Annotated in this window: 174 protein-coding genes, 2 rRNA genes and 11 pseudogenes (2 of these 187 cut by a window edge); 85 read left to right on the forward strand and 102 right to left on the reverse strand. The window is 68.2% G+C overall.

From position 1 onward, the window contains the following. The 3 genes from ISN38_RS08495 to ISN38_RS08505 form a co-directional block, all read right to left on the reverse strand. Nucleotides 1-2,767 carry the 5' portion of an efflux RND transporter permease subunit gene (locus tag ISN38_RS08495; protein ID WP_058358725.1) on the reverse strand. It extends 359 nt beyond the left edge of the window, so only the first 2,767 of its 3,126 coding nucleotides appear in the window; the start codon lies at nucleotides 2,765-2,767; the stop codon falls past the left edge of the window. Nucleotides 2,768-2,776: 9 nt separating this feature from the next. Next, nucleotides 2,777-3,961 (reverse strand): efflux RND transporter periplasmic adaptor subunit, encoded by a 1,185-nt coding sequence (locus ISN38_RS08500; protein WP_277820284.1) that lies wholly within the window; start codon nucleotides 3,959-3,961, stop codon nucleotides 2,777-2,779. 387 nt (nucleotides 3,962-4,348) lie between these two features. Next, nucleotides 4,349-5,206 carry a PA4780 family RIO1-like protein kinase gene (locus tag ISN38_RS08505; RefSeq protein ID WP_003473102.1) on the reverse strand — a complete coding sequence of 286 codons (858 nt, stop codon included), beginning with the start codon at nucleotides 5,204-5,206 and terminating at the stop codon, nucleotides 4,349-4,351. Between the two features lie 54 nt (nucleotides 5,207-5,260). Here ISN38_RS08505 and ISN38_RS08510 point away from each other — a divergent pair, with 54 nt between their 5' ends. From ISN38_RS08510 to ISN38_RS20930, 3 genes and pseudogenes are all read left to right on the forward strand, one after another. Further along, a complete protein-coding gene (locus ISN38_RS08510) occupies nucleotides 5,261-5,470 on the forward strand; it encodes a hypothetical protein (protein ID WP_003480463.1) in 210 nt (69 codons plus the stop codon). 302 nt (nucleotides 5,471-5,772) lie between these two features. After that, nucleotides 5,773-6,324 carry a gamma carbonic anhydrase family protein gene (locus ISN38_RS08515; protein WP_003473108.1) on the forward strand — a complete coding sequence of 184 codons (552 nt, stop codon included), beginning with the start codon at nucleotides 5,773-5,775 and terminating at the stop codon, nucleotides 6,322-6,324. A gap of 196 nt (nucleotides 6,325-6,520) precedes the next feature. After that, nucleotides 6,521-6,598, forward strand: a pseudogene (locus tag ISN38_RS20930) (hypothetical protein); the annotation flags it as partial. A 35-nt stretch (nucleotides 6,599-6,633) separates the two neighbouring features. Here the strand turns inward: ISN38_RS20930 and ISN38_RS08525 are convergent. After that, nucleotides 6,634-7,941, reverse strand: coding sequence for an MFS transporter (locus tag ISN38_RS08525; RefSeq protein WP_038240267.1), 1,308 nt, complete (start codon nucleotides 7,939-7,941; stop codon nucleotides 6,634-6,636). A gap of 260 nt (nucleotides 7,942-8,201) precedes the next feature. Between ISN38_RS08525 and ISN38_RS08530 the strand changes: the two are divergent. The 8 genes and pseudogenes from ISN38_RS08530 to ISN38_RS08565 form a co-directional block, all read left to right on the forward strand. Next, nucleotides 8,202-8,532: pseudogene (locus ISN38_RS08530) on the forward strand (gamma carbonic anhydrase family protein); the annotation flags it as partial. Then, a pseudogene (locus tag ISN38_RS08535) lies at nucleotides 8,472-9,370 on the forward strand (DUF2167 domain-containing protein). The pseudogenes ISN38_RS08530 and ISN38_RS08535, both read left to right, overlap by 61 nt. 217 nt (nucleotides 9,371-9,587) lie before the next feature. Next, the gene (locus tag ISN38_RS08540) at nucleotides 9,588-10,274 is read left to right on the forward strand and encodes an RDD family protein (RefSeq protein ID WP_003473117.1); all 687 of its coding nucleotides are present in this window, start codon (nucleotides 9,588-9,590) and stop codon (nucleotides 10,272-10,274) included. Continuing rightward, a complete protein-coding gene (locus ISN38_RS08545; protein WP_003473119.1) occupies nucleotides 10,271-11,296 on the forward strand; it encodes a stage II sporulation protein M in 1,026 nt (341 codons plus the stop codon). The genes ISN38_RS08540 and ISN38_RS08545 overlap by 4 nt, the downstream gene beginning before the upstream one ends. Next, nucleotides 11,286-12,962: a DUF4129 domain-containing protein gene (locus tag ISN38_RS08550; protein WP_206712165.1), complete on the forward strand. Its 1,677-nt coding sequence runs from the start codon at nucleotides 11,286-11,288 to the stop codon at nucleotides 12,960-12,962. Before ISN38_RS08545 ends, ISN38_RS08550 begins: the two co-directional genes overlap by 11 nt. Further along, nucleotides 12,959-14,146, forward strand: a complete 1,188-nt coding sequence (locus ISN38_RS08555) for a DUF4350 domain-containing protein (protein WP_206712166.1) — start codon at nucleotides 12,959-12,961, stop codon at nucleotides 14,144-14,146. Before ISN38_RS08550 ends, ISN38_RS08555 begins: the two co-directional genes overlap by 4 nt. Continuing rightward, nucleotides 14,143-15,135 carry an AAA family ATPase gene (locus ISN38_RS08560; RefSeq protein WP_206712167.1) on the forward strand — a complete coding sequence of 331 codons (993 nt, stop codon included), beginning with the start codon at nucleotides 14,143-14,145 and terminating at the stop codon, nucleotides 15,133-15,135. The genes ISN38_RS08555 and ISN38_RS08560 overlap by 4 nt, the downstream gene beginning before the upstream one ends. 163 nt (nucleotides 15,136-15,298) lie before the next feature. Next, on the forward strand, nucleotides 15,299-16,597 hold the full coding sequence (locus tag ISN38_RS08565) for a DUF58 domain-containing protein (protein WP_003469436.1): 1,299 nt from the start codon (nucleotides 15,299-15,301) through the stop codon (nucleotides 16,595-16,597). 102 nt (nucleotides 16,598-16,699) lie between these two features. Here ISN38_RS08565 and ISN38_RS08570 read toward each other — a convergent pair whose 3' ends face one another. Then, a complete protein-coding gene (locus tag ISN38_RS08570) occupies nucleotides 16,700-17,881 on the reverse strand; it encodes a glutathionylspermidine synthase family protein (protein WP_108084563.1) in 1,182 nt (393 codons plus the stop codon). Nucleotides 17,882-17,921: 40 nt separating this feature from the next. Next, nucleotides 17,922-18,464: a DUF1190 domain-containing protein gene (locus tag ISN38_RS08575; protein WP_003469440.1), complete on the reverse strand. Its 543-nt coding sequence runs from the start codon at nucleotides 18,462-18,464 to the stop codon at nucleotides 17,922-17,924. A gap of 285 nt (nucleotides 18,465-18,749) precedes the next feature. Here ISN38_RS08575 and ilvD point away from each other — a divergent pair, with 285 nt between their 5' ends. After that, nucleotides 18,750-20,588, forward strand: coding sequence for a dihydroxy-acid dehydratase (ilvD, locus tag ISN38_RS08580; RefSeq protein WP_003469442.1), 1,839 nt, complete (start codon nucleotides 18,750-18,752; stop codon nucleotides 20,586-20,588). A 147-nt stretch (nucleotides 20,589-20,735) separates the two neighbouring features. On the opposite strand, the pseudogene ISN38_RS08585 reads toward ilvD, so the two are convergent. After that, nucleotides 20,736-21,750, reverse strand: a pseudogene (locus ISN38_RS08585) (integron integrase). A 178-nt stretch (nucleotides 21,751-21,928) separates the two neighbouring features. Here ISN38_RS08585 and ISN38_RS08590 point away from each other — a divergent pair. The 3 genes from ISN38_RS08590 (at nucleotide 21,929) to ISN38_RS08600 (ending at nucleotide 23,497) form a co-directional block, all read left to right on the forward strand. Beyond that, nucleotides 21,929-22,624, forward strand: a complete 696-nt coding sequence (locus ISN38_RS08590) for a hypothetical protein (RefSeq protein WP_149569721.1) — start codon at nucleotides 21,929-21,931, stop codon at nucleotides 22,622-22,624. Between the two features lie 69 nt (nucleotides 22,625-22,693). Beyond that, entirely contained in the window at nucleotides 22,694-23,071 is a 378-nt protein-coding gene (locus ISN38_RS08595; RefSeq protein ID WP_206712168.1) for an SHOCT domain-containing protein, read from the forward strand. A gap of 81 nt (nucleotides 23,072-23,152) precedes the next feature. After that, nucleotides 23,153-23,497 (forward strand): hypothetical protein, encoded by a 345-nt coding sequence (locus ISN38_RS08600; RefSeq protein ID WP_149569720.1) that lies wholly within the window; start codon nucleotides 23,153-23,155, stop codon nucleotides 23,495-23,497. 120 nt (nucleotides 23,498-23,617) lie between these two features. Here ISN38_RS08600 and ISN38_RS08605 read toward each other — a convergent pair whose 3' ends face one another. Next, nucleotides 23,618-23,839 carry a SymE family type I addiction module toxin gene (locus ISN38_RS08605; protein ID WP_003471083.1) on the reverse strand — a complete coding sequence of 74 codons (222 nt, stop codon included), beginning with the start codon at nucleotides 23,837-23,839 and terminating at the stop codon, nucleotides 23,618-23,620. A gap of 582 nt (nucleotides 23,840-24,421) precedes the next feature. Between ISN38_RS08605 and ISN38_RS08610 the strand changes: the two genes are divergently transcribed. The 5 genes and pseudogenes from ISN38_RS08610 (at nucleotide 24,422) to ISN38_RS08625 (ending at nucleotide 28,792) form a co-directional block, all read left to right on the forward strand. Beyond that, nucleotides 24,422-25,642, forward strand: a complete 1,221-nt coding sequence (locus ISN38_RS08610; RefSeq protein ID WP_003471085.1) for a PQQ-dependent sugar dehydrogenase — start codon at nucleotides 24,422-24,424, stop codon at nucleotides 25,640-25,642. A gap of 57 nt (nucleotides 25,643-25,699) precedes the next feature. Next, nucleotides 25,700-25,931 (forward strand): annotated as a pseudogene (locus ISN38_RS20820) (dihydroxy-acid dehydratase); the annotation flags it as partial. Nucleotides 25,932-26,227: 296 nt separating this feature from the next. Continuing rightward, a complete protein-coding gene (locus tag ISN38_RS08615) occupies nucleotides 26,228-26,449 on the forward strand; it encodes a hypothetical protein (RefSeq protein ID WP_003471087.1) in 222 nt (73 codons plus the stop codon). Nucleotides 26,450-27,272: 823 nt separating this feature from the next. Further along, nucleotides 27,273-28,265 (forward strand): AI-2E family transporter, encoded by a 993-nt coding sequence (locus tag ISN38_RS08620; protein WP_003471090.1) that lies wholly within the window; start codon nucleotides 27,273-27,275, stop codon nucleotides 28,263-28,265. Nucleotides 28,266-28,429: 164 nt separating this feature from the next. Next, the gene (locus tag ISN38_RS08625) at nucleotides 28,430-28,792 is read left to right on the forward strand and encodes a hypothetical protein (RefSeq protein ID WP_053008568.1); all 363 of its coding nucleotides are present in this window, start codon (nucleotides 28,430-28,432) and stop codon (nucleotides 28,790-28,792) included. Between the two features lie 109 nt (nucleotides 28,793-28,901). Here ISN38_RS08625 and ISN38_RS20580 read toward each other — a convergent pair whose 3' ends face one another. After that, on the reverse strand, nucleotides 28,902-29,024 hold the full coding sequence (locus ISN38_RS20580) for a hypothetical protein (protein WP_256046135.1): 123 nt from the start codon (nucleotides 29,022-29,024) through the stop codon (nucleotides 28,902-28,904). Nucleotides 29,025-29,759: 735 nt separating this feature from the next. Here ISN38_RS20580 and ISN38_RS08630 point away from each other — a divergent pair. The 8 genes and pseudogenes from ISN38_RS08630 (at nucleotide 29,760) to ISN38_RS08665 (ending at nucleotide 36,167) form a co-directional block, all read left to right on the forward strand. Next, nucleotides 29,760-30,639 (forward strand): annotated as a pseudogene (locus ISN38_RS08630) (TauD/TfdA family dioxygenase). Further along, nucleotides 30,632-31,675 carry a sulfotransferase gene (locus tag ISN38_RS08635; RefSeq protein WP_206712169.1) on the forward strand — a complete coding sequence of 348 codons (1,044 nt, stop codon included), beginning with the start codon at nucleotides 30,632-30,634 and terminating at the stop codon, nucleotides 31,673-31,675. The pseudogene ISN38_RS08630 and the gene ISN38_RS08635 overlap by 8 nt, the downstream one beginning before the upstream one ends. A gap of 31 nt (nucleotides 31,676-31,706) precedes the next feature. Beyond that, nucleotides 31,707-32,915: an aminotransferase family protein gene (locus ISN38_RS08640; protein WP_206709679.1), complete on the forward strand. Its 1,209-nt coding sequence runs from the start codon at nucleotides 31,707-31,709 to the stop codon at nucleotides 32,913-32,915. Between the two features lie 26 nt (nucleotides 32,916-32,941). Further along, nucleotides 32,942-33,601 (forward strand): 2OG-Fe(II) oxygenase, encoded by a 660-nt coding sequence (locus ISN38_RS08645; RefSeq protein WP_003471099.1) that lies wholly within the window; start codon nucleotides 32,942-32,944, stop codon nucleotides 33,599-33,601. 7 nt (nucleotides 33,602-33,608) lie between these two features. Further along, complete coding sequence (locus ISN38_RS08650; RefSeq protein WP_058360302.1) at nucleotides 33,609-34,178, forward strand: AAA family ATPase; 570 nt, start codon at nucleotides 33,609-33,611, stop codon at nucleotides 34,176-34,178. A gap of 93 nt (nucleotides 34,179-34,271) precedes the next feature. Beyond that, a pseudogene (locus ISN38_RS08655) lies at nucleotides 34,272-34,748 on the forward strand (AI-2E family transporter); the annotation flags it as partial. A gap of 388 nt (nucleotides 34,749-35,136) precedes the next feature. After that, nucleotides 35,137-35,424 carry a YcxB family protein gene (locus tag ISN38_RS20260; RefSeq protein WP_237654376.1) on the forward strand — a complete coding sequence of 96 codons (288 nt, stop codon included), beginning with the start codon at nucleotides 35,137-35,139 and terminating at the stop codon, nucleotides 35,422-35,424. Between the two features lie 275 nt (nucleotides 35,425-35,699). Next, a complete protein-coding gene (locus tag ISN38_RS08665; protein ID WP_003471103.1) occupies nucleotides 35,700-36,167 on the forward strand; it encodes a metallophosphoesterase family protein in 468 nt (155 codons plus the stop codon). Between the two features lie 36 nt (nucleotides 36,168-36,203). On the opposite strand, the gene ISN38_RS08670 is transcribed toward ISN38_RS08665, so the two are convergent. Further along, the gene (locus tag ISN38_RS08670; protein ID WP_038239055.1) at nucleotides 36,204-36,557 is read right to left on the reverse strand and encodes a TfoX/Sxy family protein; all 354 of its coding nucleotides are present in this window, start codon (nucleotides 36,555-36,557) and stop codon (nucleotides 36,204-36,206) included. A gap of 275 nt (nucleotides 36,558-36,832) precedes the next feature. Between ISN38_RS08670 and ISN38_RS08675 the strand changes: the two genes are divergently transcribed. Further along, on the forward strand, nucleotides 36,833-38,929 hold the full coding sequence (locus ISN38_RS08675) for a S9 family peptidase (RefSeq protein WP_206712170.1): 2,097 nt from the start codon (nucleotides 36,833-36,835) through the stop codon (nucleotides 38,927-38,929). 122 nt (nucleotides 38,930-39,051) lie between these two features. Here ISN38_RS08675 and ISN38_RS08680 read toward each other — a convergent pair whose 3' ends face one another. From ISN38_RS08680 to katB, 3 genes are all read right to left on the reverse strand, one after another. After that, entirely contained in the window at nucleotides 39,052-40,632 is a 1,581-nt protein-coding gene (locus ISN38_RS08680) for an SDR family NAD(P)-dependent oxidoreductase (RefSeq protein WP_058358717.1), read from the reverse strand. A gap of 245 nt (nucleotides 40,633-40,877) precedes the next feature. Then, nucleotides 40,878-41,423 carry an ankyrin repeat domain-containing protein gene (locus tag ISN38_RS08685; protein WP_003471110.1) on the reverse strand — a complete coding sequence of 182 codons (546 nt, stop codon included), beginning with the start codon at nucleotides 41,421-41,423 and terminating at the stop codon, nucleotides 40,878-40,880. A gap of 68 nt (nucleotides 41,424-41,491) precedes the next feature. Beyond that, entirely contained in the window at nucleotides 41,492-43,015 is a 1,524-nt protein-coding gene (katB, locus tag ISN38_RS08690) for a catalase (RefSeq protein WP_206712171.1), read from the reverse strand. Nucleotides 43,016-43,263: 248 nt separating this feature from the next. Here katB and ISN38_RS08695 point away from each other — a divergent pair, with 248 nt between their 5' ends. After that, nucleotides 43,264-43,920, forward strand: a complete 657-nt coding sequence (locus ISN38_RS08695; protein ID WP_108084550.1) for a hypothetical protein — start codon at nucleotides 43,264-43,266, stop codon at nucleotides 43,918-43,920. A 24-nt stretch (nucleotides 43,921-43,944) separates the two neighbouring features. Continuing rightward, entirely contained in the window at nucleotides 43,945-44,205 is a 261-nt protein-coding gene (locus tag ISN38_RS08700; protein WP_058360289.1) for a hypothetical protein, read from the forward strand. 22 nt (nucleotides 44,206-44,227) lie between these two features. Here ISN38_RS08700 and dinG read toward each other — a convergent pair whose 3' ends face one another. The 3 genes from dinG to aroE all read right to left on the reverse strand — a co-directional run bounded on the left by dinG (nucleotide 44,228) and on the right by aroE (nucleotide 47,657). Beyond that, nucleotides 44,228-46,327: an ATP-dependent DNA helicase DinG gene (gene dinG / locus ISN38_RS08705; protein ID WP_003471116.1), complete on the reverse strand. Its 2,100-nt coding sequence runs from the start codon at nucleotides 46,325-46,327 to the stop codon at nucleotides 44,228-44,230. A gap of 107 nt (nucleotides 46,328-46,434) precedes the next feature. Further along, a complete protein-coding gene (locus ISN38_RS08710) occupies nucleotides 46,435-46,761 on the reverse strand; it encodes a hypothetical protein (RefSeq protein ID WP_003471117.1) in 327 nt (108 codons plus the stop codon). 47 nt (nucleotides 46,762-46,808) lie between these two features. Beyond that, nucleotides 46,809-47,657, reverse strand: coding sequence for a shikimate dehydrogenase (gene aroE, locus ISN38_RS08715; RefSeq protein ID WP_058363432.1), 849 nt, complete (start codon nucleotides 47,655-47,657; stop codon nucleotides 46,809-46,811). 52 nt (nucleotides 47,658-47,709) lie between these two features. Between aroE and ISN38_RS08720 the strand changes: the two genes are divergently transcribed. After that, complete coding sequence (locus tag ISN38_RS08720; RefSeq protein WP_003471122.1) at nucleotides 47,710-48,609, forward strand: TolB family protein; 900 nt, start codon at nucleotides 47,710-47,712, stop codon at nucleotides 48,607-48,609. Nucleotides 48,610-48,862: 253 nt separating this feature from the next. Here ISN38_RS08720 and ISN38_RS08725 read toward each other — a convergent pair whose 3' ends face one another. Continuing rightward, nucleotides 48,863-51,370, reverse strand: coding sequence for a PepSY domain-containing protein (locus tag ISN38_RS08725; protein ID WP_047324432.1), 2,508 nt, complete (start codon nucleotides 51,368-51,370; stop codon nucleotides 48,863-48,865). Nucleotides 51,371-51,565: 195 nt separating this feature from the next. On the opposite strand from ISN38_RS08725, the gene ISN38_RS08730 reads away from it, so the two are divergent. Next, on the forward strand, nucleotides 51,566-52,318 hold the full coding sequence (locus ISN38_RS08730; protein ID WP_206712172.1) for a DNA/RNA non-specific endonuclease: 753 nt from the start codon (nucleotides 51,566-51,568) through the stop codon (nucleotides 52,316-52,318). Nucleotides 52,319-52,428: 110 nt separating this feature from the next. Here the strand turns inward: ISN38_RS08730 and ISN38_RS08735 are convergent, their stop codons facing one another. Continuing rightward, on the reverse strand, nucleotides 52,429-53,316 hold the full coding sequence (locus tag ISN38_RS08735; protein WP_003471128.1) for a LysR family transcriptional regulator: 888 nt from the start codon (nucleotides 53,314-53,316) through the stop codon (nucleotides 52,429-52,431). Between the two features lie 93 nt (nucleotides 53,317-53,409). Here ISN38_RS08735 and ISN38_RS08740 point away from each other — a divergent pair, with 93 nt between their 5' ends. Continuing rightward, the gene (locus ISN38_RS08740) at nucleotides 53,410-54,408 is read left to right on the forward strand and encodes an NAD-dependent epimerase/dehydratase family protein (protein ID WP_047324431.1); all 999 of its coding nucleotides are present in this window, start codon (nucleotides 53,410-53,412) and stop codon (nucleotides 54,406-54,408) included. Between the two features lie 269 nt (nucleotides 54,409-54,677). On the opposite strand, the gene hemB is transcribed toward ISN38_RS08740, so the two are convergent. Together hemB and ISN38_RS08750 are read right to left on the reverse strand one after the other, a co-directional pair. Further along, a complete protein-coding gene (gene hemB, locus ISN38_RS08745; protein ID WP_003471132.1) occupies nucleotides 54,678-55,670 on the reverse strand; it encodes a porphobilinogen synthase in 993 nt (330 codons plus the stop codon). 205 nt (nucleotides 55,671-55,875) lie between these two features. Continuing rightward, nucleotides 55,876-56,124: a hypothetical protein gene (locus ISN38_RS08750; RefSeq protein WP_003471133.1), complete on the reverse strand. Its 249-nt coding sequence runs from the start codon at nucleotides 56,122-56,124 to the stop codon at nucleotides 55,876-55,878. Nucleotides 56,125-56,302: 178 nt separating this feature from the next. On the opposite strand from ISN38_RS08750, the gene ISN38_RS08755 reads away from it, so the two are divergent. Continuing rightward, a complete protein-coding gene (locus ISN38_RS08755; protein WP_003471135.1) occupies nucleotides 56,303-56,776 on the forward strand; it encodes a hypothetical protein in 474 nt (157 codons plus the stop codon). A 673-nt stretch (nucleotides 56,777-57,449) separates the two neighbouring features. Here ISN38_RS08755 and ISN38_RS08760 read toward each other — a convergent pair. The 6 genes from ISN38_RS08760 to ISN38_RS08785 form a co-directional block, all read right to left on the reverse strand. Further along, nucleotides 57,450-58,255 (reverse strand): IS5 family transposase gene (locus ISN38_RS08760; protein WP_206712204.1). Its coding sequence is split into 2 segments (ribosomal slippage): nucleotides 57,450-57,925 and nucleotides 57,925-58,255, totalling 807 coding nucleotides; the frame shifts between segments, so codons are not numbered across the junction. A gap of 120 nt (nucleotides 58,256-58,375) precedes the next feature. Beyond that, nucleotides 58,376-60,181, reverse strand: a complete 1,806-nt coding sequence (locus tag ISN38_RS08765) for a DUF885 domain-containing protein (protein WP_058364299.1) — start codon at nucleotides 60,179-60,181, stop codon at nucleotides 58,376-58,378. Further along, on the reverse strand, nucleotides 60,178-60,405 hold the full coding sequence (locus tag ISN38_RS08770; protein ID WP_038239589.1) for a hypothetical protein: 228 nt from the start codon (nucleotides 60,403-60,405) through the stop codon (nucleotides 60,178-60,180). Before ISN38_RS08770 ends, ISN38_RS08765 begins: the two co-directional genes overlap by 4 nt. A 97-nt stretch (nucleotides 60,406-60,502) precedes the next feature. Beyond that, complete coding sequence (locus ISN38_RS08775) at nucleotides 60,503-61,099, reverse strand: cytochrome c oxidase assembly factor 1 family protein (protein ID WP_038239592.1); 597 nt, start codon at nucleotides 61,097-61,099, stop codon at nucleotides 60,503-60,505. A 39-nt stretch (nucleotides 61,100-61,138) separates the two neighbouring features. After that, nucleotides 61,139-63,358 (reverse strand): S9 family peptidase, encoded by a 2,220-nt coding sequence (locus tag ISN38_RS08780; protein WP_038239595.1) that lies wholly within the window; start codon nucleotides 63,356-63,358, stop codon nucleotides 61,139-61,141. A 77-nt stretch (nucleotides 63,359-63,435) separates the two neighbouring features. Next, nucleotides 63,436-64,125, reverse strand: coding sequence for a glutathione binding-like protein (locus ISN38_RS08785; RefSeq protein WP_003472301.1), 690 nt, complete (start codon nucleotides 64,123-64,125; stop codon nucleotides 63,436-63,438). A 110-nt stretch (nucleotides 64,126-64,235) separates the two neighbouring features. On the opposite strand from ISN38_RS08785, the gene ISN38_RS08790 reads away from it, so the two are divergent. Next, nucleotides 64,236-64,844, forward strand: a complete 609-nt coding sequence (locus ISN38_RS08790) for a TIGR00645 family protein (protein ID WP_003472302.1) — start codon at nucleotides 64,236-64,238, stop codon at nucleotides 64,842-64,844. Between the two features lie 181 nt (nucleotides 64,845-65,025). After that, the gene (locus ISN38_RS08795) at nucleotides 65,026-66,024 is read left to right on the forward strand and encodes an energy transducer TonB (protein ID WP_053114122.1); all 999 of its coding nucleotides are present in this window, start codon (nucleotides 65,026-65,028) and stop codon (nucleotides 66,022-66,024) included. Between the two features lie 160 nt (nucleotides 66,025-66,184). On the opposite strand, the gene ISN38_RS08800 is transcribed toward ISN38_RS08795, so the two are convergent. The 6 genes from ISN38_RS08800 to ISN38_RS08825 form a co-directional block, all read right to left on the reverse strand. After that, nucleotides 66,185-67,366, reverse strand: a complete 1,182-nt coding sequence (locus tag ISN38_RS08800; RefSeq protein ID WP_003472305.1) for an ABC transporter permease — start codon at nucleotides 67,364-67,366, stop codon at nucleotides 66,185-66,187. Next, entirely contained in the window at nucleotides 67,363-68,109 is a 747-nt protein-coding gene (locus tag ISN38_RS08805; RefSeq protein ID WP_009594488.1) for an ABC transporter ATP-binding protein, read from the reverse strand. Before ISN38_RS08805 ends, ISN38_RS08800 begins: the two co-directional genes overlap by 4 nt. 31 nt (nucleotides 68,110-68,140) lie before the next feature. Beyond that, nucleotides 68,141-69,658, reverse strand: coding sequence for an alpha/beta fold hydrolase (locus ISN38_RS08810; protein WP_038239598.1), 1,518 nt, complete (start codon nucleotides 69,656-69,658; stop codon nucleotides 68,141-68,143). 82 nt (nucleotides 69,659-69,740) lie between these two features. After that, nucleotides 69,741-69,941 (reverse strand): helix-turn-helix transcriptional regulator, encoded by a 201-nt coding sequence (locus tag ISN38_RS08815; RefSeq protein WP_003472309.1) that lies wholly within the window; start codon nucleotides 69,939-69,941, stop codon nucleotides 69,741-69,743. Then, complete coding sequence (locus ISN38_RS08820; RefSeq protein WP_003472311.1) at nucleotides 69,938-70,519, reverse strand: hypothetical protein; 582 nt, start codon at nucleotides 70,517-70,519, stop codon at nucleotides 69,938-69,940. The genes ISN38_RS08815 and ISN38_RS08820 overlap by 4 nt, the downstream gene beginning before the upstream one ends. A gap of 278 nt (nucleotides 70,520-70,797) precedes the next feature. Then, a complete protein-coding gene (locus tag ISN38_RS08825; protein ID WP_009594336.1) occupies nucleotides 70,798-71,508 on the reverse strand; it encodes an FAD-binding oxidoreductase in 711 nt (236 codons plus the stop codon). Between the two features lie 137 nt (nucleotides 71,509-71,645). Between ISN38_RS08825 and ISN38_RS08830 the strand changes: the two genes are divergently transcribed. The 4 genes and pseudogenes from ISN38_RS08830 (at nucleotide 71,646) to ISN38_RS08845 (ending at nucleotide 75,531) form a co-directional block, all read left to right on the forward strand. Further along, entirely contained in the window at nucleotides 71,646-72,650 is a 1,005-nt protein-coding gene (locus ISN38_RS08830) for an ABC transporter ATP-binding protein (RefSeq protein ID WP_087960531.1), read from the forward strand. Between the two features lie 21 nt (nucleotides 72,651-72,671). Beyond that, nucleotides 72,672-73,487, forward strand: a complete 816-nt coding sequence (locus tag ISN38_RS08835) for an ABC transporter permease (RefSeq protein ID WP_003472317.1) — start codon at nucleotides 72,672-72,674, stop codon at nucleotides 73,485-73,487. A gap of 156 nt (nucleotides 73,488-73,643) precedes the next feature. Further along, nucleotides 73,644-74,588, forward strand: a complete 945-nt coding sequence (panE, locus tag ISN38_RS08840) for a 2-dehydropantoate 2-reductase (protein ID WP_058358582.1) — start codon at nucleotides 73,644-73,646, stop codon at nucleotides 74,586-74,588. 430 nt (nucleotides 74,589-75,018) lie between these two features. Further along, nucleotides 75,019-75,531: pseudogene (locus ISN38_RS08845) on the forward strand (hypothetical protein). A gap of 214 nt (nucleotides 75,532-75,745) precedes the next feature. On the opposite strand, the gene ISN38_RS08850 reads toward ISN38_RS08845, so the two are convergent. Then, the gene (locus ISN38_RS08850) at nucleotides 75,746-76,543 is read right to left on the reverse strand and encodes a TatD family hydrolase (protein WP_003472322.1); all 798 of its coding nucleotides are present in this window, start codon (nucleotides 76,541-76,543) and stop codon (nucleotides 75,746-75,748) included. Nucleotides 76,544-76,653: 110 nt separating this feature from the next. Here ISN38_RS08850 and hrpB point away from each other — a divergent pair, with 110 nt between their 5' ends. Together hrpB and ISN38_RS08865 are read left to right on the forward strand one after the other, a co-directional pair. Further along, nucleotides 76,654-79,269 (forward strand): ATP-dependent helicase HrpB, encoded by a 2,616-nt coding sequence (hrpB, locus tag ISN38_RS08860; protein WP_233243547.1) that lies wholly within the window; start codon nucleotides 76,654-76,656, stop codon nucleotides 79,267-79,269. Nucleotides 79,270-79,383: 114 nt separating this feature from the next. Next, nucleotides 79,384-79,785, forward strand: a complete 402-nt coding sequence (locus ISN38_RS08865; RefSeq protein WP_058362129.1) for a hypothetical protein — start codon at nucleotides 79,384-79,386, stop codon at nucleotides 79,783-79,785. Nucleotides 79,786-80,225: 440 nt separating this feature from the next. On the opposite strand, the gene ISN38_RS08870 is transcribed toward ISN38_RS08865, so the two are convergent. Beyond that, nucleotides 80,226-80,762, reverse strand: coding sequence for a pseudouridine synthase (locus tag ISN38_RS08870; protein WP_003480263.1), 537 nt, complete (start codon nucleotides 80,760-80,762; stop codon nucleotides 80,226-80,228). Between the two features lie 114 nt (nucleotides 80,763-80,876). After that, nucleotides 80,877-81,734, reverse strand: coding sequence for a class I SAM-dependent methyltransferase (locus ISN38_RS08875; RefSeq protein ID WP_058358572.1), 858 nt, complete (start codon nucleotides 81,732-81,734; stop codon nucleotides 80,877-80,879). Between the two features lie 176 nt (nucleotides 81,735-81,910). Here ISN38_RS08875 and ISN38_RS08880 point away from each other — a divergent pair, with 176 nt between their 5' ends. Both ISN38_RS08880 and ISN38_RS08885 read left to right on the forward strand, forming a co-directional pair. Beyond that, nucleotides 81,911-82,870, forward strand: coding sequence for an aldo/keto reductase (locus ISN38_RS08880; protein WP_058358571.1), 960 nt, complete (start codon nucleotides 81,911-81,913; stop codon nucleotides 82,868-82,870). Next, the gene (locus ISN38_RS08885; protein WP_003480258.1) at nucleotides 82,867-83,901 is read left to right on the forward strand and encodes an NADP-dependent oxidoreductase; all 1,035 of its coding nucleotides are present in this window, start codon (nucleotides 82,867-82,869) and stop codon (nucleotides 83,899-83,901) included. Before ISN38_RS08880 ends, ISN38_RS08885 begins: the two co-directional genes overlap by 4 nt. 86 nt (nucleotides 83,902-83,987) lie before the next feature. Here the strand turns inward: ISN38_RS08885 and pcaD are convergent, their stop codons facing one another. Further along, nucleotides 83,988-84,767 (reverse strand): 3-oxoadipate enol-lactonase, encoded by a 780-nt coding sequence (pcaD, locus tag ISN38_RS08890; RefSeq protein ID WP_108084539.1) that lies wholly within the window; start codon nucleotides 84,765-84,767, stop codon nucleotides 83,988-83,990. A 141-nt stretch (nucleotides 84,768-84,908) separates the two neighbouring features. Further along, nucleotides 84,909-85,397 carry a nuclear transport factor 2 family protein gene (locus ISN38_RS08895; RefSeq protein ID WP_004425955.1) on the reverse strand — a complete coding sequence of 163 codons (489 nt, stop codon included), beginning with the start codon at nucleotides 85,395-85,397 and terminating at the stop codon, nucleotides 84,909-84,911. Nucleotides 85,398-85,613: 216 nt separating this feature from the next. Here ISN38_RS08895 and ISN38_RS08900 point away from each other — a divergent pair, with 216 nt between their 5' ends. Together ISN38_RS08900 and ISN38_RS08905 are read left to right on the forward strand one after the other, a co-directional pair. Further along, on the forward strand, nucleotides 85,614-86,051 hold the full coding sequence (locus ISN38_RS08900; RefSeq protein WP_139115896.1) for a hypothetical protein: 438 nt from the start codon (nucleotides 85,614-85,616) through the stop codon (nucleotides 86,049-86,051). A 35-nt stretch (nucleotides 86,052-86,086) separates the two neighbouring features. After that, on the forward strand, nucleotides 86,087-86,404 hold the full coding sequence (locus tag ISN38_RS08905; protein WP_108084538.1) for a hypothetical protein: 318 nt from the start codon (nucleotides 86,087-86,089) through the stop codon (nucleotides 86,402-86,404). A gap of 97 nt (nucleotides 86,405-86,501) precedes the next feature. On the opposite strand, the gene ISN38_RS08910 is transcribed toward ISN38_RS08905, so the two are convergent. The 3 genes from ISN38_RS08910 to ISN38_RS08920 form a co-directional block, all read right to left on the reverse strand. Then, a complete protein-coding gene (locus ISN38_RS08910) occupies nucleotides 86,502-87,389 on the reverse strand; it encodes an alpha/beta hydrolase family protein (protein WP_108084537.1) in 888 nt (295 codons plus the stop codon). Nucleotides 87,390-87,391: 2 nt separating this feature from the next. Then, a complete protein-coding gene (locus tag ISN38_RS08915; protein ID WP_004425950.1) occupies nucleotides 87,392-88,483 on the reverse strand; it encodes a DUF3182 family protein in 1,092 nt (363 codons plus the stop codon). 435 nt (nucleotides 88,484-88,918) lie between these two features. After that, the gene (locus ISN38_RS08920) at nucleotides 88,919-89,338 is read right to left on the reverse strand and encodes a hypothetical protein (protein WP_004425946.1); all 420 of its coding nucleotides are present in this window, start codon (nucleotides 89,336-89,338) and stop codon (nucleotides 88,919-88,921) included. Between the two features lie 433 nt (nucleotides 89,339-89,771). Between ISN38_RS08920 and ISN38_RS08925 the strand changes: the two genes are divergently transcribed. The 3 genes from ISN38_RS08925 (at nucleotide 89,772) to ISN38_RS08935 (ending at nucleotide 93,033) form a co-directional block, all read left to right on the forward strand. After that, nucleotides 89,772-91,394: a SulP family inorganic anion transporter gene (locus ISN38_RS08925; RefSeq protein ID WP_047324419.1), complete on the forward strand. Its 1,623-nt coding sequence runs from the start codon at nucleotides 89,772-89,774 to the stop codon at nucleotides 91,392-91,394. Nucleotides 91,395-91,613: 219 nt separating this feature from the next. Beyond that, complete coding sequence (locus ISN38_RS08930; protein WP_004425942.1) at nucleotides 91,614-92,120, forward strand: cupin domain-containing protein; 507 nt, start codon at nucleotides 91,614-91,616, stop codon at nucleotides 92,118-92,120. 97 nt (nucleotides 92,121-92,217) lie between these two features. Further along, nucleotides 92,218-93,033: a DUF2884 family protein gene (locus ISN38_RS08935; RefSeq protein WP_206712173.1), complete on the forward strand. Its 816-nt coding sequence runs from the start codon at nucleotides 92,218-92,220 to the stop codon at nucleotides 93,031-93,033. Nucleotides 93,034-93,147: 114 nt separating this feature from the next. Here the strand turns inward: ISN38_RS08935 and ISN38_RS08940 are convergent, their stop codons facing one another. After that, entirely contained in the window at nucleotides 93,148-94,335 is a 1,188-nt protein-coding gene (locus ISN38_RS08940) for a putative peptide maturation dehydrogenase (protein ID WP_039006352.1), read from the reverse strand. Between the two features lie 105 nt (nucleotides 94,336-94,440). Here ISN38_RS08940 and ISN38_RS08945 point away from each other — a divergent pair, with 105 nt between their 5' ends. After that, nucleotides 94,441-94,782 (forward strand): NHLP-related RiPP peptide, encoded by a 342-nt coding sequence (locus ISN38_RS08945; RefSeq protein ID WP_004425939.1) that lies wholly within the window; start codon nucleotides 94,441-94,443, stop codon nucleotides 94,780-94,782. Here ISN38_RS08945 and ISN38_RS08950 read toward each other — a convergent pair. The 4 genes from ISN38_RS08950 to aceB all read right to left on the reverse strand — a co-directional run bounded on the left by ISN38_RS08950 (nucleotide 94,725) and on the right by aceB (nucleotide 101,790). After that, on the reverse strand, nucleotides 94,725-97,361 hold the full coding sequence (locus ISN38_RS08950) for a putative peptide modification system cyclase (protein WP_058362126.1): 2,637 nt from the start codon (nucleotides 97,359-97,361) through the stop codon (nucleotides 94,725-94,727). The genes ISN38_RS08945 and ISN38_RS08950 overlap by 58 nt on opposite strands. 22 nt (nucleotides 97,362-97,383) lie before the next feature. Further along, nucleotides 97,384-98,430, reverse strand: a complete 1,047-nt coding sequence (locus tag ISN38_RS08955) for a GGDEF domain-containing protein (protein WP_058358567.1) — start codon at nucleotides 98,428-98,430, stop codon at nucleotides 97,384-97,386. Nucleotides 98,431-98,710: 280 nt separating this feature from the next. Then, nucleotides 98,711-100,006 (reverse strand): isocitrate lyase, encoded by a 1,296-nt coding sequence (gene aceA / locus ISN38_RS08960; RefSeq protein WP_047324416.1) that lies wholly within the window; start codon nucleotides 100,004-100,006, stop codon nucleotides 98,711-98,713. Nucleotides 100,007-100,149: 143 nt separating this feature from the next. Beyond that, complete coding sequence (aceB, locus tag ISN38_RS08965) at nucleotides 100,150-101,790, reverse strand: malate synthase A (protein WP_004425930.1); 1,641 nt, start codon at nucleotides 101,788-101,790, stop codon at nucleotides 100,150-100,152. A 108-nt stretch (nucleotides 101,791-101,898) separates the two neighbouring features. Here aceB and ISN38_RS08970 point away from each other — a divergent pair, with 108 nt between their 5' ends. The 4 genes and pseudogenes from ISN38_RS08970 to ISN38_RS08985 all read left to right on the forward strand — a co-directional run bounded on the left by ISN38_RS08970 (nucleotide 101,899) and on the right by ISN38_RS08985 (nucleotide 106,650). Continuing rightward, complete coding sequence (locus ISN38_RS08970) at nucleotides 101,899-102,867, forward strand: LysR family transcriptional regulator (RefSeq protein ID WP_004425928.1); 969 nt, start codon at nucleotides 101,899-101,901, stop codon at nucleotides 102,865-102,867. A gap of 407 nt (nucleotides 102,868-103,274) precedes the next feature. Continuing rightward, a complete protein-coding gene (gene xopN, locus ISN38_RS08975) occupies nucleotides 103,275-105,395 on the forward strand; it encodes a type III secretion system effector XopN (RefSeq protein WP_230938574.1) in 2,121 nt (706 codons plus the stop codon). A 47-nt stretch (nucleotides 105,396-105,442) separates the two neighbouring features. Continuing rightward, nucleotides 105,443-106,229 (forward strand): annotated as a pseudogene (locus tag ISN38_RS08980) (DUF6597 domain-containing transcriptional factor). Between the two features lie 70 nt (nucleotides 106,230-106,299). Then, a complete protein-coding gene (locus tag ISN38_RS08985; RefSeq protein ID WP_004425921.1) occupies nucleotides 106,300-106,650 on the forward strand; it encodes a VOC family protein in 351 nt (116 codons plus the stop codon). A 433-nt stretch (nucleotides 106,651-107,083) separates the two neighbouring features. Here ISN38_RS08985 and dcp read toward each other — a convergent pair whose 3' ends face one another. From dcp to arfB, 3 genes are all read right to left on the reverse strand, one after another. Then, nucleotides 107,084-109,237, reverse strand: coding sequence for a peptidyl-dipeptidase Dcp (gene dcp, locus ISN38_RS08990; RefSeq protein WP_058358564.1), 2,154 nt, complete (start codon nucleotides 109,235-109,237; stop codon nucleotides 107,084-107,086). A gap of 204 nt (nucleotides 109,238-109,441) precedes the next feature. Further along, nucleotides 109,442-109,996: a lysophospholipid acyltransferase family protein gene (locus ISN38_RS08995; protein ID WP_004425917.1), complete on the reverse strand. Its 555-nt coding sequence runs from the start codon at nucleotides 109,994-109,996 to the stop codon at nucleotides 109,442-109,444. Between the two features lie 51 nt (nucleotides 109,997-110,047). Next, complete coding sequence (gene arfB / locus ISN38_RS09000; RefSeq protein ID WP_004425916.1) at nucleotides 110,048-110,479, reverse strand: alternative ribosome rescue aminoacyl-tRNA hydrolase ArfB; 432 nt, start codon at nucleotides 110,477-110,479, stop codon at nucleotides 110,048-110,050. Nucleotides 110,480-110,668: 189 nt separating this feature from the next. Between arfB and ISN38_RS09005 the strand changes: the two genes are divergently transcribed. Then, the gene (locus tag ISN38_RS09005; RefSeq protein WP_004425915.1) at nucleotides 110,669-111,211 is read left to right on the forward strand and encodes a DUF2059 domain-containing protein; all 543 of its coding nucleotides are present in this window, start codon (nucleotides 110,669-110,671) and stop codon (nucleotides 111,209-111,211) included. A gap of 251 nt (nucleotides 111,212-111,462) precedes the next feature. Here ISN38_RS09005 and ISN38_RS09010 read toward each other — a convergent pair whose 3' ends face one another. Further along, nucleotides 111,463-112,287, reverse strand: coding sequence for a pseudouridine synthase (locus ISN38_RS09010; RefSeq protein ID WP_206712174.1), 825 nt, complete (start codon nucleotides 112,285-112,287; stop codon nucleotides 111,463-111,465). Between the two features lie 67 nt (nucleotides 112,288-112,354). Here ISN38_RS09010 and ISN38_RS09015 point away from each other — a divergent pair, with 67 nt between their 5' ends. Further along, nucleotides 112,355-112,816, forward strand: a complete 462-nt coding sequence (locus ISN38_RS09015) for a thioredoxin family protein (RefSeq protein WP_003480214.1) — start codon at nucleotides 112,355-112,357, stop codon at nucleotides 112,814-112,816. 66 nt (nucleotides 112,817-112,882) lie between these two features. On the opposite strand, the gene ubiB is transcribed toward ISN38_RS09015, so the two are convergent. Together ubiB and ISN38_RS09025 are read right to left on the reverse strand one after the other, a co-directional pair. Further along, a complete protein-coding gene (ubiB, locus tag ISN38_RS09020) occupies nucleotides 112,883-114,541 on the reverse strand; it encodes a ubiquinone biosynthesis regulatory protein kinase UbiB (RefSeq protein WP_003480212.1) in 1,659 nt (552 codons plus the stop codon). Beyond that, entirely contained in the window at nucleotides 114,538-115,179 is a 642-nt protein-coding gene (locus ISN38_RS09025; RefSeq protein WP_003468172.1) for a ubiquinone biosynthesis accessory factor UbiJ, read from the reverse strand. Before ISN38_RS09025 ends, ubiB begins: the two co-directional genes overlap by 4 nt. A 120-nt stretch (nucleotides 115,180-115,299) precedes the next feature. Between ISN38_RS09025 and ddlA the strand changes: the two genes are divergently transcribed. After that, on the forward strand, nucleotides 115,300-116,415 hold the full coding sequence (ddlA, locus tag ISN38_RS09030) for a D-alanine--D-alanine ligase (RefSeq protein WP_003468169.1): 1,116 nt from the start codon (nucleotides 115,300-115,302) through the stop codon (nucleotides 116,413-116,415). 115 nt (nucleotides 116,416-116,530) lie between these two features. Here the strand turns inward: ddlA and ISN38_RS09035 are convergent, their stop codons facing one another. Beyond that, nucleotides 116,531-116,689 (reverse strand): DUF1328 domain-containing protein, encoded by a 159-nt coding sequence (locus ISN38_RS09035; protein WP_003468167.1) that lies wholly within the window; start codon nucleotides 116,687-116,689, stop codon nucleotides 116,531-116,533. Nucleotides 116,690-116,751: 62 nt separating this feature from the next. After that, nucleotides 116,752-117,762, reverse strand: a complete 1,011-nt coding sequence (oleD, locus tag ISN38_RS09040; protein WP_003468120.1) for a 2-alkyl-3-oxoalkanoate reductase — start codon at nucleotides 117,760-117,762, stop codon at nucleotides 116,752-116,754. 202 nt (nucleotides 117,763-117,964) lie between these two features. Between oleD and ISN38_RS09045 the strand changes: the two genes are divergently transcribed. Then, nucleotides 117,965-119,092 carry a serine hydrolase domain-containing protein gene (locus ISN38_RS09045; RefSeq protein ID WP_003480206.1) on the forward strand — a complete coding sequence of 376 codons (1,128 nt, stop codon included), beginning with the start codon at nucleotides 117,965-117,967 and terminating at the stop codon, nucleotides 119,090-119,092. Here the strand turns inward: ISN38_RS09045 and ISN38_RS09050 are convergent. Both ISN38_RS09050 and oleC read right to left on the reverse strand, forming a co-directional pair. After that, nucleotides 119,076-120,656, reverse strand: coding sequence for a winged helix-turn-helix transcriptional regulator (locus ISN38_RS09050; protein ID WP_206712175.1), 1,581 nt, complete (start codon nucleotides 120,654-120,656; stop codon nucleotides 119,076-119,078). The two genes, ISN38_RS09045 and ISN38_RS09050, sit on opposite strands and share 17 nt — an antisense overlap. 10 nt (nucleotides 120,657-120,666) lie before the next feature. Then, nucleotides 120,667-122,313: an olefin beta-lactone synthetase gene (gene oleC / locus ISN38_RS09055; protein ID WP_003468117.1), complete on the reverse strand. Its 1,647-nt coding sequence runs from the start codon at nucleotides 122,311-122,313 to the stop codon at nucleotides 120,667-120,669. Between the two features lie 211 nt (nucleotides 122,314-122,524). Between oleC and ISN38_RS09060 the strand changes: the two genes are divergently transcribed. Then, a complete protein-coding gene (locus ISN38_RS09060; protein WP_003468115.1) occupies nucleotides 122,525-122,899 on the forward strand; it encodes a YkgJ family cysteine cluster protein in 375 nt (124 codons plus the stop codon). A gap of 68 nt (nucleotides 122,900-122,967) precedes the next feature. On the opposite strand, the gene ISN38_RS09065 is transcribed toward ISN38_RS09060, so the two are convergent. The 6 genes from ISN38_RS09065 to ISN38_RS09090 form a co-directional block, all read right to left on the reverse strand. Next, complete coding sequence (locus ISN38_RS09065) at nucleotides 122,968-123,441, reverse strand: hypothetical protein (RefSeq protein WP_003468114.1); 474 nt, start codon at nucleotides 123,439-123,441, stop codon at nucleotides 122,968-122,970. Between the two features lie 259 nt (nucleotides 123,442-123,700). Beyond that, nucleotides 123,701-124,606: an alpha/beta fold hydrolase gene (locus tag ISN38_RS09070; protein ID WP_047324412.1), complete on the reverse strand. Its 906-nt coding sequence runs from the start codon at nucleotides 124,604-124,606 to the stop codon at nucleotides 123,701-123,703. Between the two features lie 102 nt (nucleotides 124,607-124,708). After that, on the reverse strand, nucleotides 124,709-125,881 hold the full coding sequence (locus tag ISN38_RS09075; RefSeq protein WP_170873945.1) for a Fic family protein: 1,173 nt from the start codon (nucleotides 125,879-125,881) through the stop codon (nucleotides 124,709-124,711). 135 nt (nucleotides 125,882-126,016) lie between these two features. After that, nucleotides 126,017-127,033 carry a 3-oxoacyl-ACP synthase III gene (locus tag ISN38_RS09080; RefSeq protein WP_003468109.1) on the reverse strand — a complete coding sequence of 339 codons (1,017 nt, stop codon included), beginning with the start codon at nucleotides 127,031-127,033 and terminating at the stop codon, nucleotides 126,017-126,019. Nucleotides 127,034-127,135: 102 nt separating this feature from the next. After that, complete coding sequence (locus ISN38_RS09085; protein WP_003468108.1) at nucleotides 127,136-127,453, reverse strand: DUF4156 domain-containing protein; 318 nt, start codon at nucleotides 127,451-127,453, stop codon at nucleotides 127,136-127,138. Between the two features lie 206 nt (nucleotides 127,454-127,659). Next, a complete protein-coding gene (locus ISN38_RS09090; protein ID WP_058361447.1) occupies nucleotides 127,660-130,536 on the reverse strand; it encodes a M16 family metallopeptidase in 2,877 nt (958 codons plus the stop codon). 414 nt (nucleotides 130,537-130,950) lie between these two features. Here ISN38_RS09090 and ISN38_RS09095 point away from each other — a divergent pair, with 414 nt between their 5' ends. The 3 genes from ISN38_RS09095 (at nucleotide 130,951) to ISN38_RS09105 (ending at nucleotide 132,719) form a co-directional block, all read left to right on the forward strand. Next, nucleotides 130,951-131,265, forward strand: coding sequence for a hypothetical protein (locus ISN38_RS09095; RefSeq protein ID WP_003468106.1), 315 nt, complete (start codon nucleotides 130,951-130,953; stop codon nucleotides 131,263-131,265). A gap of 51 nt (nucleotides 131,266-131,316) precedes the next feature. Further along, a complete protein-coding gene (locus ISN38_RS09100; protein ID WP_003468105.1) occupies nucleotides 131,317-131,796 on the forward strand; it encodes a tRNA (cytidine(34)-2'-O)-methyltransferase in 480 nt (159 codons plus the stop codon). 350 nt (nucleotides 131,797-132,146) lie between these two features. Beyond that, entirely contained in the window at nucleotides 132,147-132,719 is a 573-nt protein-coding gene (locus ISN38_RS09105) for an OmpO family porin (RefSeq protein ID WP_003468104.1), read from the forward strand. A 169-nt stretch (nucleotides 132,720-132,888) separates the two neighbouring features. Here ISN38_RS09105 and ISN38_RS09110 read toward each other — a convergent pair whose 3' ends face one another. The 5 genes from ISN38_RS09110 to ISN38_RS09130 all read right to left on the reverse strand — a co-directional run bounded on the left by ISN38_RS09110 (nucleotide 132,889) and on the right by ISN38_RS09130 (nucleotide 135,955). Then, nucleotides 132,889-133,914, reverse strand: a complete 1,026-nt coding sequence (locus ISN38_RS09110; RefSeq protein ID WP_060748689.1) for an NAD(P)H-dependent glycerol-3-phosphate dehydrogenase — start codon at nucleotides 133,912-133,914, stop codon at nucleotides 132,889-132,891. A gap of 18 nt (nucleotides 133,915-133,932) precedes the next feature. After that, nucleotides 133,933-134,451, reverse strand: coding sequence for a protein-export chaperone SecB (gene secB / locus ISN38_RS09115; RefSeq protein ID WP_003468101.1), 519 nt, complete (start codon nucleotides 134,449-134,451; stop codon nucleotides 133,933-133,935). Between the two features lie 88 nt (nucleotides 134,452-134,539). Beyond that, complete coding sequence (locus tag ISN38_RS09120; RefSeq protein ID WP_003468099.1) at nucleotides 134,540-134,974, reverse strand: rhodanese-like domain-containing protein; 435 nt, start codon at nucleotides 134,972-134,974, stop codon at nucleotides 134,540-134,542. A gap of 53 nt (nucleotides 134,975-135,027) precedes the next feature. Further along, on the reverse strand, nucleotides 135,028-135,447 hold the full coding sequence (locus ISN38_RS09125; RefSeq protein ID WP_003468096.1) for a hypothetical protein: 420 nt from the start codon (nucleotides 135,445-135,447) through the stop codon (nucleotides 135,028-135,030). Nucleotides 135,448-135,484: 37 nt separating this feature from the next. After that, entirely contained in the window at nucleotides 135,485-135,955 is a 471-nt protein-coding gene (locus ISN38_RS09130) for a YiiD C-terminal domain-containing protein (protein ID WP_003468094.1), read from the reverse strand. Between the two features lie 42 nt (nucleotides 135,956-135,997). Between ISN38_RS09130 and ISN38_RS09135 the strand changes: the two genes are divergently transcribed. The 3 genes from ISN38_RS09135 (at nucleotide 135,998) to ISN38_RS09145 (ending at nucleotide 139,136) form a co-directional block, all read left to right on the forward strand. Beyond that, a complete protein-coding gene (locus tag ISN38_RS09135) occupies nucleotides 135,998-136,771 on the forward strand; it encodes a uroporphyrinogen-III synthase (RefSeq protein ID WP_149507711.1) in 774 nt (257 codons plus the stop codon). Between the two features lie 119 nt (nucleotides 136,772-136,890). Then, complete coding sequence (locus ISN38_RS09140; RefSeq protein WP_003470532.1) at nucleotides 136,891-137,868, forward strand: uroporphyrinogen-III C-methyltransferase; 978 nt, start codon at nucleotides 136,891-136,893, stop codon at nucleotides 137,866-137,868. Further along, the gene (locus tag ISN38_RS09145; protein ID WP_003470531.1) at nucleotides 137,865-139,136 is read left to right on the forward strand and encodes a heme biosynthesis HemY N-terminal domain-containing protein; all 1,272 of its coding nucleotides are present in this window, start codon (nucleotides 137,865-137,867) and stop codon (nucleotides 139,134-139,136) included. Before ISN38_RS09140 ends, ISN38_RS09145 begins: the two co-directional genes overlap by 4 nt. A 115-nt stretch (nucleotides 139,137-139,251) precedes the next feature. Here the strand turns inward: ISN38_RS09145 and ISN38_RS20265 are convergent, their stop codons facing one another. Then, entirely contained in the window at nucleotides 139,252-139,587 is a 336-nt protein-coding gene (locus ISN38_RS20265) for a hypothetical protein (protein ID WP_230939648.1), read from the reverse strand. Nucleotides 139,588-140,052: 465 nt separating this feature from the next. Beyond that, nucleotides 140,053-141,333, reverse strand: coding sequence for an acetyl-CoA C-acetyltransferase (locus ISN38_RS09155; protein ID WP_038238703.1), 1,281 nt, complete (start codon nucleotides 141,331-141,333; stop codon nucleotides 140,053-140,055). Between the two features lie 103 nt (nucleotides 141,334-141,436). Here ISN38_RS09155 and ISN38_RS09160 point away from each other — a divergent pair, with 103 nt between their 5' ends. Further along, nucleotides 141,437-142,324: a hypothetical protein gene (locus tag ISN38_RS09160; protein WP_038238701.1), complete on the forward strand. Its 888-nt coding sequence runs from the start codon at nucleotides 141,437-141,439 to the stop codon at nucleotides 142,322-142,324. Between the two features lie 443 nt (nucleotides 142,325-142,767). On the opposite strand, the gene ISN38_RS09165 is transcribed toward ISN38_RS09160, so the two are convergent. The 7 genes from ISN38_RS09165 to glnA all read right to left on the reverse strand — a co-directional run bounded on the left by ISN38_RS09165 (nucleotide 142,768) and on the right by glnA (nucleotide 150,646). Continuing rightward, the gene (locus ISN38_RS09165) at nucleotides 142,768-143,430 is read right to left on the reverse strand and encodes a superoxide dismutase family protein (protein ID WP_003470527.1); all 663 of its coding nucleotides are present in this window, start codon (nucleotides 143,428-143,430) and stop codon (nucleotides 142,768-142,770) included. A gap of 69 nt (nucleotides 143,431-143,499) precedes the next feature. Then, nucleotides 143,500-144,081 carry a superoxide dismutase family protein gene (locus tag ISN38_RS09170; protein ID WP_038238706.1) on the reverse strand — a complete coding sequence of 194 codons (582 nt, stop codon included), beginning with the start codon at nucleotides 144,079-144,081 and terminating at the stop codon, nucleotides 143,500-143,502. 217 nt (nucleotides 144,082-144,298) lie between these two features. Continuing rightward, nucleotides 144,299-145,723: a nitrogen regulation protein NR(I) gene (ntrC, locus tag ISN38_RS09175; protein ID WP_003470525.1), complete on the reverse strand. Its 1,425-nt coding sequence runs from the start codon at nucleotides 145,721-145,723 to the stop codon at nucleotides 144,299-144,301. Between the two features lie 10 nt (nucleotides 145,724-145,733). Continuing rightward, nucleotides 145,734-146,771 (reverse strand): two-component system sensor histidine kinase NtrB, encoded by a 1,038-nt coding sequence (locus ISN38_RS09180; RefSeq protein ID WP_425509978.1) that lies wholly within the window; start codon nucleotides 146,769-146,771, stop codon nucleotides 145,734-145,736. A 340-nt stretch (nucleotides 146,772-147,111) separates the two neighbouring features. Next, nucleotides 147,112-148,548 carry an ammonium transporter gene (gene amt, locus ISN38_RS09185; protein ID WP_038238698.1) on the reverse strand — a complete coding sequence of 479 codons (1,437 nt, stop codon included), beginning with the start codon at nucleotides 148,546-148,548 and terminating at the stop codon, nucleotides 147,112-147,114. Nucleotides 148,549-148,567: 19 nt separating this feature from the next. After that, the gene (locus tag ISN38_RS09190; protein WP_003470522.1) at nucleotides 148,568-148,906 is read right to left on the reverse strand and encodes a P-II family nitrogen regulator; all 339 of its coding nucleotides are present in this window, start codon (nucleotides 148,904-148,906) and stop codon (nucleotides 148,568-148,570) included. 330 nt (nucleotides 148,907-149,236) lie between these two features. Further along, complete coding sequence (gene glnA / locus ISN38_RS09195) at nucleotides 149,237-150,646, reverse strand: type I glutamate--ammonia ligase (protein ID WP_003470521.1); 1,410 nt, start codon at nucleotides 150,644-150,646, stop codon at nucleotides 149,237-149,239. Between the two features lie 224 nt (nucleotides 150,647-150,870). Between glnA and ISN38_RS09200 the strand changes: the two genes are divergently transcribed. Continuing rightward, nucleotides 150,871-151,662, forward strand: coding sequence for an undecaprenyl-diphosphate phosphatase (locus ISN38_RS09200; protein ID WP_047324406.1), 792 nt, complete (start codon nucleotides 150,871-150,873; stop codon nucleotides 151,660-151,662). Between the two features lie 162 nt (nucleotides 151,663-151,824). Here the strand turns inward: ISN38_RS09200 and ISN38_RS09205 are convergent, their stop codons facing one another. Continuing rightward, nucleotides 151,825-152,436, reverse strand: a complete 612-nt coding sequence (locus ISN38_RS09205) for a YbhB/YbcL family Raf kinase inhibitor-like protein (protein WP_003470519.1) — start codon at nucleotides 152,434-152,436, stop codon at nucleotides 151,825-151,827. Nucleotides 152,437-152,457: 21 nt separating this feature from the next. Continuing rightward, nucleotides 152,458-154,530, reverse strand: a complete 2,073-nt coding sequence (locus ISN38_RS09210; protein WP_108084533.1) for a tetratricopeptide repeat protein — start codon at nucleotides 154,528-154,530, stop codon at nucleotides 152,458-152,460. A gap of 836 nt (nucleotides 154,531-155,366) precedes the next feature. Between ISN38_RS09210 and ISN38_RS09215 the strand changes: the two genes are divergently transcribed. Beyond that, nucleotides 155,367-156,347 carry a type III secretion protein gene (locus ISN38_RS09215; RefSeq protein ID WP_206712177.1) on the forward strand — a complete coding sequence of 327 codons (981 nt, stop codon included), beginning with the start codon at nucleotides 155,367-155,369 and terminating at the stop codon, nucleotides 156,345-156,347. 166 nt (nucleotides 156,348-156,513) lie between these two features. Here the strand turns inward: ISN38_RS09215 and ISN38_RS09220 are convergent, their stop codons facing one another. The 9 genes from ISN38_RS09220 to ISN38_RS09260 all read right to left on the reverse strand — a co-directional run bounded on the left by ISN38_RS09220 (nucleotide 156,514) and on the right by ISN38_RS09260 (nucleotide 165,085). After that, nucleotides 156,514-157,503: a YheT family hydrolase gene (locus tag ISN38_RS09220; RefSeq protein WP_038234258.1), complete on the reverse strand. Its 990-nt coding sequence runs from the start codon at nucleotides 157,501-157,503 to the stop codon at nucleotides 156,514-156,516. Between the two features lie 71 nt (nucleotides 157,504-157,574). Further along, nucleotides 157,575-158,369 (reverse strand): lysophospholipid acyltransferase family protein, encoded by a 795-nt coding sequence (locus ISN38_RS09225; RefSeq protein ID WP_003469090.1) that lies wholly within the window; start codon nucleotides 158,367-158,369, stop codon nucleotides 157,575-157,577. Nucleotides 158,370-158,445: 76 nt separating this feature from the next. Further along, nucleotides 158,446-158,865 carry a hotdog fold thioesterase gene (locus tag ISN38_RS09230; protein ID WP_003469092.1) on the reverse strand — a complete coding sequence of 140 codons (420 nt, stop codon included), beginning with the start codon at nucleotides 158,863-158,865 and terminating at the stop codon, nucleotides 158,446-158,448. Between the two features lie 256 nt (nucleotides 158,866-159,121). Further along, complete coding sequence (locus ISN38_RS09235; protein WP_047324404.1) at nucleotides 159,122-161,125, reverse strand: phospholipase D family protein; 2,004 nt, start codon at nucleotides 161,123-161,125, stop codon at nucleotides 159,122-159,124. Then, the gene (locus ISN38_RS09240) at nucleotides 161,122-161,670 is read right to left on the reverse strand and encodes a YceI family protein (RefSeq protein ID WP_229017753.1); all 549 of its coding nucleotides are present in this window, start codon (nucleotides 161,668-161,670) and stop codon (nucleotides 161,122-161,124) included. The genes ISN38_RS09235 and ISN38_RS09240 overlap by 4 nt, the downstream gene beginning before the upstream one ends. Before the next feature lie 56 nt (nucleotides 161,671-161,726). After that, a complete protein-coding gene (locus tag ISN38_RS09245; RefSeq protein ID WP_038234246.1) occupies nucleotides 161,727-162,203 on the reverse strand; it encodes a SixA phosphatase family protein in 477 nt (158 codons plus the stop codon). Between the two features lie 14 nt (nucleotides 162,204-162,217). Then, a complete protein-coding gene (locus tag ISN38_RS09250) occupies nucleotides 162,218-162,850 on the reverse strand; it encodes a ParA family protein (protein WP_003472836.1) in 633 nt (210 codons plus the stop codon). Between the two features lie 319 nt (nucleotides 162,851-163,169). Next, nucleotides 163,170-164,084 (reverse strand): AEC family transporter, encoded by a 915-nt coding sequence (locus ISN38_RS09255; protein WP_206712178.1) that lies wholly within the window; start codon nucleotides 164,082-164,084, stop codon nucleotides 163,170-163,172. 392 nt (nucleotides 164,085-164,476) lie between these two features. After that, entirely contained in the window at nucleotides 164,477-165,085 is a 609-nt protein-coding gene (locus tag ISN38_RS09260; RefSeq protein ID WP_206712205.1) for a tetratricopeptide repeat protein, read from the reverse strand. Between the two features lie 189 nt (nucleotides 165,086-165,274). On the opposite strand from ISN38_RS09260, the gene ISN38_RS09265 reads away from it, so the two are divergent. Continuing rightward, nucleotides 165,275-168,982 carry an indolepyruvate ferredoxin oxidoreductase family protein gene (locus ISN38_RS09265; protein ID WP_206712179.1) on the forward strand — a complete coding sequence of 1,236 codons (3,708 nt, stop codon included), beginning with the start codon at nucleotides 165,275-165,277 and terminating at the stop codon, nucleotides 168,980-168,982. A gap of 367 nt (nucleotides 168,983-169,349) precedes the next feature. Here the strand turns inward: ISN38_RS09265 and ISN38_RS09270 are convergent, their stop codons facing one another. From ISN38_RS09270 to ISN38_RS09285, 4 genes and pseudogenes are all read right to left on the reverse strand, one after another. After that, nucleotides 169,350-170,138, reverse strand: a complete 789-nt coding sequence (locus ISN38_RS09270; RefSeq protein ID WP_004426664.1) for a hypothetical protein — start codon at nucleotides 170,136-170,138, stop codon at nucleotides 169,350-169,352. 175 nt (nucleotides 170,139-170,313) lie between these two features. After that, complete coding sequence (locus ISN38_RS09275; protein WP_206712180.1) at nucleotides 170,314-170,916, reverse strand: DUF938 domain-containing protein; 603 nt, start codon at nucleotides 170,914-170,916, stop codon at nucleotides 170,314-170,316. Between the two features lie 46 nt (nucleotides 170,917-170,962). Then, nucleotides 170,963-171,841, reverse strand: a complete 879-nt coding sequence (locus tag ISN38_RS09280; RefSeq protein ID WP_038240184.1) for an NYN domain-containing protein — start codon at nucleotides 171,839-171,841, stop codon at nucleotides 170,963-170,965. A 294-nt stretch (nucleotides 171,842-172,135) separates the two neighbouring features. Continuing rightward, nucleotides 172,136-172,355 (reverse strand): annotated as a pseudogene (locus ISN38_RS09285) (EcsC family protein); the annotation flags it as partial. Nucleotides 172,356-172,590: 235 nt separating this feature from the next. On the opposite strand from ISN38_RS09285, the gene ISN38_RS09290 reads away from it, so the two are divergent. Then, entirely contained in the window at nucleotides 172,591-173,592 is a 1,002-nt protein-coding gene (locus ISN38_RS09290; protein WP_047324402.1) for a hypothetical protein, read from the forward strand. Between the two features lie 452 nt (nucleotides 173,593-174,044). On the opposite strand, the gene ISN38_RS09295 is transcribed toward ISN38_RS09290, so the two are convergent. Together ISN38_RS09295 and ISN38_RS09300 are read right to left on the reverse strand one after the other, a co-directional pair. After that, nucleotides 174,045-174,860 carry an EcsC family protein gene (locus ISN38_RS09295; protein WP_171815551.1) on the reverse strand — a complete coding sequence of 272 codons (816 nt, stop codon included), beginning with the start codon at nucleotides 174,858-174,860 and terminating at the stop codon, nucleotides 174,045-174,047. Between the two features lie 113 nt (nucleotides 174,861-174,973). Next, complete coding sequence (locus ISN38_RS09300; protein ID WP_206712181.1) at nucleotides 174,974-176,383, reverse strand: MFS transporter; 1,410 nt, start codon at nucleotides 176,381-176,383, stop codon at nucleotides 174,974-174,976. A 368-nt stretch (nucleotides 176,384-176,751) separates the two neighbouring features. Here ISN38_RS09300 and ISN38_RS09305 point away from each other — a divergent pair, with 368 nt between their 5' ends. The 3 genes from ISN38_RS09305 (at nucleotide 176,752) to ISN38_RS09315 (ending at nucleotide 178,269) form a co-directional block, all read left to right on the forward strand. Then, nucleotides 176,752-177,234 (forward strand): hypothetical protein, encoded by a 483-nt coding sequence (locus ISN38_RS09305; protein WP_206712182.1) that lies wholly within the window; start codon nucleotides 176,752-176,754, stop codon nucleotides 177,232-177,234. Then, on the forward strand, nucleotides 177,174-177,395 hold the full coding sequence (locus ISN38_RS09310) for a lysozyme inhibitor LprI family protein (RefSeq protein ID WP_003472986.1): 222 nt from the start codon (nucleotides 177,174-177,176) through the stop codon (nucleotides 177,393-177,395). The genes ISN38_RS09305 and ISN38_RS09310 overlap by 61 nt, the downstream gene beginning before the upstream one ends. A gap of 454 nt (nucleotides 177,396-177,849) precedes the next feature. After that, the gene (locus ISN38_RS09315) at nucleotides 177,850-178,269 is read left to right on the forward strand and encodes a BA14K family protein (protein ID WP_206712183.1); all 420 of its coding nucleotides are present in this window, start codon (nucleotides 177,850-177,852) and stop codon (nucleotides 178,267-178,269) included. Between the two features lie 182 nt (nucleotides 178,270-178,451). On the opposite strand, the gene ISN38_RS09320 is transcribed toward ISN38_RS09315, so the two are convergent. From ISN38_RS09320 to ISN38_RS09330, 3 genes and pseudogenes are all read right to left on the reverse strand, one after another. Beyond that, the gene (locus tag ISN38_RS09320; protein WP_003472984.1) at nucleotides 178,452-178,922 is read right to left on the reverse strand and encodes a hypothetical protein; all 471 of its coding nucleotides are present in this window, start codon (nucleotides 178,920-178,922) and stop codon (nucleotides 178,452-178,454) included. An 88-nt stretch (nucleotides 178,923-179,010) separates the two neighbouring features. After that, nucleotides 179,011-179,673: a PAQR family membrane homeostasis protein TrhA gene (gene trhA / locus ISN38_RS09325; protein WP_003472983.1), complete on the reverse strand. Its 663-nt coding sequence runs from the start codon at nucleotides 179,671-179,673 to the stop codon at nucleotides 179,011-179,013. 221 nt (nucleotides 179,674-179,894) lie between these two features. Continuing rightward, nucleotides 179,895-180,116 (reverse strand): annotated as a pseudogene (locus tag ISN38_RS09330) (HigA family addiction module antitoxin); the annotation flags it as partial. 180 nt (nucleotides 180,117-180,296) lie between these two features. On the opposite strand from ISN38_RS09330, the gene ISN38_RS09335 reads away from it, so the two are divergent. Both ISN38_RS09335 and ISN38_RS09340 read left to right on the forward strand, forming a co-directional pair. Then, a complete protein-coding gene (locus tag ISN38_RS09335; protein WP_058358554.1) occupies nucleotides 180,297-182,795 on the forward strand; it encodes a DEAD/DEAH box helicase in 2,499 nt (832 codons plus the stop codon). A 341-nt stretch (nucleotides 182,796-183,136) separates the two neighbouring features. Next, complete coding sequence (locus tag ISN38_RS09340) at nucleotides 183,137-184,252, forward strand: ribonuclease H-like domain-containing protein (protein WP_311536687.1); 1,116 nt, start codon at nucleotides 183,137-183,139, stop codon at nucleotides 184,250-184,252. Nucleotides 184,253-184,389: 137 nt separating this feature from the next. On the opposite strand, the gene ISN38_RS09345 is transcribed toward ISN38_RS09340, so the two are convergent. The 4 genes from ISN38_RS09345 to avrBs2 (ISN38_RS09360) form a co-directional block, all read right to left on the reverse strand. Beyond that, complete coding sequence (locus ISN38_RS09345) at nucleotides 184,390-186,216, reverse strand: M56 family metallopeptidase (RefSeq protein ID WP_047324395.1); 1,827 nt, start codon at nucleotides 186,214-186,216, stop codon at nucleotides 184,390-184,392. Nucleotides 186,217-186,219: 3 nt separating this feature from the next. Further along, complete coding sequence (locus ISN38_RS09350) at nucleotides 186,220-186,606, reverse strand: BlaI/MecI/CopY family transcriptional regulator (protein ID WP_003469385.1); 387 nt, start codon at nucleotides 186,604-186,606, stop codon at nucleotides 186,220-186,222. A 332-nt stretch (nucleotides 186,607-186,938) separates the two neighbouring features. Further along, nucleotides 186,939-189,140 (reverse strand): type III secretion system effector avirulence protein AvrBs2, encoded by a 2,202-nt coding sequence (gene avrBs2 / locus ISN38_RS09355; RefSeq protein WP_058361345.1) that lies wholly within the window; start codon nucleotides 189,138-189,140, stop codon nucleotides 186,939-186,941. Nucleotides 189,141-189,366: 226 nt separating this feature from the next. Further along, entirely contained in the window at nucleotides 189,367-191,526 is a 2,160-nt protein-coding gene (gene avrBs2, locus ISN38_RS09360) for a type III secretion system effector avirulence protein AvrBs2 (protein ID WP_038238085.1), read from the reverse strand. 154 nt (nucleotides 191,527-191,680) lie between these two features. Between avrBs2 (ISN38_RS09360) and ISN38_RS09365 the strand changes: the two genes are divergently transcribed. Continuing rightward, nucleotides 191,681-192,037, forward strand: coding sequence for a hypothetical protein (locus ISN38_RS09365; RefSeq protein ID WP_003469381.1), 357 nt, complete (start codon nucleotides 191,681-191,683; stop codon nucleotides 192,035-192,037). Nucleotides 192,038-192,133: 96 nt separating this feature from the next. On the opposite strand, the gene ISN38_RS09370 is transcribed toward ISN38_RS09365, so the two are convergent. Beyond that, complete coding sequence (locus ISN38_RS09370; protein ID WP_003469378.1) at nucleotides 192,134-193,342, reverse strand: DNA topoisomerase IB; 1,209 nt, start codon at nucleotides 193,340-193,342, stop codon at nucleotides 192,134-192,136. A 151-nt stretch (nucleotides 193,343-193,493) separates the two neighbouring features. Between ISN38_RS09370 and ISN38_RS09375 the strand changes: the two genes are divergently transcribed. From ISN38_RS09375 to ISN38_RS09410, 8 genes are all read left to right on the forward strand, one after another. Continuing rightward, nucleotides 193,494-193,889 (forward strand): I78 family peptidase inhibitor, encoded by a 396-nt coding sequence (locus ISN38_RS09375; protein ID WP_003469375.1) that lies wholly within the window; start codon nucleotides 193,494-193,496, stop codon nucleotides 193,887-193,889. 205 nt (nucleotides 193,890-194,094) lie between these two features. Then, nucleotides 194,095-198,552, forward strand: a complete 4,458-nt coding sequence (gltB, locus tag ISN38_RS09380; RefSeq protein ID WP_003469373.1) for a glutamate synthase large subunit — start codon at nucleotides 194,095-194,097, stop codon at nucleotides 198,550-198,552. Nucleotides 198,553-198,679: 127 nt separating this feature from the next. Next, nucleotides 198,680-200,170 (forward strand): FAD-dependent oxidoreductase, encoded by a 1,491-nt coding sequence (locus ISN38_RS09385; RefSeq protein WP_003469370.1) that lies wholly within the window; start codon nucleotides 198,680-198,682, stop codon nucleotides 200,168-200,170. Between the two features lie 749 nt (nucleotides 200,171-200,919). Next, nucleotides 200,920-201,978, forward strand: a complete 1,059-nt coding sequence (locus ISN38_RS09390) for a glycoside hydrolase family 5 protein (protein ID WP_038238082.1) — start codon at nucleotides 200,920-200,922, stop codon at nucleotides 201,976-201,978. A 295-nt stretch (nucleotides 201,979-202,273) separates the two neighbouring features. Next, on the forward strand, nucleotides 202,274-203,317 hold the full coding sequence (locus ISN38_RS09395) for a glycoside hydrolase family 5 protein (protein ID WP_047324392.1): 1,044 nt from the start codon (nucleotides 202,274-202,276) through the stop codon (nucleotides 203,315-203,317). 203 nt (nucleotides 203,318-203,520) lie between these two features. Continuing rightward, nucleotides 203,521-204,576, forward strand: coding sequence for a glycoside hydrolase family 5 protein (locus ISN38_RS09400; protein ID WP_003469361.1), 1,056 nt, complete (start codon nucleotides 203,521-203,523; stop codon nucleotides 204,574-204,576). 137 nt (nucleotides 204,577-204,713) lie between these two features. Further along, nucleotides 204,714-205,592 carry a methylglyoxal synthase gene (locus ISN38_RS09405; protein ID WP_003469360.1) on the forward strand — a complete coding sequence of 293 codons (879 nt, stop codon included), beginning with the start codon at nucleotides 204,714-204,716 and terminating at the stop codon, nucleotides 205,590-205,592. Nucleotides 205,593-205,855: 263 nt separating this feature from the next. Further along, nucleotides 205,856-207,214, forward strand: coding sequence for a substrate-binding domain-containing protein (locus ISN38_RS09410; RefSeq protein ID WP_003469358.1), 1,359 nt, complete (start codon nucleotides 205,856-205,858; stop codon nucleotides 207,212-207,214). 507 nt (nucleotides 207,215-207,721) lie between these two features. Here the strand turns inward: ISN38_RS09410 and rrf are convergent. Beyond that, nucleotides 207,722-207,836: ribosomal RNA gene (gene rrf, locus ISN38_RS09415) — 5S ribosomal RNA — on the reverse strand. A gap of 170 nt (nucleotides 207,837-208,006) precedes the next feature. Beyond that, a 23S ribosomal RNA gene (locus ISN38_RS09420) occupies nucleotides 208,007-210,079 on the reverse strand (it continues 806 nt past the right edge of the window).

The raw sequence follows: 210,079 nt of genomic DNA on the forward strand, positions 1-210,079 counted from the left end.
CGTCGTTCTGCAGGCCGCGCACGGTCATCAGCAGCGCCGCGCCGAACACGCCCACCGGCACCGCCAGCATCACCGCGAACGGGATCGTCCAGCTTTCGTACAGCGCCACCAGGCACAGGAACACGAACAGCAGCGAGATCGCGTACAGCGCCGGCGCCTGGTTGGCCGACAGCTTCTCCTGGTAAGCCATGTCCGACCAGGCATAGCCGAAACCGTGCGGCAGCTGCTTGCTCAGTGCGGCCATCGCGTCCATCGCCGCGCCGGAGCTGACGCCGGCCACCGCCTGGCCGGTGAGCTCCATCGCCGACACCCCGTTGTAGCGCTCCAGCGCGGCCGGCGCGCTGGTCCAGTGCGAGGTGGTGAAGGCGGACATCGGCACCATGTCGCCGCTGGCGTTGCGCACCGTCCAGCGCTGCAGATCCTGCGGCGCCATGCGCGCCTCGGCGTCGCCCTGCACGAACACCTTCTTGATGCGGCCCTTGTAGATGAAGTTGTTGACGAAGTCGCCGCCGAGCGCGCTGTTGAGCGTGGCGTTGATGTCGCCCGGGTCCACGCCCTGCGCCTGCGCCTTGTCGTCGTCGATCTTGACCGCATAGACCGGCGCGTCCTCCAGGCTGGCGTAGCGCACGTCGCGCAGCTTGGGATCGCGCCCGGCCAGGCGCAGCAGCTTGTCGCGCGCGTTCACCAGGGCGGCGTGGCCGGCGCCTTCGTAATCCATCAGTTCGAAGGTGAAACCGGAGGCGTCGCCGAGGCCGCTGATGGCCGGCGGCGAGGTCACGAACAGCTCCGCGTCGGGCACGTCGGCCAGGGCCTGGTTGAGATGCGCGGCGATGCTGTCGGCGTCGTCCTCGCGGTCGTCCCAGTCCTTGAGGCGGACGAAGGCCATGCCGACGTTCTGGCCGGCGCCGGTCACGCTGAAGCCGGCCGAGGACAGCACCGAGCGCACGCCCGGCTCGTGCAGCGCGGCCTTGGTCAGGCGGTCGGTCACCGCCATGGTCTGCTCCAGGGTGGAGCCGGCCGGCAGCTTGACCAGCACGTTGAGCATGCCCTCGTCCTCGTCGGGCAGGAACGCGCCAGGCAGGCGCCACAGCAGCACGCCGGTGACGATCAGCAGCAGCGCGTAGGCGAGCAGGCTCAGCGCGCGCCGGCCCAGCACCCGCTCGACCAGCGCACGGTAGCGCTCGGTCAACTGCCGGAAACGCGTGTTGAACCAGGCGAAGAACCGGCCCAGGCGGCCGTGCGAGCCGATCGGCGCCTCGCCCTGGTGCAGCGGCTTGAGGATGGTCACGCACAGCGCCGGGGTCAGGGTCATCGCCACCAGCACCGACAGGATCATCGAGGCGGCGATGGTGATCGAGAACTGCCGGTAGATGACCCCGGTGACGCCGTTGAAGAAGGCCATCGGCACGAATACCGCGGTCAGCACCAGCACGATGCCGACCAGCGCGCCGCCGATCTGCTGCATCGAACGCAGCGTCGCCTCCTTCGGCGGCAGCCCTTCCTGGCTCATGACCCGCTCCACGTTCTCCACCACCACGATGGCGTCGTCCACCAGCAGGCCGATCGCCAGCACCATCGCGAACATGGTCAAGGTGTTGATCGAGTAGCCGAACGCGGCCAGCACGCCGAAGGTGCCCATCAGCACCACCGGCACGGCGATGGTCGGCACCAGCGTGGCGCGCCAGTTCTGCAGGAACAGGTACATCACCGCCACCACCAGCAGCACCGCTTCGATCAGGGTAATGACCACTTCCTTGATCGAGGTGGTCACGAACGGCGTGGTGCTGAAGGCGATGTGATAGCTGTAGCCGTGCGGCCAGTACTGCTTGAGTTCCTGCAGGCGCGCGTCGATCGCCTTTGACGTTTCCACCGCATTGGCGTCGGCGTTCAACTCGATGCCCAGCGACGCCGAGGGCTTGCCGTTGAAACGGGTGATGCTGTCGTAGGTTTCCGGACCCAGGCCGATCCTGGCCACGTCGGACAGGTGCACCGCCGCGCCGCCGGGACCGCTCTTGAGCACGATCGCGCCGAACTGCGCCGGCGTGTGCAGGCGGCTGCGCGTGGTCACGGTCGCATCCAGGCGTTGCCCGCGCGGCGCCGGCTGGCCGCCGATCTCGCCCGCCGACACATCGGTGTTCTGCGCCTGCAGCGCGTTCTCCACGTCCGAGGGCATCAGCGCGTACTTGCGCAGCTTCTCCGGATCCAGCCAGATGCGCATGGCGTACTCCGAGCCCATCGGCTGGATGTTGCCCACGCCGCTGACGCGGCTGATCTGGTCGTCGATGTTCGATTCCATGTAGTTGGCGACATCGAAGTTGTCCATGCTGCCATCGTCGGAGGTGAACGCCACCACCTCGAACAGCGAGCCGCTGGACTTGGTGATGACCAGGCCGTTCTGCTGCACCGCCTGCGGCAGCACCGACATCACCGATTGCAGCTGGTTCTGCACCTGCACCTGCGCGGTGTCGGCATTGGTGCCGGTCTCGAACACCAGGTTGACCTGCGCGGTGCCGTCCGAGGCGCTGGTCGAGGTCATGTACAGCAGGTGGTCCAGGCTCTGCTGCGACTGCTCGATCAGCTGGGTGACGGTGTTCTCCACGGTCTGCGCCGAGGCGCCGGTATAGGCGGCGCGCACGGTGATGGTCGGCGGCGCCATCTGCGGATAGCGCTCGATCGGCAGCGCGTGGATGGCCAGCATGCCGACCAGGACGATGACGATGGCCATGACCCAGGCCACCACCGGGTGGTTGACGAAGAAACGCGACATGGCAGCTCCTCAGTCGGCCTGGGCGTCGCCCGGCACCGCGGGCGTGGCCTCGAGCTGCGCGGCGCTGACCGCATACGGCACGACCGGCTTGCCGATCTCGGCGCGGCTGCCGTTGACCACGATCAGCCGCTCGCCCGGCTTGAGTCCGGACTGCACCAACCAATCATGGCCCACCGTGTCGCCGGTGCGGATGCGCCGCTCCAGCACCCGGTCGTGCGCGTCGAGCAGCTTCACCAGCGGTTCGCCCTTGGCATCGCGGGTCACCGCCTGTTGCGGCACCAGGATCGCGCCCGGGTCGCTGGCCAACGGCAGCAGCGCGCGCAGGTACATGCCGGGCAGCAGCAGGTGCTGCGGATTGGGCACGACCACGCGCAAAGTCACCCCGCCGGTGCCGGGATCGACCGAGGTGCCGACGAATTCCAGCGTGCCGGGATGCGGATAGAAGCGGCCGTCCTCCAGTCGCACCCGCACCGCGACCTTGCCGTCGCTGGCCTTGATGCGGCCGGCGTCGAGTTGCTCGCGCAGCGCCAGCAGCTGCGTGCTGGACTGGCTCACGTCCAGGTAGATCGGGTCCAGACGCTGGATCCTGGTCAGCGCCGCGTCCTGTTGCGCGGTCACCAGCGCGCCGGCGCTGTAGGCCGAGCTGCCGATGGTGCCGGAGATCGGTGCCAGCACGCGGGTGTAATCGAGATTGATGCGCGCCGCCTGCAACGCTGCCTGCGCCGCCACCACGTTGGCTTCGGCTTCCTTCAAGGCGGCCAGGGCATCGTCGGCATCCTGCTTGCTGGCCGCATCCAGCGCGACCAGGGTGCGGTAGCGCTCGGCCTTGGGCCGCGCCGCGAGCGCCGCGGCCTGGGCCTGCGCGAGTTGCCCGCGGGCGCTGTCGTAGGCGGCCTGGTACGGCGCCGGATCGATCTGGTAGAGCACCTGTCCGGCCACCACATCCTGGCCTTCGGTGAACAGCCGTTTGCGCACCAGGCCGTTGACCTGCGGGCGCACATCGGAGACCTCGAAGGCGACGGTGCGGCCGGGCAAGGCCTGCTCCACCGGCATGGTCTGCGCGGTCACCGCCAGGGTGCCGACCTTGATCGGCGGCGGCGGTTGCGCCGTGGACGAACACCCCGCCGCCATCGCCAGCGCAACAACGGATCCACAGAAAATGAAACAACGAGGCGCGGCGAAGGCGTCGAACATAAGCGAGAAATCGTGGGGGTGGGGAGATCGAAGCGCGCAACGCTACACGAAATGTATTCCCGCAATACAGCGCGACGAAAACGGCAGTCAGCTGCCACTTCAACTTGCGTGTGCGCGCAGAAAGATTGGCGAAAGATTGGTATTGCGGGCGATACGTTGGTATCGCCTCGGGATACGCATATTGCCGTTTGCGCTGCGCGAGCGTGCGCGTTTGCCGAGCGCATGCCGGTGCCGCGTCATGCCGCGGCCGCGCTCACTGCGAGGCCGCGGCAAGCGCTGACGACAATGGCAAGATCTGCAGGCCGCGGCAGTGGCGCCGCCGATGCGATCGGCGGCGCGGCGCTGGGTGCGTGTTCCGGCAGCGCGCAGGAGTCACTGCCGCCGCACTCAATCCTCGTCGGCGGCGGCCTCGCGGCCCTGCTGGCGAATGATCGCTTCCTGCCGCGCATCCTCGATCGAATCGCGCACGGCGCGCACGTCGGCGCGGTGGGTGTCGAACACGAAGCGGCCGCTGAGCGCGCTGTCCGGGCGCAGCTCGCCCTGCTCGTACAGCGCCCACATCTCCTCGCCGTAGTGGGTGTCGTTGAGTTCGGGCGCGGCGCGGCCCAGGCAGTCGCGCAGGTTGTGCACGTCGCGCAGCAGCATGTCGCGCGCGGCATTGTTGCCGGCGGCGCTGACCACCTGCGGGAAGTCGATCAGCACCGGACCAGCGGCGGCGACCAGCACGTTGTATTCGGACAGGTCGCCGTGCACCAGGCCCAGGCACAGCATCTTCACCACGTCGCCGATCAGCTGCGTATGGAACGCGCGCGCCTGCTCCGGCTCCAGCTCCACTTCGCCCAGCCGCGGCGCGCTCTGCCCGTCGGCATCGGTGACCAGGTCCATCAGCAGCACGCCGTGGAAGTAGCCGCGCGGCTGCGGCACGTGCACGCCGACATCCACCAGCTGGTACAGGGTGTTGGCCTCGGTGTCCTTCCACGCGGCCTCCTGCTCGCGGCGGCCGAACTTGGTCGCCTTGCCCATCGCCCGCGCCTGGCGGCTGCCGCGCACCTTGCGGCCCTCCTGGTACTGCACGCGGGCCTGGAAGCTGCGCTGCGCCATGTCCTTGTAGACCTTGGCGCACAATACGTCATCGCCGGCCTGGACCACGTACACGGCGGCCTCCTTGCCACTCTTGAGCGGACGCAGCACGCTGTCGATGACGCCGTCCTCGATCAGCGGCTGCAGGCCCTGGGGGGTTTTCATCGGACGCGGGGGACCTTGAAGGGGAAAACCGGATTATGACCCAACCGTGGGTGCATGCCGGGCGACAACGGCGGCCTCGCCGGCCGCCAGCGGAGTAAAGTGGTCGCCGCGATCGCCGCCACGGCGGCCGCAGCCGGCAATCCACAGTGCAATCGTCCAGAGGGTGTCATGAGCAAGGGCTTGGATCAGAAGAAGAGCGACAAGAAGCAGCCGACCAAGACGCTGAAGGAAAAGCGCGCGGCCAAGAAGGAAAAGAAAAAGTAGCAAACGCCTCCGGCGAGCTCGCGCGACGGGCTCGCCGGACCGCGACCGCCGATGCGGCGCGCGGCATCCTGGCCCGGCCCGATGGCCATGCCCTGGCCTGCATCGCGTGCGCCCCTGGCCCATGGGCAGCCGTGCCGCGCCTACGCGCACGACGATCCACCTCATCAACCGCGCCAGTGCGGGCATCTCCCATCTCCCCGGTCCGTCAGGCATGCGCCCGAAGCGCTTGGCAGCCAGGCGCTATCATCGACAGCCGCGCCGCAGTGCGGTGCCTGCCCCCACCCACTCCCTCGGAGAATGCCGTGAACCCGATCCGTCCGTTCCTGGACAAGGCGCCGCAGCTCGGCGCACGCGTCTACGTGGATCCGGCCTGCACCCTCATCGGCGACGTGGTACTGGGCGAGGACGTGTCGGTGTGGCCGGGCACGGTGATCCGCGGCGACGTCAACCACGTGCGCATCGGCGCGCGCAGCAACATCCAGGACGGCACCATCATCCACGTCAGCCACCACAGCCCGTTCAACACCGCCGGCTACCCGACCCTGATCGGCGCGGACGTGACCGTGGGCCACGGCACCATCATCCACGCCTGCACCATCGAGGACCTGTGCCTGATCGGCATGGGCGCATGCATCCTGGACGGCGCCACGGTGAAGAAATACGGCTTCGTCGGCGCCGGCGCGGTGGTCGGGCCGGGCAAGACCGTGGGCGAGCGCGAACTGTGGCTGGGCAATCCGGCGCGGCTGGCGCGCACGCTCAGCGACAAGGAGATCGAGAGCCTGCACTACTCGGCGCAGCACTACGTGCGCCTGAAGGATCGCTACCTGGCCGCTGCCGCTGCGTCGCCGCCATAGGCGGCGCGGCACGCCGGCACCGCTACTGCGCCACCAACGCCGGCAACGCGCGGCCGATCGGGCGCGGCGCCTCGCCGAAGCGGTCGACACCGGCGTCGGGGCGGTACCGCTGACGGGCGCGCGGTACGGTGAAGAAGAACCGCGTCTCGTCGGCGCTGGTCAGGCGCCGCCATTGGCCACCCTCAGCGCGATCGACTTGAAGTCCCGGCGCATCGCATGGCAGCTGCCGGTGGGGACGATGCAGGACACCGGCCCGCTCGGGTTCAAGATGCATCTGCCGATCCCCAAGCGCGGCGCGCAGCGCGCGGCTCAACGCGTGCGCAGGGCCAGCAGCGCCACCGCCGCCAGGAGCAACGGCACCGTGCACAGCAGATACAGGCGCTGGGGCGACCAGCCGGCGTCCAGTAGCCACCCCACCGTCGGCGGCGACAGGATCGCGCCGATGCGACCGATGCCGATCGCCCAGCCCAGGCCGGTGCTGCGGATCGACGCATCGAATACCACCGGTGCGGTCGCGTAAAGCCCGGACATCGCCGCGAACACCGCCGCACCGATGACCAGGGCAATCGCGAAGGCCGACGCAAGGTGCGTGCTGTAAGCGCTGAAAGCCAGCATCGCCAGCGCCCCCAGCAGGAACATCCCCAGCGTCGACCAACGCAAGGACCAGCGCACCGCCAGCCAACTGAACACACCGCCACCGACGATACCGCCCAGGTTGAGCAAGGTCCCGCCGGTGATCCCCTGCTGCGCCGACATACCGGCCGCGATCAGTAACTTGGGTGTCCAACTCAGGACGAAAAAGAACGCGAACATGTGCAAGAAGAACGCCAGTGCGAGCAACAGCGAACGTCGGCGCATCGCACCGACGAACAGCACGGCATAACCCTGGCGTGGAACGGCATCGCGCGGCGGCAACGCCGGCAACTCCGGTAATGGCGCATGCCGCATGCGCAGCAACGTCGCGTTGAGCTGGGCCAGCGCGTTGGTCGGGCGCTGGCTGACCAGGAAATCCAGCGACTCGGGCAAACACGCCAGCACCAGCGGCATGCACAGCAGCGAACACCCCGCGCCGAACAGAAATACCGCGTGCCAGTGCACGTGCCAGCGTTCGAGCAGCACGCCGGCAATCACGCCACCGAGCGCGGCGCCGATCGGATAGCCGGTGGTCTGCAGCACCACCGCCGCGCTGCGCCACCTGGCGCTGGCGTATTCGGCGGTGATCGCCCCGATGCTGGGAAACATCGCGCCGATGCCGAGGCCGGTGAACGCCCGCAAGATCCAAAGCTGCTGCACATTCTGCGCCATCGCCGAGGCTCCCATGGCCACGGTGAGAATCGCCAGGCAACCCAGGATCAGGCGCCGCCGCCCCCAACGATCGGCCAGGGGCGCCACACACAACGAGCCCACCGCCATGCCGATCAAACCGGCACTGAGCAACCCGCCCAGAAGCTTGCCGGACAACTGCCACTCGTCGGACACGTGCGATGCAGTGAATGCCATCACCATCACGTCGAAGCCGTCGAGCATGGTCAACACCACGCAAATCCCGACGGCCATCCATTGGAAGCCACCCATGCGGTCCTGCATGAGGGAGCCTGGTACAGCAGCATGCGGCATGACGAAATTCCTGCATGAAAGGGGAAAGACAGCGGCAGGACGCTACCGCGCCTGCCTGACCCGATGCAATGCACTGCTTTGCATTTACCGTAGACGTATCGCATGACCCACCCCGATGCGCGAGAAAAACGCGCATGCCCACGCTCCGCATCGGTACGCTGGCATCTGCCTGCGCATGCCTGCTCGGCAGCGGCCGGATCGGCACGCAGGCTAGCATCGCCTGCCGCTACGGCCCTTGACCGCCATCGTCGCGGACCGCCATGGCCCCGATCCGCCCAGTCCTCGACAAGTCACCCCAACTCGGCGCTCGCGCCTACGTGGATCCGGCCTGCACGATTAATCGGCGACGTGGTACTGGACGAGGACATGTCGGTGTGGCCGGGCGCGGTGATCCGCGGCGACGTCAACCACGTGCGCATCGGCGCGCGCAGCAACATCCAGGACGGCACCATTCTCCACGCCTGCACCATCAAGGACCTGTGCCTGATCGGCATGGGCGCGTGCCTCCTGGACGGCGCCACGGTGAAGAAATACGGCTTCGTCGGCGCCGGCGTGGGGATCGGGCCGGGCAAGACCGTGGGCGAGCGCGAGAAGAAGCGCACGGCAAGGACGGCATGAGCGCCGAGCAGTTCGTCGCCTCGCTGCATTTCCAGGACGGGCACATCGAAGTGCCGCAGGCCAAGGTGCATTTCGACCTGAACCACGATTTCCGCTATCTGGGCAAGGACGACGCGCGGCAGGTGCTGGAAACGTACTGGGGCAACCCGCCGGACGACAGCGTGCTCGGCATGATCGTGCCGCGCCAGCCCGCGCTGGACGAGCAGGGCAGCTGGGCGGTGGTGGTCACCTATGCCGACGACGGCTACGTGTCCGACGAGGACGCCAGCAAGATCGACTACAAGGACATGCTCGCGGACATGCAGAAGCAGACCCGCGAGGAGAACACGCCACGCAAGGAAGCCGGCTACGAGAGCGTGGACCTGGTCGGCTGGGCGGTGCCGCCGCGCTACGACGCCGCGACCAAGAAACTGTACTGGGCGCGCGAGCTGGCGTTCCAGGGCAACCCAGGCCACACCCTCAACTACGACATCCGCGTGCTCGGCCGCCACGGCTACCTGAGCCTCAACGCGATCGCCGGCATGCCTGCGCTGCCACAGGTGCGCGCAGGCATGCAGCAGCTGCTGCCGATGGCCGAATTCGACAGCGGCGCGCGCTATGCCGACCACAACCCGTCCAGCGACAAGATCGCCAGCTATGGCCTGGCGACCTTGATCGGCGGCGGCCTGGCCGCCAAGGCCGGCCTGTTCGCCAAGCTCGGCCTGCTGCTGGCCAAGGCCTGGAAGCTGGTGGCGCTGGGGGGATGGCGCTGGTCGGCGGCATCGGCAAGCTGTTCTCCAGGCGCAAGCGCGACGGCGGCACGGTGCGTTGAGCGGCCTACGCGGCGCGCGTGTCGCGCCGTCGTCGTCGTCATCGCGTGAAGACCCTGCGGCGCCGAGCACGGCGCCGGCTGGGCAATTGGCGCCGCGCCGGCTACAGTCGCGGTTCGGAGCAGGACGCAATCGAGATCACGCATGCCGCCACAGGCCGCCGGCCGGACGCAAGGACGGTCTCCCTACATCGCAGGCGCGCCGCGCCGCAATCCGGCGATGAGCGGCATGCTCGACACCTACCGTGAAGTGATCACGCCCGAAGGCGTGCCGCTGCAACTGCCGGCCGCCGGCGCGGTGCCGCGTGCGCTGGCCTGGCTGATCGACCTGGCGGTGCGCTTCGCCGTGCTGACCGCGATGGGCATGCTGCTCGGCGCGCTCGGCGGCTTCGGCCAGGGTCTGTACCTGGTGGCGATGTTCCTGGTGTTCTGGGCTTACCCGATCGTGCTCGAAGGCTGGTTCGGGCAGACCCTGGGCAAGAAAGCGCTGGGCCTGCGCGTGGTCGCGCGCGACGGCGCCCCGGCCGGGTGGATGGCGGCGATCACCCGCAACCTGCTGCGCACCGTGGATATGCTGCCGTTCGGCTACGCCATCGGCCTGATCGCCTGCCTGTTCGACGCGCATGCGCGGCGCCTGGGCGACATGGTCGCCGGCACCCTGGTGATCCACCAGACGCCGCGCCACGAGGCGGCGCTGCCGCCGATCGCCAGCGCCGTGGCGCCGCCGTGCCACCTGTCGCCGGCCGAGCAGGCGGCGGTGATCGCCTTCGCCGAGCGCGCGCCGCGGCTGGCCCCGGCGCGGCAGCTGGAACTGGCCACGCTGGCGCTGCCGTTGACGCAGGCCCCCGGCCAGGCCGGCGTGCTGCGGCTGTATGCGATGGCCAACTGGCTGCTGGGGCGGCGATGAGGCAGGAGCAGTTCATCGCCCGCCACCAGCACGAGTGGGAGGCCTTCGAGACCTGGCTGCACACGCACGGGCGCAAGCGCCCCGCGAGCGCGGAGGCGAGCGCGCCCGACAGCGCCGCGCACGCGTGGCGCCTGGCCGACGAAGACATGCCGGCCCGCTATCGGCGCCTGTGCCAGCAGCTGGCGCTGGCGCGCAAGCGCGGCTACAGCCCGCTGGTCACCGCACGCCTGCAGCAACTGATGCAACAGGGCCACACCGAACTGTACCGACCGCCGCGGCCGCGCTGGCAGCGCGCGGCCGAGTTCCTGTTCGCCGATTTCCCGCAGCTGGTACGCAGCCAGGCCGGCTGCATGGCCGCGGCCACGGCGCTGTTCGTGGTGCCGCTGGTCACCATCTTCGTGCTGCTGCAGTACCGGCCGGAACTGATCCACGGCTTGATGGATCCCATGCAGATCGCGCAGATGGAACGGATGTACGACCCGGCCACGGCCGCGCACAAGCTCGGCCGCGACAGCGGCGACGACTGGCAGATGTTCGGCCACTACATCATGAACAACATCAGCATCGGCCTGCGCACCTTCGCCAGCGGCCTGCTGGCCGGGCTCGGTACGGTGCTGGTGCTGCTGTTCAACGGCGTCACCATCGGTGCGGTGGCCGGGCACCTGCATCAGATCGGGTACGGCGTGACGTTCTGGCGCTTCGTCGCCGGGCATGCGCCGTTCGAACTGACCGCGATCGTGATCGCCGGCGGCGCCGGCTTGCAACTGGGTTTGAAGCTGCTGGCGCCGGGCCGGCGCCGGCGCATCGATGCGCTGGTCGAAGGCGGCACCATCGGCGCCAAGCTATGCCTGGGCGTGGCGTTCATGCTGCTGGTCGCCGCCTTCATCGAAGCGTTCTGGTCCTCGATCGGCGCGCTGCCGGCGGCAGTGAAGTACACCGTGTCCGGGCTGCTATGGACGCTGGTGCTGGTCTGGCTGTGGCGCGGCGGACGCGGCATGGCGGAGGCCGGCGATGCGGATTGAGCGCCTGGACGTGGTGCTGCGCGCACGCTCGGCCTGGGAGGCGATGGAGCTGGGCAGCGCGCTGGTGCGCCGCCATGCCGGCGCGATCTGGAAACCATGGCTGCTGATCAGCGTGCCGCTGTTCGCGCTGCTCAATCTCGGCGCCTGGGCGATCGACCAACTCTGGCTGGCCGGGCTGCTGTTGTGGTGGCTGAAACCGGTGCTGGACCGGATCCCGCTGTTCGTGATCTCGCGCGGCGTGTTCGGCGACGTGCCGCGCGTGCGCGACACGCTGCGCGCGCAGTTGCGTTGGGGCTGGCGCCCGATGTTCGGCTACCTGACCTGGCGCCGGCTGAGCCCGGCGCGCACGGTGTTCATGCCGCTGGAGCTGCTGGAAGGGGCCAGTGCCGAACAGCAGCGGCAGCGCCGCCGCACCCTGGGCGGCGCGGTGTACGGACACGCGCTGCTGCTGGCCAGCGTGTGCTGGCATTTCGAGGCGATGCTGCTGCTGGCGTGCATCGCCGCGATCGCGATGTTCGTGCCGGTGGACCTGCTGCCGGAAACGGCGCGCGCGGCGTGGGCGCTGATCGGCGATGAGAACCCTGTGTGGGCCGACGTCGGCCTGAACGCCTTCGGCTGGTTGGCGACGACGCTGATCGAACCGTTCTTCGTCGGCGCCGGTTTCGGCCTGTACCTCAACCGCCGCACCGAGATCGAAGCCTGGGACGTGGAAATGGCGCTGCGCCGGCTGCGCGAGCGGCTGGGCGGTGCCGCGCCGCTGCTGCTGGCCCTGGTCCTGCTCGGCGCGCCCGGCGCGGCGCTGCGCGCACAAACCGCCGCGCCAGGCGCTGGCGGCCCCGCCGTCGCGGCCGAGCCGCAGGCGCGCCCCGCCCCGGCGCCGCAACCTGTACAGGAAGCCGCCGGCGGCGACGGCGACATCAAGGACCCGGCGAAAGCGCAGGAAAAAAGCGCGGACGACGCCCCCGAGCCAGTCGCGCTCGACGACGTCTTCGACACCGTCCCCGCCGCCGACGCGCGCTTCGACCGCGCCGCCGACCGCACCTACGAAGATCCGCTGCTGTCGGGCAAGCGCAGCATCGGCTACTGGAAGAAGCGCGACCGCAACGACGACGACGACGAGAAGAAGCCCGATCCCGCTAAGCCCGATCCGCGCTTCGGCGAGGGCTTGCTGGCGAGCGTGGCGGCCGTGTTCGCATTCGTCGGCGAATGGGGCATGTGGTTGCTGGCCGGCATGCTGGTGCTGGTCCTGCTGCTGACCGCCAAGCACTGGCTGCCGTGGATGCGCGGCAGCGGGCGCAAGCGTGCCCCGGTCGAGACGCCGGTGGCGCACGCCCCGGTGCTGAGCGCCGAGCCGCTGCCGGACGACGTCGCCACCAGCGCGCGCCGGCTATGGCGCGAGGGCAGGCAGCGCGACGCGCTGGCGCTGCTGTACCGCGCCAGCGTGGCGACCGTGTGCGAACGGGCCAACCTGGCGCTGCCGCCGGGCGCCACCGAAGCGCAATGCCTGCGCGCCTCCAGGCGCCTGCCGGACGACGCCGACCGCGACCTGTTCGCGCGCATGGTACGCACCTGGCAATACGCCGCCTACGCTGGGCGCCTGCCCGACGACGACGCCTTCGACGCCTTGCTCGACGCGCTGCAGCAGCAATACCGGTGGCGCGCATGAACAGCGGCACGCGCAATGCGCTGATCTTCCTGCTCGGGCTGCTGGTGACCAGCGTGCTGGCGGCCTGGTTCCTGGGCCGTTACGAACGCGCCGAACGCGAGCTGGCGCTGCCGCCGCGCGGCGAGGCCGCGTACAACCCGCTGTATGCGTTGCGCCAGACCCTGCGCGCCGACGGCGTGCGCGCCGAATCGCGGCAGCGCCTGGACCTGGCGGCGATGCGCCTGCAGCCACACGACAGCGTGCTGCTGTTCGGAGACCCGCGCGCGCTGAGCAAGCCCGACAGCGATGCGCTGCTGGCCTGGGTCGAGCGCGGCGGCCACCTGATCCTGCGCACGCCGGCGGCCGACGAGGACCAGGACACGGCCAAGCTGCCGATCTTCGATGCGCTCGATGTCGCGCTGGAGGACGGCAAGCCGGAACACTGCCTGACACTGGCCATTCCTGGACAGCCCGAGCACAGCGAGTTCTGCAACGGCCGGCGTTTCCAGATCGACGAGGACGCGGCGAGCAACCTGTGGGGCGGCAGCGAGGACTACGCCTACGCGCGCCTGCCGTACGGCGACGGCAACGTGGACCTGCTGGCGGACATGGACTTCCTGCAGAACGGCAGCAACGGCGGCAATCCCTTGCGCGAGGACACGCCGGAGGCCGCGCCCGCCGCGCCGAGCCGCGGCATGCGCGACGTGCCGCACCGCCTGCTGGCGCGGCAGATCCTGGCGCCCAACTACGGCCACGGCAACGTGTACCTGATTTACTCTGCCGAGCTGCCGTCGCTGTGGTACACGCTGTTCACCCGCGGCTGGCCGGCCTGGCTGCCGGCACTGCTGATGCTGCTGGCCTGGCTGTGGTCGCGCATGCAACGCTTCGGCCCGCTGCAGGCCGCGCCGGCCGGCGACCGCCGCTCGCTGCTGGAGCACGTGCGCGCCAGCGGCGAGCACCTGTTCCGCTACGGCAAGTCCGCGCTGCTGTACGCGGCGATGCGCCAGGCATTCCTGACCCGGCTGCGGCGCCGTGCACCGCTCGCCGCGGCGTTGCAAGGCCATGCGCAAGCCGCCGCCATCGCCGAACGCCTGAACCTGCCGGCGGCGCAGATCGAACAGGCGCTGCAAGCGCCAGCGCCCAGGCAACACCTCGCCTTCCGCGATCGCATTCGCCTCCTCGTCCAGATGAGAAACCAGTTATGACCACCGCCACCGCCGCATCCGTCGCCCCCCTCACCGGCCCCGCCCTGATCGAACGGGTCGAGGCGATCCGCGCCGCGGTCGGCCAGGCCTTCATCGGGCAACCGGAGGTGCTCGAGCAGATCCTGATCGCGCTGCTGGCCGGCGGCCACGTGCTGATCGAAGGCGTGCCCGGGCTGGGCAAGACCCTGCTGGTGCGCGCGTTGGCGCAGGCGCTGGAGCTGAACTACGCACGCGTGCAGTTCACCCCCGACCTGATGCCCAGCGACGTCAGCGGCCACGCCGTGTACGACCCCAAGACCGAGAGCTTCAAGATCCGCCGCGGCCCGGTGTTCACCCACCTGCTGCTGGCCGACGAGATCAACCGCGCCCCGGCCAAGACCCAGTCGGCGCTGCTGGAAGTGATGCAGGAAGGCCAGGTCACCATCGAGGGCAAAGCCTTCCCGCTGGCGCCGCCGTTCCTGGCCCTGGCCACGCAGAACCCGGTCGAGCAGGAAGGCACCTATCCGCTGCCCGAAGCGCAGCTGGACCGTTTCCTGCTGAAGATCCTGATCGACTATCCGCAGCTCGAAGACGAAAAGCGCATGGTGGAAGCGGTCACCACCGGGCGCAGCGCCGGCGACTTCGACCTGTCGCAGGTGCCGCGCGTGCTCAGCGCCGCCGACGTGGTGGCGATGCAGTTGGGCACCGCCGCGATCGTGGTGGACCCGCAGGTGATCGACTACGCGGTGCGCATCGTCACCGCCACCCGCAGCTGGCCCGGCATCGCGCTCGGCGCCGGCCCGCGCGGCAGCATCGCCCTGATCCGCGCCGCGCGCGCGCAGGCGGTGCTGTGCGGCCGCGACTTCGTCACCCCCGACGACATCCGCGACATCGCCAAGCCGGCGCTGCGCCACCGCATCGCGCTGGCCCCGGAACTGCAGATCGAAGGCCAGAGCGCCGACGACGCGCTGGGCGCGCTGCTGGCGAAGGTGGAGGCGCCGCGGAAATGAGGCGCGGGACTGGGGACTCGGAACGCGGGACTCGGTGCTGGGTCGCGCCTGATCGTGTGCAGGCATGGCACGCGACATGCGGCAGGTGCGTCACTTCCGTTGCGCGCAGCGCCGTGCTGTTCCGGGTCCGGAGTCCGGAGTCCCAAGTCCCGGCGAGCCCCCAATGAGACCCGCCCCGTCACTGCTGGCCCTGCTCGGCCTGTGGGCGCTGTGCGGCCTGGCCACGGCGCTGGAGTTGCTGCCGCTGTGGCCGTGGCAGGCGCTGGGTGCGGCGATCGCGGTGGTCGCCGCGCTCGATGCGTGGCGGCTGTGGCGCAGCCCCACCCCACAGCTGCGCCGCGAATTGCCCGAAGCCTTGCCGCTGGGCGTGGAGCGCGAGGCCGGGCTGCGCATCGACAGCGCGCGGCGGCAGACGCTGGACGTGTTCGATCTGGTGCCCGGCGGCTGGTGGATGCAGGGCCTGCCGCGCCGCGTGACCCTGCCCGCCGCCAGCGAAACCCGCCTCAGCTACCGGCTGCGCCCGACCGCGCGCGGCCACTTCGACTTTCCCGGCACGCACCTGCGCCTGCACTCGGCCTGGCGCCTGTGGCGGCAGCGGCGCGTGGCCGGCGCGGCGCAGACCGTGCGCGTGTATCCGAACTTCGCGCCGCTGACCCGCTTCGCCCTGTTCAGCGCCGAACAGGCCTCGCGGCTGGTCGGCGCGCACCTGAAGCGGCGCCGCGGCGAAGGCACCGACTTCCACCAGATGCGCGAATACCGGGTCGGCGACAGCCTGCGCCAGATCGACTGGAAGGCCACCTCGCGCGCGCGCAAGCTGATCTCGCGCGAATACCAGGACGAGAAGAACCAGCAGCTGCTGATGCTGATCGACACCGGGCGGCGGATGATGGCCAGCGACAACGGCCTGTCGCATTTCGACCAGGTGCTCAACGCGGCACTGGTGGTGTCGTATCTGGCGCTGCGCCAGGGCGATGCGGTGGGGCTGATGGCCAGCGGCGGCGACGCACGTTGGGTCGCGCCGCAGCGCGGCATGGGCACGGTCGATGCGCTGCTGCGCGCCAGCTACGACCTGCAGCCACAGGCGGTGGCCACCGATTACCTGGCCGCGGCCACCGACCTGTCGCTGCGCCAGCGCCGGCGTTCGCTGGTGATGCTGGTCAGCAACGTGCGCGACGAGGACATCGAAGACCTGCTCGCCGCGGTGCGGCTGCTGCAGCGCCGCCACCTGGTGTGCGTGGCCAGCCTGCGCGAACGCGCGCTGGACCAGGCGCTGGCGCAGGACGTGCAGGACCTGCAGCAGGCGGTGCAGGCCGGCGCGGTGGCGCGCTATCTGCAGCAGCGCGGCGACGCCCACGACGCGCTGCGCAGCCACGGCGTGATGGTGCTCGACGTCACCGGCGAGGAACTGCCGGGCGCGTTGGTGGAACGCTATCTCGCGGTCAAACGCGACGGATTGTTGTAGCCGCGTCTGTTTCGGTCCGCAGCGCCCGCGCGCGGGCCTCGGTTCCAGTCATCGTCGCGCGACCGCATGGTGATGGATGGCCAAGCGCCCGGCTGGAGACGCTCAGGCATACAACACCCCAGGCCGCCCCTGTTCGACGATCGCATGCGGCACGAAGCGCGCACTGTCGCGGGTGATCGGGCCGTCGTCCTCGCGGATGCCGATGCCGCACGCGGTATCGCCGACGATCCAGCTGCCGACCATCGGATAGCGGCCGTCGAACGCCGGCAGCGGATGCGCCTGCTGCACGATGCATGGCCCCTGGTACGGGCCGTCGCTCTGCAGCATGCGCCCGTCGGCCAGATGCAGGGCGATGTTGGCGCCTTCGCGCGAATGCAGCGGTTTGCGTACCCAGCCCGGCGGCAGCGCGGCGCCATCGTCGAACGCGGCCGGCAGCAGATTGGGATGGCCGCGATGGCGCGACCACAGCAGCGGCAGGATGCCCTTGTTGCTCAGCACCGCCTTCCACGGCGGCTCCAGCAGGCGCAGGCCCGACCCCGGCAGGGCCTGGCCGAAGCGCTCGGCGAACAGGTCTTCCAGCGGATACAGCTTGAACAAGGCGCCGATCACCGCGTCATCCAGATCCGTATAGCGCCCGTCCTCGGACAGGCCGATGTCCTCGATCGCGATCGCATCGCCGAACACCCCGGCCTGCGCTGCGCAATCGCGCAGATAGGCGACGGTGCACTGGTCTTCCTCCGAATCGCGCACCGCGGCGAAGGACAGCGGCGGCGGCAACTGCGCAGCCACTTCGGCGAAGCGCGCCACCAGCGTCTCATGGATCGAGTTGAACTGGTCGGCGTCGTGCGCCAGGCGGCCCTGCGCCCGCTGCTCTTCCAGCCACTGCCACTGGAAGAACGCCGACTCGAACAGCGAGGTCGGCGTGTCGTAGTTCAGCTCGTACAGCTTGGCCGGGCCGCTGCCGTTGTAGGCCAGGTCCAGGCGCCCGTACAGATGCGGATCGCGGCGCCGCCAGCTCTCGGCGATCCAATCGCGGAACGCTGGCGGAATCGCCAGGCGCTGCAGCAATTCCTCGCTGGCGACGATCTCGTCCACCAGCCCCATCGCCATCTGGTGCAGCTCGGCGCTGGGATCCTCCAGATCATGTTCGATCTGACGCAGACTGAACGCGTAATAGGCGCGTTCGTCCCAGTAGCGCTCGCCACCGATGGTGTGGAAGCGGAAGCCGCACTCGGCGGCCTGCGCGCGCCAGTCGCCGCGTTCGACGATTGCGATGCGTTGCATGTGCTTGCCTTGGTTGATGGGGCGTAGAGAGGCGCGGCGGTCAGCCGCCGACGCTGACGCGCGCGCCGCTGGAGCTGCCGAAACCGCCGCGGCTGACGGTGACCGCCCGGTGCGGCGTTGCGCCGATATGGGTCATGGTCCGGTTGCCGTGCAGGCTGCTGGCCGCAGCGCCGTGGCCGGCACCGGTTGCCGGACGCTGCCACTGGCTCTGCCGGTCCTGGTACGCGGGCGCGGCGTTAAGGCCGGACATGCGGTTGCCGTTGAGCATCTGCGACAGGAAGACGCCGGTCATCAGCGGCCCGATGAACGAGTGCCCCTGACTGTCGCGCTGCTCCACGCAGCGCTCGGCCGAATACTCCTGCGCGCACTCTTCGCGGCTGGCGTATTTGGGTCCCTGGGCGGCCGCCTGCTGCTGCGCCTGCTTGAACGCCTCGCGGCAGGTGCCGATGTCGTGGGTCTGCGCTGCGCAGGCTTCCACCGAGGTGTACAGCCCCTCCTGGGGCTTGGCTTCAGGCGCGCAGGCCGTGAACAGCAGCGGCGCGGTGCCCATCAGCAACAGCGCGGCTTTCTTGGATCGCTTCATCGGTTCCCCCTGCCGGAGCACAGAACCCGATGATGCATGGTTCCGTGCGGAGACGGAAATTGCCGGCATTGCGCAGGCCCATGCATCCGCAGCCCCCGGTCGCCGGATCGCATAGCGCGGCGGCGTCCATGCGCTCCACGTCAGGCGCCGGTTCATCGTCGGCAAGGGCAAGCGCGCAGGCCGCGTGATACCGTGGCGGATGGCCTGTGCGGCGCGCAAAACGGTTGCTAATGCAACCCTTTGCGGCCCGCCGGGCCGACCGCCTTCCGACCGCACGACACCCCCATGCCCGACTATCGCTCCAAGACCTCCACCCACGGCCGCAACATGGCCGGCGCGCGCGCGCTGTGGCGCGCCACCGGCATGCAGGACGCCGACTTCCACAAGCCGATCATCGCCATTGCCAACTCTTTCACCCAGTTCGTGCCCGGCCACGTGCACCTGAAGGATCTCGGCCAGCTGGTCGCGCGCGAGATCGAGCGCGTCGGCGGCGTGGCCAAGGAATTCGACACCATCGCCGTGGACGACGGCATCGCCATGGGCCACGACGGCATGCTGTATTCGCTGCCCAGCCGCGAGATCATCGCCGACTCGGTGGAGTACATGGTCAACGCGCACTGCGCCGACGCGCTGGTGTGCATCTCCAATTGCGACAAGATCACCCCCGGCATGTTGATGGCCGCGCTGCGCCTCAACATCCCCACCGTGTTCGTGTCCGGCGGGCCGATGGAAGCGGGCAAGACCAAGCTCGCCGACCACAACCTGGACCTGATCGACGCAATGGTGATCGCCGCCGATCCCACCGCCTCCGACGAAAAGGTCGCCGCCTTCGAGCGCAGCGCCTGCCCCACCTGCGGCTCGTGCTCGGGCATGTTCACCGCCAACTCGATGAACTGCCTGACCGAAGCGCTGGGCCTGGCCCTGCCCGGCAACGGCACCGTGGTCGCCACCCATGCCGACCGCGAGCAGCTGTTCCTGAAGGCCGGACGCACCGCGGTCGAGCTATGCCACCGCTGGTACGGCGCCGAAGATCCCACCGCCCTGCCGCGCGGCATCGCCACGTTCAAAGCGTTCGAGAACGCAATGACCCTGGACATCGCGATGGGCGGCTCCACCAACACCATCCTGCACCTGCTCGCCGCCGCGCAGGAAGGCGAAGTGCCGTTCACCCTGCGCGACATCGACCGCCTGTCGCGGCATGTGCCGCAGCTATGCAAGGTCGCGCCGAACATCCAGAAGTACCACATCGAAGACGTGCACCGCGCCGGCGGCATCCTCGCCATCCTCGGCGAACTGGCGCGCGGCGGCCTGCTGCATACCGACCAGCCCACCGTGCACAGCCGCACCCTCGCCGACGCCATCGCGCAATGGGACATCACCCAGACCGACGCCGAGGCCGTGCACACCTTCTACAAGGCCGGCCCGGCCGGCATTCCCACCCAGATCGCCTTCAGCCAGGCCACGCGCTGGCCGACGCTGGACGCCGACCGTGAAGCCGGCTGCATCCGCGACGTCGCCCATGCCTACTCGCAGGAAGGCGGGCTGGCGGTGCTGTACGGCAACATCGCCCTCGACGGCTGCGTGGTCAAGACGGCCGGCGTGGACGAATCGATCCACGTATTCGAAGGCAACGCCAAGGTATTCGAGAGCCAGGACTCGGCGGTCAAGGGCATCCTCGCCGGCGAAGTGAAGGCCGGCGACGTGGTGGTGATCCGCTACGAAGGCCCCAAGGGCGGCCCCGGCATGCAGGAGATGCTGTACCCCACCTCGTATCTCAAGTCCAAGGGCCTGGGCAAGCAATGCGCCCTGCTCACCGACGGCCGCTTCTCCGGCGGCACCTCCGGCCTGTCGATCGGCCACGCCTCCCCGGAAGCGGCGGCCGGCGGCGCCATCGGCCTGGTCCGCGACGGCGACCGGATCCTGATCGACATTCCCAACCGCCGCATCGACCTGCTGGTCGACGACGCCGAACTGGCCGCCCGCCGCGCCGCCCAGGACGCGCAGGGCTGGAAGCCGGTGGAAGTGCGCCCGCGCAAGGTCACCACCGCGCTGAAGGCCTATGCGCTGCTGGCGACCAGCGCCGACAAGGGCGCGGTGCGCGACAAGGCGATGCTGGACGGTTGAGACGCTGCCATGGAGACCGTGGACTCCCACGGTCTCCATGGCATCCCGGCATTGCACTGTGGGAGGAACTCTGGGTGGCCTCGGGCCATCAGTCCCGACGCGTGACCACACACGCCCACAGCTGGGTTGCTGTTCTTGGTGGCAACGTCACTGACCGCCGACGCCCAGCCCATCCAACGGACTGCGCACCGCCGAGGCCCCGCGCTCCAGCACATGCGTGTAGATCTGCGTGGTGGCCACATCCTTGTGGCCCAACAGCTCCTGCACGGCGCGGATCTCGAGGCCGGCCTCCAGCAGGTGCGTGGCAAACGAATGCCGCAAGGTGTGGCAGGTTGCCGGCTTGACGATGCCTGCACGGCGCCGTGCCGCCTGCACCGCGCGCTGCAGCGTTTCCTCCGGCACGTGATGCCGGCCCACTCGGCCACTGCGCGGATCCAACGATCGACGCGCAGCGGGGGAACAGATACTGCCAGCCGGGCGCGACATCGGCATGGGGATACTTGCGCGCCAGCGCATGTGGCAGGAATACCCGTCCTGCCCCTTCGGCGAGATCCGCAGCGTGCAGCAGCAGCGCCCGCGCGCGTTGCTGCATCAATTCCCCGCGCAGGCTGCGCGGTAGCGGCACCCGCCGATCCTTGCCGCCTTTATCGTCGCACACCACGATCTCGCCGAGGACCATGTCCACATCCTTGATCCACAACCGCAGGCATTCCAGCACCCGCATCCCGCTGCCGTACAACAGCCCCGCCATCAGCCGACAGGACCCCTCCAGCATCGTCAGCAAGCGCGCGACCTCCTCGACCGAGAGCATCACCGGAATCCGACGCGGCCGCTTGGCGCGCACCAGATGCTCCATCCAGGGCAAGTCCACGACCAGAACGTCGCGATAAAGGAACAGCAGCGCTGCCAGCGCCTGATTCTGCGTTCCGGCCGACACCTGGCCCCGCGTCGCCAGTTCGGTCAGAAACGCCTCGCCCTCTGCCCGCCCCATCTGCACCGGATGCCGCTTGCTGTTGGCCAGAATGAAGCGCCGTATCCAGCCCACATACGCCTGCTCGGTGCGCAGGCTGTAGTGGCGAAGCCGCAGCCCACCACGGACCTGATCCAGCAGCTTGGGGGCCAGGCGCGCCGTTACGCCTGCATCGTCACGGGTGTAACGCATACGCCTGCTCAACCGTCGGATAACGCAACCAGCATCGACGCCAAGACCGTCGGTTGCCATCCGGCAAGTCATTGTTACGCAGTAGGAATCCCCCCTTCCCAGACCTCCGGCGTTAGTCGATACTTGGTGCAACACCGCTTTTACGCGGCCCAATAGTAGTTAGGCGCTTGAAGGCATCATGACAAGCCACAGATCGCCCCGCGATGCGCTACCACAGATTCCAGCCGGCCGTGAAATGAAAGAGCTAGTGAAGGCAAGGATGTCGCTTGGCCACCTCATAAATGACACAAATTTACTTAAAGACCACGACTACGAACTGATCGGAAGATTTATTCAAACCTATTGCATCGCCGATCTTGAGGCGAGGCGCATGATCAATTCCTTTGCTCATATCAGGCTAGGAAATCCGACAACATTTGCGCTTAAACTCAACGACAAGGACACACTAGATCATCTTATGGCTTGCGCTGACAGTTGTGTCTGGAATCTTGAGCTCGCTGAGGGAATTCGGAAAGCTGCAGAGATCTTCATACAGCATCGGCAATTGCGTCACATGTTCGCGCACTGGGCGGGCCGCAGAGTTCCTGGTCATGACGTCTATATCTTCTTTACAGCGAGCCTGGGCAAACATAAATTGCCAAACGGGGCGATCAAGTTTGAGGAAGCTGATGACGCAAACATGCAATACGGAGTCATGCCAATCTCAAACCTTCTTGAAGAGACGAAGAAGCTTGAAGGACATGCCCAATATTTGGCGAATATGGGAGCTCAGCTAGAGGCCAAAGCGGCCCAAATTGGAAAGGCGTTGGCGAAGGATGTCGCTGACGGCAGGCTTAAACTTAGACCCTATACGGTGGGGGGCAGCCGCGCCTAACAATTCATTCAAGCCAAACTGGCTTCGCCAGTTGCTTAATTCAGATGTTAGAACTTGGGGGAGAGACCTATGAGATGTTCCGGATGCGGCAAGGATATTCCATTCAACGGCCAAGTTTGCCCGTACTGCCAGCGAGACAAGTCCAAAGACCAATCCAATACAGTGCTTTCTTTCATATTGGGTCTCATCGCCGGTACGATTGGCTACTTTATATTTGGTTTCTGGGGCGCACTCAGCGGCTTCTTCCTCAGCAGCATTGCTGCGGCCTTCACCACTCTAGGCGGCAACACCAAACCGCCAGAGGTCCAAGTTGTTTCACAGCCCGCACCCGAGCCTAATGAGTCTGTTGCTGCCAAGCTCACCCAACTCAAGCAGTTACATGACCAAGGCCTATTGACAGCGGAGGAGTTCAACAGCAAAAAGGCGGACATCTTGGCCAAGTTCTAACAATTCATTCAAGCCGAACTAGCTTTGCCAGTCGGCTTAATTCAGGCGTTAGGCGGCAAATCAAACATCAAGGGGGAACTTGTGAAAAAGGCTCTACAGCTCGCTGCTTCCATCAGTGCTGCGATGGTTCTGACGTCTTGCAGCATGACGCTGCCGGTGCGGGGCAACGTAATGAATTCAAGTGAGACATTCACTGGGACTGCAACGGGCTACATGGATGGTGGTGGCAACATGACGCTTGTCACCTCGCGGGGCGCTACCTGCAAGGGCAATTTCGTGTACGTGAGTCGACGCGATGGTGAGGGAGTGTTCTCCTGCGACGATGGTCGTACTGGGCCTTTCACGTTTGTGTCCACAGGCACACGTGGTACCGGCAAGGGCGACATCGGCGGAGAGCGCTTTATCTTCACGTTCGGCAAGCAGTAGTTGCCCCCTAACTATTCGTTCAAGCCGACGCCGCTTCGCGGCGCGGCTTAATTCAGGCGTTAGTCTCGTAAAAGCAGAATGCCGTGAGCGGATGTCTTTCCACTCACAGCATCGTTCGCATTACTCTTCGGCAACGATCGTGATGCCACGTTTCGTCACTTGAACTCGTGCTTTCTGGCCTACCCTAAACCCTGCCGCTTGCAACCAATCGCCGCTCAAGCGTAAAAACGGAACTTGTCGTGGCTGGGTGCGACGCTCTATGTCTTTGTGCTGGCTTTCGTAATACTGATAGCCAATCGTCAAAAAGCGCGGCTTCGGCGCTGTGCGGTGTTGCTTAGCCATGATGGCATCCTTCGAGATTGTCCAATTTTCGCCTCCTGTTCAGAGAGGCGGCCGGGCGCTTGAACACCGCTCGAAGACGGCCCGCAGATTTCCCCTTTCGGGTGTTATATAGCTGCGCGCCGCCCGGCCATAAAAACAATGGGCACAAAAAAACCGCATGGCTTTCGGGCGCGGTTGCCGCTTCGAGAAGGTGTGTTCAGCACCAGCTGACAATTTAGCCGGATGCGAGCTAGCGGTCAACTCGCAGGCACATGCCTAACACTCTTCACTGTTCGCTGAGCACTTACGCTGCCGTCAAGTACACTTCAGCAATGATCCTCACGGCTTTGTTTTTATTGCTTTGTGTGGTTCTCGGTTGGAGGGCAGTGCGTGCTGGTCACCGGCCAGCCGCATAAAAATTCATTCGACCCTAACCCACGTCGCGGACCGGCTTAACTCAGGCGCAAGGCCCCTGGGGAGAGTTCGTCCCCAAATCATGACGCTCCTTCCGACTTCACGCCAGGATTGAATAAACCGTCACACCCAAGCGGCATTGAAAACACTATGGTCTCCAGGGTCACCTGGACGCAAGGAAACACGCACATGATGAAGCTGGCAAGCGGGTTCCTGGTTTGCGCTCTGCTCACAAGCGCCGCCCACGCACAGAGCAACGCTGGCGATCAGAAAACCGATCCCGACCTCCCCTTCAACGTCGCCAAGGTCGCCAGCTTCGACCTGCCCTGGCGCATTGCCTTCCTGCCCGATGGCCGCATGCTCGTGACCGAGAAGGTCGGCCGCCTCCAGCTTGTCACGCCGGGTGGCGCCAAGACCGAGATCAAGGGCGTCCCGGCCAGCTATGTCGAAGGCCAGAACGGCATGTTGGGCGTCTTCCTTTCGCCCCACTACGCCATTGACCACAGTGTTTACCTGACCTATGTCGCGCCGGGCGACTATGGCGGCGGCTTGGCCATGGGCCGCGGCCAGCTCGTTCTGGAAGGCAATCAGGCCCGGCTGAACAACTTCCAGGTCCTCTGGCGCCAGATGCCCACGGGCAAGGGGGGCCAAGCCGGCGCCCAGATCGCCTTCTCGCCGGACGGCAACTCGCTCTTCCTCACCGTGGGTGACCGCCAGCGCTTCACGCCGGCCCAGGATCCCGATCAACCGGTCGGCAAGATCCTGCGGCTGACGCTGGACGGCAAACCCGCGCCGGGCAATCCATGGGCAGGCAAGGTCGGTGCCGCCACCATTCCACTGATCGATCCGGCGGCCGATACCGAAGCCGCCAAGACGGCTCCGGTTGTCAGCACTTATACGTTCCCCGGCCCCAACCTCACGCCGGCCGAAACATGGTCCATCGGCCATCGCACACCTTATGGGCTCGCCTTCGCGCCTGACGGTCGACTGTGGGAGCTTGAGCACGGCCCCAAGGGCGGCGACGAACTCAACCTGATCCAGCGTGGCAAGAACTACGGCTGGCCGCTGGTGTCGTATGGCATGAACTACAACGGCGTGCCAATCCCCAGCCCGGACACGCGGCCCGATCTCGTCAAGCCCGTGCTCTATTGGGTGCCGGTGATCGCACCAGGCAACCTCATGTTCTACAAGGGCAACATGTTCCCGCAGTGGAAGGGCAGCGCCTTGATCAGCGGCCTTGCCAGCGGGGGAATCATTCGTGTCACCGTTGACCGCAACGGCGGCGCCAGCGCGGTCCAGCGCTGGAGCCTGGACAAACGCATACGCGATATCGAAGAGGCGCCGGATGGGTCGTTGTGGGTATTGGAAGATGCGCAACCCGGTGGCCTGTACCGGCTCACGCCGAAATAATGCCCTGCGCGGGGCCGGCGGATAAGGGTGAAACGCAACGTGTCCGGTAGTGCGATCTCCGTCGGCCTGGCCCGCGACGGCGACAGATCCTGATCGACCTCGCCAACCGCCGCATCAACCTGCTGGTCGACGCTACCGAACCGCCCGCCGCGTCGCGCAGGACGCGCAACGCGGGAAGCCGATCGAAGTACGTCCGCGCAAGGTCACGACCGCGCTGAGGAGGTATGCGTTGCTGGCGACCAGCGCCGACAAGTGCGTGGTGCACGCCACGTTGAGCAGCCGGGCCTGATCGTTTGGGCGCTGTACGAGCATCTTTCGGGCTTGGAGGTCTATAGCTGCCCGGATCGTCAGCGCCCTTAACCTCACATCGATATCACGCCATGGCTCGGGGTGGATGCTGCCTGACCATTGCAGCCGAACTCGCCTCGCGGATCGGCTGGACTCAGGCCTTGGCCCACTGGGAGAGTTCGTCGCCATCTTTGGCGTTTTATCAGGTGCTTTTACGCATTCGTCGCACGCCAGTCGCCGCATTGCCATGCAGCTGCGATGCTTCCGGTACCGCCCACCGGCCAAAGGAGTCGCCTTGTGAAAGCGCTGATTGCGGTAGTTGCCTGGTGCCTTCTGTTTGTTCTGTGCTGGCCGCTGGCCGTGCTGGCCTTGGTACTGTGGCCAATCCTCTGGTTGCTCACCTTGCCGTTCCGCCTTGTTGGGATGACGTTCTGCGCTGTGTTCGCGCTTCTGCACGCCATCCTGTTCCTGCCTGCCCGCCTCCTGGGTTGGCGGCCGGGACACGCAGCGACGGCCTGACACTCCATTCAAGCGCAAGCCGCGTGCGGCCTGGCGTACGCCACTCGCAGAGACCTCCAAAGGAACCGCACATGCTCCGGCTCTTGTTGCTCGCGGAGGTATGGTCAAATCAGTTGCAATGTTCGCCTGAGTCATTACAGCGAATGGATTGAAAGCATCATCTCCACCCAGCCGCAGGCGTTGCCAACCTTCCTTCAAGCCGATGCCGCCTTGCGGCGCGGCGCAACTCAGCCGTCAAGCTCATGCCCAGACATTGCAGCCATTGCGGGTTGGAGCCTCGCGAGGTCGGGGACTTCCGATCCTGCTGGATTACCGTTTACGCGTGCCCAGGCAAGCGGCCGCTTCACGACTTCCTGGAGGTGGGCGATCCTCGGTGAACCTTTCCGCTCCTGGACCTCAATCCCGGCGTCAAAGACCGCCTGGTCAATGCGGACCCGGCACTGGTCGAGCTTGCCGTCTCCCGCATCCGAATGATTGACTACACAACCGTCAGCATTGTCGATTTCGAGAAAACGCTACTCGGCGCGTTCTCGGAGCCTGGCAATGCCGCTGGGCAGTCGCGACATTTCGCTAAAACCGACGCCGCTTCGCCTTTCGGATTGACACATGCGAGCTTGCAGAATCGGCGGAGTGTGGTTGGGCGGCCTGGCGATCGACCAGGGTGGTTCCGGCAACGGCGCCGCCGTGCGCTCTTCGCCTGCCTTGCACTTCGCTGACCGTATCGTCCGCACACTTTGGTTTTGCCAGGATGTCCCAGATGCTTTCCTCCGCCCCACGTTCTCCCTCCCCGCTGCGGCCTTTCGCCGAGCGCGTCCTGGTCGTCATGGCGCTGGGCGGTCTGGCCCTGCTGGCCTGGCAACTCTCCGAACTGCTGCTGGTCGTGTTCGGCGCGGTGGTGGTGGGCGTGCTGCTGCACGGGCTGGCGTCGACGTTGCGGAAGCGGCTGCCGGTGCCGGTGCCGGAATGGGCCGCACTGGGCCTGGTGATCCTGTCGTTGGTGCTGATCCTGTCGTCGATCGTGTTGCTGTTCGGTGCGGAAGTCGCCGCCCAGATCGACGCGTTCCGCACTACGCTGCCGGCGGCATGGAACAAGTTCCATGCGTGGTTGCAGTCCGGTCCGCTCGGGCCGCAGATCGAGAGCATCCCCGACCAGTTGCGCGACGGCGCTTCGACGCTGGCCACGCATGCCGGGGCGATCGTGCTGTCGGCCGGCGGCGGGATCACCGATGCGGTGCTGATGATCGTCGGCGGCGTCTATCTGGCGGCGCAGCCCAAGCTGTATCGGCGCGGACTGCTGCGGCTGCTGCCGCGCGACCGCCGCGATGTCGCCGACGAAGCCTTGACCGCCAGCGGAAAGGTATTGCGCGCCTGGCTGGGCGGTCAGTTCCTGGCGATGCTGGTGATCGGCAGCCTGACCGGACTGGGGCTGTGGCTGCTGGGCGTTCCGGTGGCGCTCGGCATCGGCCTGCTGACCGCGCTGCTGGACTTCATTCCGATCGTCGGCCCGATCGTGGCGGCGGTCCCGGCGGTGCTGCTCGGCTTCACCGTCAGCCCGCAAGTGGCGCTGGGGGCGCTGCTGGTGTTCGTGGTCCTGCAGCAGCTCGAGGGCCATGTGCTGCAACCGCTGATCCAGGCGCGTGCGGTGGACCTGCCGCCAGCCTTGCTGCTGTTCTCGCTGTTCGGCATCGGCGTGCTGTTCGGGCCGATGGGCGTGGTGTTGGCGGCGCCGCTGACCGTAGTGCTCTATGTGCTGGTCAAGCACTTGTATGTCCACCACGCCCTGGACGATGCCGACGGTGCCGTGCCGGCGGAGTGATGCGTCCCGGTAGCGCGTAGACTCCGGACCTTCATAACCGATGCCGCTGCACAGCGGCGCCCAATGCGGACCTTACACGATACACCGCGCCACCCTGCGCTATGACAGACAGCTGATTCGCCAAGCCGTGGCGAGCTTCTGCTGGCGCGTCGTCGGGCTGCGCTATGTCGTCGCCCTGGCCTTGGTGGATCACGCGCCTGCGGCATCGCACCCTGGTCAAGCCTGTCAAGATCCCCGACCGGGTCGACCAGTGGGTGCCATGTCGCGCACTGTACGCGTTGACCCAGGTGGGCAAGGCGCGCGATCTGGGCGTGTGCGAGGTGGTGCGCAACGAGCCGATCCAGGCGCGCTTGGTCCTGCATGCGTACCAGGCGCGCGGACGGCGTCACATGACCCGCAAGGGCGAGCGCCGCCGCGGCAAGCAAAGCCGGCAGCATGCACAACGGGAAGCCGAACCCTGGTTGCTGAGGGTCTGCCAGCAGATGTCTAAGGTCAGCGCTGGGCAGGTGGTGGCGATTTATCGTTGACGGATGCAGATCGAGTTGGGATTCCGCGATTCGCAACAAGGCGATGCTGGACGGTTGAGGTGTTGCCATGAAGACCGCGGATTTGCTCGGTCTTCATGATGTCCTGGCATTACGCATGCCCTAGGCGTGTCTGCTCCATCTGCGCCAGCAACGCGTCGCGCAGCGGCAGCGTCGTGCGATGATCCTTGCCGTCCCTGCCATGGCGCACGACGATCTCGCCCCGTCGCGACATCCACGTCCCCGCTCAGCGGACACCATGCCATCAATCGCATTGCGCTGCCTCACCGCTAACGACGCCATCAGGCCATGGCGTCCATGCAGCTGCACCCCACCCTGCCACTTCATCTTGCATCCGGCAGCAATATTGACTGCCTTTCCTGGCCTGACGGATCTACGGGACGCGCTCGCCATCGAGGCGCCTGGCCGGGAAGGGCGCGGCAATGATCGTGGCATCCACGATGGTGCGCCGCACAGCCTGACCCCAAGGATTGATCGTTGATCAATGGCGGCGGCGCAGCATGGCCTGCTGTTCGCAGCTTGCATGATCGAGTTTGTAGATAGCGTCATACTTTACCTTAATGGGACGAGTACGACATCACGGTAAATCGGGTTATTCCCGTACATAATGATAGCCAGTTTCTGGCAAACATCATCGAAACACACAGTTAGCCAATGTATTCCTGCGTCTTGCGTGCGCCGGCGGAAACATTAAATTTTCGCTCACACGCTTGATAGCGGATTCGAAAACACATTGCCGGTCAGATTATCGAGATCGATGGCGGCACGAGCACCGCATGCAAGAAATCACGACTCGCCATCTTCATACGGTAAATCCCATGAAGTGGATGACCTTCATAAAATCAGCGGCGAGCAATCGCCGCCTGGTGCTCAATGAAGGCCGGCCGTATGAGCTACCCGCCCGAAAACGCTTCAGCACCAGAATTTTTATTTTCATCAGAGGCATTGTATGCAAACCCGTTTCGACGATTGGCCTGCACAGGTGCTCGATGTGAACGATGTAAAATCGGTCGTACGGGATGTCGGCAGGTACGGATTCGCGATCGTCTGCGACAAATGGCGGTTTGATGCGCACGACTTCGAGCGCCTGGCAGCACTCTATCACCTCGGACCGATGTATCAGTCCGATTTCAACCGCCGATTGCACACGGAAGGCATGTCGCCATCCGGCATGAACAAGGTCGGCGGTTTAACCAGCGGCCGGCATGATGTATTCAACGGCACGTCGAGCGTGGCGTTGCATACCGACGGTTCCTACCTGCCCATTGGCACGATCAAGACGTCGGTGCTGCTTTGCAAGCAGCATGCATCTAACGGCGGCGAATCGATCCTGTTCGACAGCCTGTCGGCATTTGCGGCACTTTCCCGAGATCATCCAGAGCTTGCCCAATGCCTGCTAGCACCGAACGCGTTCCGGCGCAGATCGACCGATCCACGCTTGGACAGACAATATGAGCACATCGGCCCGGTGTTCCTCGCCGCAGAAGACGGCGCGATCGTTGCTGGCTTCACCCTCGACGTGACAGCGGATTGGGACTATTCGCGCCGCATGGATCCCCGAGTGCTTGATGCGGTGGCTTACCTGACGCGCCTCACCGATCCTGATAGCGGCTACGCACTGAGCTTCGCACTTCAAAAAGGACAGGCATTGATCATGCGCAACGACCAGCTTTCACACGGACGAAGCGCCTACGCCGACGATCCCGCCAACCCGCGCATTCTACTGCGAGGCCTCTTTCTATGCGCTCCGCGCGCGTACGCCATGCAGGAAACTCCCGCTCGCGCGTTGGCTCCCCAAGCATGACATCAGAGTACGCACAGATGGCTGAGGCATCGTCGCCGCTGCTTGCATCCCAATGGTCCTTATGGATGTCGCACCCCGCGAGCGGGCTTGCCGCGCGGATTCGGAGTGATCTTGCGACATACGCTATCGACGACGACATGGCGTCGTCCATCGTCGAATTCGTGCGCGAATATCACAACGGCGGAAGACACTGGAGCAACAAGGGATTGCGAGGCGACGAAGTATTAGCACCGTTGCTCGGCTTGGCCGATAGCTCGCCAGATATGTTCGAACTCATCCGCGCGCAGATCGCGCAAGCCGAGCAAAAAAAATGGGTGGGCGGCAGCCTGAACGATGAGATCGCCTCGGCGCAGATGCATTACAAAAAATTTGTCATCGTATCCACGCCACGCTCCGGCACCCACCTGTTGCGCACGCTGCTCGGCTCGCATCCATGCATCGAGATGCATGGCGAAGCATTCAATCGCTTCGGCCAACACCTTCTGCCGTATTGTGTACAGACCACTACAGCAGAGCAAATTCTCGAGCGGCATCTATTTCGACCGTATTTCGAGTATGTAGAAGCGGTAGGCTTTGTGCTCTTTCGCGATCTAGACACCGAGTGGGCAGGCGCCAATGTGTGGGAGACGCTGGCGGAAATGCGGGACCTGAAGATCATTCTGCTGGATCGACGCAACCGCATGGCGCAACTGCTGTCGCTCAAAAAAAGTCTTCTCGATCACGTCTGGTACGTCGGCCGCGACGACAAGAGGTGGCGGCAACAGATCAACCTGTCCATTTCGCGCGACGAACTCGTCGAGTTCATAGATCGCGATCTTGCCAACCGCGCCGAATTCCTTGAACGCTTCGATCGCCACGCGATCTTCCCGATCGAATACGATGATTTGCTTACCAAACCGGCATCCACGCATGCCAAGTTGCTCGCCTTCCTGGGCGTGTCGTCCGCGCGACTTCAGCCGGGAACAGGAAAAAAGGAGACATCATTGATTTCATCGACGGTCGATAACAACGATCAATTGAGATCCGAACTCAAGGGGACGCTATATGAATGCTATCTCTAGGTCGCGCCGCTATTGGCCACCGTACACGTCCTTGAATGCGGAGGATGGCAGACCCAGAATCGTCAGGGGCGAAGGCATTCATCTGTATGACGATGCGGACCGACGTTATCTGGACGGAATATCGGGCAGCTATAACCACTGCCTCGGCCATTCTCACCCAGCACTTCTCGATGCCGTCAAACGGCAAATGGATACGCTTGTCCACGCGTGCAACATCGGTTTGAGCACGGTGCTGCCAGAGGCGCTTGCAGAGCGGCTCGGCGATGAGCTCGCAGCATCGGGACTCGCACATACATTCCTGGCAGGTAGCGGCAGCGAGGGCGTCGAAGCCGCACTGAAGATGGCGTGGCAGTATCAAATCAGTCGCAATCATCCGCAGCGAACGCTGGTGGTAGCCATCGATGGCGCCTACCATGGCTGCACGCTCGGCGCGATGGTCGCCACGCGACGCCCCTTCATCAACGAAGGTGCATTGCCATTTGTCGCCACCTGCTCGATGACGGTGTCACCACCGCAGAGCCTCGACGACTTGCAAACATGGGAAGCGCTTCTTGCAGAACATGGATCGACCGTGGCGGCGATCATCATCGAGCCCATTATGGCGATGGCGGGGACATATCAGTTTCCGGACGGCTTTCTGCAGGCCCTGTCATCGCTCGCCAGGACATACGACATTCCTTTAATTTGCGATGAGGTCTATTGTGGAATCGGACGCGCCGGCACGCTGTGCGAGTCGGTCTCTCAGGGCGCGAATCCGGACATCGTTATTTTCAGTAAATGTCTCGGCGGCGGCTTCCCGATCACTGCCGTGATGACGACACCCAAGATCGCCGATAGCTTCGCCGTGCACTCCATCCCATTTTTCCGGCATGGACACACACAGTCCGGCAACCTGTTGGGCTGCCGCGCCGCATTGTTCATTCTCGACTACCTGCATGCCCAGCACTGCTATGAAAGCGTCAGAACGAAGGGCGCGCGTTTGCTGCAGGCAATTCGCGAGAAGTTGCCGGCGACGGGCAATGTCGTGAGTGCGCAAGGAAAAGGGTTAATGCTTTCGATCACATTCGATTCGCCAGAGGCATGCAACCGCGTCCAACTCGATGCGCGGCGGCATGGGTTGATCATCGGCGCTGCGGATCGACATCTCAAGCTCGCGCCGCCTTTCACCATGGATGACAATGAAATTGACGAGCTGACGCAACGGCTTGTCCATGCGATAGACAGCGCGTCGCAACACTGACTCTTTCTTTTCGGACAAGGAAACACATGACCGCTGGATACTTCGCGCTCGAGCAGATTTCGGCAGGGACGCGCCATGATGTGCCGTTCGACTGGGGGGAATTGCGCGAAATATGGCGCAACGACGCGCTGGCACACAGACTTGCGATTGAATTCCCGACAGAAGGATTCAACTTTCGGCAACGCAACGGAGGACACTTTTATCGACGTACCATTGTCCCGCTGGGCTCGCTCGGCATCGACGCGCCAGCGACGCTATCAGATGCATGGCGGGCGATGTGCGAAGAGCTCGCATCGGACACATTCAGGGCGGCCATGGCCACCTTTTGCAGAACGGACCTGACGGAATTTCCGATGGAGGCCGTAGCATTTCGCGGAGGACAGGACGCGCACTACCTGCCACATGTCGATGCGTCGCTGCGCCGAGGTTTTCGCTTGATTGTCTATTTCAATGCCCATTGGCAGCGCGAATGGGGCGGATTGCTGCGCATTCTTGACCCTCGTAATCATTGCGAAGCTCGCCATGTCATAATGCCAACTGTCGGAAACGCCACTGTGATCATTCGCGATGGCCACTACCAAGACACGTGGCATGAAGTGACGCGATTGTCCGCAACCGGGGGCATCACTCGCAATACGCTCAACGTCACCTACTATGAACCCGGAACGACAAGCACAGCCCAGTGAGGCGACGATGACCTTGTACCGCGGGAGAAAGCTCGTCATGCTTTACGGTCCGCCCGCCGTCGGAAAATTGACCGTCGGGAAAGAACTCGCGAAGCAGCTATCCGCGAGTCTTTTCCATAACCATCTGACTTACGATCTCGCCACCGAGTTGCTGGCCGCCGATAGCAGTTTTGAGATGCGCAGGCGCTTCGCATGCCGGCTGAGGCTCATTGCGATGGCGTTACTGCTCGAGTCCGATCCTCGCGACGTAGTTACCACTTTCTGCTATAGCGGTCCCGAGGACGATTGGTATGTCGATGCGCTCCAAGCCCTCTGCGCAGACCACCGGACGACGCCATTCTTTGTTCAACTAAGGGCACCCAACCATCACCTAATCGACAGGGTGGAAAACGCCGACCGGCGCGCATTCGGGAAAGTCAACAGCCGTGCCAATCTTGCTGCCATTCTGCAGGAATTCGCATATACGGTTCCGGTCGGGTCGGATAACCCTCTCTGCATCGATACGTCTGAGCTGTTGCCACACGACGCCGCCATTGCGATTGTGACATGGAGTGGCAGAGCATCCTCGAAAATGTAGCGCCAAAGGAAGCGGCTTGATGCGCGCGCACATGAACAGTGAGCGGCGATGCTCGGCAAGCAACGTGCTTTTCGCGCTACTCACGTGCTTGATGTCGCCGACGAGGCATTGAGCGCCAGCGGGCAGGTATGGCGCGCCTGGCTGGGCGGTCAGTTCCTGGCGATGCTGGTGATCGGCAGCCTGACCGGGCTGGGACTGTGGCTGCTCGGCGTTCCGGTGGCACTCGGCATCGGCCGGCTGACCGCGCTGCTGGACTTCATTCCGATCGTCGGCCCGATCGTGGCGGCGGTCCCGGCGGTGCTGCTCGGCTTCACCGTCAGCCCGCAAGTGACCCTGGGGGCGCTGCTGGTGTTCGTGGTCCTGCAGCAGCTCGAGGGCCATGTGCTGCAACCGCTGATACAGGCGCGCGCGGTGGACCTGCCGCCAGCCTTGCTGCTGTTCTCGCTGTTCGGCATCGGCGTGCTGTTCGGGCCGATGGGCGTGGTATTGGCGGCGCCGCTGACCGTGGTGCTCTATGTGCTGGTCAAGCACTTGTATGTCCACCACGCCCTGGACGATGCCGACGGTGCGGTGCCGGCGGAGTGGCGCGGCGGGGCTGTCGGCGCGGCGTCCCGCCGACCGCGCCCGACAGAACTGAGCCGGCGCGTGGCCGCCCTGTTGCCAGCACCCCGGCGATGTGCAACGGTCGCAGCCGCGTAGAGTCCGTTCTCTTGTCGATGATGCCGTTGCGCAGCGGCACTCCATGCGGATGCTCTCCGATGCACCATGCCAGCGTCCGCTACGACAGACCGCTGATTCGCCGAGCCGTGGCGAGCTTCTGCTGGCGCGTCGTCGGGCTGCGCTATGTCGTCGCCCTGGCCTTGGTGGCGGCGTCCCTTGTCTTCCTCGTTCGCGGCGGCAACGCCTCCTGGCTGGTCGGCGTCCTGGCAAGCGTACTGGCGCTCGGCATCGCCTTCCTGTGGCGCTCTACGCCACCCACTATCGCAACGCGCTGCGCAGGCTCGATGCAATGGGCGCTCCTGTCGGCGCGCTCGAAGCGTCCGCAAGCTCGTTGTCGCTGTCCTCTGCTGCCGGCACCACGACACTGCCCTGGTCCGCAGTCTGCGACGTGTGGCGATTCGAATCCTGTTGGCTGCTGCTGCTTTCGAAGTCCCAATTCGTCACCTTACCGCTCGCCGACCTTAGCGCGGAGGCCGCGGAGTTCATCCGTACCCAGGTTCTGGCTGCGGGGGGCAAGGTTTCCTGACGCTGGACCGGCGCCACAACGGCAAGCGGATGAAGCGGGACCGCTGCCGTTGGTAAGCTGACACTCGCGTCAGACCACGCGTGCAATCGTCCGATGCGCAGCGGACCCGGATCGCGGCGGCGGCGGCCTTTCCCACATCGACCGCTGGTTCCCGATGCAGCGCTGCTGGCAGGTGGCGCTCGCGATGCGGTGAACGGCCGTTCGCCCGAACCGGTCCGCAGCTGTGCGAACGTGGGGGTTAGGCTAGCACTCCGTCCTGTTGCGAAGCCTTGCCGATGCCTTGCGTCCCGCCGCTGCGAATCGGCCTGATCTCCGATACCCATGGCCTGCTGCGACCACAGGCGCTGGCGGCGATGCGCGATTGCGTGGCCATCGTGCATGCCGGCGACATCGGCAAGCCGCAGATCCTGGATGCGCTGCGCGCGCTCGCGCCGCTGCATGCGATCCGCGGCAACATCGACACCGCGCCCTGGGCGCAGGCGCTGCCCGACACGCTGGACATCGACATCGCGGGCATCCGCCTGCATGTGCTGCACGATCTGAAGACGCTGGCGCGCGATCCCGCCTGCGTGGATGTGGTGGTCAGCGGGCATTCGCACAAGCCGCTGCTGCAGAGCCGCGACGGCGTGCTGTACGTCAATCCCGGCAGTGCCGGACCGCGCCGTTTCAGCCTGCCGATCGGGGTGGGCTATCTGCATCTGCAGGCGGACGGCATCCGCGGCGAGCTGCACGCACTGACCTGAAGCGGCACTGCAAGAATCTACGGAACAACGCGCGACCTAGCGCGGCGCCGGCGGCCGGCTTGCGCGTTTGCCGGCCTTGGCCGGTTTGGGGGCGGGCAATGCCTGCGCGGTGGCGCGCAGCAGGCGCTGTAGCACGGTGCGGTCCTCCAGTCCCTCGTCGATCAGGTAATGCGGCTTGCCACCCGGATACGGCGCCTGTTCGACCACCTCGCCGAGCAGCGCGCGCCCGGCGGCGGTCGGCTTGACGAACACCTGGTTGTCGCAGACGAAGGCCACCACCTTGCCGTCCAGGTACAGCGCGTATTGGCCGAACATCTTCTTGCAGGTCAGCGCGGTGCCGAGCGCCGCCTGTTCCAGGACGTCATCCACGTAGCCGGCATCGGAGGCCATGGCGTCGCTCTGCGTTTGGGTCGATGCCGGATTGTGCATCGCGGCCGGCACAGCGCAAGCGACGCCGGAGCGCGGCGCACATCGGGAAGTGCCCTTCGCCACGCCGCTACGCTCATGTCCGGGCGCCGAAACCCGTAGCCGCAACGGCCGCCGGCAAGCGACACTGCAGCGCGTCGCCGGTCCACGGCTCCTGGCCGCACCGGCATGCGTCACTGGAATCCATATTTGTTATAGAGTAACAACACCCTCCATCCAATAACATTCCCGGAGCACGCATGCGCCGCCTCATCCTGGCCTCCAGTCTTGCCCTCGCGGTCTGCGCCTGCTCGCAGCAGGCCGCCGCTCCCGCCGCCAGGGACGCGCCCGCCGCGCAGACGCCGGCTGCGGCGGCCGCGCCGCCGGCACTGATCCCGCGCGACGTGCTGTTCGGCAACCCGGAGCGCAGCGGCGTGCAGCTCAGCCCGGACGGCAAGACCCTGAGCTGGCTGGCCCCGGTGGACGGCGTGCTCAACATCTGGATCGCACCGGCCGATGCGCCGGACAAGGCGCGCGCGGTCACCCACGACCGCGGCCGCGGCATCCGCTCCTATTTCTGGTCGTTCCTGCCCAATACCCTGCTGTACATGCGCGACAGCGGCGGCGACGAGAATTTCCATCTGTTCGCACTCGATATCGCCGCGGGCGGCAACGGTCGCGACCTCAGCGACTTTCCCAAGACCCGCGCGCGGGTGGTGGCCGCCAGCCGCAAGCATCCGGAGTCGATCCTGGTCGGCATGAACGACCGCGACGCGCAGTGGCACGACCTGTACCGGGTCGATCTGGCCGGTGGCACGCGCACGCTGCTGCAGAAGAACACCCAGCAGATCGGCGACTACCTGGCCGACGACGACTACCAGGTGCGGCTGGCGACGCGCTCGCGCGAGGACGGCGGCGAAGATCTGCTGCAACCCGACGGCAAGGGCGGCTGGCACAAGCGCGAAGAGATTCCGTTCGAGGATTCGCTGACCACCGCGCCGTCCGGCTTCACCGCCGACGGCAAGACCCTGTACTTCCTCGATTCGCGCCAGCGCGACGCCTCGGCGCTGTACGCGGTGGACGTGGCCAGCGGCACGCGCAAGCTGCTGTTCGAGGATGCGCGCGCGGACGTGGGCGGCACCCTGACCGATCCGCGCAGCGGCGTGGTGCAGGCGGTGGAATCCAATTACCTGCGCCCGGAATGGAAGGTGCTGGACCCGGGCATCGCCGCGGACATCAAGCAGCTGCAGGCGATCGGCCCGGGCGAGATCTCGGTGCTGACACGCACCCAGGACGACCGCACCTGGATCGTCGCCTACTCCGCCGCCGATGCGCCGGCCACGTTCTACCGCTACGACCGCGCGCCGTCCGGTGCGGGCAAGCTGACCAAGCTGTTCGCCGCGCGCCCGGCGTTGGAAGGGCAGCCGCTGGTGCCGCAGTGGCCGCAGGAGATCCGCTCGCGCGACGGCCTGACCCTGGTCAGCTACCTCACCCTGCCGCGCGAGGCCGATGCCAACGGCGACGGCAAGGCCGACAAGCCGGTGCCGCTGGTGCTGTTCGTGCACGGCGGGCCGTGGGCGCGCGACGACTACGGCTACAGCGGCTACAACCAGTGGCTGGCCAACCGCGGCTATGCGGTGCTGCAGGTCAACTACCGCGGCTCCACCGGCTTCGGCAAGCGCTTCACCAACGCCGGCGACGGCGAGTGGGCAGGCAAGATGCACGACGACCTGCTCGATGCGGTGCAATGGGCGGTGCAGCAGGGGGTCACGACCAAGGACCAGGTCGCGATCATGGGCGGCAGCTATGGCGGCTACGCCACGCTGGTCGGGTTGAGCTTCACCCCGGACGTGTTCAAGTGCGGCGTGGACATCGTCGGCCCGTCGAACTTGAACACCTTGCTCAGCACCATCCCGCCGTACTGGAAATCCGGCTTCGAACAGATGGCGCGGCGCATCGGCGATCCGCGCACCGCGGCCGGCAAGAAACTGCTGGAAGACCGCTCGCCGCTGAGCCGTGCCGACCGCATCGCAAGGCCGCTGCTGATCGGTCAGGGCGCCAACGATCCGCGGGTCAAGCAGGCCGAGGCCGACCAGATCGTCAATGCGCTCAAGGCCAAGCAGATCCCGGTCACCTACGTGCTGTTCCCCGACGAGGGCCACGGCTTCGCCCGGCCGGAGAACAGCAAGGCCTTCAACGCGGTCAGCGAAGCGTTCCTGGGCAAGTGCCTGGGCGGACGCACGCAGCCGTTCGGCCAGGATCTGGTCGGCTCCAGCCTCAGCGTGCCGGACGGCGTGGCGCAGGTGCCGGGCCTGGAGGACGCGTTGAAGTCGCATACGCAGAGCGTGCGCAAGTAGGTCCTCGCCGACGCCGCTGCGTGCTTCCCGTCGTGCACGCAGCGGCGCCGTCGCGGTAGCGCCACGGCGGCGATGGCGCATGCGCCGCGGGGATCCGCGCCCGCAGTGCGCGATGACCTCGCCTACCAGTCGGTCGGCGCGTAGTCCTTCAGGAACTGCCCCCACACGTGCTCGCCGGTATTGAAGCCGTGGATGATCGGATCGACGATGCGCGCGGCGCCGTCGACGATGTCCAGCGGCGGGTGGAAGCGCTCTTCCTGCACCTTGCGCGCGGCGATCTCGGCCGGATCCTCGTCGGTGACCCAACCGGTGTCCACGCTGTTCATGTGGATGCCGTCGTTCTGGTAATCGGCCGCCGAGGTCCGGGTCATCATGTTCAACGCGGCCTTGGCCATGTTGGTATGCGGATGCCGGGTGGTTTTGAAGTTGCGGTAGAACTGCCCTTCCATCGCCGACACGTTGACGATGTGCTTGTCGCGCTGGGGCGTGCGCAGCATCAGCGGCTTGAGCCGCGCGTTGATGATGAACGGGGCGATGGCGTTGACCAGCTGCGTCTCCAGCAATTCCACCGACGGCACTTCGGCCATCAGCAGGCGCCACGAGTTGCGCCCGCGCAGGTCCACCTGCTGCAGGTCCTGGTCCAGCCGGCCTTCCGGAAACAGGTGCTGCTGGCCGAGCAGTTCGTCGGCCAGCAACGGCACCTGCGACAGTTCGGCGGCGCGGGTCAGCCCGTCGGCGCCGCTGATGCCGTGGCCCTGGCCCGCCGGCAGCGTGGTCGCCGATGCCGCCGGCAGCAGTTCCGGGCTGCGCAGGCCTTCGTAATGGCCGACCAGGCGGCGCACGTGCTCGGGCAGTTCGTGCAGCGCGGCGGTCTCGCCGGCCATCATGTGCGCGTAGAACTGCGGCGGCCGGCGCACGGTCTGGCAGGCGTTGTTGACGATGAAGTCCAGCCGCTCGCGGGTGGCCAGGAGCTGGCTGCAGAACGCTTCGACGCTGGGTGTGTGGCGCAGGTCCAGGCCGAACACCTGCAGGCGGTGGCCCCACTCGGCGAAGTCCGGCTCCTGCGCGTAGCGCGCGGCCGAATCGCGCGGGAAGCGCGTGGTCACGATCAGTTCGGCGCCGGCGCGCAGCAGCTTCAGCCCGGCCTGGTAGCCGATCTTGACCCGGCCGCCGGTCAGCAGCGCCACGCGCCCGCGCAGGTCCGCGGTCTCGGTGCGCTTGAAGTAATTCAGTTCGGCGCAGGCCGGACACATCTGGTCATAGAAATGGTGCAGCTGGGTGAACTTCTGCTTGCACACGTAGCAGTGGCGCAGCTCGGGCGACTGCGCCGCCGCCGGCTCTTCGGCCGCGGCATTGCTGGCGTCGTGCAGGCCGGCGGCATGCGGCGGGAAGTAGTTCGGCGTGCTGAACACCGGCTTGCGCCGCAGCGCGCGGATGCCGGTCTGCGCGAGCAGCGCTTCGGCCTTGCGCACCTTTTCCTGGTGGCGTTCGCGCGCCTGCTGCTTGAGCAGTTGCCGGCGCGCCTTGGGCTCGGGGTGGTAGACCTTGGCGACGACCTGGTGCAGGCGCACGCGGTCGGCCTCGGGCAGCGCGTCGAGCACGCTGCGGTCGGCATCGATGGCTTCGAGCAGGTCCAGGGCGACGCGCAGACGCTCGCTCAGGGGCAGGTCGTCGGTGGCAGGGGGCGAGGCGGTGGTGTTCAAGACGGATCCAGGAAGAAGCGAAGGCACGACAGCGCGGCGCGCGCCGCGGGCGATGCGGCGTACCCGGTAGGTGCGGCGAACGGGCAGCGGCAGCGCGAAGCGTGTTTCAGGAAGCCGTCGTTGCCCGGCAGGGCGGGTATTTTCGCCGATCCCGGGGCTTCGGCGCCATGGTCGGCGGCTGAACCACGGCGCTCGCCTGCAGCGCCCCGGCCATGCCTGGGCGCACCGCGCTTCTCCTGGGTGGTTCAGCGCGCCGGTGCCTGCGCGAATTCGCCGCGCTGCAGCTTGGCCACGTCGTTGCCCTGCGCGTCCTTGGCCTGCAGATCGGCGCCCTTGGCGGCGAGGTCTTTCAACACCTCGGTGCGCTGGAACAGCGCCGCGTACATCGCCGCGGTCTGGCCGGCGTTGTTGCGTTGGTCGGGCGCGCAATCGGCCTGCATCAGCCGCTTGGCGATCGCCAGTTCGCCTTTGAAGATCGCGCCCATCAGCGCGGTGTTGCCGCGCTTGTCCTGTGCGCACGGATCGGCGCCGGCGCGCAGCAATTGTTCCACCGCCGGCTGCTGGCCGTGGTAGGCGGCCAGGATCAGCGCGGTATAGCCCTTGTCGTCGCGGGTGTTTAGGTCGTAGTGCGCCTGGATGAACTCGGCCAGCATGTCCTGGCGGCCTTCGCGCGCGGCGTCGAAGAAGTAGTCGCGTAGTTGCGCCTGGATCTTGGCCGGGTCGGCGGGTACGGGCGCGGCAGTCGCCGAGACCGCGACCAGGCTCAGGACGAGAAGAAGGAAGCGATGCATGCTCGGTCTCCGGGAAAGAAGGCGCAGCGCGGCGCGGGGTAGGCGCCGCCGCGCTGCGCCGTGGACGATCAATCCTGCAATTGCGCGGCCAGCTGCCTGACCCGCGCCAGATCACCCTTGGCGACGCGGGCGACGCCGCTGCCATAGGCCGGATCGGCCTTGTACAGGAACGACAGCATGATGTGCTTGCTGACGTCGTCGGTACCGGCCAGCGATTCGCCGAAGCTCTGGATCAGGTCCTGCTGCTCCTTCTTGCTGTAGCTGCGGAACAACACGCCGGCCTGCTTGAAGTTCTGCTCGCGGGCGAGCTTCGCCTGCTGGGTGCTGCCCGACAGCGGCAGCTGGCTATAGCGCGCGGTCGGATCCTGCGGGCGCGGGGCGAGCCGGCTCGGCTCGTAGTTGACGCCGCTGGCGCTGGCGCCGGCGTTCATCGCGCCGTCCTGGTTGCCGTTGTTGACCGCCACCCGCGGCCGGTTCACCGGCAGGCTCAAGCCATTGGTGCCGACGCGGTACAGCTGGGTGTCGGCATAGGAGAAGATGCGCCCCTGCAGCAGGCGGTCTTCCGACGGCTCGATGCCCGGCACCAGGTTGGCCGGCGCCATCGCCACCTGCTCGGTCTCCTGGAAGAAGTTGTCCACGTTCCTGTTCAACACCATCTGCCCGATCTTGCGCTCGGGCACGTCCGGCCAGATCTTGGTCGCATCCAGCGGATCGAAGTCGAACTTGGCCAGGTCTTCGGGCTTGAGCACCTGGATATACAGGTCCCACTTCGGATAGTCGCCCTGCTTGATCGCGCCGATCAGGTCGTTGCTCAGGTGGCTGTAGTCCTTGCCCTGCACCTGCGCCACCTGCTTCGGGTCCAGGTTCTTCAGGCCTTGCAGCGACTTCCAGTGGAACTTGACGTAGTGCACCTCGCCCTGCGCGTTGACCAGCTTGTAGGCGTGCACGCCGTTGCCGTCCATGAAGCGATAGCCGGCCGGCGTGCCTTCGTTGGAATACAGCAGGGTCAGCGTGCGCGTGGCTTCGGGCACGTGCGAGAAGAAATCGAAACGGCGCGCATCGTCGTCCAGGTTGGTGCGCGGATCCGGCTTGAACGCATGCACCATGTCCGGGAACTTGATCGCATCGCGGATGAAGAAGGTGGGGAAGTTGTTGCCGACCAGATCACAGTTGCCTTCGCTGGTATAGAACTTGGTAGCGAAGCCGCGCGGGTCGCGCAGCGTCTCCGGCGAATGGTTGCCGTGCACCACCGAGGAAAAGCGCACGAACACCGGCGTCTTTGCGCCGGCGGTGAACAGCTTGGCCTTGGTCAGATCCGAGATGTCGGCGCTGGCGGTGAACTCGCCATGCACACCGGTGCCGCGCGCATGCACCACGCGCTCGGGGATGCGCTCGCGGTCGAAGCGCTGCAGCTTCTGGATCAGCTGCACGTCCTGCAACAGGGTCGGGCCGGTGGCGCCGGCGGTCTGCGAGTTCTGGTTGTCGCCGACTGGCGCACCGTTGTCGCGGGTCAGCGTGGACTGCGCGAACCCGGCGGGGACGATCAGGGTCTGCGACAGCAGGGCGAGCACCAACAAAGTGACAGTGCGCATGGGGGCGGTCCATGTGGAGGAGCCTGGAGCATGGCGGCCGGGCAGCTCGCCGAGAATTCGTTAGTTGCTATGGCTGCGATAGGCAATGCAGATGCTGCGCATGTGGATGTGACCATGGTCGCCGACAGCATGCGTGAGGCATTGCAGTTTTCCGACATATGCGACATATGCGCAGGTGCGGCTCCGGCGCGCTGTCGGCAGCGGCCTGAAAATGTAGACAATGCCTACCTGCGAACACGACGTCGCCGTTGCCACATCCTTACCGCGGCGACGTCGCGATCGTGATCGTCTTTGCATTATCTGCCTTGCGCGTCGGCAATCGCACCGCGGCGCTGGAAGTTAAGACGCCGGCCATCTGCGATGGCCAAAGATGGCGGTGGCGCAATCGTGCGCGTCCGTTTTCTCCAGACGCGACCGCGCGCCATCTGGCGAACAGGGGCCAGACCGATTGGGCCGCCGGCGCTGTCTCCACCGATCGCGCCATGGCCAGCGCATTCGCCGTGGTGGACGAACTGCTGGCCGTGGTCGCCGACCCGAAGCGCTATCCCCACCTGCGCCAGATCACCATCACTGGTTTCGGCCGCGGCGCGGAATGGGTGCTGCGCCACGCCACCGCTTCGGCGGCGCCGGAAGCGCTGGCGCGCCTCAATCCGCCACTGCAGTTGAATTGGGTGGTCGCCAGCCCCGATCGCTATACCTACCTGGACAGCAGCCGCTGGGATGCAAAACGCCATGCCTTCACCGATCGCAACGCAGGCATCGCCAACGGCAGCGAAGCCTGCCGCACACTGGACGACTATCCCTATGGCTACCGCGGCGCAGTGCCGGACTATGTCGCCAGCGGGCTGAACGCGGCCGATCGGCACGACATCGCCGGACGCTTCCTGCAACGCAGCGTGATCTAGCTGGTCGGCGCCAACGATTCCAGCGTGGGCGATCGCGGCTGCCAAGCGGGCGTGCAAGGCAGCGACGCGAACGCGCGCTCGCGGATCTTCTTCGACTACAGCCGCGACCTGGCGGTGCGCCACAACGGCGGCAAGGCCCCGGACACGAGCAGTCAGTTCCGTTGCGTGGTGCCGGCGGTCGCGCACCAGCCGAGCGTGTACGACACGGCCGTGGGCCGCTACGCGCTATTCTTCCCGCTCGGCAACACCAGCAGCGGCACGGTGCCGGACAGTTGCGACTACTGAGCGCGGCGCGCGTGCCGCGGCGCTAGCCGATCACCCGCTTGAACGGCGGCAGCGCATCGATGATGCGCTTGCCGTAGCGCTTGGTCAGCAAGCGCGAATCGAGAATGATGACCCGGCCGTGGTCGCTGGAACTGCGGATCAGGCGCCCGGCGAACTGGGTCAGCGTGCGCAGCGCGTGCGGCACCGCGATCAGGTTGAAGGCGTTGAGGCCGCGGCTTTCGAACCACTCGCCGAGGGTGGCGGTCTGCGGGTCGGTCGGCACCGCGAACGGTACCTGGGTGATGACCACGGTGGTGCAGGCCTCGCCGGGCAGGTCCAGGCCTTCGCCGAAGGAATTCAAACCAAACAGCACCGAGCCTTCGCCGGCGCCGATGCGGCGCATGTGCTCGCCGATCATCTGCGACTTGGAGCCGTCGCCCTGCACCAGCACGCGGTTGCGCTGCGCGATCGGCAACAGGTCGGCAACCTTGAGCATCTTCCAGCGCGAGGTGAACAGCACGATCGAGCCCTTGCCCCAGTCCAGTTCCTTGACCAGGTAGCGTGCGACCTCGCGCGGATGGCCTTCGCGGTCGTCCGGCGCCACCGGGAATGTCGGCACGATCAGCTCGGCCTGGTTGGGCAGGTCGAACGGCGAGGACAGCGACACCATCTCCGCATGCGCGGGCAGGCCGTTGTCGAGCGCCAGCGCCTGGAAATCGCCGCCACCGGTCAGCGTGGCCGAGGTCAGCACCGCCGAGTCCACTTCGCTCCACAGCAGCGCGCGCAACACCTGCGCGGCCGACACCGGCGAGCAGTGGCAGACCAGATCGGCATCGCGCGAGGCGGTGATCCAGCGCGCCATCGGCGCCTGCCCGTCCTGGTCCTCGCGGCGCCAGCCCAGCCACAGCGCGTATTGCTGCTCGACCATCTCCAGGGCCATGCCCAGGCTGCGCTGCAGGCGCTCCTTGGCCGCGTCTTCCTGCTTGGACTTGCTCACCAGCTGGTGCGCGGCCTGCACCCAGTTGAGCAGCGCGGCGGTGTCCTGCGCCTGCGCATCGATGAAGGGTTTCCAATCCTCGGGCAGGCGCCCGTTGGGCGCGCGCCACATCGGCTCGTCCTGGCCCGGGTCCGGCACCCAGGCGCGTTCGATTTCGGCGCGAAAGGTTTTCAGCCCCTTGCTGACCTGGGTCGCCAGTTCGATCGCCTCGTTCGGCAACTGGTTGCCGATGCTGTCCTTGTCGGCCAGCCGATAGGAGGCGCCGACCAGCGCCTGCAGGCGGCCGGTGCGCCGCGCCATGTCGTCCAGCGCCAGGTTGGCCGCGCCCTGGTCGATGGCGACGCCAGCGATGTGGTGGCCTTCGTCGAGTACCAGCAGCATGTCCCCCGGCGGCGCGATCAGCGGCTGGCCGTTGTCGCTGTCGCCCAGCGCCAGCGCCGACAGCAGCAGCGCATGGTTGGTGACCACGATCTGCGCATCGCGCACGTCGCTACGCGCCTTCAGCACCGGGCATTGCACTGCGAACGAGCAGCGGCGCCCGGCGCAGCCGGCGGCATTGGTGGTGATGCGCGCGCGCAGCGATGCCGGAATCGGTTCCGGCGCGGTGTCCAGGTCGCCGTTCCAGGTCTTGTCGGCGTAGGCCTTGGCCAGCGCCCGCGCCTGCTCGGCCTCGGCTGGACTCAGCGGGCGGTCGTACAGCGGCGCCTCGTCTTCGAACATGCTGTTCTGCGCGGCTTCGCCATGCAGCTCAGCGACGTTGCGCGCGCACAGGTAGCGGGTGCGGCCCTTGGCCAGCGCCACGGTCGCCTCGATGCCGGTGGCCTTGAGGAAGGCGGGGATGTCGCGTTCCACCAATTGCGACTGCAGCGCCACGGTGCCGGTGCTGATCACCAGCTTCTTCTTGCTGGCCAGCGCGATCGGCACCCCGGCGGTGAGGTAGCCCAGGCTCTTGCCGACGCCGGTGGGCGCCTCGGCCACGCCGACGCCGCCGCTGGTGCCAAGCGCGCGCGACACCACGCCGATCATCTGGCTCTGCGCGCGGCGCACCATGAAGCCGGGCGTGTTGGCCTGCAGCTTGGTGTAGGCGTCGCGGATGCCGGCCTTCATCTCGTCGGTCAACTGCCGCGTGGGTGCTGCCTTTTCCATGCCGCCTGTCTGCTCGTGCCGGGGATCGGCCGGCTATTTTCCCAGGTCTGGCCGCCGCGTGCCGGGGAAAGGTGAACGGCCCGGCCGCCGACGCCGCGCGCAGCCTGTCAGCGCGGCAACGCCAGCCGCAGCGCCAGCACCACCAGCAGCATCGCCACCGCATGCAGCAGGGTGAACACCGCCTGCAGGATGCCGTACCAGACCGCGTAGCTGGAGAAGCTCCCGCCCTGGGCGATGACCCACATCGGCAGCAGCGAGGTCACCGTGCCGCACAGCCCACCGAGCAGCAGCAGGCTCAAGCCCCACAGCCCCAGCGTGCGGGCGCGGCCGGGCCGGCGCGTGGCCAGCAGCACCAGGCCTGCGCCGAGGACGATCAGGATCGGCAGCTGGAAGCCCACCGTGGTCAACAGCTGCATCACGAATCCATCGTCCATCGGAATCTCCGTCTAGCTACGAAAACAAGCGCCGGGGCGCAAAAAGGTCAATCGGCGCTGACCAGCACCGCGTCGCGCGCGCGCAGCGCGGCGTAGACCGGGCCGGTGTCCGGGCGCACGCCGTGCCAGCGCTCGAAGCTCTCGGCCGCCTGTTCGACCAGCATGCCCAGGCCGTCCACGGTATCGCGGCAGTGCGCCGCACGCGCCCAGGCCAGGAACGGGATCGCCACCTCGCCGTAGTTCAGGTCCACCGCCAGGGTCATGCTGTTGACCAGCGACAGCGGCAGCGAGAACCCCGCGCTGTCGTCGCGGCCGGCGGCGGTGGCATTGACGATCAATTCGAAGTCGCCCTGCTCGCGCAGGTCTTCCCAGTAGCGGGAGACGGCGCGCGCCGGATCGCCCAGCGCATCGACCAGCGCATCGGCACGCTCGGGCGAACGGTTGACGATCAGCAACTGCTGCACGCCGGCGTCCAACAGCGCCGGCGCCACGCCGCGCGCGGCGCCGCCGGCGCCGAGCAGCAGCGCGCGGCGGCCGCGCAGGTCCAGGCCGTTGCGCCCGGTCAGGTCGCGCACCAGGCCGGCGCCGTCGGTGTTGTCGCCATGCCACTGCCCGTCGCGGAAGCTGAGCGTGTTGACCGCCCCGGCGCGCTGCGCGCGCGCGCTGTGGACCACGCTCAGCGCATACGCAGCTTCCTTCAGCGGCAGGGTCACGTTGGCGCCCACGCCGCCCTCCGCGGCCAACGCCGCCAGCGCCGCTGCGAAGCCATCCGGCAGGGCGTCGATCGCATCGTACTGCAGCGCGATGCCGGTCTGCTTGGCGAAGTCGGCATGGATGCGCGGCGACAGCGAATGGGTGACGGGATGGCCGAACACGGCATAACGGGATGTGGGCATGGAACGCTCGCTGGTTGTTTTAGACTGGTCGCGACATCCGAAGGAATCCGACATGCGGACCCCCGCCCTGCCGCTCGCGCTGGCCGCGAGTTTACTCTGCGCGCCGCTGGCGTTCGCGCTTTCCGAGTTCGGCATCGAGGGCATGGGCGTAGTCTCGACCAAGGCCAGCGAGACCCGCGCCAGCGTGGCCGCGGACGGACAGCGCATCGTCTGGGCCAGCCCCGACCGCGCCGGCGGACCCGGCGGCGGCGACCTGTGGCAGGCCACGCTGCGCGACGGGCGCTGGGTCGACGCGCAGCCGTTGCCGGCGCCACTGAATTCGCCTAGTGCCGATACCGACCCGTTTTTCAGCGCCGACGGGCACTGGCTGTACTTCGCCTCCGACCGCGCCGGCGGCCACGGCGGCAGCGACCTGTACCGCGCGCCGCTGCTGGTCGACGGCCGCTACGGCCCGCCGCAGAACCTGGGCGCGGCGCTGAACTCGCGCGGCGACGAGCGCGCACCGACGCTGTCGCTGGACGGCACCCGGCTGCTGTTCGCCAGCGACGGCCGCGGCGGTGCCGGCGGCATGGACCTGTTCGTGGCGCGACTGCAAGGCCAGGTCCTCGGCCAACTGCAGGCGCTGGACGGCATCAACAGCGGCGACGACGAAACCGATGCCGCCTGGCTGGGCGACGGCCGGGCGCTGGTGTTCGCGCGGGCGCGCAAGGCGCAAGGCACGCAACTGCTGCTCGCGCAGTGCGCCGGCGGGCACTACGTGCAGGCGCAGCCGCTGGCGCTGTCGTTCAACCGTGCCGACGGCGACACGCGCGGCGCGGTCGTGGATGCCTCCAAGCCGACCGAACTATTGGTGGTCGGCAGCGCACGCGCGCCGAAGGCCGGCAAGCTCGACGTGTACCGGATGAAGTCCCCGATTGCGAGCGGCAGCGGCGATTGTGCAGGTGTGCGTTGAGGGCGACGGCGTCGCCGGCAAAATGTACGCTTGCCGCGGGCCGGTTCCTGCATCTGCATGTCCACGCGCCGTTGCAACCGATCGCTGATGCAGTTGGTCGCGGCTGAAGCCGCTCCTACAAAGGCAGCAGATGCGCGCGGCTTTTTTGTAGGAGCGACTTCAGTCGCGACAAGCGCAGCGGTGGAAACAACGCGATCGGATGCGGTCCGGGCCAAGGGCTCCGCCCGAATCGCTACAACCGCATCGGCCCACCTCAATACACATCGCGCCGATAACGCCCATCCGCGCTGAGCGCATCCAGCGCGTCCTCGCCCAGGATCTCGCGCAAGGCCGCATCCACGCCGCGGGCCATGCTGTCCAGGCTGCCGCAGACGTGCAGCGTGGCGCCACGCGCGAGCCAGGCGCGCACCTCGTCGGCAGCATCGCGCAGGCGATCCTGCACATAGACCTTGCCCGGCTGGTCGCGCGAGAACGCCAGGTCCAGGCGCTGCAAGTGGCCGCTGTCACGCCATGCCTGCAATTGCGCACCGAACAGCGCGTCGTGCGCGGCATTGCGTTCGCCGAACAGCAGCCAGTGGCCATGCACGCCGGCACCCTCGGCCTCGCGCAACAGGCTGCGCAGACCAGCGATGCCGGTGCCGTTGCCGATCAGCAGCAGCGGCGTATCGCCGTGGCGGCGGAACCCGGGGTTGGCGCGCACCCGCGCCTGCAGCGCGGCCTGCGGCGGCGCGTGCAGGCACAGCCAGCCCGAGCCCAGGCCGGCACTGCCATCGTCGCGTCGGGTCAGGCGCACCACCAGTTCCAGCAGGCCGTCGGCCGGCACCGAGGCGACCGAATATTCGCGCAGCGGCAACTGCGGCAGCGCATCGAACCAGGCCTGCAGATCCTGCGCGTCCCCAGGCGGCAACAAGGCGCGATCGGCCAGCGCCACCTGCAGCGGCAGCGTCACCCCGCCCGCGCGCAGCGGCGTATCGATCGACAGCCCATGCGCGGCGAGCCAGGCGCGCACGGCATCAGGCGCGTGGCAGGGCTGCACTTCCAGGATGTCGCCTGCCTGCCACTGCGCCTGGGGCGGCGGCAGCAGATCGATGCGCCACACCGGCGCGCCGGCACTGCCGGGATTGAGCAGCGTGCGTCCGGCCAGCCGCCACTCCAGCGCCGGCGCCGCCTGCAGCGCCGGCGCCGCGTCCGCCCCACCGGTGACCGCGGACAGCTGCCGCTGCCACTGCGCCAGCGCCTGCGGATCGGCGTTGTCCACTTCCACCGCCGGAAACAGCGCCTGCGCACCCTGCGCGGCCAGCCACTGCTCCAGCCGCCGCGAGAACCCGCAGAAGCGCGCGTACTGGCGATCGCCCAGCGCCAGCAGCGCATAGCCCAGCTCGGGCAGGGGCTGCGCCTGGCGCAGCACCTTCTTCTCGAAGCCGCGCGCCGGGTCCGGCGCCTCGCCGTCGCCGAAGGTGCTGACCACGAACAGCGCACGCCGCACACCGCGCAGTTGTGCCGCATCCAGCTGCGCCAGCGACTGCACCTGCACCGGCACGCCCGCCGCCTGCAGCTGGCCGGCGGCCTGCCAGGCCAGGCGTTCGGCGAATCCGCTCTGGCTCGCGAAGCCCACCAGCCACGGCTCGGCGGCCGCCGGCGCAACCGTGCCCAGGCCGCGCCGCGCGTGCTGCAGCGCGCGCTTCTTGCGCCGCCTGTCCAGGTACAGCAGCCAGCCGGTGACGAAGAACAAGGACAGGCACAGGCTCGCCAGCATCACCACCACGCGCCCGGCCAGGCCGAAGAAGCTGCCGGTGTGCAGGGCGAACACGCTGCTCAGCAGCTGCCGCCCCAGCGGCTGCTGCCGATAGTCCAGGCGGCGCAGGATGCGGCCACTGCGCGGATCGATCTCCAGGCCGTCGAAGGCCCGGCTGTGCACCGGATCGGCGGCCAGGTAGCGCGCGCTCAGCGGCTGCCCGGCGCGTCCGGGCAGGCGCAGATCCAGGTAGGCGCGGCGCACACCCGGCAGCGCATCGAGCGTGGCCTGCAGGCACGCATAGTCCAGCGCCGGCGGCTTGCCGCCGCCGCCGGCGTTGTCGGCGCTGTCCGCGCGCTCACCGCCGAGCACCGCCACCAACGCCTGCCGGTACCCGTCGTAGGACCAGTACAGCCCGGTCAACGCCATCGACAGGTAGATCGCCAGGCACCAGGTGCCGATCACCGAATGCAGGCTCCACAGGAAACTGCGTCCCTGCCGCTTCCATTGCACCACCCACCACGCGCGCCAGCTCCACCACTGCCGCGGCCAGCGCAGGTACAGCCCGGACAGGCAGAAGAACAGCAGCGCGATCGCGCAGGCACCGGTGACCGCCTTGCCGCGCTCGCCGGCAAGCAGATGCCGATGCAGGTCCTCGACGAATGCGAAGAAGCCGCTCAGCCGCGGCTCCGGCAGCGTGTGGCCGGTATAGGGATCGAAGTACAGGCGCCCGCCGTCGCGGCCGGCCAGGCGCAGGTTGGACGGGCGCGTGCCGGTGGGATCGATCAGCATGCGCGTGACCCGATGCGTGCCGCCCAGATCCAGCCGCCGCGCCAGCTCGGCCAGCGGCAACGGCGACTCGCCGGCGGCGTGGCGCGCCGCCGCCGCGGCCAGCGGCGGGTTGGCCCAGCGCACGACCTCGTCCTCGTACGCCAGCGTGGCCCCGCTCAGCCCCATTACCGACAGTACCAGCCCGGCGCTGATGCCGAACAGCCAGTGCAGCTGGAACAACAGCTTCTTGGTCACGGCAGAAAACACGTCAAGGGGGCGGCCGCGCATTGTAAATGAGAACGCTTATCGGATCCGCTGCGGACCGACCCGCACCGCCCACCCATAAACGTGACAGGCCGCGCAGTTGCCATGCGCGCCACATCCAATCGTCACTGCCGCGACATTGCCTCTCGCCAGTTTCTTCACTCCCCTTGGCTAGCGAGGTACGCGATGTCCTTCTCCCTGCGCGGTTGTCTGGTTCTGCTTGCGTTGTTCACGGCCCAAACGGCGATGGCCGCCACCAGTTGCGCCACCCTGTACGCAGGCGGCAAGCCGCCAAGCGTGGATGCCTCGCTGAGCGCCCGCACCACCGAGGTCTGCCACAGCGAATACGCGATCCTGGCCTCGGGCGTGACCAAGGGCCCGCTGTACTCAGCCGAACACCTGACCGACCAGCAGGTCGCCGGCGCCGAGGCGATCGGCCGGGTCGGCTCGTTCCACGATGAAACCGCCATTCCCGCCGCCGACCGCTCCAAAAGCTCGGACTACACCAACACCGGTTTCGACCGCGGTCACATGACCCCTGCCGGCGACGCCTCCACCGAAAGCACGGAGAAGGAAACCTTTTCGATGGCCAACGTGGTCCCGCAGGACCACAAGCTCAATACCGGCGAATGGGCACGTATCGAAGAGCAGGTGCGGCAGCTGGCCAAGCAGCGCGGCGAGCTCTACGTGGTGACCGGCCCGGCCTTCGACAGCAAGGCGACGACCATCGGCACCGACAAGGTGAAAGTGCCGGAATACGTGTGGAAGGCGGTGTACGAACCGGGCGTGGGCGCGGCCGCGTACCTGTGCGTGAACGACGACAGCATCAACTGCGATGTGGTGTCGATCGACGACGTGATCACCATGGCCAGCGTCGATCCGTTCCCGTCGATCTCCGCGGCGATGAAGTCCACGCCGATCGCGTTGACGATGCCGTAAGGCCGGGACTCGGGACTCGGGACTCGCCAATAGCGTCATGCTCGGCTGAGCGGTTGTCGAGGCTGCCGGGCAATGGCTCGCACCACGCCGAAGGCGACCGCGTGCATGGCTCAGCCCACGTGCGCGGTCATCGCTTCCGCCAGCGCCGCGAATACGGCGCTGCAGGCGGCGCTGCCGCGCAGGTCCTGGTGCATGGTGATCCAGGTGTCCAGGCCGATGCGTACCTGCTGCGCCAGCACCGGCACCAGGTTCGGCGTGCGCCGGGCCAGGGCCGCCTGGCAGAAGCCGATGCCGCAGCCGGCGCGGATCATGGCCAGTTGCGCCAGGTCGCTGTCGGCGCGCAGCGCGAACGCCTCGCGCCGCCATCGCGGCAGCCCCGCACGTGCGGCACGCAGGAACGGCGTCTCCGCATCGAAGCCGACCAGCGCGTGCTGCATGAGGTCGTCCAGGCTTTGCGGGCTGCCGTGCCGGGCCAGGTAGTCCGGATGGGCGTACAGGCCGAGCGCGATCTCGCCGATGCGGCGGGCGATGAGCAGATCCTGCTGCGGCCGGGTCATGCGCACCGCCACATCGGCCTCGCGGTGCAGCAGGTCCTGCACGCGGTTGCTCAGCACCAGTTCCAGCCGCAGCTGCGGATGCGCGCGGCGTAATCCGGCCAATACCGGCGGCAGCACTTCCGCGCCGATCACCTCGCTGGCGGAGATCCGCACCGTGCCCTGCACCGCCTCGCCATGGCGGCCCGCCGCGCGCTGCAGCGAGGCGGCGATGTTGCCCATGGCCTGGGCATGACCGCGCAACGCCAGTGCCGCGTCGGTCGGCAGCAGTCCGCTCTGCGAGCGCACGAACAAGGGCACCGCCAACGCCTTCTCCAGTGCCGCCACATGCCGGCCGACGGTGGGCTGGGTCAGCGCCAGCGCGCGTGCCGCCGCAGACAGCGAGCCCTCCTCCAACACCGCGAGGAAAGACCGGTACAGCTCCCAACCGATGGCGTTATCCATACATAAATGTATAGCCGATGGCCGATGTTTGCCAATTCCTTTGCTATCCGCCGGCGACCACACTGATCGCATTCCCCGTAACGGAGCACCCGCATAACAACGACATCCACCGCCCTGGTCCTGGGCGTCAGCGGCGGCATCGGCGGCGAACTGGCGCGCCAGCTGCGCGACGCCGGTTGGCAGGTGCACGCACTGCAGCGCGGGCTCACGGCCGCCAGCGAAACCCGCGACGGCATCCACTGGCTGCGCGGCGACGCGATGCGACGCGAGGACGTGCTGCAGGCGGCACGCGGCTGCGCGGCGATCGTGCACGCGGTCAATCCGCCCGGCTACCGGCGCTGGTCCGAACTGGTGCTGCCGATGATCGACAACACCATCGCCGCGGCCTGCACCGAAGGCGCGACCATCGTGCTGCCGGGCACGGTCTACAACTACGGCCTGGAGGCCTACCCTGCGCCGGACGAAGACGCGGCGCAGACCCCGGCCACGCGCAAGGGCGCGATCCGGGTCGAGCTGGAACAGCGCCTGCAGGCCGCAACCGCGCACGGCGCGCGGGTCATCGTGGTGCGCGCCGGCGACTTCTTCGGCCCACGCGTGGGCAACAGCTGGTTCGCGCAGGGAATGGTGAAACCGGGGCGTCCGCTCGCCAGCGTGACGCTGCCGGGCGATCCCGGCATCGGCCATCAATGGGCGTACGTGCCGGACGTGGCGCGGACCATGCTCCGGTTGCTGCAGCAGCGCGACGCGCTTCCGGCATTCGCACGCCTGCACATGGACGGACACTGGGACGCCGACGGCACGCAGATGGCCGCGGCGATCGCCCGCGTGCTGCAGCGCCACGGCATGGCGCCGCCGCAGACCGGCCGCTTCCCGTGGTGGCTGCTGACCCTGGCCACGCCGTTCTGGCCGCTGGCGCGCGAACTGCGCGAGATGCGTCCGCTGTGGCGCCATCCGCTGCGCATGCGCAACGCGCGCCTGTTGCAAACGCTAGGCGACGAACCGCACACGCCACTGGACGAGGCGGTGGAGGCCACGCTGGTCGGGCTGGGTTGCCTGCCGGCGGCGCATCCGTCCACACCGTCGTCCGCATAACGACGGCGCCTATGCCTGCAAGTTTTCCCTGCGCGCATCCTGCCTTGATAGGAGCAACTGTCTTCAGTCGCGACGAACGCAGCGGCGGGCCTTCCCGCTTCGGACGTTGTCGCGGCTGAAGCCGCTCTTACAGTGCACCCAGCCGGCGATCCGCAGGCCGTTGTAGGAGCGGCTTCAGCCGCGACCGGGCGTTACTGGTAGGACTCGGTCGCGGCTGAAGTTGCTCCTACAACAAGCCGCATCATCTGCACCGAACGTACGCCACCGCCTCAGCGCGCCTCGCGCAGCCAGCGCGCCACCTGCGGCGCGAAATAGGTCAGCACGCCGTCGGCGCCGGCGCGCTTGAACGCCATCAGCGATTCCAGCACGCACTTGCGTTCGTCCAGCCAACCGTTGGCGGCGGCGGCCTTGAGCATCGCGTACTCGCCGCTGACCTGGTAGGCGAAGGTCGGCACGCGGAATGCGTCCTTCACCCGCCGCACCACGTCCAGGTACGGCATGCCGGGCTTGACCATCACCATGTCCGCGCCCTCCTCCAGATCCAGCGCGATCTCGCGCATGGCCTCGTCGCCGTTGGCCGGGTCCATCTGGTAGGTGGTCTTGTCGGCCTTGCCGAGGTTGCCGGCGCTGCCGACCGCATCGCGGAACGGGCCATAGAACGCCGAGGCGTACTTGGCCGAGTAGGCCATGATGCGCACGTGCAGATGCGCGTCGGCATCCAGCGCGCGGCGGATCGCGCCGATGCGCCCGTCCATCATGTCCGAGGGCGAGACGATGTCCACGCCGGCCTGCGCGTGCGACAGCGACTGCTTGACCAACGCCTCGACGGTGATGTCGTTGAGCACGTAGCCGCGCGCGTCGATGATGCCGTCCTGGCCGTGGGTGGTGTACGGGTCCAGCGCCACGTCGGTCATCACCCCCAGTTCGGGGAAACGCGTCTTCAGCGCGCGCACCGCACGCTGCGCCAGGCCATCGGGATTCCAGGCTTCGGCGGCGTCCAGACTCTTGCCGGCCGCGTCGATCACCGGGAACAGGTCGATCACCGGGATCCCCAGTTCCAGCGCGGTCTCGGCCTCCTTCAGCAATTCGTCGATCGACAGCCGCGCCACGCCCGGCATCGAAGCGATCGGCGCGCGGCCAGGCAGCTCGTGCACGAACACCGGCCAGATCAGGTCGTCGGCGGTCAGGGTGTTCTCGCGCATCAGCCGGCGCGAGAAATCGTCGCGGCGCATGCGCCTGGGGCGGTAATGGGGATGGGCCACGTGAGGCTCCTGCAGGGACGGATCGGGTGTCGCACACGCGGCAACACGAGGCGGTGCCCGGTCTAGCGAGCCGCGCCGCACGCACCGGCGCGAACGGTGACGGCCGCCGCAGCGATCGTCACCGCCGAATGTTACGCCTGCCGGCCGCCTGTGGGCGGCGGCATGCTGCAACACGGCATGCCGCCGTCGTGCCCGACTGCGCTGGCTAGATCACGCCGCCGCCCAGGCTCAGCCGGATCACCCCGACCACGATCACCAGGCCGTTAAGGATCAGCCCGGTCTTGGCACGGCCGCGGTTCGGGGCCGAGGTGAACAGCAGACCGATCGCGGCGATGATCGCGCCGACCGCGGCGAACGGGATCACGAACCAGTTGCCCCAGCCCAGCAGCGGGATGAAGGCCAGGATCATCCACAGCAACGCCACGATGCCCCACACCAGACTGATCACGCCCATGCCGCCGCCCTTCGCTGAATGACAGTGCGCACCATAGCGCACGGCCCTGGCGACGCAAGCCAACTCTTGGCATGGGACTCACGGCGGGCGTGCCACGGTGGCGCGGCAATGGCGGGTACGTCGCGGTTCACCGGTCGCGCCTATGATCGCCTCGTATCCGATCCACGGGGGTAATGCCATGAACATCCGACCGCTGTTGCCGCTGGCGCTGCTGCTCGCGCTGGCCGGCTGCGCCAGTTCCTCCAAGGTGATGGTCGGCGCGGCGCGGCCGCCGATCGACCCGGCCCTGGTCCAGATCTATTCGACCCCGCCGCTCGGCGCGGTCGACATCGCCCAGCTCGAATCCTCCAGCGCAGCCGGCTTCGGTACCCAGGGCCAGACCGATGCGGCGATGACGCGGCTCAAGCGCGAGGCGGCCAAGCTCGGCGCCAACGGCGTGGTGCTGATGGGCGTGGCCTCGCAGCGCTCGGGCGGCGGCGTATCGATCGGCGGCGGCAGCTACGGCGGCCACGTCGGCGGCGGCCTGGGCATCGGCATCCCGACCACGCAGAAGCGCGCCGCCGGCATGGCGATCTGGGTGCCGCCGGGGGCGCAGGCGCCAGCGGCGCCACAGCCGCAGCCCCAACAGCCGTTGCCGCCGCAGGAACGCTGAACTCCTTTAGGGAGTGCAGCCGGCGGTTTCCGTTGTCGGAGCGCCGGCCGCCCGCACTGTCGGCCGTCCTCAGGCGGATGCCGGCCAAGCTCCGGCGTCCGGCTTCGCCTTCCCCGGGGCGGCACAACGGCCCAGGCCCAGGCGACCGTCGTCCGGAAAGCCTTGGTAAGCTATTGGCCGGATTATAATAGTATTTTCCTTACCCTACGCGCATTACAGCGACTTGCCAGTCCTGCGCCCGGACCCGCAAAGGTAATGACAGGTCATTAGCCTGAGCGCACTGCGCAAACCGTCATTGACAGAAGGAATCGTTATGAAACGTTGGATATGGATATTGGTCGGCGCGGTTGGGCTGCAGACCAGCGCGACTGCCTCGACGCCTCACGTGCAGTTGGTCTGCCGCATGGACGACCCTTTTCTGTTCTGCTCTAAAGGCTGCGACATACCCGATTACAACTGGAAACCGGTGGATCCCATCTCTGGCTCGTGGGAGCCGGTTTCGCCGTATTGTCCCTACCCGACACCGGTGACGACAAATCACTGCGTGGGATAGACGCCGACGGCCATCATAGCGCTCGGCCAATACGAGAGCATCTGCCCGGGCGCATTGAAAGAAGGGAATTGGAAGGGCGTGAAGCCGCCAGAGGTGGTTCCCTTCAAGCACTAAGAGCGGCTAACAAAACTCTGGAAGTCGCCGCAGGCAGATGACGCAACAGGCCATGGACAGCAGAGCCAAATGGATATCGATCCGGCGTTCGAAGCGGGTCCGCAGTTTTCCCATGCCGGCAAACCAGGCATGCGTGCGTTCAACTACCCAGTGGTATCGGCCCAGGCGATCGTTGCGTTCCACGCCCTTGCGGGCGATGCGTGGGGTCATCCCTCGTCGCTTCAGGTGGTTCCAGCACCGATCCATGTCGTAGGCCTTGTCGGCATGCAGCTTGTCCGGCCAGCGTCGTGGCCGTCCAGGTTTGCCGGCAATGGAGGGCAATGCATCGACCAGTTCCTCGAACACGACCGAATCGTGCCGGTTGGCCCCGGTCACGCAGAACGCCAGGGGAACGCCGTGCCGATCCGTGATCACGTGCCGCTTGCTGCCACGTTTGCCGCGGTCGGTCGGGTTCGGCCCCGTATAGGCGCCCCCCGGGGGGAGGCCACGCTGGCCGCGTCCAGGCTGGCCCGGCTGAAATCGAGCCGGTCGGCGCGGCGAAGTTCGGCCAGCAACACCTGATGCAGACGGTGCCACACACCCGCGGCCTGCCAGTCACGCAATCGGCGCCAGCAGGTCATGCCGCTGCCGTAGCCAAGTTCCTGGGGCAGATCCTCCCACGCGATGCCAGTGCGCAGCACGTATACGATGCCGTTGAGTGCGCTTTGGTCGTCTACGCGCGGCCTACCGCCCTTGGGCGAAGGCGGCACGACCGGGATCAAGGGGTGGATGCGCTTCCACAGCGCTGTGCTGATTTCTTTGCGGTGAGCCATCACCGCAAAGTGGTGGCTCAACAGACGTGTTCAAGGGGCTTTTGTTAGCCGCTCTAAATCGCACTGGCACGCGGAGCGTGCCTGTCGTGCGCGCCCGCTAGGCCGTCCCAAGCGCCTATATCAAGGCTTAAGGCTGTCGGTGCTGCCGGCGATGAACTGTGTCTCCACCGCGTTCTGCAGCTGATCCGGCGGCAGCAAGCCCTGGTCGAGCAGGAAATTGTTGAACTTCAGCCGGTCGAACTTCGCGTCCAGCGCCAGTTCGGTGCGCATGCGCAGTTCAATGATCCGGCTGTAGCCGTAGAAATAGCTGCCGGCCTGGCCGGGCGCGCGCATCATGTAGCGGTCCAGTTCCTGCCGCGCCATCGCCGGCGACAGGCCGACGTCGTTCTCCAGCATCAGGCGCGCGCGTTCGCGGTCGGTTAGGCCCAGGTTGAGCATCGGGTCGAGCATGGCGCGCGCGGCGCGCAGCAGGCGGAACTGCAGCGCGATCAGCTGCCCGTCCAGCGGTTCGTACGGCACCATTTCGGCCTCGGCGTACAGCGCCCAGCCTTCGACGTTGACCGCGTTGAACGCGAACATGCTGCGCGCCAGCGACACGCCGCGCTCGACCATCGCGGTGAACTGCAGTTCGTGGCCGGGCCTGCCCTCGTGCGCGCTCAGTGTCCATGCCGCCGAGCCGAAGTTGAAGTCGTCGTAGTGCTCGCCCTTGCCGGCGGTATCCGGATTGCCCAGCGGCAGCACGAAGGTACCCTGCTCGCCGCTATTGCCGACCAGTGGCGCCGGACGGAAATGCGGCGCAGGTTGCGCCGCACTCTCGGCCGCCGACCCCAGGCGCATCTGCATCGGCCGCTGCGGCACATCGACGATGCGCTGCTGGCGGATGATCGGATCGGTCTGCGCGATGACGTCGCGGTAATGGGTTTCCAGCTTGTCGTTGGCGACGGTGTCGCGCTTGAGCGCGCGGATCACCGCGCGGTAGTCGCCGGGATCGTCGAGCTTCAGGCGCTTGGCCTTGGCCACCAGCGGCGCCAGCTGCTGCATCGCCGCGCGGGTCTCCATGAATTCCAGTTGCGCGCGCTGCATCAACAGTTGCGGCGCGATGTCGATGCCGACCTGCTTGAGCTGGAAGGCATACAGTTCCGGCGGCAGGCGCGCGTCCTCGCGCGCCTTCGGCAGCACCACCTTGCGCGTCCATGCGGCGTAATCCTTGAACTGCGTGTCCATCGCCGCCAGCGCCGGTTCGGCGCCGTCGATCCTGTAGGTCGCGAACAGTTCGCCAATGCCCTTGGCGTAGGTGTCGACGTTGCTCAAGGCCTGCTCGACCTCGCGCCGGGTCGGCGGAAGCAGCGTGCCGTCGGCCAGCTTTTCCTCGTAGCGCTGGCGGGCAAGCACAAGCGAGGAGGTACTGCCGGACGCCAGGCCGACATAGCGCTGCAGCCGGTCCAGCGCCTTGGCCCGGCGCACCGCAGGCACCTGTTCGGACAGCAGATTGTTGAGCCCGCCGAACACCATCTGCGGCGCATCCTGCCACGGCAGCAGCAGGCGCTCGTTCAAGGCGCTGGCTTCGATCGACTGGTCGGCGGCGTGGAGCATGACCGCCAGATCCTGGCGCACATTGGGGTCGCGCTCGACCTCCAGCTTCTCCTGCAGCGCGCACCGGGCCTTGCCGAGCGCGTCGCGATAGCGGCGGGCATTGTCAGGGCCGAGGTCGGTGACCTTGTCGTCGTAGCCTGGCACGCCGAAGAAGCTCACTTCCTCTGGTTGGAACGGCGCTTGCGCCTGCAGCAGGATCTGCGCGAAGTCGTTGCTGCGCTTCACCCATGCCGGGCCGGCCGCCTCGGCCGAGGCGGCAACAGGCGCGGCCGGCGCGAGGACAGGCAGTGGCGCGACCAGGGCCAGCGCGATGGCGAGGACGCGTGGCTTCATCGGCGGATTTCCAGCGGGACGATGCGGCGACCGTACGCGGCGCGCGTGCGGCCGGCAAGCTGCCGCAGGTCCATGGCCGCGGCCGGATGGCCGGCGATCGGGCGCGAAACGCAAGCGGTCAGGGCCGCCCGCGAATTGCGCGAGCGCCGCTGCAGGCCCGCGACTCGTACACACGGCAGCACCGTCTGCGGTCGGCAGCACGGGGACAGCGCGATGCACGGCATCCACCCTGCTTGCACAGCGCAGCGACGCGACGGAATGGCCGGGCGGCTGCTTGTGTCCCGTCTGCAACCGCGTCGCACGCCGCGGCCGCGCGTGAGCTTATTGCGGGCTATCCACCGCGACCGGTACAGAGGGATCCACCTCGGCCGGTCTCTCGCTGGCCGCATCCGCGTCGGAATCTGATTCGGCATCGGTTTCGCCGACGTCCTGCCCGTCCGGCGCGATGTCCTCGAGCAGCGGGATCGCCTCGCCGGCGTCGGGCAGTACCTGCAGCGTCGTGTAATGCCATTGGCCAGCATGGCGCTCGGCCTCGATATACAAGGTGCCATTGCCGCGCGCGCCGTGCAGCGACACGCTGAGATTGGCGCTGCCGGTGCCGTTGCTGGTGGACATGCTGCCGCTGGGCATGATCCCGTCCTTGACCGGCGCGCCCAACGCAGCGATGACCCGCTGATCGCGCTGCGCGGCCATCAGGCCGACGCGATAAGGCTCGGACGACTTGGTCACGCGTGCGATGCCGATCACGAACACGGCGATCGAGGCCAGCAGCATTGCGCCCAGCACCACCACCACCAAGGGCACCGCCCATTTCCAGTGCCGCGACCACCAGCCCCTGCGCGCCACCAACGGCGGCGTGGCGGCGGCAGCCATATCGGGCGAGGGCGAACCAGGAAGCGGCGGTGGCGGCATGGACATGCAGAACTCCTTTTCGGCGAGCGTGGGTGCGGATGGCGGTCAGGGCTTCAGGCAACGCGCCAGAAACGCTTCGGTGGTGCGGTAACGGTGCAGCGCATTGCTGCCGGACAGGCCGTGCTTCGCCCCAGGATAGGTCATCAGCTCGAACAGCTTGCCGCGTTTCTGCAGCTCGCTCATCAGCGAGGTGGAATTGGTGAACAGCACGTTGTCGTCGGCCATGCCGTGGATCAGCAGCAGCGGCGAATGCAATCCGTCCAGATGCGCGGCCACGCGGCTGTCGCGGTAGCCGTCCGGATTGGCCGCGGGCAGGTTCATGTAGCGCTCGGTGTAGTGGCTGTCGTACAGCCCCCAATCGGTCACCGGCGCGCCGGCCACGCCGCAGGCATAGGCCTCGCTGTGCTTGGCCAGCAGCATCAGGGTCATGTAGCCGCCGTTGGACCAGCCGTACACGCCGATGCGCGCGGCATCCACCCACGGCTGCGCCTTCAGCCAGGCCACGCCACGGAGTTGGTCGTCCACTTCCACCGAGCCCTGGCGCTGGTACAGCGCGCCGCCGAAGTCGCGGCCGCGGCGCGGGGTGCCGCGGTTGTCGACCGAGAACACGACGTAGCCATGCTGGGCCAGATACTGGTCGAACAGCCCCGGCCAGGCGTCGAACACGGTCTGCGAGGCAGGGCCGCCGTAGACGTAGACCACCACGGGATAGCGCTTGGCCGGATCGAAGCCGGCAGGCTTGGTCAGCCCATAGTGCAATTGCGTCTTACCGTCGGCCGCGGTCAGGGTGCCGAACTCGACCGGACGCTGCGCGTCGCGGTACTTGGCGTAGGGATGCTGCGGATCGGCCAGGTCGTTGGTCAGCAGCGTGGCGATCTTTTCGCCATTGGCGCGGAACAGTTCGATCTGCGGCGGCGTCGTGGTATTGCTCCATGCGTCCACATAGACGCTGGCGTTCTTGGCGAAACTGGCCCAGTGATAGCCATTGGGCTTGGACAGCCGCTCGATCGCGCCGCCGGACAGCGGCACCGCATAGAGATGGACCTGCGTCGGCGACTCCTTGCTCGCGGCGAAGTAGACCTTACCGGCAACCTCGTCCACCGCCAGTACACCGTCCACGATCCACTCGCCGTGGGTCAGCGGCACCAGCTTGCGCCCGTCTTCCGACGCCAGATACAGATGCGCGTAACCGCTACGTTCCGAACCCCAGACGAAGCGTCCGTCCTTGAGGAAATGCAGATCGTAATTGAGCGGCACCCAGGTCTTGCTGGTCTCGGTGACCAGCACGCGCTGCTTGCCGGTGGCCAGGGTCGCCTCGATCAGTTCGAGCCGCTTCTGGTCGCGCGACTGGCGCTGGAAGGTGAGCCGCTGCGGATCGCGCCAATCTACCCGCGCTAGGTAAATGTCCTGGTTCTTGCCAAGATCGATCCACTGCGGCTGCGCGTCGGCTCGCGGCGCGATCGTGCCCAGCTGGATCTTGACGTTGGGCTGCCCGGCCTGCGGATAGCGCTGCTCGATCACCTCGGTGTGGTCGGCATACACCTCCGGGCGCTTCTGCACCGGCACGCCGGATTCGTCGATGCGCGCGAAGGCGATCGCCGAATCGTCCGGCGCCCACCAGTAGCCGGTGTGGCGGTCCATCTCCTCGTCGGCGACGAACTCGGCCACGCCGTTGCCGATGGTGTCGCTGCCGTCGCGGGTCAGCTGGTGCTGCTGGCCGCTGGCCAGATCGATGACCCACAGGTTGCGCTCGCGCACGAAGCTGACGTAGCCGCCCTTCGGCGAGATCTTCGGATCGGTGGCGAAGCCCTCGCCATGGGTCAGCTTGCGCACTGCAGCGCTGCCGGTCTTGCCCAGATCGTACAGATACAGCTCGCCACCGAGCGGGAACAGCAACGCGTGCGCATCCGGTGCCCACTGGTAATCGACGATGCCGACGTAGGCGGAAATGCGCTGGCGCTCGCGCCGTGCCTTTTCTTCGTCGCTCAGCGTCTCGGTACCGGGCAACACCACCTTCGAGTCCACCAGCATCCGGGTCTGGCCGCTGGCGATGTCGTATTCCCACAGGTCGAACTGTTTGCTGTCGCTGTCCTTGCCACGCAGGAAGGTCACCCGCGAGCCATCGGGTGCGACCTGCGGCTCCATCAAGGTCGGCCCGGACAGCGACTTATTGCTGGTGATGGCCTCCAAGGTCAGTTTTTCGGCATGCGCGGGAACGAGAGGCGTGGCGAGCATAAGGGCGAGAGCGGCGAACAGAGAGCGCATGAAGTGTCCTGGGGGAGTACCGAGCACAGCGATCATGCACGCCCCCCCAGGGTTTTAAAAGCATATCCCGTATCAGTTCAGCGCTTGCCGAACAGGTGCTTGCGTTCGGCGTCGCCAAGCGGTTTGCCGGCGTTCGGATTGACCTGCTGCGTCAGCGCATAAGCGCGCTGCGTGGCAGGGCGCGCACCGATCGCATCGTGCCAGCGCTTGAGGTGCGGGAACGCGGTGTAGTCGGGGGCGAGTCCGTTGTACACCTCGATCCACGGATAGCTGGCCATGTCGGCGATGCCGTATTCGGTGCCGGCCAGGTACTCGCTGTGCGCCAGGCGCTTGTCTAGCACGCCGTGCAGGCGCCGCACCTCGGCGTTGTAGCGGTCGATCGCGTAGCCGATCTTCTCCGGCGCATACACGTTGAAGTGGCCCATCTGCCCGCTCATCGGGCCGAGCCCGGCCATCTGCCAGAACAGCCACTCCAGCGCGACGATGCGCCCGCGCGGATCGGCCGGCAGGAAGCGCCCGGTCTTCTCGGCCAGGTACAGTAGGATCGCGCCGGACTCGAACACGCTCTGCGGCGCGCCGCCGTCGGCCGGCGCATGGTCCACGATCGCCGGCATCTTGTTGTTCGGCGAGATCGCCAGGAACGCCGGCGCGAACTGCTCGCCGGCGCCGATGTTGACCGGCTTGATGGTGTAGTCCAGGCCGGCTTCCTCGAGCAACAACGTGACCTTGTGGCCGTTGGGCGTGGGCCAGTAGTACAGATCGATCATGGCGGCGGTCCGGAAACGGGGGGTCCAGTGTAGCCGCGCCGCGCGCTTGGCAGCATCACGGCGGGCCAGTACCCTGCGCCTTCCTGCAACGCAGCATTCGATCCCAAGCCATGAGCCCTCCGCGCCCGACGCCCCGCCTGAATCCGCTGTCCAGCCTGATCTTCGCCTCGCGCTGGTTGCAGCTGCCGCTGTACCTGGGACTGATCGTGGCCCAGGGCGTGTACGTGTTCCTGTTCGGTAAGGAGCTGTGGCACCTGATCCACGAAGCGCCGAGCCTGGGCGAGCAGCAGATCATGCTGATCGTGCTCGGCCTGATCGACGTGGTGATGATCTCCAATCTGCTGGTGATGGTGATCGTCGGCGGCTACGAAACCTTCGTCTCGCGGCTGGGCCTGGAAGGCCATCCGGACCAGCCGGAGTGGCTGAGCCACGTCAATGCCAGCGTGTTGAAGGTGAAGCTGGCGCTGTCGATCATCGGCATCTCCTCGATCCACCTGCTCAAGACCTTCATCGCGGTCGGCGCGCTGGGCGGCATGCCGCTGTGCTCGCCGGACCAATTGGCCAGCGCGGCGGCCACCGTGGACCTGAAGAGCTGCGCGACGCTGACCCAGACCGGAGTGCTGTGGCAGACCATCATCCACGGCATCTTCATCCTGTCGGCGATCGGCATCGCCTGGACCGACCGGCTGATGTCGGCGCCGGCGAAACCGGCGCACTGACCTCGCGTGCACGCGCTCACGCTTTTGCGGCGGCCGCCACGCGGCCGTCGAGCACGCGGCGGAAGTGGATGCTAGATTGAAGGGCGGGGTGCGCTGGCAGGGAACGGGGGAGCCGTGCCGGCTGCGCGGGAGAACCGCCGCTGCGTATTTTCATTGCCATCACCGGGGAGTAGGGGGAAGCATGTTGCAGGTCACGACATTCGCGAAGGCGCGCCGCGTGGCGCCGGTCTTGCTGCTCGCCGCGCTGGCAGCCTGTTCCAGGCAGGAAGACGCCGCGCCGGCCGCCGCGCCGGCAACGGCACCCGCAGCCACCGCGCCGGCCGCGCCGCCGGTCTCGGCCAAGGTGCAGTCGATGGGCACCGAGCAGTTGCACGCATCGGCCAGCCAGGCGCTGCGCGAGAACCGCATGTACGCGCCGGCCGGCAACAATGCGGTCGAGTACTACCTGGCGTTGCGCGACAAGCAGCCGGACGATGCCGGGGTCAAGAGCGCGCTGACCGACCTGATGCCGTACACGCTGATCGCCGCCGAGCAGAGCATCAACCGCGAGGACTTCGCGGAAGCGCAGCGGCTGGTCGCGCTGATCGAGAAGATCGACAGCCAGGCGCCGGCATTGCCGCGACTGAAGCTGGGCGTGAGCAACGGCATGCATTCCGCGGCGCAGCGCAGCCAGGAAGAGACCGACAAGGTCAAGAAGGAGGCCGAACAGAAGGCCAGGCTGCTGGCCGAGCAGCAGAAGCAGGCGCAGCAGCAGGCCAGCGAGGCGCAGGCCGCGCAGCAGATCGCCGCGCAACAGGAAGCCGCACGCCGCGAGAGCGCACGCCAGGAAGCCGAGCGCCAGGCCGCCGCTGCGCGCAGCGCGCCGACGCCGACGCCGGCAGCAGCACCGCCGGCGGCCACGCCAGCGGCAGCCGCCGCCAGCCCCCAATCGCTGCGCGCGATCAGCACCCCGGCGCCGCGCTACCCGCCCGACGCGCTGCGCTCGGGCACTGCCGGCGAAGTGCTGGTGGAGATCACCGTCGGCACCGACGGCTCGGTCACCAGCGCGCGCGTGCTGCGCGCCACCCCGCCACGGGTGTTCGACCGTGAAGCGTTGAACGCGACCAAGCGCTGGCGCTTCGAGCCGGTCAGCGCGCCGGTCACGACGCGACGCACGTTGGCGTTCAATCCCGGCGGCTGATCCTGCAAAAAGCCCGGCACCGGCATGTGCCGGGGGGTTTTTTTCGGGACTCGGGACTCGGGACTCGGAAAAAGCGGCGGCCGCCTGTGCTGCAGGATCATCGCGCTAAAGCTGCTTCGCTCTTACGAGTCCCGAGTCCCGGGTCCCGAGTCCCGCCCCATCACCCCGATATCGCCAGCCGCTCCTGCCGGTAGCGGCGCACCGCGGCCAGCCACAGCACCGCGGCCAGGCCGAAGCCGGCGGCCAGGTACACCGCCCAGATCTGCAGGTCGATCGGTTCGCGGCGGATGATCTTCAGCAGCATCTGGTTCTGCGCCAGGAACGGCACCGCGAACTGCCATAGCGTGGTCTTCAGCGGATACACCATCAGCGCGTAACCGGGCAGCATCGGCAGCAGCATCAGCCAGGTCATGTGGCTCTGCGCTTCCTTCATGCTCTTGGCCGCGGCGGCCAGCACGGTCAGCAGCGAGGTGCCGATGAACAGCATCGGCAGCAGCACGAACAGCATCTGCAACATCGCCACGAAGCTGACGTTGAGCTGGCGGCCGATGCCGCTGGCCACCTGCGCGCTGAGCTTGAATGCGAGCAGGGTCAGCAGCAGCGAGGCCAGCCCGACCACGCAGGCGGCGGCGATCTTGCCGCTGACGATGGCGCCGCGCGAGGCCGGCGTGGCCAGCAGCGGCTCCAGCGATTGCCGCTCGCGTTCGCCGGCGGTGGCGTCGAGGATCAGGTAGGCGCCGCCGATGAACGAGGTGATGCTCAGCAACACCGGCAGCAGCATCGCCAGCAGCACGCCGCGCTTGGCTTCGGCCGTGGCCAGATCCTGGACGGCCATGTCCAGCGGCCGCGAAACCTGCGCATCGACGCCGCGCGCCAGCAGCCGCAGCGCGCCGACCTGCTGGCTATACATGCTCAGCGCCGTCTGCACGCGCGTGGTCGGGATGTCGGCATCGCGGCGGGTGCTGTCCTTGATGATCTCCACCAGCGCCGGCCGCCCCTCGCGCCAGGCATTGGCGTAGTCCTCGTCGATCTTCAGCGCCAGGTCCACGTCCTGGCTGCGGATCGCCGCGGTCAAATCCTTCGGCGGCGCGACCGCGTTGAGGCCTTGCGCGGCCAGGAACGCCACCAGGTTCGGCGCGCGCTCGCGGCCGATCACCGGGATGTCCAGCGGCTTGTCGATCTGGGTCCTGACCCGGCTCTCGGCCAGCGCGCCCATGCCCAGGATCAGCGCCGGATACAGCAGCGGGCCGAGCAGCAGCGCCAGCGCCAGGGTGCGGCGGTCGCGCGAGAGATCGCGCAATTCCTTGCGCATCACGGTGAACACGGTTCGAAACAGGCTCATGCGTGCAGTCCCTCGTCGCTGCCGATCGCCTTGACGAAGGCGTCTTCCAGATTGTCTTCGCCGGTCAGGGCGCGCAGTTCGTCGGCGGTGCCGGCGGCCACCACCGTGCCCTTGGCGACGATGACGATGCGATCGCACAGCGCCGCCACCTCCTGCATGATGTGGCTGGAGAAGATCACGCAGCGCCCCTCTGCGCGCAGCCCGCGCAGGAAGCCGCGCATCGCGCGGGTGGTCATCACGTCCAGGCCGTTGGTGGGTTCGTCGAGAATCACGTTGCGCGGGTCGTGGACCAGCGCGCGCGCGATCGCGGTCTTGGTGCGCTGGCCCTGGCTGAAGCCCTCGGTCTGGCGATCGAGGATGTCGTCCATGTCCAGCGCCGCCGACAGCAGCCGCGTGCGCTCGGCGATGCGCGCCGCCGACAGCCCGTGCAGTTCGCCGAAGTAGGCGATGTTCTCGCGCGCGGTCAGGCGCTTGTACACGCCGCGCGCGTCGGGCAGCACGCCCAGCGCGCGGCGCACCGCCAGCGGATCGGCGCCGACGTCGATGCCGTCCACCCGCACCTGGCCCTGGTCGGGCGTCATCAGCGTGTACAGCATGCGCAAGGTGGTGGTCTTGCCGGCGCCGTTGGGGCCGAGCAGGCCGGTGATCTGGCCGTCGGCGGCGGTGAAGCTGACCCCTTGCACCGCCTGCACGGTACCGGCCTTGGTCTTGAACGCCTTGTGCAGATTGTCGGCGACGATCATGCGCGGTCCTCCCTGCGAAACGCTGCGCGGCTCATGGTTCCCATCCGTTGAACGAAGTGAAGGCCGGCACGCCGCTCATCGCGTCCAGGCAGGTGGCGTCGAGCTGTTTGGCGTCGGCGTTCTCGAAGAACTGGCTCAGCAGCTTGGGCATGCAGCCCAGGGTCATGGTGCCGTGGCCCTGGCCATGCACCACCAGGTGGCGGCCGTTGGGCAGGCCCTGCAGCACGCGCGCGGCGTAGCGCGGCGGGGTCACCGGATCCAGTTCGCCGGAGGTCAGCAGCACCGGCAGTTGGGATTTGAATGGCGCGGTGAAACCGGCCGGACGCGTGCCGGTCGGCCATGCCGGACAGGCGGCGAAGAACATCTGCGCCACCTCCGGCCCGAGCAGGGTGTCGGCAGCGGCGGCGGGCGGATGGTAACGGTCGGCATCCTCGGCGCAGATCACCGACCACTGCATGCCGCGGTTCATCTGCCCGTCCAGTTGCTTGCCCATCATCTTCGCCAGCGACATCAGCGGCGCATAGCGCTCGTGCGCGGCCTCGTCCAGCACCAGCGGCAGCAACGAGGCGGTCTGCGGCGCATACGAGAACGAGAACGCCAGGCTGGTGACGGTATCGGCGGTCACCCGGTCGTGCTTGCTCTCGCCGCTGGCCGGATCGCGGTAATCCACCTCCGCCGGCGCCTGCCGCAACCGCTCCACCACCGTGCGCAGCTGCGCACGGGTATCAGTGGGAAAGCGCTTGGCGCAGGCCGGGGTGGCCCGGCACTGTTCGGACTGCAGCGTGATCGCATCCTCGAAGGTGGTGGCGAATTCGCCGCCGACCACCAGGTCATTCGGCGCCACGCCGTCGATCACCACGCTGCGGGTGTGCACCGCATAGCGCGCCGCGTACTGCTGGGCGACGCGGGTGCCGTAGGAACCGCCGATCAGGTTGAGCTTGTCCACGCCGAGCGCGGCGCGCACGGCATCCAGGTCGACGATGGCCTGGGTGGTGGTGTAGTAGCGCGGGTCGGCGCGGCCCTGCAGCGACTGCGCGCAACGCCCTGCATAGGCGAGCAACTCGTCCTTGGTGGGGGCGCGCGCCGGATCGGACAGCTGCATTTCCTTGCCGTCCGCGCCCAGGCAGGTCAGCGGATTGGATTGGCCGGTGCCGCGCTGGTCGATCAGGAACACATCGCGGCGCTTGCGGGTTTCGCGCAAGGCCATGTCGACGATGCTGGCCACCTCGGTCGCCGCCTGGCCGGGGCCGCCGGCGAGGAAGAACACCGGATCCGGATCGCTGCCGCCCTGGCCGGTGACCGGCAACCAGGCGATGTTGAGTGCGATCTTGCGCCCGCCGGGCAGCGCCGGATTCTCCGCCACCGGCATGCGCGTGCATTGCGCCTCGACGTTGTTGGCCGCGACCGGACTGGTCAGCGTGCAGGGGTGGAAGCGCAGCATCCCGTAGCTGCGCCCCGCGTTCTGCGGCGCCGGCACGGCTGCACCCTGGCAGGCGGCGAGCAGCAAGGTCGCCGCCACGACGGCGAGCGGTCTGCAGGGGTGTCGCATGGTTCGCATCCTTGAGGTCATGAGGTGCAGGATGCCATGCCGGAGCATGGCCTCGTAGGCGACCGATGGCAGGCCGCAGGGACTACTCGGAATCGTCGAACAGGAACACCTGTTCGATGCTGTGCGCGAACAACCGCGCGATACGGAACGCCAGCGGCAGGCTCGGATCGTACTTGCCGGTTTCCAGTGCGTTGATGGTCTGCCGCGACACGCCCAGCCGCTCGCCCAGCTCGCCTTGCGACCAGCCGCGGGCCTCGCGCAGTTCTCGGATGCGGCTGTTCATTGGTAGCGGCGCGCATTCACGCCTTTGGCGATGCCGTAGGTCGCGCACAGCAGCGGGAACACCCACAGCATCGCCGCCGCTGCCGGCACCGCGATCGTACCCGACGCTTGCAGGAAACCTGCGGTCATGTAGCCACCGGCGACCAGCCCGGCGGCGATGGCGATGGACTCCAGTTCGATGCGCCGCTGCATCTCGTCGGAGTCGCGCACGAAGCGCGCGACCGCACGGATCACCAGCGCCACCAGCAGCGCCGGCAGCAGCGCGATCAGCACCCGTGCCCAGTCCGCCTGTACGCTGTCGAGCAGGCGCTTCCAGCACAACATCACCACGACGTACAGCAACATCGGCGGACCCAATTCACGGTAGTAGCGGCGCGCCAGCGCCGGCACCGCGCTGTCGCGCAGGCTCCCCGACGACGACCACAGCATCAGCGCCAGCAACATGCCGCCGATGCACACACCGAACCACAACCCGCGAAAGTAATCGTCGCCGCGCAACCACCGCAGCCATGGCGTGACCGCGAGCAAGGCCACGCTCACGCTCAGCACCACGATCGCGCTGCGCTTGCAGCGGGTCACGGCCGGACCCCGGCGACAACTCCGGCCGACCGCAGCCGGTAACGATCGAATGCCATCACGACGTTTCGCATACCCCCCTGTCAAGCAAGCTTTACAGGAGGATGCGCGTGGACCGCGCCTCTGTCAAGCGTCCTTTACAGGCGGCGACAACCGAAATGCCGTCGTGCTCGGTATGGCCCGCACTGCCGGAGGGAAGCTCGACCATCCGGCGCGGCCGCGGCCGGCCTGCTGCCGGCCATGCAGGCGCGCGGCCTGGCCGGCCGGTGCCGCGCAGCCCCCTACTTGCTGCTGACGTACTTCTCGCGGCGGATATGCTGCACCGGCAGGCCGGCCTCCTTCAGCGCCTCGAAGCAGGCATCGACCATGTTCGGATTGCCGCACAGATAGGCGATGTCGCCGTCGGCCTGCGGCGCGAACTCGGCCAGGAACTGCTGCACGTAGCCGTGGCGCACGTCCGCATGCGGCGCGTCGGGCAGCTCGCGCGAGAAGCACGGTACGAAGCGGAACCCCGGATGCGCGTCGGCGAAGGCGCGGAACTCGTCGCCGTACAGCAGCTCGGCCGGCGTGCGCGCGCCCAGCAGCAGCACCACCTCCGCGCCGCGCTCGGCCATCGCCGCTTGCAGCAGCGGCAACATCGAGCGGTACGGGGTGACGCCGGTGCCGGTGGCGATCAGCAGGTAGCGGCGGTTGCTGTCGCCCTGGCCGAGGCAGAAGCGGCCGTACGGACCGCTGGCCGACACCTGCCCACCGATCTCCAGGCCTTCGAACAGGGCCGTGGCCGCGCCACCGGCGACGAAACTGACCGCGATCTCGACCGTCGCATCGGCCGGCTGCGCCGGGTCGTGGCGGGTCGCCAGCGAGTAGCTGCGCTTGGTCGCAGTGCCGTCGGCATAGTGGAAATGCACCTGCACGAACTGGCCGGGCACGAACGGCAGCGGCTGGCCGTCGTCGCGGACGAAGCGGTAGTGGCCGACGGCCGGGGCCAGCATGTGGCGGTCGACCAGTTTCAACGGGAATTGAGCAGGCACGCGGATGCAACAGTCTATAGCGGGGCCGAGCCCACGAGGTCTTCTATAATAGCGGCTGCATTTCTTCAGCGCCGTCAACACGGCGCGAAAGGTCCGCCTTGAATCCCGCCTCCCCACTTCCCTCCCCCACGCCGGTGCCCGCGCTGCGCGTGCGCGAGCTGCGCAAGACCTACGACAACGGCGTGCAGGCGCTGCACGGCGTGTCGCTGGACGTGCTGCCCGGCGACTTCTTCGCCCTGCTCGGCCCCAACGGCGCCGGCAAGTCCACCCTGATCGGCATCATCAGCTCGCTGGTCAACCTCAGCGCCGGCCAGGTCGAGGTGTTCGGCACCGACCTGGTCACCCAGCGCAGCGCGGCGATGCGCCTGCTCGGCCTGGTCCCGCAGGAGATCAACTTCAACCTGTTCGAGAACCCCTTCGACATCCTGGTCAACTACGCCGGCTTCTACGGCCTGCCGCGCGCGCAGGCCGAGCGCCAGGCCGAAGTGGAACTCAAGCGCGCACACCTGTGGGAGAAGGCGCAGGCGATGAGCCGCACCCTGTCCGGCGGCATGAAGCGGCGGCTGATGATCGCCCGCGCGATGATGACCCAACCGCGCCTGCTGATCCTGGACGAACCCACCGCCGGCGTGGATATCGAGATCCGCCGCGACATGTGGCGGCTGCTGCGCGAGATCAACGCCGCCGGCACCACTATCATCCTGACCACGCACTACCTGGAGGAAGCGGAAAACCTGTGCCGCAACCTGGCGATCATCGACCGCGGCCGCATCGTCGAACAGGGACCGATGCGCGACCTGCTGGCCAAGCTCGACGTGGAAGGCTTCCTGCTCGACATCGACGGCGCACTGCCGGCGCAGCTGCCGGCGATCGAAGGCACCACCCTGCTGGCGCAGGACACGCACACCCTGGACCTGGACATGCCGCGGGCGATGGACCTCAACCGCGTGTTCGCCGCGCTCGGCGCTGCCGGCATCCGCGTGCGCTCGATGCGCACCAAGAGCAACCGCCTGGAGGAACTGTTCGTGCGCCTGACCGGCGACCACCCGGACGGCGCAGGCGGCCCGGCGCCGGATTCGCCGCCGCCGCCGCCCGCCGCCTGACCCCTCTTTCGCTGGATGCCAATGAACACCACCGCCAAACCGCAATCCCCCCTCCCCGAGACCACGCCGGCCCAGCGCAACTGGGTCGCGCTGGGCACCGTGGTGCGCCGCGAGGTCAAGCGCATCCTGCGCATCTGGGGCCAGACCCTGGTGCCGCCGGCGATCACCATGACCCTGTACTTCCTGATCTTCGGCGGGCTGATCGGCTCGCGCGTGGGCGACATGGGCGGCTACAGCTACATGCAGTTCATCGTCCCCGGCCTGGTGATGATGAGCGTGATCCAGAACAGCTACGGCAACATCAGTTCCAGCTTCTTCGGCGCCAAGTTCGGCCGCCACATCGAGGAACTGCTGGTCAGCCCGATGCCGAACTGGGTGATCCTGTGGGGCTACGTGGCCGGCGCGGTGCTGCGCGGGCTGATGGTCGGCGTGCTGGTGCTGATCATCGCCATGTTCTTCACCCCGGTGCGCATCCCGCACCCGCTGGTGACGCTGACCACGGTGCTGCTGGGCGCGACGATCTTCTCGCTGGCCGGCTTCATCAACGCCGTGTACGCGAAGAAGTTCGACGACGTGGCGATCGTGCCGACCTTCATCCTGACCCCGTTGACCTACCTGGGCGGCGTGTTCTATTCAGTGAAGCTGCTGCCCGGCTGGGCCGAAGCGGCGACCCACGCCAACCCGATCTTCTACATGGTCAACGCCTTCCGCTACGGCCTGCTTGGCAGCAGCGACGTACCGGTGTGGGTGGCCTATGCGCTGATGCTGGGCTTCGTCGCGGTGCTCAGCGCGCTGGCGTTGTGGCTGCTGAAGCGTGGGGTGGGGTTGCGCAGTTGAGCATCTGCCGCACCACCCTGCCAATCGCCCGCAGCGACGGCTGGGGGCGGGCGGCAGACGGCAACCGGCAAGCACTCTTCCCGGACGGCTTGCGCACGCCGCACGCGCGCGACGCATCACACTGAACCAGGCATGCGCCGCTGCTACCATCGGCGCATGCGTATCCTGATCCTCGGCGCCGGCGCGACCGGCGGCTACTTCGGCGGACGCCTGGCCCAGGCCGGCGCCGACGTCACCTTCCTGGTCCGTCCGGCGCGGGCCGAGCGCCTGCAGCGCGACGGCCTGCGCCTGCGCAGTCCGCGCGGCGATGCCGACATCGCGGTGGCCACGTTGACCGCGGACACGCTGCCGGCAACCGCTGCCGCGCAGCCATTCGACCTGGCGATCCTCAGCTGCAAGGCCTACGACCTGGACAGCGCCCTGGACGCGCTGGCGCCGGCGATGAGCCGCGACACCGCGTTGCTGCCGATCCTCAACGGCCTGCGCCACTATCCGCTGCTGGACGCGCGCTTCGGCGCCGACAGCGTGCTCGGCGGGCTGTGCTTCATCAGCGCCACGCTGGACGCGGACGGCAGCATCCGGCATCTGGCCACGCCAGCCTCGCTGACCTTCGGCGAGCGCGACGGGCGCGGCGCCGACAGCGCACGCGTGCGGGATCTGGCCGCTGCCTGCACGCAGGCCGGCATCGACCATGTCGCCACGCCACGGATCGCGCAGGAACAGTGGATCAAGTACACCTTCCTGACCGCGCTGGCCGCGGCCACCTGCCTGATGCGCGCGCCGACCGGCTGCATCGTCGCCAGCGACGACGGCCTGGCGCTGCTGCGCGGGCTGTATGCCGAATGCACGGCGGTCGCCGCCGCTGCGGGCGAGCCGGTGCCGGACGCGGCGCAGGCCACCGCGCTGCAGTTGCTGACCCAGCCCGGTTCGCCGATGAAGGCGTCGATGCTGCGCGACCTGGAAGCCGGGCAGCAGGTGGAAGCGCAGCAGATCGTCGGCGATATGCTGGCGCGCGCCCGTGCCGCCGGCCATGCCGCGCCCTGGCTGATGGCCGCTTATTGCCATCTGCAGGCCTATCAGGCGGGGTTGGCGGAACGCTAACGCCGGTGCCGGCGTGGCGACGTCTGGCACGCTGCGCGTTGCCACAGCCGCCGCACTGCCGCTGCCGCATCCCGGTCGCGGGATGCGGCACGCCGCGATGGACGATGCGCAATGCATTTTGCGGCAACGGCTTCAGCCGCAACGCGCGGAGCCATGCGCTTGTCCGCCCGGCAGGCGTCGGGACTGAAGTCCCTCCCACAGTGGCTCCGGCCGACGATCGCCGCGCCACGCATCTTGTGCAGCGCCGGCCAGCCAGCTCACGGCGCGCGTCCGGTAATCGCTGCAACCGTGGCAACGCCGTGCGGACGGGAACGCCTTCCGCGCATCGGGACATGCGCCGCTAGCCGCCGCCCCACCCCTGGGACACACCTTCGCGCGCCGCTGACGTCCGCGACGCCTATGCTCACCGACCTGACCACGGCGAATGGCGATGAAGTTCATGGAAAAACTCTTCCGCGGCGGCCATTTCGTCATCATCCTGCTGTTCCTGCTGTGCGCCGCCGGCCTGGTGGCGATGGCGGTGCTGGAGCTGTAGCACGGCCTCACCCCCGGCGGCGACCTGGTGATCCGCGACCGCTTCAACGTGGTGCTGGAGGCGATCGGCCTGCTCACCGTGGCGCTGGTGACGCTGGAACTGGGCCAGACCATCTTCGAAGAAGAGGTGCAGCGCGACGTCAAGGTCAGCGGTCCGACGCGGGTGCGCCGCTACCTGTCGCGGTTCTTCGTGGTCATCGTCATCGCCCTGGCGATCGAGACGCTGGTGTCCGTGTTCGAACTGATGCACGACGACCCGGCCAAGCTGCCCTACGCCACCGCGGTCGGCCTGTGCGCGGCGCTGCTGCTGGTCGCCTGGGGCGTGTTCGTCAAGCTCAACCGCAGCGCCGAGGAACTGGAGCCGGAAGCGATGGCCGAGGCCAAGCGCGAGGACGCGCAGGTCGAATAGCGCGGATGCGCGCCATGGGAAACCGGCAGGCCATGACCCCTGTAGGAGCGGCTTCAGCCGCGACAGGGGTTCCCGGTAATGCCGGTCGCGGCTGTTGCTCCTACAAGATCTCGCGGCGCAAACAAGCGCGATCGACTACTACTGCGGTCGGCACAGGACAGGCGCACATCGCCACGCACAACGGCGATCGCCGCAACCGCGCGGCGGACTCCGCTCACGCGGCGGCGGGCAAGCGGAAGAACCCGCGTGCAGTGGCGGTGGTCGACGCCGCGGTCGCTGCCACGTCTTCGCCGCGGTCGCGCGCCAGTTCCTCGGCGATGTGCGCCAGGAACGCCGGCTCGTTGCGCCGGTCCTTCGGCAGCGGCGTGAGCGTGCGCGGCAGCAGATACGGCGCGTCGGTCTCGATCATCAGCCGCGATGCCGGGATGTGCCTGACCAGCTCGCGCAGGTGCGCGCCGCGGCGCTCGTCGCACAGCCAGCCGGTGATGCCGATGTGCCAGTCGCGGTCCAGGTAATCGAACAGCTCCTCGCGCGTGCCGGTGAAGCAATGCACCACCGCCGCGCCGAGCTTGCCGTCGAACTGGCGCATCAGCGCCAGGAAGTCCGCATGCGCGTCGCGCTGGTGCAGGAACAGCGGCTTGCCGGTGTCGGCGGCCAGCTGCAGCTGGCGCTCGAAGGCGCGGTGTTGCGCCGGGCGCGGTGCGAGATCGCGGAAGTAATCCAGGCCGCACTCGCCCACCGCCACCACCTCGGCCTGCGCATGCAGCGCGCGCAGTTCGGCGTCGCACTCGGCGGTGTACTCGAGCGCGTGGTGCGGATGCACGCCCGCGGTGGCGTAGAGGAAGCCGGGGTGCTGCTGCGCCAGCTGCAATGCCAGCGGCGAGTGCTCACGGCTGGCGCCGGTGACCACCAGCTGCGCGACGCCGGCGTCGCGGGCGCGCTGCAGCACCGCGTCGCGGTCGCGATCGAAGGAGTCGTGGGTGAGGTTGGCGCCGATATCGATCAGAGTCATGCGGAGATGCCGAGGAAGCCGGGCAGGAAAGCGGAGGATTGTACGGGGCCGGCGCTACCCGCGAGACGGGCGCGCTCTACAGCGGCGCAGCCGATCCGTATCCTTGGCCGATGGCCTCTCCCGTTTTTCCGATCGACCCGCTCTTGCCGCAGATCCGCGACAGCCTCGCCGCGCACCCGCGGCTGGTACTGGAAGCCCCGCCCGGCGCCGGCAAGACCACCCAGGTGCCGCCGGCGCTGCTGGAGGCGCCGTGGCTGCAGGGCCGCCGCATCGTGATGCTGGAGCCGCGCCGGGTCGCCGCGCGCAGCGCCGCCACGTTCATGGCCCGGCAGCGCGGCGAAGCGCCGGGCGAGACCGTGGGCTACCGCATCCGCTTCGAGAACAAGGTGTCCGCGCGCACCCGCATCGAGGTGGTCACCGAGGGCATCCTGACCCGGATGCTCCAGGACGACCCGATGCTCGACGGCGTCGGCGCGCTGCTGTTCGACGAATTCCACGAACGCCACCTGGCTGCCGACCTGGGCCTGGCGCTGGCGCTGGACGTGCAGGCGCAGGTACGCGAGGACCTGCGCATCGTGGTGATGTCGGCGACGCTGGACGGCGAACGCCTGGCGCAGTTCCTGGACGCGCCGCGGCTGTCCAGTGCCGGCCGCAGTTATCCGGTGGAGATCGCGCATTTCCCGGCACGGCGCGAGGAGGCGCTGGAAGCGCAGACCCGCCGCGCCATCGACCACGCGCTGCAGCAGCATCCCGGCGACGTACTGGTGTTCCTGCCCGGGCAGCGCGAGATCGCGCGGGTGCAAGCGGCGCTGGAAGCGGCTGGGGTGGGGTTGGGTGTGGCTTCGTCAGGGACCGCTTCGGGCGTCCTCTCATCGGGCAACGCCTCAGTCGCACCCTCATCCGGCACTGCGCGCCACCTTCTCCCGGGGGCAGAAGGCAATGGCGGCGTCGATGTCTTGCCGTTGCATGGCGAGTTGCCGGTCGAGCAGCAGGCCAAGGTGCTGCAGCCCGATCCGCATGGCCGCCGCCGCGTGGTGCTGGCGACCAACGTGGCCGAGTCCTCGGTCACCCTGCCCGGCGTGCGCGTGGTGATCGACGCCGGCCTGGCGCGCGAGCCGCACTACGATCCCAACAGCGGTTTCTCGCGGCTGGACGTGACCGCCATCGCCCAGGCCTCGGCCGACCAGCGCGCCGGCCGCGCCGGCCGCGTCGCCTCCGGCTGGGCCTACCGGCTGTGGCCGCAATCGCAGCGTCTGGAGGCGCAGCGCCGCGCGGAAATGCTGCAGGTGGAACTGGCCGGGCTGGGGTTGGAACTGGCGGCCTGGGGCAGCGATGCGTTGCGCTTCGTCGATCCGCCGCCCGTTGGCGCGCTGGCCGCCGCGCGCGAACTGCTGCAACGGCTCGGCGCCTTGAGCGAGAACCATGCGATCACCGCGAGCGGCCGGCGCATGCTCGCGCTGGGCACCCACCCGCGGCTGGCGGCGATGCTGCTGGCCGCGCCGGATGCGCGGGCGCAGGCGCTGGCCTGCGACCTGGCCGCGCTGGTCGAAGCGCGCGACCCGCTGCGCCAGGGCGGCGACGCGCTGGCGGCACGCTGGCGCGCGCTGGCCGGGTTCCGCCGCGGCCGCGTCCCGCACGACGCCAACCGCGGCGGCCTGGCCGCGATCGATGCGGCGGCCAAACAATGGCGGCGGCGCCTGCGCAGCGACGCCATGGCGCCGGACAGCGTGGAAGCGCACGAACTCGGCGACCTGCTGGCCCACGCCTTCCCCGACCGCATCGCCACCCGGCACCCTGCCGATCCGTTGCGCTACCTGCTGGCCAACGGCCGCAGCGCGCGCCTGTTCGACAACAGCGACCTGCGCGGCGAGCCGTGGCTGGTCGCCACCGAACTGCGCTACGAGGCCAAGGACGCGCTGCTGCTGCGCGCCGCGCCGGTGGACGAAGCGCGGCTGCGCGCGGATTTCCCGCAGCGCTTCGTGCAACAGGACGTGGTCCGCTGGGACGCCGAACGGCGCGCGCTGAGCGCGCTGCGCGAAACCCGTTTCGACCGCATCGTGCTCGACAGCCGCCCCGCCGGCCGCGTCGATCCGGCGCATGCGGCAGCAGCGCTGACCGAGGCGGTGCGCGAACTCGGCCTGCAGGCCCTGCCGTGGAGCGAGCCGATGAGCCAGTGGCGCGCACGCGTGGTCGCCCTGCGCACGTGGATGCCGGAGCTGGGCTTGCCCGATCTCGGCGACGCGGCGTTGCTGGAAGGCCTGGACGGCTGGCTGCGCCCGGCCTTCGCCGGCAAGACCCGGCTCGATGCGCTCGGTGAGGACGACCTCGGCGAGGCGCTGAAGTCGCTACTGCCGTGGGACCAGCGACAGGCGGTCGAACGCCACGCGCCGACGCGGATCACCGTACCCTCGGGCATGGAGCGGCGCATCGACTACGCGCTCGACCACGCCGGCCAGCCGCAACCGCCGGTGCTGGGGGTAAAGCTGCAGGAACTGTTCGGCCTGGCCGACACTCCACGCGTGGCCGACGGCCGCGTGCCGCTGCTGCTGCACCTGCTCTCGCCCGGCGGGCGTCCGCTGCAGGTGACCCAGGACCTGCGCAACTTCTGGTCCAGCACCTATCCGGAAGTGAAGAAGGAAATGAAGGGCCGCTATCCCCGCCACCCATGGCCGGACGATCCATGGACCGCCACCGCCAGCCATCGTGCCAAGCCGCGCGGCACCTGATCTCCCGCAGCGGCGCATTCAGCCGGCAGACGATTCCACAGCGGCGCGCTAACGCGGTCTATACGGTGTCCAGGGGACACTGCGTCTCTTATTCCTGCCAGTAGGGACGCCCCCATGAGCAAGCTCACCATCATCACCGATCGCGCACTGGATCTCGCCAGCCATGCTGGCGACAGCCTCCGTCACATCGGGCCGCAGGCCAACAAGTGGTTGCACTCCGGCGCGGCCATGGGCGCGCTCAAGACCGGTGCGGCGCTGGGTGCGGTGAAGTCCGGTACCAGGGTCGCGCGGACCGCGGTACGGCGCAATCCGGTCATCGCGATCGCGGCCGCCGCGGTAGGCGTGGGCCTGCTCGGCTATGCGATCTACCGCAAGCGCCAGCGCGACAGGAGCGCGCCGATCGAAGGCGATTCGCAGCGCATCGAAGCTAGCAAGCGCGGCAATGCCGGTGCCCGCCGTTCGGCTGCACGCACCTCGCGCCGTGCCACGGCCGCGCAGGACGCCACCGAAGAATAAGCATTGCGGCAGCGTCGCTGGCGACAGCGACGACAGCGATGCCCCAAAAAACAGCGGCCGGGACAACGTTCCGGCCGCTGTTTTTTGTGCGTGCGCAGCCTCGATGCACGCGTCCCGCTTCTGTAGGAGCGGCTTCAGCCGCGACAGATCGATCGGTGAAAGCGTCGCGGCTGAAGGTGCTCCTACACCGCCTGCTGATCGCCTGCTGGGTGCACTGTAGGAGCAACTCCAGCGGCGACAACGTCCGAAGCCGGAAGGCCCGCCGCTGCGTTCGTCGCCACTGGAGTCGCTCCCACAGGGATTCCACCGGCACGGTGGCGCGGCGAGGCCGCTTGTGGGAGGGACTTCAGTGCCGACTGCATGCCAGTTCGGAAAATTCATCACCACTCCGCTCATCGCGGCTGAAGACAGTTACTCCTACAAGGGCGTTGCGTCTGGCGCTACAGCGCCCGCCACGCGCCCGGCGCCAACCCCTCCAGCCGGTGCGTGCCGATCGCCGCGCGGACCAGGCGCAAGGTCGGCAAGCCGACCGCGGCCGTCATGCGCCGCACCTGGCGATTGCGCCCTTCGCGCAGCACGATCTGCAGCCAGGCATCGGGCACCGTCTTGCGGAAGCGCACCGGCGGGTCGCGCGGCCACAGGTCCGGCGCCGTCTCCAGCACGCTGGCCTGCGCCGGCACGGTCGGTCCGTCGTTCAATACCACGCCATCGCGCAGCCGCTGCAGTTGCTCCGGCTGCGGCACGCCTTCCACCTGCACCCAGTACGTCTTCGGTTGCTTGTGCCGCGGATCGGTGTAGCGGTGCGCCAGCGCGCCATCGTCGGTGAGCAGCAGCAGGCCTTCGCTGTCATAGTCCAGCCGCCCCGCCGCGTACACGTCGGCGGGCAGGCCGAACCCGGCCAGCGTGCGCCGCGGCGGGTCGCTGCGATCGGTGAACTGGCAAAGCACATTGAACGGCTTGTTGAACGCGATCAGCATGGAAGCGGAGATTGGGGAAAAGGGATTCGGGATTGGCCACGCATCGACGGCGCGCGCGACGCGGGTGATTCTCCCACGCCGGTTTCCCTTTCCCGCTACCCGCGCCGGCCGTTCTCAGCGCTTGACGAACTTCAGCGTCATCCGGTCGCTCTCGCCGATCGCCTTGTACTTGGCGTCGTCGGCGGCAGCATGGTCGTTGCTCGGCGGCAGCGCCCACACGCCGCCCGGATAATCCTTGGTGTCGCGCGGATTGGCGTTGAGCTCGCTCTTGCCGGCCAGCTTGAAGCCGGCCGCCTCGGCCATCGCGATCACCTGCGCCTGGCCGACGTAGCCGCTCTTGTCGTCGGCCGGCACGTCGGCCTTGGCACGGTGCTCGACCACGCCGAGCACGCCGCCGGGCTTGAGCACCGCGTAGAAGCCCTTGAACATGCCCTCGGCCTGACCGGACATGCGCCAGTTGTGCACGTTGCGGAAAGTCAGCACCAGATCGGCCGAGCCAGCCGGACCGAACACCGGCGCGGTCGGCGAATACGCCACCAGCTTGGCATGGTCGTATTGCGCCGGCGCGGCGGCGAACTTCTGCTCCAGCGTCGCGCGCGCTTTCTGTTGATAGTCGCGGCCGCGCCCTTCCGGCACTGCGGTCGGATCGACCACCGCGGCGATGTACTGGCCGCTCTCGCGCAGATACGGCGCCAGGATTTCCGCATACCAGCCGCCGCCTGGAGTGATCTCGATCACCGTCTGGGTCGGCTTGATGCCGAAGAACGCCAGGGTCTGCCCGGGGTGGCGATAGGCGTCGCGCTCGACGTAGACGCGGTCGCGCCAGCTGCCGTCGATGGCGGTCTGCAAGGCTGCATCCGGCGCGGGCAAGCTGGCGCTGTCGGCAGGCTTGATCGCCTGTGCGGCCGGGATCGCCAGCGTCGCGGCAATGGCGAGGGTACAAGCGCAGGCAAGCGTGGTGCGAAGGCTCATGGCGTCTACGTCCGTTATCGATGTGAGGCCAGCCTAGCATGCATGTCCGCGCCCCAGAATGTTGTCTTCGCGTTAGCGCGAATCACGCAAACGGAACGCTGTTTTCGCGACCATCGCCCCGATACCGAAACCTTGGACGACTATCCTGTCGCCCTTCCCACAGCGGAGCGTTCCCCATGCTGCACACGCGCGAACTCGGCCGATCCGGCCTGCACGCGGCGCCGCTCGCCTTCGGCGGCAATGTGTTCGGCTGGAGTGCCGACGCCAAGACCTCCTTCGCCTTGCTCGACGCCTTCGTCGAAGCGGGCTTCAACTTGATCGACACCGCCGATGCCTATGCGGCCTGGGTGCCCGGCAACCGCGGCGGCGAGTCGGAAACCATCATCGGCCAGTGGCTCAAGCGCAGCGGCAAGCGCGACAAGGTGCTGATCGCGACCAAGGTCGGCAAGTGGGCCGAACGCCCGGGCCTGTCCGCCGACAATATCGCCGCGGCGGTGGACGAATCGCTGCAGCGCCTGCAGACCGACGTGATCGATCTGTACCAGGCGCACGAGGACGACGAGTCGGTGCCGCTGGAAGCCTCGCTGGCCGCGTTCGGGCGGCTGATCGAGCAAGGCAAGGTGCGCGCGATCGGCGCCTCCAACTACAGCGCCGAACGCCTGGCCGAGGCGCTGAAGGTGTCCGCGCAGTATGGTTTGCCGCGCTACGAGACCTTGCAGCCCGAGTACAACCTGTACGACCGCGCCGGCTACGAAGACGGCCTGGAACCGCTGGTGCGCGAGCAGGGCCTGGGCACGCTGTGCTACTACGCGCTGGCGCGCGGCTTCCTCAGCGGCAAGTACCGCAGTCCTGCCGATGCGGCGAAGAGCCAGGCGCGCGGCGACAGCGTGATCGCGCGTTACCTCAACGCGCGCGGCCTGCGCATTCTGGCCGCGCTCGACGACATCGCCGGCAAGCATTCGGCCACACCGACCCAGGTCGCCCTGGCGTGGCTGATCGCGCGCCCCGGCATCGCCGCGCCGATCGCCAGTGCCACCAGCCTCGAACAGTTGCAGCAGCTGCTGGCCGCCGCGCGCCTGGCGCTGTCGGCCGACGATCTCGCGCAACTGGATACCGCCAGCAAGGAACCCGTATGAGCACCGCTTCCCATACCACCCGCGTGGTCCTCGCCTCGCGTCCGCAGGGCGCGCCGACCGCGCAGAATTTCCGCATCGAACAAGCACCGCTGGCCGCGCCCGGTCCCGGCCAGGTGCTGCTGCGCAACCGCTGGTTGTCGCTGGATCCGTACATGCGCGGGCGCATGAGCGATGCGCCCTCGTACGCGCCGCCGGTGCAGTTGGGCGAGGTGATGGTCGGCAGCACCGTCGCCGAAGTGCTGGAATCGCACCATCCCGACCTCAAGCCCGGCGACCTGGTGCTGGTGCAGAGCGGCGGTTGGCAGACGCATCTGGTGGCCGATGGCGCCGGCCTGCGGCGCAAGCTCGATCCGCACTCGCCGTTGCCGCCGAGTACCGCGCTCGGCGTGTACGGCATGCCCGGTTTCACCGCCTATGCCGGCCTGCACGAGATCGGCAAGCCGCAGAGCGGCGAAACCGTGGCGGTCGCCGCCGCCACCGGCCCGGTCGGCGCCAGCGTGGCGCAGATCGCCAGGCTGCGCGGGGCGAAGGTGATCGCCATCGCCGGTGGCGCCGAGAAATGCCGCTACCTGCGCGAGGAATTGGGCCTGGACGTGGCGCTGGACCATCGCGCTGCGGACTTCGCCGAGCAACTGCGTGCCGCCGCGACAGACGGCATCGACGTGTACTTCGAGAACGTCGGCGGCCACGTGTTCGATGCGGTGCTGCCGCTGCTCAACGATTTCGCGCGGGTGCCGGTGTGCGGCACCGTCGCCACCTACAACAACAAGGGCGAACTGCCGCCGGGGCCGGACCGCCTGCCGGCGCTGATGGGCCAGGTGCTGCGCCAGCGGCTGACCCTGCGCGGCTTCATCGTCGGCGATTTCGTCAAACTCTATCCCGAGTTCCTGCGCGAGATGGGCGCATGGCTGGCCGACGGCCACGTGCGCTACCGCGAACACGTAGTGCACGGGTTGGAGAACGCGCCGCAGGCCTTCATCGACATGCTCGGCGGCGGCAACTTCGGCAAGCTGGTGGTGCAGCTGGACTAGCGCCAGGATTAGGAGTCGGGATTGGCGAACCGGCGCTGCGTGGTCGCGATCACGCAGCGCCCGTGTCTGCAGCCCGGCCGCACCGGCTATTGCAACAGGAAGCGCAGCAGCGCGTCGTTGAAGGCGTGCGGCGATTCCACATTGCACAGATGCCGGCCATGCACCTGGGCGAAGCTGCCGCGCGCCGCCTGCGTGGCGATCGCCTGCAGATCGGCCGGCGGGCAGACGGGATCGTCGTGTCCGGCCAGCGCCAGCAGCGGCGTGGCGATCTCGCCCAGGACGCCACGGAAGTCGGCACTGGCCACGGCTGCGCAGCAGGCTGCATAGGCCTGCGCATCGGTGCTCAGCAAGCGCGCCAGGATCGCCTCGACCGTTGCCGGCTGCATCTCGACGAAGGCCGGGGTGAACCAGCGCTCGCGGGTGCCGGCGAGAAGCGGTGCCAGTCCGTCGGCCTGCACCTGCGCGATGCGCGCCTGCCAGCCATCCTCGGTACCGATCCTGGCCGCGGTGGCACACACGGTGAGTGTGTGCAGGCGCGCGCCGGCGTGGATGCCCAGCCACTGCCCGGTCAGCCCACCGATCGACAGCCCGCAGAAATGGGTGCGCTCCACCGACAGCGCATCGAGCAACGCCAGTACATCGCCGGCCAGGTCCTCGATCCGATACGTTCCCGGCGCCGCGCTCGAGGCGCCGTGGCCGCGGGGGTCGTAGCGCAGCACCCGGTAGTACGGTGCCAGCGCGTCGATCTGCGCGTCCCACATGTGCAGATCGGTGCCGAGCGAATTGCAGAAGGTCAGCCATGGACGGCCTTCGCTGCCGTCGATGCGGTAATGCAGGCGATGCGTCGGAAGTTCGAGCAAGGGCATGGCGGCGATGTCGGATAGGGAGGGAGCCGCGCGCGACCATCGGCCGCGATCGGCGCCTGCGAGTCTAGCCTCCCCATGCCCAGCCGGCATGTCGAGCAGGCCGCAGCGGCGCAGCGCCGCTACCGCACGCCCCGGCCTGGGTCATTTGGTCGCAGCATCCCAATGCTCCTGGATTTTGCCGTTCTGGATGCGGAACATGTCGAACCAGGTGGTGGTGTAGGTCTTGGTCGCGTCCTTGGGATCGGGCAGCGTGCGTACCGACACCAGGGTCACATAGTCGCCCTCGGCAAGGATCGCCACCAGCGGCAGTTGCACGCGCGGCTTGATCGGCTGCGGTTTGACGAATGCGGTCAGGAACTGCAGGAACGCATAGCGGCCGTCGGCGACGTTCGGATTGTGCTGGATATAGTCCTGGGCCATGTACATCGGCGCGTACTGGGTTTGCCCGGCTTCGAACACGATGCGCCAGAAGTCGTAGACCAGGCGCTTGTTCGCCGTGGTCCGCCCATCCGATCCCTGCAGCAGCTGCTGATGGTTGGGATTGGCGGTGACCGCGGTTTGCGCGAACGCGGAGGCGGCGGGGAACGCGAGCAGCAAGGCGAGCAGAGACGTATACAGACGAATTTTCATTTCGATGACTCCAGGGGGGGGAAAGGGCTTGATCGCAGCTTGCATCCAGTGACCGAAACGTAAGTGACCGGCGGCTGCAGGACGCACCGCGAGCCTAACAGTGCGCATGGCGCCAGGTCGGCCATGGGCAATGGAAAATCCGGCGATTTGCCGATGAATTTTCCCGCTCTGCGGAGCCGACCACAGTAACCAAAACACCAGAATTGGGAACGGATATTGACGAATCCGTTGCTGCACGGACACAGGGAAATTTTGCTGGCGCGGTGGCTTGCCCACCGGTCGCCGCTTGGATTCCGGCACCTCGCGCTACGCATGCGACGCTGCCACGGCAGCGACGCCGTGCGCATACTTGCAGCGTTCTGTGCCGCGTTGCCGCGCCGATGGTGCGCGCAGCACGGCATCAGCGAGCGCGGCCTGATGGATCGCAAGCGGCGTTTCAAGCGTATGCTCGCGCCCGGCGTCTACCGCCTGTTCAACGTGGCGTCGGATATGCGGCCGCCGTCTTCGACGATCTGCACGCGCTACAAGCCGATCCCGGCGTGCCATCTGCTGCGGCCAGACTCCTGTCCGCGCATCTCGCTGATCGGTTCAGCGATTGGCGCGCGCTGTCGTCGTGGGGGCGCAAATCTCGGGAAATATCCGTTAGGATCGTAGCGACAGGGGGGTAGCTTCGAGAGGAGTCCTATCCCATGCAGACCGCTTCCGCTCTCGCTCGTCCTGCCCACGCTCAGCGCACCGTCGATCTGGAGGCCGAAATTGCCTACTGGCGGCAGGCGCATGCCGATGGCCGCCTCGGTCGCCATGGTTTCTCCGACTACGCCTCGCTGCTGAAGATGGGCTACGACGTCTATCTGGCTTATCCGCGCGCCACCGAGGCGCAGCTATATCGTGTGCTGCAGGAGTCCTATCACCACCTGGCGCCATCGCTGGCGGTGCCGTGGGACGAAGCGCGCTGGCTGGTCCGCCATGCCTGGCACCATCTGCAGCAATCCGGTCGCAGCCACTGACGCCGGGCGCGGCAAATCCGGGACAGCGCATCGCGCTACCGACTGCAGCGCGATGCGTGCTGATCACACACATCTGCCATTGCGCCGCGCCAGCGGTTCACCGCGACGGCATGGCCTCGGAGGTGCGTTCCTTGGCCTCGATCTGGCCATGGAATTCCTTGGAACCCTGGCCGGGCGACGTGGCCGCATCGCCCTGCGTGTGCTTGAGGCTCTGCTTGCGCCGCTCGACCACGTTCTTGGCCAGCGCCACGCGGCGCCCGACCACCATCTCGGTGAGCCAGTCGATCAGATAGCGGGTGTATTCGAATTGGTGCTCCTTGCGGGTCAGCGCATGGTCGGCGCCCTTGATCACCCGCGCGGTAAGCGAACGCGCATTGGAGAATGCGGCGGCGTAGTTCTTCAGCACCTGGCCCGGCACGATCAGGTCCTGCTCGGCCTCGACCAGCAGCACGTCGCCGCGGAAGCGCTGGCATGCGGCCAGCGCGACGTTATCGTCCGGTGCGATGGCGCGGTGCCGATACGGCATCAAGTCCGGATCGCGGTTCAACGCCACCTTCGGACCGTCCCAGTGCGCGTCCTTGTACAGCGCCGGCGAACGCAGCGCCAACCACTCCACCGGCCGCTCCAGGGTCAGCAGCGAGGCCAGATAGCCGCCGTAGCTCAGGCCCACCACCGCGATCGATTCCGGGTCCACCTGCGGGCAATCCACCAGCCGGTCGTAGGCCGCCTTGATGTCGTCCAGATTCTGCGCGCGCGTCACCGTCTCGCGCATCGACGCCATGCCTTCGTGGCCGCGCAGGTCGAAAGTCAGGCACACGCAGCCCAGGCCGACCGCTTCGCGCGCGCGCACCAGATTGTGATGCTGGTTGCCGCCCCAGCCATGTACGAACAGCACGCCGGGCATGCCGTTGTTCGGGGTCAGCAAGGTGCCGCTCAAGGCGTCGCCGTCCACCGCGATATCGATGCTGGAGAGTTTGGTTTCCATTGTCAGTCTGCAACGCTCACATAACGATATTTGGTCAGGCGGCCCACGCGCGGATCCTCGCCGGTGTAGTAGACCTCGGCATCGGCCGGCAGCGCCACTGCACCGTAGCGCTCGACGGTGGCAGCGACCACCGCGTGCAGCGCCGGGTCGCGCTGGAAGGCAGCGACCGCGGCTAGCTCCGCCGGCGTCGCCCCGCCGATGCGCCAGGACTGCTCGAGCACGCCGCACAGGCGCGTGCCGTCCTGGGTGATGCCGTCGATCACGTCGTAGTTGCGGCGCGATGCGTAGAAGCCGGGATAGGCCGCGGCGACGCAGCGATCGTAATGGCGCGCCTTCAACACCGCCTCGCGCTGTTGCGGTGGCAACGTGCGTTCGAGCAGCCCATCCAGGGTGCCGCGGATCACGAACAGTTTCGAGCCGCCGTAGGTCTCGCGGCCGGCAGCGTCGTCGGTGGTCGATTGCGTGCCGTAATAGGCGATGGTCATGCCGGCGCAGTCCACTTCGCCGACGCTGAAGGTCGTCGAGCGGTCCAGTTGCCGCTCCAGCACCACGCCCTGTTGCGCCAGATCCGCCGCCGCCAACGCGTCCAGCGCGGTATCCAATGCGAGTGCGTCGTGCAGCAACAGCTGGCCCTGCCCGGCGATGCCATGCGGCAACTTCAAGCGCACCTGGCCGCCGCCGCACAGGCGCGCATACGCCACGCGCGCGTCGGCTGCCGAGAAGGCGGTGTAGCCGGGCACCGTCGCCGCGCCCAATGCGCCGCCGAGCGCGTGGTTCCAGCCCTGCGGCGCAGCCGCGCCGGGATCGACCAGCGGATGGCTGATCGCCTTGGTGGCGACGAACGCATGCGGCACCACGCCACCGAGCAGATCGGCCGCCGCGCGCACGCCCAGTTGCAGCGCCTGTGCGGCGGTCAGGGTGTCGTCCGGCACATGGAAACCGCTGTGTACCGTGCCGGCATCCTGCAACGGCAGGCGCATCAGCCGCGCCACTTCGGCGGCGATCCAGGCATGCGTCGCGGCCTCGTGCCCACCGGGCGGATGCAGGCGCACGCTGCAGCGACGGACATGATCGTGTGCGGCAGATGGCGCCATGCGCGGCTCTCCACGCGAAGAGGACAGGAGGTCAAGCACGCGCATACCCGTACAGCAGACCCATCCCCATGCCGAGCAACGCCAGCACGGCCAACAACAACCAGCGCGGCACCGACGCGCGCAAGTGTTGCCACCAGGCCCGCGCTTCGTATGTGCCCACCGGCGCGGCGGCAGGCGGACGCCGGCGGCGCGGCGGCGAAGCGAACGGCGGCGCGGAGTGGCGGGAGCGGACAGCCATATGCCCAGGCTGTCCGCCACCGCGTTGCGGATGGGTGAACGCGGCGTGTCGGGCGCGTCAGCGCCGTGGCGGCGACGAGGCCGGCGCCGCGTCGCGGCAGCGCCGAAATGCAGCCTCCGTTATCGCCGGGGAAGTTGGCGACCTGCGTGCCGTAGGCCACCCGCCCGCTCCCGCGCCGCAAATTTTTGCGCGCCGGCTCAGGCCGACAACCAGCGCGCAGCCACCTGTGCATCGATCCGGTGCTTGCCGGCCAGCGCCTGCATGCCCTGCAGCGTGGCCTGCACCGCGCTGGCATAGCCGCTGCGCCACAGCTCGGCGCGCGACTGGCGCGAGGACGCCTCGGCCAGCGCCAGCGCGAAAGCCTGCACACGCGGGTCGGCCAGCGTGGCACGGTCCAGGAACGATTGCTCCAGTGCGATCACGTCCACCGGCGCCAGCCAGGCATCGGCGACCAGCTCGGCCACGCCGACCCGGTGCGACAGCTGATGCATCGCGCTCAGGGTTTCGTGCAGCATCTCCAGATACGCCCACTGCCACAGTGCGGCCTTGCGTTGCGGATCGGCCTGGTCCAGCGCGGACAAGGCGGCGTCGACATGGTCGATGCGTGAGTCGTTCATTCGCTGGCGCTCCACGTCGCGCAATCTGATGGCCACATTCTGCGCGCAAAGCGTGAGGAGATGTGAGCCGCAGCCTCTCCGGCACGGGGACGGCGCGTTGCGTGGTTCGGCCTGGGCAGGCATGCCATCGGCTGGGGATGATCGTATCGGACGTCAGATTGTGTTTCGACGCCTGGCCGCAGGCTGGCATGCAGCGCTGCACGCACAAGTGCGAAGCAGCGCAAGACCGACATGGGCGCAACTGTTTTATACTGGCACGGCACGCAGCGCATCGCCGCGTGCGCTCTTCCGCTCCCAACGCCACGCCATGACGCCACCCTGACACCCGCGCTGTGCTTTCCACGCTGTCCCCCTGCGGGACGCCCGGTGTGTTCTGGCTTTCCATTCGTGTAGCGCCGCCCTGCGACGGGCGCGGCGTCAGGAGCGTTTTCTCGTGAATCTCTATCCCAAGCTGCGCCAGCAATGGTTCGGCAACATCCGTGGCGACGTGCTCGCCGGCCTGGTCGTGGCGCTGGCGCTGATCCCCGAAGCCATCGCCTTCTCCATCATCACCGGGGTCGATCCCAAGGTCGGGCTGTACGCCTCGTTCTGCATCTGCGTGGTGATCGCCTGCGTCGGCGGCCGCCCGGGCATGATCTCCGCCGCCACCGGCGCGATGGCGCTGCTGATGGTCGGCCTGGTGAAGGAACACGGCCTGCAGTACCTGCTGGCGGCGACGCTGCTGACCGGCGTGCTGCAGATCCTCGCCGGCGCGCTGAAGCTCGGCGCGCTGATGCGTTTCGTGTCGCGCTCGGTGATCACCGGTTTCGTCAACGCCTTGGCGATCCTGATCTTCATGGCGCAGCTGCCGGAACTGATCGGCGTGCCAGCGATGGTGTATCCGCTGGTGGCGCTGGGCCTGCTGGTGATCTACGGCCTGCCGTGGCTGGCGCAGCGCACCTTTGCCGGACTCGGCCTGTGGCTGCTGGTGCTCGGCGCCGCGCTGACCGCGGGCAGCCTCGATGCGCGTGCGCTGTACGCGGTGGCGGCGATCGGTGCCGCCGCCCTGCTGCTCGGCCATCGCTGGACGCGCACGCTCGCGCTGCCGCCGCCGCTGGTGGCGATCGTGCTGCTGACCGGCATGGCGCTGTATTTCGGCATCGCCGTGCCCACCGTCGGCGACAAGGGCCAGCTGCCCGACAGCCTGCCGGCGTTCCTGCTGCCGGACGTGCCATGGACCCTGGACACGCTGAAGATCGTGTTCCCGGTGTCGGCGACGATGGCGGTGGTCGGCCTGCTCGAATCGATGATGACCGCGCAGATCGTCGACGACATGACCGACACCCCCAGCGACAAGAACCGCGAATGCATCGGCCAGGGCGCCGCCAACATCGCCAGCGGGCTGATCGGCGGCATGGCCGGTTGCGCGATGATCGGGCAGTCGGTGATCAACGTGAAATCCGGCGGCCGCGGCCGCCTGTCGGCGCTGGTCGCCGGCAGCGTGCTGCTGATGCTGGTGGTGTTCGCCGGCCCGTGGGTGCGGCAGATCCCGATGGCGGCGCTGGTGGCGGTGATGATCATGGTCTCGATCGGCACCTTCAGCTGGCGCTCGCTGGCGCAGCTGCGCACGCATCCGAAGAGTTCCAGCCTGGTGATGCTCGCCACCGTGGCGGTGACCGTGGCCACCCACGACCTGGCGCGCGGCGTGCTGACCGGCGTGCTGCTGTCGGCACTGTTCTTCGCGCGCAAGGTCGGGCGCATGCTCGACATCGCCAGGACCGAGGACGCCGATGGCGGCCATACCTACCGCATCGGCGGCCAGCTGTTCTTCGCCTCGGCCGGCAGCTTCACCGCCGCGTTCGACTATGCGCACGCGCCTGCGCGGGTCACCCTCGACCTGTCGCAGGCGCACCTGTGGGACATCAGCGCCATCGGTGCGCTGGACAAGGTGGTGCTGAAGTTCCGCCGCCATGGCGCCCAGGTGCAGGTGATCGGACTGAATGCGGCCAGCGCGGCCATGGTCGGGGACCTGGGCACGCATCATCGTGCCGACGCAGGCGCGGCACCGCTGCATTGAGGCGCACAGCGGCAGCGCTGGCGACACCGCCTGCGCTGCCGTGTGCAGGTCAGCGAATGGCGTTCGTGTTCCCGCGCCCGTCGATGCGGGAGCACGTGCAGCGCAACGCTGGTGACGCCGCCGCAGCGCGCCCTGACGCCACGACCACGCGGCCTGGCTAGCATGCTCCGCAACGGCAGCCGCCCGCTGCCTGCCACACCATGCCGCGAGGACTCGCCGATGCGCCTGGAACACTGGCTGCTGCCGCCGCACGATTGGGTGCCCAACCATCCGTTCCTGCCGGTGCTGCTGTACCGCCAGGCCGACCGCGATGGCGATGCCGCCGGCTTCGAACGCCGCTTCGCCGCCCACGGATGGCCGCCGCAATGGCGTGATGGCATCTACGCGTATCACCACTACCATTCCACTGCCCACGAGGTGCTTGGCGTGGCCAGCGGCAGCGCGCGGCTGATCATCGGCGGCCCGGGCGGCCCCGAAACCGCGCTGGGGGCCGGCGACGCGCTGCTGCTGCCGGCCGGCACCGGCCATTGCTGCGTTGCCTCCAGCAGCGACTTCCTGGTGGTCGGCGCCTATCCCGCCGGGCAGGACTGGGACATCTGCCGGCAGGCGCCCAGCGCCGAAACGATCCAGCGCATCGCCCAGCTGCCATTCCTGCCCAGCGATCCCGTCGCCGGCCCGCAAGGCCCCCTCCTCCAGCACTGGAAGATGCCCGAGGGTCCGGGCTAGATCCGAGCGGGCATGACTTCCCGCACCCTGACTTCCCGCAGACGACAGGGCCCGGCCCAGCAACGATGCTGCGGTCATCGTCAAAGGAACCGCCGCCATGCGCCTGCTGCTTTCCGTATGCACCCTCTCGCTGCTAGGTGCCGCCGCCAGCGCCAGCGCCGGCCCGCAGTTCTCCTCGCAGCAATGCGGCTTTTCCACGCCCTACGACGTCATCGTCGACCGGACCGGCGTCGCCCTGACGCGCAGCGCCGGCACCCCGAAGACCGTGTTCCTGCATGACGGCCACCTGCAGGTGGACGGCGTCGCGCAGCCGCTCAGCAATGCCGACGCCCAGCGCGTGCGGCAGATGGAACAGGGCGCCCAGGCCCTGATGCCCGAAGTGGCCGGCATCGCCCGCGAAGTGGTCGGCATCACCTTCGACGCCTTCGGCGGCGTGGTCGAAGCGATCACCGGCAGCCGCAGCAAGGCGCGCAAGATCGAGCGGCATCGCGACGCCGACCTCGCCCACCTGGACCGCACCCTCGGCAAAGGCCAATGGCAGAAGGAACCGTTCGACAAGGCGTTCGAAGCCGACGTCAGCGCCGCCGCCGAGGAAATGGCCGGCGCACTCACCCGCGGGGTGATGTTCGCGGTGTTCACCGGTCGCGCCGACGCCATCGAGAAGCGCACGGACGCGATGGAAAAGGACCTGGAGCGGCGCATGGACGCGCGCGGCAAGGCGCTGGAAGCCAGGGCCAACGCGCTGTGCACGCAGGTCGCGGCACTCGATGCGCTGGAGCAGCAACTGGACTACCGGTTGCCTGGCGGCAAGCGTTTGGACCTGCTCGAACATAGCGACAAGCCAACCAAGCCGGCTGCATCCGACGAAGCGATCGTGGCCGCAACCACAGCGACGCAAAGTCAGGCGCACTGAGCGCAGGCAGCGACTAACCGCGGACGGAACCGCAGCTGCAGGGGCGCAGCACCAGTGCGGCGGCCATGCTCGCTGGCTCTGATGGGAAATGCCTCATGCCAGCGCGCGCCCTCGTCAGGGCGATCGGGAGACGCTGGCCTGCCATACCGCGCCGGCCGGATCGAACTCCGCGGTAGTCAATGCCGGCGCCCGCCAACCGAAGCCGCAGACCACCAGCGGCCCTTCGCGTAACGGGTCCATGCCGAATGCCTGCTCGATGTCCACTTCGTTGATCGCCGAGGTCACGAACGCGCCCCACTGCGCCTGCGTCGCGCACAAGTACAGCAACTGCGACAGGTGCCCGATATCCAGCAGCAACGCTCGATAGGCCTTGGGATGATGCCGATATTTCCAGTACATGCGCGCGTACCGCGGCGCCATCACCACCAGCACCGGCGCATCGGCGAACCAATGCTGACCGGCCACGGCGGTCCGTGCCAGCACGTCTAGCGCGATGTCCGGGGCCGGCAGCGGTTCCAAGGCGTGATCGACCGGGTGATAGTGATACACGCCCGGCGCGAGGCCGTGCACGCGCTGCACGATCAGATAGGCCTCGGTGGCGTGCAAGCCGCCGCCGGAGGGCGCGTTCTTTTTCAGGAATGCGGCGACACCGTCGGCCTCGACCCTGACGCGTGCCGCGAACACGCGCTGCATCAACTGCGCGAATGCAACCAGCGGCAACGGCCGCGCGGTATCGAAATTGCGGCAGGTGGCGCGGCGCGCGAGCAGCGCATCGAAGTCGTCCGCGCGCGCGCGCGGCAGCGGCAGGCGTGCGGTTGCCGCGCCGCGCTCGCCCACTTCAGCAGGCGGTGGACCGAGCTTCTCGCACAGGCCCGCCGCGGTGGTCAGGCCATTGGCTTCCATCGCCACGACGCTGTCGCTGCCTTGCCAGCGCCCGAACCGGTGCGCCAGCACGGCCGGTCCCCACCAATAGGCCTCGCGCATGGTCGCATCGCGCTCGGCGAAGCCACCGGGCGCATCGTCGGCGTCGCTCAGCAGCAGGCCGACCTCGAGCAGGCGCGCGCCGGCGGCGGTGCAATGCGACGGCAATGCTTGCGTATCGGTCCAATCGCCCGCACTGAGCGCGCCGAGCAGCTCGCGCTCCAGCGCATCGACCTCCAGCTCCTGCTCCAGATGCGGCGCCAGGGCCACCCATTGCCGCTCGCGCCGCAGTCCGTTGCCTCCTGCCAGCAACGAGGCCATATCGAAGCGGCTGACCTCGCGCGGCTCAAGGAACAAATGGAAACAGCGGCGCACATGCATGCGGAAAGACCGATTCAACTGGTAGGCGATTATGCCGATGGATATAGTGGTTGCGCCTTACGCGTCGCGCCCAATACCGCACTTCCCTGCGAGATGACACGCCTGATGAATACCGCCCGCCACGATCCGTTGCCTGCCGACATCGCCGACCGCCTGCTGGAGCTGCTGAGCACCGACGACGCGTTCCGCGCCAGCTTCCAGGAAAATCCGGTCGCCGCCCTGGCCAGTCTCGGCTACAAGCCGGCCGACCAGGCGCTGGCCGCGGACCCGAAGCCGCCCAAGCAGGGCGCGCCGTTCTACTGCATGACCTCGCAGCAACTGGCGTCGAAAGAAGAAATCGCCAAGGCGCGCAAGGAACTGGTCAGCCACCTGACAGTGGACGGCAACCATCACGTCATTTTCGCTTTCGAAGCCGGCAAGGTCGCCTCGACCGTCTCTCTCAAGTAAGCCGGCATCGCGGCGCTGGGCCATGCGGCGAACAGCGCCTTGATCCGCCGCTGCGCATCCGGGACCCTGTCCATCTGCGACAGGGTTTGCGCCGCCCAACGTGAAGCCATGCGCGTATCGGCGACATTCAAGGCCTGCAGCGACTGCGATACCGAGGCTTCGCCATAGGCGAGGCCTCGGTGTTCGCCGATCCAATCCGCCTGCACCAGCGCCTGCCGGTGCTCCCCGGCCGCCTGCAAGGTGAGGTATAGCGCCACCCGTGACTGCAGCAGATCGTCATCGCGCGGTGCCAGCAACGCGAGCGCCTGCGCATACTCGCCGCGCAAGCGGAGCTGACCCGCCTGCACGACCCGCAGCAACTTGCCCAGTGCCGGATCCGCCGATGTCTGCGCCCAAGTGCCTACAACCTTCAGCGTGCGCGCCGACAGCGCGTCGTCGCCCAGCCGTTGCGCCAGATAGGCGGAGGCGAGAATGAGCGCGGCGCGATCGGCCGCGTATGGCTCGCCCGGAAGAACCCTCTGTTGTATCTGCAGCTGGACGTTCTGCCATTGCCGCAGCCGCGGCAACACCTTGGCGGACGGCAACGTCAACGCCAGGACCGACAACTGCACGAAGCCGAACTGTGCCTGGGTGAAGTCGTTGGCCGAGCGACTGGCCTTGATCGCATCGCCGAGTTCGACGGCGACCTGATCCCATTTGCCCTGGTCCAGCTTCAGCGCGATCAGGTCCAGGCGCGGCACCATGTCATCGTTCGCATAGTCGCTCTTGGGAATGGCGCGCAGCCGCGCCTCGGCCTCGGCATACTTGCCCTGCAGCGCCAGCACATTGGCCAGGCGCCGGCCGGGTCCGCTCTTGTGCTGCAGCGCAATCCGGGTGAACTGTGCCTTGGCCTGCTGCAACTTTCCCTGCACCAGATACACGCGGCCGATGTCGTCGGTGGCGATCGACCGATACGGATCCTGCGCGGTGTCGGCGGCGACGGCATGCGGCAATGCGTCGGCGAACCGATTGGCCTGGAACAGATGCCAGAACGCATTGCCGTGTGCGGCGAAGCTGTCCGGATACAAGCGCAGCAACTGCTCCCATCCTGCCAAGGCGGCCGGACTGTCCTGGAGTTCGTCCGCCCATGCCGCAAGATAGAGCCGGTCGCGTGCCGGCAGACGTGATGCGTATTGCTGTGCCTTCTGCAGATACGGCATCGCCGCAGCGCGGTCGGAGGCCGCTGCAAGCACCCGGGCGATGCCGACGTAGGCCAGCGCGAACTGCGGATCAAGCTCGATAGCCACGCGGAAATGCTGTTCCGCTTGCGTCCAGTTGCCCTGCCCCGTCGCCTCCAGACCCAATGCGTAGGAACGCAACGCATCCAGATTGGATGTGGTGACCTGCGGCAACGGCTTGGATGCCTGCTCGACCGACTGGATGGCTTCGCCGAGCTGCTGCCGCAACTGGCCGCTGACCGTGTCCACCGACGCCAACACCGACTCCAGCCCGCGTCCGGTCTGCGATTCGGTATGCACGGTCGCTTGCGTCGCCGGGTCGACCAATTCCACGGTAACGCGGATGCGGCCGCCCACTTCGGCGACGGTCGGCAGGATCACCGCGCGGGCGCCGTCACGCAGCGCGATCTCCGAGGCGACCGCGCGATCGAGCTTGCTGTCGGGACTACGCTTCATCCGGCACAGGGTGTCGCGCACCTTGAGGTCGCTGAGCAGGTTGACGTAACGCGATTGCTCCAGGCTGATCCGGAACGCCTGGTCGAGCGAAGCATCGAGCATCGCGTTGCCAGTGAGGTTGCGCAGGTCGGCGACCACGACCCAGTCGCGCTCGGCGAACGCGATGGCCGGCTCCGGCCGGCCGAAGAACAGCAGCGCGGCGACCGCCCCCAAGGTCAGCGTCGCCTCAGCCAGCAGCGCCGCCGGCCGCCGCCACAACGGGATGTCCCGCCACGCCTTCGGCGTCGGCTTCGGCGCGCGCAAGGGGGTGTTGCCGATCTCGCCGACTTCGTAGATCTCCTGCGCCGTGGGCACGCCCTTGAAGCGCCAGCGGCCGTGCGATTTCCACAGCAGGCGCTCGCCGCGCTCGCCCAGTTCGCGCGCGGCGCGGTGGGTCAGCGACTCGGCCACCGCCGACAGCAGGATCTGCCCGGGACGTGCCAGGGTCATCAGCCGCGCTGCGGTCGGCTTGGCCAGGCCCTCCACTTCCAACGGCTTGGCGCCGACCTGCACCGCGGCATCGCTGTTGCGCCAGGTCAGCACTTCGCCCACGTGCAGGCCGGCGCGCACGTTCAGTTGCAGCTTGCGCTGCGTGCCCAGCGCGTGCAGGCCGCGGCTGTAGTCCAGGGCGAAGCCGAGGCCGTCGATCGGGCGCTCGAACAGCAGCAGCAGGCCGTCGGAACGGTCGATCAGGCGCCCGCGCCAGCGCTGCTGCAGTTCCAGCACCAGCGCGTCGTGCAGCTTGAACAGTTCGGCGGCGTTGGCGTCGCCGAGCCGCTCCACCAGCGCCATCGAATCGCACAGGTCGGTCAGCAGCAGGGTGCGTAGTTGCGGGACCTCGGGCTGAGGCGGGCGGACGTCGTTCATGGGCAGTTCGAGGGGGCCTGGATCAGGAGGGCGCGGCGGCGAGGTCGTGCCAGTACAAGCGGTTGCCGCCGAGGCGCTTGGCCTCGTACAGCGCGGCGTCGGCGTTGGCGTACCAGTCGTTCCAGTCGGACCGCGGATCGACCCGGCTGATGCCGATGCTGACCGGGCAGATGTGCGGCGCCGGATGCTGTACGCCGAGCAGGTTCTGCACGGTGGCAATGACGAACTCGCCGATGCGGCGCAGGTCTTCCACGGTGCCGGTCGCCACCAGCAGGCAGAATTCGTCGCCGCCGAGGCGGCAGGCGATGTCGTCCTGGCCGGCGACGGAGCGCAGGATGTTGGCGACGTTCTGCAGCACGCGGTCGCCGATCAGGTGGCCGTGCTCGTCGTTGATGCGCTTGAAGCGGTCGCAGTCGATCAACAGCAGGCCCGGCCCCAGCGAACGACCGTCGCGGCGGCACTCCTGCAGGCGCAGGATCAGGCCGCGGCGGTTGTGCAGGCCGGTCAGTTCGTCGGTGCGCACCAGCTCTTCGGTCTGGGTGAGCTGGTGTGAGGTGACATAGAGATTGTCCAGCGCCACTTCCAGATCGTGGTTGCGGCGGCGCAGCTGGCGGATCAGGGTCTGCTCGTTCATCACCACGCGCATGACGGTACGGCGCAGGAAGTAGGCGACCAGGCTCGGATCGCGCTCCACCAGGCGCTGGAAGTCGTCGTGATCCAGCTCGACCAGCACGCCGTCGCTGGCGGCGATGGCGTCGGCGCTGCGCATGTGGCTGCCGATCAACAAGCCCAGTTCGCCGAAGAATTCGCCGTGGCCGAGATGCTTGACGACCAGGTCCTCGCCGAAATCCAGGTCGATCACGCCGCTGCCGATCACGAACATGGCGCTGCCGCCGTCGCCGCGCCGGAACAGCACGTCGCCGGCACGCACCGTGCGCGAACGGCCGAACTCGGAGAATAGACGCAGTTCCGCGGCGGTCAACACCGCCAGCTCATTGGGCTTGGGAGCGGCCACACCCATCGTCGAAATTGTCTCGCGTGCATTGGACGCGGCGCTGTCGCAGCTCATCCAGCCCCCTACTGCTCTTGGCGTCGCCGGCCATTCTTGTGCGAAGCATAACATCTGAACACAGCGTTCACCGTAAGGTCTCAGCCAATCTCGAAGCCGGAAGAGACGGCAAAAGGCCTGGAATCGCTCGCTGCCGCCGCGCTCGCGCCACCCGGCGGCGCGACCGCCTGGCAGACCGCATCACGCCAGGGCGCAGGCCGCCGCGCGGAAAAAAAAGCCCGGGCGAACCCGGGCTGTCCCCTCCCTGGGGATCGGCAAGCAACGGCCGCCTGGCTGCAGGTCAGGCGGCCTTTTCGCCGTGGAACTGCTCCTCTTCCGTCGAGCCCTTCAGTGCGGTGGTGGAGGACTGGCCTTGCTGGATCGCCTGGGCCACCGCATCGAAGTAGCCGGTGCCGACCTCGCGCTGGTGCTTGACCGCGGTGAAGCCGCGATCGGCGGCGGCGAACTCGGCTTCCTGCAACTCGACGAAAGCGCTCATCTGCCGGCGCGCATAGCCGTGGGCCAGGTTGAACATCGAGTAGTTCAGCGCATGGAAGCCGGCCAGGGTGATGAACTGGAACTTGTAGCCGTAGCGCGCGATCTCCTGCTGGAACGTGGCGATGGTCGCATCGTCCAGGTTCTTCTTCCAGTTGAAGCTCGGCGAGCAGTTGTAGGCCAGCAGCTTGCCCGGGAACCTGGCGTGGATCGCCTCGGCGAACTGACGCGCGAAGGCCATGTCCGGCTTGCCGGTCTCGCACCAGATCAGGTCGGCATACGGGGCGTAGGCCAGGCCGCGGCTGATCGCCTGGTCCAGGCCCTTGTTGGTCTTGAAGAAGCCCTCGACGGTGCGCTCGCCGGTGGTGAACGGGCGGTCGTTGGGGTCGATGTCGCTGGTCACCAGGTCGGCCGCCTCGGCATCGGTGCGCGCGACCAGCAGCGTCGGCACGCCCAGCACGTCGGCGGCCAGGCGCGCGGCGTTGAGCTTCTCGATCGCCTCGCGGGTCGGCACCAGCACCTTGCCGCCCATGTGCCCGCACTTCTTCACCGAGGCCAGCTGGTCCTCGAAGTGCACGCCGGCCGCGCCGGCCTCGATCATCGCCTTCATCAGTTCGAAGGCGTTGAGCACGCCGCCGAAACCGGCCTCGGCATCGGCCACGATCGGCTGCAGGAAGTCGATCTCGTCCTTGCCCTCGGCGTGGTGCAACTGGTCGGCGCGCAGCAGCGTGTTGTTGATGCGCTTGACCACCGCCGGCACCGAGTCGGCCGGGTACAGCGACTGGTCGGGGTACATCTGCCCGGCCAGGTTGGCGTCGGCGGCCACCTGCCAGCCGGACAGATAGATCGCGTTGAGCCCGGCCTTGACCTGCTGCATCGCCTGGTTGCCGGTCAGCGCGCCCAGCGCGTTGACGAAGTCCTTTTCGTGCAGGGACTTCCACAGTTTCTCGGCGCCGAGCCGGGCCAGCGAATGCTCCACGTGCACGGTGCCGCGCAGGCGCACCACGTCGGCGGCGGTGTAGTTGCGGGTAATCCCGGCCCAGCGCGGATCGGTGTCCCAGGCGTGCTGGATCTGTGCGGCGGTCTGCAACGTGGTGCTCATCTTGCGCTCTCCTAGGAATGGATACGGCGATGAAACGGTGGCGCGGTGTATCGGATGAAACGCGTGGAAGGCACGGGAGAGGTCAGGCGCAGGAATGTCGCTTTCACGATTCCCCATTCCCGATTCCCCACTCCCAGCTCCAATCAATCGATCAACTGGTAAGCCGGCAAAGTCAGGAACTCGGCCAGCTCGTCGCTGCGGGTCAAGGTGTCCAGCAGCGCAATGGCGTCGTCCAGGCGGTTGCCGCCGGGCAGCAGCGCGCGTTCGCCCAGGCGCGCCGGCAGCTGGCGCATGCACGCGTCGAACAGCGCGACGTCGATCGCAGTGCCGTCGTCCAGGTGCAGGCCGCCCACGTGCAGCCACTGCCATAGCTGGCTGCGGCTGATCTCGGCGGTGGCCGCGTCTTCCATCAGATGGTGGATCGGCACGCAGCCGTTGCCGTCCAGCCACGCCGCCAGGTAACGCACACACACTTCGATGTTGCCCTCGAAACCGGCGCGGGTGATCGTGCCGACCGATGGCGCGATCAGCGTGTCGCGGTCGGCCTGCACGTCCTCGCGGCGCACGGCGTGCTGGTTAGGCGCGCGCATGTGCTCGTCGAAGATGGCGCGGGCGATCGGGATCAGCGCCGGATGCGCGACCCAGGTACCGTCGTGACCGGCGGTGACTTCGCGCAGCTTGTCCGCACGCACCCGCGCCATCGCCTGCTCGTTGGCGGCCTCGTCGTGGCCGATCGGGATCTGCGCGGCCATGCCGCCCATCGCATGCACGCCGCGGCGGTGGCAGGTACGAATCAGCAGTTCCGAATACGCCTTCAGGAACGGCTGGGTCATGGTCACCTGGCCGCGCTCGGGCAGTACCCGGTCGGGGTGGCGGCGGAAGGTCTTCAGGTAGGAAAAGATGTAGTCCCAGCGGCCGCAGTTCAGGCCGACGATGCGCTCGCGCAGCGCATGCAGGATCTCGTCCATCTCGAACACCGCCGGCAGCGTCTCGATCAGCACGGTGACCTTGATCTGGCCCTGCGGCAGGCCTAGCATCGCCTCGATGTGCGACAGCGCGGCCTCCCACAGCGCGGCCTCTTCCATCGACTGCAGCTTGGGCAGGTACAGGTAGGGGCCGCGGTCCTTGGCCTGCAGCGCGCGGCCGTTGTGGAAGGCGAACAGCGCCGCGTCGAACAGGCCGCCGGCCAGCGCCTGGCCATCGACCAGCACATGCTTCTCGTCCAGGTGCCAGCCACGCGGGCGCACGATCAGCACCGCCTGTTCGTCGTAGGGCTTCAGCGCATAGCGCTTGCCCGGGCTGCCGTCGCGCGCCGGCGCGCTGAAGCTCAGCGTGCCGGCCACCGCCTCGGCCAGCGCGCGCTGCCCGGCGACCAGGTTGCGCCAGGTCGGCGCGGTCGAATCCTCGAAGTCGGCCATGTACACCTTGGCCCCGGAGTTCAGCGCGTTGATGACCATCTTCGGATCGGTCGGGCCGGTGATCTCGACGCGGCGGTCCTGCAGCGCGGCCGGCAGCGGCGCCACCTGCCAGTCGCCGGCGCGGATCGCCTGGGTGTCGGCGCGGAAGTCCGGCAGGCCGCCGCCGTCGAACCAGGCCTGGCGTTCGCGGCGTGCCGCCAGCCGCGCCTGCCGCTCGGGCTCGATCGCCCGGTGCAGCGACACCAGCAGGGCCAGCGCCGCCGGCGGCAGCAGGGCGTCCTGGCCGGCCAGCGCGGCGGTCAGGGTGATGCCGGGGGTGGAGCGCTCGGCGGACGGGGATGAAGCAGCGAAGGCAGCGGCAGACATGGTGGGGTTCCTCGATGTTTCCGGGCCATCACCCTGCTGCCGCAGCATGTATTTGACAATACAGTTTTATCAATGCATTAAATAAGCACACCTTATAGTTGTCACCTCATGACCACGCGCGGCACCGCAACTCCGCGTTTTCCTTACAAATCCGATCGGCTGAAGCCGCTGCGCGCGTTCTGCCAGACAGTGCGCCTGGGTTCGGTCTCACGGGCAGCCGAGGCGTTGTTCGTCAGCCAGCCGGCGGTGACCCTGCAGTTGCAGGCGCTGGAGCGCGAACTGGGCGTGGTGCTGCTGGAGCGCAGCGGGCGGCGCCTGATCCCCAGCCGCGAAGGCCAGCTGCTGTACGAAATGGCGCAGCCGCTGGTGGAAAGCCTGGACCGGCTGGAGGCCGACTTCCGCGAAAAGGCGCGTGGGCTGGATGCCGGCGAACTGAACATCGCCGCCAACAGCTCCACCATCCTGTATCTGTTGCCGAAGATCGTGGAGAACTTCCGCGCCCGCCACCCGGAGGTGCGCCTGACCCTGCACAACGCGATCAGCGCCGACGGCACCGAGCTGCTGCGCGAGGACGCGGTGGACCTGGCGGTCGGCTCGATGCTCGACGTGCCGGCCGACCTCAGCTACGCGCCGGTGTACCGCTTCGAACAACTGCTGATCGCCCCACGCGACCACCCGCTGGCGAACAAGTCCAAGCTCACCCTGGACGACCTGTCGCCATACCCGCTGATCCTGCCGCCCAAGCGCCAGGTGACCTACCGCCTGGTCGACCTGGTGTTCCAGCAGGCGCGGGTGCCGTACACCGTGGCGCTGGAAGTGGGCGGCTGGGAGGTGATCAAGCAGTACGTGGCGATGGGCATGGGCATCTCCATCGTCAGTTCGATCTGCGTCACCGAGGCCGACCGCAGCAAGCTGGTCACGCGCGTGCTGGGCGACTATTTCCCCACGCGCAGCTACGGGGTGGTGGTGCGCAAGGGCAAATACCTGTCGCCGCAGGCACGCGCCTTCATCGAACTGATCCAGCCGGACCTGTTCACCTCGCGCGGCTACGACGAAAGCGGGCCGTCGGAGCGCTAGGCACGGCTCCCGCATCGCCACGCCCAACACCGCCCGCGACACCGTCCGTTACGCGGGACCCGCGCATGGCGCGCTGCCGCCACGCGAGCATCGGCTGGCAGCGCGAAAGCGGATTCGCTCAAGAGTCCGATGGGCAGCGGCAAGGTGTTCTGACAAGCGCACATCACTTCGCACGCCGCAGCAAGGCGACGCTGGCAGGGTGTTTGAATGAAGTGTGCCAATGTATCTGCAGGCGACCAAGACTCCATGCGCTACGCACCGACGCTCGCAAATCGCCATCGAGCGCTACCCCCACGGTACGTAACACACGATACCTGGCATTAAGCCCGGCTCGGGGGGGGGACCGTCTGCTTGCGATCCGTGTCCAGAGCCGCTGCCTTCGCCGCATCGCCAGGACATATGCAACCATGAAGTTACGCCAACTCCTCAACCTCAACATCACGACCAATCCATCGGACGCCTCCACAAGTTCCGCGCAATCGGAAATACAGCCACACGCGCCACAAGCGCCGGCTCACGCACAGCTGGAAAGCGGCCCTGCCGCTCTGGCAGGCCTTTCGCGCAGCACCAGCCAGCGTAGCAGCCCGCGCGGCGTCGAGGCCACGGCCGCGGCAACCGCGCTGAGCGCTGCATCCGTCACCGCCGAGGCGACCGCTGCGCCAACGCACGCGTCCGTGTCGGCGACATTGCAACGGCTCCACACGCAGTTGCAGCAAGACAAGCAACGCCCGGTGGACAAGGACCTCGCCGCACAACTCATCAGCGCACTGCGGCCGCTGCGCTCTTCGGAGGCGACAGGCGCCCCGCGCAACCTTGCGACCAGTGCGGAGTTGGTCGGCCAGGTCAGCGAGCAGGATGTGATGCGCTGGTACCAGGCGCAAGGCCTGCAGGAATCCGATGTGCACACGCTGCGCCGCACCGCGTTGCTGTCGGGCATGCCCAATCCGTCCGGCAGCTTTCTCAACAACGCGATGCAGTACATCGCTTCGCCATGGATCAACTACGCCACCGGCAATCCCTGGGCGGGCGCGAGCTTCGGCTTCGCGACCGCGGCCATCGCCGCGCCGATGAATGCCGCCCAGCAGTCGGCCGTGGTCAGCCTGTGCGAATCGATCCGCGAACATGGCGGACATGTGATCGTGCCGGACAAGAGCCAGATCAACGACAAGCACTGGTTGCCGGACCTGGCGATCAAATTGAGCGAAAAGCTGGCCGATTTCAGCACGTGCTACAACAATTTCGGCGCGGTGGCCAGCAAGTACCCGGAACACGATGCGGGCGCGTTGGCCACCGATGCCGACGCCGTGCAGGCCGCCCAGGCGCTGCTGCGCGCGCAGAGCGCCCTGCAAAAGACGCAGGGCGATTTCGTGATGACCCAGGGTGCGCACGATCGGCAGTGGAAGGGCAATCGCTGGCAGTCGATACCGCGTACGTTGCGCTCGCCCCTCGCCAGTTCGCTGGGACTGATCAGCAAGACCCCGGCGATACGCGCCCTGTCGCCGAGCGCACAGGCCGTCGCCTCGCTTGTGGTCACCGGCATGCAGCATGTGGCGGCGGGATTCGACGAACGCGCCAAGCAGGAGGCCAACAACACGCTGAACTTGCTGCACGCCGATGTGTTCACCCCAGAAGGTAAGCAGAAGCTTGAACGCGGCGAGCCGCTCGGTGGCCAAGACATCGACGAGGGCAAGTTGCGCAAGCTGATCCAGTCGCCCACCCAGGCGCTGGTCAAGCGGGTGACCAGCGGCTTGAACGCCGTGTACACAGAACTCAGCAATGAACTGGGAAGCGCCCGGCTGGCCAGCACGGAAGCCGGGCACGAGGTCGATCTGGAGCTGGGCCACGGCAACAAGCCCGTGGCGTTGGTCAAACTGGAACAGGACCTGGATTGCCTGCGCGAAGGCAGGTTGACCGACCTGGCGCACGACGGAGCCGCGGCGCGGCTGTTGGCCGGGTCGGCAACGTCGGTCATTTCCGAACAACTGGTCCGCGATATCGGCGCCAAGTACACGATGCGCGAATTCTCCGCGCAGACCGCCCAGCGCCTCGGACAGGCGTTCCATCTGGGCGTGTTCGGCAGTGCGGCATCCTCGGTGATCGGCAAGGTGACCACGGCCGCACAGGGAGGCACGCGTAACGTCCCCGTCCTGGAAGTCGTAGAAGTGGCCGCACTGTCCGGGACGATGGCGGCGGTCGGTGCGCTGAACCAGCACGTGGCCATCAGCGTCAAGAACAATCGGCGCGAAGCCAGCCCGGACATCGGGCTGGGCAAGCAGATCACGCGCGGCATCATGGGCGGCGCGCAGGAAGCAATGGCGCAATACAGCGGCACCAGGACCAGCAAGGCCATCAACGCAAAGCTGGGAGACGCAGACGTGCACGCCATGCTGCAGAAGGCCAGGGAGTTGTGCCAGACGCAAGCTGCTGGGCCGTCGAACCCGCTGACGCTCGACGAAGCGGTGCAGCAACTGCGGCCAGGGCACCGCTCTGCATCGCATTCGGGCGAGATCACGGTGGAGATCGAATAGAGACAAGCAACGGCGCCGGCCTCAACCCAGGCCGGAGGCGACGCAGGATGGATCGGCCGCGGCGCGCGCTGCAGCACAGTGGCGCATCGCCGCCGGTCGATCCGATCACTGCCTTGCCAACGCTCTCCCGCTACGCCGAAATCGATGCGCCACCGGCGTTGCGCGATCGCCTGCGCTGCAGCTGGCGCTTTCGCCAGGGCGATGCCGATCCGCTGCCGACGCAGGTACTGCCGGATGGCTGCGTGGACCTGATCTGGGATGGCCGCGTGCTGTTCGTGGCCGGACCGGACCGCGGCGCCAGCGTCGCGACGCTGGCGCCGGGCAGCGTACTGAGCGGGGTGCGCCTGGCCGCCGGCGCGGGTGCGCGCCTGCTGGGCGTGCCGCTGCATGCGATCGCCGACCAACGCATCGCGCTGGACGCGTTGTGGGATGGCCGCGACCGCGACTGGCAAACGCGGCTCGAGGACGGCGCCGAGCCGCTGGCGTTGCTGCACGCGCTGTGCGCCAGCCGCCCGCTCGCGGGGGACCCGCCAATGGCCTGGGTGTTCGCAGCTGGCCGGCAACGACCCACCGCGCATGACCGAACTGATACGCAGCCTGGGCATCAGCGAACGCTCGCCGCGGCGCCGCTGCCAGGATGCGCTCGGCTACGGCGCCAAGACCCTGGAACGCATCCTGCGCCTGCAGCGCTTCCTGCGCATCGCCCGCAGCCACGCCACGCTGACCGCGGCGGCACTGGAGGCCGGTTACGGCGATGCCCCGCACCTGGTCCGCGACAGCCGCCAACTGAGCGGCCTCAGCCCACGCGAACTGGTGTGGCAACACGCACGCTGAGCTGGCCGTTTTCGCCACGCCGGCGCCGGCGTGGCGATGGATACTGGCCGCCCTTTCCACGGAGCCCGCCATGCGCCGCACCGACCAGCAGCACCGCATCGACTACCTGGAATTCGCCGTCGCCTCGATCGCCGCGGCCATGGCCTTCTACGGCCAGGCCTTCGACTGGACCTTCCAGGACTACGGCCCGGACTACTGCGAATTCCGCGACGGCCGCCTCACCGGCGGCTTCTTCCACGGCACCGCGCAACCCGGCGGCGCGCTGGTGGTGCTGTACTCCAACGACCTGGCAGACACCCAGGCACGGATCGAGGCCGCCGGCGGCCGTATCGTCCGCCCGCTGTTCGACTTCCCAGACGGCCGCCGCTTCCATTTCGCCGACCGCGACGGCTATGAGTTGGCGGTGTGGTCGGAGGGGTGAGGGCGGGGGACGACTGCGCCGCAGAGGAACGTGCGGCGGTCAGCAACAGCAGCATCACCGCGAGCGGCAGCAGTTCCTTGCGCGCCCAGCGCGCGGCGCGGTGCAGGCGGGCGTCTTGCGGGTCGGTCGCGGTGATGAAACACCTGTGGGATTCAGGCGGGAGGACATCGCGGCATTGCCATCGCGACAGTGCGCGCGGCGCGGCACGGGTACCAGTGACGGAAGGCAGGGGGCGGCGCTTGCGCCATCGGGCGTCGGGCGTCGGGCGTCGGGCGTCGGGCGTCGGGCGAGGATGCGTCTTGGGTTTCGGAGGCGGTCGGGGCTGAAGCCGCTCCTGCAGGGTTGCCGCGGCCATTTCGCGGCGGCCGCAACGAAAAACGGGATGGCCGTTGGGCCATCCCGTGCTCGATCACCGCTGGCGGCGAGGTTCGACTCAGTTCTTCAGACCGCGGTTTTCCAGCAGCGGTTCGACGCTGGGGTCCTTGCCGCGGAAATCGCGGTACAGGGTGGTCAGGTCGACGCTGTTGCCGCGCGAGAGGATCTTGGCGCGGAAGATGTCGCCGTTCTTGCGCGACAGGCCGCCGTTCTCCTTGAACCATTCGAAGGCGTCGTCGTCGAGCACTTCCGACCAGAAATAGGCGTAGTAACCAGCCGAGTAACCACCGCCCCAGATGTGGTCGAAGTAGGTGCTGCGGTAGCGCGGCGGCACTTCGGCCAGGTCCACCTTGAACTTCTTCAGCGCGTCGGCTTCGAACTTGTCCACGTCCTGAAGCGGCGCATCGGCCGGCTGGGTGTGCCAGGCCAGGTCGAGCAGCGCTGCCGACAGGTATTCGGTGGTCGCATAGCCCTGGTTGAAGGTGCGCGCCTTCTTGATCTTTTCCACCAGCTCGGCCGGCATCGCCGCGCCGGTCTGGTAGTGCTTGGCGTAGTGCGCGAACACCTTCGGATCCGAGGCCCAGTGCTCGTTGAACTGCGACGGGAACTCGACGAAGTCGGCCGGAGTGCTGGTGCCCGCGATCGACGGGTATTTCACCTTGGAGAACATGCCGTGCAGCGCGTGGCCGAACTCGTGGAACATGGTGGTGACATCGTCGAAGCTGAGCAGCGCCGGCTGGCCGGGCGCGGGCTTGGTGAAGTTGCAGACGTTGTAGACCACCGGCTTGGCGCCGGTGAGGCCGTCCTGCCCGACGAACACGTCCATCCACGCGCCGCCTGACTTGCTGTCGCGCTTGTAGTAGTCGGTGTAGAACAGCGCCATCGAGGTGCCGTCCTGGTCGAACACTTCGTACACTTTCATGTCCGGGTTGTAGGTCGGAATGTCGGTGCGTTCCTTGAAGGTGATGCCGTACAGCTCGGTGGCGGCGTAGAACACGCCGTTCTTGAGCACGTTGTCCAGCTCGAAGTACGGCTTGATCTGCGACTCGTCCAGGTCGTACTTGGCCTTGCGCACCTGCTCGGCGTAGAAGTCCCAATCGGAGGCGGCGAGCTTGAAGCCGCCCTTCTGCGCATCGATCACCTTCTGCATCTCGGCGACTTCGCTGCGCGCCTTGGCGGTGGCCGCCGGCACCGTGTCGGTGAGCAGCTTCAGCGCCGCGGCCGGGGTCTTGGCCATCTTGTCAGACAGGCTGTAGGCGGCGTAGCTGTCGAAGCCGAGCAGCTTGGCCTTCTGCGCGCGCAGCTGGGCCAGGCGCTGGATGGTCTGGCGGGTGTCGTTGGCGTCGCCCTTCTCGGCGCGCGACTGCGAGGCGGCCATCACCTGGGTGCGCAGCGCGCGGTCCTTCAGCGAGGCCAGCACCGGCTGCTGGGTGGTGTTCTGCAGCGCAAGCAAATACTTGCCGTCGAGCTTGCGCGCGGCGGCGTCCTGCGCGGCCGAGGCGATGTCGCCCTCGGACAAGCCGTCGAGCTTGGCCTTGTCGTCCACCACCACTGCACCGGCGCTGGAAGCGGCGACCAGCTTGGTGTGGAACTGGGTGGCCAGCGTGGTTTCCTCGACGTTGAGCTTGCGCAGCGTCGCCTTGTCGGCATCGGACAGCTGCGCGCCGGCGCGCACGAACTCTTCGTAGTCGCGCTCGACCAGGCGCTTCTGCTCCGGCTCCAGGTTCAGCGTGTCGCGCTGGTCGTAGATCGCCTTGATCCGCGCGAACAGCTTCGGGTCCAGGCTGATCTCGTCCTGGTGCTCGGCCAGCTTCGGCGCCACCGCTTCCTGGATCTTCTGGCGCGCGTCGTTGGTGTCGGCCTGGACCAGGCCGAAGAAGAGCCGCTGGACCCGGGTCAGGGTCTCGCCGCTGCGCTCCATCGCCTCGATGGTGTTGGCGAAGCTGGCCGGCTCGGCGTTGTCGGCGATCTTGCGGATCTCGGCCAGGTGCTGCTTCATGCCCTCTTCGAACGCGGGCAGGTAGTCGGCGTCCTTGATCTTGTCGAACGGCGGCGCCTGGAACGGCAGCGTGCTGGCGCTCAACAGCGGATTGGCGGCGGCGGGAGCGGGGGACTGCGAGGCGGGGGCGGCGGGCACGGGGGTAGACTCCTTACCGGAACAGGCGGCCAGCGCCAGGCTGATGGCGGCGGCCAAAATGAGAGTACGCGACATGGGGGGAACTCCTGACAGGGACATGGTGGCGGGGCAGCCGCGCACGCTACGCGGTTTGCGCGGGGGCGGCATGTGCCATTGGATCTGGGGGTGGGCGCCGACCGCCCTGGCGCAGCAGCCTGGGCGGCGCTTTGCGGACAGATCCCTGTCGCGGCTGAAGCCGCTACTGCAGGAGCCGCATTCGCATCGACGTGCCGGCCCGCCTCACAACGTATCGCGATGCTTACCGCGCCACGGCCGGTACCAGGTACGGATCGCGGCGATGTCGGCATGCATGTCGGCGCTGGTGTGGAACAGCGGGCCGAGGCCGACGGTGCGGCTGGGATAATCGAAGTACACCGGGAAGATCGGGATCTCGGCACCGTGGGCGATCTTCCAGAAGCCGACCTTCCACTTCTCCACCCGCTTGCGCGTGCCTTCCGGGGTAATCACGTACCACATGCGCGGCGCCTGCCGGATCAGCGCCACCGCCTGCTCGACCACCCCGCGTGGCGACTTGCGATCAAGCGGGATGCCGCCGAGCTTGCGCAGCAGCGGCCCCAGCGGCCACCAGAACAGCTGGGTCTTGCCCATCACGCGTACCTCGAAGCCGACCGCGAACTTGACCGCGAAGCCCAGGAACCCATCCCAGTTGGACGAGTGCGGGGCGACGATCATCACCAGCTTCGGCACGTCCGGGAACTCGCCCACCACCCGCCAGCCGGTCACGCGCAGCGCGGTGCGGCCGAACCAGCGGGCGAAGCGGCTGGGCTTGACCATCGGCATGTTCGGGGTCGCGGGTGGCAACGAAAAATTGCGTTCGCTCAAAAGTCACTCCCAGCGGCCGGGCGAACGGCCGCGTTTGATCTGGCTGCGCTCGCGCTTGGCGTCCAGGCGCCGCAGCTTGGCGCCATGCGAGGGTTTGGTGGCGATGCGCCGTTTCGGCACCGACAGCCCGGCGGCGATGAACTCGGCCAGGCGCTGGCGCGCATCGTCGCGGTTGCGGTCCTGGGTGCGGAAGCGCTGCGCGTCGATCACCAGCACGCCTTCGGCGGTGATGCGGCGGTCGCGCCGCGCCAGCAGCCGCGCACGCAGCGGCTCCGGCAGCGACGGCGAGCCGGCCAGGTCGAAACGCAGTTCCACCGCGGTGGAGACCTTGTTGACATTCTGCCCGCCGGCGCCGCTGGCGCGCACGAAGCGCTCGACGATTTCGGTTTCCGGAATCGCCAGGCTGCTCGAAATATGGATGGCACTATGACTCATCCGCGAATTGTAGGGCATCCGCCAGACGGCTTGATTTTCCAGGACCGCGGCCGCGACGTGAAGACGCGGACCGCGCCAGCGGTCGCGGCGCGTGGCCGGAGTTGGGCGAGCCACGCGGGCCGGCGCAGACGGCGAGGCCACGGCGATTCCCGTATCCTGGCCGCCGGTCATAGCCTTGCAGGACGCTCGATGAACCCGACCCCGCTGCTTTCCCGCCGCTGGCCGCAGCGCCTGCTGCTGGCCGCGCTGCTGGCCCTGGCCGCAAGCCCCGCGCTGTCCGAACCGCCCAGCGACGGCGACGTCAACCGCCTGCTGTCGGCCTCGCGCGCGCAGAACATGCTCGACAGCATGCTGCCGCAGATCGAGGCGATGCAGCGCCAGCAATTCGCACAGCTGACCGCGCAGCGCCCGCTCGACGCGGCGCAGCAGCAGAAAGTGCAGCAAATCCAGGAGCGCACCCAGGCCACCGTGCGCAAGGCACTGTCGTGGCAGGAAATGCGCCCGCTGTACGTGAGCCTCTACAAGCAGTCGTTCTCCAGGCAGGACGTGCTGGCGATGGCCGAGTTCTACGAGAGCCCGGCCGGCCAGAGCATGCTCGACAAGACCCCGCAGCTGATGCAAAACCTGATGGGCGCGATCCAGCAGAAGATCACTCCGCTGTTCGCCGACCTGCAGAAGGACCTGGAGCAGACCGTCAACACGCCGCCGCCGGCGCCGGCAGAGAAGCCCTAGCCCGCCCGGTTCTCCGCAGGAGCGGTTTCAACCGCGACGAGCGAAGCGGCTGGCGTTGCGCTTGCGGCACAGATCCGGACCGAAATGTCCCGACCGCGCCTGGACGCTTCAAGCCGCGAGGAAGACATCGTCGGACCGACGCCGGGCGGCGGCGGTCATGCGTCGTCGCGATGGGGCATTGCCGGTAGTGCCGGTCGCGGCTGAAGCCGCTCCTACACGAAGCGCGCCGCCGCGAAGCCTCTGGAAAAGCGCTAGCTAGCGACCTCGCCTGGCGCATCCGGCAAGCGTTCCGCCTCGCTCCGCACCCACGGCGCCGCCGGCCACCCGAACAAGCCGAATGCGCGCACGAACTGCGCATCCAGCGGTGCGTTCACCTCGATCCGGCGCCCGTCCGGATGCGGGAACGCCAGCCGTTCGGCGTGCAGCAGCATGCGGTGCACGCCCTGCATGCGGAAGATGCGGTTGTGGCGGCCGTCGCCGTGACTGGTGTCGCCGATCAGGTGGTGCGACAGATGCTTGAGGTGGCGGCGGATCTGGCGGAAGCGCCCGGTCACCGGGCTGCAGCGCAACAGCGCGTAGCGCGAGGTGCCGAACTCGCCCGACGGCACCTGCAACTCGCCGCAGGCCAGGCGCTGGAAGCGGGTCTGCGCCGGTTTCTTCAACGGCTTGCCGGGGCCGCCGTCGAGGTCGTGATCGACGTCGAAGCGCTCCTCGGCCGGCCAGCCGCGGCAGATCGCCAGGTAGTCCTTGTCCACCTCCCCGCCCATCAGTGCCTTGCCAAGCGCGCTGGCGGTGTCGCGGTCGAAGGCCAGCAGCAGGCAACCGCTGGTGGCGCGGTCGAGCCGGTGCACCAGGAAGATCGGACGCCCCAGTTGCGCGCGCAGGCGATCGGCGAGGAAGTCGTCCTCGCCGCGGGCCAGCTTGCTGTCGTGGACCATCAGCCCGGCCGGCTTATCGACTACGGCCAGGAACGGGTCCAGATAGAGGATCTGCAGGGAATCGGGGGACGTGCGCACCGCCGGATTATCCGCGCCCGGCGCCCCTGGCCACAATGCGCCCATCACGCAGCGTCCCATGCCAGGCCGTTGACGTCGCCGTGCCACGGCTCGACGATGACCCTCCCCCACGCTGCGGAGAATCCCGATGAAACGCTGGCTGCTGTTGTCGCTACTGACCGTGGTGCCGCTGACGCATGCGCTGGACCTGCCCTACGACGCCACCGCCGACGCCAAGGCGCAGGTGAAGCAGGCGCTGGCCGCCGGCAAACAGGCGCACAAGCCGACCCTGCTGATCTTCGGCGCCAACTGGTGCGGCGACTGCCGCGCGCTCGACACCTCGCTGCACACGGCCAGGAACGCCACGCTGGTGAAGGCGCATTTCGAAGTGGTCAAGATCGATGTCGGCAACTTCGACCACAACCTCGAACTGAGCCAGGCCTACGGGGACCCGATCCAGAAGGGCATCCCGGCCGCGGTGGTGGTCGGTGCCGACGGCAAGACGCTGTACACCACCAAGGCCGGCGAGCTGGCCAACGCGCGCAGGATGAGCGATCAGGGCATCTACGATTTCTTTGCCAAGGTGGCCAACGTGCCAGCAGGGCATTGAGCCGCGCGGCAGGCAGGCCGCGGCCGCCTCAGCAGCCGCTGACCGCGTCCTGCGCGGCCAACGCCGCTAGCGCCGCCACCACGCCGAGAGCAGGCTGACCACGCCGATGCCGCCTGCGATCCATACCCATAGCGAGGTGCCGCCGAGTTGCGGCCCGCCCGCGTGGAGCGCGTACAGCAGCACGGCGACGGTGAGCAGGCCCACGCCGGTGATCGCGGTGACCACGCGGCGCTGCATGCGCAGCAGGATCAGGTTGAGGTCGGATAGGTCGCGCGACCGCATCGACAGCTCGTGGCCGCCTTCCACCTGCTGGCGCAGCCAGCTGTGCACCAGGCGCGGCATGTCCGGCGCGTGGGTCATGATTTCCGGCAGCCGTTTGCGCAGTTCCTGCAGCGCGCGCTGCGGGCTGTAGCGCTCGACCAGGATCCGCTCGAGCACCGGCCGCGCCACCGCCCAGATGTCCAGCTCCGGGTCCAGCTGGCGGCCCACACCTTCGATATTGAGCAAGGTCTTCTGCAGCAGGATCAGCTGCGGCTGCAGGGTCAGCTGGTAGCGCTGGGCGACGCGGAACAGCTTGATCAGCACCTCGGCCAGCGAGATCTGCGACAGCGGCCGGGTGAAGTACGGCTCGCACACCGAGCGCGCCGCCGCTTCCAGCTCGTCGATGCGCACGTTGGCCGGCATCCAGCCCGCCTCCACGTGCAGCTCGGCCATGCGCCGGTAGTCCTTGTTGAAGATGGCCATGAAGTTCTCGGCCAGGTAGTACTGATCTTCCTGCGACAGCTGGCCCATGATGCCGAAGTCCAGCGCGATGAAGCGCGGGTTGATGCGCCGCGCCGGATCGCTGTCGACCCAGATGTTGCCGGCATGCGCGTCGGCATGGAAGAAGTTGTCGCGGAACACCTGCGTGTAGAACACGCGCACGCCCTTGGCCGCCAGCGCCTTGCGGTCGATGCCGGCGGCGTCGAGCGAGGCGATGTCGTCGGAGGGAATGCCGCGCACCCGTTCCAGGGTCAGCGCGCGCTCGGCGGTATGGCTCCAGATCACCTCCGGCACGTACATGTCGTCCGAATGCAGCCAGAAGCGGCGCAACACGCTGGCGTTGGCGCCTTCGCGCTGCAGGTCCAGCTCCGCGGCCAGGGTGGTCTCGATCTCGGCCACTACCTCGCGCGGGCGGATCTTGTCGGCACGCGGGTGCGCGCGTTCCACCAGCGCGGCGGCGGACTTGAGCAAGGCGATGTCGGCATCGATCTGCCGCTCGATGTCCGGGCGCAGCACTTTGACCACCACTTCGCGGCCATCGTGCAGGGTCGCCGCATGCACCTGCGCGATCGAGGCCGAGGCCAGCGGCGTGGTATCGAAACTGGCGAAGGCCACGCCGATCGGCTGGCCCAGCGCCTGCTCGACGATGCGCCGCGCGGCCTCGCCGTCGAACGGGCGCACCCGGTCCTGCAGCAGGGTCAGCTCCTCGGCCACGTCCGGCGGCATCAGGTCGCGGCGGGTGGACAGGATCTGCCCGAACTTGACGAAGATCGGGCCCAGGTCCTGCAGCGCCAGACGCAAGCGCGCGCCGCGCGACTGCGCGGCGATGTCCGGGCTGGCGCGCGGCACGAACGGCTTGGCCAGGCGCAGCCAGCGCTCGGCCGGGGTGGCGTCGAGCAGATCGTCCAGCCGATAGCGCAGGATCACCCGGCCGATGCGGCTGGCGCGGAACATCGCCTTCATGCGCCGCGCCCCGGCGGCAGCCTGGCCACCCGCGCGGCGATGCGCTCGACATCGTCGCGCAGCGCATCCACATCGTCGTAGAACGCTTCCAGCTCGGCGCGCGACACCACGTCGCGCGATTCCTCGGTGACGAACTCGGCCGCGCTCTGCGCCAGGTCCTGCGCCCCGCGCTGCGCCTGCTGCAGCGCCGAGCGCGCGGCATTGGCGAACTGCACGCCGAGCACGTCGCCGAACACCTGGGTGAACGGCCGCTGCCAGTCCGGATCGAAACGCCCAGCCAATTGCTGCAGGCGCCGCGCCAGTTCGGCATCGCCGGACACGCGCAGACGCCCGCCAGGACTGGCGCCGCGCCGCGCCTGGGCCAGGAACGGCAGCTGCGCGAACAGCCCGCCGAGGGTGCTGCGCACCGCCAGGTCCGGCTCCTGCGCCGCGTCCACCGGGCCGACCTGCAGGCGGGTGCCGTCCACCCGGATCTGCAGCGCCAGTGCCGGTGCGTCCAGGGTCAGCGCCACGCGCTGGCCGTCGAGGCTGCGCAGCGCCTCGCGGGTATCCGGGTCCAGCGCCAGCGCGCGGTTGAGCACCGCTTCCAGCGCGCGGCCGGCCAGGGGCTTGAGGGCATCGAAAGGAGTCGGCGACATGGGCGCATTCTACAAGGCCGCAGCGCACGGCCATGCGACGGCGCGCCAGCCTGGGCTGCAGCGCGGAAAACATTCATGCTATAGGACCCAAAAAGCGACGCCCCTGCGGCGAGGACATGCATGCACAGGATCCGGGTCGGCATCCTCTTCGGCGGCAAATCGGCCGAGCACGAGGTCTCGCTGCAATCGGCGCGCAGCATCGTCGATGCGCTGGACCCGCAGCGCTTCGACGCCACCTTGATCGGCATCGACAAGCACGGCCGCTGGCACGCCAACGAGCGCGACGGCTTCCTGCTGCATGCCGACGATCCGGCGCGGATCGCGCTGCAGCCCAGCGGCCACGGCGTGGCGGTGATTCCCGGCGACGATGCGCAGCCCTTGCGCGCGCTGCAGCCGGCGCAGGCGCTGGAGCAAATCGACGTGGCGTTCCCGATCGTGCACGGCACGCTGGGCGAGGACGGTTCGCTGCAAGGCCTGTTGCGCATGGCCGGGCTGCCGTTCGTCGGCTCCGGCGTGCTCGGCTCGGCGCTGGCGATGGACAAGGACGTAGCCAAGCGCCTGCTGCGCGACGCCGGGCTGGAGGTGGCGCCGTTCGCCTGCATCCGCCGCCGCGATGCGGCGCAGGCCGATTTCGCCGCGCTGGCCGCGCAGTTCGGGCTGCCGTTGTTCGTCAAGCCGGCCAACCAGGGTTCGTCGGTGGGCGTGAGCAAGGTGCACGATGCGGCCGGCTTCGCTGCGGCGCTGACGCTGGCCCTGGCCTACGACCACAAGGTGCTGGTGGAAGCGGCGATCGCCGGACGCGAGATCGAATGCGCGGTACTCGGCAACGACGCGCCGCAGGCCAGCGTCTGCGGCGAGGTGGTGGTGCACGACGCGTTCTATTCCTACGAAACCAAGTACATCAGCGAGACCGGCGCGGAGGTGGTGGTGCCGGCGGCGCTCGACGCCGCCACCCAGGAACGCATCCGCGCCGTCGCATTGCGCGCTTACGCCGCGCTGGAGTGCGCCGGCCTGGCGCGGGTGGACGTGTTCCTGACCGGCGACGGCCGCATCGTGGTCAACGAACTCAACACCCTGCCCGGCTTCACCCGCATCAGCATGTATCCAAAGCTGTGGCAGGCCAGCGGGCTGAGCTATCGCGCGCTGATCACGCGCCTGATCGAGCTGGCGCTGGAACGCCACGCGCAGGATGCGGCGCTGCGCAGCGCGGTGGCCTTGCCGGAAGCCGGCGCATAGCGCAGCGGCCACGCAATGGCGCGCATCTGGCGCCAGCGGCGCGCACACAAACGAACGGCCCGCCGCAGCGGATATTCTCCGCTGCGGCGGGCCGTTCGGGGTGCAGCGCGGGCGACTAGACCTTGCCGCGACGGAACATCGAGATCACCGCCAGGATCAGGAACACCACGAACAGGATCCAGGCGATGTTGGTCGCGGCGCCAGCGATGCCGCTGAAGCCGAGCACGGCAGCGATAATGGCGATGACGAAGAAGATGATGGCGTAATGCAGCATGGCAATGTCCAGAAACTGTCGTGCCGAATCGGCGCGCGGGTATCTTCGGAAACCACCGGTCGTCAGGGAGTGACGGCAGTGTGGCGGCGCCATGATGACGCCAGGCGCTGCAGGCCCTGCTCGATGGACACCTGCGGCACATAGCCGAAATCGCGCCGCGCCGGTTCCATGCTGTACCAATGCGGCGTGCACAGCTGCTCGGCCAGGAAGCGGGTCAGCGGCGGCTCGCCGCGCAGGCGCAGCAGCGGCCACAGCGTTTCGCAGACGGCGCCGATCCGGTAGGCGGCCTTGAACGACAGGGTCTTGGTCACCGGCGGCGCGCCGACCGCGGCCAGCAACTTGTTCAGCAGCTCGTGCATCGGCAGCGGCTCGCCATTGGAAATGAAGTACGCCTTGCCGGCACAGGCCGCGCCGACGCGCAGATGCTCGAACGCGTCGAAATGCGCCTGCGCGGCATTGTCGATGAAGGTGGAATCAACCCGATTGCCGCCGCCGCCGACCAGGCGCACGCGCCCGGCCTGCGCGCGCGCGACCAGCTTGGGCAGGATCTGGTTGTCGCCCGGTCCCCAGATCAGCCGCGGCCGCAGCGCCACCACCGCCAGCTGCGCGTCGTTGGCGGCGAGCACCGCGCGCTCGGCGATGGCCTTGGTCGCCGCGTACGGCGCCTGGAAGTTCTCGCCGTACGGCACCTGGTCCGCGCCCAGGCCTTCCACCGGGTGGGTGGCGCGATGGGTCACGCTCGGCGTGGAGGTGTAGATCAAACGGCCCACACCGTGCGCGCGGCAGGCGGCCAGCACGTTCTCGGTGCCGACCACGTTGGGCTGGTAGTAGCTGTCGTAGCTGCCCCAGGCACCGGCCTTGGCCGCGTTGTGGAACACCGCCTCAGCGCCTGCGACGGCGTGGTGCAGCGCCTGCGCATCGGTCAGGTCGCCGCGCACCTGGGCCACGCCCAGCGCCTGCAGTTCCGGATAGTGGCCACGGTTGTAGCTGACCACCTCGTGCCCGCGCGCGACCAGACCGCGGCACAGCGCCTGGCCCAGGAATCCACCACCGCCCGTCACCACTATCTTCATCGCGCCGCACCGATCGCACCAGGGCGCACACGATAGCCGGGCCGGGGTCGCCGGGGAAGGCGATCCGTGCGGCGGCTGGCGACGCCGCTGCGCACTTCAAGCTATTGATATTTAGGAACTTCATAATTCTTCACCGTGGCATCAGGCACTTCAGCAGCGGTGCTGGCGCAGTGCGCGGACCGCTTCCTTCCGGAGTTCCACCATGTCGCGCCTTCCGCTCCTGCTCTGCACCTTGTTCGTCCTCCCCGCACCTGCCGCGCACGCCGCCACCCCCCTCACCACCGCCACCGCGCCGCCGGCGCTGGACGACGGCTGGAAGGTCGCCGACGCCAAAGCCAGCGGCTGGAACCTGGCCACGCTCGCGGCGCTGGAACAGGCCATTGCCGACGGCAAGGCACCCGGCATCACCAGCGTGTTGATCGCACGCGACGGCGCGCTGGTCTACGAGCGCTACTTCGGCGATGCCGAGCGGCAGACCCTGCACGACACCCGCTCGGCGACCAAGAGCATCACCGCGCTGCTGGTCGGCGCGGCGATCGACCGTGGCCGCCTGCCCGGCGCGCAGGCCAAGGTCTACGATTACTTCGGCGAGCGCCATTGGCAGCAAGCGGATCCGCGCAAGCGCGCGCTCACCGTCGAGGACCTGCTGACCATGAGTTCGCAGCTGGAATGCGACGACGAAAACGCGTTCTCCAGCGGCAACGAGGAACGCATGTACGTCAGTGCCGACTGGACCCAGTTCGCGCTGGACCTGCCGATCAAGGGCTACGCGACGTGGATGCGCCGCCCAGCGGACAGCCCGCACGGCCGCGCCTTTTCCTACTGCACCGCCGGCAGCTTCCTGCTCGGCGCGCTGGTGGAGAAAGCCACCGGCCAGCACCTGGAAGACTTCGCCGCGCAGGCGCTGCAACGGCCACTGGGCATCAGCGACGTCCACTGGGGCCGCTCCGCCGAGGGCGTGGGCATGGGCGGCGGCGGCACCCGCTACCGCAGCCGCGACTTGGCCAAGTTCGGCCAGCTGCTGCTCGACCAGGGCCGCTGGCACGGCCAGCAAGTGCTATCGGCGAAGTGGGTGCGGGCGATGACCACGGTGCACGCGCAGGCGCGCGAGGACGCCGACTACGGCTATCTGCTGTGGCGCTTCCGCTTCCCGGTGCGCGGCATGGAACGCGGGGTGTGGGCGATGTCCGGCAATGGCGGCAACTACGTGTTCATGCTGCCCGAGGAACGCCTGGTGGTGGTGATCACCCGCAGCGCCTACAACACGCCGAAGATGCACCCGCAATCGCAGGCGCTGCTCGCCGACTACGTGCTCAAGGCGCTGCCGTAGCCGCGCCGGTTTCCTGCGGCAGCAGGCCGGCTTGGCGCACCTGCGCGCGCTGGGCGGCGATGTCGGCCTGGTTGCGTGCCAGCAACGTGGCGAAGCCGGCTTGCGTGCGCAGCGGCGCCAGCAGCGGCGACACCCGCAGGTAGGCCGCATCGCGATAGCCGGCGGCCTGTGCGCGGCGCAGCGCGTCCAGCGCCGCGGCCGGGTCGCCGGCCAGTTGCAGCAGCAGCGCCGCATCCAGTCCATTGAGTGGGTCGGCGCCACGCACGAGAGTGCGCAACAGGTCTTGCGCCCGCGCGCGCAGCGCCGGCGCGGCAGGCCGTGGCTGCGCATCCAGCGTCCATGCCACCGTCTGCGCCAGGCTGCCCTGCGGACGCAACCGCAGCGCCTGCAGACTGGCATGGCGCGCACGTGCCGCATCGCCCTGCACCAGCGCCAGTTCCGCCTGCAGCAGGTACAGGCCGGCATAGTCGGTGCCGCGCTTCAGTGCCTCGTCCAATGCCGCCTGCGCTTCGGCGCTGCGGCCATGCGCGAACAGGAAACTCGGCCAGGCCAGGTTGGAGAACGCGCTGTCCGGATACAGCTGGAAGCTGTCGCGATAGCGCGCTTCGGCGGCACTGACGTAGCCGAGCAGGTTGAGGTTGCTGGCGATCTGGATCGGCAGGAAGCGCACTCGCGCCGGATCGCGCACCTGCAGGTTGGCGGCCAACGCCCGCGCCAACTGGCCCTTGCGTTCGTACAGATACGCGGCCGAGCCGCGCACCGCATCGGCGCCTGGATCCAGTTGCAGCGCGCGTTCGTAGGCGGCCAGCGCCGCCGCATACTCGCCGCTGCAATCGTGCGCGTAGCCGAGTGCGGCATGCGCGGCGGACAGCTGCGGCTGCGCCGCGATCACCTGCGCTGCCAGGCGCCGCGCCAGTGCGACGTACTGCGCATCGCCGCCGTACTGGCACACGCGCGCGCTATAGGCGCGACTGAGCCCGAGCAGCGCACGCGGCTCGTCCGGCGCCTGATGCAGGCGCTGCCAGTACAGCGCGATCGCGCGTTCATTGTCGTCGCGCTGGCCGATGCCGGCGTAGTACTCGGCGCGTTGCAGCAGCGGCGACGTCGCCGCTTTCGGTAGCAGCGCAGACCACGACCACGCCAGCGCCGCCAGCGTCCCGACACCGAGCACGACGGCTGCCGCGATCGCGATGCCACGCCAACGCGGTCGTCGCGATGCCGGTACGTCTTCTCTGTCGCCGCCGTCTTCGTCGCGGCGCACCGGCGCGCACAACTGGTAGCCCTGGCCGCGCACCGAACGCAGATAGCGCGGCTGCCGCGAGGCATCGCCCAGCGCCTGCCGCAACAGGCGCACGCGCTGGGTCACGGTTTCCTCGTTGACCAGCGCCGGCGCCCACACCTGCACGATCAGTTCGTCGAAGCCGACCACGCGCTGGCCCTGCCGCAGCAGGTAATGCAGCAAGCGGAAACTCAGCCCGCCCAATTCCAGCGCCACGCCGTCGCGTTCGACCCGCTGCCGTGCCACGTCGATGCGCAAATCGTCCAGCAGATAGCGCTCGCCCATCGCCGCGGCCTCAGCGCACGCGGTCCTTGGCCCACAGCGCCAGCGTCTCGCGGCCGATCTTGGCGTTGTGGCGGATATCCACCGGAAAGCCCGGATGGCGCAGGAAATCGCCGATGCCGGCGGTGTGCGCATGCGTCTGCGCCAGCGCACGCAGCACGGCGTCCGGCTGCGCGGGCGGCGCCACGCCCGCCTGCAGTTCGTAGCACAGCACCGGACGCTGCGCGCCCGCCGCGCCGATCCCGACCAGCGCGCTGCGGCGCAGCCACGGCAAGGTGTTGAAGATCGGTTCGACCTGTTCGGTGTACAGCGGCCCCTGCGCGGTCTCCACGCGCTGGGTCTTGCGCCCGCAGAACCACAGCCGGCCCTTAGCGTCGAAGTAGCCGATATCGCCCATGCGGTGCACGATGCGCTCGCTGCCGTCGTCCAGGCGTTCGCGGATCTTGGCGATGCGCGTGGCCGCATCGCGGTTGAAATAGGTATCGGTGGTGGTCGGCCCGGCCACGGTGATCTCGCCGACCGTGCCCGCCGGCACCTCGCGCACGCCCGGCCACTCGGGAATCGCCGCATCGTCGATGGCGATGATGCGCACCACGTTCGGCGCCACCACCGCGCCGACGCAGGTGCCGGCGCCGGTTTCGGTGGCCGCACGCGTGTCCTGCAGTTCGCGGCCTTCGATCGCCGCCACCGGCAGGCATTCGGTGGCGCCGTACGGCGTCCACAGCTTGCCGTCCTCCGGCAGCAGGCTGCAGATCCTGGCGACGATTTCCGGCGGCACCGGCGCGCCGGCAGACGTGGCGCAGCGCACGTTCGGCAATGGCCGGCCATAGTCGGCCAGTACCCGCATCAGCGCCGGCGAACCGAACAGCTGGGTCACCCCGAAGCGGTCGATCGCATCGTGCAGCTTGCGCGGATCGGCACGGGCCGGACGCGTCGGGTCCATGTCCGGGATCACCGAGGTCAGCCCCAGCGCCGGATCGAACAGGGCGAACGGCGGGAACGTCGGCAGGTCGATGCCGCCGGGCTGCATGCCGAACGCGTTGCGCATCAGTTCGATCTGGCCGAGGAAATGGCGGTGCCGGTAGACCACGCCCTTGGGCACGCCGGTGGAGCCGCTGGTGAACAGGATGGCGGCCACGTCATCGGCCGCAGTGTCGGCCAGCTGGCTGCCGGCACCGTGGCCGGCGCGCTCGATCTGCGCCAGCGTGGTGCCGCCCCAGGCCCAGCGCCGGCCCACGGTGACGATGCGCCGCGCCGAGCGCGCCCAGCCCAGCAAGCGCCGCGCCAGCTGCGCCAGCGGGATGCCGATGAATGCCTCCGGCTGCGCCTCGTCCAGGCATTGCTTGAGCGCGCGCTTGTCGATGCCCGGATCCACCAGCACCGGCACCGCCCCGGCCTTGAACAACGCGAACATCAGCAGGAAGAACTCCGGCGACGGCCGCACCATCACCACCGTGCGGGTGCCGCGGCCGATGCCGTCGCCGCCCAGCCCGGCGGCGATCGCGTCGCTGCGCGCATCCAGCTGCGCATAGCTCAGAGTCACGTCGTAGGCGGCCAGACCATTGGCGCCACGGCGGCCCGGGCAGCGGATGGCGATCTGGTCGGGATGCTCGCGCGCCAACGGCGACAGCGTCGCGGCGATGTTGCAGGTCGTGGTCATCGGCGGATTATCGCCGATGGCGCCGGCCATGCCTTTACCGGCCAGCGTTTACCCAACATGCCGCAGCCCCAGGACGGGGATCGGGCATCCCGGTTAGCCACCGGCGCGGCGGCGCCACGCACCTGAACGCCGCGGCGCTTGCGGCGCGCGCCGGTTCGGTCAGAATGCCGCGCCCCCCAACGCTTGTTTGCCGCGCAAGGCCCGGCCTCCCATGGCACATCCCTGCCTCACCTGCGGCGCCTGCTGCGCCTACTTCCGCGTCAGCTTCCACTGGAGCGAAGCCGATCCCGACCTGGGCGGCAGGGTTCCATTCGACCTCACCGACCCTTTGCGCACCCACGAACGGGTCATGCGCGGCACCTCGCAGGCGCAGCCGCGCTGCGTGGCGCTGGATGCCGAAATCGGCCGCTACAGCCGCTGCACGATCCACGACCGGCGCCCGTCGGTGTGCGCCGCGGTGCCCGCCTCGCTGGAGTTCGGCGAACGCAGCGCGCAGTGCGACAAGTCGCGGCTGGCGCATGGTTTGCCGCTGCTGACCGCGGCCGACTGGGATGGCGTGGTCGAGCGCAATCTTCCGGACGCCTGATGGCGCGCTGCCGCCGCGCGCAGCGCAGCGCGTCCGATGCCCGCCCGGTCAGCACGGCCGGGCGCGTGTCAGCGGTTCTTCCAACTGGTCGGCACCGGATTGGTTACGGTGTTCTTTTCCAGGGTGTAGGTCCCGTTCTGCTGGGCGATGGCTTCGCCGGTGTCGACGATCGCGTTCTGGATGAAGATGTTCTTGTCATCGCCGCGGACGAAGGTCAACTGGTGGAAGGCGGTCTTGTTGCCCCAATCCTCGGAAGGCAGGGAAATGAAGCGGACGGTATAGTTCTCGTCGTCGAAACTGCCTTGCAGCACGTAGACGCCGTAATGGTTCTCGCCTTGCGAGATGAGCTTGTACATGCCGTTGCTGTAGTAATAGAGCTCGGCATCGGGAAACGGCTTCTTGTCGTACATTTTCCGGTAATGCAGCACCTGTTTGTAGGTGGGCTGGCCGAAACTGACCGCCAGGCTCTTGCCGTCGGGGGAGGTGGTCAGGTTTTCCGCGTGCGCGCCCGTGGCGCTCATCGACATCATCAACATCGACATTGCGATCGCTCTCACTTCGTCTGTCTCCGGTCCGGTTGCGTGAAGCGCTTGCCTGCGGCGAACCGCATGCGCTGCGCCTTACTGTACAGGCACCTGTTCGTTACGGAGTTGCCATCGTTTGCAGTTTGCGCAGAACCTGCCGGCGACCGCTGCGCTGCGACGCGCACCATGGCCAACCACGCCGCCTCGGCACGCTGCGCGCCCGCCACCGATCCCGAGGACGGCGCTGTACCGGGCCGCTGCGCGCCGACGCGGCGCCTCAGCCCAGCGGATGCGTGTCCAGGAAGCTGCGGATCGCCGGCACCAGCACCTCGTGCTTGTCTTCGAGCACGTAGTGGTTGGCATCCTCGAACGCCATCACCTCGGCCTGCGGCAGTGCCTGGCGGAAACCGGCCAGGAAATGATGGTCGAAACAGATGTCGCGCAGGCCCCAGGCAATGAAGGCCGGGCGGTCGGCGAACGACGGCAGCGCCTGCGCCGAGCGCTCCAGCAGCGACCACGCCTTGTCGGCCGACGACAGCGGAATGTCCTGCATGAAGCGGATCGTGGCGATGCGGTTGGCCCAGCTGTCGTACGGCGCCACATAGGCGCGGCGCACGGCGGCGGGCATGCGCCGCGACACGCCCAGCCACGACGCGCCGGCGGAGAACGCATTGAAGGTGCGGATGAACCACTCGCCGGGGCGCCAGTGCCGGCCCATCGCGATCTGCCACGGCATCGGCTTGGCCGCCGGCAACGGGAACGCGGCGGTGTTGGTGATCAGCAGCCGCTTGACCTGCGCGTGGTGCGACAGCGCCCAGCCGAAGCCGATCATGCCGCCCCAGTCGTGCACCGCCAGCGTCACCGGCCCGTCGATGCCCAGGTGCCGCAGCAGCGCGTCAAGATCGTCCACGCGCGACTGCAAGGTGTAGTCATACCCCGGCTGCGCGCCCGGCGCGTCGTCCGGCTTGTCCGACAGGCCCATGCCGATATGGTCGGGCACGATGCAGCGGTAGCGGTCCGACAGGCCGGCCACCAGCGTGCGCCACAGATAGCTCCACGACGGATTACCGTGCAGCATCACGATCACCTCGCCATCGCGCGGGCCTTCGTCGAGATAGGACATCGCCAGCCCAGGACGCACCTGGAAACGCTGCGGGGTGAAGGGGTAGCCGGGGTAGTTCATGTGGGTCGACCAATTGAAAGTGGGAAATGAAGCGAGACATGGGCATCGCTACGCGGTCAAGGCATGCAGATGGCACGTCTGCACAGGCGGGCGCAGGCGCATTCACAGCGGCTGCGCGCCTTCGCTGAGGATGTCCAGATACGCCTGATAGGCGAAGACGCGATGCCGCTGCTGGCCGGTGAGTTCATTGACGACCGCCAGTTCCTGCAGGGTACGGATGGCCGCGCGGATCGTCGGTGCGCTCAGCGCCAGATGCGGCTGCACCTGCGGCACGCCAAGCAGCACCCTGCGCGCGAACTGCTCGAACACCAGTCCGACATTGCCGGCACGCGTGCCCAGGCCTGCAATCCGCGCACGATCTTGCGCCAACAGCGCCAGCAAACGCTGCGCCGTGCTGACCGCTTGCTGCGCCGTATCCGCGACGCCGTCGAGGAAGAATCCCAGCCATCCTTCCCAGTCACCCTCGGTGCGCACGGCGTTGAGGCGCTCGTAGTACTGCGCGCGATGCCGCTTGAAGAACAGGCTCAGATACAGGCTTGGTTCGCGCAAGACGCCTTCATTGCACAGGATCAACGCGATCAGCAGCCGCCCCAGCCGGCCGTTGCCGTCGCTGAAAGGATGGATCGTCTCGAACTGCACATGTGCCAACGCCGCCTTGACCAGTGGCGACACGTCGTTGGCTGGCGCATGCAGGAAGCGTTCGAATGCACCCAGCACCGTCTCCAGGGCTTCGGGCGGCGGCGGTACGAAATGCGCCAGCGCCGGCGAGGCGCCGCCGATCCATACCTGTCCCGCGCGGAATTCGCCGGGCCGCTTGCCGGCACCGCGCCCGCCCCGCAACAGCAAGGCATGCATTTCCCGGATCAAGCGCAAGGACAGCGGGAAGTCGTCCTGGCGCAAACGCTTGAGCCCGTGGTTCAGCGCGGCGACGTAGTTGGACACCTCCTCCACGTCGTCCAGCGGCACGCCCGGCGCCTCGTCCAACTCGAACAGCAGCAGGTCCGACAACGACGACTGCGTCCCCTCGATCTGCGAGGACAGCAGGGCTTCCTTGCGCACATATTGATAGAGGAACAGTTCCGGATCCGGCAGCATCAAGGTGATGCCATCCAGGCGTCCCAGGGCCTGATCCGCCCGCTCCTTGCGTGCGATCAACTCCGGCGCGGCCAGGTCCAGCGGCGGCACAGGCGGCAACCGATCGGGGACGAACGCCTGGTAACGACTCCCGGCCAGAGAACTGGAAACGTAATGGCCGGTGCAACGGCGGGGAGGCATCGGGCTTTCCTTACAGCCACCGAATGCGGGCATTAAGAAAGAAAACTACCAATAATTTTCCCAAAGCGCCAGATTACGCCGGACAAGGAAAATTATTGGCCCATTTGACACCATGGCCCCACACCCTGCTTCCGCCTACCAGACCACCTCGGCCATCGAGCAGTTCAGGCCCGAGCCGATGCCCATCAGCGCGATCCGGTCGCCCTTCTTCAGCCGCCCCAACTCGCGCAGCTTGCTCAACACGATCGGTACGCTGGCCGGGCCGATGTTGCCGTGCTCGCCGAAGATGGTCATCACCTTCCTCGGGTCGATGCCGAAATTCTTGATGAAGGCCTGGGTGTGCGGCAGGCTGACCTGATGGATCACGAACTGGTCCAGTTCGTCCACCACCCAGCCCAGCGCCTGCATGGCGGCGACGAAGGTCTTCTGCGCCAGCTTGAGGCCCTCGATCAGCAGCATGCGGGTATCGGTGACCATGCGGTCCAGGTTGCCCCGGCACAGGGTGTTCCACTCGGTGGCCGAGCGGGTCACGCCGCCGCGGTAGCGCGGGGCGTCCGGAACCAGCTCGGCGCGCGCCATCACCATCGCCGCGGCGCCGCAGCCCAGGGTCAGCGCGGCCAGCTCGTCGCGGAATTCCTGCGCGGTCACGTCCGGGGAGGTCATCCGTTCCAGGGTCTTCTCGTACACCAGGTTGGCGGTCTCGCCATCCACCACCAGCGCGTAGTCGACTTCGCCGCGCTCGATCATCCGCGCCGCGATGTCCATGCCGTTGATGAAGGCCAGGCAGGCATTGGCGACATCGAAGGTCACGCATTCCTCGCCCACGCCCAGATTGCCGGAGACGATGCTGGCGGTGGACGGTTCCAGGTAGTCGCGGCTGACCGAAGTATTGACCAGCAGCCCGACCTGGCCGGCGGTGATGCCCGCGTCGGTCATCGCCTTGCGCGCCGCCAGGGTGGCCGCATCGGACGCCTGCATGTCCGCATCCCACATGCGACGCGCATGGATGCCGGCGACGTCGCCGAGCACGTCGGTACGGATGCCGAGGCGATCGTAGGTGGGCTGCAGGCGTTCGTTGATCTGCTTGGAGGTCAGCGTGTGCGGCGCATCGATATGCGCCAGTCCCGCGATGGAGACATTGTTGAAGAGCATCGAGATGTACGCCGGGATAAGGCGAAGGGGCGCCAATTCTAGCGGTTGCCCGGTTTTACCGCATCTTTAACAAACTGAAACAGAGCGTATGGCTTAACCGGTTCAGCGAACACTGCATTGGTAGGCTGCATAACGCTGGTCGCCCTGGACCGGCTCGCCCATCGCCTGCACCGTATTGGCGCCGACGCCCGGGGCCTCGTTGCGGGCCAGGGTTTCCAGTTCCTCGCGCACCCGCAGCGGGTTGCGCTGGTAGAAGCCGACGTTGCTCTTCACCGACACCACCACCTCGCCGCGCTTCTCGCAGCCGGCAGGCGCCTGCCCTGGCGGCAACACGCGCACGGTCTTGCCTTCCGGCGCCATCGGCACCCAGGTGCAGGCGGCCAGACTGGCGAGCAGGAACAACGCGATCGGTAGGCGCATGGACAGGGACCGCAGGCTGAAGGAACCCGGATTGTGCCGCAGATCGCTGAATTGGCAATGACGCCGATGGATGCGGGCCCGCCGAACGCACCGGAAAGACAGCAGCCGAGCCCCTCTCCCGACGGGAGAAGGGCTCGGCTGAGGGTAAGGCGCGAAGCGTCTCGCGGAGTTGAGCGCGCGAGGCTCCGCCCGTACCCTCCACCGCCTCAGCGCTTGGGCGCGACCGGCGCAGGCGCGCCCTGCGGCTTGCCGTCGGCGTCGATCACCGTCACCTCGCCCAGCTTCAACGCGCGCACCGGGCGCTCGATCTGCTTCAGGTCGCCCACCACCACCCAGGTCAGGGCGTTGGCATCGAGCGTGGCCGCCGCCTCGCGCACCTGCGCCGGGGTCATCGCCTCGATCTCGGCCTTGCGCTTGAACACGTAGTCGTCCGGCCGCCCGTAGCGCACGATGCCGCCGATCGCGCCGAGCACCGCACTGGCGGTCTCGTAGGCGCCGGGCAGGCTCAGGGTCTGGATGTTGCGGATCCGCGCCACTTCCTCGGCCGTCGGCGGCGCCTTGCCGCTGGCGAAGGCGTTGATCTCCTTCTGCATCTCCTGCAGCGCCGGCGCGGTCTTGTCGATCTGCACCGGTGCGGCGGCCGACCACGGGCGCTGGCCCAGGGCGTTGGAGGCCGAACTGCGCGCGCCATACGACCAATGCTTGTTCTCGCGCAGGTTCATGTTCAGCCGCGAGGTGAAGTCGCCGCCGAGCACACCGTTGGCGATGTAGAACCGGATCGAGGACGCCTCGGTGGTCGGCGGCACCAGTTCGGCGGCGAACAGGTTGGCCTGCACCGCGCCCGGCTGGTCGATCAGATACACCCGCGGCTTGCTCGGACGCGGCACCGCCGCCGGCGCCCGCAGCGAGGGCGCTGCGCCCTCGCCCTTCCAGTCGCCGAACTGCGCATCCAGCAGCGGCACCACCTCGGCCAGCGTGGTATCGCCGACCACGATCAGCGTGGCCTGCTCGGGACGGATCCAGTCGCGCTGGAAATCGACCAGGTCGGCGCGCTCCAGCGCCGCGATCTCCGCCTCGGTGCCGCTGCCGCTGAACGGGATCGCATACGGATGGCCGGCGCCGTACAGCAGCGGCGGCAGCACCCGCATCGCCACTGCGTTGGGCTGCACCTTCTCCTGGTGGATGCCGGCGATCCAGCTGGCCTTGATCCGCTCGATCTCCTTCTGTTCGAAGCGCGGGCGCCGCAGCAGGTCGGCGTACAGCGCCAGCGACGGCGCCAGGTTTTCCTTCAATGCCGACAAGTAGGCATTGCTGCCGTCCAGCGCCGCGCCGGCGCTGAGCGCGGCGCCCAGGCTGTCGGCGGCATCGGCGAAGCCCAGCGCGTCGCGCTCGCCGGCGCCTTCGTCGAGCATGCCCATGGTGAAGTTGGCGGTGCCCGACTTGCGGCCCTGGTCGGCACTGAAGCCGCCATGGAATTCGTAGCTGAATTGCACCACCGGCACGTCGTGGCGCTCGGCCAGGATCAGCTGGGTGCCGTTCTTTAGCGTGGCGCGCTGCAGCGCCGGGAACTTCAGCTGCGGGAACTGGGTGGTCTTGGGCGGGCCGGCGCTGCGATCGACGACGCTGGGCAGCGCGCGGTACTTCGGATCGACCGGCGGCGCATTCAGCGGCGCCGGCTGCACCGCCGGATCCTCGGCCAGCACCACGCGCTCGCCCGGTTCCACCACCAGGGTGTGATCGCCCTTGCCCAGCCATTTGCGGCCCACCGCCTTCAGGTCGCGCGCGCGGGTGGATTGGATCGTGGCCAGCGAGGTGCGGAAGCAGCCCGGATCGCCGGTGAACACCGTGCACTCGGCCAGCGCATCGGCCTTGCCGCCGAGCCCGCCGATGCGCTCGATGCCGCGCACGAAGCCGGCGCGGAATGCGGTCTTGGCGCGCAGCAGCTCGCTCTTGTCCGGCCCCTTGTCGAGCAGCTTGCGCAGTTCCTCGTCGATCACCGCTTCGACCCTGGCCGGATCCACGCCCTGTTTCACCGTGGCGATGATGCCGAAGCTGGAGCCCAGCTGCGACGGCCAGGTGCCGGCGCTGATCTGGTCGACCAGCTTGTCCTCGTGCACCAGGCGACGGTCAAGCCGCGACGACTTGGCGCCGCCCAACACCTGCGCCAGCAGCTGCAGGCGGTCGATGTCCTCGGTGCCGGTCTGGGCCACGTTCCAGACGCGGTAGATGCGCGCCTGCGGCACCTTGTCGGTCATCGTCTCGCGGGTGGACTGGGTGCGCTGGGCCACGTCGACCTGCGGCTGCGCCATGCTCGGTCCGGCCGGGATGTCGCCGAAATAGCGCGCGACCTTCTCTTTCGCGGTGGCCACATCGATGTCGCCGGCCAGCACAAGCACCGCGTTGTTCGGCCCGTACCAGGTGCGGAACCACTGCTTCACGTCGGCCAGCGAGGCGGCGTTGAGATCGTTCATCGAGCCGATCACGCTGTGATGGTACGGGTGGCCCTTCGGATACAGCGCGCGGCTCAGCTTGTCCCAGGCCTGGCCGTAGGGCTGGTTCTCGCCTTGGCGCTTCTCGTTCTGCACCACGCCGCGCTGTTCGTCGAGCGCGGCCTGGTCGATGGCGCCGACCAGGTGGCCCATGCGGTCAGACTCCATCCACAGCGCCATGTCCAGCGCGGTGCTCGGCACGTTCTCGAAATAGTTGGTGCGGTCGCTGTTGGTGGTGCCGTTCTGGTCGGTGGCGCCGACCTGCTTGAACGGTTCGAAGAACTCGCCGCTGTGGTTCTCGCTGCCCTGGAACATCAGATGTTCGAACAGGTGCGCGAAACCGGTGCGCCCGGCCGGCTCGTCCTTGGCGCCGACGTGGTACCAGAGGTTGACCGCCACGATCGGCGCCTTGCGATCGGTATGCACGACCACGCGCAGGCCGTTGGGCAAGGTGAACTGCTCGTAGGCGATATCCACTTTCGCCGCCGCCGGCGGCCTGGCCGCACTCGACGGCGGCGCGTAGCTCAGCGCGCCGAGCGCGGTGGACAGGGCGATGGCCAGCAGCGCCCCACGGGGGCGGATCGACACGGTCATGCAAGTTCCTTTTGAGGAATGAGTGGAAGGAGAGCCAGGCCTCGATCGTAACGGGCCGGCGCCATGCCCGCGTATGCCGTTCGGTCCGCTCCTGAGCATCGCCGGCACCGTCGATGCTGAACGCGATGCGCCGACGCCGCTTCCCGAGAGGTGACCGGCAAGCCGAAGACGGACGTACGCAAGCGACCGTGTGTCCGCCCGCGGACACACGGCTCGCCAAAAAAACCTTGAATAACAACGCTTTGAAGTTGGCACAGGATCTGCTTTGTCGCTGGGCGCAACAAATACCGCCGAATCAAAAAGTGAACAAGAGCTTAATAAATAGAAAAAGCAGAAGTAAAGTTCTTGCACACTATGGCCAGGTGTTCTACATTACTACAACACTAAAACTCAACAACACCAACGAGGTCCGCCATGAAAACCGCTTCCTTCGCCCTGACCTTCGCCATCGCCGCCCTGCTCGCCGCGCCGGCGATCGCCGCACCGACCATCGCCACCCTGGACAGCGTGCAGGTCCGCCCCTCCGCCGAGCAGATCGCCCAGCGCAGCGTCGAGCGCAACAGCGGCATCGCTACCCTGGCCGCGGTGCAGGTGCGTCCGGGCGCCGACACCCAGAGCGTGTTCGCGATCGGCAGCGTGGTCGGCGGCGCCCTGGACAGCGCGATGCTGCAGCTGCAGCCGAGCCTGCAGAACCTGGGCCAGGACCTGACCACCAGCCTGGCGCGCTGAGCCGGCGACGCTTCGCCGGCGCAGGCCGGAGCCGGCGCGTAAACTGCGCCGATGACCGCCACGCCCACGCTGCATGTCCTGCTGTTCCAACCCGAAATACCGCCCAACACCGGCAACGCCATCCGCCTTTGCGCCAATACCGGCGCGCAACTGCACCTGATCGAGCCGCTCGGCTTCGAGCTCGAGGACAAGCAGCTCAAACGCGCCGGCCTGGATTACCACGAGTACGCACGCCTGCAGGTCCACGCTTCGCTGGACGCCGCGTTGCAGCGCATCGCCCCGCGCCGCCTGTTCGCCCTGAGTACCCGCAGCAGCACCCGCTACGACGCGCCCGCCTTCGCCGACGGCGATGCGTTCCTGTTCGGCCCGGAGACCCGCGGCCTGCCCGCCGAAGTGCTGGAGCAGGTTCCGCCCGCGCAACGCCTGCGCCTGCCGATGCGCCCGCACAACCGCAGCCTCAACCTGTCCAACGCGGTGGCGGTGGTGGTGTTCGAAGCATGGCGGCAGCTGGGCTTCCCCGGCGCGGATTGAGCGCACGGCAGGCCGCCGGCCGATCGCGAACGCGTTTCCCCGGGCCGGACTGCGCGTCGGGCGCGCGGACAACACCCCGAGGCCATCGGCGCGTGCACGCCTTACTTTTCTATAGGGCGGCAGACCGTGCGGCGCAGACCGGCTTTGCGGCGTCGCATCGGAAGCGCATTCAGCCGTGGCGACCGCGTCAAGTAATTCCACCCCAGAAGTTCCTGAACACACTGTCTGATTTATATACCGGTCAGTTTTAAATTCAGGGGAAGTTCGGGTGACTAACGGATAATTTACATATCGGCAGCGAACGGCCCACGCCTCAGCGCCGACTAAACCAATAAAAGGATATCCCGATCATGAAGACTTCTCTGCTCGCTCTCGCCCTCCTGGCCACCCTGCCGTTCGCTGCCTCCGCTGCCGAAGGCCTGTCCTACAACTACGTCGAAGGCGGCTACATCAAGACCGACGCCAACGGCGGCGACGCGGATGGCTGGGCCATCAAGGGCTCCTACGCGATCAACCCGAACTTCAGCGTGTTCGGCGACTTCAACCGCCAGAAGACCGATTTCGGCGACGTCGACGTCGACCAGTGGCGCATCGGCGCCGGCTACAACCACGAGATCTCGACCAGCACCGACCTGGTGACCCGCGTCTCCTACAACCGTCTCGATCCGGAATTCGGCAGCAAGTTCAATGGCTACAACGCCGAAGTCGGCATCCGTACCGCGTTCAACCCGTACCTCGAGGTGTATGCGCTGGGTGGCTACGAGGACTACACCAAGAAGGACGGCTTCAACCCGGACGGCCAGTTCTACGGCCGCCTCGGCGCCCAGGCCAAGCTCAACCAGAACTGGGGCCTGAGCGCGGACCTGAAGATGAACCGCGACGGCGACAAGGAATGGTTCGTCGGCCCGCGCTTCAGCTGGTAAGCAGCACCGCGTAGCACTGCGCGCCGCGTCTCTCTCTCCCGCTGCGCGCGGTTCGAAGCCCGGTCCCAGGACCGGGCTTCTTTTTTTGTGCGCCATGCAGGCTGGATGGCCGCAGACACGAAAAAGCCCGGCTTCGTCCGGGCTTTTTCGTGTCTGGAACAAGGCACGGTCAGCTGAACAGCGTGGTCGGATACTCGGGTTTCTGCTCGCGGGCCAGCAACTGCTGCAGGCCCGCCGCCGGCGTCATCGCGCCGTGCAGCACCGCGCGCACCGCGTTGGAGATCGGCAGGTCGATGCCATGGCGTTCGGCCTGGCGCATCACTTCGTCGGCGGTCTGCACCGACTCGACCACCTGGCCGATCGCGCGGACCGCGTCCTGCAGGGTCTGCCCGCGGCCCAGGGCCAGGCCCAGGCGCCGGTTGCGCGACAGGTCGCCGGTACAGGTCAGCACCAGGTCGCCGAGTCCGGCCAAGCCCATCAGCGTTTCCGGCTTGCCGCCGATCGCCGCGGCCAGCCGCAGCATCTCGTTGAGGCCGCGGGTGATCAGGCCGGCGCGGGCGTTCAGGCCCAGCTCCATGCCGTCGGCCACGCCGGTGGCCACCGCCAGCACGTTCTTCATCGCCCCGCCCAGCTCGGCACCGACCATGTCGTCGCCGGTGTAGGCGCGGAAGGTGGGGCCGTGCATCGCGTCGGCGACCTGCTGCGCGAACGCGGCATCGCCGTGCACGGTCACCGCGGTCGGCAGGTCCAGCGCCACTTCCTTGGCGAACGACGGCCCGGTCACCACCGCCAGCGGCACGTCCTCGCCCAGGATCTGCTGTGCGACTTCATGCAGAAAGCGCCCGGAGCCAGGCTCGAAGCCCTTGGTCGCCCAGGCCACGCCGGCCTGCGCCGGGCGCAACGGTGCCAGCTGGTGCAGGGTTTCGGTGAACGCATGCGACGGCACCACCACCAGGATCCAGTCGGCGCCGTGCACGGCCGCCGCCAGGTCGGTGGTCGCCTGCAGCGCCGCCGACAGCGGGATCTGCGGCAGGTAGCGCGGATTCTCGTGGCGCTGCCCGATCGCCTCGGCGACGGCGGCGTCGCGTCCCCACAGCACGGTCGGAAAACCGTGCCGGGCGAGGAGCGCGGCCAGGGCGGTGCCCCAGGAGCCGGCGCCGAGGACGGCGATCTTCTTCGCTGGGTGCTCGCGCATGCGCAACGGCGGACGCGCTCAGGCGTTGCCGGCCGGCTCCGAGTCGGCCAGCGACTTGGTCTCGTCCTGCTGCGCGCGCTGGCGCAGGGTTTCGGCGTACAGCGCTTCGAAGTTGATCGGCTGCAGGAAGAACGGCGGGAAGCCGCCGGCCTGGATCAGGTCGCTGACCAGCGAACGCACGTACGGGAACAGGATGTTCGGGCACTGCGTGCCGAGCAGCACGTCCACCGCCTGCGGGTCCAGGCCGACCAGGCCGAACACGCCGGCCTGCTGCACTTCGGCCACATACGCGGTCTTGCCGGCGGCGGTGCAGGTCAGGGTCACCGCGAGCACCACTTCGAAGGCCTGCTCGTTCAGGCGCTGCACGCGCTGGTTGAGGTTGAGCTGCAGCTCCGGCTGCACGTTGTCGTTGAACACCGCCGGCGCGTTGGGCGACTCGAAGGACACGTCCTTGACGTAGATCTTCTCGATGGTGAAGGCGGGGCCGGCTGCGGCTTCGGCCGGCGCCGTGGCGCCGTTGTTGGTGACGTCGGACATTGCTTGACTCCGGTGGATTCAGGTAACAGAAAGATTCGGGATTATCACATGCCAGCCGCGGCGCTCGGCGCCCGGCCGGGAGGCGCGATCAGCGGCCCTTGACCAGCGGCAGATCGGCCTGCTGCCAGGCGGCGATGCCGCCGTCGAGCACGTAGACCTGCTCGAAGCCGGCCTTCTTCAGCTGCTTGGCGGCGGCATCGGCGGTGCTGCCGGTGCGGCACACCAGCACCACCGGCGCGGCCTTGGCGTTGGCCACCAGCTTGTGCTCGGGGCCGAACTGGCTCGGCGTGGCGTTGCGGCTGCCGGCGATATGGCCCTTCTCGAAATCGGCCGCGGCCGACAGATCGACCAGCACCGCGTTGCCGGCATTGATCAGCAGGGTCAGTTCGGCCGGGCGCAGGGTCTTGAAGCCGCGGAACAGGCGCGCGATTTCGGTCACGATCAGGGCGATGGTCAGGCCGACCAGGGCCAGGGCCAGCATCGGGTTGCGGCCGGCAAAGGCCAGCAGTTCTTCGAAGTTCACAGGAATAAGGGGCTGGAAGCGGGCGCCGATTGTCGCACAGCTGGCGGGCGGCGCTACTGGCCGTTCCACAAGTCCGGCAGCCCGTCCAGCAGCCACCAGGTCTTGGCCTGAGCGTCCCAGCGCCAGCGCTCGCGGTAGCGCACGATGCGCTCGGCCTGGGTATTGCGGTTGATCACGCCCAGTTCGATGTCGCGCACCGCGTCGCCGTCCAGCACGCCGACCCGCCCGACCTTGTAGGAGGACACCTGCACCTGGCGGTAGCGCTCCAGTTGCAGATCGGTCAGCGGGTGCGCCTGCCGGTAGGCCGGGTCCACCGCTTCCCAGGCCGACTCGAACTCGCTCCAACGGATCGCGGTGCCGTAGGCGGTCTGCAGGGCGTCGAGCTTGTTCTGCTGGCTGCGGCTACCAGCCAGCGCGGTGCCGGCCAAACCCAGCGCCAGCAGCAGCGCCAGGGCGCGGAACGTCGAGTGCATGGCGGGTTTCCGGATGGGCGCGAGCGGTGCGCGCATCCTACCCTCTCGCGATGGCGACGAAGCGGCCGCTCAGCGTCGCCGCGGCGGCGGCAGCGGCCGGCCCGACCTGGGCCTGAATGCCGATCCGGGCGCGGCCGCGCTGGCGGAAGGTGCGCACGAACGCGTTCCAGTCGGCTTCCGCGTCGGCGCCGGCCTGCGCATGCAGGTCGGCGTACAGGGGCGCCAGGTAGCGCACCTGGGTGTCGGCGACGTAGACGTCGGCCTGCAGGCCGGCACGGTGCAGTTCGCAATTGACCAGCGCCCAGCCGGCCAGGGTCATCACCGAGCCGAGGCTGCCGCCGAAGGCATTGCCCTTGTCGTTGAGGTTGGCCGCCAGCGGCGCGACCACATGCAAGCGCTGTTCGGCATAGCCTTGCAGCGCGACCTGCAGCGCCGCCACCGGCGGCATCGCGTCGAACTGCCGCTGCAACTGCTGCAGGAACGCATCGAAAGGAAGATCCGCTGCCATGGTGCGATTGTGCTGTCGGTAGGGGCTCGCATAATGCCTGGCATGAGCGCACATGCAACCGCTGCCGCCGCCTGGACCCTGATCTCGCTGCGCCCGCAGGGCGAGCACGCGCCGCTGCGGCGCGCGGCGGCGCGGGTCGGCGCGCGGCTGCTGGCGGTCTCGCCCTGGCGCCTGCAGGCCTGCGACGACGACGCCACGCGCACCGCGCTGGCGCTGGCGCTGGCCGCGCCGCGGGTGATCTTCAGCAGTCCGGCGGCAGTGCGCGCCGCCGCGGCGCTGCAGCCGCTGGCCGCAGCGCCCGGGCAATGCTGGCTGGCGGTGGGCACCGGCACCGCGCACGCGCTGCAACGCCATGGCATCGCCGAGGTCGCAGTACCGGAACGGATGGACAGCGATGGGCTGCTGGCCTTGCCGCAGCTGGCAGCCAGCGATGGCGCCGTCGGCCTGGTCACCGCGCCCGGCGGGCGTGGCCTGATCGCCGCGCAGCTGCAGGCGCGCGGCACGCCGCTGCAGCGCGCCGATGTCTACCGCCGGGTGCCGTTGCCGCTGTCCGCCGCGCGCATTGCCCGGCTGCGCGCCGCGGCGCCGGGCGTGCTGGCGCTGAGCAGCGGCGAGGCGTTGCGGCTGGTGCTGGACCAGCTGCCCGACGACCTGGCCGCGGCCTGGCGCACGCGGCCACTGGTCGCCGCCAGCCCGCGGCTGGCCACGCAGGCCGCCGAACTCGGCTTCGCCGACATCGCCCGCGCCGCCGGTCCGCTGCCGCAGCAACTGGCCGCTGCCGCCGCGGCGATCGTGACGCGCTCGCCACCTCGCTGAACGCGCGCCCTGCCCCGGCTTGCGGGCGCGGTGCCGCTCACGCCATGCTCCCGCGTGCCCGTGGGTCCGGCCGTCGCCATCGTCGCGACGGGACGCAGGCTATAAGGATGCCCCCGCCGATGACCGAAATCTTGTCCACGCCTCGCCGCTCCACGCGCTGGATCTGGCTGCTACTGGTCCTGGCCATGCTGGCAGCGCTCGCGCTGGCCGCTTGGCGCGGCTGGGACTGGTGGCAGGCGCGCAATGCGCGCGCGCTGGCCGAACAATCCGAGACCCAGCTGCAGTTGCAGGCCCTGCAACAGAATCTGGAGACGCTGCGCCGCGACCAGCGCGCCACCGTACAGCGGGTGCAGGACGCGGCCAGCACCAACCGCGTGCTGCGCGACGAGATGCTCGGCCTGAGCCAGCGCAGCGTGCTGCTCGAAGACAACGTCGCCAAGCTCGCCGACTCCAACCGCCACGGCGCGCAGGCGCTGCGCCTGGACGAGGTGGAGCTACTGTTGAGCCAGGGTCGGCAGCGTCTGGACGTGGCCGGCGATGCGCAGGGCGCCCGCCGCGCCTATGCGCTGGCCAGCGGCGTGCTGGAAGGCGTGGACGATCCGCGCTATCTCAACCTGCGCCAGGTGTTGCTGCAGGAACGTACCGCGCTGGACGCGCTCGACGAGGGGCCGCAAGCGCGGCTGTCGGCGCAGCTGGACGCCTTCGCCGCCAGCCTGGAGGCCTTGCCCACGCAGCTGCCCGAGCCTACGCAACTGCCGCTGTGGCAACGGCTGCTATCGCCGCTGGTCAAGATCCGCCCCGCCCAGGGCGGCGTGCTGGTCGCGCGTTCGGAGCGGGTCGCAGCGCGCGACGCGCTGCAACTGGAGCTGAGCCTGGCGCGCGCGGCACTGGAACGTGGTGACGCGCGCGGCTACCGCGGCGCGCTGACCCGCGCCGGCACCTGGCTGCAACGCCTGTGGCCGGATTCGCCGCCACTGCGCGAACGCCGCGCCACGCTGCAAACCCTGCGCAACGCCGCCCTGCGCCCGGCCGTCCCCGAGCTGGGTACCACCCTGCAGCAGTTGCGCCACATGCGCGACGCAAGGAGCCAACCATGAAATCCCTCCGTTCCCTGATCGTGTTGTTGGTGGTGATCGCCCTGGGCGTGATCGGTGCGCAGTGGCTGGCGCAGGACAAGCTGGGCGACCTGGGCGAAGTGATCGTGCGCGCTGGCGGCAACGATTACATCTCGCCGCTGCCGCAGGCGGCACTGCTGCTGGTGATCGCCTTCCTGGTGCTGTTGCTGCTGTGGAACCTGCTCAGCTTCCCGTTCCGCGCCTGGGGCCGGCATCGCCGCAAGCAGTCGCGCGCGCGCCTGATCGAAGGCCTGACCGCATTGCACAACGGCCAGTGGGCGCGCGCCGAGAAACAGCTCAATGCCGCGGCGGAAGATCCCGAAGTCAGCGCCATCGCCCTGGTCGCAGCGGTGCGCGTGGCCGATGCGCGCGCCGACGCGGAGGCCGCCAACCGCTACCTGCAGCGCCTGAGCGAAGGCGATGCCGGCGCGCACGCGCTGCTGCAAGGCGAACGTCTTCTGGCCCAGCAACGTCCGGTCGATGCGATCAATGCGCTGGACGTGGCCGCGGCGCAGCCATTGCCGCCGCGCGGCTTGCTGCTGCGCACCGAGGCGCTGACCAGCATCGGCCGTGCCGGCGAGGCCTACGGCCAGCTCGGTGCGATCCGCCAGCAGCAGGCCTTGCCGCTGGAGGCGATCGGCGCGCTGGAATCGCGCCTGGCCGCCGCGGCGCTGCAACAGGCGGACGACGCCAACGCGCTGGCCGAACGCTGGGAAAGCCTGCCCAAGTCGCTGCGCAGCGAACCGGCCGTGGTCCAGGCCTACGCGGTCCGCGCCGCCGCCCTGCACTGGGACGATGCGGCGCTGCGCAGCGTGGAACAGGCGCTGGACACGCGCTGGGACGACGGCCTGGCAGCGCTGTACGGCCGCCTGCCGGTGGAAAAATACGATTCGCGCCGCGCCAGCGCGCAGCGCTGGCTGCAGAGCCATCCGGACAGCCCCGGGCTGCTGCTGACCCTGGCGCGCCTGGCGCATCAGCAACAGCAGTGGCCGCAGTCGGAGGAGTTCCTGCACCGCGCGTTGGCGCTGGGTGCCGGCGCCGAGGCTTGGGCGGCGTTCGGCGATGGCTATGCCGAGGCCGGCGATACGTTCATGGCGCAGCACTGCTACGCCAACGCGCTGCGCGTGCAACGCGGCGAACTGGCCCAGCCGCTGCCGGCGGCCAGCGCGCCGGTCGTGGTCCCGATCGATCCGGACACGGGCAGCACCGAACGCCGCGACGAGCACGGTTTCCCGCGCCCGCTGGAATGAGCGCGGCGGCACCAGCGATGCCGCGCCGTTGACCGCGACCGGCCTCGGCTGCAGCTGGCGCCGGTTTCCTCGTGCAAGGATTGCGGCCAGCGCTTGGCCGGTCGAACCGACCGGCTCAGCGCCGCGACGCGGCCGGCAACGCCGGCAGGCGTGCCAGGAATGCGGGCGCCACGCCCTTGTAGCGCGCATAGCGCTCGTCAATGCGCCGCGGCACCAGGATGCGCGCGCCAAGCAGGCCGACGACCAGCATGACCAAGAACAGCCCCAGGCCCAGCCAGAGCCCGGCGTCGCCGCCAACGGCGAACCCCAGCAGCGGTCCGGCCACGAACGCACCGGCGGTGAGCAGGATGAAGCGGTCGCGCCGGCGTCGATGCGCCCCGCACATGCCAAGCACGTGGCTGCTGCGCTTACGCGCGACCAACGCCGCGATGGCGTAGATCACGATGCTCACCAGGATCAGCGCGTACCAGCCCGGCGGGTGCCAGTAGAAGCTGCGCTTGTTCAGTTCGTCGTTGCGCAGCGCCGCCCCGCACTTGACCCACTGCGCCGGGAACGGCGTATCGCGCAGGCATAGCAGGTCGTCGCCGTCGCGCCACAGCGTCTCGTCCGGCGCCGGCAGGGGGGTGGCTGGCTGACGGCGTCAGGCGCCCGATACGGATTGAAGCTGTCCTGCTGGCTCATGCCATGCGCCCCCTGCACGCCGTTCGGCCTGCGTCGTGCAGGCGGATCGGCGCGTATGGTAGCGCAGCGGCAAGCGCTGCTGGCGGACCATGACAGGAAGACGCGTTCGGCGCTGGCGGCGGCGTGGCGGCGTCGCGCCAGGCTTGCGCCTCTCTGGCGGCGCGCCCCATGCGCGATCACCCTGCACGCTTTCGCGGCCCGACGCGCCCATGGCGCGCGGACCGCACTCGGCAGTTCAGCGCTCGACGATCGCCACCACGCCCATGCCGCCGGCGGTGCAGATCGAGATCAACGCCCGCCCGCCGCCACGTTCGACCAGTTGCTTGGCGACGGTGGCGACGATGCGCGCGCCGGTCGCGGCGAACGGATGGCCGGTGGCCAGCGAGGACCCCAGCGGATTGATCTTGGCCGGGTCGATCTGCCCCAGCGGCGCCTCCATGCCAAGCCGGGTGCGGCAGTAGTCCTCGCTCTCCCAGGCGCGCAGCGTGCACAGCACCTGCGCGGCGAAGGCTTCGTGGATTTCATAGATGTCGAAATCCTGCAGGCTCAGGCCGTGGCGCTTGAGCATGTCCGGCACAGCGATGGTCGGCGCCATCAGCAGCCCTTCGCCGTGCACGAAGTCCACCGCGGCGACCTGGGCATCGCGCAGGTAGGCCATCGGCACATGGCCGTGCGCCTGCGCCCATTGCTCCGAGGCCAGCAGCACCGCGGCGGCGCCGTCGGTCAGCGGGGTGGAATTGGCGGCGGTCAGGGTGCCGCGGCCGCTGACCTTGTCGAACGCCGGCTTGAGCGTGGCGAGCTTCTCCAGCGAGGTGTCGGCGCGCAGGATGTTGTCGCGCTCCACGCCGCGGAATGGCGCGATCAGATCGGCGAAGAAGCCGCGCTCGTAGGCGGCGGCCAGCTTGTGGTGCGAGGACACCGCCCAGGCGTCCTGCGAGTCGCGCGCGATGTTCCACTGCTTGGCCATGTCCTCGCAGTGGTCGCCCATGCTCTTGCCGGTGCGCGGCTCGGCCACGCCGGGAAACTCCGGCTTGAGTTCGGCGAACTTGAAGCTGCGGGTCAGCGCGCGGATCCTGTCGCCGATGCTCTTGGCGCGGTTGGCGGCCAGCAGCCGCGCGCGCAGCTTCTTGCCATACACGATCGGCACTTCCGAGGTGGTGTCCGAACCGCCGCCGATGCCCGACTCGATCTGCCCCAGCGCGATCTTGTTGGCCACGGTGATGATGCTGTCCAGACTGGTGCCGCAGGCCCGCTGCAGGGTGATGCCCGGGGTCAGTGGCGACAGCCCCGACGACAGCGCGGCCTCGCGGCCCAGGTTCCAGTCACTGGAGTGCTTGATCACCGCCCCCATCGCCACCTCGCCCAGCTGCTGGCCGTGCAGGCCATAGCGCTCGACCAGCGCGCCCAGCGTGCGCACCGACATGCCGAGGTTCCCGACATCCGCATACGCCGTGTTCTGCCGGCAAAACGGAATACGGACGCCGCCGAGAATGGCGACGGGGCGGGCTACTGCCATGGGATTACCTCGCGCGAGGGGTCTGGGGACATGGCCTGCACGGTAGCGCAGGCATAATGAAGCGAGTGTAGCTTTGCGCCCGCGATGGGCCAACCGCCAAGCCATGAGCCAAGCCATTGCCAGCATGAATGCCCGCGGCGTGATCGCCCTGGAACTGTCCGCCGGGCGCGCCCCGGCCCACGCGGCGCTGCCGCACGCCCTGGCCGCGGAACTGGCCGAGAAGGTCGGCCGCGACCTGGCGCAACTGGTGCCGGCGGTGCGCGAATTGGAATTGAGCCTGGCCGGCGCGCATTTCGACCCCGCCGAGGTGCTGCGCCCGGGCTGGCCAATGCACCGGCGCCTGGACGAGTTGCGCGCGCGTGCGCCCGGCCGCGACGCCGGCCCGCGCCTGCTGGCGTTCGGCGCCGATGCCGACGGTGCCGTGCCGCTGCCGTTCCAGGCCGACACCGCCCTGCTCGGCGGGGCGCTGCGGGTGGTGCCGTTCCTGCTCAGCGGGCCGGCCGAGACGCTGCAACCGGTGGCCGAGGCGCTGGAAGACCTGTTGCTGGCGCAGGGCATGGCGCAACCGGACACCGCGCTGCTGGCGCAGCAGGCGTTCGGCGCGCAGATCGAACATGCGCGCTATCTGACGGTCAACGACCTGGCCGCGATGATGTCGATGCAGTACGACAACAAGGGCCTGGCGCCGCTGTGGCCGCTGATCGAGACCGCGCTGCTGGCGCCGGACCAGGAGGAATGGCTTGCCAGCCCACCCGAGCCACTGCTGCGCTACCGCGACGGCGAAGTGCGCATGGCCTTGTTCGACCCGGCAGGCTGGTGCGCGTACTACGCCCACGACCGACAGGACTGCGAGCGCCTGCAGCGGGTCTACGAACACTATCTGGCCCGGCAGCGGCAACTGGCCGCGGTGCTGGAAGCGCACGGCATGCCGGTGCTGTACGTGCACTGCGAAGCCGGGCAGGACGCGAGGCAGGCGTTGCTGGCGGCGTGAAGCACGTTTGATCGGGGGCACGGGTGACGGGGGCGCCAGCGAACTTGCGGCGCTCTGGCCGCCTGGTCCTGCGATGCGCGCGTCGGCGCCGAGGCTGTGCAACGCCGTCTGCATCCATCGCTTCGTGCGTCGCGACTGAAGTCGCTCCCACACAGGCGTTCGCCGCGCTGGCTGGGTGCACTGTGGGAGGGACTTCAGTCCCGACTGCTGCCGAAGCCGGCCAACTTCCCGACGCCGCTCGTCGCGGCTGAAGCCGCTCCTACACAAGCGGACGCATTTCCTGCACAGGCAGACTCTGGCCGCCTGCACCGGGGCTGTAGAAGCGGTTTCAATCCCGACTGGCGGCTCCGAAGCCGGCGGATTTGCCGACGTCAGAACCCGTCGCCGCCGGTGGCCCGAAGCCACCGGCGGCGCGCTTGCATCGGCGTACGACGACCTGCCGCTTACTGTGCGGACGGCGCCGCCGCGGCGCCTGCGGGGGCCGCCGCGGCCGCGTTGCCCTTGATCACGCCGCAGGCCAGGCGGCCGCCGGCATTGCCGGTGGGCTGGGTCTTGTAGTCGTCCGGGTCGGCGTGGACGATCACCGCGTGGTTGAGGATGTCGAAGCCATCGCCCTTGCCGATGTTGACGTTGTTGGACACCGGCGCGTCGATCGTGGCCTTGCCGTCGGCGTCGGCCTTCAGGTTCGGCATGTCGCCGCCATGGTGCGGATCGGCACTGGCCTGGCCGTGTTCGGACTTGGCCGGGTTGAAGTGGCCGCCGGCGCTGCTGCCGTCGGGTGCGCTGCAATCGCCAAACTCGTGGATGTGGAAGCCGTGCTCGCTGTTGGGCTTGAGTCCGGTGATGGTGCCGGTGACGTGCACGGCGCCATCGACCGTCTCGAACTTGACCTCGCCGGCGACCTGGTTGCCCTGCGTCGGGCTCAGCGCGGCGCTGGCGGCGGCCTGGGCGGGCATGGCGGCGGGCGCAGGTTCGGCGGCCGGTGCCGGGGAGGTAGCCGGCGTCGCGGCCGCGGCGGGAGCGTCGGCCGCGGCAGGCGCTTCGCGCTTGCAGGCGCCGAGCGCGAGGGTGGTGGCCAGGAACAGGACGGTGGGAAGCGTGCGCATGGTGGTTCTCCTTGATGGGCCGCGGAATGCGGACGTTCGCCACAGGGCAGGCCCCAGGCGGATGATCGGTCAGCGCAACACGCGGATCACGCCGCAGGCCACGCGCGCACCGGCGTTGCCGGCCGGCTGGCTGCGGTAGTCGTCGGCATCGGCATGCGCGACCAGCGCGCGCCCGGCGATGTCGTTGGCCGCGCCGCCGCCGAGCACCACGCCGCGCAGCAGCACATCGACCTGGGCCACGCCGTCGGCGTTGGCGCTGAGGTTGTCCGTGTCGCCGGCATGGTGCGGGCCGCTGCCGGCGCGGCCATGCGGACCGCCGAGCGGATTGAAATGGCCGCCGGCGCTGCTGGCGTCGGCCGCGCTGCAGTCGCCGTGCTCGTGCACGTGGAACGCGAACGGGCGGTTCGGCTGCAGGCCACCGAGGGTGCCGGTGATGCGCACCCCGCCGGGCGCGACCACCAGCGACAGCTTGCCGCTGACCAGGCTGCCGGAGGCCGGCGCGAGCACCGCCTGCGCCTGCTGCGCCGTGCCGCTGCTGGGCATCGGCGGCGCTTTCGGCGGCGGCAGCGGTGGCGCGACCGGCGGCGCACTGCTGCAGCCGGCCAATATCAGCAACGCGCTTCCCACGATGGCATGCAAGCTGTAACGCATCGGCATTGGCTCCTTGTGCAGCGAAACTAGAGGGAGGGCCGTTCACAGCTCATGAAGGCGGCGCCGGTGGCTGGGAAGTCTAACCGGCGCTGCGCGCCGGTTTGTCGGGACTCGGGACTCGGCAGAGCATGGCAGCTGTTGCTTCCGAGGTCTGCGGAGCGATCAGAAGCAAGGCACCGTGCTTTTCCGAGTCGCGAGTCCCGGGTCCCGAGCCACTTCAGCGCCGCCGCCGCCCCGGCCCCAACTTGCGCGTCACCGTATTGCGACCCACCCCCAGGCGCGCGGCGGCCTCGGCGCGGCGGCCCTGGGTGAAGCGCAGCGCCACTTCCAGCAGCGCCTTGTCGAAGCGGTCGCGCGCTTCCGCGTGCAGGCCCTCGGCACCGTCGGTCAGGCGCTGCTGCGCCCAGGCCGACAACTGCGCGTCCCATTCGCTGCCGTCGCCGCTGCGCTCGCGGCGGCTGCCGCGCAGCAGTGCACCGTCCACGTCGTGCGCGTCGATGACTTCGGCCGGCGCCAGCGCGGCCAGCCGCCAGCACACGTTCTCCAGTTCGCGCACGTTGCCCGGCCAGGCGTAGCCGCGCAACGCGTCCAGCGCCGCCGACGACAGCCGCTTGGGCGGGGTGTCGAGCTTGCGCGCAGCCATCGCCAGGAAGTTCTCGGCCAGCTGCGGCACGTCGGCGCGCCGCTCGCGCAGCGGCGGCAGCTGCAGCCGCACCACGTCCAGCCGGTGCAGCAGGTCGGCACGGAAGCGGCCCTGTTCGACCAGCGCTTCCAGGTCCTGGTGGGTGGCGGCGATCACCCGCACGTCGACCCGGATCAGCTCGCGGCCACCGACGCGGAAGAATTCGTTCTCGGCCAGCACGCGCAGCAGCCGGGTCTGCAGCGGCAGCGGCATGTCGCCGATCTCGTCGAGGAACAGGGTGCCGCCGTCGGCCTGTTCGAAGCGGCCGATATGGCGCCGCTGCGCGCCGGTGAAGGCGCCGGCCTCGTGACCGAACAGTTCGCTTTCCAGCAATTCAGCCGGGATCGCCGCGGTGTTGAGCGCGACGAACGGCTTGCGCGCGCGCGGCGACTCGGTGTGCAGCGCATGCGCGACCAGTTCCTTGCCGGTGCCGGTTTCGCCGTTGATCAGCACCGACAGCGGCGCCTGCGCCAGGCGGCCGATGGCGCGGAACAGCGCGCGCATCGCCGGGGTGTCGCCGATCAGTTCGGCGCTGCCCTGGCTGGACACGGGCAACGCGGCCTCGGCGACGCCGCCGGCCTCCGGCAACGCGCGCGCGGCCAGCGCCACCGCGTCGTCCAGATCGAACGGCTTGGACAGGAATTCGTGCGCGCCGCCGCGGAACGCGCCGGCGGTGCTGGCGACGTCGGTATAGGCGGACATCACGATCACCGGCAGTTGCGGATGCGCGGCCTTGAGCTTGTCCAGCAACACCAGGCCGTCGTCGCCGGGCATGCGCACGTCGGTGAACAGCAGGTCCGGCAGCGGACGCTGCGCCAGCGCGTGCAGCGCCGCGGCGGCGCTGTCGAAGCCGTCCACGCGGTAGCCGGCATCGCGCAAGGCGGTGGACAGCACGAAGCGGACCGAGCGGTCGTCATCGACCACCCAGATGCGTTGCGATCCTTCCAGGGATTCGGTCATCGGAATGCTCCTATGCGGGGTCCGCTGCGGCCTGCGGCAGCAGCAGGGTGAACACGGTATGCCCGGGGCGGGAGCGGAAGCTCAGCGAACCGGCGTGCTCGCGCGCCACCTGCTGCGCCAGCGCCAGGCCCAGGCCGCTGCCTTCGGCGCGACCGCTGACCAGCGGCAGGAACAGGTGCTCGGCCAGTTCCTCCGGCACGCCGCGGCCGTCGTCGACGATCTCCAGGCGCACGCCGCGCGCGTGCACGCGATCGCGGATGCGCTGGGCGTGCTCGACGCGGGTGCGCAGGGTCACCTGCGCGGCGCCGGCCTGGATCGCGTTGCGGACCAGGTTCCACACCGCCTGGGTCAGGCGGTCGGCGTCGCCGAGGAATTCGGGAATGCTGGGGTCGTAGTCGCGCTGCAGGCGCACCGACCAGCCGCCCTCGTTCTCGGCCAGGCGCAGCACCCGTTCCAGCACCCCATGGATGTTGAGCATGGCGTGCGGCCGCGCTGGCGCCGGCGACAGCAGCTGGTCGAGCAGGCTGTTGAGGCGTTCGATCTCCGCGCCGATCAGGTCGATCAGTTCGCGCTCGTCCTCATCGCGATGCTGCGCGCGCCGGGCCAGCAATTGCGCGGCGCCCTTGAGCCCGGCCAGCGGATTGCGCAGTTCGTGGGCCAGCCCCTTCAGCGCCGCGCTCAGCGCGCTGGGCAACGCTTGGGCAGGATCCGGGGTGGGGAATTCGTCGACCGGGTGCGCTTCCAGTAGCCAACCGCCATTGTCCATCCGCGACAGCCAGCCCTCGGCGAAGCGGGGGGTCTCGCCGGGAATGGCCAGCGCCATGCGGTGCAGGCGCAGCACGTCGCGCTCGTCGTTGAGCAGGAACCGCGCCAGCGCGTCGCCCTGCACTTCCAGCGAGGCCAGCGGCTGGTCGAGCAGGCGCCGCACGCTCACGCCAAGCCAGCGCGCGAAGGCCGGATTGGCGCCGAGCAGGCGGCCGTCGGCATCGGCCCAGACCACCGGGGTGCCGAGCGCGTCGAGCGGGGGAGGAGGCGCGGTCATGGGCATTGCACCAATGTAGTGCAAAGGCTGCCGGAAGGCGCTGAACGCCTTGCCGGACGGGCCATTTGCCGGAATGGGCCGGCAACGCAGGCCGGCGCCGGGGCGCGGCCTGGCGCAGCCACCGCCGCCGCCGGGCACGAGGCGCCGCAGGCAACGGTGGAACCAATGCGTAGGGGTCGGGCGAGGCTAGCGGCCACGCGGGAATACCTCGGATCGCGAAGAAAACTGCCGTCGTTCCGCCCCATGGAGCGCCGGCGATGACCACTGACCGCCGGCACCGGTGCATACCGGCCGCAGGCGGGATTGCCGCAGCGGCCCGCGACGCCAGGTCGCGGGCCGGTCTTGCTCAGGACTCGTACGCGGCTTCGCCGTGCGAGGTGATGTCCAGACCCTCGCGCTCGGCCTCTTCGGACACCCGCAGGCCGAACACCAGCTTGGCGACCAGGAAGCCCACCACCGAGACCACGCCGATCCAGACCACGGTCACGCCGACGCCGGTGGCCTGCACCAGCACCTGGTGGCCCATGCTCACGCCTTCGGCATAGCCGGCGCCGCCCAGCGCCTTGTCGGTGAACACGCCGGTCAGGATCGCGCCGACGATGCCGCCCACGCCGTGCACGCCGAACACGTCCAGCGTGTCGTCGGCATTGAGCAGCTTCTTCAACCCGGTCACGCCCCACACGCAGATCGCGCCGGCCGCCACGCCGATGGCGATCGCGCCGAACGGGCCGACGGTGCCGGCCGCCGGGGTGATGCCGACCAGGCCGGCGACCATGCCCGAGGCCACACCCAGCGCCGAGGACTTGCCCTTGACCAGCTTCTCGACCAGCGACCAGGCCAGCACCGCGGCGGCGGTGGCCAGCAGCGTGTTGAGGAAGGCCAGCGCCGCGGTGGCGTTGGCTTCCAGCGCCGAACCGGCGTTGAAGCCGAACCAGCCCACCCACAGCAACGAGGCGCCGACGAAGGTCAGGGTCACGTTGTGCGGCTTGAGCGCGGTCTGGCCAAAGCCCAGGCGCTTGCCGACGAAGTAGGACCCAACCAGGCCGGCGATACCAGCGTTGATGTGCACCACGGTGCCGCCGGCGAAGTCCAGCGCGCCCTTGGTGAACAGGAAGCCCGGGGCCGCCCACACCATGTGCGCCAGCGGCAGGTAGCCGAAGGTGAACCAGATGACGATGAACAGCAGCACCGCGGCGAACTTCACGCGCTCGGCGAAGGCGCCGACGATCAGCGCGCCGGTGATGCCGGCGAAGGTCAGCTGGAAGGCGACGAACACGTACTCCGGGAGCTTGAAGCCCTTGGAGAAGGTGTCGGCCAGCGTGGTGGTGTCCACCCCATGCAGCAGCGCCTTGTTGAGCGTGCCGATGTACAGGCCGCCGTCGGCAAAGGCCAGGCTGTAGCCGTACAGCACCCACAGGATCGCGATCAGCGAGAACACCACGCCGACCTGGATCAGCACCGACAGCACGTTCTTGGAGCGCACCATGCCGCCGTAGAACAGCGCCAGGCCCGGCACCACCATGAGCAGCACCAGCAGCGTGGAGGTCAGCATCCAGGCGACGTCGCCCTTGTCCACCACCGGCGCGGCGACGGCCGGCGCGGCAGCGGCCGGCGGCGCCGGCGGCGTCAGTTGTTCGGTGACCACGTCCGCGCTCTGCACCGGCGTCACTTCGGCCTGGGCGAAGGCCGTGGCAGGCACGCCGACCGCCATCGCGCTGACCAGCATCAGCATGCATACCGCGTAGAACCGGGCCTTCCACCCGGAGAAAAGACCTGTCTTCATGAGGGGCTCCAGGGTGGGGTTAGAGCGCATCTGCGCCGATCTCGCCGGTGCGAATCCGGATGACCTGTTCGATCGCGGTGACGAAGATCTTGCCGTCGCCGATCTTGCCGGTCCCGGCCGCGGTCTGGATCGCCTCGACCACGGCGTCCAGACGCTCGTCGGTCACCACGGTCTCGATCTTGATCTTGGGCAGGAAGTCCACGACATACTCGGCGCCGCGATACAGCTCGGTGTGGCCTTTCTGCCGGCCGAAGCCCTTGACCTCGGTGACGGTGATGCCGGACACGCCTGCCTGCGACAAGGCCTCGCGGACCTCGTCGAGCTTGAATGGCCGGATGATGGCGGTGATCAGTTTCATGCGCATACCCCGTTGGTGGAAGGAGCCGGCCGCCGTACGCCGGCCGGCGGTTTGCATGTCATCGGCGCCGCGAACGGCGCCGTCCTGCTGCGCGGTGCGTCCCGCGGATCACGCCGTGGCGCGGCGCACGCGAAGTGCGACGGCAACGGCGACGTGGGAGGGAACGTGGCCCACGGCACGCAAGCGCTGTCTTTCGTGGTGCATCCCCCTGGAAACACCGCTGGTGCCACTGCGTTCGGGCGCGGACCACCGGCACGGCTCCCCAGCCGAGTAGGTGGCGGCGATGACGAAGGAGGGAGGGGGAGCCTTCGCCATCGCCGCCAGTGGAACTCAGTTGGCGTAGTACAGCTGGTATTCCAGCGGGTGCGTGGCGGCGCGGAACTTGGTCACTTCCTGCATCTTCAGCGCGATGTAACCGTCGATGAAGTCGTCGCTGAACACACCGCCGGCCTTGAGGAACTCGCGGTCGGCGTCGAGCGCTTCCAGCGCCTGGTCGAGGCTGGAGCACACCTGCGGGATCTTCTTCTCTTCTTCCGGCGGCAGGTCGTACAGATCCTTGTCGCTGGGCGCGCCCGGGTCGATCTGGTTCTTGATGCCGTCCAGGCCGGCCATCATCAGCGCGGCGAAGGTCAGGTAGCCGGACTGCAGCGGATCCGGGAAACGGATCTCGATGCGCCGCGCCTTCGGGTTGGACACCCACGGAATGCGGCACGAGGCCGAGCGGTTGCGCGCCGAGTAGGCCAGCATCACCGGCGCCTCGAAGCCCGGGACCAGTCGCTTGTAGCTGTTGGTGCCGGCGTTGGTGAAGGCGTTGATCGCCTTGGCGTGCTTGAAGATGCCGCCGATGTACCACAGCGCCATCTGCGACAGGCCGCCGTAGCCGTCGCCGGAGAACAGGTTGGTACCGCCCTTGGCCAGCGACTGGTGCACGTGCATGCCCGAGCCGTTGTCGCCGACGATCGGCTTGGGCATGAAGGTCGCGGTCTTGCCGTTGCGGTAGGCGACGTTCTTGATGATGTACTTCATCATCATCAGCTCGTCGGCCTTCTTCACCAGCGAGTTGAACTTGGTGCCGATCTCGCACTGGCCGGCGGTGGCCACTTCGTGGTGGTGCACCTCGACCTCGATGCCGACCTGCTCCAGGGTCTTGCACATTTCCGCGCGCAGGTCCTGCAGCGAGTCGGTCGGCGGCACCGGGAAGTAGCCGCCCTTGACCGCCGGACGGTAGCCGCTGTTGCCGCCTTCGATCTTGCTGCCGCTGCTCCAGGCCGCTTCTTCCGAATCGATCTTGAAGAAGGTGTGGCCCATCTCGTTGCCGAAGCGCACGCCGTCGAAGATGAAGAATTCCGGCTCCGGGCCGAAGAACGCCTGGTCGGCGATGCCGCTGGACTTCAGGTAGGCCTCGGCGCGCTTGGCCACGCCGCGCGGGTCGCGGTCGTAGCTCTGCATGGTGGCCGGGTCGAGGATGTCGCAGGTCAGGACCAGGGTCGGATCGGCCATGAACGGGTCGATGAACGCGGTGTCGGCGTCGGGCAGCAGGACCATGTCCGACTCGTTGATGCCCTTCCAGCCCGAGATCGAGCTGCCGTCGAACATCTTGCCCTCTTCGAACAGCGCCGGCTCGATGATGCTGACGGGGAAGGTCACGTGCTGCTGCACGCCGCGCATATCGACGAACCGCAGATCGACGAACTCGACCTTGTTGTCCTTGACCAGCTTCTCAATATTTTCCGCAGACATCGATGAAACCTCGGGTTGGTGAATGACTTGGTCCCAGTGACTGCAATCACCGTGCCAACTGTGATCGATTTACAAGTCCTTGATTTTGGTCAAGGAAGCACGCCAACAGGGCGAAATGCATGCACCAAAGTAGTTCCATGGCCATTTCATGCACCAATATGGTGCTCAAGGCAATGTTCTATCCTTGCCCGGCTTTTTCCTCCCCCACGAGCCGAACCCTCCCCATGAGCGACATGTTCTCCGCCCTGCTGCTGGGCATCCTCGAAGGTCTGACCGAATTCCTGCCGGTTTCCAGCACCGGCCACCTGCTGATCGCCGAGCAATGGCTCGGCCGCCGTTCGGACTTCTTCAACATCGTGATCCAGGCCGGCGCGATCCTGGCCACCACCCTGGTATTCCGGCAGCGGCTGTGGACGCTGGCCACCGGGTTGGGCGACCGCGCCAACCGCGACTACGTGCTCAAGCTAGGCACCGCGTTCCTGGTCACCGCGGTTGTCGGCCTGGCGGTGCGCAAGGCCGGCTGGCAGCTGCCGGAGTCGGTGCAGCCGGTGGCCTGGGCGCTGGTGATCGGCGGCGTGTGGATGCTGGTGGCCGAGCATTTCGCCGCGCGCATGCCCGAGCGCGAGCGGGTGACCTGGAAGGTGGCCATCGCGGTGGGCCTGGCGCAGGTGGTGGCCGGCGTCTTCCCCGGCACCTCGCGCTCGGCGGCGACGATCTTCCTGGCGATGCTGCTGGGCCTGAGCAAGCGCTCGGCCGCGGCCGATTTCGCGTTCCTGGTCGGCATCCCGACCATGTTCGCGGCCAGCGGCTATTCGTTCCTGGAGCTGTACAAGAACGGCGTGGTGGGCAGCGAGGACTGGGGCGACGTGGCCATCGCCTTCGCCGCCGCGGTGGTGACCGGCTTCATCGTGGTGAAGTGGCTGCTGGGCTACATCAAGTCGCACCGCTTCACTGCGTTCGCGGTGTACCGCATCGTGCTGGGTGCGGCGCTGTTGCTGTGGCTGCCGGCGGCCTGAGGGCTGTTCCCTTCTCCCGGCTGGACCATGGCCCTCTTTGCGGGAGAAGGTGGCGCGCAGCTCCGGATGAGGGGACGGGGGCAGCCTCGTGCAACCAAACTCCGCGAGACGCTTCGCGCCGGGGACACTCACCCCAACCCCTCTCCCGACTGGAGAGGGGCTTTAGGCGAGCTTAGGATTCAGGCTGTACGTGCCATGGAAGCTGGCCTCGGCCAGCACATGGCCCTGCATCGCGCGCAGTGCGTCGGCGGCGGTGAAGCGGGCCTGCAGGTCCAGCGTGGCCACGTCCAGCGCGAACAGGCGGAAGAAGTAGCGGTGCAGGCGCAGGTCGTTGGCCGGCGGGTACGGGCCGTCGTAGCCATAGTAGTCGCCGCCCATCTGCGCATCGCCGGCGAACCACTCGGTATAGCTGTTCAAACCCTGCCGCGCGCCGGGCAAGCCAGGCGGTTGCCGCTTGCCCTTGGCCACAACCCCGTCGCTGGCGCTGCCTTCGGCAATCTCGCGTAGACCGGCCGGAATCTCAACGGCAGCCCAATGCACGAAATTGGTGCGTGGCTGCTCGACCGGGATCTGCACGTCGTCGCGGCCAACCATTGCGGCCACGGTCGGCACGTCCGGATCGAGGCACAGCAGCGCGAACGCCGCGGTGCCGGCCGGCACGTCGTCCCAGGCCAGGTGCGGATTGCGGTTGGCGGCGAAGCCATCGGCCTGGCCCATCGCGTAGGTCGCGGCGATCGGCTGGCCGGGCTGGATGCTGTCACTGCGAAGACGCATGCGAAAACTCCGGTGGGGGAATCAGGTTTCGGTGTAGCCGAGGCGCACGGCCACCGGCGTGAGCAGCGCGAACGCGGCCGCCAGCGGCGCGGCATAAGCGCGCCAGTGGCCGGACGGCAGGCGCGGCGGGCCGAGCGTGGGTACGCTCGGGAACGGGATGCCGAAGGCCTGCTGCAGCGCCGCGGCCACGCCGGCCGGATCGGCCTCGATGCCGTCCAGGCGCAGCAGCCGGTGCGGATACAGGTCCTGTTCGTGCAAGTCGGCGACCTGGGTCAGCACCGCCGCCAGCCAGTGCGCGCCGGTCTCCGGGGTGGCCAGGCCGAGCGGCGCCGGGGCGCCGTTGGCCAGCCAGTCCAGCAGCATGTCGCGCGGGTCGCGCAGCGCGATCAGCAGCCGCCCTTCCGGCAGCTGCGGGCGCAGCGCGCGCAGCAGCGCGTTGTCCCACCACAGCAGCCAGTCGACGATGTTGCCGTCGTCGATGCCGCGCGCCGGCAGCTGCGCGCGCCACTCGGCAATCAGCGCCGCGCCGTCGCGTTCGCCGCTGTCCAGCTCGGTGACGCTGCGGTAGCGCTGGAAGCCGTCGGTGGGCGGCTGCGCGCCGAAGCGGTCGCTGCGCAGTACCTGGCTGGCCGCGTCCATCACCGCGACCACCCGCTCCACGCCGCTGCCCGGCGCGCCCCACACGAACAGCGGCCGCGCCCGCACCTGCGGATCGATCTCGGCCAGCGCCGGCCACTGCGCCGTGGCCTGGCCCAGCGGCGGCAGCGGCAGGCGCTGCGGCAGCTGTTCCTGCTGGAACGCCAGCCACATCGCCAGCGCCTCGGCCGGGCGACCGACGCGGTCCTGCACCGCGGCCAGCCACGGCCGCAACACGCTCTGCTCGGTCTCGGGCATGCGCTGCATCAGGTCACGCACGTGTGCGATGGCCGCGTCGTGCTCGCCGCGTTCCAGTAGCGCTTCGACCAGGCGTTCCTCGCCGCTGATGCGGCCCGGTTCCAGCGCCACGATGCGCTGCGCCACGGCCTCGCCCTGATCGCGTTCGCCGGCCATGTCGTGCACCCGCAGTTGCGCTTCCAGCGCCGGCAGGTGGCCCGGCATCGCCGCCTGCCAGCGTGCGATCAGCGCGCGCGCCTCGGCGCCGCCGACCGGCTCCAGCGCCAGCCGCGCCAGCCACAGGTCGTGCGCATCGGTGGTGGTGGCCAGGGCCGCTTCCAGGGTGGCGCGGGCATCCTCGACCGCCCCCAGCCGCTGCCAGGCGATCAACGCCGCATGCAGGGTGCGGCGATCGGCCGGGGCGGCGCCCAGCGCGCGTCGCAGGTGCTCCAGCGCATCGGCCGGGCGCCCGGCCTGCAAGGCGTATTCGCCCGCCAGCCGGCGCATGCCGGCGGTATCGCTGACCGGATCGGCCAACACCGCGTCCAGTGCCGCGATGGCGTCGTCGAGGCGACCCTGGCGGTGCGCCAGCTGCGCGACCAGCGCCATCAACACGCTGCTGCCGCGGGTCAACGTGGCGACGCGGCGGAACGCGGTCTCGGCGAACGCCAGGTGCTGCTTATCCAGGTAGGCGAAGCCGAGCGCGTACAGCAGCCGCGGATCGTCGGGCAGCGCCTTGCTGGCGCGCGACAGCAGCGCCAGCGCGCGATCGGCATCGCCGCGGCGCAGCGCCAGCATGCCGTCCAGGCCCAGCAGTTGCGGATGTTCCGGATCCAGCCGCGCGGCGGTGCGGCTGAGCCGCTCCACTTCGTCCAGGTCGCCGCGGCCCAGCGCCAGGTGCGCGCGCATCACGTAGGCCAGGAACTGGTTCGGATCCAGCGCGGCGGTGCGTGCCAGTGCGTCCTCGGCCTGGGCCAGATCGTTGGCGCTGAGCAGCATGCCGGCGCGCAGCAGGTGCAGGCCGGCGTCTTCCGGCGCCAGCGCGATGGCCTGGTCGATGCTGTGCAGCGCGGCAGCGGTGTCGTCGTTCTGCTGCTGCGCCAGCGCCAGCCAGCGGTGCGCCTGCGCGTCGGCGCCGGCCTCGGCCACCCAGGCCTGGGCGATGCGCAGCGCGTCGGCGTTGGCCTGGCGGCGCAGGGCATCGAGAATGTGCTCTTGCATGAGCGTCCGGCTGGTGGCAAAACAGCATTGTAGCGGGAGTGCCGGGGAGCGCATGGCTCAGGCGCGCAGGCTACCGTCACAGCGGCGAACGCCAGGAGGCATATGTATCAAAATGGTCAACAGAGCGCGGGCTGCAACTGGACGACAAGCGCACGATGCTGGACGAAGGCTTGTGAGCCTATCGGCTCAGCGAGACGTGAACTCAGGGCGCTCGGGACGTTCCTTGTGGAATTGAGGCCAGGCGGTAGCGGAAGGATCGGTGCTTGTCGTCGAGGGGCCAGACTGCTTGCAAGCGCCTTACCAATCCAGGGCAATGCATAACTGGCCAAGATCGTAAATGCCAGCGCCACGGGGATCGCCGCCAGCGACGGGAATGCCTGCAAATGCATCCTCAAAAACTCTGCAGAGCGGAATCAACGGGGTGATTTGCGTGTGCCTATCGAAGCTTATGCCGCCACTTGCAATGGGCCAGCTTTGTGCCACGGGAGTGAAACAGCGACCAATGTCAGCAGCCCGAGCGATTGCGAGGACTGCAGAGCGCATCAGGGTTCCGGCGCGCCCGCGGCGGGTCGCTGCATCGCTTCGCCATGCAGTGACACTCTTCGCAATTGCCTTTCACCGCCAGCGGCAACCAGGCAAAGCTAGCCGTACATTGCACTAGGATGATCGAACGGCTTACCGCGTATCCGTGCCTCGGCGATCGGAGATTCCGCTAAAGGTGAATAGAGATGGGAATTTGCTGCTCCAAATCCTCCGGGTCCTCCAGACATGACACATATGCCACGGAGGCGCCATCGCGCGCATCCACGGCGCCGGGCAGTGACAGCAGCAGCCCGATGCAATCGCCGGAGCTATCATCGCTGAGAGTCTCCCTTGGGACGCGTCCCGCGGCGCTGCGCAGGGGTGGAGATGCGCCTCTGGAGCAACATCAGATCCAGCAGGCCGCCTACCATATGGGAGCTTATGTCGTCGGTGACCAGGTCACGATTCCGAGAAGACTCGCGACAGCCGGGCAAACCGTTCACGACGTCCGCCTACTGCTCAAGCACGGCCGGGGAAACGTCAAAGCGGACGACATTCCCTCGTACGGCCACAACGGCATCGGATCGTCGGTCGCAAAGATGGCAAAGGGAGGCGGTAGCAGCAAGGTTGCAAGGGCCGTCGTCATGGGGGCGGCGGTCTGCGATCAGCAAGCTCCCCTGACCGCCATGGTCCACGCTCCACACATGGCAGCCAACGAGCAGAGTGTGACCTTTGAAGCTCGCGTGCCGATGAAAGAGATAAAGGACGAAGGTAATGAAATACCCGTCAGGACGAAACACACCTGGAACGAACTGCAACGTATAAGCCGCGATCCGACGTCGACCGTGGTCATGGATGCGTGGGCCAACGGCCCGGCAGTTCGCTTGAAAGACAGTGCATGGAACGCAGAACCGGCCACGAAAGGTGCTTGGTCGATGGACAAAAGCAGAGCCGAGTTACTGAAAGAGCGTATCGAGGGGTTGGTTCCCTTGATTCATCCGGACCACGATTCCGTCACGGCCGCAAACTTACGCTGCAGGAGAAATGCCCCCGTATCGTGGGAAAAATACGCAGAATCACAGGTGATTTCAGCGGAGTTCGCCAACAGTGTGCGCAACGCATTGTCCTGTGTTCCTGCACACCAGCAGCGGGAAATCGCGTCACGGATGATCCAGGAAGCCTATGGAACGGATCCTGGCTCTTACGCGCACCAATCCGCGGTTGAATCAGTTCTGGTGGCAGCCAACCACCTGGACTCCCTGCCTCGGCCTCCTGTCGTACCACCGGAATACTGAGCGCACGAGGGTCGATCCGGCCGCCGTGGATGGGCGATGTGCGCGCCACCGATTCCAGGGTCCAGGCGGCGCAGATTGATATCGGTAGGGTTGCTGACCCTGACATCGGCGATCTCGATGCTCGTACGCGTGACGCCCTGCAGGCGGAATGCCGTCCAGCCTGTGCTCAGGCGCGCAGGCCGTCGGTCAGGCGCTCGGCCACCCAGCGTTCGGCGAACCCGTCGCCGCGCGCGTTCTCGATGAAGCCGCAATGCCCGCCCCAACGCGCGATTTCCAGCCGCGCCAGGGCAGGCAGGCGCAGGTTGCGGAAATCGTCCAGCGGGATCACCGGGTCGTCCTCAGCCATCAGGATGTCGGCCGGCACGCTCAGGTTGCGCAGGCGCTCGCCGGCGATCGAATAGCTTTCGAAGTACGCGTCCAGGCTGGCGAAACCGGCGTGGCGCTGCGCCAGCCAGCCCATCAGCTCGCGCATGTCCAGCGCCAGCGTGGCGTCGTCGTAACCGTGCCGCTCGGGGAACAGTTCGCGCTTGCGCAGCAGCGACTCGCGCCACCTGCGGCGGAAATACCAGTCGTAGAACTGCGGGCCGTTCTCGATCCGCTGCATGGTCGTGGCCGGATCCAGCAGCGGACACACCGCGGCCACGTGCTGCAGCGGCAGACCAGCGGCCGGCGCGCGCAGTGCCAGGCGCAAGGCGAAGTTGCCGCCCAGCGAATAGCCGGCGGCCAGCAGCGTCGGCGCCGGGAAGCGCCGCCACAGGTCGCCGGCGGCGTTGACCACTTCGTCCAGGCGCTCAGAATGGAACAGGTCCACGTTGAGGTGGTGGGTGCCACCGTGGTCGCGGAAGTTGAGCCGGAACACCTGGTAGCCGCGCGCCAGCAGCTGCGCGGCGGTCAGGCGCATGTAGCCGGAGTCGGCGCTGCCTTCCCAGCCGTGCAGCAGCAACACGGTGCCACGCGGCTCGGTGCCGGCCGGCACGCTGAGCCAACCCTGCAGGCGCACGCCGTCGCCGCCATCGAGGATGTGCGAGGTGGTGGTCGCGCCGCTGGCGGCGAGCAGTTGTTCGCCGCGGCGCACGCGCAGGGCGCTGGAGCCCAGCACCGATTGCAGGTGCGGGTTGCGCAGCCAACGCGGGGGAAGGTAGTCGGCAGCATTCATCATCGGCAGCGAGCTTGCCCCGTGCGAGTGGAGCAATGGATCAAATCGACCGGGCCGCGGTGTTCCATGGTTCAGCGTTGCGCCATCGCCGCGACGATGCGCGCGCGCGCGATCTCGGCGATGCCCCGGCGCCCTTCCACGTCCTGCAGCCGGATCGGCTGCAGGAAGTGCACCTCGGCCTCGCGGCCCGGCTCGCCGAGCAGGCGCAGGAAATTGGCGAAGAAGCTCTCGTGCGCGCCGAACGCGATCACCGTCTGCGCCGAGCCGCCGGCGCCGTAGCGCACCGCCACCGGCTGCACCGCCACCTCCGCTTCCACCGCGGCCTGAAAGATGCGCGCGTGGAACGGGCCGACATCGTGGCCGCCGCGGGTGCGTCCTTCCGGGAACACGCCGACCGAGCGCCCCGAGCGCAGCCGTTCCAGCATCGCCTGCAGCACCCCGCCCAACGATTCGGTGTTGCCGCGCTGGTGGAAAATGGTCTGGCCGCGCGCGGCCAGCCAGCCGACCAGCGGCCAGCCGGCGATCTCGCGCTTGGCGACGAAGCCCATCATGCGCTGGCTGTGCAGCATCACGATGTCGATCCAGCTGACATGGTTGGCCACAAACAGCACCGGATTGGGCAGCGGCATGCCGACCCGGCGCACGCGCAGGCCGAAGATGCGCAGCAGCCAAGTCGACCACCAGCACACCATGCGGTCGCCGAACGATTCGACGCCGGCGCGGCCGGGCGACAGCGCCACGCATGCCAGCAGCAACGGCAACGACAGCGACACGTGCAACGCCAGCAGCGGAATGCGGTAAGCGTAACGGACCCAGCGCAGCGCAGCGCCGTGTTGGCGCGTGGCGGGTGAAGAGAACTCGCTCATTCGGGTCAAGATACCGGAAGCCGGGTGGGAAGCGCCCTATTGTGTCAGCATGAGGAAGGTTGCGACTGAGCGCACGCTAATTGCCCGCGATCACCGCCAGGGTCAGCCGCGATACGCAGACCGGCTTACCGGCCGCATCCTCGATGCGGATCTCCCAGACCTGGGTGGCGCGGCCGAGGTGCAGCGGCCGCGCAGTGCCGGTGACCGTGCCGGTGCGAGCGGAACGCAGGTGGTTGGCGTTGATCTCCATGCCCACGCAGAGCTGGTCCGCTTCCACGCACAGGTTGCCGGCGCCGCTGCCCAGTGTTTCGGCCAGCACCATCGAGGCGCCGCCGTGCAGCAGCCCGTACGGCTGTCGCGTACGCGCATCGACCGGCATCGTCGCGCGCAACCAGTCCGGCCCGGCGTCGGTGAAGACGATGCCCAGGTGCGCGATCAGGGTGCCGCGAGCGTCGGCGTTGAGGGCATCGAGATCGACGGGTTCGCGGAAGGTCATCGGGCAGGGTCCGTGGACGAGGAGGGCGCCAGCCTAACGTCAAACGGTACCGCGGGCGATGCGGTGCGCCAAGCACGCGTGCGCCCGTCGGCAATCGCTCCGCCACCAGGTTCCTGGGACGCCGGCTTCAGGCAGCCTGGCCCGCAACCGGGCATCGGCGACGGAGGCGATGCATCAGGCGCTTGCGCCTTTGCGGCCCAGCCCCGGGCCACGCGCTTTTCCGAGTCCCCGGTCGCGAGTCCCGAATCCCGGCCTCTCAAAGTATCGGCACCAAGCCCGAGCCGAACGCCGTCAGCATCCGCACCAGCAGCCACTTCGGGCCGACGTTGACCTCGGGGAAGTCGCCGACCGCGTTGTAGCAGCGGTGGAAGCCGGGATCGCGCCGGGTCAGCGGCGCCGGGCATTCGGGGCCGGGCTGGAATGCGTAGTTGGTGGCGTAGCGCCATGGCCAGAAATCCAGCACCGGCAACGCCTCGGAGGCCTTGCCCATGCTGTAGTTCAGGCCCGACAGCAGCGGCGGCTTGACCCGCGCTGCCACCGTCCACGAGTTCTCCGGCTCGATGTCGCGGCCGATGCTGGCGGCCAGCGCCTGGGCGAAGGCCGGGTCGTCGATGATCACCGCGCCCTCGGTGTTGTAGGTCTCGCTGCGCGGGTCGAAGTTGTGGGTGCCGATCACGCCGACGCGGCGGTCTACCACCAGCGACTTGGCGTGCAGGCCCATGCGCGCGCCGTCGCGGGTCACCGGCAGCGGCCGGTTGGCGACGCGGCGGCTCAGCAACGAGGGCCGGGTCTCGGTGCGCAGCACGCGCCGATCGACCTGGCTGCCGTCGGCGCGACGGCGGCTGCCGGAGGGTCCGCCGCTGCCGCTGCCGAGCACCGAACTGCGGCCGCTGCGCGCATTGCTGCCGGCGGCGCTGCCGCCGATCAGCGGATTGCGGCCGCCGGCCTCCCCGGCGTCGGGCAGTTGCAGCGGCGACGGCAGCAGGTTGGCGTAGTCCACCGGCGCGTCCAGCGGGAACGGCTTGTATTCGTAGATGTCGAAGCCCAGCTCGCGCAGGTTGCGGCGCTTGTACTTGTACGACAGCGCATACACCACCGGGTTGTCGGTACTGGCCAGGCTGTTGGTGGCCACGATCACCTGCGGCGGCTGCGCGCGCTTGCGCAGGTCGCGGAAGATCGCCTGCGCCGGATCCGACAGCACCAAGTACGGTGTCTGCAGGATGATCTCCTGCTGCGCCTCGGCGATCAGCTTGTCCAGCCTGGGTGCGGTCGAGATCGCCTTGGGGCCGTGCTCGCGGCGATGCTTCTGCGGCAGGTCGGCGACGTAGTCCACGTGCCTGACCGGCAGCGCCGGCAGCACGAAGGCGTCCTCCACGAAGGCCGGATCGGCGGCCTCTTCGCTCACCCGCTGCACGCGCTGTGGGCGCAGGAACTGGGCGGGCGGCAGCTGCGGCACGCCCTCGCGCAGCAGCAGCTTACCCACGTCGTTGAGCCGTGCCACCGGCACGCTGCGCCGCGCCGCCCAGTAGGCATCGAAGCTGGCGGCCATGCTGCGCGCCACCGGCCCGGCCACCAGCACGTCGCGGTCGCGGAAGTTGTACTCGCTGTCCCAGTCGTAATAGTCGTCCTGGTAGTTGCGCCCGCCGACCACGCCGATCGCGTCGTCCACCACCAGCAGCTTGTTGTGCATCCGCTGGTTGAAGTGGCGGAAACAGCACAGCACGCTGGCGGCGTAGTGCAGGTAGTTGGGCTTGGCCAGGCCGAAGGTGGGGTTGTAGATGCGCAGCGAGAAGTTCTGGTGCGCCCCGGCCAGCGCGCCGAGGATCTGCAGGTCGGAGATCGCCGACAGCTGGTCGATCAGCACCCGCACCTGCACGCCGCGCCGCGCCGCGGCCAGCAGCTCGTCCATCACCAGCCGCGCGCTGTCGTCCTTGTCGAAGATGTAGGTCTGCAGGTCGATGCTGCGGCTGGCGCTGCGGATCAGGTTGACCCGTGCCACCAGCGCTTCCTCGCCGTGGTCCAGGATGGTGGCGTAGTGGCGCGGCGCGGCGCCGCCGGCGGACTCGGCGAAGGCCTTGCCGGCCAGCGCGCGCAACGGCGAGGCCAGCGCGCAGTGATCGCGCTGCGCGCAGTCGACGCGGCCGTCGCGCGCGGCCTCGGCGATCGCCACCGCGCGGCCGTGCTGGGCCTGCGACAGGCTCGCGCAACCGCTGCCGAGCAGCAGCGCCGCCAGCACCAGGACCCGCAGCAGCGATGTCACGGAGCGTCCGCTGCCGTCAGCCGTGCACGCAGCACGAAGGTGACCCGATCGCTCAAGGCCAGATCCCACTTATCCATTCCATAACGTCCACGCAGAACCGTACCGCGGCTGATCACGTCGCAATCATAGCCTGGGCGGCTGCAGGCCGCCGGCATCAGGGTCAGCGTCTCGGTATGGCCGACCCCGCGGATGCTCAAGGTGCCAACCAGCGCACCGCCCGTGGTCAGCAGCTCCGGGGAGAACGGCTGCGAATCGAAAGAGACGGTCGGAAAGCGTTCGGCGTCGAAGAAATCCTCGCCGCGCATCCAGCCGGAGTAGCGCGGCTTGCCGGGAATCTGCACGTAGGCGGTGAACAGGCGCAGGCGCACCTGGTGGCGGCCGTCGGGCAGCATTTCCACGGTGCCTTCGAAGCGCGGGAAGAAGCCCTCGATGCGCTGCCCGAAGCGGGTGCGGATCTCGAAGCCGAAGCGCGACTGGGCAGGATCGAGGGCGCGTTCTCCCGGCGCCGACGGCGGCGCCTGCGCGCTGCCCCAGCCAGGCAGCAGGCATAGCGACAGCAGCGCGGTGCACAGCGCCGAGCGCAGGCACCGGCGCGGTGCGTTCAGGGCCACCAGAATGCGGTCAACCGCGCCACGCCCGGTTCGATCGCCGCATCCTGCGGCACCGTCAACACCACCACGCTGGCGGTGGGCATGCCGCGGTAGTCGCCGGACTGGCCGCTGTGCATCAGCGCCGCCAGCTGTTCCAGGCCGGGGTTGTGGCCGACCAGCAGCAGCCGCTCGACGTCGCGGTGTTCGTCCAGCAGCGCGGCCAAGGTGCCGGAGGTGGCCTCGTAGGCCCGTGGCTCCAGGCACTGCTCGACATAGCCGGTCAGCTCCAGCACCGCTTCCAGGGTTTCGCGCGCGCGCCGCGCCGGCGAGCACAGCACCCGGTCGGGCACCAGCCGCTGCTCCAGCAGCCAGCGCCCGGCGGCTTCGGCCTCGGCCAGGCCGTGCGGCGACAGCGGCCGGTCGACATCTGCCTGGCCGGTATCGGCCGGTTCGGCATGGGCATGGCGCAGCAGGATCACTTCACGCAGGGCGATGGTCATGGTCAGGCCTTCTTGAGCCACTTGAGCAAGGGTTCCCAGTCCTGCTGGTGATCGCGCACCTGGGCAGAACGGTAGTCGAACAGGCTGCGGCCGAGGCCGACCAGCACTACATAGGCCTGGCTGTCGCGCAGCTGCGCCAGCAGCGGATACGGCCAGCCGCCGAGCATTTCCAGCGCCTGTTGCGCGGCGTGGGTCCACGGCTTGCTGCGGTTGATCACCAACCCCACCGGCAACTTGCGCTGGTGCACCCGCGGCACCTTGGCCAGGGTGTTGAGGAAGCCGACGGTGGCCTCGATGTCCAGCGCCGACGGCATCACCGGCACCACCACCGCATCGGCCTCGTCCAGGAACTGGGACAGATCCTCGGCCATGGCGCCGGCGGCGCCGTCGATGATCACCCGCTGGGTGTCGTCCGGCAGCGCCGCGCGCCAATTGCGTTTGCGGCTGGCGTCGATCGGCAGCACCGCGCTGTCCAGGCCGGCGCGTCGCTCGGCCCAGCGGGTCGAGGAGCCCTGCGGATCGGCATCGGCCAGCACCGTCCGTTTGCCGGCCAGCGCGTAGTACGCAGCCAGGTGCGTGGCAATGGTGGTCTTGCCCACGCCGCCCTTGGAGCCGGCCACCAGGATCGTCTTCATGCGCGCCTCGCTTCCGGAAAGAAGAGGCCGCAGCGTACACCGGCCCCACGTTGGCCGATAGTCAACGCGTGGCGGGCGGGCCGGCGCGTTGCTATCGTGGCGGACCAACGGCAACGGCTCGCCCATGAGCGAGCTGCCGCTGCAGGAACGCGCGGCACGCGGCCGCTGTCGGTCATGATGGCCGAACAGGTGCAGGCGATGCGCGAATGGGCGCGCGAGCGTACGGTGCCGGCGGATTGAGGAGCCGCGTTTTTGCAGGAGGGATTCCATCCCGACCTGGCATTGCCGGTAACGCCCCGGCCGCGCTTGCACCCCTTGCTTACGGAAGCGCCCCCAGCAGCCACGCCCAGGCCGGCAAGGTGACCAGCGACAGCAGGATGCCGTAGCCGACCAGCGCCGCCGCCAGCCGCGGCGCCAGCCGGTGCGAGATGGCCAGCGCGGCGGCGGTGATCATCGTCGGCATCGCCGATTCGAGCACGTTGGCCTGCAGCAGCTGCCCGCGCAGGCCTAGCGCCCACGACAGCGGCCAGGCCAGCGCCGGCAACAGCAGCAGCTTCAGCAGCAAGCCGGCGGCGAGCGGCTTCAGTTCCTCGCGCGGCAGCCGCAGTTGGATCGAGAAGCCGACGGCCAGCATCACCAGCGGCAACATCGCATCGGCCAGGTGCTGCAGGCCCGAGGCAATCCATGCCGGCGGCTGCTTGGGCATCAGCGTCAGCGCGAACGCCAGCGCCCACAGCGGCGGGAACCGGGCCATGCGCAGCAGCGTCTGCCGCGGCGTCGGCGGCGTCTCGCCGCTGTAGCGGGCCAGCACGTACAGGCCGAAGCTGGACAGCAGCACGAAGGTGCCGAACTGGTCGTAGACCACCGCATACGGCAGCGCCGCCTCGCCGAGCAGCGCACGCACCATCGGATAGCCGATGAAGCTGGAATTGCTCAGGCCCACGCACAGCAGCAGCGCTGCGTGCTCCTCGCGGCGCAGGCGCAGCGGCAGGCGCAGCGCCAGCACCGCCAGCACGGTGACACCGGCCAGCAGCCACGGGGTCAGCATCAGCCCGAGCAGGGACAGGTTCAACTGCAGGCGCGGCACGTAGATCAGCACCAAGGCCGGCAGGCACAGGTACAGCACCACGCGGTTGAGCACATCGGTGGTGTTGAGCGGCAGCGCGCGCAGGCGCGCGAACAGCTTGCCGAGCGCCAACATGGCCAGGATCAGGGCGAACGCGTCGAAAGCCATCGGCACAACGGGAATCTGGCGGGTACGTCGGCATCATCGCATGCGCGTGCCGGCAGGCCGGTCGATCAGATGCACCGCGGCGCGCGGCGCAGCGGCGCTTACGCATGCAGCGTTCGCGCGTCGGGGCTCTTGTAGGAGCGGCTTGAGCCGCGACGGACGAAGCGGCGGGCCTGACGGCGACGGAGACTGTCGCGGCTGAAGCCGCTCCTACAGTGCACCCAGCCGGCCTCCCGCAGGCCCCTGTGGGAGCGACTTCAGTCGCGACGAACGGAGCGCTGCAGTTGACGACCGCGCACAGCATCGGGGCCGAAGACCCTGCTGCAGTGGCCCAGCCGCGCCATCGCCAGCTGCGGTGGCGGCGACTCAGGCCGCGGCGCGGAGGCAAGCGCAGCTCAAGGCCAGGCGGGCGGCTTGGCCTGCCAGGCGGACTGCACCTCGGCCAGGGTGGCGCATTCGTCGTCGCGCCAGGCCGGCAGCAGCTTGGCGAAGTCGGCGCCGCCCCCCCACTGGTCCGGCCAGGTACGCACCGCGGCGGCATACCACTTCACCGCCTCTTCCTTGCGGTCCAGCCGCCACAGCACCAACGCCAGCGTCGGCGGCAGCCAGTCCGGCGCGGCCGGGCGGCCGTTGACCAGGCCGCTCCACTGCGCCAACGCGCGCGCCGGATCGCCGGCGCGCAACAGGTCCCAGCCGTAGTTCCACTCGATCTGGCGACGCGGCGCGCCGGCGTTCAGTGCGTGCAACGCCGTCTGGTACAACTCTTCGCCCAGTGCGCGGCGCCCGCCGGCCATGGCGATTGCCGCCAGCTGCGCGCGCGCCTCAACCGCTTTCGGATCGCGCTGCACGGTGCTGGCGAGACGATCGACCAGCGCCTCGCCGCTGCCGGCGATCGCCGCCACCGGCCGCGTAGTGCTGCGGTCCTGGTCGAAATAGAACTCCTTGGGCGCCGGCAAGGCCTGCGCGTGCGCATCGACCGCGGCCATGCCCACCCAGGCCAGCATCGCGGCCAGTGCGTATCTATGTGCATTCACTGCTGACAATTCCCTGGAGGTGGCCCCTCCCCCGTCCGCATCCTAACCGCGTCCGCCGCCAGCGGCGAGGGGCTGGCTCACAAAATGCCGCTGATACAATCGGGGGATCGTGCCTGGCCTGCGCCGCGCACGCGCCAGCCTTCCATCTCCGGGCACGCCATGAACCGCATCGCCGATCCGCGTCTGCCGTCTTCCCTCGCCGCACCGGCCGCCGACAGCGTGGATGGCGGCTATACGCTGGAGCACAAGTACACCCGCACCGACGGCCGCATCTACCTGTCCGGGGTACAGGCCTTGGTGCGCCTGCCGCTGATGCAGCAGCTGCGCGACCGTGCCGCCGGGCTGAACACCGGCGGCTTCGTCAGCGGCTACCGCGGCAGTCCGCTGGGCGGCTTCGACCTGGAACTGTGGCGCGCGCGCAAGCACCTGGACGCGGCCAAGGTGAAGTTCCAGCCCGGCCTCAACGAGGACCTGGGCGCGACCATGGTGTGGGGCACGCAGCAGACCAACCTGTTCCCCGGCGCGCGCGTGGATGGCGTGTACGCGATGTGGTACGGCAAGGGCCCGGGCGTGGACCGCTGCGGCGACGTGTTCAAGCATGCCAACGCCGCCGGCACCTGGCGCCACGGCGGCGTGCTGGCGCTGGCCGCCGACGACCACGCCTGCCGCAGTTCGACCCTGCCGCACGGCTCGGAAGAGGAATTCGTCAGCGCGATGATGCCGGTGCTCAATCCGGCCGGGGTGCAGGACATCCTCGATCTGGGCCTGCTCGGCTGGGCGATGAGCCGCTACACCGGGCGCTGGATCGGCTTCAAGACCATCGCCGAGACGGTGGAATCCTCGGCCTCGGTGGAAGTGGATCCGTTCGCGCAGCAGATCGTGCTGCCGGAGGATTTCGAACTGCCGCCGGGCGGGCTCAACATCCGCTGGCCGGATCCGCCGCTGGACCAGGAGATGCGCCTGCACCGTTACGCGGTACGCGCCGCGCAGGCCTTCGCCCGCGCCAACGGCGTGGATCGCACGGTGATGGATTCGCCGCACGCGCGGCTGGGCATCGTCACCACCGGCAAGAGCTACCTGGACGTGCTGCAGGCGCTGGAATACCTGGGCCTGGACGCGCGCGCCTGCCGCGATATCGGCATCCGCGTGTACAAGGTCGGCATGACCTGGCCGCTGGAGCCGATCGGCATCGCCGCGTTCGCGCAGGGCCTGGACGACATCGTGGTGGTGGAGGAGAAGAAGGCCTTCATCGAACGGCAGATGAAGGAGCAGTTCTATAACTGGCCGGCCAGCGCCGGTCCGCGCCCGAGCATCGTCGGCAAGTACGACGAGGCCGGCGAGTGGATCCTGCCGTCCACCGGCGAGCTGACCCCGGCGACCATCGCCGCGGTGATCGGCAAGCGCATCCAGCGCTTCTGCGATACCGAATCGATCGAGCAGCGGCTGCGCTGGATGGAGGCCAAGGAAGCGGAAATGGCCCTGCCGCGCGCCAATTTCCCGCGCGTGCCGCACTACTGCTCCGGCTGCCCGCACAACACCTCCACGGTGGTGCCGGAAGGCTCGCGCGCGCTGGGCGGGATCGGCTGCCACTACATGGTGACGTGGATGGACCGCTCCACCGACACCTTCACCCACATGGGCGGCGAAGGCGTCACCTGGGCCGGGCAGGCGCCGTTCACCGACACTCCGCACGTGTTCCAGAACCTGGGCGACGGCACCTATTTCCACAGCGGTTCGCTGGCGATCCGGCAATCGATCGCCGCCGGCGTCAACATCACCTACAAGATCCTCTACAACGACGCGGTGGCGATGACCGGCGGGCAGCCGGTGGACGGCAGCCTCAGCGTGCCCGACATCGCCTGGCAGATGCGCGCCGAAGGCGTGCACAGCATCGCCCTGGTCAGCGACGACATCGGCAAGTGGACGCGGCGCCGCGAGCTGTTCCCGAGCGACGTCGAGTTCCACGACCGCGGCGAGCTGGACGCGGTGCAAAAGCGCCTGCGCGAGGTCAAGGGCACCAGCATCCTGATCTACGACCAGACCTGCGCCACCGAGAAGCGGCGCCGGCGCAAGCGCGGCAAGCTGCCCGATCCGGCAAAGCGCGTGCTGGTCAATTCGCTGGTCTGCGAAGGCTGCGGCGATTGCGGTGAGAAGAGCTTCTGCGTGTCGGTGCTGCCGAAGGAGACCGAGTTCGGGCGCAAGCGCCAGATCGACCAGTCCGGCTGCAACAAGGATTACTCCTGCGTCTCCGGCTTCTGCCCCAGCTTCGTCACCGTGCACGGCGGGCAGCTGCGCAAGGGCGGCAAGGCCGACGCGGCCACGCAGCTGCAGGACCTGCCGCTGCCTAGCTTCCGCAGCGACCTGAGCCAGCCCTGGAACATCCTGATCACCGGCGTCGGCGGCACCGGCGTGGTCACCATCGGCGCGCTGCTGGGCATGGCCGGACACCTGGAAGGCAAGGGCGCCAGCGTGCTCGACCAGACCGGGCTGGCGCAGAAGGGCGGCGCGGTCACCACCCATATCCGCCTGGCGCGCCAGCCCGAGGATCTGCACGCGGTGCGCATCGCCGCCGGCGAGGCCGACCTGGTGCTGGGCTGCGACATGGTCGTGGTCAACGACTACTGGGCGCTGTCCAAGGTGCGCGGCGACCGCTCGCAGGTGGTGCTCAATACCTACGAAGCGATGCCCGGCAGCTTCACCACGCACCCGGACATGCAGTTCCCGGCTGCCGACATTGTCGCCGGCGTGCGCCTGGCCCTGGGCGGACGCGAGCCCTTGCTGCTCGACGCCACGCAACTGGCCACCGCGCTGCTCGGCGACGCCATCGCCAGCAACCTGTTCATGCTCGGCTATGCCTGGCAACAGGGGCTGGTGCCGCTGTCGTACGCCGCGCTGATGCGCGCGATCGAACTCAACGGCGCTGCCGTGGCGATGAACCAGCAGGCCTTCGCCTGGGGCCGCCTGGCGGCGCTGGACCTGGCCGCGGTGCAGCAGGCCGCGGGCATGCCCGGCAGCGTCGCGGCCGGGGCCGAACCCACCGCGCAACGCCTGCAGCAACTGCCGCCCGGCGAGTGGGAAGGCCACGAAGGCGGCGCCAGCGCTACGCCGCGCGATCCGCACAACGCGTGCCAGGCGCGCGACCTGCCCGCCGCCGGCGACGCCGCCGACCGCGGCCATGCGCCGCTGGACGACACCCGCCTGTCGCGCTCGCTGCACGAACTGGTCGCGCGCCGCCGCGCGTTCCTGGTCGATTACCAGGACGCCGCCTACGCCGCGCGCTACGCCGCGCTGGTGGAGCGCGTGCGCGAGACCGAGCAGCGCGTCGCCGCCGGTTCCACCGCATTGACCGAGGCGGTGGCGCGCTACGCGTTCAAGCTGATGGCGTACAAGGACGAATACGAAGTGGCGCGGCTGTACACCAGCGGCGATTTCCAGCGCCAGCTGCAGCAGCAGTTCGACGGCGCCTATTCGCTGCGCTTCCACCTGGCGCCACCGCTGCTGGCCAGGAAGGACGCGCAGGGCCGCGCGTTGAAGCGCGAGTACGGGCCGTGGATGTTCACGGCCTTCAAGTGGCTGGCCAAGCTGCGCGTGCTGCGCGGCGGCGCGTTCGACCTGTTCGGCTACAGCGCCGAACGCCGCGGCGAGCGGCAGCTGATCGCCGACTACGAACGCACCGTGGGTGAGCTGCTGGAACGCCTCGGCGCCGACAACCTGGTGCTGGCCGTGGAGATCGCCAGCGTGCCGGAACACATCCGCGGCTACGGCCACGTCAAGGAAGCGCACCTGCACGCAGCCAAGCAGCGCGAAGCACGGCTGCTGGCGACCTGGCGCAATCCGAAGGCGCTGCATATCGTGCAGGCGGCTTGATGGAGAGTCGGCCGCGGATCGCGCTGTTGCGATGTGCTGCGCCGTCTCCGCCATGGGGCAGCGCTTGCTTGGTGGCGCGGCGTCAGCGACTCAGCAATGCGAGCACGACTGCTGACATGCAGCGCTACGCATCACTACTGAAGTCGCTCCCACACGTGTCAGCACTCGAGTGGCAGGACTGGTCCGAATCCAGCAGCAACTAGCACAGCCTTGTCTGCAAGGCCCCCGATGTCTGTAGGAGCGGCTTCAGCCGCGACCGGGGCGTTACCGGTAAGTCCCGGTCGCGGCTGAAGCCGCTCCTACAGGTCGGAAAGCGCGCATTGCCAGACATCAGGCATGGGTGCCCTGGCCTGGCGATGCGCCCGGTTCAGACCCCCGGATCCGGCGGCGTGCCGCGACCCGACCCGTGGTAGCGGTCGGAATAGAAGGCCTCGCGCACCGCTGCCTTGGCCTGCTCCCAGGTCAGCCGCGAGCGGTCCTTGGCGCGTTCCCAGCCGCTTTCCAGATCGGTCTCCAGGCGCTCGTCCCAGTCGCGGCCCTGATGGCGGCTGCGCGCCTGAACACCGTAGCGGTAGGCCGGACGATAGTCGTCGTAGCCGGCCTCCGCATCGCGGTAGTCCACGCTGTCGAAGCGCTCGGCGTAGTAGCGATCGCTGTCTTCATAGGTGCGATACGTGGTGTCCGCACGCTGCCAGGAATCGCGTGCCGCCAGGCGCGCATCCTCCCACTCCAGGCGCGAGTCGCCGCGGCGCGTACCCCAGTCGCGCGACAGTTCGGTTTCGCTCTCTTCCCAGCTACGGGTCGGATACTGCTCGCGCGCCTGCAGGCCGAGGCCATAGGCAGCCGCGTAATCGCGCTCGTAGTCGTAGTCGGACTTCACGTAGTCGCGGTTGCGGTATTCCTCGCGCCAATACTCGGCTTCGCCCGTGGGGTCGATGCGTTCGGCCACGCCCTTGCCCGCGGCCGCGCCGGCGACCACGCCGACCGCGGCGCCGATCAGCGTGCCGAGCGGACCGAACACGGTGCCGGCCAGCGCGCCGGCGGCGACGCCGCCCGCGGCGCCGCCGATGCCGACCCCGACCGGATGCGAACCCGGCGTGCCGGAGATGGGATCGCGATTGAGATCGCGCGCTTCGTTGCTGCTGCTCATGCTCATGGGAACGCTCCGCCGTGATAAGGGTCACCGGCCATCTGCATCGGCCCGTGGTGATCGCACAGTGGCGAAGGTACGGTTAATCCCCCGTGCCACCGGGGTGAGCGCGCGATGAGGCTGCGCCCGGGTCCCGTCACGCCTTCGCAACGGCGGCGGCGGCAAGCGCGCGGCGCGTGCCTCAGCCGCGCCGCCACACCAGGCAGCGATTGTTCGCCGGCATTGGCACATCCTCCTGCAGCAACAGGCCCTGCGCCTGCGCCAGCGCGGCGACCGCCTTGAAGTCGCGGATCCCGCTGGCGGCATCGCGCGCCTTCAGCCAGGCGTCGAACGCGCGATTGCTGTCGCTGCTGAACGTGCCGCCGTAGTTGAACGGCCCGTACACCGCCAGCGTGCCGTCATCGCCGTTGGCCAACAACTTGCCGACACCGGCGAAGAACGCCTGCACCGCGGGCCAACCCATGATATGCAGCGTATTGGCGGTGAACACCGCATCGTAGCCGGCACTCGGCCATGGCCCTTGCTGCACGTCCAGCGCCAACGCCGGAGGCGTGTTCGGCAATGCCGCCGCGTCCAGCCAGTGCGCGATGCCGGGCAGATGCTCGGCACGCTCACTGCATTGCCAGGTCAGCTGCGGCAGCGCGGCGGCGAAATGCACCGCATGCTGGCCGGTACCGCTGCCGATCTCCAGCACCTGCCGGCGGTCGGCGAAATGCCGCTGCAGCACATGCAGGATCGGCGTGCGATTGCGCTCGCAGGATGAGGCGTAGGGTTTGTCGGTCATCGCCATTTCTCGGCTGCGCGCGCCGCAGCGCCGGGTGTCGGACGACTCAACTGCGCGAACGCACGAAGATGCGCTTGCCGCTGCCTTCGTTGCCGCGCTCCTCGAGTTCGAACTGCGCCGACAGCCGGCGCAGCAGGTCGCTCAGCTTCTTGTGCCCGTACAGGCGCGGATCGAAATCTGGGCGCACCTTGTTGAGATAACTGCCGACGCTGCCAAGCCCGGCCCAGCCCTGGTCGTCGGAAGCTTCCTCGATCGCCTGGCGCAGCAGTTTCAGCGGTGCCGACAGCGGCGCGGCCTTCGCATCGGTCAGCATGGCGGGCGCCACGGTGGTCGCGGCCACGGCAGCCGTCGCCTCGGGCTTGGCCGTTTGCGCAGCCTGCGCAACGTGTGGCGTCTTGCGTCCCTTGCGCGCCGGCTTGGCAGCAGCGGCCGCCGGCTTGGAAGGTTCGCTGCTGGCCGCCTCGCTGCGCAGCACTTCGGTGTAGATGAACTTGTCGCAGGCCTGCACGAACGCATCCGGGGTCTTGCGCTCGCCGAAGCCGTACACGGTCGGCCCCTCCTCGCGCAGGCGCTGCGCCAGGCGGGTGAAGTCGCTGTCGCTGGAGACCAGGCAGAAGCCGTCGAAGCGGCCGGTGTACAGCAGGTCCATCGCATCGATGATCAGCGAGCTGTCGGTGGCGTTCTTGCCGCTGGTGTAGGCGAACTGCTGCACCGGACTGATCGAGTGCTTCAGCAGCGCCTGCTTCCACTGGGTCATGCGCGTGCTGGTGAAGTCGCCGTAGATGCGCTTGACGCTGGCCACGCCGTACTTGGCCACTTCGGCCAGCAAGCCTTCGATCACCGACGGTTGCGCGTTGTCGGCATCGATCAGCACCGCCAGGCGCGGCTGGTCGTCGTCGGTCTCGGATCTGGAACGGGTTTTCATGGCGAGGCCCTGCGTGGAAACGAAAGCGGCGGCAGCGCCGCGCTGGCACGCTGCGGCGCCAGCTGCCACTGTGCCACTGCGGGGCAGCGGCGGCCAGTGCGTGGCGATGACGAACGCATGGCCCATGCCGTCCCCTGCATGCAGCTCCGCTTCGCTGCCCGGATCGATCAGGCGCGAAAGGGTGTAGGCGAGCCGCACGCGTGCCGGTGACGAACGCAGCGGCGGGAAGCGATGCGGCTGCGCTGGCTTACGCCGACGTCGGCAACGCCTCGTAGGCGTGCCGCACCGCGGCTTCGCCGTGCGCACCGCGAAGTAGCCCGATTCGCTGCCATCGTCGCGCGCACTGCAGCCGCCGTGCGCCAGCACTTCCAGGCAGGCCAGGGTGGTGGCCGGATCGTCCAGCCGCTCGCCCTGGGCGCGGGCGATGTCGGCGATCGAACGCAGCATCAGCGTGGTGGTCAGCGGCAACTCCACCAAGCAGCCCGGGCAGGCCGAAGAAACCGCCGATCGTGCCTGGGTTCGCACGAGGAAGTCCGCGGCGTCAGAGTGCCAATGTCGGTATTCGCCCCCGGACCGGCCACTTGCCCGCCCACTCGCCCTCGCCGTCGCACCCCTCCATGCTCGGCAGGATGCGGGGATGGATGGCGGGAGGCTCGTCCAGCAAAGCTCCGGAACCCACGGCCTAGATCGATGCCAACCTCGCGCAGGCAAAGGCCGCCAGGATAAACCTGCTTGATACTGCAGTCGCAGTGTCCCGTTCGTCTGACATCACCCTGCGTGTACAACAAGGCGCGCACCAGTTCTACACGTACCGCGCAGCGGACGCATCCGGCGCGAATACGACGATCCTGGCCCCAGCCCAGGAGTTGATCCCCAGGCTGCTGCGATCTGACCGGTTGATCGAGCTTTCGCAGAGCCACCTGGATCGGCTCAACGCGCTCGCCACCAGGCATCCCAGCGTCAAGACGCAAATGCCGGACACCAAAGCGCAGCTGCGGGTGATCACTCCCACGGTCGCTGCCAATCTGGCAGCGGCACGCGAGGCCATCGACCTGGTCAAGGCACTTCTTCCCTACGGGTCTGGCAACCAGATCAAGGACGTCGCCGCGACCGGGGGTGAAAGTATGCTCTGCTCCTTGATGTCGAATAGATTGAATGGCCGCCCGGCGGCCCGCGCCTTTATTGCGATCCAGTCACAAGGTGGCTATTGCAACGCGCAGGCTGCCCTGACGTACCAACTGCTCTCGCAGAATCCTGCGCTGAGGGAGTGCAGGATCGACATGGTGGACGGAGCAGACCACGTGTTCGTGGTGATCCGGGGGCAGAAGCCCGCACACGATATCGTGGTGGATTCGTGGGCGCCTTTCGCCTCACCCACGCTTGTCCAGGATGCACTCTCCATGCATCGGACGCTGCTACGCGCAGGAAAGTTCAGTAACACCAAACCTGTCGGCACCGTTCTGCCGGCCCTGAACACCCAGGAGGCGCTGAGTGAGCTGGCTATCCAACGTGATCGTTACCCGTCGATACGCGAACAGTTCTTCGCTGAAAAATACCGAAACCCCGACAACGCCATCATCAACAATCTGAGGAATCCGTGGGATCAATGGGATACACCCTTCAACGGCAATCCCAATGTCCGCTATGACGTACGTGACGACTCCGGCCGCCGGTTGATCGACGGTCCGCTCAGGTTCGACATGCAGCGGATCGCAGTCTCGCCCGGACCCTACCAGCCACCGGCTGCATGACGCCCGCCGAAGCAGGTGCATGCGCGACTCGCCCTGAATCGCTCAACGCCATGCAGGCCGCAATCCAAACCGGCCTCCCTGGGCATCGAATAACCCGTCGTACTGCTGCAGCAGCTTCATGCGGGTATTCACGAAGGCCGGGCGCCCGAACATCTGTGCAGCCGAGTCCTGGGCGACCGCGCGACCGGCAGAGCATGCGAAGCGCGAGGGCCGATTGACGAGCACGGTCCGGGCGCACCGGCCCCGCCCGCATTGAACGCATACCGGCCACCGGCACCTGCGCACCCGGAAACAGCAGTTGCACCGGAGTGCCATCCTTTATCAGGTCGTTGCTGGTATGGCCCGACTGGCTGGGGTTGGGGATCTGCACTCTCGGCAGCGATGACGGGCCTGCCGCCGTGAAGTGGACCAAGTACTGCGGCGTGGATGCCGAGGAGGCCTGGTGTTTGACACTAGCGCGACGCCGGCAACGCCTCGTAGGCCTGCCGCACCGCGGCCTCGCCGTAGCGGCGTTCCAGCCGGCGCACGATGAAGTGGCCGCGCGCCATCGCCTGGAAGTGGGACATGAACACCGTGTTGAGCAGCGCGCCGCTGGCCGCGCCGACCAGTGGTACGGCCTGCGCCGCCAGTTTTTCGCTGACCGTGATCGAAAACTTCGCCGCGATCCGCGACATCAGAGACACCAGTGCCGGCGCGCCCTTGCTGCCGATGCCGTGCGCGGCGACGTATTGCGCGGCGGCGCTGAGCTGTTGCGCCATCGCCGTGCGTACCGCGAAGTAGCCCGATTCGCTGCCATCGTCGCGCGCACTGCGGCCGCCGTGCGCCAGCACTTCCAGGCAGGCCAGGGTGGTGGCCGGATCGTCCAGCCGCTCGCCCTCGGCGCGGGCGATGTCGGCGATCGAACGCAGCATCAGCGTGGTGGTCAGCGGCAGCTCCACCAGCAATCCGGGCAGGCCGAAGAAACCGCCGGCTGCGCCGGTGGCGGCCACCGCCATGCCATGCAGGCGCGGCCGCGCCCTACCCGGCGCCTGCGTGCGCAGGGTCAGCAGCGCCGAGCGCAGGGCGATGCGCAGCGCGCGCTGGCTGACCGCGTCGATGCGCGAGGACAGCGCCTTGGGCAGGCGCTTGCTGAGCAGATCCTCGATCGGCGCACCGACCGTATTGGCGATCTTCGCCGCCAGGCCGGGATGTTCGAGCAGCGCATGCGCCTGGGCCAAGTCGCGGTGGTCGGCGGCATCCATGGCGGGAACGGGCAGATTGGAGGTCATGGCCAGAGGAGTCGTGGCGTGGGAGCGCACAGCATGCACCGGCCGCCGCCGCAATGTTGTCGAGGGCAGATGACGAACGCGGGAAAGCGCGTACCCGGCCGGTCGCCGCTGCCCTACCCGGCGATCTGCTCCAGCGTGCGGTTGCGGGTGCGCGGGCCGAAGAGGCCGATGATCGCGGCCACCGCCAGCAGGCTGGCGACGATGAAGGCAAGCACCCCGTGGCTGCCGGTACGCTCCAGCAGCAGGCCGATCAGCAGGCTGCTGCCAGCGGTGGACAGGCGACTGAAGGAATAGCAGAAACCCACCGCACGGGCGCGCAGCGCGGTCGGGAACAGCTCGGCCTGGTAGCCGTGATAGGCGAAGCTCATCCAGGCATTGCAGAAGGTGATCGCCGCGCCGCAGGCAATGATCGCCAACGGCTGGGTCTGCCAGGCGAACAGCGTGCCGAACAGCACCGCGCCGAGCGCCGACCACACCACCTGCCACTTGTTCTCCCAGCGTTGGGCGCCACGCAGCAACAGCAGCGGTGCCAGCGGATACGCCAGCGAGATCGCGAACGCATAGCCCAGCCCGTGCACGCTGTCCGCGCCTTGCGCCGACAACAACGTCGGCAACCAGTTGCCGAAGCCGAAGAAGCCGATCGCCTGGAACACATGGAACGCCACCAGCATGACCACGCGGCGCCGGTAGGGCGCCTTCCACAGCGCGGCGAAACGCGGCTGCGTCGCAGCGCAGGCGAGCGGTGGTTCGATCTGCGGCGTGTCCAGCGCGCGGCCCAGCTCGGACGCGCAGCGTGCTTCCAGAACGCACAGCACAGCGTCGGCCTCGGCATGCCGGCCCTGCGCCGCCAGCCAGCGCGCCGATTCCGGCAGGCGCCGGCGCAGCCACCAGATCGCCACCGCGAACGTGCCGCTGAGCAACACCACCCAGCGCCAGCCGCTGACCCCGAACGGCGCATGCGGCACCAGCGCCCATGCGCTCACCGCCACCGCCGGCACCGCCAGGAACTGCACGAAGAACACGAACGCAAAAGCCGACCCGCGCATGTGCCTTGGCATCAGCTCGGACAGGTAGGTGTCGATGGTGACCAGCTCGATGCCCAGACCGATGCCGACCACGAAACGCCACCCGATCACCCCCAGCGCCGTGCTCTGCAGCCCCATCGCCACGGTCGCGGCGGTGTACCAGAGCAGGGCGAAGGTGAACACCGGGCGGCGTCCGAAGCGGTCGGCGAACGGACTGAGCAGGCTGGCGCCGAGAAACAGGCCCAGGAACGTCGCCGAAGCGAACGCGGCCTGGTCGGCGATGCCGAACGCGCCCGCCGCGCCGGTGGCGAAGATGCCGTCGCGCAGCAGGCCAGGGCTGATATAGGCGGTCTGGAACAGGTCGTACAGCTCGAAGAAGCCGCCCAGCCCGAGCAGCGCGACCAGGCGCCACAGCGTGGCCGTCGCCGGCAGGCGATCGATGCGCGCGGCCACCCGTGCAACGGGATCGTCGGAAACAGCGGCAACAGGGTCGAGCATGTGCAGGCACCGGTGGAAAGGATCGCCGGCAGCCTCAGCCATCGGCGAGGGCGCATGCTTACCGATTCCCCGGCGCAAACGCTAGCGCGGATGTCGGAAAGTGCCGACGCCTGCCAACTGGCGTTCAGCGGAACGTCGGCTGCGGATCTTGCGTGGCGCCAGCCAGCTGGCGCAGCAACGGCATATCCTGCTCGAATTAAAAGGTCGGCGGATCGGTGCGCTGCAGCGAGCCGTGCAGGCGCAGGCTGAGGATGTCGCGCGGCGCCCGCGTCTGGATTGGCGTCACAAGCAACCGTTCGGTCACGGGAGGATTCACCCAGCCAAGGCCAGGTTGCGGACGCAGGCCCAGGGCGTCGCAGCCGTGCACAGTGTTCCGTTGCGATCGCGCGCGCTACGCCGACCTGACCGTAACCTTCGCTATCCTTAGCAAAACATTAACCGCACGCTTGTTAAAGCTGTGCACATCAGGATCAGCATCGGCAGAACGGGGAGGACGTATGCAAAGCGAGGGAAACCAGCGCCGCTGGCTGTTGTGGATCGTGTTGCTGGCCACCGCGGCCGCCAGCGCCGAAGCCAGCGCGCAGCAGGATCAAGCACAACAACAGATCCAACAGCAACTGCAACAGCAACAGCAACTGCAACTGCAACTGCAACTGCAGCAACAATCGTCGGCAAACCCCAATGCGCCCAAGGGCTTGTCCGCCGCCTACCTGGACTGCCGCAAGCAGGCCAGCGGGGTGTACGCCAACAGCGCTGCATCGAACGCGAACGCAGAGCGCAGGAAGATCGCATGGCACGGGCCTACGACACCCTGCGCTACCGGCTCAGCGGCAGCGACAGGGCCAAGCTGATGGACGCGCAGTACACCTGGCAGCAATCCGATGCGCAGGCGGGAGATCTGGACAAGGCGCTCGGCGGCGGCGGCCAGGCAGCCGCCTTGCAGCGCGCAGAAGCGGCTTTGGAGCGGATCAACGCACGCGCCAACGAGCTGGAAAAGTACGCACGTCGCTGACCTGGTAAGCGCATGTGCGCATTCGCCGCGTCTGCGCGTGCGGCGGCACCGCTCAGCGCGTCGCCATTACCCGGCGTCGATAGAGGGTTGTGTCTGCGCGCGATTGCAGCCATCCGCAGCGGGGGAGCCCATCCACGCATACGCCATCGCTCTGGGCGACTGGCACGATGGCCCGACGTGCCCGCCGCCGGCACTGGTGGACAGGCCGCTGCGGCACGCGTTGCCGGCGCCGCAGGGGTTCGGCAGCGGTACGGCCGCCGGCTTCAGCGCATGCGAGCGCCGGGAAACGCCGTTGCCGTCCAGACTGGAAGCCGAGCAGGCGTGGCGGCAGCGATGACCCGCCGCGGCCGCGTCGTGCGCCAGGCGGGGGCCGGCATCACGGCGTGAGCGTACCGGTGCGCGTAGCGTCGGCACCGGATCGCACGCAGTGCGTTACCCGCCCATGGAAACTCGAATGAACAAGATGCTTAGAGTTGTGCTCGCTTGCGCCCTGGCCGCCGGCCTTCCCGCCGTTGCAGGCGCCGACCAGGTCCGGCCTCAGGACCGCCACGACGATGGCCGGCGCCACGACGACCCGCCGCGGCCGGGCCAACTCGGCCACGATCGCCGCGACGACAACCGCCATGACGATCGGCCAGGCGACCACCGCCACGACCACCGCCACGACCGCCGCAGGGACGATCGCCCGGACGACAGGCGCTATGGACGCTGGGATACCAAGTGGGGTCAGCGCCCGGGCAATCCCCCCGCGCACCGGTCGCGGCACGACGATTGGTATCGCCACGTGCACACCTGCCAGCAGCGCTACCGCAGCTACGACGCGCGCACCGACACCTTCGTCACCCGAGGCCGCCGTTTGCGCTGCGCGCTGTAAGCAGCAGGTGCCTGCCCACTCTGTGCGCACGCCGCGCAGCGGGGCGATGCAGGCGTGATGCCGGGTCAGCGCAACGCGGGGGGGCACGGACCGAATCCCGAATGCAGCGGCGCGATCGGCCACGGGATGGGGGCGCGGCCGGCGAGCCACTCAACCCGACCGCCGCACCCGCCGGGACACGCTCACGGCTTGCCCGCGCAATCCGCGTTCTGCGCATCGCAGAACGCCGCCGCACGACGGCTCTGCGCGTCGCTCAGCGGCGGTGGGCGGGCGATGGCCGACTGAACCTGGTCCGGCGCGCCGGTGAGGGTGTGCAGGCCCTTGGCGACCTTGCCGGCAACGTAATAGACGCCGAGCGCGAGGTAGCCCCCGCCCTGGCTGACCTGCTCCACCGAGGGCGGTGGCCGCCAGTCCTTGTCGAAGCGGCTGGGTTGGGCGCTGACCGGATTCTTGAAGCGGTACAGGTCCAGCGGCTGCTCCTGGTCCGGCGGCAGCGCGCGCACTTCGTCGAGGGTCTGGATGTCCTGCGGCGGCGGGCTGGCCGCGGCGGGCGCGGCTACGGGTGCGGGATCGAGGGCGGCCTGCTGGGCATGCGACTGCCCGACCACGCCAAGCAGCGCGGCGGCAACGACGGAACGCACGGCATTGCTCATCGAGATCGGTCCTTTCCCAGGCATACCCATTGCAGATGCCGAGCTTACGGTTGCCGGCTGAACGTCACCAGCGCCGCGCCGTGGACGCTCAGGCCGCCTGCAACGGCTGCAGGCTCAACCAGATGGCGCACCAGTGCGACAGTGCGCCGCCCACCACGTGTGCATGCCAGATGGCACGGTTGTAGACCATCGACTTGCGCACGTAGAAGCCCACGCCAACGGTGTAGAACATGCCGCCGGCGGCGATGCACCACAGCACGGCGCTGTCCAGGCTGGCCATGAGCGGCTTGATCGCGACGATACCGGCCCAGCCCAGCAGCAGGTAGATCGCCACCCAAAAGCCCTTGCTGATACCCGGCAGGAACAGTTTGGCGAACACGCCGAACAGCGCCACGCCCCACACCGCCAGGGTCATCGACCAGACCCAGGCGCCGGACAGCGCCAGCACGAACAGCGGCGTGTAGGAGCCGGCGATCATCACGAAGATGCCGGCGTGGTCGAGCTTGCGCAAGATCGGCTGGCGCTGTGGCGGGGCGAAGTTGTAAGCCGCCGAGCAGGCGAACATCACCAGCATCCCCAGCGCATAGACGCAGGTGGCCAGGAGCAGCGTGTGGTTGGCGTGGGGGCGCCAGATCAGCATGGCGCCGCCGACGATGGACAGCAGCAGGCCGGCGGCATGCACGATCAGGTCGGCGCGGCGGGCGCCGGCGGTCTTGTAGTGAGCGGCGATAGTAGGGGCAGGCAGGGACAAGGCGAGTCTGCGGCGCGTCGGGGGACGGCGCCGCTGCGCTAGGGGGGAGCACAGGATACGCGCTGGCCGCGACGATCAGGTCAGCGTTGTCGGTCTGCGCGCGCCGGCGCCGTCCGCCATCGCGACGGCGGTCACGCGCCTGCGTAGGCTACGCCGCGATGCGCGCGATCTTGCGCGCTGGCGCGCCCAGTGCGCGCCGTGGCTATTCCAGGTCATAGTCAGTCGGCCTGCAGACCGAGCCAGAAGCGCTCGCTGGTACCGAGCGCGGCAGCCAGCCGGATCGCGCTGTCGGCGCTGACACTGCGCTTGCCCGGCACGATCTCGTTGATGCGGCGCCGCGGCACGCCGGCGGCGCGCGCCAGTGCGTTCTGGCTGATGCCCAGCGGCGTCAGGAATTCCTCCAGCAGGACGTCGCCGGGATGGAGGTTGGGCAGTGTCTTCATGGCGGTTCGCTCGATCGGTGCGCTCCGGCGCATGCTATGCCCAATGTGATGGCTTGCGCGCATGCTGCCGGTTCGCGCGTCTTCTGAACGCGGTCAGTCGGTGCATCCGCATCCGCCGTGTCGTGTCTCATACCCTGAGACGCCGTTCCGCTTCCCTGTCCCGCTTTGAGAGCCGTCCCGATGCCCGCCCACGCCCTAGCCCGCCGCACCGAGGACGCCGAGCGCGCCCTGTCCACCACCGGCGGCGAGCCCTCGCGCGACGGCGCACTGCTGACCGAGCGGCTGGAGCGGCGCTACCACGACCGCATCACCGGCAGCTTCATGATCCCCGGCCGCGCGGGCCGCTATGCGCCGATTCCGGACGACGTGCCGGCGGCGCTGGTCGCGGCGCTGAAGGCGCGCGGCATCGAGCAGCTGTACAGCCATCAGGCCGAGGCCTGGGACGCGGCGCAGCGCGGCGAGCACGTGGCCATCGTCACCCCGACCGCCTCGGGCAAGTCGCTGTGCTACACGCTGCCGGTGGTGGCCGCGGCGATGACCGCACAGGCCAAGGCGCTGTACCTGTTCCCGACCAAGGCGCTGGCGCAGGACCAGGTGGCCGAACTGCTGGAACTCAACCGCGCCGGCGAGCTGGGGGTGAAGGCCTTCACCTTCGACGGCGACACCCCGGGCGATGCGCGCCAGGCGATCCGCCTGCACGGCGACATCGTGGTCAGCAACCCGGACATGCTGCACCAGGCGATCCTGCCGCATCACACCAAGTGGGCGCAGTTCTTCGAGAACCTGCGCTACGTGGTGATCGACGAGATCCATACCTACCGCGGCGTGTTCGGCAGCCACGTCACCAACGTGCTGCGCCGGCTCAAGCGCATCTGCGCGTTCTACGGGGTGAACCCGCAGTTCATCCTGTGCTCGGCCACCATCGGCAATCCGCGCGCGCACGCCGAGGCGCTGATCGAGCAGGGCGTGCATGCGATCACCGAGTCCGGCGCGCCGTCCGGCGACAAGCACGTGCTGCTGTGGAACCCGCCGGTGGTCAACGCCGACCTGGGGCTGCGCGCGTCGGCGCGCTCGCAGAGCAACCGCATCGCGCGGATCGCGATCAAGAGCGGGCTGAAGACCCTGGTGTTCGCGCAGACCCGGCTGATGGTGGAGGTGCTGACCAAGTACCTGAAGGACATCTTCGACCACGACCCGCGCAAGCCGCCGCGCATCCGTGCCTACCGCGGCGGCTACCTGCCCACCGAACGCCGCGAGGCCGAGCGCGCGATGCGCGCCGGCAGCATCGACGGCATCGTCTCCACCTCGGCGCTGGAACTGGGCGTGGACATCGGCTCGCTGGACGTGGTGGTGCTCAACGGCTACCCCGGCAGCGTGGCCGCGACCTGGCAGCGCTTCGGCCGCGCCGGGCGCCGCCAGCAGCCGTCGCTGGGCGTGCTGGTGGCCAGCTCGCAGCCGCTGGACCAGTACGTGGTGCGGCATCCGGACTTCTTCGCCGATGCCTCGCCCGAACACGCGCGCATCGCGCCGGACCAGCCGCTGATCCTGTTCGACCACATCCGCTGCGCCGCATTCGAACTGACCTTCGTCGCCGGCGAGGCGTTCGGCCCGGTGGATCCGGCGGTGTTCCTGGAAGCGCTGGCCGAAAGCGACGTGGTGCACCAGGAAGGCGACCGCTGGGAGTGGATCGCCGACAGCTACCCGGCCAACGCGGTGAGCCTGCGCTCGGTAGCCGACGGCAATTTCGTGGTGGTGGACAAGACCGACGGCAAGCAGCAGATCATCGCCGAGGTGGACTATTCCGCCGCCGCGCTCACCCTGTACGAAGGCGCGATCCACATGGTGCAGAGCACCCCGTACCAGGTCGAGAAACTGGACTGGGAAGGGCGCAAGGCCTACGTCACCCGTACCCACGTGGACTACTACACCGACAGCATCGACTTCACCAAGCTCAAGGTGCTGGACCGCTTCGACGGCGGCGCGGCCGGGCGCGGCGACAGCCATCACGGCGAGGTGCACGTGGTGCGGCGCGTGGCCGGCTACAAGAAGATCCGCTACTACACCCACGAGAACATCGGCTACGGCCCGGTCACCCTGCCCGACCAGGAACTGCACACCACCGCGGTGTGGTGGCAGCTGCCGCAGGCCACGCTGCTGAAGGCATTCGCGGCCAAGCAGGATGCGCTGGACGGCTTCCTCGGCGCGGCCTACGCGCTGCACGTGGTGGCCACCGTGGCGGTGATGGCCGACGCGCGCGACCTGCAGAAGGCGGTGGGCGACGGCGATGGCGCCTGGTTCGCGATGGCCGACGCCAAGGGCCGCGGCCAGCTGCGCGGCGGCGACAACGGCGAGCCGGTCGGCGTGGAGCTGCAGCAGTTCGTCCCCACCGTGTACCTGTACGACAACTTCCCCGGCGGCGTCGGCCTGAGCGAACCGCTGTGGCAGCGCCAGGCCGAGCTGGTGCAGCGCGCGCGCGAACTGGTGCAGCGCTGCGACTGCGTGGCCGGCTGCCCGGCTTGCGTCGGCCCGGTGCTGGCCGCGCAGGAGGACAGTGCGACCACGCCGAAGGCACTGGCGCTGCAGGTGCTGTGCCTGTTGCTGGACGGTGGCGCGGCACTGGACGAGGAAACGACCGCGATCGACAGCGAATGCGATGCGCTGCCGGAGTGGAGCGCATGAGGATCGGCCCAGAGCGTCCGTGGGCATTGTGCCTGTTGCCGCAAGGCATGGTGCTGTACAGCGCGTCGAGCGCCGTCAACATCGATCTCCACACGCCCACGGAGCAGAGCGCATGAGCGTCGGCTTCAGGCATCCATGCAGGTTGCGCTTGCCGCCGGAACGAGCGGTGCGCGACAACGCATCGAACCGATCCACCGATGCCACCGCGTTGCCGGGGCCGCGCGTATGAGCGGTAGCCTGGAACGTCGGTGCGCATCGCGTTTTCTGCTGGAATGGGGAGTGACGGAGGACGCATCGATCGCGGTCCATGTCGGCCCCGCAGCAGTACCGGCGTCACGCGCATGAGCATCAGCCTCGAGCGCCTGCGCGCGCTGCGCAAACAGGCCGGCGATCCAAGCGTAGATGCGCCGCGTGCACCGGCACCGGGCGCGCGGCCGGCAGGCAATGCGGTGGCTGCAGGCACTCCTGCGTCGGCGACCGCGCCTGCACGAGCGGCAACGCCCGCAGGCCGGGCCACGCTGCTGCGCAAGCCACCACGCGATACCGATGCGGCGCCACTCCCGCCTGCGCCACGCACACCGTTGCCTGCACGCAGCGGCGACACCGCCGTCGCCGTGGCGCCGCCGATCGCGATCGAACCGTTCGACCGGCGCGGCGCCGACGTCGCCGCGCTGCGGCGCCTGCTCGGCATGCGCGAGCGCGTGGTGGCGCCGGCCGCGGCGCCGCGCAAGCCGCAGGCCGCCGACCGCCACCTGCCCGGCATGGAGATCGCGCCCGGCCTGCACCTGATCGAAGCCTTCCTGCCGCAGCCGATTCCCGCGGCCGCGCTATCGCTGGCCTTCGCCCGCCGCGAAGACGCGGTACAGCCGACGGATCTGCTGTTCTTCGACACCGAGACCACCGGCCTGGCCGGCGGCACCGGCACCCGCGCCTTCATGATCGGCGCGGCCGACTGGTCCCTGCATCCCGTCGAAGGTCCCGGCCTGCGCATCCGCCAGCTGATGATGGCCACGATGGGCGCGGAAAAAGCCATGCTCGAAGCGTTCCGCGCATGGCTGGCGCCGACCACGGTGCTGTCCAGCTACAACGGCCGTTGCTACGACGCCCCGCTGCTGAAGACCCGCTACCGGCTGGCGCGCTGCGCCGACCCGCTGTCGGCGCTGGACCACGTGGACCTGCTGCATCCCACCCGTCGCCGTTACCGCGGCACCTGGGAGAACTGCAAGCTGTCCACCATCGAACGCCAGCTGCTGCGCATCGTGCGCGAAGACGACCTGCCCGGCTCCGAAGCGCCGGCCGCATGGCTGAGCTATTTGCGTGGCGGCAGCGCGCGCAACCTGCGCCGCGTTGCCGCCCACAACCACCAGGATGTGGTAACGCTGGCGCTGCTGCTGCAACGCCTGGTCGCCGCCGAGGCCGAAGAGCGCGAGGTGGTGCCGTTCGCGGAAGCGCCGTAGCGCAGCGTACAACGCCCCTCTCCCCCGGGAGAGGGGTTGCGGTGAGGGTCCGCCACGAAAGTGGCTCGCGCTTCCCTGTCCCCCATCGTGTCGGCGTCCGCGGCGATGATCCGCGCGGTCGCCGCGCGGGGAATCGCTCAGCCGTCGAACGGCATGGCCAGCCCTTGCGCGATGGCCTGGCGGATCAACTGCTCGGCCTGCTGGCGCGCACGCAGGCTGGCGTCGGCCTGCTGCTTGCCCAGTTGGGACTGCTGCAATCCGAGTTGCGCCTGTTGCCTGGCCAGGTCCTGGATCTTCTTGACCAGCTCCTGCCGGTGCATCTGCTCGGTCGCGCGCTGCGCCGCCACGCGATCGATCTGCGCCTGGCTGGTGGCGAGCGCCGCCTCGGCCTGGCGCGCAGCGCTTTCGGCCATTTGCGCGCTCAATTCCGCCATGCGCTCGCCCAGGTCGCCCTGGCGCTCGCCCAGATCGCCTTGCTGGTCGCCGAGCTCGGCCTGTGCATCGGCCAGGTCCAGGGTCTGTGCGTGCAGCGCCTGGAAGCGCGCCAGCGCCGCCGGATCGCGGACCACGTAACGATGGCCGTCATGGCGGAACCACAGGATCTCGCCGTCGTCGCCGGCCAGGCGACGCGCGTCGCGCAGGTCGTCCAGCGAGGCATCCATCAGGTTGTGCTCGTCCTGCACCAGCACGTAGGCGTCCTGGTCGTCGTGCTGCGAGAGCGAAATGCGGCCTTGGGTGAGCAGTGGCGCATCGGCTTGCGGCGGCGCAACGGGAGCTGCGGGTGCGGCTGGCGGTGCCGCAGCCGCCGGCACGGCGGGTGCGGGCTGCGCCAGTACGCTCGCCAGGATCGGAACCGTCGGCGCTGGCACCGCCGGGACAACCGGGGCAGCGGCCGGCGCAGCCACCGCTGCCGCATTGGCCGGCGCCGGCTTGGCCACCAGGCGCAGCGGCATCACCCCGGCCAGCGCGATCGCGGCGGTGATCAGCGCGGCGCCCAGCCGCGAAAACGATGCGGTGCTCTGCAGCATCAGCAGCCGCCGCTTCAGGCTGACGAAACTGGGCGAGGCGCTGGCCATACCGGCCGCTGGCCGCGGCGCCACGCCCAGCTGCAACAGCAGCCGCGCATAGTTGTGCCGGCAGTGCCGATGCCCGGCCACCACTGCCGCATCGCAGGCGGCTTCGCGGGCCAGCGCGTATTCGCGCACCGCCAGCTGCACCAGCGGATGGAAGAAGAACAGGTGTTGCGCCAGCGCCGGCAGCAGGCCCCACCACAGGTCGCGGCGCTGCAGGTGCACCAGTTCGTGGGTCAATGCCATATCCAGATCGTCGGCGTGCATCGCCGCCAGGCGCCGCGCCGGCAGCAGCAGCACCGGCCGCCACGGCCCGATCAGCTGCGGCGAATCGATCTGCGTGGAGAGCCGCAGTTGCGGCGGCTGGCGCAGGCCGTGCGCCTCGGCGGCCAGGCGCAAGGCGCCGAGCAAGGCGGCGTCGGCGCACGGCCTGCTGGCCTGCACCAGGCGCCGGCTGGCGCGGTAGGCGTAGCCGCTGCGTAGCGCGCCGAGCAGCACGCACGCCAGCCACAGCCCAGCCAGCGTCTGCGCCCAGGGCAGCGGCGCGGCCGCAGACGCGGCCTGCGGCGCGGTGAGATGCCGCGAAGCGGGCGACGTTGCGCTCGTAGCCGCCGCGTCCTGCCGCGACGCGGCCGGCAACACCGTCGCAGCGAGCGCGGCCGGTATCGGCGCGGCCGGCAGCACCGGCAGGTGCAGGGCGCCGGCCCACACCAGGCCGAGGATGGCCTGCGCCCCAACCAGCCACCACAGGCGGCAACGCGTGGCCGCCGGCAGGCTCGGCAACCAGCGGCACAGCGCCCAGATCGCCGCGACCAGCATCACGGCCTGCACGCTGGTCGCCAGCAGCCGCGACAGCAGGACCTCGAACAAGCGCGTGCCGAAGATCGTGTCCATGCCTCAGTCCTCCCGCCGCTGCGATTGCAATTTGGCCACCAATGCTTCGAGTTCGGCCAGTTCGTCGTCGCTGACCTCGGCGCGCTGCGACATCCACGCCACGAACGGCGACACCGAGCCTTGTAGGGTCTTCTCGACGAAGCTGGCGACCGCGCTGCGCACCACGTCGTCCTGCCCGGCGGTGGCGGCGTAGCGGTACACGCCCTGCACCTGGCGCCGGCGCAGATAGGCCTTGGCGCGCAGCCGCTCCATCATCGTCAGCACGGTGGAGCGGGCCAGCCCGCGGGTCTCGCCAAAGCCGGCAGCGACCTCGCCGACGCTGGCCTCGCCCTGTTCGCCGATGTACTGCAGCAGGGCCAGTTCCTGGTCCCCGATCGATTTGCGTCGCATCCGCCCACCCCAGTGACTACACGTGTCGCCAAACGTACCCGTGGCGACACGTGTAGTCAATAGGCCGTCGGTCATTGCCTTGCCTGCGCGACAGGGATGGCGGTTGTTGGCGGGGCAGGCCATCGTCTGGCCAATCCCGCGGCCACCCTGGTGAAGCCCGACAGCGGTCTCTTCATGATGCAAACAGCTACCGCCGACTGGCGCGATCGGCGCAAGCGAACGTGCCGGCTGCGCCAGCCCGTCGCCTGCGGCAACCCGCAGATCTGCACATTGCAGCCGCCATCGCGCGGTACAGACGATCCGCTCGCCTGCACCGCGGCTGCGGCGCGGCGCTACTCCTTCGGCTCGGTCTGCTTGGCCTGCTCGTTGAGATAATGGCTCACCGGCGCGCCACGATACAGGTCGGTCAACAGGCCCAGCGCTTCTGCGTGCTTGTCGATGGCCTGCCGTGCCGCCGGCGGCAGCTGCAGCGACGCACCTTGATCCAGCCTCTCACCATCGCGCACCGCCTGGATATGCACCTCATCGGGTCCCTGCTTGGCCTCCATGAACTGCTTTTTCCGCAGGGAGGTAATCTCGGCGTCGCGGTTTTTATCGATCTGCGTATCCGGCGGCACGTCCAACTCCATCCCGGTATGTCCCCGTGGCAGCGTCCGGTTTTCGCTCAGGGCCAGGAACTCTTCGTCGGGCTGATCGGTCAGCAGGCTTTCGCCGCGATCGCGAAACCCGCCGGTGACACCGCGCTGCGGTTCGAAGCCGCTGGTAGGAACCGGATTGATCTCACCGAACATACCCCAGGTGGCGTATTCCTTGGTGCCGTCCCACTTCGGCCACGAGAAATCCTCGTAGCGGTAGATGACGCCCAATGCGGCCTTGTCCATGCCGGAGCCGGGCTGGTGCGCGCGCTCGCGCGCCATCTGCAAGGCCTTGCCCGAGTCGCTATCGGGATTGGAGACCATCGCCTCGACGATGACAGGATGCATCTGGTTCCAGCTTTGCAGCCATTGCGTGGCGGTATCGGCCAAACTTTCCACCCCCGCTCCGGTACCAGGGAAAAACTTGCGGACTTGCGGGTCCTCGATAGGCGGCTGATCCAAGACCGGCACGACGTTGATCTTGCCCAGATCGCGGCGCAGTTTCAGACGCCGCGGTTCGTCCTGCGAATGCTCGGGATTGATCTGCAGGTGCTTGCACATGTTGGAGAAGAACTGATCGAACCCGCCCTTGTAGAAAGCCGAATTCACCTTGATGGCGGCGATGCTCCCCAGTTTCGGCTGTTTCATCAACAGCAGCGCAACGGCCTCGGGGGTCTGCTCCTTGCAATCCAGCAAGATCGACATGCCGGGCTTGGTCGTGCGCACGTGCTCCAGCATCTGCTCGATGCTGACGAGACGCTGATCGGTGTGCACGAAATTGCCGTCCACGGGATTGCGGATCACCAATCGCCGGTCGCGCAACTCCGAGAACGGCGTCTGTGCGACCAGGCGGTCCTGCGGATCGTCCAGGATCCGCCCTGCGGTAAAGTCGTGCATCAACAGCGGCACGCCGTCGGCAGTCACCTGGACATCCAGTTCAAGCGTGCGATATCCATCTTCGTAGGCGCGATCGAGCGCGGCAATCGAGTTTTCCGGGATACCCTTGTGGAAGTCATATAGCCCGCGATGCACCATGACGTCCTTTCCGAGCGCCCTGGTGCTTTCTGCCTGAACGTAGTTCTCGTGGACCAGCTGCTTGCGCTGCGCGCGCAGCTTCTCGCCCTTGCCTTCCAACAGGCGATGATCGTTGGCTTTGAAGAATCCCGCGCCACCCTCCTGCGCGGGGATCGCGTGGCCATGGTAGCGCGGGACTTTCTCCATTTGCCGGCGTGACATCTTGGGTTGCGAGGCAGGCTGGAGCCAGTCGGGATTTTTCAGCCCCTGCGCGGGCAGATCCAGCGCCTTGCCTAACGCGACGGTCGCCTCGTCGCTGAGGCGGTCGCCGGGGACGAAGGCGCGCTGCAGGTCGAACACGATGCGCTGGCCCTGATTGTCCACCATCAGCGGCTCCGTCTTGCGGCCAGCGCCCTGGCCGGACAGGCTCTTGGCCATCGCGCGAAAGGCGGACGTATCCAGATAGACCGGGGTCAATGCGCCTGCGGCGAACTGCGCCGCGACGCTGCGCGGTTTCAGTGCCACCCCGGCGTCGGCGCTCAGTGTTCCCAGCCTGGTCTGCAGCGCTTGCACGGTGACCTGCCGCGCGTCTATTTCGGCCAGACGGTCCTTGGAGAAATCGCCATCGAGCGCGACCAGCGCCGCAGGCGCGTGCTTGCCGCCCGCATTCGGCAGCGGTACCAACGGCGGGGCTCCGGCCTTGGGCAGGCGCGGCCGTGGCCGTCCCGCGAGCCCGGAAGGCGCGGCGGGCATCGGCGTGGACACCGTCGCGGTGTCGACGAAAGGAGCCTCGGCGGTTTTCACCGAAGTTGTTGATGCAGTAGCAGGGGGGTACGAAACGCGCATGACGACCTCACGGAACAACGGACAGCTAATACACCGCATGCAATATGACAATTCACGGTATAGGCGAAACCGCGCGTACCATCTGCGAAGCGAGCTTGTAGCGCCGCGTCCAGCGCGCTTCATGCCGCGCCAACATCCGCCGCGACACGCTTGCGTCATCCTCAAAGCGATGTGCCGCCTGCGGCAGCCCGCAAATCGCCGCGTTGCAGCCGCCATCGCGCGGTACAGACGATTCACTCGCCTGCACCGCGGCGGCGGCGCGGCGCTATTCCTCCGGCCCGGTCTGCTTGGCCTGCTCGTTGAGATAATGGCTCACCGGCGCGCCACGATAGCGGTCGGTCAACAGGCCCAGCGCTTCGGCCTGCTTGTCGATGGCCTGCCGTGCCGCCGGTGGCAGCTGCAGGGACGCACCTTGATCCAGCCTCGCCCCATCGCGCGCCGCCTGGATATGCACCTCATCGAGTGGCTGCTTGGCCTCCATGAACTGCTTGCGACGTTCCTGGACAATGTCAGCATCGCGATTGCGATCGAGCGGAGCGTCAGGTGGCACGTCCAACTCCAGCCCGGTATGCCCGCGCGGCAACGTGCGCTTCTCGCGCAGCGCCAGCACTTCTTCGCCCGGCTGGTCGGTTAGCACGCTTTCGCCACGCTCGCGAAACGCGCCGGCGGTGCCGCGCTGCGGCTCGAAGCCGCTGCTGGGAACCGGATTGATCTCGCCGAAGACGCCCCAGGTGTAGTAGTCGCGTTGGCCGCCAGAACGCGGGATCGAGAAATCCTCGTAGCGGTATGCGGAGCTGAAGGCCGCTTTTTCGTAGCCTGAACCTGGCTGCCGCAAGCGTTCCTGCGTCAGTTGCATGGCCTTGCCGGCGTCGCTGTCGGGATCGACGATCATCATCTCGGCAATGATCGGACGCATGTTGTTCCAGCTCTGCATCCAGTGGGTGGCGGTATCGGCCAGCCCTGTCGTGTCCTCGGCAGCGGGGAACAACGCGCGCAACTGGGTGTCCTTGAGCGTGTCCTCGATCAGCAGCGGCACCACTTTGATCTGGCTCAGATCGCGCCGCAGCTTGTCGCGGCGCGGCTGATCTTGGGAATGCAGCGGATTGATCTGCAGCTTCTCGCACAGATTGGAGAAGAATTCGTCGAAACCGCCCTTGTAGGCGACGGAATACAGCTTGAGCGCGGTGATCGGGCGCAGTTGCGGGCGCCGGATCAGCATCAGCGCCACGTTCTCGGCGATGTGTTCCTTGCAATCCAGCACCACCGACATGCCGGGCTTGGTGCGCAATACGTTGTCCAACATCGGTTCGATGCCGGCGATGCGTTGGTTGGTACTGACGAAATTGCCGTCCATCGGATTGCGGATGACCAGGCGCTTGTCCTGCAATTCGGCATATTTCACCTGCGTGGCCAGGCGATTTTCGGAGTCGTCCGTGGTGCGCCCGATCGCGAAATCGTGCAACAGCACCGGCACGCCTTCGGCGCTCACCTGCACATCCAGTTCGAGGGTGCGATAGCCCTCGGCGTAAGCGTGCTCGATCGCGGCGAGGGAATTTTCCGGGATGCCGGCATGGGTGTCGAACAAGCCGCGATGCACCATCACGTCCTTGCCCAGCGCCTTGGTGCTTTCTGCCTGGACATAGTTCGCATGCACGAACTCGGGCAGTTGCTTGCTCACCACCTCGCGCTTGTCGCCCAGCAGGCGATGGTCGTTGGGCTTGTAGAAACCGGCACCGCCGTTCTGTGCGGGGATCTCATGGCCTTTATAGCGCGGGACTTTCTGCAATTGCCGGCGTGACGTCCTGGATTGCGCGGCAGGCTGGAGCCAGTCGGGATTTTTCAGGCCCTGCGCGGGCAGATCCAGCGCCTTGCCCAGCGCAGAGGTCGCCTCGTCACTGAGGCGGTCACCTGGGACGAAGGCGCGCTCCAGGTCGAACACGATGCGCTGACCCTGCTCATCCACCAGCAGCGGCTCCGTCTTGCGGCCCGCGCCCTGGCCGGACAGGCTTTTGGCCATCGCGCGAAAAGCGGGCGGATCCAGATAGACAGGGGTCAATGTGCCGGCAGCGAACTGCGCCGCGACACTGCCCGGTTTCAGTGCCACCCCGGCGTCGGCGCTCAGTGTTCCCAGCCTGGTCTGCAACGCGTGCACGGTGACCTGCCGGGCGTCTATTTCGACCCGGCGGTCCTTGGAGAAATCCCCATCCAGCGCCACCAGCGGCGCTGGGGCGCGCTTGCCGCCGGCATCCGGCAGCGGCACCAGCGGCGGGGCGCCGGCGTTGGGCAAGCGCGGCCGTGGCCGTCCCGCCAGCCCGGAAGGCGCGGCGGCCATCGGCGTGGACACCGTCGCGGTATCGACGAAAGGAGCCTCGGCGGTTTTCACCGTAGTTGTTGGTGCAGCAGCAGCGGGGTACGAAACGCGCATGGCAACCTCACAGAACGACGGGCCGCTAATACTCCGCATGCAATATGACAATTCGCGACAGAGGCGAAGCCGCGCGTACCATCTGCGAAGCGCGCTTCATGCCGCGCCAACATCCGCCGCGACACGCTTGCGTCATTCTCAACAGGAACCGTCCATGATCCGCCATCCGCTCGCCCCCGCCGTCGCGCTCGCCGCCAGCCTGCTGCTAGGCGCCTGCAGCACCACCCAGGTCGCCCAGGTGCAGCCGATCGACGGCGTCATCTCCGGCCAGTGCCACGTCGACAAGGTCCGCGGCGCGGTCGGCCTGGCCGCCGCGAAGACCACCCTGGAACGCGCCCGCGTCGACAGCGACAGCCTGAAGGTGCAGGTGGTGAACAGCAGCGTCGGCCACAGCGGCGCCACCTCCAGCGGCGTGGACAGCGCGTCCCGCGGCGCCGGCGAGAACGGCGGTGAGCGCCTGACCATCGAGGTCGGTCCGTACAACAACATCACCACGCTGTATTGCGGTTGATGGCGCACGGCGCCGGGTGAGCGGCGCAGGCCGCATCGGGGCGTCGCCCCCGCGGCAGCGACGGCGCTGCCGCACGCAGCGGTGTCCGCGCTTGCCTCAGCTGCGCGGGCGCGCGGCAGGCGCGCGCTTGCCGGGCCGACGCGGCGATGCCGACTTGGATGCTTTCGCCACTGCCACCGCGGGACCCGCCTGCCTGGAAGTTGTGGCCTTGGCTGTTTTGACGCTCTTGCGGGTCGCAGCACGCGCCCGCACCAGGTACTTCAGCGTCGCCATATCCCACTGCCGCTCGCCGCGCACGCGTTCGCACAGGCCGTGCAGGTCGCCGCAGCGCCACCCTTCAAACACGCATGGGTCGATGTAGGCCTTGCGGCACACCGCCGGGGTATTGCCCAGCGCATCGGCCACCTCGCGGATCACCGCGTTCTGCGCCAGTTTCAGCGCGCGCTCGCTGCCGGGTTCGGGCAGGGGCAGCTGCGCCAGCCGCTGCAGCGCGGCGCGGGTCCCGCCCCAGGTGCGGAAGTCCTTGGCGGTGAAGTGCTCGCCCATCGCCTCGCGCAGATAGTCGTTGACCTCGCCCGAATCCACTGGCTGCAGCTGGCCGTCGTCGTCGCGGTACTGGAACAGCGCCTGCCCGGGCAATTGCTGGCAGCCGCGAATCAGCTTGACCAGATGCGCGTCGTCGACCTCGATGTCGTGCTCCTGCCCGCCCTTGCCGCGGAACTTCAGCCGCGCGCGGCCGCCCTTGACGAATTCCAGGTGCCGGTTGCGCAGCGTGGTGAGGCCATAGGAGCGGTTGCTGCGCGCGTATTCGGCATTGCCGACGCGGACCAGGGTCTCGGCCATCAGCGCCACCACCATCGCCAGCACCTTGTCGCGCGGGTAGCCGGGCAACGCCAGGTCGCGGCGCAGGCGCCGGCGCAAGCGCGGCAAGGCCTGGCCGAAGGCGATGATCCGCTCGAACTTGCCGTCGCCGCGCACCTGCGCCCAGTCGGCGTGGTAGCGGTACTGCTTGCGCCTCCGCGCGTCGCGGCCGGTGGCCTGCACATGGCCGTTGGGCTTGGTGCAGATCCATACCTCGGTATAGGCCGGCGGGATCGCAAGCTGCCGGATGCGCTGCAAGGTCTGCGCATCGCGCACCGCGCTGCCGCCGGGCAGGCGGTAGCCGAAGCCGGTGCCGGCGCGGCGGCGAGCGATGCCGGGCTCTTCGTCACTGACATAGACCAGGCCGGCGCTGTGGGCGGCCTGCCTGGCCTGCAGCGCGCGGGCCGCTTCGGTGGCGGCGGTGGTGCGGGACGCGTTGGACATCGGGATGCCGGCGGGTGAGGAGACGGGATTGTCGGCAGCGCACCGCCTAAGCCGCGTCAACGGCGGCTGGTTAACGTGCGGCGAACGCGACTTGTCCGATTCTTCTGCGCTTATGCTGGACCTGTCCCCCCTCCACCCACCAGGAGCCTCGATGAGCACTTTCCTTTCTTCTCGTGCGCCCGCGCGTGCCGGCCTGTTGGGCACGGCGTGTCTGGCGCTGGCCTTGGCCGCGTGTACCGCGCAGGCGCCGGACGAGCAGGAACAGGTGGCGGCCAAGGCCCAGGCCGCCGCGCAACGGGCCGCCGCGCCGGATCCGGCCAGCGCGCCGGAGCCGCCGCCGGTGGGCAGTTGCGATGCCTCGCAGGCCCAGGGCCTGGTCGGCCAGGCCGCCGAACAGGCGTTGCTGGACCAGGCGCGCAGCGACACCGGCGCCAAGAGCCTGCGCGTGCTCAAGCCGAACCAGGTGGTGACCATGGAATTCGACGGCGAACGGCTCAACATCGAGGTCGATGCCAAGAACCAGATCACCGGTGTCCGCTGCGGCTGAGGCCCGTCCGGCGGCACTTGCGCACGGTGCGCACGGCGGCGGCGACACGGCGGCTGCTGCCACCACGGTTGCAGCTGCAACTGTGTATTGCGGCACCGCACCAACATGTGGTGTAGTCGATGTTCCGGTGACCTCAAGATGCGCTCCAGGATCGAGCGGGGGCGAGTGTCGCCGCGTTCCTTCGGATCGCTTTTCAGAGGCAGACATGGCCCCCCGCAACCGCCACGGGCTCTACGACCCCCAAGACGAGCGCGATGCCTGTGGTTTCGGCATGGTCGCGCAACTCGATGACCAACCCTCACGGGCCTTGGTGGATACCGCCATTGCCGCGCTGTCGCGGATGACCCACCGTGGTGGCGTCGCCGCCGACGGCCTGACCGGGGACGGCTGCGGCCTGCTGATCCGCAAACCGGATGCGTTCCTGCGCGCGCTGGCGGGCGACGCCGGCATCGCGGTGGGCGCGCGCTTCGCCGCCGGCCAGGTGTTCATGCCGCGCGACGACGTGGACGGCGCCGCACGCTGCCGCCAGGTTCTGGAAGAGGAACTGCGCCGCGCCGGCACGCAGCCGCGCGGCTGGCGGGTTACCCCCACCGACGATTCGGTGTGCGGGCAGCTGGCCAGGGATACCTTGCCGCACATCGAGCAGGTGTTCGTCGATGCCGGCGCCGAGCACAGCGAGGACGGCTTCGCCCTGGCCCTATTCCTGGCGCGCCGCCGCGCCGAGCAGCGCCTGCGCGACATCGCCGACTTCTACGTCACAACGCTCTCGCCCAGCGGCATCAGCTACAAGGGCATGGTGCTGCCGGACAAGCTCAGCACCTTCTACCCCGACCTGCAGCGCAGCGACCTGGCCTCCAGCGCGATCGTGTTCCACCAGCGCTTCTCGACCAACACGCTGCCGCGCTGGCCGCTGGCGCACCCGTTCCGGCTGCTCGCGCACAACGGCGAGATCAACACCATCGAGGGCAACCGGCACTGGGCGCAGGCGCGCAGCAAGGTGTGGAAGACCCCACGCTTCGACATCGCCGAGTTCGACCCGGTGATCTCGATGCACGGCTCGGACTCGCAGAGCCTGGACAACATGCTCGAACTGCTGGTCGCCGGCGGCATGGACCTGCTGCAGGCGCTGCGCATCCTGGTACCGCCGGCGACCCAGTCGCTGGAGTTCAAGGACGCCGACTTGGCCGCGTTCTACGAGTTCTACGGGCTCAACACCGAGCCGTGGGACGGCCCGGCCGGCATCGTCGCCTGCGACGGCCGCTACGCGGCGTGCATGCTCGACCGCAACGGTCTGCGCCCGGCGCGCTGGATGCTGACCTCCGACCGCCATTTCCTGGTCGCCTCCGAGGCCGGCGTGTGGGAACTGCCGGCCGAGCGCGTGACCCGCAAGGGCAAGCTCGGCCCGGGCGAGATGATGGCGATCGATCTCAAGCGCGGCGATCTGCTCGATTCGGACGCCATCGACCGCATCAACCGCGGCCGCGCCCCGTACAAGCAGTGGCTGCAGCAGGGCGTGACCTACCTGCAGACCGAACTGATCGACCCCTCGCTGGTCGAGGAGCCGTTCGACGAGCGCACCCTGCGCAGCTACCACAAGCTGTTCCAGCTCAGCACCGAGGAAGTGGAGCAGGTGCTGCGGCCGCTGGCCGAGACCGAGCAGGAAGCCACCGGCTCGATGGGCGACGACACCCCGATGGCGGTGCTCAGCCGCCACACCCGGCCGCTGTACGACTACTTCCGCCAGGCGTTCGCGCAGGTCACCAACCCGCCGATCGATCCGCTGCGGGAAGACTGCGTGATGTCGCTGACCACCCAGCTCGGCAAGGAGACCAACATCTTCCACGCCGGCCCGGAGACGGTGAACCACGTCATCCTCAACTCGCCGGTGCTCAGCCAGCGCAAGCTGCGCCAGCTGCTGAAGATGGAGCAGTACCAGACCCGCAACGCGCAGATCGACCTGTCCTACAGCGTCGAGGAAGGCCTCAAGGCCGGCCTGGAACGGATCTGCGCGCAGGCCGAGCAGGCGGTGCGCCACGGCAAGGTCATGCTGCTGCTGACCGACCGCTACCCGGTGCCGGAGCGGCCGATGGCGCATGCGCTGCTGGCCACCGGCGCGGTGCACCACCATCTGTCGCGCGCCGGCCTGCGCTGCGACGCCAACCTGATCATCGAGACCGGCACCGCGCGCGACCCGCACCACATGGCCTGCCTGCTCGGGTTCGGCGCCACCGCGGTGTATCCGTACCTGGCCTACCAGACCCTGTTCGACCTGGGCCGGCGCGGCATCCTGCTGCTGAAGACCGGCGGCGAACAGGCGCAGATCGGCCGCAAGTACCGCAAGGGCGTCTACAAGGGCCTGTCCAAGATCATCTCCAAGATGGGCATCTGCACCATCGCCAGCTACCGCGGCGCGCAGCTGTTCGAGATCGTCGGACTGGACCCGGACGTGGTCCAGCTGTGCTTCCCGGACACCGCCTCGCGCATCGGCGGGGTGAACCTGGCGCGGCTGGACACCGAGGCGCGGCAGCTGAACGCGCGCGCCTGGAACGATCTGCTGAAGCCGGAAGTGGGCGGGCTGCTGAAGTACGTGCACGGCGGCGAGTACCACATGTACAACCCGGACGTGGTCATGACCCTGCAGCGCGCCACGCGCAGCGGCGAGCAGGCCGACTGGGCCGCGTACGCCGAGGCGGTGCATGCGCGCCCGCCGTCGGCGTTGCGCGACCTGCTGCAGCTCAGGCGCGCCGAGGTACCGACCCCGCTGGATGAAGTCGCCCCGGCCTCGGACCTGCTGCGCCGCTTCGACACTGCCGCGATCAGCCTGGGCGCGCTGTCGCCCGAGGCGCACGAAGCGCTGGCGATCGCGATGAACCGCCTCGGCGGGCGCAGCAATTCCGGCGAAGGCGGCGAAGATCCGGCGCGCTACGGCACCGAGAAGCGCTCCAAGATCAAGCAGGTGGCCTCCGGCCGCTTCGGCGTCACCCCGGAGTACCTGGTCAACGCCGAAGTGCTGCAGATCAAGGTCGCGCAGGGCGCCAAGCCCGGCGAAGGCGGCCAACTGCCCGGGCACAAGGTCAACGAGCTGATCGCGCGGCTGCGCTACGCCAGGCCGGGCATCGGCCTGATCTCGCCGCCGCCGCACCACGACATCTATTCGATCGAAGACCTCGCGCAGCTGATCTACGACCTCAAGCAGGTCAATCCGACCGCGCTGGTGTCGGTGAAGCTGGTCAGCCATGCCGGCGTGGGCACCATCGCCGCCGGCGTAGTCAAGGCCGGCGCCGACCTGATCACCGTGTCCGGCCACGACGGCGGCACCGGCGCCAGCCCGGTCAGCTCGATCCGCTATGCCGGCGTGCCGTGGGAACTGGGCGTGGCCGAGTCGCACCAGGCGCTGGTCGCCAACGACCTGCGCGACCGCACCATCCTGCAGACCGATGGCGGCCTGAAGACCGGCCTGGACGTGGTCAAGGCCGCGATCCTGGGCGCCGACAGCTTCGGCTTCGGCACCGGCCCGATGATCGTGCTCGGCTGCAAGTACCTGCGCATCTGCCACCTCAACAACTGCGCCACCGGCGTGGCCACCCAGGACGAACGCCTGCGCGCCAACTACTTCACCGGCCTGCCCGAGCGCGTGGAGAATTTCTTCAGGCTGCTGTCCGAAGAAGTGCGGCAATGGCTGTCGTACCTGGGCGCGCGCTCGCTGGACGAGATCATCGGCCGCACCGAGCTGCTGCAGCAACTGGACGTGTCGCCGCGCGAAGGCGTGCGCGTGAACCTGTCGCGGCTGCTCGAGAACGTGCACTACGACGGCGGCCACTGCGCCGCGCAGCGCCTGTACGAATCGCCGGACAGCCTGGCCACGCAGATGGACGGCCTGCTCGCCGACGCGATCGCCAACAAGACCGGCGGCGACCATCGCTTCCTGATCCACAACACCGACCGCTCGATCGGCGCGCGCCTGTCCGGCGCCGTCGCCCGCGTGCACGGCAACCACGGCATGGACGACGCGCCGCTGAGCCTGCGTTTCCGCGGCTCGGCCGGGCAGAGCTTCGGCGCGTTCAACGCCGGCGGCCTGCAACTGGAGCTGGAAGGCGAGGCCAACGACTACGTCGGCAAGGGCATGGCCGGCGGCCGCCTGGTGGTGCGTCCGCCGCGCGGCGCGCGCTTCGAGGCGCGCAGCACCGCGATCATCGGCAACACCTGCCTGTACGGCGCCACCGGCGGCGAGCTGTACGCCGCCGGCCGCGCCGGCGAGCGCTTCGGCGTGCGCAACTCCGGCGCGCTGGCGGTGATCGAGGGCGCCGGCGACCATTGCTGCGAGTACATGACCGACGGCATCGTGCTGGTGCTGGGCAAGGTCGGGCTGAACTTCGGCGCCGGCTTCACCGGCGGGCTGGCCTACGTGCTCGACGTGGACCGCGATTTCGTCGACCGCTACAACCACGAGCTGATCGACATCCATCGCATCTCCGCCGAAGGCTTCGAGAGCCATCGCCAGCACCTGCACAAGCTGATCAGCCGCCACCGCGAACTGACCGGCAGCATTTGGGCGCAGCAGATCCTCGACGAATTCCGCGACTACGTCGGCAAGTTCTGGCTGGTCAAGCCGAAAGCGGCGAGCATCGAGTCGCTGACCGAGTCGTTGCGGCGCGCTGCTTGATGATTGCCTCCCCTCTCCTGGTTTTGGGAGAGGGGGGACGCGAGGGCGCTGCGCGCGCCGTACCCTCATCCGCCCCTTCGGGGCACCTTCTCCCAGGGGGAGAAGGGATTACGCCACGGAATTTTTTATGAGCCGCAAGCAAGCCTTCCAGTTCCTCGACCTGCCCCGGCAGATGCCGCAGCGCATCCCGGTGGAGCTGCGTACGTCCGGCGACTGGAACGAGCTGTACGGCAAGTTCGACAAGGCCGACGCGCAGTACCAGGCAGGGCGCTGCCTGGATTGCGGCAATCCGTACTGCAGCTGGAAATGCCCGGTGCACAACGCGATTCCGCAGTGGCTGCAGCTGGTGCAGGAGAACCGCATCGAGGAAGCCGCGGCTCTGTGCCACAGCACCAACCCGCTGCCGGAAGTGTGCGGCCGGGTGTGCCCGCAGGACCGTCTGTGCGAAGGCAGCTGCACGCTGGAGGAGTTCGGCGCGGTCACCATCGGCGCGGTGGAGAAATACATCGTCGATACCGCGCTCCACAACGGCTGGCGCCCGGACCTGAGCCAGGTCCAGGCCACCGGCAAGCGCGTGGCGGTGATCGGTGCCGGCCCGGCCGGGCTCAGCTGCGCCGACCGCCTGGCCCGCGCCGGCATCCATGCGGTGGTCTACGACCGCTACGAACAGATCGGCGGCCTGCTGCAGTTCGGCATCCCCAGTTTCAAGCTCGACAAGAGCGTGATCGGCAAGCGCCGCGAGGTGCTCGAAGGCATGGGCGTGGAGTTCCGCCTGGGCGTGGAGATCGGCCGCGACGTGAGCCTGGAGCAACTGCTCGGCGACTACGACGCGGTGTTCCTCGGCACTGGCGCCTACCGCTACACCGACGGCGGCCTGGCCGGCCAGGACCTGCCCGGCGTGCTGCCGGCGCTGCCGTTCCTGGTGCAGAACAGCCGCATCGTCGGCGGCAACGACCCGTGGGGCAGGCCGATCGCCGGCTGGGAAGACACCATCGCGCTGCCGGACCTGAGCGGCAAGCGCGTGGTGGTGCTCGGCGGCGGCGACACCGGCATGGACTGCGTGCGCAGCGCGATCCGCCTGGGTGCGGCCAAGGTCACCTGCGCCTATCGCCGCGACGAGGCCAACATGCCCGGCTCGGCGCGCGAAGTGGCCAACGCGCGCGAGGAAGGCGTGCGCTTCCTGTTCAACCGCCAGCCGCTGGCGGTGGAAGCCGATGCCAGCGGCAAGCTGGCCGGCGTGCGCGTGGTGCAGACCCGCTTGGGCGAACCCGATGCGCGTGGGCGCCAGGCCGCGGTGCCGATCGAAGGCAGCGAATCGCTGCTGGACGCGGACGTGGTCATCATCGCCTTCGGCTTCTCGCCGAGCGTGCCCGAATGGCTGGCCGCGCAGGGCGTGGAAGGCACCGCCAACGGCCGCATCCTGGCCGGCGGCAACGATCCCGATGGCAGCGCCCGCCTGCCATACCAGACCACCAACCCGAAGCTGTTCGCCGGCGGCGATGCGGTGCGCGGCGCGGACCTGGTGGTGACCGCGGTGGCCGAAGGCCGCGACGCGGCTGCCAGCATCGCCGAATGGATCGGCAACCGCCTGCCGGTGACCACCCAGGCCGCGGCCTGAGCGAGATCGAGCGCACCTAAGCGACGTCGTTGCATGCCCGGCTGCGCGCGGCCGGGCAGAAGGTTTGCGCGGATTGACGGCGATGCCGCCGCACTCATGCTGGGCACGGCAGCAGTCGCACCCAGCGGCGCCGGCATGGTCGGGTCGGGGCTGAAGCCCCTCCCACAAGTGCACGCATCAGGCACCGCGGCCCCTTGTAGGAGCGGCTTAAGCCGCGACAAGCAAAATCGGGACCCGCGTGGTTCGGCTACCTGTCGGGGCTGAAGCCTCTCCCACAAGCGCACGCATCAGGCACCGCGGTCCCCCTGTAGGAGCGGCTTCAGCCGCGACGAGCGGAGTCCGAAACCGCGCCGTCTCGGCTAGCTATCGGGGCGGAAACCCCGCCTACAAGTGCACCTATCAGTCGCAGAAGACCCCTCTGGGAGCGGCTTCAGCCGCGACGAACGAAGTCGCAAACCATGCGGTTTCGCCCGCTTGTCGGGGCTGAAGCCCCTCCTACAGAAGCGCCCAGTGGGACCGTCGCCGCTCCCGCAGGCAACTCAAAACCATGCCGTCGCCCCATGCACAACGCAGCAGCGAGTTCATCTAAACCGCGGCAAGCGCAACGCAGTTTTTCGCGGGAGTGAATGAGGCACTAACGCGCAAACGCCTAGGCTGGCCGCGCGGGTGCGATCCGCGCACCCTTGCACCGCCGGCTGCTTCCCCCGATGGCAAAACGGCATCCTCCCCTCCCCCAAGGACGCTTTCCCATGTCGCTTTCCTCTCTCTGGTCGTCGCGGCGTCGCCTCGTCGCTCCCACCGTGTTGCTGCTCGCCGCCACCTTCAGCGTGTCCGCCCAGGACGGCAAAAGCGTGCTCAAGTACGCGGGCGTCAACCTGTCCGGCGCCGAATTCAATTCCGGCAAGAAGCCGGGCACGCTGTACAAGGACTACACCTATCCGGGTCCGGCGGACTACAGCTACTTCGCCGGCAAGGGCATGAACATCGTGCGCCTGCCGTTCCTGTGGGAACGCCTGCAGCCCACCGCCAAGGGCGAGTTCGATCCCGCGCAGCTGGCGCAGATCAAGAAGGCGGTGGCGCAGGCCAAGGCCAGCGGCCTGCACCTGATCCTGGACCCGCACAACTACGCCAAGTACAACGGCGCGCTGATCGGCAGCGACGGCGCGCCGGCCGAGGTGTTCGCCGACCTGTGGCGGCGCCTGGCGACCGAGTTCAAAAACGACGACACGGTGATCTTCGGCCTGATGAACGAGCCCAACGCGGTCTCCTCCACCGACTGGGCGGCAGCCGCGCAAGCGGCGATCAACGCCATCCGCAAGGCCGGCGCCAAGAACTTGGTGCTGGTGCCCGGCACCGCCTACACCGGCGCGCACAGCTGGCGCAGCACCTACTACGGCACCTCCAATGCGGTGGCGCTGCAGCCGCTGAAGGATCCGGGCAATCGCATGGCCTTCGAAGCGCACCAGTACTTCGACAAGGACAACAGCGGCACCAAGGGCGAATGCGTCAGCGCCGGCGCCGGCGCCGAGAAACTGGCCGGCTTCGTCAGCTGGCTGCGCGAGAACAAGAAGGTCGGCTTCATCGGCGAGTTCGCCACCGCCGATACGCCCGTCTGCAACCAGGCGCTGGAAGGCATGCTCAGCTACATCGAGCAGAACAAGGACGTGATCGTCGGCTGGACCTGGTGGGCGGCCGGCGCGTGGTGGAAGAACGACTATCCATTCAACGTGCAGCCGAACAAGGACGGCAGCGACAAGCCGCAGATGTCGATCCTGTCCAAGCACGCGCGCAAGATCACCGGGAAATGAGCCGGCAGGCGTGCCGGGCGCAGCGTCCGGCACGCCGTCGCTGCAAGCGTGGGCGACACAGATCACGCATGCGACGCAGCGGTTGCCACATGCATGCGGTGGCGGCGATCGACAGAGAACCAGTCCGCGTTGGCCGTGCAAAGCCCAACACAAATCCGCGCACGCACGCAGGTTGGTCGTAGTGGCGAGGCCACGAATGCACTACGGTGGGACGTAAGCACACCATTTGCCATCAGTTCGGCCGTTTCACGCTGTGCTTGGCCGATTCCCCCATTGATGCAGAAGGACGCCACCCATGTCTCGTTCACCCTCTTGCCTGGGCGCGCTGCGCCTGGCACTGCTGCTTTTCCTGCTCGCCGTGCTGCCTCAGCTGCACGCACAAAGCGTGCTGAAATTCGCCGGGGTCAATCTGTCCGGCGCGGAGGTCAGATCCAGCCAAAAGCCCGGCGTGCTCAACGTCGACTACTTCTATCCCAGCGCTGCCGACTACGCCTATTTCGCCGGCAAGGGCATGAACATCGTGCGCCTGCCGGTGTTGTGGGAGCGCCTGCAGCCCACCCCACAGGGCCAGCTGGACATCGCGCAGTTGGCGTTGATCAAGGCGGCGGCCTTGCAGGCCAGGGCGCATCACATGCGCCTGATCCTGGATATCCACAACTACGCCAGCTACTACGAGCGCAAGATCGGCAGCACGGCCGTGCCGATCAAGACCTTCAGCGACCTGTGGCAACGTCTGGCCTGGGAGTTCAAGGACGACGACAACGTGGTCTTCGGGCTGATGAACGAGCCCCACGACATCTCGCCCGGACTGTGGGCTGCCGCCGCGCAGTCCGCAGTGGACACGATCCGCGCCGCCGGTGCGCGCAATCTGATCATGGTGCCGGGTGCATTATGGAGCGGCGCGCACAGTTGGTATTCGACCGTCAACGGCGAATCCAATGCCACCGCGCTGGCCTCGCTGTACGACCCGCTCCAGCGCACCGCTATCGAAGTGCATCAGTATCTGGACCCCGATTCCAGCGGGACCAGCGTTGCCTGCGTAAGTCCCAGCGCCGCTACAAAACGCCTGGTCGGCTTCACCAACTGGTTGCTCAAGACCAAGCACATCGGCTTCCTGGGCGAATTCGCCGCTAGCCACCATCCTGTTTGCCAGCAAGCGCTGAACGACATGCTCGGCTACATCGAACAGAACAGCAGGCTGTGGTGGGGGTGGACCGCCTGGGCCGGCGGCGCCCGGTGGAACGTGCACTATCCGTTCAACCTGCAGCCCGATGTGGATGGCCGCGAAAAACCGCAGATGTCGATCCTGTCGGCCAGGGCGAAGCGCATCACGCGCTGACACGCCCTTCGCTGCACGCGCGCCGCCGATCGTGGCGCGCACCATGGCGCGCCGCAGCGTCTGTCGACGCAGCTGCGCCATACACGTACCGCCTCGGGAGAGGAGCGGCAGCCGCACTGGCATGCCGATTGCACCGATCAGGACGACCGCCGCCACACAGTGCGGCGGCCACGTCCGTTCGTCCTTCTCCATGAGGCAATCCCATGCGACGCATTTCCCCTTCCATTGCATCCCCGCGCTGGCTGCTGCGCGGGGCGCTGTGCCTGGCACTGGCCGCCTGCGCATCCACCGCCATCGCGCAGGATCCCGTGCGCTACGCCGGCGTCAACCTGGCCGGCGCGGAATTCAATTCGGCCAGGAAGCCGGGCGTGGTCTTCAAGGACTATCTGTATCCCAGCGACAGCGACTACGCCTACGTCGCCGCGCAGGGCATGAACATCGTGCGCCTGCCGTTCCTGTGGGAACGCCTGCAACCCACCGCCAACGGCGCGTTGGACGCCGCCCAGCTCGGCTATCTGCGCACTGCGGTGAGCCGCGCCAAAAGCCACAACCTGCGCGTGATCCTGGACCTGCACAACTACGCCAAGTACAACGGCGTACGCATCGGCAGCGACGGCACGCCGGCCAGTGTGCTGGCCGATCTGTGGCGACGCCTGGCGATCGCCTTCGGCAACGACGACACGGTGATCTTCGGGTTGATGAACGAACCCAACGGCATTTCCTCCGGTGACTGGGCCGCCGCGACGCAACTGGCGATCGATGCGATCCGCAGCGCCGGCGCCTATAACCTGATCATGGTGCCGGGCACCGCGTTCACCGGGGCGCACAGCTGGAACAGCACCTGGTACGGCGTGCCCAACGCGCAATCGATGGTGTCGATCGAGGATCCGGTCGAAAACCTGGTGTTCGAAGTCCACCAGTACCTGGACCAGGACCACAGCGGCACCAGCGCCGATTGCGTCAGCGCCAGCATCGGCTCGGAAAAGCTGCGCGGCTTCACCCAGTGGCTGCGCGACAACGGCCACCAGGGCTTCCTCGGCGAATTCGGTGCCAGCAGCAATGCCACCTGCATAGCCGCGCTGGACGACATGCTCGGCTATGTGCACGATAACGCCGACGTGTGGATGGGCTGGACCGCGTGGGCGGCCGGCGCCTGGTGGAAGATCGACTACGCGTTCAGCCTGCGGCCCAACCCGGACGGTACCGACAAGCCGCAGATGGGCGTGCTGTCGACGCGGGCGAAACAGATGCTCGACTAGCCAGGATTGGCGACTGGAAGAACGTGTTGCGATGTGTGGCTGCTCGCTGCTGGCCAGAGGCGATGGCGATAGCCGGCGATTGAGTCCGTACCGCGATCCGGCGCAGACTGTCGTTCCTTCTCTGCACGGATCGACGTATGCGCCTGGGTCTGGCCGCCAACCGACTGCACCACCAGGGCAAGGACGCCGCCCTGTTCCGCTGGCTGCGCGTCTGCGAGGCCGGCATCCGCGAACTGCAGCTCGGCCTGCACGCGGTCGGCCGCACCCACGAGGCGATCGCGCGCGCCGGCTGGCTGTCGGGCTACACGAAACTCAAGCGCTATCCGTTCGGCCGCGAAGGCGGGCTGATGAAGTTGGTCGCCGAAGTGGTGGGCCTGGAAGGCGCCGAGCGCACCCTCGACGGGACGATCTACTTCATCGATCCAGTGGATCCCTCATCGATCTTTCCCGAGGCGATCGCGCTCAAGCGCCAATGCGTGATCCATGGCAAGCCCTTCATCTCCACCGTTGCCAGCGCCCGCGACTGGATCGAGATTGAGCGCGTGCACGCCGGGCTGGCGGCCGACGCCGGCGCCGACGATCTGCACGCGCTGGAGCAGCACACCCTGGCGCTGATCGCGCACGATGCGATGAAGCCGCAGATGCTGGCCTTCGCCAGCGAGCATTTCGAGCTGCTGTCGCGCTTCGAGCAGCGCGTGGCCACCGGCACCACCGGCCTGCGCCTCAACGAACTGGCCTGGAGCCGCGGCTGGCCGCAGGGCCAGGATTGGGTGCAGCGCTACCAGAGCGGACCGATGGGCGGCGACGCGCAGATCGCCGACCGCGTACTGGAACGGCGCTGCCAACGCGCGATCTTCTTCGAGGATCCGCACGTGGCACGCCAGCACGAGGCGGACATCCAGCTGCTGGAGCGCGCGGTGACCACGGTGACCGACAACGCGGTCTGCATCACCTCGCCGCTGGTCGCCGCACGCTGGGCGCAGGCAGCGGCGAAGCGGGCGCTGCGGTCCGCCTGAGCGATGTTACGAGTGGTTTCCCTAGGCCATTCGCCCGCTGTGGGAGCGACGTCAGTCGCGACGCGCATTACAGGGAATGCGCGTCGCAACTTTGGCGCGAAGCCACAGCCAGCAGCGTCGGCCCTAGCCGCGAAAAGAGACAGCGCACGCGCGATCGCCACAGGTCATAAGCACCACCCACATCGCGTGACCGCGCTCACAGTCACTGCCATGTCACGCCTGTCGCCAACACTGCCGCCTGTCCAGATCCGGGGGGGGATCCGATGTCCGGTTTCATCTTGCGCCTGCTGTTGGTAGGTGCGGCAGCGCTGTACGCCATCCCATCCGTCTCTGCGCAGCAGGCCGAACGCTTGCGCGTGCACGGCTCCAACAGCGTCGGCGCGCAGCTGATGCCGGCCCTGGTCGAATCCTGGCTGCATAGCATCGGCTATCGGCAGATCCAGCGCCGCCGCGTCGATCCAGCGACGCTGGAAATCGCCGCGCTGCGCGACGATGCACAGCTGGTGGTCGAAATCGGCAGCACCGGTTCGGCCGCCGGCTTCGCCGATCTGGTCCGCGGCGACGCCGAACTGGCGATGCTGGCGCGGGTCCCCGATGCGCGCGAACACGATGCCGCCTGGCAGCTTGGCGATCTGTCCTCGCCGGACCAGAACTTCGTCGTCGCCCTGGATGGTGTGCGCGTGCTGGTCGCCGCCGATAATCCGTTGACCTCGCTCAGCGTCGCGCAGCTGCGCGACATCCTGAGCGGGCGGCTGGCGCGCTGGTCGCAACTCGGCGGTGCCGACCTGCCGATCGAAGTGCAGCGCAACGCCGAGCGCAGCGGATTGGGCGATTTTCTACGCGAACGCCTGTCGTTGCCGGGCAGCGCACAGCCCGCCGCGCAACGCCTGCATGCCAACTTGGTCGAGACGGCGCAAGCCGCGGCAGGGTACCCGGCTGCGCTGGCGATCGTCGCGCTGACCACGCCGCTCCCGGCCGGCACCCGTGCGCTCGCCATCGCCGACGGCGGCATCGCCGTGCTGCCCACGCCGGCCAGCATCCGTGGCGAGGACTATCCCCTGGTGCAGCGCTACAGCCTGTATGGCGGGCAGATGATGTCGGCGCTAGGCCGCAGCCTGGCGCTGTATGCGGTCGGCGCGCAGGCGCAGCAGGTCGTGCGCCGGATCGGGCCGATCCCGATGAGCATCGCACCCGACCCGACGCAGCCGCCTGGCGCGCGCGGCGACGCGCGCCAGGCCGATGCCTACCTGCAGGCCGGCACCGGCGCCCACCGCCTGACCACCACCTTGCGTTTCAGCCTGCAGTCGCTGAACTCGATGTTCGAGGCGCGCAGCGCGCAGGACCTGGACCGGCTGATCGCCTTCATGCAACAGCCGGCGATGCGCGGCCGGGCCTTGGCGGTCATCGGCTTCGCCACACCGGATACGGCCAACCGCCTGTATCCGACCATCGCCAGCAACGACCGCGCCGACGTGGTCGCCGCCTATCTATCCCAGCGCGGCATCGTGGTCAAGCGCGCGCGCGGACTGGGCGCGGCGCGCCCTCTGCTCGGCGGCGAAGATACGCCGGCCAAGGTGCGCAACGAGCGCGTCGAGATCTGGTTGCTGGACGCCGGGCGCTGAGTCCCGCGGCAGACGCTGAAACTGACGCCGACGCCGACGCCGACGCGAGCCTATTCACCCCTTGCAGAACCCTGCGTTGGGCGCATGGCCACTCTGCTCAAACGGAGAACGCCATGAACGAACTCACCCAGACCCGCGGTCACTGCCGCTGCTATCGGTATAGCTCGCGCTGGGTCAGGCAGTCGTCAGCGCTTACGCGCGATTGGGGGCGGCGCCAGTGAGCCGGGCGCATGTGAAGGCCCTGGTGGGCGAGCAAGGCTGCAGCAAGCTGAACAAGCTGAAGTTCGAAGACGGCGATGGAAGACCGGAAGCAGCATCGGGGCCGGCAAGCGGGGGGATGTGGGGGTCGGGCCGGGTGGCGGTGGCATTTATGCGGAGGGTGTGCCGTCGAAGTGGAGCGAGGCGCAGGTGCGCGCGTGGGTGACGGCGGCAAGGCGTGTGGTGTTTGGGATTATCGCGCGCAAAAAAAAATCCCCGTCCTTGTGGGACGGGGATTTGGGGTAAAGCCCCTGGCGATGACCTACTCTCGCATGGCTTGAGCCACACTACCATCGGCGCAGCTGCGTTTCACTTCCGAGTTCGGGATGGGATCGGGTGGTTCCACAGCGCTAATTTCACCAGGGAGACGGTTGGAGTGTCGCCGGGTTGTGTCTTCGGACAAGGCACGGATGTGCGGCTTGTGTGGAAGACGGCAACTGGCGCCAGCCTCTCATAGGGTGTGACGTAGCGAGCGTTTGGATAGCTATCGACGTGTGTCGTGCTAAGGGATGCTTAGAAGCACCTTGAGGTTATATGGTCAAGCCGCACGGATCATTAGTATCAGTTAGCTCAATGCATTGCTGCACTTACACACCTGACCTATCAACCACGTAGTCTACATGGTTCCTTAAGGGGGCTTGTGCCCCGGGAAGTCTCATCTTGAGGCGCGCTTCCCGCTTAGATGCTTTCAGCGGTTATCGCTTCCGAACATAGCTACCCGGCAATGCCACTGGCGTGACAACCGGAACACCAGAGGTTCGTCCACTCCGGTCCTCTCGTACTAGGAGCAGCCCCTCTCAAACTTCCAACGCCCATGGCAGATAGGGACCGAACTGTCTCACGACGTTCTGAACCCAGCTCGCGTACCACTTTAAATGGCGAACAGCCATACCCTTGGGACCGACTACAGCCCCAGGATGTGATGAGCCGACATCGAGGTGCCAAACACCGCCGTCGATATGAACTCTTGGGCGGTATCAGCCTGTTATCCCCGGAGTACCTTTTATCCGTTGAGCGATGGCCCTTCCATACAGAACCACCGGATCACTAAGACCTACTTTCGTACCTGCTTGATCCGTCGATCTTGCAGTCAAGCACGCTTATGCCTTTGCACACAGTGCGCGATGTCCGACCGCGCTGAGCGTACCTTCGTGCTCCTCCGTTACTCTTTAGGAGGAGACCGCCCCAGTCAAACTACCCACCATACACGGTCCCCGATCCGGATAACGGACCTAGGTTAGAACGTCAAGCACGACAGGGTGGTATTTCAAGGTTGGCTCCACCACAGCTAGCGCCATGGTTTCATAGCCTCCCACCTATCCTACACAGACGAACTCAACGTTCAGTGTAAAGCTATAGTAAAGGTTCACGGGGTCTTTCCGTCTTGCCACGGGAACGCTGCATCTTCACAGCGATTTCAATTTCACTGAGTCTCGGGTGGAGACAGCGCCGCTGTCGTTACGCCATTCGTGCAGGTCGGAACTTACCCGACAAGGAATTTCGCTACCTTAGGACCGTTATAGTTACGGCCGCCGTTTACTGGGGCTTCGATCAAGAGCTTCGCCTTGCGGCTGACCCCATCAATTAACCTTCCAGCACCGGGCAGGCGTCACACCCTATACGTCCACTTTCGTGTTTGCAGAGTGCTGTGTTTTTGATAAACAGTCGCAGCGGCCTGGTTTCTGCGACCCTCTTCAGCTATAGCTCGCATGAGAGCCAAAAAGGGTGCACCTTCTCCCGAAGTTACGGTGCCATGTTGCCTAGTTCCTTCACCCGAGTTCTCTCAAGCGCCTGAGAATTCTCATCCTACCCACCTGTGTCGGTTTACGGTACGGTCTGCGTAAGCTGAAGCTTAGGAGCTTTTCCTGGAAGCATGGTATCAGTGACTTCGTCTAAAAGACTCGTCTCGGTGCTCGGTCTTAAAGGATCCCGGATTTGCCAAAGATCCAAACCTACCGCCTTTCCCCGGGACAACCAACGCCCGGTACACCTAACCTTCTCCGTCCCTCCATCGCACTTACGCGAGGTGCAGGAATATTAACCTGCTTCCCATCGACTACGGCTTTCGCCCTCGCCTTAGGGGCCGACTCACCCTGCGCCGATTAACGTTGCGCAAGGAAACCTTGGGCTTTCGGCGTGCGGGTTTTTCACCCGCATTATCGTTACTCATGTCAGCATTCGCACTTCCGATACCTCCAGCGGACTTCTCAATCCACCTTCAACGGCTTACGGAACGCTCCTCTACCGCGCATCGCTTATCGCGATGCACCCCAAGCTTCGGTTCACTGCTTAGCCCCGTTAAATCTTCCGCGCAGACCGACTCGACCAGTGAGCTATTACGCTTTCTTTAAAGGGTGGCTGCTTCTAAGCCAACCTCCTGGCTGTCTGTGCCTTTCCACATCGTTTTCCACTTAGCAGTGAATTTGGGACCTTAGCTGTGGGTCTGGGTTGTTTCCCTTTTCACGACGGACGTTAGCACCCGCCGTGTGTCTCCCGGATAGTACGTACTGGTATTCGGAGTTTGCAATGGTTTGGTAAGTCGCGATGACCCCCTAGCCATAACAGTGCTCTACCCCCAGCAGTATTCGTCCGAGGCGCTACCTAAAT

This window comes from Xanthomonas translucens pv. undulosa (assembly GCF_017301775.1).
GTDB classification, from domain to species: domain Bacteria; phylum Pseudomonadota; class Gammaproteobacteria; order Xanthomonadales; family Xanthomonadaceae; genus Xanthomonas_A; species Xanthomonas_A translucens.

Coding starts and splice junctions, on each gene's coding strand:
- ISN38_RS08500 (WP_277820284.1), bottom strand. CDS start 3,961: ATGTTCGACGCCTTCGCCGCGCCTCGTTGTTTCATTTTCTGTGGATCC.
- ISN38_RS08505 (WP_003473102.1), bottom strand. CDS start 5,206: ATGAAAACCCCCCAGGGCCTGCAGCCGCTGATCGAGGACGGCGTCATC.
- ISN38_RS08510 (WP_003480463.1), top strand. CDS start 5,261: ATGCCGGGCGACAACGGCGGCCTCGCCGGCCGCCAGCGGAGTAAAGTG.
- ISN38_RS08525 (WP_038240267.1), bottom strand. CDS start 7,941: ATGCCGCATGCTGCTGTACCAGGCTCCCTCATGCAGGACCGCATGGGT.
- ISN38_RS08540 (WP_003473117.1), top strand. CDS start 9,588: ATGAGCGGCATGCTCGACACCTACCGTGAAGTGATCACGCCCGAAGGC.
- ISN38_RS08545 (WP_003473119.1), top strand. CDS start 10,271: ATGAGGCAGGAGCAGTTCATCGCCCGCCACCAGCACGAGTGGGAGGCC.
- ISN38_RS08550 (WP_206712165.1), top strand. CDS start 11,286: ATGCGGATTGAGCGCCTGGACGTGGTGCTGCGCGCACGCTCGGCCTGG.
- ISN38_RS08555 (WP_206712166.1), top strand. CDS start 12,959: ATGAACAGCGGCACGCGCAATGCGCTGATCTTCCTGCTCGGGCTGCTG.
- ISN38_RS08560 (WP_206712167.1), top strand. CDS start 14,143: ATGACCACCGCCACCGCCGCATCCGTCGCCCCCCTCACCGGCCCCGCC.
- ISN38_RS08565 (WP_003469436.1), top strand. CDS start 15,299: ATGAGACCCGCCCCGTCACTGCTGGCCCTGCTCGGCCTGTGGGCGCTG.
- ISN38_RS08570 (WP_108084563.1), bottom strand. CDS start 17,881: ATGCAACGCATCGCAATCGTCGAACGCGGCGACTGGCGCGCGCAGGCC.
- ISN38_RS08575 (WP_003469440.1), bottom strand. CDS start 18,464: ATGAAGCGATCCAAGAAAGCCGCGCTGTTGCTGATGGGCACCGCGCCG.
- ilvD (WP_003469442.1), top strand. CDS start 18,750: ATGCCCGACTATCGCTCCAAGACCTCCACCCACGGCCGCAACATGGCC.
- ISN38_RS08590 (WP_149569721.1), top strand. CDS start 21,929: ATGACAAGCCACAGATCGCCCCGCGATGCGCTACCACAGATTCCAGCC.
- ISN38_RS08595 (WP_206712168.1), top strand. CDS start 22,694: ATGAGATGTTCCGGATGCGGCAAGGATATTCCATTCAACGGCCAAGTT.
- ISN38_RS08605 (WP_003471083.1), bottom strand. CDS start 23,839: ATGGCTAAGCAACACCGCACAGCGCCGAAGCCGCGCTTTTTGACGATT.
- ISN38_RS08610 (WP_003471085.1), top strand. CDS start 24,422: ATGATGAAGCTGGCAAGCGGGTTCCTGGTTTGCGCTCTGCTCACAAGC.
- ISN38_RS08620 (WP_003471090.1), top strand. CDS start 27,273: ATGGCGCTGGGCGGTCTGGCCCTGCTGGCCTGGCAACTCTCCGAACTG.
- ISN38_RS08625 (WP_053008568.1), top strand. CDS start 28,430: ATGTCGTCGCCCTGGCCTTGGTGGATCACGCGCCTGCGGCATCGCACC.
- ISN38_RS20580 (WP_256046135.1), bottom strand. CDS start 29,024: ATGTCGCGACGGGGCGAGATCGTCGTGCGCCATGGCAGGGACGGCAAG.
- ISN38_RS08635 (WP_206712169.1), top strand. CDS start 30,632: ATGGCTGAGGCATCGTCGCCGCTGCTTGCATCCCAATGGTCCTTATGG.
- ISN38_RS08645 (WP_003471099.1), top strand. CDS start 32,942: ATGACCGCTGGATACTTCGCGCTCGAGCAGATTTCGGCAGGGACGCGC.
- ISN38_RS08650 (WP_058360302.1), top strand. CDS start 33,609: ATGACCTTGTACCGCGGGAGAAAGCTCGTCATGCTTTACGGTCCGCCC.
- ISN38_RS08665 (WP_003471103.1), top strand. CDS start 35,700: ATGCCTTGCGTCCCGCCGCTGCGAATCGGCCTGATCTCCGATACCCAT.
- ISN38_RS08670 (WP_038239055.1), bottom strand. CDS start 36,557: ATGGCCTCCGATGCCGGCTACGTGGATGACGTCCTGGAACAGGCGGCG.
- ISN38_RS08675 (WP_206712170.1), top strand. CDS start 36,833: ATGCGCCGCCTCATCCTGGCCTCCAGTCTTGCCCTCGCGGTCTGCGCC.
- ISN38_RS08685 (WP_003471110.1), bottom strand. CDS start 41,423: ATGCATCGCTTCCTTCTTCTCGTCCTGAGCCTGGTCGCGGTCTCGGCG.
- katB (WP_206712171.1), bottom strand. CDS start 43,015: ATGCGCACTGTCACTTTGTTGGTGCTCGCCCTGCTGTCGCAGACCCTG.
- dinG (WP_003471116.1), bottom strand. CDS start 46,327: ATGGAAAAGGCAGCACCCACGCGGCAGTTGACCGACGAGATGAAGGCC.
- ISN38_RS08710 (WP_003471117.1), bottom strand. CDS start 46,761: ATGGACGATGGATTCGTGATGCAGCTGTTGACCACGGTGGGCTTCCAG.
- aroE (WP_058363432.1), bottom strand. CDS start 47,657: ATGCCCACATCCCGTTATGCCGTGTTCGGCCATCCCGTCACCCATTCG.
- ISN38_RS08720 (WP_003471122.1), top strand. CDS start 47,710: ATGCGGACCCCCGCCCTGCCGCTCGCGCTGGCCGCGAGTTTACTCTGC.
- ISN38_RS08730 (WP_206712172.1), top strand. CDS start 51,566: ATGTCCTTCTCCCTGCGCGGTTGTCTGGTTCTGCTTGCGTTGTTCACG.
- ISN38_RS08735 (WP_003471128.1), bottom strand. CDS start 53,316: ATGGATAACGCCATCGGTTGGGAGCTGTACCGGTCTTTCCTCGCGGTG.
- ISN38_RS08750 (WP_003471133.1), bottom strand. CDS start 56,124: ATGGGCGTGATCAGTCTGGTGTGGGGCATCGTGGCGTTGCTGTGGATG.
- ISN38_RS08755 (WP_003471135.1), top strand. CDS start 56,303: ATGAACATCCGACCGCTGTTGCCGCTGGCGCTGCTGCTCGCGCTGGCC.
- ISN38_RS08765 (WP_058364299.1), bottom strand. CDS start 60,181: ATGAAGCCACGCGTCCTCGCCATCGCGCTGGCCCTGGTCGCGCCACTG.
- ISN38_RS08770 (WP_038239589.1), bottom strand. CDS start 60,405: ATGCCGTGCATCGCGCTGTCCCCGTGCTGCCGACCGCAGACGGTGCTG.
- ISN38_RS08775 (WP_038239592.1), bottom strand. CDS start 61,099: ATGTCCATGCCGCCACCGCCGCTTCCTGGTTCGCCCTCGCCCGATATG.
- ISN38_RS08780 (WP_038239595.1), bottom strand. CDS start 63,358: ATGCGCTCTCTGTTCGCCGCTCTCGCCCTTATGCTCGCCACGCCTCTC.
- ISN38_RS08785 (WP_003472301.1), bottom strand. CDS start 64,125: ATGATCGATCTGTACTACTGGCCCACGCCCAACGGCCACAAGGTCACG.
- ISN38_RS08790 (WP_003472302.1), top strand. CDS start 64,236: ATGAGCCCTCCGCGCCCGACGCCCCGCCTGAATCCGCTGTCCAGCCTG.
- ISN38_RS08795 (WP_053114122.1), top strand. CDS start 65,026: ATGTTGCAGGTCACGACATTCGCGAAGGCGCGCCGCGTGGCGCCGGTC.
- ISN38_RS08800 (WP_003472305.1), bottom strand. CDS start 67,366: ATGAGCCTGTTTCGAACCGTGTTCACCGTGATGCGCAAGGAATTGCGC.
- ISN38_RS08805 (WP_009594488.1), bottom strand. CDS start 68,109: ATGATCGTCGCCGACAATCTGCACAAGGCGTTCAAGACCAAGGCCGGT.
- ISN38_RS08810 (WP_038239598.1), bottom strand. CDS start 69,658: ATGCGACACCCCTGCAGACCGCTCGCCGTCGTGGCGGCGACCTTGCTG.
- ISN38_RS08815 (WP_003472309.1), bottom strand. CDS start 69,941: ATGAACAGCCGCATCCGAGAACTGCGCGAGGCCCGCGGCTGGTCGCAA.
- ISN38_RS08825 (WP_009594336.1), bottom strand. CDS start 71,508: ATGCTGGCCCCGGCCGTCGGCCACTACCGCTTCGTCCGCGACGACGGC.
- ISN38_RS08835 (WP_003472317.1), top strand. CDS start 72,672: ATGAACACCACCGCCAAACCGCAATCCCCCCTCCCCGAGACCACGCCG.
- panE (WP_058358582.1), top strand. CDS start 73,644: ATGCGTATCCTGATCCTCGGCGCCGGCGCGACCGGCGGCTACTTCGGC.
- ISN38_RS08850 (WP_003472322.1), bottom strand. CDS start 76,543: ATGACTCTGATCGATATCGGCGCCAACCTCACCCACGACTCCTTCGAT.
- hrpB (WP_233243547.1), top strand. CDS start 76,654: ATGGCCTCTCCCGTTTTTCCGATCGACCCGCTCTTGCCGCAGATCCGC.
- ISN38_RS08865 (WP_058362129.1), top strand. CDS start 79,384: ATGAGCAAGCTCACCATCATCACCGATCGCGCACTGGATCTCGCCAGC.
- ISN38_RS08870 (WP_003480263.1), bottom strand. CDS start 80,762: ATGCTGATCGCGTTCAACAAGCCGTTCAATGTGCTTTGCCAGTTCACC.
- ISN38_RS08875 (WP_058358572.1), bottom strand. CDS start 81,734: ATGAGCCTTCGCACCACGCTTGCCTGCGCTTGTACCCTCGCCATTGCC.
- ISN38_RS08880 (WP_058358571.1), top strand. CDS start 81,911: ATGCTGCACACGCGCGAACTCGGCCGATCCGGCCTGCACGCGGCGCCG.
- ISN38_RS08885 (WP_003480258.1), top strand. CDS start 82,867: ATGAGCACCGCTTCCCATACCACCCGCGTGGTCCTCGCCTCGCGTCCG.
- pcaD (WP_108084539.1), bottom strand. CDS start 84,767: ATGCCCTTGCTCGAACTTCCGACGCATCGCCTGCATTACCGCATCGAC.
- ISN38_RS08895 (WP_004425955.1), bottom strand. CDS start 85,397: ATGAAAATTCGTCTGTATACGTCTCTGCTCGCCTTGCTGCTCGCGTTC.
- ISN38_RS08905 (WP_108084538.1), top strand. CDS start 86,087: ATGCAGACCGCTTCCGCTCTCGCTCGTCCTGCCCACGCTCAGCGCACC.
- ISN38_RS08910 (WP_108084537.1), bottom strand. CDS start 87,389: ATGGAAACCAAACTCTCCAGCATCGATATCGCGGTGGACGGCGACGCC.
- ISN38_RS08915 (WP_004425950.1), bottom strand. CDS start 88,483: ATGGCGCCATCTGCCGCACACGATCATGTCCGTCGCTGCAGCGTGCGC.
- ISN38_RS08920 (WP_004425946.1), bottom strand. CDS start 89,338: ATGAACGACTCACGCATCGACCATGTCGACGCCGCCTTGTCCGCGCTG.
- ISN38_RS08930 (WP_004425942.1), top strand. CDS start 91,614: ATGCGCCTGGAACACTGGCTGCTGCCGCCGCACGATTGGGTGCCCAAC.
- ISN38_RS08935 (WP_206712173.1), top strand. CDS start 92,218: ATGCGCCTGCTGCTTTCCGTATGCACCCTCTCGCTGCTAGGTGCCGCC.
- ISN38_RS08940 (WP_039006352.1), bottom strand. CDS start 94,335: ATGCATGTGCGCCGCTGTTTCCATTTGTTCCTTGAGCCGCGCGAGGTC.
- ISN38_RS08945 (WP_004425939.1), top strand. CDS start 94,441: ATGAATACCGCCCGCCACGATCCGTTGCCTGCCGACATCGCCGACCGC.
- ISN38_RS08950 (WP_058362126.1), bottom strand. CDS start 97,361: ATGAACGACGTCCGCCCGCCTCAGCCCGAGGTCCCGCAACTACGCACC.
- ISN38_RS08955 (WP_058358567.1), bottom strand. CDS start 98,430: ATGAGCTGCGACAGCGCCGCGTCCAATGCACGCGAGACAATTTCGACG.
- aceA (WP_047324416.1), bottom strand. CDS start 100,006: ATGAGCACCACGTTGCAGACCGCCGCACAGATCCAGCACGCCTGGGAC.
- aceB (WP_004425930.1), bottom strand. CDS start 101,790: ATGTCTGCCGCTGCCTTCGCTGCTTCATCCCCGTCCGCCGAGCGCTCC.
- ISN38_RS08970 (WP_004425928.1), top strand. CDS start 101,899: ATGACCACGCGCGGCACCGCAACTCCGCGTTTTCCTTACAAATCCGAT.
- xopN (WP_230938574.1), top strand. CDS start 103,275: ATGAAGTTACGCCAACTCCTCAACCTCAACATCACGACCAATCCATCG.
- ISN38_RS08985 (WP_004425921.1), top strand. CDS start 106,300: ATGCGCCGCACCGACCAGCAGCACCGCATCGACTACCTGGAATTCGCC.
- dcp (WP_058358564.1), bottom strand. CDS start 109,237: ATGTCGCGTACTCTCATTTTGGCCGCCGCCATCAGCCTGGCGCTGGCC.
- ISN38_RS08995 (WP_004425917.1), bottom strand. CDS start 109,996: ATGGTCAAGCCCAGCCGCTTCGCCCGCTGGTTCGGCCGCACCGCGCTG.
- arfB (WP_004425916.1), bottom strand. CDS start 110,479: ATGAGTCATAGTGCCATCCATATTTCGAGCAGCCTGGCGATTCCGGAA.
- ISN38_RS09005 (WP_004425915.1), top strand. CDS start 110,669: ATGAACCCGACCCCGCTGCTTTCCCGCCGCTGGCCGCAGCGCCTGCTG.
- ISN38_RS09010 (WP_206712174.1), bottom strand. CDS start 112,287: ATGGGACGCTGCGTGATGGGCGCATTGTGGCCAGGGGCGCCGGGCGCG.
- ISN38_RS09015 (WP_003480214.1), top strand. CDS start 112,355: ATGAAACGCTGGCTGCTGTTGTCGCTACTGACCGTGGTGCCGCTGACG.
- ubiB (WP_003480212.1), bottom strand. CDS start 114,541: ATGAAGGCGATGTTCCGCGCCAGCCGCATCGGCCGGGTGATCCTGCGC.
- ISN38_RS09025 (WP_003468172.1), bottom strand. CDS start 115,179: ATGTCGCCGACTCCTTTCGATGCCCTCAAGCCCCTGGCCGGCCGCGCG.
- ddlA (WP_003468169.1), top strand. CDS start 115,300: ATGCACAGGATCCGGGTCGGCATCCTCTTCGGCGGCAAATCGGCCGAG.
- ISN38_RS09035 (WP_003468167.1), bottom strand. CDS start 116,689: ATGCTGCATTACGCCATCATCTTCTTCGTCATCGCCATTATCGCTGCC.
- oleD (WP_003468120.1), bottom strand. CDS start 117,762: ATGAAGATAGTGGTGACGGGCGGTGGTGGATTCCTGGGCCAGGCGCTG.
- ISN38_RS09045 (WP_003480206.1), top strand. CDS start 117,965: ATGTCGCGCCTTCCGCTCCTGCTCTGCACCTTGTTCGTCCTCCCCGCA.
- ISN38_RS09050 (WP_206712175.1), bottom strand. CDS start 120,656: ATGGGCGAGCGCTATCTGCTGGACGATTTGCGCATCGACGTGGCACGG.
- oleC (WP_003468117.1), bottom strand. CDS start 122,313: ATGACCACGACCTGCAACATCGCCGCGACGCTGTCGCCGTTGGCGCGC.
- ISN38_RS09060 (WP_003468115.1), top strand. CDS start 122,525: ATGGCACATCCCTGCCTCACCTGCGGCGCCTGCTGCGCCTACTTCCGC.
- ISN38_RS09065 (WP_003468114.1), bottom strand. CDS start 123,441: ATGTCGATGTTGATGATGTCGATGAGCGCCACGGGCGCGCACGCGGAA.
- ISN38_RS09070 (WP_047324412.1), bottom strand. CDS start 124,606: ATGAACTACCCCGGCTACCCCTTCACCCCGCAGCGTTTCCAGGTGCGT.
- ISN38_RS09075 (WP_170873945.1), bottom strand. CDS start 125,881: ATGCCTCCCCGCCGTTGCACCGGCCATTACGTTTCCAGTTCTCTGGCC.
- ISN38_RS09080 (WP_003468109.1), bottom strand. CDS start 127,033: ATGCTCTTCAACAATGTCTCCATCGCGGGACTGGCGCATATCGATGCG.
- ISN38_RS09085 (WP_003468108.1), bottom strand. CDS start 127,453: ATGCGCCTACCGATCGCGTTGTTCCTGCTCGCCAGTCTGGCCGCCTGC.
- ISN38_RS09090 (WP_058361447.1), bottom strand. CDS start 130,536: ATGACCGTGTCGATCCGCCCCCGTGGGGCGCTGCTGGCCATCGCCCTG.
- ISN38_RS09095 (WP_003468106.1), top strand. CDS start 130,951: ATGAAAACCGCTTCCTTCGCCCTGACCTTCGCCATCGCCGCCCTGCTC.
- ISN38_RS09100 (WP_003468105.1), top strand. CDS start 131,317: ATGACCGCCACGCCCACGCTGCATGTCCTGCTGTTCCAACCCGAAATA.
- ISN38_RS09105 (WP_003468104.1), top strand. CDS start 132,147: ATGAAGACTTCTCTGCTCGCTCTCGCCCTCCTGGCCACCCTGCCGTTC.
- ISN38_RS09110 (WP_060748689.1), bottom strand. CDS start 133,914: ATGCGCGAGCACCCAGCGAAGAAGATCGCCGTCCTCGGCGCCGGCTCC.
- secB (WP_003468101.1), bottom strand. CDS start 134,451: ATGTCCGACGTCACCAACAACGGCGCCACGGCGCCGGCCGAAGCCGCA.
- ISN38_RS09125 (WP_003468096.1), bottom strand. CDS start 135,447: ATGCACTCGACGTTCCGCGCCCTGGCGCTGCTGCTGGCGCTGGGTTTG.
- ISN38_RS09130 (WP_003468094.1), bottom strand. CDS start 135,955: ATGGCAGCGGATCTTCCTTTCGATGCGTTCCTGCAGCAGTTGCAGCGG.
- ISN38_RS09135 (WP_149507711.1), top strand. CDS start 135,998: ATGAGCGCACATGCAACCGCTGCCGCCGCCTGGACCCTGATCTCGCTG.
- ISN38_RS09140 (WP_003470532.1), top strand. CDS start 136,891: ATGACCGAAATCTTGTCCACGCCTCGCCGCTCCACGCGCTGGATCTGG.
- ISN38_RS09145 (WP_003470531.1), top strand. CDS start 137,865: ATGAAATCCCTCCGTTCCCTGATCGTGTTGTTGGTGGTGATCGCCCTG.
- ISN38_RS09155 (WP_038238703.1), bottom strand. CDS start 141,333: ATGGCAGTAGCCCGCCCCGTCGCCATTCTCGGCGGCGTCCGTATTCCG.
- ISN38_RS09160 (WP_038238701.1), top strand. CDS start 141,437: ATGAGCCAAGCCATTGCCAGCATGAATGCCCGCGGCGTGATCGCCCTG.
- ISN38_RS09165 (WP_003470527.1), bottom strand. CDS start 143,430: ATGCGCACGCTTCCCACCGTCCTGTTCCTGGCCACCACCCTCGCGCTC.
- ISN38_RS09170 (WP_038238706.1), bottom strand. CDS start 144,081: ATGCGTTACAGCTTGCATGCCATCGTGGGAAGCGCGTTGCTGATATTG.
- ntrC (WP_003470525.1), bottom strand. CDS start 145,723: ATGACCGAATCCCTGGAAGGATCGCAACGCATCTGGGTGGTCGATGAC.
- ISN38_RS09180 (WP_425509978.1), bottom strand. CDS start 146,771: ATGCCCATGACCGCGCCTCCTCCCCCGCTCGACGCGCTCGGCACCCCG.
- amt (WP_038238698.1), bottom strand. CDS start 148,548: ATGAAGACAGGTCTTTTCTCCGGGTGGAAGGCCCGGTTCTACGCGGTA.
- ISN38_RS09190 (WP_003470522.1), bottom strand. CDS start 148,906: ATGAAACTGATCACCGCCATCATCCGGCCATTCAAGCTCGACGAGGTC.
- glnA (WP_003470521.1), bottom strand. CDS start 150,646: ATGTCTGCGGAAAATATTGAGAAGCTGGTCAAGGACAACAAGGTCGAG.
- ISN38_RS09200 (WP_047324406.1), top strand. CDS start 150,871: ATGAGCGACATGTTCTCCGCCCTGCTGCTGGGCATCCTCGAAGGTCTG.
- ISN38_RS09205 (WP_003470519.1), bottom strand. CDS start 152,436: ATGCGTCTTCGCAGTGACAGCATCCAGCCCGGCCAGCCGATCGCCGCG.
- ISN38_RS09210 (WP_108084533.1), bottom strand. CDS start 154,530: ATGCAAGAGCACATTCTCGATGCCCTGCGCCGCCAGGCCAACGCCGAC.
- ISN38_RS09215 (WP_206712177.1), top strand. CDS start 155,367: ATGCAATCGCCGGAGCTATCATCGCTGAGAGTCTCCCTTGGGACGCGT.
- ISN38_RS09220 (WP_038234258.1), bottom strand. CDS start 157,503: ATGAATGCTGCCGACTACCTTCCCCCGCGTTGGCTGCGCAACCCGCAC.
- ISN38_RS09225 (WP_003469090.1), bottom strand. CDS start 158,369: ATGAGCGAGTTCTCTTCACCCGCCACGCGCCAACACGGCGCTGCGCTG.
- ISN38_RS09230 (WP_003469092.1), bottom strand. CDS start 158,865: ATGACCTTCCGCGAACCCGTCGATCTCGATGCCCTCAACGCCGACGCT.
- ISN38_RS09250 (WP_003472836.1), bottom strand. CDS start 162,850: ATGAAGACGATCCTGGTGGCCGGCTCCAAGGGCGGCGTGGGCAAGACC.
- ISN38_RS09255 (WP_206712178.1), bottom strand. CDS start 164,084: ATGGCTTTCGACGCGTTCGCCCTGATCCTGGCCATGTTGGCGCTCGGC.
- ISN38_RS09260 (WP_206712205.1), bottom strand. CDS start 165,085: ATGCTGGCCTGGGTGGGCATGGCCGCGGTCGATGCGCACGCGCAGGCC.
- ISN38_RS09265 (WP_206712179.1), top strand. CDS start 165,275: ATGAACCGCATCGCCGATCCGCGTCTGCCGTCTTCCCTCGCCGCACCG.
- ISN38_RS09270 (WP_004426664.1), bottom strand. CDS start 170,138: ATGAGCATGAGCAGCAGCAACGAAGCGCGCGATCTCAATCGCGATCCC.
- ISN38_RS09275 (WP_206712180.1), bottom strand. CDS start 170,916: ATGACCGACAAACCCTACGCCTCATCCTGCGAGCGCAATCGCACGCCG.
- ISN38_RS09280 (WP_038240184.1), bottom strand. CDS start 171,841: ATGAAAACCCGTTCCAGATCCGAGACCGACGACGACCAGCCGCGCCTG.
- ISN38_RS09295 (WP_171815551.1), bottom strand. CDS start 174,860: ATGACCTCCAATCTGCCCGTTCCCGCCATGGATGCCGCCGACCACCGC.
- ISN38_RS09300 (WP_206712181.1), bottom strand. CDS start 176,383: ATGCTCGACCCTGTTGCCGCTGTTTCCGACGATCCCGTTGCACGGGTG.
- ISN38_RS09310 (WP_003472986.1), top strand. CDS start 177,174: ATGGCACGGGCCTACGACACCCTGCGCTACCGGCTCAGCGGCAGCGAC.
- ISN38_RS09315 (WP_206712183.1), top strand. CDS start 177,850: ATGAACAAGATGCTTAGAGTTGTGCTCGCTTGCGCCCTGGCCGCCGGC.
- ISN38_RS09320 (WP_003472984.1), bottom strand. CDS start 178,922: ATGAGCAATGCCGTGCGTTCCGTCGTTGCCGCCGCGCTGCTTGGCGTG.
- ISN38_RS09335 (WP_058358554.1), top strand. CDS start 180,297: ATGCCCGCCCACGCCCTAGCCCGCCGCACCGAGGACGCCGAGCGCGCC.
- ISN38_RS09340 (WP_311536687.1), top strand. CDS start 183,137: ATGAGCATCAGCCTCGAGCGCCTGCGCGCGCTGCGCAAACAGGCCGGC.
- ISN38_RS09345 (WP_047324395.1), bottom strand. CDS start 186,216: ATGGACACGATCTTCGGCACGCGCTTGTTCGAGGTCCTGCTGTCGCGG.
- ISN38_RS09350 (WP_003469385.1), bottom strand. CDS start 186,606: ATGCGACGCAAATCGATCGGGGACCAGGAACTGGCCCTGCTGCAGTAC.
- avrBs2 (WP_058361345.1), bottom strand. CDS start 189,140: ATGCGGTGTATTAGCTGTCCGTTGTTCCGTGAGGTCGTCATGCGCGTT.
- avrBs2 (WP_038238085.1), bottom strand. CDS start 191,526: ATGCGCGTTTCGTACCCCGCTGCTGCTGCACCAACAACTACGGTGAAA.
- ISN38_RS09365 (WP_003469381.1), top strand. CDS start 191,681: ATGATCCGCCATCCGCTCGCCCCCGCCGTCGCGCTCGCCGCCAGCCTG.
- ISN38_RS09370 (WP_003469378.1), bottom strand. CDS start 193,342: ATGTCCAACGCGTCCCGCACCACCGCCGCCACCGAAGCGGCCCGCGCG.
- ISN38_RS09375 (WP_003469375.1), top strand. CDS start 193,494: ATGAGCACTTTCCTTTCTTCTCGTGCGCCCGCGCGTGCCGGCCTGTTG.
- gltB (WP_003469373.1), top strand. CDS start 194,095: ATGGCCCCCCGCAACCGCCACGGGCTCTACGACCCCCAAGACGAGCGC.
- ISN38_RS09385 (WP_003469370.1), top strand. CDS start 198,680: ATGAGCCGCAAGCAAGCCTTCCAGTTCCTCGACCTGCCCCGGCAGATG.
- ISN38_RS09390 (WP_038238082.1), top strand. CDS start 200,920: ATGTCGCTTTCCTCTCTCTGGTCGTCGCGGCGTCGCCTCGTCGCTCCC.
- ISN38_RS09395 (WP_047324392.1), top strand. CDS start 202,274: ATGTCTCGTTCACCCTCTTGCCTGGGCGCGCTGCGCCTGGCACTGCTG.
- ISN38_RS09400 (WP_003469361.1), top strand. CDS start 203,521: ATGCGACGCATTTCCCCTTCCATTGCATCCCCGCGCTGGCTGCTGCGC.
- ISN38_RS09405 (WP_003469360.1), top strand. CDS start 204,714: ATGCGCCTGGGTCTGGCCGCCAACCGACTGCACCACCAGGGCAAGGAC.
- ISN38_RS09410 (WP_003469358.1), top strand. CDS start 205,856: ATGTCCGGTTTCATCTTGCGCCTGCTGTTGGTAGGTGCGGCAGCGCTG.